The 228,620-nt window shown below is 64.7% G+C and carries 206 protein-coding genes, 4 tRNA genes and 2 pseudogenes; 108 read left to right on the top strand and 104 right to left on the bottom strand.

Features of this window, described 5'->3' with window-relative positions; genetic code table 11:
* Window positions 1–775 precede the first annotated feature (775 nt).
* Both U5A67_RS09310 and U5A67_RS09305 read left to right on the top strand, forming a co-directional pair.
* The gene (locus tag U5A67_RS09310; protein ID WP_321813793.1) at window positions 776–1,567 is read left to right on the top strand and encodes a hypothetical protein; all 792 of its coding nucleotides are present in this window, start codon (window positions 776–778) and stop codon (window positions 1,565–1,567) included.
* A complete protein-coding gene (locus U5A67_RS09305) occupies window positions 1,564–3,576 on the top strand; it encodes an integrase (RefSeq protein ID WP_321813792.1) in 2,013 nt (670 codons plus the stop codon). The genes U5A67_RS09310 and U5A67_RS09305 overlap by 4 nt, the downstream gene beginning before the upstream one ends.
* Window positions 3,577–3,679: 103 nt before the next feature.
* Here U5A67_RS09305 and U5A67_RS09300 read toward each other — a convergent pair.
* Window positions 3,680–4,010: pseudogene (locus U5A67_RS09300) on the bottom strand (slipin family protein); the annotation flags it as partial.
* 258 nt (window positions 4,011–4,268) lie between these two features.
* A tRNA-Cys gene (locus U5A67_RS09295) sits at window positions 4,269–4,341 on the bottom strand.
* Window positions 4,342–4,677: 336 nt separating this feature from the next.
* Between U5A67_RS09295 and rtcR the strand changes: the two genes are divergently transcribed.
* Complete coding sequence (gene rtcR / locus U5A67_RS09290) at window positions 4,678–6,288, top strand: RNA repair transcriptional activator RtcR (protein WP_321813791.1); 1,611 nt, start codon at window positions 4,678–4,680, stop codon at window positions 6,286–6,288.
* A 384-nt stretch (window positions 6,289–6,672) separates the two neighbouring features.
* Here rtcR and U5A67_RS09285 read toward each other — a convergent pair whose 3' ends face one another.
* The 3 genes from U5A67_RS09285 to adh form a co-directional block, all read right to left on the bottom strand.
* Window positions 6,673–7,152, bottom strand: coding sequence for an AraC family transcriptional regulator (locus U5A67_RS09285; RefSeq protein WP_205983117.1), 480 nt, complete (start codon window positions 7,150–7,152; stop codon window positions 6,673–6,675).
* Window positions 7,153–7,286: 134 nt separating this feature from the next.
* Window positions 7,287–7,667, bottom strand: coding sequence for a DUF779 domain-containing protein (locus tag U5A67_RS09280; RefSeq protein ID WP_205983116.1), 381 nt, complete (start codon window positions 7,665–7,667; stop codon window positions 7,287–7,289).
* Window positions 7,668–7,766: 99 nt separating this feature from the next.
* Entirely contained in the window at window positions 7,767–9,287 is a 1,521-nt protein-coding gene (gene adh / locus U5A67_RS09275) for an aldehyde dehydrogenase (protein WP_205983115.1), read from the bottom strand.
* A 331-nt stretch (window positions 9,288–9,618) separates the two neighbouring features.
* On the opposite strand from adh, the gene U5A67_RS09270 reads away from it, so the two are divergent.
* Window positions 9,619–9,816, top strand: a complete 198-nt coding sequence (locus tag U5A67_RS09270) for a hypothetical protein (protein ID WP_205983114.1) — start codon at window positions 9,619–9,621, stop codon at window positions 9,814–9,816.
* A 22-nt stretch (window positions 9,817–9,838) separates the two neighbouring features.
* Here U5A67_RS09270 and U5A67_RS09265 read toward each other — a convergent pair whose 3' ends face one another.
* Window positions 9,839–10,156, bottom strand: a complete 318-nt coding sequence (locus U5A67_RS09265) for a hypothetical protein (protein WP_321813790.1) — start codon at window positions 10,154–10,156, stop codon at window positions 9,839–9,841.
* Window positions 10,157–10,423: 267 nt separating this feature from the next.
* On the opposite strand from U5A67_RS09265, the gene U5A67_RS09260 reads away from it, so the two are divergent.
* Window positions 10,424–10,711, top strand: coding sequence for a hypothetical protein (locus U5A67_RS09260; protein ID WP_205983112.1), 288 nt, complete (start codon window positions 10,424–10,426; stop codon window positions 10,709–10,711).
* Window positions 10,712–10,824: 113 nt separating this feature from the next.
* Here the strand turns inward: U5A67_RS09260 and U5A67_RS09255 are convergent.
* Window positions 10,825–10,900: transfer RNA gene (locus tag U5A67_RS09255), tRNA-Lys, on the bottom strand.
* A gap of 282 nt (window positions 10,901–11,182) precedes the next feature.
* On the opposite strand from U5A67_RS09255, the gene U5A67_RS09250 reads away from it, so the two are divergent.
* Both U5A67_RS09250 and U5A67_RS09245 read left to right on the top strand, forming a co-directional pair.
* On the top strand, window positions 11,183–11,587 hold the full coding sequence (locus U5A67_RS09250) for a PaaI family thioesterase (protein ID WP_205983111.1): 405 nt from the start codon (window positions 11,183–11,185) through the stop codon (window positions 11,585–11,587).
* A 35-nt stretch (window positions 11,588–11,622) separates the two neighbouring features.
* Entirely contained in the window at window positions 11,623–12,504 is an 882-nt protein-coding gene (locus U5A67_RS09245; RefSeq protein ID WP_205983110.1) for a patatin-like phospholipase family protein, read from the top strand.
* A gap of 81 nt (window positions 12,505–12,585) precedes the next feature.
* Here U5A67_RS09245 and U5A67_RS09240 read toward each other — a convergent pair whose 3' ends face one another.
* The gene (locus tag U5A67_RS09240) at window positions 12,586–13,599 is read right to left on the bottom strand and encodes a D-2-hydroxyacid dehydrogenase family protein (protein ID WP_321813789.1); all 1,014 of its coding nucleotides are present in this window, start codon (window positions 13,597–13,599) and stop codon (window positions 12,586–12,588) included.
* 469 nt (window positions 13,600–14,068) lie between these two features.
* Between U5A67_RS09240 and U5A67_RS09235 the strand changes: the two genes are divergently transcribed.
* Both U5A67_RS09235 and U5A67_RS09230 read left to right on the top strand, forming a co-directional pair.
* Window positions 14,069–15,919, top strand: coding sequence for a phosphoenolpyruvate carboxykinase (GTP) (locus tag U5A67_RS09235; RefSeq protein ID WP_321813788.1), 1,851 nt, complete (start codon window positions 14,069–14,071; stop codon window positions 15,917–15,919).
* Between the two features lie 378 nt (window positions 15,920–16,297).
* On the top strand, window positions 16,298–17,422 hold the full coding sequence (locus U5A67_RS09230) for a LysR family transcriptional regulator (protein WP_321813786.1): 1,125 nt from the start codon (window positions 16,298–16,300) through the stop codon (window positions 17,420–17,422).
* A gap of 162 nt (window positions 17,423–17,584) precedes the next feature.
* Here the strand turns inward: U5A67_RS09230 and U5A67_RS09225 are convergent, their stop codons facing one another.
* From U5A67_RS09225 to dprA, 3 genes are all read right to left on the bottom strand, one after another.
* Entirely contained in the window at window positions 17,585–20,254 is a 2,670-nt protein-coding gene (locus tag U5A67_RS09225) for a DNA topoisomerase III (RefSeq protein WP_321813785.1), read from the bottom strand.
* A gap of 271 nt (window positions 20,255–20,525) precedes the next feature.
* The gene (locus U5A67_RS09220) at window positions 20,526–20,903 is read right to left on the bottom strand and encodes a thioredoxin family protein (protein ID WP_205983104.1); all 378 of its coding nucleotides are present in this window, start codon (window positions 20,901–20,903) and stop codon (window positions 20,526–20,528) included.
* 67 nt (window positions 20,904–20,970) lie between these two features.
* Window positions 20,971–22,143, bottom strand: a complete 1,173-nt coding sequence (gene dprA, locus U5A67_RS09215; RefSeq protein ID WP_321813784.1) for a DNA-processing protein DprA — start codon at window positions 22,141–22,143, stop codon at window positions 20,971–20,973.
* Window positions 22,144–22,442: 299 nt separating this feature from the next.
* Between dprA and def the strand changes: the two genes are divergently transcribed.
* The 14 genes from def (at window position 22,443) to U5A67_RS09145 (ending at window position 35,476) form a co-directional block, all read left to right on the top strand.
* A complete protein-coding gene (gene def / locus U5A67_RS09210) occupies window positions 22,443–22,946 on the top strand; it encodes a peptide deformylase (protein WP_205983102.1) in 504 nt (167 codons plus the stop codon).
* Window positions 22,947–22,997: 51 nt separating this feature from the next.
* The gene (gene fmt, locus U5A67_RS09205; protein WP_321813783.1) at window positions 22,998–23,996 is read left to right on the top strand and encodes a methionyl-tRNA formyltransferase; all 999 of its coding nucleotides are present in this window, start codon (window positions 22,998–23,000) and stop codon (window positions 23,994–23,996) included.
* Window positions 23,997–24,157: 161 nt separating this feature from the next.
* Window positions 24,158–24,805 carry a LysE family translocator gene (locus tag U5A67_RS09200; RefSeq protein ID WP_321813782.1) on the top strand — a complete coding sequence of 216 codons (648 nt, stop codon included), beginning with the start codon at window positions 24,158–24,160 and terminating at the stop codon, window positions 24,803–24,805.
* Window positions 24,806–24,929: 124 nt separating this feature from the next.
* Entirely contained in the window at window positions 24,930–25,787 is an 858-nt protein-coding gene (htpX, locus tag U5A67_RS09195; protein WP_205983099.1) for a zinc metalloprotease HtpX, read from the top strand.
* A 177-nt stretch (window positions 25,788–25,964) separates the two neighbouring features.
* On the top strand, window positions 25,965–27,485 hold the full coding sequence (rsmB, locus tag U5A67_RS09190) for a 16S rRNA (cytosine(967)-C(5))-methyltransferase RsmB (protein WP_321813781.1): 1,521 nt from the start codon (window positions 25,965–25,967) through the stop codon (window positions 27,483–27,485).
* The gene (locus U5A67_RS09185) at window positions 27,482–28,072 is read left to right on the top strand and encodes a DUF4390 domain-containing protein (protein ID WP_205983097.1); all 591 of its coding nucleotides are present in this window, start codon (window positions 27,482–27,484) and stop codon (window positions 28,070–28,072) included. Before rsmB ends, U5A67_RS09185 begins: the two co-directional genes overlap by 4 nt.
* Window positions 28,062–30,500 carry a sensor histidine kinase gene (locus tag U5A67_RS09180; RefSeq protein ID WP_205983096.1) on the top strand — a complete coding sequence of 813 codons (2,439 nt, stop codon included), beginning with the start codon at window positions 28,062–28,064 and terminating at the stop codon, window positions 30,498–30,500. The genes U5A67_RS09185 and U5A67_RS09180 overlap by 11 nt, the downstream gene beginning before the upstream one ends.
* On the top strand, window positions 30,501–31,190 hold the full coding sequence (gene esaR / locus U5A67_RS09175; protein WP_205983095.1) for a response regulator transcription factor EsaR: 690 nt from the start codon (window positions 30,501–30,503) through the stop codon (window positions 31,188–31,190). It abuts the gene before it with no gap.
* A gap of 110 nt (window positions 31,191–31,300) precedes the next feature.
* A tRNA-Phe gene (locus tag U5A67_RS09170) sits at window positions 31,301–31,376 on the top strand.
* A gap of 249 nt (window positions 31,377–31,625) precedes the next feature.
* On the top strand, window positions 31,626–32,360 hold the full coding sequence (gene queC / locus U5A67_RS09165; RefSeq protein WP_205983094.1) for a 7-cyano-7-deazaguanine synthase QueC: 735 nt from the start codon (window positions 31,626–31,628) through the stop codon (window positions 32,358–32,360).
* A gap of 269 nt (window positions 32,361–32,629) precedes the next feature.
* Complete coding sequence (gene queE / locus U5A67_RS09160; protein WP_205983093.1) at window positions 32,630–33,262, top strand: 7-carboxy-7-deazaguanine synthase; 633 nt, start codon at window positions 32,630–32,632, stop codon at window positions 33,260–33,262.
* 30 nt (window positions 33,263–33,292) lie between these two features.
* The gene (gene queD / locus U5A67_RS09155; RefSeq protein ID WP_027815874.1) at window positions 33,293–33,736 is read left to right on the top strand and encodes a 6-carboxytetrahydropterin synthase QueD; all 444 of its coding nucleotides are present in this window, start codon (window positions 33,293–33,295) and stop codon (window positions 33,734–33,736) included.
* Between the two features lie 244 nt (window positions 33,737–33,980).
* The gene (locus tag U5A67_RS09150; RefSeq protein ID WP_205983092.1) at window positions 33,981–34,763 is read left to right on the top strand and encodes an HpcH/HpaI aldolase family protein; all 783 of its coding nucleotides are present in this window, start codon (window positions 33,981–33,983) and stop codon (window positions 34,761–34,763) included.
* Entirely contained in the window at window positions 34,760–35,476 is a 717-nt protein-coding gene (locus U5A67_RS09145; protein WP_321813780.1) for a tetratricopeptide repeat protein, read from the top strand. Before U5A67_RS09150 ends, U5A67_RS09145 begins: the two co-directional genes overlap by 4 nt.
* A gap of 99 nt (window positions 35,477–35,575) precedes the next feature.
* On the opposite strand, the gene rodA is transcribed toward U5A67_RS09145, so the two are convergent.
* The 5 genes from rodA to U5A67_RS09120 form a co-directional block, all read right to left on the bottom strand.
* On the bottom strand, window positions 35,576–36,742 hold the full coding sequence (gene rodA / locus U5A67_RS09140) for a rod shape-determining protein RodA (protein ID WP_205983090.1): 1,167 nt from the start codon (window positions 36,740–36,742) through the stop codon (window positions 35,576–35,578).
* A gap of 9 nt (window positions 36,743–36,751) precedes the next feature.
* Window positions 36,752–39,187, bottom strand: coding sequence for a penicillin-binding protein 2 (mrdA, locus tag U5A67_RS09135; RefSeq protein ID WP_321813779.1), 2,436 nt, complete (start codon window positions 39,185–39,187; stop codon window positions 36,752–36,754).
* Between the two features lie 104 nt (window positions 39,188–39,291).
* The gene (gene mreD, locus U5A67_RS09130) at window positions 39,292–39,804 is read right to left on the bottom strand and encodes a rod shape-determining protein MreD (protein WP_205983088.1); all 513 of its coding nucleotides are present in this window, start codon (window positions 39,802–39,804) and stop codon (window positions 39,292–39,294) included.
* Window positions 39,804–40,874 carry a rod shape-determining protein MreC gene (mreC, locus tag U5A67_RS09125; protein WP_321813778.1) on the bottom strand — a complete coding sequence of 357 codons (1,071 nt, stop codon included), beginning with the start codon at window positions 40,872–40,874 and terminating at the stop codon, window positions 39,804–39,806. The genes mreD and mreC overlap by 1 nt, the downstream gene beginning before the upstream one ends.
* Before the next feature lie 230 nt (window positions 40,875–41,104).
* Entirely contained in the window at window positions 41,105–42,148 is a 1,044-nt protein-coding gene (locus U5A67_RS09120) for a rod shape-determining protein (RefSeq protein WP_004189550.1), read from the bottom strand.
* Between the two features lie 382 nt (window positions 42,149–42,530).
* Here U5A67_RS09120 and gatC point away from each other — a divergent pair, with 382 nt between their 5' ends.
* The 5 genes from gatC to U5A67_RS09095 all read left to right on the top strand — a co-directional run bounded on the left by gatC (window position 42,531) and on the right by U5A67_RS09095 (window position 47,777).
* Window positions 42,531–42,830, top strand: coding sequence for an Asp-tRNA(Asn)/Glu-tRNA(Gln) amidotransferase subunit GatC (gatC, locus tag U5A67_RS09115; RefSeq protein ID WP_205983086.1), 300 nt, complete (start codon window positions 42,531–42,533; stop codon window positions 42,828–42,830).
* 170 nt (window positions 42,831–43,000) lie between these two features.
* Window positions 43,001–44,491: an Asp-tRNA(Asn)/Glu-tRNA(Gln) amidotransferase subunit GatA gene (gatA, locus tag U5A67_RS09110; RefSeq protein ID WP_321813777.1), complete on the top strand. Its 1,491-nt coding sequence runs from the start codon at window positions 43,001–43,003 to the stop codon at window positions 44,489–44,491.
* Between the two features lie 3 nt (window positions 44,492–44,494).
* Window positions 44,495–45,970: an Asp-tRNA(Asn)/Glu-tRNA(Gln) amidotransferase subunit GatB gene (gatB, locus tag U5A67_RS09105; protein WP_321813776.1), complete on the top strand. Its 1,476-nt coding sequence runs from the start codon at window positions 44,495–44,497 to the stop codon at window positions 45,968–45,970.
* 107 nt (window positions 45,971–46,077) lie between these two features.
* A complete protein-coding gene (locus U5A67_RS09100; protein ID WP_205983083.1) occupies window positions 46,078–46,923 on the top strand; it encodes a polyphosphate kinase 2 family protein in 846 nt (281 codons plus the stop codon).
* A gap of 71 nt (window positions 46,924–46,994) precedes the next feature.
* Window positions 46,995–47,777 carry an exodeoxyribonuclease III gene (locus U5A67_RS09095; RefSeq protein WP_205983082.1) on the top strand — a complete coding sequence of 261 codons (783 nt, stop codon included), beginning with the start codon at window positions 46,995–46,997 and terminating at the stop codon, window positions 47,775–47,777.
* Window positions 47,778–47,816: 39 nt separating this feature from the next.
* On the opposite strand, the gene U5A67_RS09090 is transcribed toward U5A67_RS09095, so the two are convergent.
* The 7 genes from U5A67_RS09090 to argB all read right to left on the bottom strand — a co-directional run bounded on the left by U5A67_RS09090 (window position 47,817) and on the right by argB (window position 55,154).
* On the bottom strand, window positions 47,817–48,929 hold the full coding sequence (locus U5A67_RS09090; protein ID WP_415767800.1) for a M48 family metallopeptidase: 1,113 nt from the start codon (window positions 48,927–48,929) through the stop codon (window positions 47,817–47,819).
* Between the two features lie 62 nt (window positions 48,930–48,991).
* Window positions 48,992–50,410, bottom strand: coding sequence for an AmpG family muropeptide MFS transporter (locus U5A67_RS09085; RefSeq protein ID WP_321813775.1), 1,419 nt, complete (start codon window positions 50,408–50,410; stop codon window positions 48,992–48,994).
* 67 nt (window positions 50,411–50,477) lie between these two features.
* Window positions 50,478–51,086: a methionine biosynthesis protein MetW gene (gene metW, locus U5A67_RS09080; RefSeq protein WP_205983080.1), complete on the bottom strand. Its 609-nt coding sequence runs from the start codon at window positions 51,084–51,086 to the stop codon at window positions 50,478–50,480.
* Window positions 51,083–52,228, bottom strand: a complete 1,146-nt coding sequence (metX, locus tag U5A67_RS09075; RefSeq protein ID WP_205983079.1) for a homoserine O-succinyltransferase MetX — start codon at window positions 52,226–52,228, stop codon at window positions 51,083–51,085. Before metX ends, metW begins: the two co-directional genes overlap by 4 nt.
* Before the next feature lie 246 nt (window positions 52,229–52,474).
* Window positions 52,475–53,152, bottom strand: a complete 678-nt coding sequence (slmA, locus tag U5A67_RS09070) for a nucleoid occlusion factor SlmA (protein ID WP_205983078.1) — start codon at window positions 53,150–53,152, stop codon at window positions 52,475–52,477.
* Between the two features lie 190 nt (window positions 53,153–53,342).
* The gene (locus U5A67_RS09065; RefSeq protein ID WP_321813774.1) at window positions 53,343–54,125 is read right to left on the bottom strand and encodes a pyrimidine 5'-nucleotidase; all 783 of its coding nucleotides are present in this window, start codon (window positions 54,123–54,125) and stop codon (window positions 53,343–53,345) included.
* A 129-nt stretch (window positions 54,126–54,254) separates the two neighbouring features.
* A complete protein-coding gene (gene argB, locus U5A67_RS09060; protein ID WP_205983076.1) occupies window positions 54,255–55,154 on the bottom strand; it encodes an acetylglutamate kinase in 900 nt (299 codons plus the stop codon).
* A gap of 324 nt (window positions 55,155–55,478) precedes the next feature.
* On the opposite strand from argB, the gene U5A67_RS09055 reads away from it, so the two are divergent.
* On the top strand, window positions 55,479–55,706 hold the full coding sequence (locus U5A67_RS09055) for a cysteine-rich CWC family protein (RefSeq protein WP_321813773.1): 228 nt from the start codon (window positions 55,479–55,481) through the stop codon (window positions 55,704–55,706).
* A 10-nt stretch (window positions 55,707–55,716) separates the two neighbouring features.
* Here U5A67_RS09055 and U5A67_RS09050 read toward each other — a convergent pair whose 3' ends face one another.
* Window positions 55,717–57,351: a hypothetical protein gene (locus U5A67_RS09050; protein WP_321813772.1), complete on the bottom strand. Its 1,635-nt coding sequence runs from the start codon at window positions 57,349–57,351 to the stop codon at window positions 55,717–55,719.
* A 116-nt stretch (window positions 57,352–57,467) separates the two neighbouring features.
* On the opposite strand from U5A67_RS09050, the gene U5A67_RS09045 reads away from it, so the two are divergent.
* Window positions 57,468–58,835, top strand: coding sequence for an ATP-binding protein (locus tag U5A67_RS09045; protein WP_321813771.1), 1,368 nt, complete (start codon window positions 57,468–57,470; stop codon window positions 58,833–58,835).
* Window positions 58,836–58,923: 88 nt separating this feature from the next.
* Window positions 58,924–59,466: a response regulator transcription factor gene (locus tag U5A67_RS09040; protein WP_205983071.1), complete on the top strand. Its 543-nt coding sequence runs from the start codon at window positions 58,924–58,926 to the stop codon at window positions 59,464–59,466.
* Between the two features lie 96 nt (window positions 59,467–59,562).
* Here the strand turns inward: U5A67_RS09040 and hslU are convergent, their stop codons facing one another.
* From hslU to U5A67_RS08995, 9 genes are all read right to left on the bottom strand, one after another.
* Window positions 59,563–60,909, bottom strand: coding sequence for an ATP-dependent protease ATPase subunit HslU (gene hslU / locus U5A67_RS09035; protein ID WP_205983069.1), 1,347 nt, complete (start codon window positions 60,907–60,909; stop codon window positions 59,563–59,565).
* Between the two features lie 25 nt (window positions 60,910–60,934).
* Window positions 60,935–61,471, bottom strand: a complete 537-nt coding sequence (gene hslV / locus U5A67_RS09030; RefSeq protein ID WP_103702740.1) for an ATP-dependent protease subunit HslV — start codon at window positions 61,469–61,471, stop codon at window positions 60,935–60,937.
* Window positions 61,472–61,863: 392 nt separating this feature from the next.
* Window positions 61,864–62,283: an RNA polymerase-binding protein DksA gene (gene dksA / locus U5A67_RS09025; protein ID WP_205983067.1), complete on the bottom strand. Its 420-nt coding sequence runs from the start codon at window positions 62,281–62,283 to the stop codon at window positions 61,864–61,866.
* A 614-nt stretch (window positions 62,284–62,897) separates the two neighbouring features.
* The gene (locus U5A67_RS09020; RefSeq protein ID WP_205983247.1) at window positions 62,898–64,001 is read right to left on the bottom strand and encodes a CobW family GTP-binding protein; all 1,104 of its coding nucleotides are present in this window, start codon (window positions 63,999–64,001) and stop codon (window positions 62,898–62,900) included.
* Window positions 64,002–64,197: 196 nt separating this feature from the next.
* Entirely contained in the window at window positions 64,198–65,403 is a 1,206-nt protein-coding gene (locus tag U5A67_RS09015; protein WP_205983063.1) for a class I SAM-dependent rRNA methyltransferase, read from the bottom strand.
* Between the two features lie 146 nt (window positions 65,404–65,549).
* Window positions 65,550–66,503, bottom strand: a complete 954-nt coding sequence (xerC, locus tag U5A67_RS09010; RefSeq protein ID WP_205983060.1) for a tyrosine recombinase XerC — start codon at window positions 66,501–66,503, stop codon at window positions 65,550–65,552.
* A 42-nt stretch (window positions 66,504–66,545) separates the two neighbouring features.
* A complete protein-coding gene (locus U5A67_RS09005; protein WP_205983059.1) occupies window positions 66,546–67,229 on the bottom strand; it encodes a DUF484 family protein in 684 nt (227 codons plus the stop codon).
* A 214-nt stretch (window positions 67,230–67,443) separates the two neighbouring features.
* A complete protein-coding gene (dapF, locus tag U5A67_RS09000) occupies window positions 67,444–68,310 on the bottom strand; it encodes a diaminopimelate epimerase (RefSeq protein ID WP_321813770.1) in 867 nt (288 codons plus the stop codon).
* A gap of 144 nt (window positions 68,311–68,454) precedes the next feature.
* Window positions 68,455–69,339, bottom strand: a complete 885-nt coding sequence (locus tag U5A67_RS08995; protein WP_205983057.1) for a lipid A biosynthesis lauroyl acyltransferase — start codon at window positions 69,337–69,339, stop codon at window positions 68,455–68,457.
* Window positions 69,340–69,616: 277 nt separating this feature from the next.
* On the opposite strand from U5A67_RS08995, the gene metK reads away from it, so the two are divergent.
* Window positions 69,617–70,804, top strand: coding sequence for a methionine adenosyltransferase (gene metK / locus U5A67_RS08990; RefSeq protein WP_205983055.1), 1,188 nt, complete (start codon window positions 69,617–69,619; stop codon window positions 70,802–70,804).
* A gap of 147 nt (window positions 70,805–70,951) precedes the next feature.
* Here the strand turns inward: metK and U5A67_RS08985 are convergent, their stop codons facing one another.
* A complete protein-coding gene (locus tag U5A67_RS08985; protein WP_205983053.1) occupies window positions 70,952–71,311 on the bottom strand; it encodes a hypothetical protein in 360 nt (119 codons plus the stop codon).
* A 578-nt stretch (window positions 71,312–71,889) separates the two neighbouring features.
* Between U5A67_RS08985 and U5A67_RS08980 the strand changes: the two genes are divergently transcribed.
* Window positions 71,890–72,654: a phytanoyl-CoA dioxygenase family protein gene (locus tag U5A67_RS08980; protein ID WP_205983052.1), complete on the top strand. Its 765-nt coding sequence runs from the start codon at window positions 71,890–71,892 to the stop codon at window positions 72,652–72,654.
* Between the two features lie 74 nt (window positions 72,655–72,728).
* Here U5A67_RS08980 and U5A67_RS08975 read toward each other — a convergent pair whose 3' ends face one another.
* Window positions 72,729–72,935 carry a DUF3185 family protein gene (locus U5A67_RS08975; protein WP_167063978.1) on the bottom strand — a complete coding sequence of 69 codons (207 nt, stop codon included), beginning with the start codon at window positions 72,933–72,935 and terminating at the stop codon, window positions 72,729–72,731.
* A 248-nt stretch (window positions 72,936–73,183) separates the two neighbouring features.
* Here U5A67_RS08975 and mgrA point away from each other — a divergent pair, with 248 nt between their 5' ends.
* Both mgrA and U5A67_RS08965 read left to right on the top strand, forming a co-directional pair.
* Window positions 73,184–74,227: an L-glyceraldehyde 3-phosphate reductase gene (mgrA, locus tag U5A67_RS08970; RefSeq protein WP_321813768.1), complete on the top strand. Its 1,044-nt coding sequence runs from the start codon at window positions 73,184–73,186 to the stop codon at window positions 74,225–74,227.
* A gap of 187 nt (window positions 74,228–74,414) precedes the next feature.
* A complete protein-coding gene (locus tag U5A67_RS08965) occupies window positions 74,415–75,452 on the top strand; it encodes a fatty acid desaturase (RefSeq protein WP_321813767.1) in 1,038 nt (345 codons plus the stop codon).
* 83 nt (window positions 75,453–75,535) lie between these two features.
* On the opposite strand, the gene U5A67_RS08960 is transcribed toward U5A67_RS08965, so the two are convergent.
* On the bottom strand, window positions 75,536–75,721 hold the full coding sequence (locus tag U5A67_RS08960; RefSeq protein WP_205983048.1) for a hypothetical protein: 186 nt from the start codon (window positions 75,719–75,721) through the stop codon (window positions 75,536–75,538).
* Between the two features lie 313 nt (window positions 75,722–76,034).
* Complete coding sequence (locus U5A67_RS08955; RefSeq protein ID WP_321813766.1) at window positions 76,035–77,276, bottom strand: MFS transporter; 1,242 nt, start codon at window positions 77,274–77,276, stop codon at window positions 76,035–76,037.
* A 688-nt stretch (window positions 77,277–77,964) separates the two neighbouring features.
* Between U5A67_RS08955 and U5A67_RS08950 the strand changes: the two genes are divergently transcribed.
* Together U5A67_RS08950 and U5A67_RS08945 are read left to right on the top strand one after the other, a co-directional pair.
* Entirely contained in the window at window positions 77,965–78,177 is a 213-nt protein-coding gene (locus tag U5A67_RS08950) for a hypothetical protein (RefSeq protein ID WP_205983046.1), read from the top strand.
* 175 nt (window positions 78,178–78,352) lie between these two features.
* Window positions 78,353–79,402 (top strand): serine/threonine protein kinase, encoded by a 1,050-nt coding sequence (locus tag U5A67_RS08945; RefSeq protein WP_321813765.1) that lies wholly within the window; start codon window positions 78,353–78,355, stop codon window positions 79,400–79,402.
* 21 nt (window positions 79,403–79,423) lie between these two features.
* Here U5A67_RS08945 and U5A67_RS08940 read toward each other — a convergent pair whose 3' ends face one another.
* Window positions 79,424–81,352 carry a DUF3857 and transglutaminase domain-containing protein gene (locus U5A67_RS08940; RefSeq protein ID WP_321813764.1) on the bottom strand — a complete coding sequence of 643 codons (1,929 nt, stop codon included), beginning with the start codon at window positions 81,350–81,352 and terminating at the stop codon, window positions 79,424–79,426.
* A gap of 326 nt (window positions 81,353–81,678) precedes the next feature.
* Between U5A67_RS08940 and U5A67_RS08935 the strand changes: the two genes are divergently transcribed.
* The 3 genes from U5A67_RS08935 (at window position 81,679) to U5A67_RS08925 (ending at window position 84,285) form a co-directional block, all read left to right on the top strand.
* Entirely contained in the window at window positions 81,679–82,419 is a 741-nt protein-coding gene (locus U5A67_RS08935; protein ID WP_415767799.1) for a PepSY-associated TM helix domain-containing protein, read from the top strand.
* Between the two features lie 309 nt (window positions 82,420–82,728).
* Entirely contained in the window at window positions 82,729–84,132 is a 1,404-nt protein-coding gene (locus U5A67_RS08930; RefSeq protein WP_199125061.1) for an OFA family MFS transporter, read from the top strand.
* A gap of 12 nt (window positions 84,133–84,144) precedes the next feature.
* Entirely contained in the window at window positions 84,145–84,285 is a 141-nt protein-coding gene (locus tag U5A67_RS08925; RefSeq protein ID WP_205983042.1) for an MFS transporter small subunit, read from the top strand.
* Window positions 84,286–84,394: 109 nt separating this feature from the next.
* On the opposite strand, the gene U5A67_RS08920 is transcribed toward U5A67_RS08925, so the two are convergent.
* The 14 genes and pseudogenes from U5A67_RS08920 to U5A67_RS08855 all read right to left on the bottom strand — a co-directional run.
* Window positions 84,395–85,417, bottom strand: coding sequence for an XdhC family protein (locus U5A67_RS08920; protein ID WP_321813763.1), 1,023 nt, complete (start codon window positions 85,415–85,417; stop codon window positions 84,395–84,397).
* A complete protein-coding gene (locus U5A67_RS08915; protein WP_205983040.1) occupies window positions 85,390–85,971 on the bottom strand; it encodes a CoxG family protein in 582 nt (193 codons plus the stop codon). Before U5A67_RS08915 ends, U5A67_RS08920 begins: the two co-directional genes overlap by 28 nt.
* Entirely contained in the window at window positions 85,962–87,245 is a 1,284-nt protein-coding gene (locus U5A67_RS08910) for a VWA domain-containing protein (RefSeq protein ID WP_321813762.1), read from the bottom strand. Before U5A67_RS08910 ends, U5A67_RS08915 begins: the two co-directional genes overlap by 10 nt.
* Before the next feature lie 5 nt (window positions 87,246–87,250).
* On the bottom strand, window positions 87,251–88,138 hold the full coding sequence (locus U5A67_RS08905) for an AAA family ATPase (RefSeq protein ID WP_205983038.1): 888 nt from the start codon (window positions 88,136–88,138) through the stop codon (window positions 87,251–87,253).
* Between the two features lie 96 nt (window positions 88,139–88,234).
* Window positions 88,235–89,035: a xanthine dehydrogenase family protein subunit M gene (locus U5A67_RS08900; protein ID WP_321813761.1), complete on the bottom strand. Its 801-nt coding sequence runs from the start codon at window positions 89,033–89,035 to the stop codon at window positions 88,235–88,237.
* A gap of 13 nt (window positions 89,036–89,048) precedes the next feature.
* Window positions 89,049–91,445, bottom strand: coding sequence for a xanthine dehydrogenase family protein molybdopterin-binding subunit (locus U5A67_RS08895; protein ID WP_321813760.1), 2,397 nt, complete (start codon window positions 91,443–91,445; stop codon window positions 89,049–89,051).
* A gap of 13 nt (window positions 91,446–91,458) precedes the next feature.
* The gene (locus tag U5A67_RS08890) at window positions 91,459–91,971 is read right to left on the bottom strand and encodes a (2Fe-2S)-binding protein (protein ID WP_321813759.1); all 513 of its coding nucleotides are present in this window, start codon (window positions 91,969–91,971) and stop codon (window positions 91,459–91,461) included.
* Between the two features lie 360 nt (window positions 91,972–92,331).
* On the bottom strand, window positions 92,332–93,738 hold the full coding sequence (locus tag U5A67_RS08885; protein ID WP_205983034.1) for an amino acid permease: 1,407 nt from the start codon (window positions 93,736–93,738) through the stop codon (window positions 92,332–92,334).
* Window positions 93,739–94,057: 319 nt separating this feature from the next.
* Window positions 94,058–94,714: a response regulator transcription factor RqpR gene (rqpR, locus tag U5A67_RS08880; RefSeq protein ID WP_205983033.1), complete on the bottom strand. Its 657-nt coding sequence runs from the start codon at window positions 94,712–94,714 to the stop codon at window positions 94,058–94,060.
* Window positions 94,711–95,733, bottom strand: a complete 1,023-nt coding sequence (locus U5A67_RS08875) for a sensor histidine kinase (protein ID WP_321813758.1) — start codon at window positions 95,731–95,733, stop codon at window positions 94,711–94,713. The genes rqpR and U5A67_RS08875 overlap by 4 nt, the downstream gene beginning before the upstream one ends.
* Window positions 95,734–96,202: 469 nt before the next feature.
* Complete coding sequence (locus tag U5A67_RS08870) at window positions 96,203–96,973, bottom strand: ferredoxin--NADP reductase (RefSeq protein WP_027815827.1); 771 nt, start codon at window positions 96,971–96,973, stop codon at window positions 96,203–96,205.
* Window positions 96,974–97,534: 561 nt separating this feature from the next.
* Window positions 97,535–98,185: a LysE family translocator gene (locus U5A67_RS08865; protein ID WP_321813757.1), complete on the bottom strand. Its 651-nt coding sequence runs from the start codon at window positions 98,183–98,185 to the stop codon at window positions 97,535–97,537.
* A 174-nt stretch (window positions 98,186–98,359) separates the two neighbouring features.
* Window positions 98,360–99,163: an endonuclease/exonuclease/phosphatase family protein gene (locus U5A67_RS08860; RefSeq protein WP_205983028.1), complete on the bottom strand. Its 804-nt coding sequence runs from the start codon at window positions 99,161–99,163 to the stop codon at window positions 98,360–98,362.
* Between the two features lie 76 nt (window positions 99,164–99,239).
* Window positions 99,240–99,659: pseudogene (locus U5A67_RS08855) on the bottom strand (hypothetical protein); the annotation flags it as partial.
* A 636-nt stretch (window positions 99,660–100,295) separates the two neighbouring features.
* Here U5A67_RS08855 and U5A67_RS08850 point away from each other — a divergent pair.
* From U5A67_RS08850 to U5A67_RS08840, 3 genes are all read left to right on the top strand, one after another.
* Complete coding sequence (locus U5A67_RS08850) at window positions 100,296–100,544, top strand: DUF4148 domain-containing protein (RefSeq protein ID WP_321813756.1); 249 nt, start codon at window positions 100,296–100,298, stop codon at window positions 100,542–100,544.
* Window positions 100,545–100,822: 278 nt separating this feature from the next.
* Window positions 100,823–101,929, top strand: a complete 1,107-nt coding sequence (locus U5A67_RS08845) for an NAD(P)/FAD-dependent oxidoreductase (RefSeq protein ID WP_205983026.1) — start codon at window positions 100,823–100,825, stop codon at window positions 101,927–101,929.
* 227 nt (window positions 101,930–102,156) lie between these two features.
* Entirely contained in the window at window positions 102,157–102,468 is a 312-nt protein-coding gene (locus tag U5A67_RS08840) for a high-potential iron-sulfur protein (RefSeq protein ID WP_205983025.1), read from the top strand.
* Window positions 102,469–102,511: 43 nt separating this feature from the next.
* Here the strand turns inward: U5A67_RS08840 and U5A67_RS08835 are convergent, their stop codons facing one another.
* Window positions 102,512–104,026, bottom strand: coding sequence for an amidase (locus U5A67_RS08835; RefSeq protein WP_205983024.1), 1,515 nt, complete (start codon window positions 104,024–104,026; stop codon window positions 102,512–102,514).
* A gap of 188 nt (window positions 104,027–104,214) precedes the next feature.
* Window positions 104,215–104,913, bottom strand: coding sequence for a dienelactone hydrolase family protein (locus U5A67_RS08830; RefSeq protein ID WP_321813755.1), 699 nt, complete (start codon window positions 104,911–104,913; stop codon window positions 104,215–104,217).
* A 215-nt stretch (window positions 104,914–105,128) separates the two neighbouring features.
* Between U5A67_RS08830 and U5A67_RS08825 the strand changes: the two genes are divergently transcribed.
* Together U5A67_RS08825 and U5A67_RS08820 are read left to right on the top strand one after the other, a co-directional pair.
* Window positions 105,129–106,232, top strand: coding sequence for a nitronate monooxygenase (locus tag U5A67_RS08825; RefSeq protein WP_321813754.1), 1,104 nt, complete (start codon window positions 105,129–105,131; stop codon window positions 106,230–106,232).
* 580 nt (window positions 106,233–106,812) lie between these two features.
* A complete protein-coding gene (locus U5A67_RS08820; protein ID WP_205983021.1) occupies window positions 106,813–107,958 on the top strand; it encodes a branched-chain amino acid ABC transporter substrate-binding protein in 1,146 nt (381 codons plus the stop codon).
* A 113-nt stretch (window positions 107,959–108,071) separates the two neighbouring features.
* Here the strand turns inward: U5A67_RS08820 and U5A67_RS08815 are convergent, their stop codons facing one another.
* Window positions 108,072–109,190, bottom strand: coding sequence for an MFS transporter (locus tag U5A67_RS08815; protein ID WP_415767803.1), 1,119 nt, complete (start codon window positions 109,188–109,190; stop codon window positions 108,072–108,074).
* A 382-nt stretch (window positions 109,191–109,572) separates the two neighbouring features.
* Here U5A67_RS08815 and U5A67_RS08810 point away from each other — a divergent pair, with 382 nt between their 5' ends.
* From U5A67_RS08810 to U5A67_RS08800, 3 genes are all read left to right on the top strand, one after another.
* Entirely contained in the window at window positions 109,573–110,241 is a 669-nt protein-coding gene (locus tag U5A67_RS08810; protein WP_321813753.1) for a HugZ family protein, read from the top strand.
* Between the two features lie 436 nt (window positions 110,242–110,677).
* On the top strand, window positions 110,678–110,986 hold the full coding sequence (locus U5A67_RS08805) for an H-NS family nucleoid-associated regulatory protein (protein WP_205983019.1): 309 nt from the start codon (window positions 110,678–110,680) through the stop codon (window positions 110,984–110,986).
* A gap of 298 nt (window positions 110,987–111,284) precedes the next feature.
* On the top strand, window positions 111,285–112,442 hold the full coding sequence (locus U5A67_RS08800) for a cation diffusion facilitator family transporter (RefSeq protein ID WP_205983018.1): 1,158 nt from the start codon (window positions 111,285–111,287) through the stop codon (window positions 112,440–112,442).
* Window positions 112,443–112,489: 47 nt separating this feature from the next.
* Here the strand turns inward: U5A67_RS08800 and U5A67_RS08795 are convergent, their stop codons facing one another.
* From U5A67_RS08795 to U5A67_RS08785, 3 genes are all read right to left on the bottom strand, one after another.
* Window positions 112,490–112,948, bottom strand: a complete 459-nt coding sequence (locus U5A67_RS08795; protein ID WP_065062295.1) for an Lrp/AsnC family transcriptional regulator — start codon at window positions 112,946–112,948, stop codon at window positions 112,490–112,492.
* A gap of 168 nt (window positions 112,949–113,116) precedes the next feature.
* Window positions 113,117–113,743 (bottom strand): exonuclease, encoded by a 627-nt coding sequence (locus tag U5A67_RS08790; protein ID WP_321813752.1) that lies wholly within the window; start codon window positions 113,741–113,743, stop codon window positions 113,117–113,119.
* A gap of 61 nt (window positions 113,744–113,804) precedes the next feature.
* Window positions 113,805–114,476, bottom strand: a complete 672-nt coding sequence (locus U5A67_RS08785) for an MBL fold metallo-hydrolase (RefSeq protein WP_205983016.1) — start codon at window positions 114,474–114,476, stop codon at window positions 113,805–113,807.
* A gap of 785 nt (window positions 114,477–115,261) precedes the next feature.
* Between U5A67_RS08785 and U5A67_RS08780 the strand changes: the two genes are divergently transcribed.
* Window positions 115,262–115,876, top strand: a complete 615-nt coding sequence (locus U5A67_RS08780) for a septal ring lytic transglycosylase RlpA family protein (RefSeq protein ID WP_205983015.1) — start codon at window positions 115,262–115,264, stop codon at window positions 115,874–115,876.
* Window positions 115,877–116,075: 199 nt separating this feature from the next.
* Here the strand turns inward: U5A67_RS08780 and rsmI are convergent, their stop codons facing one another.
* Entirely contained in the window at window positions 116,076–116,969 is an 894-nt protein-coding gene (gene rsmI, locus U5A67_RS08775; RefSeq protein ID WP_321813751.1) for a 16S rRNA (cytidine(1402)-2'-O)-methyltransferase, read from the bottom strand.
* 179 nt (window positions 116,970–117,148) lie between these two features.
* Between rsmI and U5A67_RS40690 the strand changes: the two genes are divergently transcribed.
* From U5A67_RS40690 to U5A67_RS08750, 5 genes are all read left to right on the top strand, one after another.
* Window positions 117,149–117,475 (top strand): YraN family protein, encoded by a 327-nt coding sequence (locus U5A67_RS40690; protein WP_415767798.1) that lies wholly within the window; start codon window positions 117,149–117,151, stop codon window positions 117,473–117,475.
* A 150-nt stretch (window positions 117,476–117,625) separates the two neighbouring features.
* Entirely contained in the window at window positions 117,626–118,213 is a 588-nt protein-coding gene (locus tag U5A67_RS08765; protein ID WP_321813750.1) for a phosphoheptose isomerase, read from the top strand.
* A gap of 38 nt (window positions 118,214–118,251) precedes the next feature.
* Complete coding sequence (locus U5A67_RS08760; RefSeq protein WP_205983011.1) at window positions 118,252–119,046, top strand: BON domain-containing protein; 795 nt, start codon at window positions 118,252–118,254, stop codon at window positions 119,044–119,046.
* Window positions 119,046–119,375: a c-type cytochrome gene (locus tag U5A67_RS08755; RefSeq protein WP_205983010.1), complete on the top strand. Its 330-nt coding sequence runs from the start codon at window positions 119,046–119,048 to the stop codon at window positions 119,373–119,375. The genes U5A67_RS08760 and U5A67_RS08755 overlap by 1 nt, the downstream gene beginning before the upstream one ends.
* A 70-nt stretch (window positions 119,376–119,445) precedes the next feature.
* Window positions 119,446–119,521: transfer RNA gene (locus tag U5A67_RS08750), tRNA-Ala, on the top strand.
* Between the two features lie 119 nt (window positions 119,522–119,640).
* Here the strand turns inward: U5A67_RS08750 and U5A67_RS08745 are convergent.
* Window positions 119,641–120,087: an SRPBCC family protein gene (locus tag U5A67_RS08745; RefSeq protein WP_321813749.1), complete on the bottom strand. Its 447-nt coding sequence runs from the start codon at window positions 120,085–120,087 to the stop codon at window positions 119,641–119,643.
* 128 nt (window positions 120,088–120,215) lie between these two features.
* On the opposite strand from U5A67_RS08745, the gene U5A67_RS08740 reads away from it, so the two are divergent.
* The 3 genes from U5A67_RS08740 to U5A67_RS08730 all read left to right on the top strand — a co-directional run bounded on the left by U5A67_RS08740 (window position 120,216) and on the right by U5A67_RS08730 (window position 122,774).
* Window positions 120,216–120,515, top strand: a complete 300-nt coding sequence (locus U5A67_RS08740) for a hypothetical protein (RefSeq protein WP_321813748.1) — start codon at window positions 120,216–120,218, stop codon at window positions 120,513–120,515.
* Between the two features lie 259 nt (window positions 120,516–120,774).
* Window positions 120,775–121,896 carry a porin gene (locus U5A67_RS08735; protein ID WP_321813747.1) on the top strand — a complete coding sequence of 374 codons (1,122 nt, stop codon included), beginning with the start codon at window positions 120,775–120,777 and terminating at the stop codon, window positions 121,894–121,896.
* A 53-nt stretch (window positions 121,897–121,949) separates the two neighbouring features.
* Complete coding sequence (locus U5A67_RS08730) at window positions 121,950–122,774, top strand: hypothetical protein (protein ID WP_321813746.1); 825 nt, start codon at window positions 121,950–121,952, stop codon at window positions 122,772–122,774.
* A 315-nt stretch (window positions 122,775–123,089) separates the two neighbouring features.
* Here U5A67_RS08730 and U5A67_RS08725 read toward each other — a convergent pair whose 3' ends face one another.
* Window positions 123,090–123,398, bottom strand: a complete 309-nt coding sequence (locus U5A67_RS08725; RefSeq protein WP_205983005.1) for a DUF4148 domain-containing protein — start codon at window positions 123,396–123,398, stop codon at window positions 123,090–123,092.
* Between the two features lie 282 nt (window positions 123,399–123,680).
* On the opposite strand from U5A67_RS08725, the gene U5A67_RS08720 reads away from it, so the two are divergent.
* From U5A67_RS08720 to U5A67_RS08695, 6 genes are all read left to right on the top strand, one after another.
* Window positions 123,681–123,929: a DUF2282 domain-containing protein gene (locus U5A67_RS08720; RefSeq protein ID WP_205983004.1), complete on the top strand. Its 249-nt coding sequence runs from the start codon at window positions 123,681–123,683 to the stop codon at window positions 123,927–123,929.
* 12 nt (window positions 123,930–123,941) lie between these two features.
* Window positions 123,942–124,787, top strand: a complete 846-nt coding sequence (locus U5A67_RS08715) for a DUF692 domain-containing protein (protein ID WP_321813745.1) — start codon at window positions 123,942–123,944, stop codon at window positions 124,785–124,787.
* A complete protein-coding gene (locus U5A67_RS08710; protein WP_321813744.1) occupies window positions 124,784–125,572 on the top strand; it encodes a putative DNA-binding domain-containing protein in 789 nt (262 codons plus the stop codon). The genes U5A67_RS08715 and U5A67_RS08710 overlap by 4 nt, the downstream gene beginning before the upstream one ends.
* Window positions 125,573–125,891: 319 nt before the next feature.
* Window positions 125,892–127,397, top strand: coding sequence for a sensor domain-containing diguanylate cyclase (locus U5A67_RS08705; protein WP_321813743.1), 1,506 nt, complete (start codon window positions 125,892–125,894; stop codon window positions 127,395–127,397).
* 80 nt (window positions 127,398–127,477) lie between these two features.
* Entirely contained in the window at window positions 127,478–128,131 is a 654-nt protein-coding gene (locus U5A67_RS08700; protein ID WP_321813742.1) for a DUF2239 family protein, read from the top strand.
* A 525-nt stretch (window positions 128,132–128,656) separates the two neighbouring features.
* Window positions 128,657–129,961: a solute carrier family 23 protein gene (locus U5A67_RS08695; RefSeq protein WP_321813741.1), complete on the top strand. Its 1,305-nt coding sequence runs from the start codon at window positions 128,657–128,659 to the stop codon at window positions 129,959–129,961.
* 85 nt (window positions 129,962–130,046) lie between these two features.
* On the opposite strand, the gene U5A67_RS08690 is transcribed toward U5A67_RS08695, so the two are convergent.
* Entirely contained in the window at window positions 130,047–131,714 is a 1,668-nt protein-coding gene (locus tag U5A67_RS08690) for a Na+/H+ antiporter (RefSeq protein ID WP_321813740.1), read from the bottom strand.
* A 395-nt stretch (window positions 131,715–132,109) separates the two neighbouring features.
* On the opposite strand from U5A67_RS08690, the gene U5A67_RS08685 reads away from it, so the two are divergent.
* Entirely contained in the window at window positions 132,110–133,387 is a 1,278-nt protein-coding gene (locus U5A67_RS08685) for an EAL domain-containing protein (protein WP_321813739.1), read from the top strand.
* Window positions 133,388–133,459: 72 nt separating this feature from the next.
* On the opposite strand, the gene U5A67_RS08680 is transcribed toward U5A67_RS08685, so the two are convergent.
* The 7 genes from U5A67_RS08680 to U5A67_RS08650 all read right to left on the bottom strand — a co-directional run bounded on the left by U5A67_RS08680 (window position 133,460) and on the right by U5A67_RS08650 (window position 142,710).
* A complete protein-coding gene (locus U5A67_RS08680) occupies window positions 133,460–137,095 on the bottom strand; it encodes an indolepyruvate ferredoxin oxidoreductase family protein (RefSeq protein ID WP_205982997.1) in 3,636 nt (1,211 codons plus the stop codon).
* Window positions 137,096–137,292: 197 nt separating this feature from the next.
* A complete protein-coding gene (locus tag U5A67_RS08675; RefSeq protein WP_321813738.1) occupies window positions 137,293–138,276 on the bottom strand; it encodes an ion channel in 984 nt (327 codons plus the stop codon).
* Between the two features lie 179 nt (window positions 138,277–138,455).
* A complete protein-coding gene (locus U5A67_RS08670) occupies window positions 138,456–138,701 on the bottom strand; it encodes a hypothetical protein (protein WP_205982995.1) in 246 nt (81 codons plus the stop codon).
* 177 nt (window positions 138,702–138,878) lie between these two features.
* Window positions 138,879–139,100 (bottom strand): hypothetical protein, encoded by a 222-nt coding sequence (locus U5A67_RS08665; protein ID WP_103702613.1) that lies wholly within the window; start codon window positions 139,098–139,100, stop codon window positions 138,879–138,881.
* A 196-nt stretch (window positions 139,101–139,296) separates the two neighbouring features.
* Window positions 139,297–140,274 carry a carbohydrate kinase family protein gene (locus U5A67_RS08660; RefSeq protein WP_205982994.1) on the bottom strand — a complete coding sequence of 326 codons (978 nt, stop codon included), beginning with the start codon at window positions 140,272–140,274 and terminating at the stop codon, window positions 139,297–139,299.
* 71 nt (window positions 140,275–140,345) lie between these two features.
* On the bottom strand, window positions 140,346–141,671 hold the full coding sequence (locus U5A67_RS08655; RefSeq protein WP_321813737.1) for an AGE family epimerase/isomerase: 1,326 nt from the start codon (window positions 141,669–141,671) through the stop codon (window positions 140,346–140,348).
* A gap of 7 nt (window positions 141,672–141,678) precedes the next feature.
* Entirely contained in the window at window positions 141,679–142,710 is a 1,032-nt protein-coding gene (locus tag U5A67_RS08650; RefSeq protein WP_321813736.1) for a LacI family DNA-binding transcriptional regulator, read from the bottom strand.
* Window positions 142,711–142,943: 233 nt separating this feature from the next.
* On the opposite strand from U5A67_RS08650, the gene U5A67_RS08645 reads away from it, so the two are divergent.
* Window positions 142,944–143,099 carry a DUF3309 family protein gene (locus U5A67_RS08645; protein ID WP_042296285.1) on the top strand — a complete coding sequence of 52 codons (156 nt, stop codon included), beginning with the start codon at window positions 142,944–142,946 and terminating at the stop codon, window positions 143,097–143,099.
* A gap of 97 nt (window positions 143,100–143,196) precedes the next feature.
* Here the strand turns inward: U5A67_RS08645 and U5A67_RS08640 are convergent, their stop codons facing one another.
* From U5A67_RS08640 to U5A67_RS08630, 3 genes are all read right to left on the bottom strand, one after another.
* Window positions 143,197–145,083, bottom strand: coding sequence for a phosphodiesterase (locus tag U5A67_RS08640; RefSeq protein WP_321813735.1), 1,887 nt, complete (start codon window positions 145,081–145,083; stop codon window positions 143,197–143,199).
* Between the two features lie 321 nt (window positions 145,084–145,404).
* The gene (locus U5A67_RS08635; RefSeq protein WP_321813734.1) at window positions 145,405–146,439 is read right to left on the bottom strand and encodes a bile acid:sodium symporter family protein; all 1,035 of its coding nucleotides are present in this window, start codon (window positions 146,437–146,439) and stop codon (window positions 145,405–145,407) included.
* An 87-nt stretch (window positions 146,440–146,526) separates the two neighbouring features.
* The gene (locus tag U5A67_RS08630) at window positions 146,527–146,703 is read right to left on the bottom strand and encodes a hypothetical protein (protein ID WP_321813733.1); all 177 of its coding nucleotides are present in this window, start codon (window positions 146,701–146,703) and stop codon (window positions 146,527–146,529) included.
* 338 nt (window positions 146,704–147,041) lie between these two features.
* Between U5A67_RS08630 and U5A67_RS08625 the strand changes: the two genes are divergently transcribed.
* The 3 genes from U5A67_RS08625 to U5A67_RS08615 all read left to right on the top strand — a co-directional run bounded on the left by U5A67_RS08625 (window position 147,042) and on the right by U5A67_RS08615 (window position 150,568).
* On the top strand, window positions 147,042–147,644 hold the full coding sequence (locus tag U5A67_RS08625; protein ID WP_321813732.1) for a hypothetical protein: 603 nt from the start codon (window positions 147,042–147,044) through the stop codon (window positions 147,642–147,644).
* Window positions 147,645–148,276: 632 nt separating this feature from the next.
* The gene (locus U5A67_RS08620; protein ID WP_321813731.1) at window positions 148,277–149,386 is read left to right on the top strand and encodes a porin; all 1,110 of its coding nucleotides are present in this window, start codon (window positions 148,277–148,279) and stop codon (window positions 149,384–149,386) included.
* Window positions 149,387–149,623: 237 nt separating this feature from the next.
* Window positions 149,624–150,568, top strand: a complete 945-nt coding sequence (locus tag U5A67_RS08615; RefSeq protein WP_321813730.1) for a LysR family transcriptional regulator — start codon at window positions 149,624–149,626, stop codon at window positions 150,566–150,568.
* 29 nt (window positions 150,569–150,597) lie between these two features.
* On the opposite strand, the gene U5A67_RS08610 is transcribed toward U5A67_RS08615, so the two are convergent.
* On the bottom strand, window positions 150,598–151,557 hold the full coding sequence (locus U5A67_RS08610; protein ID WP_321813729.1) for a nitronate monooxygenase family protein: 960 nt from the start codon (window positions 151,555–151,557) through the stop codon (window positions 150,598–150,600).
* Between the two features lie 235 nt (window positions 151,558–151,792).
* Between U5A67_RS08610 and U5A67_RS08605 the strand changes: the two genes are divergently transcribed.
* Window positions 151,793–152,710, top strand: a complete 918-nt coding sequence (locus tag U5A67_RS08605) for an alpha/beta hydrolase (protein WP_321813728.1) — start codon at window positions 151,793–151,795, stop codon at window positions 152,708–152,710.
* A 9-nt stretch (window positions 152,711–152,719) separates the two neighbouring features.
* On the opposite strand, the gene U5A67_RS08600 is transcribed toward U5A67_RS08605, so the two are convergent.
* Window positions 152,720–153,190 (bottom strand): Lrp/AsnC family transcriptional regulator, encoded by a 471-nt coding sequence (locus U5A67_RS08600; RefSeq protein WP_321813727.1) that lies wholly within the window; start codon window positions 153,188–153,190, stop codon window positions 152,720–152,722.
* A 131-nt stretch (window positions 153,191–153,321) separates the two neighbouring features.
* Between U5A67_RS08600 and U5A67_RS08595 the strand changes: the two genes are divergently transcribed.
* Window positions 153,322–154,224 (top strand): DMT family transporter, encoded by a 903-nt coding sequence (locus U5A67_RS08595; RefSeq protein ID WP_321813726.1) that lies wholly within the window; start codon window positions 153,322–153,324, stop codon window positions 154,222–154,224.
* Between the two features lie 86 nt (window positions 154,225–154,310).
* Window positions 154,311–155,612, top strand: coding sequence for a DUF445 domain-containing protein (locus U5A67_RS08590; protein ID WP_205982981.1), 1,302 nt, complete (start codon window positions 154,311–154,313; stop codon window positions 155,610–155,612).
* Between the two features lie 208 nt (window positions 155,613–155,820).
* On the opposite strand, the gene U5A67_RS08585 is transcribed toward U5A67_RS08590, so the two are convergent.
* Genes U5A67_RS08585 through U5A67_RS08560 form a run of 6 tightly spaced genes read right to left on the bottom strand, consistent with a single transcriptional unit; the run spans window position 155,821 to window position 159,875 of the window.
* Entirely contained in the window at window positions 155,821–156,735 is a 915-nt protein-coding gene (locus U5A67_RS08585; protein ID WP_321813881.1) for an MBL fold metallo-hydrolase, read from the bottom strand.
* A gap of 11 nt (window positions 156,736–156,746) precedes the next feature.
* Window positions 156,747–157,205 carry a MaoC family dehydratase gene (locus U5A67_RS08580; RefSeq protein ID WP_321813725.1) on the bottom strand — a complete coding sequence of 153 codons (459 nt, stop codon included), beginning with the start codon at window positions 157,203–157,205 and terminating at the stop codon, window positions 156,747–156,749.
* Entirely contained in the window at window positions 157,202–157,405 is a 204-nt protein-coding gene (locus U5A67_RS08575; RefSeq protein ID WP_321813724.1) for a DUF1289 domain-containing protein, read from the bottom strand. The genes U5A67_RS08580 and U5A67_RS08575 overlap by 4 nt, the downstream gene beginning before the upstream one ends.
* Window positions 157,402–157,923 (bottom strand): YbaK/EbsC family protein, encoded by a 522-nt coding sequence (locus U5A67_RS08570; RefSeq protein WP_205982978.1) that lies wholly within the window; start codon window positions 157,921–157,923, stop codon window positions 157,402–157,404. Before U5A67_RS08570 ends, U5A67_RS08575 begins: the two co-directional genes overlap by 4 nt.
* A 35-nt stretch (window positions 157,924–157,958) precedes the next feature.
* Complete coding sequence (locus tag U5A67_RS08565; RefSeq protein ID WP_321813723.1) at window positions 157,959–158,891, bottom strand: hydroxymethylglutaryl-CoA lyase; 933 nt, start codon at window positions 158,889–158,891, stop codon at window positions 157,959–157,961.
* 33 nt (window positions 158,892–158,924) lie between these two features.
* Window positions 158,925–159,875: a glyoxylate/hydroxypyruvate reductase A gene (locus U5A67_RS08560; RefSeq protein ID WP_321813722.1), complete on the bottom strand. Its 951-nt coding sequence runs from the start codon at window positions 159,873–159,875 to the stop codon at window positions 158,925–158,927.
* 228 nt (window positions 159,876–160,103) lie between these two features.
* Between U5A67_RS08560 and U5A67_RS08555 the strand changes: the two genes are divergently transcribed.
* Window positions 160,104–160,736, top strand: coding sequence for an alpha/beta hydrolase (locus U5A67_RS08555; protein WP_321813721.1), 633 nt, complete (start codon window positions 160,104–160,106; stop codon window positions 160,734–160,736).
* A gap of 47 nt (window positions 160,737–160,783) precedes the next feature.
* Here U5A67_RS08555 and U5A67_RS08550 read toward each other — a convergent pair whose 3' ends face one another.
* Both U5A67_RS08550 and U5A67_RS08545 read right to left on the bottom strand, forming a co-directional pair.
* Entirely contained in the window at window positions 160,784–162,052 is a 1,269-nt protein-coding gene (locus tag U5A67_RS08550) for an acetate/propionate family kinase (RefSeq protein WP_321813720.1), read from the bottom strand.
* Window positions 162,053–162,994, bottom strand: a complete 942-nt coding sequence (locus U5A67_RS08545; RefSeq protein ID WP_205982973.1) for a bifunctional enoyl-CoA hydratase/phosphate acetyltransferase — start codon at window positions 162,992–162,994, stop codon at window positions 162,053–162,055.
* Between the two features lie 499 nt (window positions 162,995–163,493).
* On the opposite strand from U5A67_RS08545, the gene U5A67_RS08540 reads away from it, so the two are divergent.
* A complete protein-coding gene (locus tag U5A67_RS08540) occupies window positions 163,494–166,409 on the top strand; it encodes a DUF3141 domain-containing protein (RefSeq protein ID WP_321813719.1) in 2,916 nt (971 codons plus the stop codon).
* Between the two features lie 100 nt (window positions 166,410–166,509).
* On the top strand, window positions 166,510–167,289 hold the full coding sequence (gene fabI, locus U5A67_RS08535) for an enoyl-ACP reductase FabI (protein ID WP_321813718.1): 780 nt from the start codon (window positions 166,510–166,512) through the stop codon (window positions 167,287–167,289).
* Window positions 167,290–167,317: 28 nt separating this feature from the next.
* Here fabI and U5A67_RS08530 read toward each other — a convergent pair whose 3' ends face one another.
* Window positions 167,318–167,608, bottom strand: a complete 291-nt coding sequence (locus U5A67_RS08530) for a hypothetical protein (RefSeq protein ID WP_321813717.1) — start codon at window positions 167,606–167,608, stop codon at window positions 167,318–167,320.
* 509 nt (window positions 167,609–168,117) lie between these two features.
* Here U5A67_RS08530 and U5A67_RS08525 point away from each other — a divergent pair.
* Both U5A67_RS08525 and U5A67_RS08520 read left to right on the top strand, forming a co-directional pair.
* Complete coding sequence (locus tag U5A67_RS08525; RefSeq protein ID WP_321813716.1) at window positions 168,118–169,104, top strand: hypothetical protein; 987 nt, start codon at window positions 168,118–168,120, stop codon at window positions 169,102–169,104.
* Window positions 169,105–169,109: 5 nt separating this feature from the next.
* Complete coding sequence (locus tag U5A67_RS08520; protein WP_321813715.1) at window positions 169,110–170,249, top strand: hypothetical protein; 1,140 nt, start codon at window positions 169,110–169,112, stop codon at window positions 170,247–170,249.
* A gap of 81 nt (window positions 170,250–170,330) precedes the next feature.
* On the opposite strand, the gene U5A67_RS08515 is transcribed toward U5A67_RS08520, so the two are convergent.
* From U5A67_RS08515 to argS, 5 genes are all read right to left on the bottom strand, one after another.
* On the bottom strand, window positions 170,331–171,938 hold the full coding sequence (locus U5A67_RS08515) for an ABC transporter substrate-binding protein (RefSeq protein WP_321813714.1): 1,608 nt from the start codon (window positions 171,936–171,938) through the stop codon (window positions 170,331–170,333).
* 252 nt (window positions 171,939–172,190) lie between these two features.
* Window positions 172,191–172,964 carry an SDR family oxidoreductase gene (locus tag U5A67_RS08510; protein WP_205984141.1) on the bottom strand — a complete coding sequence of 258 codons (774 nt, stop codon included), beginning with the start codon at window positions 172,962–172,964 and terminating at the stop codon, window positions 172,191–172,193.
* A 14-nt stretch (window positions 172,965–172,978) separates the two neighbouring features.
* A complete protein-coding gene (locus tag U5A67_RS08505) occupies window positions 172,979–173,632 on the bottom strand; it encodes a thiol:disulfide interchange protein DsbA/DsbL (RefSeq protein ID WP_205984140.1) in 654 nt (217 codons plus the stop codon).
* A gap of 120 nt (window positions 173,633–173,752) precedes the next feature.
* Window positions 173,753–174,658 (bottom strand): SPOR domain-containing protein, encoded by a 906-nt coding sequence (locus U5A67_RS08500; protein WP_321813713.1) that lies wholly within the window; start codon window positions 174,656–174,658, stop codon window positions 173,753–173,755.
* Between the two features lie 122 nt (window positions 174,659–174,780).
* Window positions 174,781–176,565: an arginine--tRNA ligase gene (gene argS, locus U5A67_RS08495; RefSeq protein WP_321813712.1), complete on the bottom strand. Its 1,785-nt coding sequence runs from the start codon at window positions 176,563–176,565 to the stop codon at window positions 174,781–174,783.
* Window positions 176,566–176,908: 343 nt separating this feature from the next.
* Here argS and U5A67_RS08490 point away from each other — a divergent pair, with 343 nt between their 5' ends.
* Window positions 176,909–177,235, top strand: coding sequence for a DUF1840 domain-containing protein (locus U5A67_RS08490; RefSeq protein ID WP_205984137.1), 327 nt, complete (start codon window positions 176,909–176,911; stop codon window positions 177,233–177,235).
* A gap of 111 nt (window positions 177,236–177,346) precedes the next feature.
* Here the strand turns inward: U5A67_RS08490 and U5A67_RS08485 are convergent, their stop codons facing one another.
* The 9 genes from U5A67_RS08485 to U5A67_RS08445 form a co-directional block, all read right to left on the bottom strand.
* Window positions 177,347–177,562, bottom strand: coding sequence for an acid-shock protein (locus tag U5A67_RS08485; RefSeq protein ID WP_205984136.1), 216 nt, complete (start codon window positions 177,560–177,562; stop codon window positions 177,347–177,349).
* Window positions 177,563–177,842: 280 nt separating this feature from the next.
* Window positions 177,843–180,560, bottom strand: a complete 2,718-nt coding sequence (gene metH / locus U5A67_RS08480; RefSeq protein WP_205984135.1) for a methionine synthase — start codon at window positions 180,558–180,560, stop codon at window positions 177,843–177,845.
* 13 nt (window positions 180,561–180,573) lie between these two features.
* Window positions 180,574–180,975 (bottom strand): DUF4276 family protein, encoded by a 402-nt coding sequence (locus U5A67_RS08475; RefSeq protein WP_321813880.1) that lies wholly within the window; start codon window positions 180,973–180,975, stop codon window positions 180,574–180,576.
* 6 nt (window positions 180,976–180,981) lie between these two features.
* Entirely contained in the window at window positions 180,982–182,088 is a 1,107-nt protein-coding gene (locus tag U5A67_RS08470) for an AAA family ATPase (protein WP_415767797.1), read from the bottom strand.
* 131 nt (window positions 182,089–182,219) lie between these two features.
* A complete protein-coding gene (locus tag U5A67_RS08465) occupies window positions 182,220–183,314 on the bottom strand; it encodes a homocysteine S-methyltransferase family protein (RefSeq protein ID WP_205984132.1) in 1,095 nt (364 codons plus the stop codon).
* Window positions 183,315–183,611: 297 nt separating this feature from the next.
* Window positions 183,612–183,869 (bottom strand): DUF3567 domain-containing protein, encoded by a 258-nt coding sequence (locus U5A67_RS08460; protein WP_205984131.1) that lies wholly within the window; start codon window positions 183,867–183,869, stop codon window positions 183,612–183,614.
* A 262-nt stretch (window positions 183,870–184,131) separates the two neighbouring features.
* The gene (locus U5A67_RS08455) at window positions 184,132–184,941 is read right to left on the bottom strand and encodes an alpha/beta fold hydrolase (RefSeq protein ID WP_205984130.1); all 810 of its coding nucleotides are present in this window, start codon (window positions 184,939–184,941) and stop codon (window positions 184,132–184,134) included.
* A gap of 347 nt (window positions 184,942–185,288) precedes the next feature.
* The gene (locus U5A67_RS08450) at window positions 185,289–186,623 is read right to left on the bottom strand and encodes a DUF3108 domain-containing protein (protein ID WP_321813710.1); all 1,335 of its coding nucleotides are present in this window, start codon (window positions 186,621–186,623) and stop codon (window positions 185,289–185,291) included.
* Window positions 186,624–186,745: 122 nt separating this feature from the next.
* Window positions 186,746–187,654, bottom strand: coding sequence for an IclR family transcriptional regulator (locus tag U5A67_RS08445; RefSeq protein WP_321813709.1), 909 nt, complete (start codon window positions 187,652–187,654; stop codon window positions 186,746–186,748).
* Window positions 187,655–187,784: 130 nt separating this feature from the next.
* Here U5A67_RS08445 and U5A67_RS08440 point away from each other — a divergent pair, with 130 nt between their 5' ends.
* The 7 genes from U5A67_RS08440 to rfaE2 all read left to right on the top strand — a co-directional run bounded on the left by U5A67_RS08440 (window position 187,785) and on the right by rfaE2 (window position 195,315).
* Window positions 187,785–188,777 (top strand): fumarylacetoacetate hydrolase family protein, encoded by a 993-nt coding sequence (locus tag U5A67_RS08440; RefSeq protein ID WP_321813708.1) that lies wholly within the window; start codon window positions 187,785–187,787, stop codon window positions 188,775–188,777.
* Between the two features lie 196 nt (window positions 188,778–188,973).
* Complete coding sequence (locus tag U5A67_RS08435; protein ID WP_321813707.1) at window positions 188,974–190,173, top strand: ABC transporter substrate-binding protein; 1,200 nt, start codon at window positions 188,974–188,976, stop codon at window positions 190,171–190,173.
* A 33-nt stretch (window positions 190,174–190,206) separates the two neighbouring features.
* Window positions 190,207–191,031 (top strand): enoyl-CoA hydratase/isomerase family protein, encoded by an 825-nt coding sequence (locus tag U5A67_RS08430; protein ID WP_205984125.1) that lies wholly within the window; start codon window positions 190,207–190,209, stop codon window positions 191,029–191,031.
* A 175-nt stretch (window positions 191,032–191,206) separates the two neighbouring features.
* Window positions 191,207–191,986: a PhaM family polyhydroxyalkanoate granule multifunctional regulatory protein gene (locus U5A67_RS08425; protein WP_321813706.1), complete on the top strand. Its 780-nt coding sequence runs from the start codon at window positions 191,207–191,209 to the stop codon at window positions 191,984–191,986.
* Window positions 191,987–192,070: 84 nt separating this feature from the next.
* Window positions 192,071–193,300 (top strand): patatin-like phospholipase family protein, encoded by a 1,230-nt coding sequence (locus U5A67_RS08420; RefSeq protein ID WP_205984123.1) that lies wholly within the window; start codon window positions 192,071–192,073, stop codon window positions 193,298–193,300.
* 545 nt (window positions 193,301–193,845) lie between these two features.
* On the top strand, window positions 193,846–194,715 hold the full coding sequence (locus tag U5A67_RS08415; RefSeq protein WP_027815760.1) for an acyl-ACP desaturase: 870 nt from the start codon (window positions 193,846–193,848) through the stop codon (window positions 194,713–194,715).
* A gap of 114 nt (window positions 194,716–194,829) precedes the next feature.
* The gene (rfaE2, locus tag U5A67_RS08410) at window positions 194,830–195,315 is read left to right on the top strand and encodes a D-glycero-beta-D-manno-heptose 1-phosphate adenylyltransferase (protein ID WP_205984122.1); all 486 of its coding nucleotides are present in this window, start codon (window positions 194,830–194,832) and stop codon (window positions 195,313–195,315) included.
* A gap of 94 nt (window positions 195,316–195,409) precedes the next feature.
* Here the strand turns inward: rfaE2 and U5A67_RS08405 are convergent, their stop codons facing one another.
* Genes U5A67_RS08405 through U5A67_RS08395 form a run of 3 tightly spaced genes read right to left on the bottom strand, consistent with a single transcriptional unit; the run spans window position 195,410 to window position 197,456 of the window.
* Entirely contained in the window at window positions 195,410–195,649 is a 240-nt protein-coding gene (locus tag U5A67_RS08405) for a hypothetical protein (protein ID WP_205984121.1), read from the bottom strand.
* Between the two features lie 53 nt (window positions 195,650–195,702).
* On the bottom strand, window positions 195,703–196,542 hold the full coding sequence (locus tag U5A67_RS08400) for a type III pantothenate kinase (protein WP_321813705.1): 840 nt from the start codon (window positions 196,540–196,542) through the stop codon (window positions 195,703–195,705).
* Window positions 196,539–197,456, bottom strand: coding sequence for a biotin--[acetyl-CoA-carboxylase] ligase (locus tag U5A67_RS08395; protein WP_321813704.1), 918 nt, complete (start codon window positions 197,454–197,456; stop codon window positions 196,539–196,541). Before U5A67_RS08395 ends, U5A67_RS08400 begins: the two co-directional genes overlap by 4 nt.
* A gap of 396 nt (window positions 197,457–197,852) precedes the next feature.
* Here U5A67_RS08395 and U5A67_RS08390 point away from each other — a divergent pair, with 396 nt between their 5' ends.
* The 10 genes from U5A67_RS08390 (at window position 197,853) to U5A67_RS08345 (ending at window position 207,147) form a co-directional block, all read left to right on the top strand.
* A complete protein-coding gene (locus U5A67_RS08390; protein WP_205984118.1) occupies window positions 197,853–198,986 on the top strand; it encodes an MlaE family ABC transporter permease in 1,134 nt (377 codons plus the stop codon).
* 32 nt (window positions 198,987–199,018) lie between these two features.
* Window positions 199,019–199,900, top strand: coding sequence for an ABC transporter ATP-binding protein (locus U5A67_RS08385; protein ID WP_205984155.1), 882 nt, complete (start codon window positions 199,019–199,021; stop codon window positions 199,898–199,900).
* Between the two features lie 82 nt (window positions 199,901–199,982).
* The gene (locus tag U5A67_RS08380) at window positions 199,983–200,948 is read left to right on the top strand and encodes an MlaD family protein (RefSeq protein ID WP_321813703.1); all 966 of its coding nucleotides are present in this window, start codon (window positions 199,983–199,985) and stop codon (window positions 200,946–200,948) included.
* A gap of 207 nt (window positions 200,949–201,155) precedes the next feature.
* On the top strand, window positions 201,156–201,794 hold the full coding sequence (locus tag U5A67_RS08375; protein ID WP_321813702.1) for an ABC-type transport auxiliary lipoprotein family protein: 639 nt from the start codon (window positions 201,156–201,158) through the stop codon (window positions 201,792–201,794).
* Between the two features lie 41 nt (window positions 201,795–201,835).
* A complete protein-coding gene (locus tag U5A67_RS08370) occupies window positions 201,836–203,086 on the top strand; it encodes a VanZ family protein (RefSeq protein WP_321813701.1) in 1,251 nt (416 codons plus the stop codon).
* A 166-nt stretch (window positions 203,087–203,252) separates the two neighbouring features.
* Window positions 203,253–203,588, top strand: a complete 336-nt coding sequence (locus U5A67_RS08365; protein ID WP_205984114.1) for a (2Fe-2S) ferredoxin domain-containing protein — start codon at window positions 203,253–203,255, stop codon at window positions 203,586–203,588.
* 54 nt (window positions 203,589–203,642) lie between these two features.
* Window positions 203,643–204,275, top strand: coding sequence for an alpha/beta hydrolase (locus U5A67_RS08360; protein WP_321813700.1), 633 nt, complete (start codon window positions 203,643–203,645; stop codon window positions 204,273–204,275).
* Between the two features lie 347 nt (window positions 204,276–204,622).
* Window positions 204,623–205,825 carry a D-alanyl-D-alanine carboxypeptidase family protein gene (locus U5A67_RS08355; RefSeq protein WP_321813699.1) on the top strand — a complete coding sequence of 401 codons (1,203 nt, stop codon included), beginning with the start codon at window positions 204,623–204,625 and terminating at the stop codon, window positions 205,823–205,825.
* A gap of 18 nt (window positions 205,826–205,843) precedes the next feature.
* Window positions 205,844–206,830 carry a D-amino acid aminotransferase gene (locus U5A67_RS08350; protein ID WP_321813698.1) on the top strand — a complete coding sequence of 329 codons (987 nt, stop codon included), beginning with the start codon at window positions 205,844–205,846 and terminating at the stop codon, window positions 206,828–206,830.
* Window positions 206,827–207,147 carry a DUF493 family protein gene (locus U5A67_RS08345; protein WP_205984110.1) on the top strand — a complete coding sequence of 107 codons (321 nt, stop codon included), beginning with the start codon at window positions 206,827–206,829 and terminating at the stop codon, window positions 207,145–207,147. The genes U5A67_RS08350 and U5A67_RS08345 overlap by 4 nt, the downstream gene beginning before the upstream one ends.
* A gap of 80 nt (window positions 207,148–207,227) precedes the next feature.
* On the opposite strand, the gene U5A67_RS08340 is transcribed toward U5A67_RS08345, so the two are convergent.
* Window positions 207,228–208,211 carry a transcriptional regulator GcvA gene (locus U5A67_RS08340; protein WP_205984109.1) on the bottom strand — a complete coding sequence of 328 codons (984 nt, stop codon included), beginning with the start codon at window positions 208,209–208,211 and terminating at the stop codon, window positions 207,228–207,230.
* A 99-nt stretch (window positions 208,212–208,310) separates the two neighbouring features.
* Between U5A67_RS08340 and U5A67_RS08335 the strand changes: the two genes are divergently transcribed.
* From U5A67_RS08335 to U5A67_RS08310, 6 genes are all read left to right on the top strand, one after another.
* Window positions 208,311–208,637 carry a DUF2917 domain-containing protein gene (locus U5A67_RS08335; RefSeq protein WP_205984108.1) on the top strand — a complete coding sequence of 109 codons (327 nt, stop codon included), beginning with the start codon at window positions 208,311–208,313 and terminating at the stop codon, window positions 208,635–208,637.
* A 148-nt stretch (window positions 208,638–208,785) separates the two neighbouring features.
* On the top strand, window positions 208,786–209,631 hold the full coding sequence (gene lipB / locus U5A67_RS08330; RefSeq protein WP_321813697.1) for a lipoyl(octanoyl) transferase LipB: 846 nt from the start codon (window positions 208,786–208,788) through the stop codon (window positions 209,629–209,631).
* Between the two features lie 62 nt (window positions 209,632–209,693).
* A complete protein-coding gene (gene lipA / locus U5A67_RS08325) occupies window positions 209,694–210,698 on the top strand; it encodes a lipoyl synthase (protein ID WP_205984106.1) in 1,005 nt (334 codons plus the stop codon).
* Between the two features lie 348 nt (window positions 210,699–211,046).
* Window positions 211,047–212,330, top strand: coding sequence for a dicarboxylate/amino acid:cation symporter (locus tag U5A67_RS08320; protein WP_205984105.1), 1,284 nt, complete (start codon window positions 211,047–211,049; stop codon window positions 212,328–212,330).
* Window positions 212,331–212,532: 202 nt separating this feature from the next.
* Window positions 212,533–214,461 carry a sensor histidine kinase gene (locus tag U5A67_RS08315; RefSeq protein ID WP_205984104.1) on the top strand — a complete coding sequence of 643 codons (1,929 nt, stop codon included), beginning with the start codon at window positions 212,533–212,535 and terminating at the stop codon, window positions 214,459–214,461.
* Between the two features lie 81 nt (window positions 214,462–214,542).
* The gene (locus U5A67_RS08310; protein ID WP_205984103.1) at window positions 214,543–215,904 is read left to right on the top strand and encodes a sigma-54-dependent transcriptional regulator; all 1,362 of its coding nucleotides are present in this window, start codon (window positions 214,543–214,545) and stop codon (window positions 215,902–215,904) included.
* Between the two features lie 72 nt (window positions 215,905–215,976).
* Here the strand turns inward: U5A67_RS08310 and U5A67_RS08305 are convergent, their stop codons facing one another.
* Complete coding sequence (locus U5A67_RS08305) at window positions 215,977–216,507, bottom strand: TlpA disulfide reductase family protein (RefSeq protein WP_321813696.1); 531 nt, start codon at window positions 216,505–216,507, stop codon at window positions 215,977–215,979.
* 206 nt (window positions 216,508–216,713) lie between these two features.
* On the opposite strand from U5A67_RS08305, the gene U5A67_RS08300 reads away from it, so the two are divergent.
* Entirely contained in the window at window positions 216,714–217,286 is a 573-nt protein-coding gene (locus U5A67_RS08300) for a hypothetical protein (RefSeq protein WP_321813695.1), read from the top strand.
* Window positions 217,287–217,754: 468 nt separating this feature from the next.
* On the opposite strand, the gene U5A67_RS08295 is transcribed toward U5A67_RS08300, so the two are convergent.
* A complete protein-coding gene (locus U5A67_RS08295) occupies window positions 217,755–219,293 on the bottom strand; it encodes a YifB family Mg chelatase-like AAA ATPase (RefSeq protein ID WP_321813694.1) in 1,539 nt (512 codons plus the stop codon).
* Window positions 219,294–219,443: 150 nt separating this feature from the next.
* Window positions 219,444–219,713: an accessory factor UbiK family protein gene (locus U5A67_RS08290; RefSeq protein WP_205984099.1), complete on the bottom strand. Its 270-nt coding sequence runs from the start codon at window positions 219,711–219,713 to the stop codon at window positions 219,444–219,446.
* A gap of 616 nt (window positions 219,714–220,329) precedes the next feature.
* Here U5A67_RS08290 and U5A67_RS08285 point away from each other — a divergent pair.
* The 7 genes from U5A67_RS08285 (at window position 220,330) to ptsP (ending at window position 228,566) form a co-directional block, all read left to right on the top strand.
* Window positions 220,330–220,668, top strand: coding sequence for a P-II family nitrogen regulator (locus U5A67_RS08285; protein WP_006048089.1), 339 nt, complete (start codon window positions 220,330–220,332; stop codon window positions 220,666–220,668).
* Between the two features lie 54 nt (window positions 220,669–220,722).
* A complete protein-coding gene (locus U5A67_RS08280) occupies window positions 220,723–222,231 on the top strand; it encodes an ammonium transporter (RefSeq protein ID WP_321813693.1) in 1,509 nt (502 codons plus the stop codon).
* Between the two features lie 470 nt (window positions 222,232–222,701).
* A complete protein-coding gene (gene gshA, locus U5A67_RS08275) occupies window positions 222,702–223,991 on the top strand; it encodes a glutamate--cysteine ligase (protein ID WP_027815735.1) in 1,290 nt (429 codons plus the stop codon).
* Window positions 223,992–224,120: 129 nt separating this feature from the next.
* On the top strand, window positions 224,121–225,074 hold the full coding sequence (gshB, locus tag U5A67_RS08270) for a glutathione synthase (RefSeq protein ID WP_321813692.1): 954 nt from the start codon (window positions 224,121–224,123) through the stop codon (window positions 225,072–225,074).
* Window positions 225,075–225,493: 419 nt separating this feature from the next.
* Complete coding sequence (locus U5A67_RS08265; protein WP_321813691.1) at window positions 225,494–226,090, top strand: PTS sugar transporter subunit IIA; 597 nt, start codon at window positions 225,494–225,496, stop codon at window positions 226,088–226,090.
* A gap of 168 nt (window positions 226,091–226,258) precedes the next feature.
* Window positions 226,259–226,528, top strand: a complete 270-nt coding sequence (locus tag U5A67_RS08260; RefSeq protein ID WP_205984095.1) for an HPr family phosphocarrier protein — start codon at window positions 226,259–226,261, stop codon at window positions 226,526–226,528.
* 298 nt (window positions 226,529–226,826) lie between these two features.
* On the top strand, window positions 226,827–228,566 hold the full coding sequence (gene ptsP / locus U5A67_RS08255; RefSeq protein WP_205984094.1) for a phosphoenolpyruvate--protein phosphotransferase: 1,740 nt from the start codon (window positions 226,827–226,829) through the stop codon (window positions 228,564–228,566).
* Window positions 228,567–228,620 lie beyond the last annotated feature (54 nt).

Genomic DNA, 228,620 nt, shown 5'->3' with positions numbered 1-228,620 from the left:
TCGCCTGAAAGTTGGAGGGCACATCGGGGAGTCGGGGGGCGTTGCATGCCAGCTTGAAAATCCCTCCGGCGTTGTCTAAGGTAAAACGGCGTCAGTGCAATGCTGACGTGCTGTTTTGAGAATGAACCTGTCCTCGCAGTTGGGCCGCGATATGCGGTCGGACCCCCTATTTATGAGAGGGTACGACGCAGGAGCGGGCGATGGGACAGGTTATCTTCTGGACGGCTCGGTGGGATGTCTGGCGGCGCGACGCGCAGCATCGCGCTTCTGGCGTCGCCGTTTCGACGAATGTTGGTGTCATTTGCGCCGGGCAGCAACGGGCAGCCAGGACCAACCCTCGGGAATCGGGCCAAGGCACCGACTGTTGCCCAGTCCGCCACAACCACAACCTGAGAAAGGTTCGATGCCTTGAATCGCCTGCCCGCAATGCAGTTCCGGGTCGTCGTACGCGCCGTGTCAGGCTCCGCAATTCCGATTTTCGACGCTGTGTAACGCTTACGTTACAACGATGTAACGCGAAAAATATTTTTGCAGAAAGGACGCTCGTTACACCGGTCGTTGCCGGGCATTCGGTGCGTAACGTCGCCCAATCGGGCGCTAAATTCCGCAGAAATCCCGCCGTAAGCCCTGCAGTTATTCACTCGTTGAACTGCATTGTGTACGACCGACATCACCTCACATCGTCAGACCGGCTCGGACGGGTCGACATGGCTTCGCGCATCACCGCCCATCCCATCTTCTTGACCAGGCTGCATCTGACGGCGGGAGGTGCGCGATGAGCCGCATCGCTTACACCTACGGTCGCCGCGGACGTCTAAATTCCGCGAACAGCGGCATTCGCGAAACCGCACCGACATACGGCAAGTCGCGCAACAGCTCGTTCAATGAGAAGGCGGGCGGGCACTTCAAGGTCGAGCTCAATAACGAGCGGCTGGTTGCGCATCTGCTCATCATCGACCCGCGCGTCAAAGCGTTCCAGCCACAGCCGTTCACCGTCGACCTGATTGACCAGCGCATGCTTTTCACGCGAGACGCCGCTCGGCAAGCCTGGCACAAGCATCGTGATATTCCTGGCCCAAAGTTCTACACCCCGGACTTCAGCGTCGACTGGACGGATGGCTTGCATCACGCCATTGAGGTCAAGGGCGAGGGCAATGAAGGCGACGACGTCTATTGGGACAAAATCGCGCGGGCCCGCTCGCTTCTGGCGGCCAATGGCTATCCGCTACGCAGCGTTGTCGTGCCCCAAAACGGCAGGCACCCGCTGCGGATGAACCCCGGTGTGCTGAAGCAGGCCATTCACCGGCTCGATGCCTGGCTGACCGATGAAATCATTGCACGCGTGACGTCCCGCTGTGAAAGCGGCCCCATATCGGTCGGCGCGCTGTGTGCAGACCTTCGTCTCCTGCCTGGCCTGATTCCCGTCCTCCTGGTCGGCGGCGTCATCTCGGGGGACATCGCGCATCACATCATCTGTTCGACGTTAGAGGTCGGCCTGGCATACGGCGACCTCTCTCACCTGTACCTCCTCGAAGAAATGGAAAACGCACTGGGGGTGACCGGATGATTCTTACGCTACGCCTGCGGGACCGGCTCGCCCCGCCGGGAAATCACGATGCCTACAAGGAAGTGCTCGACCCGCATCCGCACGGCGGATGCATCAAGGTCTTCGATTCCACAGAAAGACAGGACCGATACATCCCAATCGCGGAAATTCATGACGACATTTATCGCGGGAAGATAACTGTGCTGCGCACAGGCAAGCCGCGTTACAGTCTTGCCGCGCAACCTGATGATGCTGAGCTGCATGAAAATAATCAGTTCGCCCGCAAAATCATGGGGAGAATCAAGGAGATTCAGAAACAGCGCGGCGTAAGCTTCCGGCATGCCTATCAGCTGATGGCCGATGAGTATCAGAAGAACGCCTCACAGGATTCACGCCCGCTGCCCAAGCAGGCAACGATGTACCGGTACCGCGAACGCGACCTGGCTGGCGAACCGATGCTGCGAGGTAAGGCGAATCAGGGAAACCGGTCGTTGCGGCACCCTATCGAAGTCATCAACACAATTTGTGTGGTTGCCGAGGACCTCTACCTGGTCCCACATTCGCGTTTGACGCTTGTGGACGTTCTGAACGAAGTCAATATGCGGGTGCATGGCGAGCTTCACCCGAAAGTCGCGCGCCCAATCAGTCTCAGGTTTATCCAGAAGACCATTCAGCGCTATCTGTCGGCCGACCCTGAGCACGACCGGATGCTTCCTGAGGACGCGATTGCGGGCAAATCCATCGCAGCGAAGCGCATCATCGCTGACCTGCCGTTCCAGCGCGTAGAACAGGATGCCGTGCATCTGCCGTTCTATGTCGAAACGGAAGATGGGGTTACCAGCGACCTCTGGCTGATACATGCCATTGATTGCGCGACGAGCTACCCACTTGGCTGGCGCCTGGTTGTTGGGTCACCGACCGAACGCGAGGCGCTCGCATGCATCGAAATGTACATGGCACCGCTCAAGCTGAAGCAGCTCAAAGAGCTGGGGGTCGACCACGAGATGAACATCTGTGGGACACCCGGCCTCCTGGTTTTCGACAACGGTCCGGAAAACAAATCGGCGCGTATCGATAACCTCGAGAAACTCGGAACGGAGACCAGGTATTGCCGGGGCCGGGCTGGGCAGGAAAAGCCCTTCATTGAACGCCTGAATCTCTCGCTGAAGAAAGCAATCGGCAAGCTTATCGGCAGCACGAGATTTGACGATAAGGACGGAACACGCGACCCGGTCAAACTGGGCGACCACTTCAAGACGAAGGAAGAGCTCGAACGCTGGATTGTCCGCTGGTACTACGAGAAATGGATTCACAAGCCGCTCGAACGCCTGGAATGGGGCGTGGTGTTGTCCGAATCGCTCGATGGCGATACGCCTTACGAGCGCTGGAAGCATTTCGAATCCTCGTGCTACGCGATTTCGTTGCCCCCGTCGCGAGCCGAATGGCTCGCCGCGCTTTATTCGCACCTTGAACGCCGACTAAGTCGCAAAACCGGCATCACGATTGATGGATTCCATTTCAAGGGCGAGAACCTGCCTGGTCTGATTGATAAGCATGGTGAGCAGCAGTATCTGCACGTGCTCTATAACCGCGACGATTTCCGCGAGCTCTACATCTACGACGGCGATGATGTTCCGCTCATCGAGCTGAAGAATGAGCTCGCGACAGAGGAGACGCCTGCGTACTCGTTCGCAGAGGCTAAGGAGAAGCTCAAGAAGCACAGGGCAGGTTTTAAACCCGCTCCCCAGGCTGAAAAGTTCGACCATGACCTGCACCAGGAGATTATGTCTGACGCAGTGGCGCCGAAGCGAAAACGACCGAGCCGACGTCAGCAAAACCAGGAAACAAAGGCCCGCACCAGGGAAACCGAAGCCGTCAAGCGCGCGGCCCGGCGGCCAGCACCACCGCTGCATCCTTCGGCGCAGCAGTCGCACATCGCGCCATCTGCAGCGCCCTCGGCGACCGCGTCGTTTGCCGACATACCTCCACTTGCCATGCTGAACCGCAATAGCGGGGAGGAGTTGATTTGACACCCGCACAAAAACTGCTCGTCGCCATTGAGACGTGCGAGCTTCCGCATCCGCACTTCATGGAGCATTTTCAGCCGCTGAAGCAGCGCATCGAAAATGCGCTGGCGATGCTCGACGAGTCCGCGCCAGTACAGACGGCGCGTGCCAGGCGGCAGAATCTCGACGAGCACGTCGTCCGCATAGCGCAGGCCCGCTTCGTCGTCGGCGAGATCCATTGCGACGAAGTGCTGCGCGAGTACATCCTGCGCGTCGCGGCGCAGCCAGTCGGCGAGGGCGGCGTCGGTGAGCGGCGCATCGAGTTGCGCGGTCTGCACCGAGAGCCGTTTGAAGGGATCGAAAGCGCGGAACTCACCCGGTTCCAGCACTTTCACGAAATCGCCTTCGTTCATCAAGAGCGCGCGTTCGTTCTTTTTCACTACATGACGCATCCACATATCGTTGTCCTTATTGTTTGTTCAGGGCCAGTTGGCGCGCGCCGCACGGATCGTGACGCGACGCGAACGGGTGAGCGGAGCGAAGGACTCGCGATGGCCGATGCGGCGATGTCTCACTGCTGACTTCGTCGTATCTGTCTACGCTGGCCACTTCGGCCGCCCGGCCGTTCGCGCGGCGTCGCAACCGGTGCGACGCGCGGCGGGCCTCACGGCCCGCACCGGCGGGTAATGCTTATCGAGAATCTGCCCTTGCGGACAGCGTTCGAGCGGGATTCGAACCCGCTACCGTCCGGCTTGCGCCGGCAGCTCTACCAGGTCGAGCTATCGAACAAGGTGGACGCTCCGGGATTCGAACCCGAACAAAGCACACCCGTGCGCGCCCCAGGCCGTCGTCTGTCCATGGCGGCATGCGCTGCCGCGACGAAGCGATTCGGCGGCGGCGCACCAGCAAGGCGTTTGAACCTTGGCTCGTGGGTCAGCGGGACATCAGGCTGCACTCTATTTAGCGAGGAGCGTGCCAGTGCTGCCCCTCTCGTCTGCAGAATTTCTGCAAACCCTTGAATTAGCGCAGTAATTTATTTTTTGTACGCGCCAGGGCGGTGACCGATCACAATGAGAATTCGCCGGATATCGATACAATCGGATCGGCTCTTATCTTTCTGGATAAATGCGCAAGACTGTTGCGATCGGTTTCCTCGGCATCGTGCTCGATCAGGGCGGGCGCCCGCCGCGCCGCTGGCAGAAGTGGCGCCCCACGATTTCGCTCTGTTCGCAACCCGAATGGCCAATCGACCGGCTCGAACTGTTGCATCCGCCGGACTACGAGCGGCTCGCGAATCGCATCAAGGAAGATCTCGCGCGGCTCTCGCCGCATACGGAGGTGCGCCTCACGCCGCTGTCGATCGGCGATCCGTGGGATTTCGAGGAGGTCTACGCGACGCTGCACGATTACGCGCGCGGCTACCCGTTGGACCTCGAGCACGAGGACTATCTGATCCACATCACGACCGGCACGCACGTCGCGCAGATCTGCTGGTTCCTGCTCGCGGAAGCGCGCTATCTGCCTGCACAACTCGTGCAGACCGCGCCGCCGCAACGCACCGATGAAGGCCCAAGCGGGCCGGGCACGATTTCCGTGATCGATCTCGACCTGTCGCGCTACAACCGCATCGCGCAGCGCTTCACGCGCGAACGCGACGAAACCGTGTCGTTTCTCAAGGCGGGCATCGCCACACGCAACGCGCAGTTCAATGCGCTGATCGCACAGCTCGAACGCGTAGCCGTGCGCTCACGTGCGCCGATGCTGCTGGTTGGACCGACCGGCGCGGGCAAGTCGTTTCTCGCGAAGCGCATCTACGAACTCAAGCGCGCGCGCCATCGGCTTGCGGGGCCGTTTATCGAAGTCAACTGCGCGACCTTGCGCGGCGACGCCGCCATGTCGACGCTTTTCGGCCACATCAAAGGCGCGTTCACGGGCGCGCAGACGGCCCGTGCCGGTCTGCTGCGCGCAGCGGACGGCGGCCTGCTATTTCTCGACGAAATCGGCGAACTCGGTCTGGACGAACAGGCGATGCTGCTCAAGGCCGTCGAGGAGAAGCGCTTTTTCCCCGTCGGCGCCGATGGGGAAGTGACGAGCGATTTCGAACTGATCGCCGGCACGCATCGCGATCTGCGGCAGATGGTGGCGGCCGGCACGTTTCGCGAGGATCTCTACGCGCGGATCAACCTGTGGACCTACGCGCTGCCTGGACTCGCCGCGCGTCGCGAAGATATCGAGCCGAATCTCGACTTCGAGCTCGATCGCTTCGGGCGCGAGCAGGGCGAACAGGTGCGTTTCAATGTCGAAGCGAAGCGCCGCTTCCTGGCTTTCGCGACCTCTCCACGCGCGGCATGGGCGGGCAATTTTCGCGAACTATCGGCTTCGATCACGCGCATGGCGACGCTCGCCGACGCCGGCCGCATCACCGAATCGATCGCCGAAGAAGAAGTGGAGCGGCTTGCCCGCACGTGGACTGGCGAGCGCGAAGAACAAGAACTCGTCGATGCGGTGCTGGGCGCGCAATCGACGGAAATCGACCTGTTCGACCGCGTGCAACTCGAACGCGTGCTCGATGTGTGCCGCGTGTCGGCGAGCCTGTCCGAAGCGGGGCGCACGCTCTTTGCCGTATCGAGGCAAAGCAAGAAACAGCCGAACGACGCGGACCGCCTGCGCAAATATCTGGCGCGCTGCGGCCTCGAATGGGAAGGCGTGAAACGCGCGCTGGCCGCCGAAAATTGAGCGGCGCAGGCGCGGCTTGCTGGCGCCTGCGCGACTCACACCGCTTATCCACACCACCCAGCGGATAACCCGCGGACAACCCCAGGAATTCGCTGTGCACGAATCGGGGATAACTTTGCACCTGGAAAAACTGTGGAAAAGTTGTCCCAGGCAGCCGGGAATTTTCCCGTTTACGCCCGCAGACTTATGAATTTTCCACAGCCTTGTTTACTCAATGGTTTTCCCCGGTTATCCACAGATTACCCCGGGGCTTGTTAACTATTACTACGTTTACGTATACATAAATCTTTAAAACCCTAAAGCCCATTCGCGTAAACGCAAAAACCGCTGGATAACCTCCCAGCGGCTTCGTCACGTGCTTCGTGCGTTCAGCGAATCGCGCCCTCAGACGAGCGGAATATAAAGCTCGGTCTTGAGATCCTCCGGCGCGGCTTCATCGGGCGTGTTCAGATAGACCTCGAACGACGGCGCCGAAAAATCCGGCTGACGCCCGAGCTTCTGCAATCCCTCGTTGTAAAACCACATCCACGCTTCCTGCAGTCCCTGGTAAGGCCCTTTGTGCAGCACCAGCGCATGCGCGCCGCCGCGCAACTGCAACGCCTCGACCGGCGAGAGGATTTCCACATCGGTTTCCTCGCCCAGATGCAGACAGGCCTTGGAACGCAGCTTCGACGCCTCCACCGTGTTCGGATCGTCGTAATAGACGCCGACCATCCTCGCGCCCGCCGTGCGCACATTGCGCTCGCTCAGCCACTGCGCAAGCGTGTAGAACGCATCGCCGATCTTCATATACGGACCTACGTGACCGACAGCGAGCAGATCCATCGGCTCCAGCGTGACGAGTTTCACATCGCGGTCTTGCATGATGGCGTCTCCAGATTCGGCGGCCGCTTGGGGCCGCGCAGGGGCGGGTGCGCGAAGGCGCATGGGATGCGTTTCACGATATCACCGCGTCTCGCGCGACGTTCTTTCCCTGGCCGGATCGACGCAGCCGTCCTTCAAAGGCTGACGCGCGCGACGGGATGCGCTTCGAGCCACGCGTTTTCCTCGTCGTCATAGAGCCGCGAGCGCGTGAGAAAACGCAGTCCGGTAGGCCGCTCCAGCGAGAACATGCCGCCATTGCCCGGCACGGCGTCGATGATGAGTTGCGTGTGCTGCCAGTATTCGAACTGCGCTTCGGTCATATAAAACGGCATGCCGCCGATCTCGCCGAGTTGCACATCGGCATTGCCGACCATGAATTCGCCGATGGCAAAGCACATCGGCGCGCTGCCGTCGCAGCAGCCGCCCGATTGATGGAAGAGCAAGGGGCCGTGCTCGCGCGCGAGTTGTTCGATCAGCGCGAGTGCGGCGGGAGTGGCGATGACGCGTTCGACCATGTCGCGATCCTCCGAAGTAAAACGTAGAAGCAGGAAGTAAAAGCGAGCAGGGCGCCGCACGATGCGACGCCCTCGTTGTTGCCCGTGCCTGAAACGCGCTTAGAAGAAGCCGAGCGGTTTGTCGCTATAGCTCACCAGCAGGTTCTTGGTCTGCTGATAATGATCGAGCATCATCTTGTGGTTTTCGCGGCCGATCCCCGATTGCTTGTAGCCGCCAAACGCCGCATGCGCCGGGTAGGCGTGATAGCAGTTGGTCCACACGCGGCCCGCCTGGATTTCGCGGCCGAAGCGATACGCACGCGTGCCGTCACGCGTCCAGACGCCCGCGCCCAGACCGTAGAGCGTGTCATTGGCGATTTCCAGCGCTTCCTCTTCGGTCTTGAAGGTCGTCACGGAAACGACCGGCCCGAAAATCTCTTCCTGGAAGATGCGCATCTTGTTGTGGCCGCGGAACACCGTCGGCTTCACGTAATAACCATCGCCCAGTTCGCCGGACAGCGGATTGCGCTCGCCGCCGATCAGACATTGCGCGCCTTCCTGCTTGCCCAGATCGATATAGGAAAGAATCTTCTCGAGCTGCTCCTGCGAGGCCTGCGCGCCGATCATCGTCTTCGTGTCGAGCGGATGGCCTTGATGGATCGCCGCCACGCGCTTGAGTGCGCGCTCCATGAAGCGATCGTAGATTTTCTCGTCGATCAGCACGCGCGACGGGCAGGTGCAGACTTCGCCCTGATTGAGCGCGAACATCGCGAAACCTTCGAGCGCCTTGTCGAAATAGCTGTCGTCGTGATCGAGCACATCGGCGAAGAAGATGTTCGGGCTCTTGCCGCCCAGTTCCAGCGTCACCGGGATGATGTTCTGGCTCGCGTACTGCATGATCAGGCGGCCGGTGGTGGTTTCGCCGGTGAAGGCGATCTTGGCGATGCGCTTGTTCGACGCCAGCGGCTTGCCCGCTTCGAGGCCGAAGCCGTTCACCACGTTGAGCACGCCCGGCGGCAGCAGGTCCTGGATCAGCTCGACCAGCACGAGGAAAGACGCGGGCGTTTGCTCGGCGGGCTTGAGCACCACGCAGTTGCCGGCGGCCAGCGCGGGCGCGAGCTTCCAGGCGGCCATCAGGATGGGGAAATTCCACGGAATGATCTGGCCGACCACGCCGAGCGGCTCGTGAAAGTGATAGGCGACGGTGTCGTGATCGATTTCGGAAATGCCGCCTTCCTGCGCGCGCACGCAGCTCGCGAAGTAGCGGAAGTGATCGGCCGAAAGCGGGATATCGGCGGCGAGCGTTTCGCGCAGCGGCTTGCCGTTGTCGATGGTTTCGGCCACGGCCAGCTTGTGCAGGTTCTGCTCGATGCGATCGGCGATGCGGTTGAGGATGTTGGCGCGATCGGCCGGCGAGGTTTTGCCCCACGCGGTCTTGGCCTTGTGGGCGGCGTCGAGCGCGAGTTCGACGTCGGCTTCGCGCGAGCGCGGAATCGACGTGAACGCATGGCCGGTGATCGGCGAGATGTCGTCGAAATATTCGCCGCCCAGCGGCGCCACCCATTCGCCGCCGATGAAATTGCCGTACTGCTTCTTGTAGGGGAACTCGGTCGTCAGAAATTGCATGTCCGCGTGATTCATCTGCGTGCTCCTCGTTGTGCTCTATGTCGATATGGATGGGCGCGCCTCGATGAACGGCAGGCGCGCGACCGGTGCACGCTTACGCCAGAAGCATGCCAATCGGCCTGCGGGCACGCAGCGGCGGGCCTGAGCGGGGAAAGGAGGGCGCGAAGCGTCGAGATTGAGCGCCAGACAGCATGAGGCGGAGCGCTCAGGCTGTATCGCTGCGGAACAGCGTGCGGCGGCCCTGCTCAGAAAATGAACAGCGCCGCGACGATGCGATGGGAAAAAACCGCCGCGCGGGGCGCGCATACGGTAGGCTTTGCACCCGTAACAGCCAGGAGAATCTGCAATGTCCGAAGAAACCTTCATCTGCCGCAATCAGTCGTGCGGCACCCCGTGGGAACAAAACGAAGTGGTCATCAAGAACGAAGGCCAGGGGCCGCTGTTCCGCTGCCCGCTGTGTGGCGCGCGCAACTACCTCGAAGTGTTCGAGGACGACGACGGCAAGCCCGTCTACGAGCAGGTCGACGGCAAGCCGTTCCTTTGATCGGCGCGCGCCTGCGCGGTCCTCACAGGATTTCGGAGGCGAGCGAAATGCCGAACACGATGCCGCCCGCGAGGCCCATCAGGCGGCCTAGCAGCAACAGGTTCAGGTCTTCGTCGAGCAGGTTGGGATCGCGCTTCGCGTGCAGCACCGTGCGGTGCAGCAACGGGCGCGGGAACAGCAGGCAGGCGGAGATGAGCGCCGGCACAGCCAGCCGCAACGGCGCGCTGTAATGGCGGTCGGACGGAAAATCGAGCCAGACCAGCAGCACGACGAGCAGTGCGGTGAGAACACCGCCGACGATTGCGCCGGCGACGAGTTTGTCGGTGGGATGACCGTGCATGACTACAGCCTCTTCGGAGTGTGCATTGGATGAGTCATGATCTGATTTCCGTCAGAAAAGACCTATCGGAGCAGTCCGAAAACGGCTGAGGCGCAACTGAGGCGGCCGACGGTGCGCCCGAGCATCGCGCGTGCCCAGGACGGTCCTGAAACGCCAAATTCCCCCTATCTGATCGAGTAGGCTGGCGACGCCCGCCGGGCGTCCTACAGTAACGTCATACGATAAGAAACACTGTAGGACTTTCGAACGGACACCGGGGGCTGGACCATGACGACATTCGTTGAACAGGAAATCGCGCACATCGCGCGCGTGATGCCGCAATCGCTGGCGGGCAATTTCGAGGAACCGGTGATGGGTCCCGAGTATTGGCGCCGGCGGCTGCACGCTTTGCTCCGGCAGAACCACCTCACGCATATGCAACTGGCGACGGTGGATACGATGCTGCGCCAGCTCGACGGCTTCGAGTCGCTTGGACGCTGGATGCCACAACCGAGGAAGGTCGAGCGGATGGTGGTGCGCACGCGTCGCGAAGATCGCGCGCCGGCGGCGGTTTGAATCTGAGGTGAATGGCGGCGAGCCGCCTTGCGCGCGCGCAGTGGCGTAGCAGTCACGGTCGCGCGGAAAAGCAAAAAGCCCGGTCAAAGACCGGGCTTTTTACATGAATTCGCTGGTGGGGCGTGAGTGACTCGAACACTCGACCTACGGATTAAGAGTCCGCTGCTCTACCAACTGAGCTAACGCCCCCAACAGAAGAAAGATTATGCCTGTCGTTTTGAGTCTTGGCAAGACCTTTTCGCAAAATTCCTAAAAAAACTTCGGTGGGCGGTTTTCGCCTCCTGGCGGCGACCTGCGCGGCCCGCGAAAACCACAACCCGTCGCCCTACTCCTGCGCGCTTTCCCTGCCTCGATCCGCCATCGGCAATTTCTGCCGGTATCATGTGCGCACACAGCCGCTGGCGCTGCGGCCCACGTCGCGCGGCACACAATCCCAATAAGTACGAGACAAGCAAGGACAGGCAACAGACGATGGACGATAAGGCAATCGACGCGCTGCTAGAGCGCGTGCTGGCGCCGTGGGTGAAGGCGCTCGGCTTGAAGCCGGTCGAGGTCACGGACGAGCGCGCCACCCTGCGCCTGCCGTTCTCCGGCGAGCTGCGCCATTCGGGCGGCGTGATCTGCGGTCAGGTGTTCATGGCGGCGGCCGATACGGCGATGATCGTCGCGATTTCGGCGGCGCTCGGCGAATTCAAGCCGATGACCACCGTCGCGCTCAATACCAGTTTCATGCGCGCGGTGCGCAAGGGCGACGTGACGATCACGGCGCGCGTGCTGCGCATGGGCCGCAATCTGGTGTTCGGCGAAATAGAACTCTACGACGAAGACGGCCGGATGGCGGTCCACGCCACCTCGACTTACGCGTTGCTCGACTAAGCTATCGCGTTCAGCATTCGCAACGAGACGAGGACATGTTCGATCAGGTTGTCTTTGCCGGCGGCGGCAACCGCTGCTGGTGGCAGGCGGGATTCTGGGACGTCGTGCAGCCGCAACTGCAGATCCGTCCGCGCGTGATCACCGGCATTTCGGCGGGCGCGGCCACCGCCTGCATGATCTACACGCGCGATTCGCAGTGGGTCATGCAGTATTACGAAGAAGCGCTCAAGCACAACAAGCGCAACGCCTATTGGGGCAATCTGCTGCGCAGCGAATCGGTGTTTCCGCATTACCGTATCTATCGGCAGGCGTTGCTCGACATCTACGGGCCGCAGTTCGGCAAGCTGCAGGACGCGCCCGAGATCCGCATCGGCGTGTCGCATGTGCCGCGCTGGCTCGGCGCGCGCAGTGCGGTGGCGGCGGGGCTGATCGCGTACAACATCGAAAAACACATCCGCAAGACGCTGCATCCTACGCTTGGCCAGAAGCTCGGCTTTTATCCGGAATTCGTGACGGCGCAGGCCTGCGAGCGTGTCGACGATCTCGCCGATCTGGTGCTGCAGTCGTCGTGCACGCCGCCGTTCACGCCGGTGCTGCGCCGTAACGGCCGGCCGGTGCTCGACGGCGGCATGGTCGACAACGTGCCCGTGGGCGCGCTCGACGATACGCCGGGCCGCGTGCTGGTGATGGTCACGCGGCTGTATCCACGTCCGCAGATGTTCGTGGTCAAGCACCGCACGCAGGCGGGCGGCGAGCAGCAGCGCCTCTACATCCAGCCTTCGGCGAAGGTACCGATTTCGAGCTGGGACTACACCAGCCCGCAGCAGATGCAGCACGCCTACAACCTCGGCTACGAGGACGGGCAGCGCTTTATCGAGCGCGTGTCCGATGTGTTCGAGGCGGCGTCGCACGCCTGAAAAGAGCGCGGCAGCACGAAAAAAGGCGGCCCGGTATGAAAACTGGGCCGCCTTTTTGTCATGCAAGGGCGATCGCTTACTTTACTTGCGACGGCCGCCCTGCAGCGCTTCTGGGTTCGCCACGTGCGAAAGATCGCCCGCATCGAACCCCAGGATATTGCGGAACGCCGCACCGAAGTACAGCTCGTAGCTCTCGCGCTCCACATAGCCGATGTGCGGCGTGCAGATCACATTTTCCATGCGCAGCAGGCTGTAGCCCTGCAGGATCGGCTCGCTTTCGAACACGTCGATGGCGACCATGCCCGGGCGGTTGTGCGACAGCGCGCCCAGCAGCGCGTTTTCTTCCAGCAGTTCCGCGCGGCTCGTGTTGACGAGCAGCGAAGTCGGCTTCATGCGCAGGAGGTCTTCCTGGGTGACGATGCCGCGCGTGTCGTCGTGCAGGCGCAGATGCAGCGAGAGGATGTCGCTTTCCTCGAACAGCGCTTCGCGGCTGGCGGCGGCTTCGTAGCCGTCGGCGCGCGCGGCTTCGAGCGAATGCTCGCGGCCCCAGATGATCACGCGCATGCCGAACGCCTTGCCGTAACCCGCCACCAGACGGCCGATCTTGCCGTAGCCCCAGATGCCGAGCGTCTGACCGCGCAGCACCTGACCGAGGCCGAAGTTCGGCGGCATCGCCGAGGTCTTCAGGCCCGACTGCTGCCACGCACCTTGCTTCAGATTCGCGACGTACTGCGGAATGCGCCGCTGCGCCGCCATGATCAGCGCCCAGGTGAGTTCGGCGGGCGCGACCGGCGAGCCCGTGCCTTCGAGCACCGCGATGCCGCGTTCCGTACAGGCGTCGATATCGATATGCGGACCGGCTTTGCCCGTCTGGCTGATCATGCGCAGATGCGGGAGTTTGTCGAGTAGTTGCGAGGTGATGCGCGTGCGTTCGCGAATCAGGACAAGCGCCTCGACTTCCGAGAGGCGGCTGGCGAGCTGGCCGAGGCCGCGCACCGTGTTGTTGAAGACCTTGACCTCGTGTTCGGCGAGCAATTGAAAGCAGTCGAGCTTGCGGACGGCGTCCTGGTAGTCGTCAAGGATGGCAATTTTCATGGCAGCTTGGGTAAAGGTGTAGCGATTCGGGGGGTAGCGATTCGGGTGTGGCACTTGGGATAAAGCTCGCCGCGAGGCCGTACGTCGCAGTGCAACACGGTGTTCATCTGGTGGTTATCCCACTATGCAGCGCCGTGAAGGCTGGTATGAATATCAGGGAGCCATTCGTTGCACGGAATCCATGAAAAACATGAAGCAGTCGGGCACTCAATTTGCGTTTCGTGCGACGGCGCTCAATACGGCTGGATGCGGTTTGAACGAGAATTTTTCACTTTTATCAGCTTGACGGGCCGCGATGCAAGCCGCTTTACAGACGGTTGCGAACCCCTTGCTGAGAAGGCCTTGACGATCTGCCCATCTGCGCGGAACAAGGTGCCCGAAGTGGTCGCCTCGCAGCAGTTACGCCTCTCGCCAGCAGCGTCGAAAAGGGCCTGAAACGATTTTTTATCAGCCCAGTTGGAGACACTCGATGAATCATCCCGATTTCCCCGCACAGGCCGCCGCGCAGGCGCCGGCCTGGGTTCGCCACCGAAAACTGGTGGAGTGGGTGCAAAGCGTTGCCGCGCACACCCAGCCCGAACGCATCGTCTGGTGCGACGGTTCGCAGGAGGAATACGACCGCCTGTGCCAGCAGATGGTCGATGGCGGCACGATGCGCCGTCTGAATCCGCAGAAGCGGCCGAATTCGTATCTCGCCTGCTCCGATCCGTCGGACGTGGCGCGCGTGGAAGACCGCACCTTCATCTGTTCGGACAAGAAGGAAGACGCCGGCCCCACCAACAACTGGATGGCGCCCGCCGAAATGCGCGCGACGCTGGACGGCCTGTTCGCCGGCTCGATGCGCGGCCGCACGATGTACGTCGTGCCGTTCTCGATGGGCCCGCTCGGCTCGCCGATCGCGCACATCGGCGTCGAACTCTCCGATAGCCCGTACGTGGCCGTGAACATGCGCATCATGACGCGCATGGGCCGCGAGGTGTATGACGTGCTCGGCGAAGACGGCGCTTATGTGCCGTGCGTGCACAGCGTCGGCGCGCCGCTGGCGGTGGGCGAGCAGGACGTGGCCTGGCCGTGCAACAAGACCAAGTACATCGTCCACTTCCCGCAGACGCGCGAAATCTGGAGCTATGGCTCGGGTTACGGCGGCAATGCGCTGCTCGGCAAGAAGTGCTTCGCGCTGCGCATTGCGTCGACGATGGGCCGCGACGAAGGCTGGCTCGCCGAGCACATGCTGATTCTGGGCGTGAAGTCGCCGCAAGGGCGCAAGTATCACGTGGCGGCGGCGTTCCCGTCGGCGTGCGGCAAGACCAACTTCGCCATGCTGATCCCGCCGGCCGCGATGAACGGTTGGGAAATCAGCACGATCGGCGACGATATTGCGTGGATCAAGCCCGGCGCGGACGGCCGTCTCTACGCGATCAACCCGGAAGCGGGCTACTTCGGCGTCGCGCCGGGCACGAGCGAAAAGACCAACTTCAACGCCATGGCGACGCTCAAGGAGAACGTGATCTTCACGAACGTCGCGCTCACCGATGACGGCGACGTCTGGTGGGAAGGCATGACCGATACGCCGCCCGCGCATCTGATCGACTGGCAAGGTGAGGACTGGACGCCGGCAATCGCGAAGGAAACCGGCCGCAAGGCCGCGCATCCGAACGCGCGTTTCACGGCGCCGGCCTCGCAGTGTCCGTCGATCGACCCGGATTGGGAAAATCCCAAGGGGGTGGCCATCGACGCGTTCCTGTTCGGCGGCCGCCGCTCGACCACGGTGCCGCTCGTGACCGAAGCGCGCGACTGGACCGAGGGCGTCTACATGGCGGCGACCATGGGCTCGGAAACCACGGCCGCGGCCGCGGGGCAGCAGGGCGTGGTGCGCCGCGATCCGTTCGCGATGCTGCCGTTCTGCGGCTACAACATGGCCGATTACTTCGGTCACTGGCTCAAGGTCGGCGAGCGCCTGACGAAGCTCGGCGCGACGCTGCCGCGCATCTTCTGTGTGAACTGGTTCCGCAAGGGCGAAGACGGCAAGTTCGTGTGGCCGGGCTTCGGCGAAAACATGCGCGTGCTGGAGTGGATGGTGCGCCGCATCGAAGGTCAGGCCGAAGGGGAGGGCCATGCGTTCGGTGTATCGCCGCGCTATGAGGACCTCGACTGGCGCGGTCTGGACTTCACGCCGGCGCAGTTCGCCCAGGTGATTTCCGTCGATGCCGATGCCTGGCGTGCGGAACTCGCGCTCCACACCGAACTGTTCGACACGCTCTCGCACGGCCTGCCGCAGGCGTTGCGCGATGCGCGTGCGGCGCTGGAAGGACGGTTTTAAAACGCCTATCAGTTTGCCGATGACTTAAATGTGAGCGCTCACTTACATAATATTGAAAGTCATTGAGCGCGAACGTTTTAAAGGGCCGCCTTCGAAGGCGGCCTTTTTATTTTAGGGGCAAATTAATACCGTAATTTCCGGCAAAAATCGCAGGCGTTTTCTGCTCGCAAACGCCCGCCGCTACGCTGCATTGCGCAAAATTGTTTCGCCACAGGAAACAATCAGCGTGTCAGCCCTGCGTATTCGGTGACAGTAGCGAAAATTTTGAAGAAATTCAGCGCTGTGGAGGCAACTTCTGCACGAATTCCGATGTCGTAGGAGAATTCCCGGTTTCCTCCGCCGGTTTTCGGCGGACAAGTAACACGCAGGAGTTGTCTCATGGATCATTTGCAGTCGATGCGAGTATTCGTCAAAGTGGCGGACCTCGGCAGTTTCGCCCGGGCCGCTTCGGCGATGGATATCTCCAATGCGGTTGCAACGCGTCACGTCGCCGACCTCGAAGGCCGGCTTGGCACGCGTCTGCTCAACCGCACGACCCGCAGCCTTTCCCTCACCGAATCCGGTCAGGTTTATCTCGAACGCGCGCGCCAGATTCTCGACGAACTCGAAGATGTCGAGCAGATGGTCGTGGCGCGCAACCACGAGCCCGTGGGCACGCTGCGCATCGTGGCGCCCGTGGTCTTCGGCCTGCACAACCTCGCGCCGGTGCTGCAAACCTACACGCAGCGCTATCCGCAGGTGATTCCCGACGTCACGCTGGTCGACCGTCAGGTGGATCTGGTCGAAGAAGGCTTCGATCTGGGCGTGGTGACGGCGCGCCAGATGCGTAGCGCGAGCATCGTCACGCGCCGTCTGACGACCGGCTGCATGACCGTCTGCGCGACGCCCGCGTATCTGGAAAAGCACGGCACGCCCACGCGTCCCGAGCATCTGATGGAACACCCGTCGCTGTCGCTGCCTTCGGAATACTGGGGCGACGAGCGCGTGTTCACGGGGCCGGATGGCGAAATTCGCGTCCGCCCGAGCAACGTGATCGTGGCCAACAACACCGAAATGCTGCGCCAGTTCGCGCTGCTCGGTATGGGCATCGCGATTCTGCCGAGCTACCTGATCGGGCGCGACATGACGCGCGGCCGTCTGGTGCGTCTGCTGGGCGACTACCGCCTGCCGCAGGTCGAGATCAACGTGGCGTACCCGAGCCGCCGCCACTTGCCGGCCAAGGTGCGCACGTTTATCGACCATCTGGTCGAGCACTTCAGCCAGACGCCGAACAGCCAGCTTGGCGAGCAGTGGGTCAAGGATGGCCAGGCGCGCCCTGCCGATTCCGCAGCCGCACACAACGGCGCAGCGCATCCGGTGGTGCCCGAAGCCTTCGACGGTGCAGAGCCGATCAACGAACTGCTCGACTCCAGCCGTGGCAGCGCGGTGGAAACCGAACGCGCGCCGAAGGCCGGCCGCGCATCGGCGGGCCGCACGCGCAGTTCGGCGATTTCGCCGCTGTAAATTGCGTCGCGCGCTCATGAGGCGCGCATTCAGACGATAAAAAAGGCGCAGCTTCGAAAGAAGCTGCGCCTTTTTCTTTAGTGCTCAAGGCTCGCTGGCGAGCCCTTGCATCGAGACTTCAAGCAGACATCAAGCAGACATCAAGCAGACATCAAGCAGGCATCAAGAACCCGTCTTGCGAGCAGGCGTCTTGCGAGCGGCGGTTTTACGCGCCGGAGCGGCTTTTGCGGCCGTGGTCTTCGCCGCCGTCTTGCGCGCCGGCTTTTTGGCCGATTCTGCTGCGTCGTCGTTGGCTGCGTCGTTCGCCGCGACGTCGGCATCTGCCGTGGCCGCGGACTTCTTAGCCGCGGTTTTAGCCGCCGTCTTCGCGCTCGGTTCCTTCTTCTCGAACTCGAAGCCGATCTTGCCGTCCGGCTGCTTGACGAGGAAAGCCTTGAAGTTACGGCCCGTACGCGACGACTTGAAGCTCGTCAGCAGGTCCGTGCGGCCTTCCGACAGCAGCTTGCCCATCTGCTCGCGGGCGATTTCCTGCTGCAGAATCACCTTGCCCGAGCGGAAGTCGCAGGTCTTCGGATTGGCGACCGAGTTCTCGCAGACATAGCTCATGCCGTGCTCGAACACGCGGCCCTTGCACTTCGGGCAGGCGCCCACGGCTTCCTGCTGCGAGAAGTCCGGTGCTTCGCCGTCTTCCGCGCCCTGATCCTGGCCGAAGTCGAATTCGAGCTTGTAGTTCTTGATCTCGTCGTCGAGCGAGAGCTTGAGGATCGCCGAAAACGGACGGCCCATCTTGCTGCGGAAACCCGAAAGCGGCCCGATCGTCTTGTTCTGCAGCAGCTCTTCCACTTCGGGAATTTCGAACTGGCGGCCGCCCGGAATCTTCGAGATCGAGAATTCGCACTTCGTACACGCGAAGCGGCGATAGTTTTCCTTCACCTGCCCGCCGCAATGCGGACAGGGCGTTTGCAGCGTCGCGTAGTCGCCGGGGATGGTGTCGGAGTCGTATTCCTTCGCGCGCTTCACGATGGTCTGCGTCATGCGGGCGATTTCCTGCATGAACGCATCGCGCGCGAGCCTGCCGCGCTCCATCTGCGAAAGCTTGTATTCCCATTCGCCGGTCAGTTCCGGCGCGGTGAGTTCTTCCACGCCGAGACCGCGCAGCAGCGTCATCAGCTGGAACGCCTTGGCCGTGGGAATCAGCTCGCGGCCTTCGCGCACGAGATATTTTTCGCCCAGCAGACCTTCGATGATGGCCGCGCGCGTGGCCGGCGTGCCCAGACCCTTGGCGGCCATGGCTTCGCGCAGTTCTTCGTCGTCGACGAGCTTGCCCGCGCCTTCCATCGCCGAAAGCAGCGTCGCTTCGTTGTAGCGTGCGGGCGGCTTGGTCACGAGTTGATGCGCGGCGATCTTGTCGGTCTTGACCTTCTCGTCCTTCTTCACCGGCACGAGGTTGGCGTCGTCGCCGGCCGCGTCGCGGCCATAGATCTGCAGCCAGCCCGGCTCGACCAGCACCTTGCCCTCGGTCTTGAAATGATGGCCCGAGACTTCGGTGATACGCGTGGTGACGCGGTATTCCGCCGCCGGGAAGAACACGGCGAGGAAGCGCTTCACGACGAGGTCGTACAGCTTCTGCTCCGGCTCCGACAGATTCTTCGGCGCCTGCAGCGTCGGGATGATTGCGAAGTGGTCGCTGATCTTCGAGTTGTCGAAGATGCGCTTGTTCGGCTTCACCCAACCCTTGTCGAGCGCCTGTTTGGCGTACGGCAGGTAGTTGTTGCTCTCCTTGAGCATCTCCATCGTCTCTTTCACGGTGCTGAGGTAATCCTCAGGCAGCGCGCGCGAATCGGTACGCGGATAGGTGAGGACCTTGTGCTTTTCGTACAGCGCCTGGGCGAGACCCAGCGTGTTCTTGGCCGAAAAGCCGAAGCGGCCGTTGGCTTCGCGTTGCAGGCTCGTCAGGTCGAAGAGCGCGGGCGAAAGCTGGGTGGACGGCTTCGATTCCTCGGTGACGATCCCTTCGCGGCCATGACAGGCGGCGACGATGGTCTCGGCAGCGGGCAGGCTCCAGAGGCGCGAGTCGCGCTTTTCCGGGTCGTGCTCGTCCTTCTTGAATTTCGGGTCGTACCAGCGGCCTTCGTAGAAGCCGCTCGCGCAGACAAACTCCGCGCGCACTTCCCAGTAATCGCGCGGCACGAAACGACGGATTTTCTCTTCACGTTCGACGACGATCGACAGCGTTGGCGTCTGAACGCGGCCGACCGTGGTCAGGAAGAAGCCGCCGCCCTTGCTGTTGAAGGCCGTCATGGCGCGCGTACCGTTGATGCCCACGAGCCAGTCCGCTTCCGAGCGGCAGCGCGCGGCGTCGGCGAGCGGCTGCATGTCCTGGTCGCTGCGCAGGTTCGCAAAGCCGTCGCGGATCGACTGCGGCGTCATCGACTGGAGCCACAGGCGCTGGACCGGCTGCTTCGCCTTCGCGTGCTGCGCGATCAGGCGGAAGATCAGCTCGCCCTCGCGCCCCGCGTCGCAGGCGTTGATCAGCGCGGTGACGTCCTTGCGCTTGAGCAGCTTCGTGAGCACCTTGAGCCGCGATTCGCTCTTGGCGATCGGGTTCAGGTCGAAGTGGGGCGGGATGACGGGCAGATTCGCGAAGCTCCATTTGCCTCGCTTGACTTCGTACTCGTCGGGCGCGGCGATCTCCAGCAGATGGCCGACCGCCGACGACAGCACGTAGTCGTCGCTTTCGTAGTACTCGTCATGCTTGGTAAATCCGCCCAGAGCGCGCGCGATGTCGTTCGCGACGGATGGCTTCTCGGCGATGATCAGAGCTTTGGACATGACTGGTTGTGTGTGGGTGTATCCGGGTTGGCGCCCCGCGGTTATTCCGTCTGGCTTGACCGCTGGGCCGGCGCGCCGTTGGGCGCCTCGTTAACGACCGCTTTATAGCACATGGCGCGCGGACGGCGATTTTCTTGTCATCGGCCAGGCTGTCGGCGGACCGGTTTTGGCGCCGTCGTAAGAGCGCCAATCATCTTGTCGCGGCGCGCTGGCGGGCAAGCGCCCGGACGTGCAGAGCGCAGTGCCCGAATCGCTCGTATGTAGCCTGTTTTCAGGCCTCTAGCAGCGCGGGACGCAACTTCGGCGCATCGGCCACGCCGGGCAGCGCCGTGAGGTCGGCGAGCATGCGTTCGACCACCGCGCCATGCGGCAGCACGGTGCCAAAAAAGCGCGTGGCCTTGCTGTCTTCGATCAGGATAGTGGGAAAGTTTTCCACGTCGAGATCGTCGAAGCGGTCGGCGTGCGTTTCGATATCGATATAGGCGAAGCAGATTTCCGGATGCGCGTCGGCGATCCGGTCGAATGTCGCCCGATAGTCGCGACAGGTGCCGCACCACTCGGCGCACAGGCACGCGACGAACAGCGTGTCGCTGTTGCTGACGCGCTCGGCGATCTGGTCGGCATCGGTGTCGAGGTCAAGCGCGGGCATGGTGGTTCCTTGCGGTCTCTTCTATATAGAGTCGGTGCATTTGGCGCGAATGTAACACGGCGGCGCGCTAGCAGTGGGAGGCCCGCGTGTAGCGCCCGCCCGGCAGTGCGCTTACGTGGCCGGCCAGTTCGAGGCGCAGCAGCGTGGCTTGCAGCGTCGCTTCGGCCATGTCGGTGCGCTGCGCGAGGATTTCAAGCGTGGCGGGCGCGTGGCCCAAGGCGGCGAGGAGGGTTTCGGCCTGCGCTTCGAGCGGCGTTGGCGGCGTGGCAAGCGGCAGCGGCAGCGTCTGTGCCTGTGCTTGCGCGTCTTTGGCGCGGGCCCGCCGCGCAGGTTTCGCCGGCTGTGCGAGCCCAAGCGCCTCAAGCACTTCTTCGGGCGTTTCCACCAGTTGCGCGCCTTCCTTGATCAGCCGATGACAGCCGCGCGAGAGCGGCGCGTGAATCGAGCCTGGCAGCGCAAACACATCGCGCCCCATTTCGTTGGCAAGGCGCGCGGTGATCAGCGAACCCGATCGCATGGCCGCTTCCACCACGATCACGCCTTCCACGAGCGCCGAAATCACGCGATTGCGCTGCGGAAAGTTCGCCGATCGCGCAGGCCTGCCGAGCGGCCATTCGGTGACGATCGCGCCCTGTGCGGCGATCTGTCTCGCGAGCGCGTGATGCGCGGCCGGATAGACCAGATCGGCGCCGGTGCCGATGACCGCGACAGTGCCGCCGCGCTCCGGCAACGCGCCCTCGTGCGCCGCGCCGTCCACGCCCAGCGCGAGGCCGGAAACAACCGTGAGGCCCGCCGCCGCGAGCGTGCGCGCGAAGCGCCGCGCGTCTTCCAGCGCCTGCGGCGTGGCGCTGCGACTGCCGACGACAGCCACACTGCGCGCATGCAGAAGATCGAGCCGGCCTTTTACGTAAAGCAGCGGCGGCGGGTCGGGCATCGTCAGCAGGCGCGGCGGATAGGCGGGATCGGCGAGCGTCACGAGCGCGTTGCCCGGCTGCGCGCGCCACGCTGCTACGCTGGCCAGTTGCTGCGCGAAACCGGCGTCCGGCGGCGCCAGCACGGCTTGCGCGGCGTCGCGCCCGGCCACGGCCGCAAGCGCGTCGAACGGCGCGGCCAGCACCTGCTGCGGCAACCCGAATGCGCCAAGCAACGCGCGCAGCGCGATGGGCTTCAAACCGCGCGCATGGGCAAGGCGCAGCCAGGCGGCGAGTTCGTCGGCGGCGAGCGGCAGGGCAGCGGGCATGGGCGGTTCTCCGTCGGCGGGCGAAGCCTGGCCCGTCGTGTTAAAATTTTCACTATCCGAAATTCATTTGCGGCGCTGTGACGCATCGTCACGGCGGGCTGCTGGCATGGCGCTGGCCGATGCAAGGAATTGCAACGGATTGCAATCTGCAGTGCGTTGATTCCGGCCGCTTTGTCCGTATATCGTCTGTACATCTTCTGTTTTCCGCATGGGGCTGACCAGCTGGCCGAACGGCTAGCGCGCGTGTGAGTACACGTCAGCACACGCCCCGAGGCGCCCAACGAGAAACCTGTCGAACCATGGCTCTACTGAACATTCTTCATTACCCGGACAAGCGCCTGCACAAGGTCGCCAAGCCGGTCGAGGTCGTCAACGACCGCATCCGCAAGCTCGCCGCCGACATGGCCGAAACCATGTACGCGGCGCCCGGCGTCGGTCTCGCGGCCACCCAGGTGGACGTGCACGAGCGCGTCGTGGTGATCGACGTGTCCGATTCGCACGACGAACTCCAGGTCTTCATCAACCCGGAAATCGTCTGGTCGAGCAAGGAACGCGAGATCCACGAAGAGGGCTGCCTTTCGGTGCCGGGCATCTATGACGAAGTCGAGCGCGCGGAAAAAGTGCGCGTGCGCGCCCTCAACGAAAAGGGCGAAAGCTTCGAAATCGACTGCGAAGGCCTGCTGGCCGTGTGCATTCAGCACGAAATGGATCACCTGTTGGGCAAGGTGTTCGTCGAATATCTGTCGTCGCTCAAGCAGACGCGCATCAAGAGCAAGATGAAGAAGCTCGAACGCGCGATGTAATGCCCGTGCGCCACGCCTGTACCTTGTTCGTTTGCTGATCTGTCCGTGCCCATGAGCCATTCCCTTCGCGTGATTTTTGCCGGTACGCCGGAATTTGCCGCCGCCGCGCTTGCCGCGATCCACGAGGCGGGCTTTCCCGTGCCGCTCGTGCTGACCCAGCCGGACCGCCCTGCCGGTCGCGGCATGAAGCTGCAGGCGAGCCCCGTCAAACGCTACGCCGAAGAGCATGGCATTCCGGTCGCGCAGCCCACGTCGCTGCGCCGCGCGGGCAAGTACCCGGAAGAGGCGAGCGCCGCGCTCGACCTACTCAATGCAACGCCGCACGACGTCATGGTGGTGGCCGCCTACGGCCTGATCCTGCCGCAGGAAGTGCTCGACATTCCGCCGTCCGGCTGTATCAACATCCACGCTTCGATCCTGCCGCGCTGGCGCGGCGCCGCGCCGATCCACCGTGCGATCGAAGCCGGCGATTCGGAAACCGGCATCACGCTGATGCAGATGGATGCGGGCCTGGACACCGGCCCGATGATCTCGGAAGTGCGCACGCCCATCACGCCCACCGACACGACCGCGACGCTGCACGACCGACTCGCCAATCTGGGCGCGCAGCTCGTGGTGGACTGGCTGATCCAGCTCGAGCGCACCGGCCAGTTGCCGATCACGCCGCAGCCCGCCGATGGCGTGACTTACGCCGAGAAGATTGGCAAGCAGGAAGCTGCGCTGGATTTCCGCCGCCCTGCTGGCGTGCTGGCGCGCCAGGTTCGCGCATTCGACCCGTTCCCGGGCGGCGCGGCCACGCTGGACGGCGCGCTCATCAAGCTCTGGGCCGCCGAAGTGGCGCAAGACGTGAGCGTGCCTGCGCACGCCGCGCCGGGCCAGATCCTCGATGTTTCGCCGGCTGGCGTGGTGGTGGCCTGCGGCGAAGGCGCGCTGCGTTTCACGCAGCTGCAGAAACCCGGCGGCAAACGCCTGCCCGCGCGTGAATTCCTCGCCGGCATGCCGCTGACGGCCGGCCAGTGTTTTGCGCTGACCGAAACCCCGACGGCCTGAGCCAGCTTAAACGCTGACCGAAACCCCCACCAGTCGGCCATTCGGCCAGGTAACGCGCGTCATACGGCGCGCGTTAGAATCGGCAAGGGTGTCGAGACCACTGCAAGATTTTGCATACGACGGCTCGCACCCCGTACCGAGTCGTTTTTGCAGAGATCGTCATGTTTGGCATTACCCATTTCGGCTTTTTCCTCGCCGCCGTTTTCCTTTTGAACGTCACGCCGGGCCCGGATACGGCCTACATCGTCGGGCGCAGCGTCGCGCAAGGGCGCAGCGCCGGGCTGGTGTCGGCACTGGGCATTTCGGCGGGCTGCTGCGTGCACACGCTGGCCTGTGCGTTCGGCCTGACGGCGCTGCTGGCGGCATCGGCGACGGCCTTCACGGTCATCAAGCTCGTGGGCGCGTGTTATCTCGTTTATCTCGGCGTACGGCTCATTTTCACGAAGCAGACGCAAGCTACGTCCGCCGCGCCAACCAGCGCCGCCGTGGCCAGCCAGTCGCGCCCGCTGCGCCAGTTGTTCCTTTCGGGTTTCTGGACCAACGTGCTGAATCCCAAGGTCGTGCTGTTTTTTGTCTCGTTTTTCCCGCAGTTCGTGAACGTGACGAGTTCGCACAAGACGCTGGCTTTCCTTACACTCGGCGCGGCGTTCGTGGCGATGAGCACGGTCTGGAGCTGCTTTGTCGCGTGGGTTGCTGGCAGCGTCACGCAACGTGTTTCGGGCAAGCCGGGCATCAAGAAGTGGCTTGACCGCACGGTGGGATCGGCATTCGTCGGGCTGGGTCTGAAGCTCGCGACCAGCACGCGCTGAGATTGAATTTTTCCGATCCGCCCATATCTAACAAATCGCTTACAATGCGCTCGCTGTCACAACGGTTGGGACAGCGGCGTTTCGATGACCGATTCGATTCTTGATGGGTGAAGGAGCAAAGAACATGTTCAACTGGGTCAAAACCGCGATGTTGATGGCCGCGATTACGGCCCTTTTCATCGCCATCGGCGGCATGGTTGGCGGGCGCAGCGGCATGATGCTGGCGCTGCTGATCGCGCTCGGCATGAACTTCTTCTCGTACTGGTTCTCGGACAAGATGGTCCTGCGCATGTACAACGCGCAGGAAGTCGACGAAACCACGGCGCCGCAGTTCTACCGCATGGTCCGCGAACTGGCCACGCGCGCGAATATCCCGATGCCGCGCGTCTATCTGATCAACGAAGACGCGCCCAACGCCTTCGCCACGGGCCGCAATCCCGAGCACGCCGCCGTGGCCGCGACCACCGGCATCCTGCGCGTGCTGTCCGAGCGCGAGATGCGCGGGGTGATGGCGCACGAACTGGCGCACGTGAAGCACCGCGACATCCTGATTTCGACGATATCGGCGACCATGGCCGGCGCGATTTCGGCGATCGCCAACTTCGCGATGTTCTTCGGCGGCCGCGACGAAAACGGCCGTCCGTCCAACCCGATCGCCGGCATCGCCGTTGCGCTGCTCGCGCCGATTGCAGGCGCGCTGATCCAGATGGCGATCTCGCGTGCGCGCGAATTCGAAGCCGATCGAGGCGGCGCGCAGATTTCGGGCGATCCGCAGTCGCTGGCTTCGGCGCTCGACAAGATTCATCGCTACGCCCAGGGCATCCCGTTCCCGGCCGCCGAGCAGCATCCGGCCACGGCGCAGATGATGATCATGAATCCGCTGTCGGGCGGCGCGATTGCGAATCTGTTCTCGACGCACCCGGCCACCGAAGAGCGCATCGCGCGCTTGATGGAGATGGCCCGCACCGGACGCTTCGACTGAAGCACCTCCGGGCCATAACCGGCTGAATCGGGCTGAATCAAGCCGATCGAAAGGGCAGACCACGGGTCTGCCCTTTTCATTTGCAGTGCGCCCGGCGGCGTTGCGCTCGCGCCACGCTACAATGGGTCGCTTGTGCTCCATTTGCCGCGCCACGGTGCGGCCGCATCCGGTTTCTTCATGACATCCAGTTCTTCCCGCCGCCCGTCCGGTCCTGCTCACGCCAAACGTCCCGCTTCACGTTCGGGCTCGCGTCCGGGCTCACGTCCGGGCTCACGTCAGGGCTCGCCGAGCGGAACCGAAAGCCAGCAGGCCGTGCATCTGGCCCCCGACTCGCTCGGCTTCGCGCTCGACCAGGCTGCGTACGCCGTCGGTGCGGTGCGCGCGGGTTCGGCTTTGCCGGCAGCGCTATCGAGCGTCTTCGCCGCCTTGCCGGCCGATTTCACGCCGATGGCGCGCGGTGCGGTGCAGGACATCGCCTATCGCACGATGCGTCGTCTTGGCATCGTCGATTATCTGATCAGGCAGCGCATCAGCAAGGCGCCGCCCGCGCACGTGACGAATCTGCTGGCGTGCGCGCTGGCACTGCTCGTCGATGACGAAGCGCATGCGGCCTACACGCCTTTCACCGTGGTCGACCAGGCTGTGCGCGCGATTGGCGCGCGCCGCGAAAGTGCTTTTGCGAAGGGCCTCGTGAACGCCGTGCTGCGCGGTTTCCTGCGCGAGCGCGAGAGCGCGCTGGCGGCGGCGCAGGCCGACGAAGTCGCGCGCTGGAACTATCCGCAATGGTGGATCGACGCGATCCGCCGCGCGTGGCCCGACCAGTGGCAGACGATTCTCGAAACGGGCAACACGCACGGGCCGCTCACGCTGCGCGTGAACGCGCGCCGCACCAACGCGGCCGATTACGTGCAACGCCTCGCTGCCGAAAATATCGCGGCGACGCAGATCGGCGAGTACGCCGTGCGTCTGGCTTCGCCCTTGCCCGTCGATCGCATTCCCGGTTTCATGGCCGGCGATGTGTCCGTGCAGGACGCGGGCGCGCAGCTCGCTGCAACCGCGCTCGACGTGCGTGACGGCATGCGCGTGCTCGACGCGTGCGCGGCGCCCGGCGGCAAGAGCGGCCATCTGCTCGAACTCGCCGATATCGACCTGATCGCGCTGGAAAGCGACGCCGTGCGCGCCTCGCGAATCGGCGAAAACTTCGCGCGGCTGGGTTTCGCGGAGCACAACGCTGACGATGCCCCGGCCCGTATCGGCCGCGTCGTGATCGGCGATGCCGGCGTGCCGGACGCATGGTTCGACGGCCAGCCGTTCGATCGCATTCTCGCGGACGTGCCGTGCTCGGCTTCGGGCATCGTGCGTCGCCATCCCGATATCCGCTGGCTGCGCCGCGCGAACGACATCGCGGCGCTCGCGCAGGAACAGCGCCGTATCGTCGATGCGCTGTGGGGTCTGCTCAAGCCGGGCGGCGAGTTGCTCTACGTCACCTGCTCGATCTTCCCCGAGGAAGGCGAAGCCCAGGCGCGCTGGTTTGAAAGCACCCACGCGGATGCGGTACGATTGGACGCGCCGGGGCAACTGCTGCCCGCCGGGCGCGAAGCCGACGCAAGTACCGACCTCGGCACAAGCGCCAGCCCCGTTCCCGATCGCACCGCAGATCACGACGGTTTCTTCTACGCGCGCTTTCAGAAACGGTGACCATTAAACGCTTCTTCCCGCTGCGCTTCGCGGCCCTGCTCTGGCTCGCGCTGACCTTCGGCTTGCTCGCCGTCACGCCCGCGCGCGCCGATTCGATTTCGGTGCAGCGCGCCTCATTGCAGGCCGACAGCAGCGGCTGGAGCCTCGACGCCCGCTTCGATTTCGAGCTCAACAGCAGCCTGGAAGACGCGGTCAACAAGGGCATTCCGCTCTACTTCACCACCGATTTCGAACTCACGCGCCCGCGCTGGTACTGGTTCGACGAACAGCCCGCAAGCGTGTCGCAAAGCATCCGCCTGTCGTTCCAGCCGCTCACGCGCGAGTACCGCGTCTCCAGCGGCGGGCTGCAGCTCGGCTTTTCGACGCTTTCGGAAGCGCTGGCCGTCATCAAGCACGTGACCTCGTGGCATGTGATCGAGCGCAACCAGGTGCATCCGGGCGAGACCTATACGGCTTCGGTGCGCATGCAACTCGACGTGGCGCTCATGCCCAAACCTTTCCAGATCGACGCGGTCAACAACCGCGACTGGAATCTCGCTTCCGACTGGAAGCGCTTTGGATTCACGGTGACCGATCGTGCTAGATAAAGTGCGCCGCGCCACCGGAGGCAGCTTCAGCAGCTTCGTCGTCAGGCTGCTGGTCTCGACCGTCGCGCTCACCGCGACGCTGCTGCTCGTGCTGCTCGCGGCCGCGAGCGCCAATACCGAATTCTTCGACCGCTATTACGGCTGGCTCTACGCGGCCAATATCGGCGTGGCGATCGTCTTCCTGTCCGTGGTGACGGCGCTCGTGATCGTGATCGCCGTGCGTCTGCGGCGCGGCAAGTTCGGCACGCGGCTGCTGGCCAAACTCGCGTTCTTCTTCGCGCTGGTGGGCGTGGTGCCGGGCGGCATCATCTACATCGTGTCGTACCAGTTCGTGTCGCGCTCGATCGAATCGTGGTTCGACGTGAACGTGGAAACCGCGCTCACGGCGGGCCTCAATCTCGGGCGCGGCATGCTCGACGCCTCGCTGTCCGATCTGCAGACCAAGGGCCGCCTGATGGCCGAGCAGATCGCCAACGGCGATTCGGCGGGCACGACGCTCACGCTTTTGCGCGCGCGCGACCAGTTCGGCGTGCAGGACGCGACCATCGTCGAGCCGGTGCGCAGCATGTCGGGCGCCGCGCCCGATATGCATGTGGTGGCGCAGGCATCGAGCAACTTCTCCTCGCTGATGCCGGCCGATCTGCCTTCGCAGCTGATGATCGATCAGGCGCGCGGGCGCGGCTATGCGGCGATCGAAGGCGAAGTCGATGGCGATCCGCGTCTGCATGGTCCGAAGGGCGCGTTGCGGCTGCGCGTGGTCACGCGCATTCCCGACGGCAACACCACCGACCTGCAACCCGCCGAACGCTTCCTGCAACTCGAACAACCCGTGCCCGCCGCGCTCGCGCGCAACGCGGATGCGGTGCAGCGCGCTTATCGCGAATATCAGGAAAAGGCGCTGGGCCGCACGGGCTTGCGCAAGATGTACATCGGCACGCTCACGCTCGCGCTGTTCCTCGCGACCTTCGTGGCGATGATGCTGGCGCTCGCGCTCGGCAACCAGCTGGCGCGGCCGCTGTTCCTGCTCGCGCAGGGCACCAAGGAAGTGGCCGAAGGCGACTACACGCCTAAACGCGAAATCAAGTCGCGCGACGAACTGGGCTTCCTCACGCAGTCCTTCAACGCGATGACGCGCCAGCTATCCGAAGCGCGCCTTGCGGTGGAGAAGAACCGCGTCGCGCTCGAACATTCGAAGGCCTATCTCGAAAGCATTCTCGCCAACCTCACGGCGGGCGTGTTCGTGTTCGACCGGCAGTTCCGCCTGACCACGGCGAACCCCGGCGCGGAACGCATCTTCCGTCATCCGTTCGAGACGCAGCTGGGCCTGCCGATCGATCACGTCGCGGCGCTCGGCGACTTCGCGGCGATGGTGCGCAAGGCCTTCGCCGATCAGGAAGCGTCGCGGCGCGACGGCGAAGACCGTAGCGTCGATCGCGGCCACTGGCAGCAGCAGTTCTCCGTACCCGTTGCGGGCGAAACCGATCCGCTGACGCTGCTGGTGCGCGGCGCGCGTCTGGTGTCGGACACCGGGCGCGACGCCGGCGACATGCAGACCTCGGGCTACGTGGTGGTGTTCGACGATATTTCCGACGTGATCTCGGCGCAGCGCTCGGTCGCGTGGGGCGAAGTCGCGCGGCGTCTCGCGCACGAGATCAAGAATCCGCTCACGCCGATCCAGCTTTCCGCCGAACGCCTGCAGATGAAGCTGACCGACAAGCTCGGGCCGTCCGATGCCGAAGTGCTCAAGCGCGGCGCGACCACGATCGTCAATCAGGTCGCCGCGATGAAGCAGATGGTCGACAATTTCCGCGACTACGCGCGCACGCCGCCGGCGGTGCTCGCGAGCCTGCAACTGAACGATCTGGTGAGCGAAGTGCTCACGCTTTACGGCGCCGAAGAAGGCAAGAGCGCGATCAAGGTGGAGCTGTCGAATCTGCCGGTGATACGCGGCGACGCCACGCAATTGCGTCAGGTCATTCACAACCTGCTGCAGAACGCGCAGGATGCGGTGGCCGATGTCGCCACGCCACGTGTGACGCTGGAGACGCGGGCCGTAGAATACGGCGATCCGGATGCGGAAGGCCGCACGCGCGTCGCGGTGCGTCTCACGGTGTCGGACAACGGGCCGGGTTTTCCGGCGCGCATTCTTACGCGCGCGTTTGAACCCTACGTGACGACCAAGGCCAAAGGAACAGGACTCGGGCTTGCGATGGTCAAGAAGATCGTCGACGAGCACGGCGCGCGTATCGACATTCGTAATCGCATGAAAGCGGGCGATGTGATAGAAGGCGCGCAGATCTCGATTCTCTTTCTCCAGCTCGCCGATGACACCGCACCGGATGCCGCAACGGGCAAACCGGGCGCCAGTAGTTCGCGCGCAGCGGCGGAGCAAGGAACAAAAGCAACAGTGCAGACAAGGGCAGCGTAAATGGCAACCATCCTGGTGGTAGACGATGAAATGGGCATCCGGGAATTGCTCTCGGAGATCCTCAGCGACGAAGGACACGTCGTGGAGCTCGCGGAGGACGCGCAGCAGGCGCGTGAATTCCGTCAGCGTCAGGTGCCGGACCTGGTGCTGCTCGATATCTGGATGCCGGATACCGATGGCGTGACGCTTCTGAAGGAGTGGGCGGCGCAAGGTCAGTTGTCGATGCCGGTCATCATGATGTCGGGACACGCGACCATCGACACGGCGGTCGAGGCGACCAAGATCGGCGCACTCAACTTCCTCGAAAAACCGATCGCGCTGCAAAAGCTGCTCAAGGCCGTCGAGCAGGGTCTCGCGCGCGGCACGGCCGCGGCAGCGCCGGCGGCGGGCGCGCCTGGCGCGAAACCGGTGGCGGGCGGCCCGGCCGTGGTGGCCTCGGCGGCGGCGTTGCCGGTGCTGGGCGTCGAAGGCTCGCCTGGCGTGAGCGCCGCGCAGACGGCGTCGATCTCGTTCGACATTCCGCTCCGCGATGCCCGCGACGCGTTCGAGCGTGCGTACTTCGAGTACCACCTCGCACGCGAGAACGGCAGCATGACGCGCGTGGCGGAGAAAACCGGGCTCGAACGCACCCACCTGTATCGCAAGCTCAAGCAGCTTGGCGTCGATCTGGGCAAGAGCAAGGGCGAGTGAGCTTTCCTCAGCCGCTGATTCAATCGCAGTTTCAGCGCAGTCTCTTCACAAAGTTTTGAGAAGGGGCTTGCGCAAACCGAAAAAGGCTTATATACTTTGCCTTCTTCGTTGGCCCGGTAGCTCAGTTGGTAGAGCAGCGGATTGAAAATCCGCGTGTCGTTGGTTCGATTCCGACCCAGGCCACCAGAATGCAGAGCCCCAGGAGATCGTTCGATTCCTGGGGCTTTTTCATTGGCGGTCCCCTGTGTGCTGGTGAGTCCTCCCGCAGCAGGCGATGCAAGGCATCCGGTATCAGCGGTATAAAGTGGCGCCGATATCGGCCACCAGGCTGCGGCCTATACTGCTTGGGCCGGTGGGCGACATGCCCGGGCCGGTCCGCCCGGCGGGTTTTGAAGGCTTGCGACCGCGCGGAACCTCTCAACTCGGAGTTTCACGGTGACTCGAACAGAAACCAGAAACGGCGCGCTCGTGCTGTTTTCCGGCGGCCAGGACTCGGCGACGTGCCTCGCCTGGGCGCTCGACCGTTACGAAACCGTCGAGACGCTCGGCTTCGATTACGGCCAGCGTCATCGCGTCGAACTGGAGTGCCGTGAGGGCTTTCGCGCCGCCATCGCGCGCGAGTTTCCCGAATGGGCCGAACGCCTCGGCGACGATCACATGATCGACCTGTCCGTGCTCGGTTCGATCAGCGATACCGCCATGACGCGCGAGATCGAGATCGAAACGGCCGCAAGCGGCCTGCCGAACACCTTCGTGCCCGGCCGCAACCTGATGTTCATGCAGATCGCGGCGGCCATCGCTTACCGGCGTGGCCTGCGCGTGCTGGTGGGCGGCATGTGCGAAACCGACTTTTCGGGCTATCCCGATTGCCGCGACGACACCATGAAGGCGCTGCAAGTCGCGCTAAACCTCGGCATGGACACCCGCTTTGTGCTGGAAACGCCGCTGATGTGGCTCGATAAGGGCGATACATGGCGACTCGCCGAGCAACTCGGTGGCGAGGCGCTGGTCGAACTGGTGCGCGTGGAAACCCATACGTGCTACGTGGGCGAGCGCGCCGAGCTGCACGCATGGGGCTTCGGCTGCGGCGAATGCCCGGCCTGCAAGCTGCGCAAGCGCGGCTACGAAGCGTATCTGGCCGGCGAGCAGGTGACGGAAGCGCCGGTCTGAAGGCGCTGCACCGAACGGCAAACGCAGTATCGAATGACAAACGAAGCGGCGCACGGGCAGCGCCCTTCGTAACACGACGCGTGACGCGCAGGCAGCAGTAAAGCAGCAAGCAAGCAGACCCGCCGCAAACGCGACACAATAACGCCCGCAAGCACCGGCTCCCCACGAGTCTTCCCGTCGACGCCAGGCGAGCGCGATCCAGCACGTACCGCAGTCACTGCACGTACGTACCGCGCCCCGGCAGCACAGGTATCAAACCAGGCAGCAGCATGACTTACGCGGTAAAGGAAATCTTCTACACGTTGCAGGGCGAAGGCGCGAACGCCGGGCGTCCGGCCGTGTTCTGCCGGTTCGCCGGCTGCAATCTGTGGTCGGGCCGCGAGGAAGACCGCGAGAGCGCGCAGTGCCGTTTCTGCGACACCGACTTCGTCGGCACCGATGGCGAGAACGGCGGCAAATTCCGCACGCCCGAGGAACTGGTCGCGAAGATCGCGTCGCTGTGGCCGGAAGGCGAGAACAACCGCTTCGTGGTCTGCACGGGCGGCGAGCCGATGCTGCAGATCGATCAGCCTTTCGTCGATGCGCTGCACGCGGCGGGCTTCGAGATCGCCATCGAAACCAACGGTTCGCTGCCGGTGCTCGAAACCATCGACTGGATCTGCGTGAGCCCGAAGGCCGACGCGCCGCTCGTGGTCACGAAGGGCAACGAACTGAAGGTCGTGGTGCCGCAGGACAACCAGCGTCTGGCCGATTACGCGAAGCTCGACTTCGAGTATTTCCTGGTCCAGCCGATGGACGGTCCCTCGCGCGACCTGAACACCAAGCTCGCGATCGACTGGTGCAAGCGACATCCGCAGTGGCGCCTGTCGATGCAGACTCACAAGTACCTGAATATTCCCTGAATTTTGCCTTTTTCCGTTGAAGCAGCCGTGCTGACGATCACCCGAAAACTCGAATTCGATGCGGGCCACCGCATTCCCGACCACCGCAGCCAGTGCAGGAATCTGCACGGCCATCGCTATGTGCTCGAAATCACGCTGCAAGGCGACACCGTCGAAACGGAAGGCGCGCCCGACCGCGGCATGGTGATGGATTTCGCCGATGTGAAGGCGCTCGCGAACCAGCATCTCGTCGATCTGTGGGACCACGCGTTCCTCGTCTTCGAAGGCGACACGCAGGTGCGCGGTTTCCTCGAAACGCTGCCCGGCCACAAGACCGTCGTGATCGACCGTATCCCGACCGTGGAAAACCTCGCGGCCATCGCGTTCGAAATCCTCGCGAACGTCTACGACGCGCACTACGGCGTGAATCTGCAGCTGCATAAGGTGCGCCTGTACGAAACGCCGAACTGCTGGGCCGAAGTCATCCGCGACTGACGGCCGTGCATTGCGCCTGCAATGCCAGCGTAGTTACGCACTTGAAGCGCCGCGCAAGGCCGGGTTTTCCACCCGGCCTGCGTACTTTTGGCGCGGTATGATCGCTTTCGCAAGGCGGCGTCGGGCACTGGCGCCGCCGCTCACATAACCACATAGCGAAGCGAGACATGCCGGCCGTGGCGTTGCCGGGCCGGGTGGCCCGCGCGGGACGCACGGTTCCCGCAGCCTCGCCGGGAGCACGGCGATGAGCACCTTCACCAATCCCCTCAAGGAACGCCTCAAGCAGGCGGAACCGCTGTTCGGCCTCTGGCTGTCGATGGGCAGCGAAACGGCTGCCGAGGCGCTGGCGCATGCCGGCTTCGACTGGCTGCTGATCGACATGGAGCACACGCCCAACGACAGCGGTGACACCATCGCGCAACTGCGTGCCATCGCGGCCGCGCATATGCCGACCGAGCCGGTCGTGCGCGTGGCGGCCAACGAGCCCTGGCTCGTCAAGCACGTGCTCGATGCCGGCGTGCGCACGGTGATGTTCCCCAATATCGGTTCGGCCGAGGAGGCGCGGCAGGCGGTCAGCACCACCCAATATCCCGATGCCAATACCCCGGACGGCCAGCGTGGCGTCGCGGGCGCGGTGCGCGCGGCGGCCTACGGCATGCGGCGCGACTATCTGCACGGCGCCAATGCGCAGATCGCCTCGATCGTGCAGATCGAGTCGGCGCAGGCGCTGGCCAACGTCGAGCAGATCGCTGCGGTGCCGGGCGTCGATTGCCTGTTCGTCGGTCCGGCGGATCTGGCCGCGAGCCTCGGTCATCTGGGCGATTCGAAGCATCCCGATGTCGCGGCGGCAATGGTGCGCATCGCGGCGGCGGCGCGTGCTGCGGGCGTGGCGTCGGGCATCTTCGCGATGGACGCGGCGCAGGCGAAGCAGTATCGCGAAATGGGCTTTAGCTTCATTGCGCTCGCCGCCGATGTGATGTGGCTGGTGCGTGCGACGCGTCAGGCACTGCAGGAGGCGCGCGCATGAAGCGTCGTTCTGCAGCGGTACGCCATTGGGCGTTTGCGTTGGCTTTTTCGGGCGCGAGCGCCGTCGCCTGCGCGGCGGGCACGGGCGGCCAGCCTTCGGTGAGCGCGGAATCCGATCCGCAGACGGCCAGCGCCGTCGCCGATTACAACGCCGGCAATCTCGCGGTCGCCCGCACCGAATTCCAGGGCGCGGCGGCGCACGGCAATCGGCTCGCCGAATTCAACTACGCGATGATGCTGCTCAACGGCGAAGGCGGCGCGGCGGACGTGAGCGAAGGCCGCAAATGGCTGCGCAAGGCGGCGGACGCCAACATGTCCCACGCGCAATACGTGTACGGCAAGATGTACGACGATGGCGACTTCGTCGATCGCAATCCGGTCGAAGCGCACCAGTGGTTCCTCAAGGCCGCGAACCAGGGCCACGTGCAGGCGGAACTCGCGCTCGCGAACCAGTTCCTCGACGGACGCGGCACCGGGCGCGACAACAAGCAGGCGTTCTACTGGTACAAGAAGGCCGCCGAAGGCGGCGACATGACGGCGCAATACGTGACCGGCTCGTTCTACGAGCGCGGCGGCGATGGCGTGCCGAAGAACCTCAACGTCGCGCGGGCTTACTACGCGGCGGCGGCGGCGCAGGGCGATCCGGTGGCGCGCCTGAAGTTTCAGCAGTTGAGCGCGCAACTGCAGAAGGCCGCGCCGGCGCAGTCGCAGTAATGCGCGTCCCCAAACGCAAACGCGCCGGTCGAAACCGGCGCGTTTTTGTTTTCCAGGCGCAAATCCAGGCGCGAATCCAGGCGCAAACCGTGCAGGCCGTCAGCTCTGCATCAGCCGCTTCTGCCGCCCGACACTCATGATCAGCCCGATGGCGATACCGAGCGTCGTGAGCGCAGTGCCGCCGTAACTCATGAACGGCAGCGGCACACCCACCACGGGCAGAATTCCGCTCACCATGCCGATGTTCACGAACGCGTAGGTGAAGAACGCCATCGTCAGCGAGCCGGCCAGTAATCGCCCAAAGAGCGTCGCGCCATTGGCCGCGATATAGAGCCCGCGCGCGATCAGACACATATAGAGCGTGAGCAGCACGATGCCGCCCGCCATGCCGAATTCCTCGGAAAACACCGCGAAGATGAAGTCGGTGTGCTTTTCGGGGATGAACTCCAGGTGCGACTGCGTGCCCTTGAGCCAGCCCTTGCCGAGCGGGCCGCCCGAGCCGATCGCAATCACGGCCTGAATCGTGTGGAAACCCTTGCCGAGCGGATCGGACGTGGGATCGAGCAGCGTGCAGATACGGTGCTTCTGGTAGTCGTGCATGAGCGGCCAGTTCACCTGCGGCTGGCAGATCTTGTCCTGGAACGCGGCGATCGACGCCACCGCGATGATGCCCGCGATCAGCACCGGCACGATCAGCTTGAACGACAGCCCCGCGAAATAGATCACGAAGAAGCCCGAAGCGAACACCAGCACGGCGGTGCCCAGGTCCGGCTGCTTGGCGATCAGGCCGACCGGCACGAGCAGGATGATGAAGCCCACGAGGAAGTCGTACCAGCGCATCACGCCTTCGCGGCGCTGGTAGTACCACGCGAGCATCAGCGGCGTGGCGATCTTCAGGATCTCCGACGGCTGGATCACCACACCCACGTTGATCCAGCGTTTCGCGCCCTTGCGCGTGAGGCCGAACGCCGCCACCGCGATCAGCAAGGCGATGCCGAAGGTGTAGATCGGCACCGCGAAGCGCATCAGCGTATTGGGCGGCACGTTGGCGAGGCCCCACATCAGCACGAAGGTCAGCATGATGTTGCGCAGCTGGTCTTCGACGCGGCCAGGCACGTCCAGACTCGCGCTGTAGAGCGTGACGATGCCCACGCACAGCAGCAGGAACACGGTGAGCGCGAGCGGGCGGTCGAAGCCGAGGAACATCTTGCGCAGCGTGTCGAGCACGGCGCGCTTGTCGATCTTGTCGAACTGGAGAAGAGGCATGGGAACTCCTTACTCGTCGATGCCGCCCGTGGCGGGCTTGGGCGGCGGCGCGAGCGTGGCGGCCGCGGGCGCATGAGCCGGGCGGCGCGGACGATGCGGGCCGGGGCCGAAATGGCGCGGCAAGGACGCGGCGGCGGGGCGCTGGGCCGGGGCGTCGTCGTCCGTGTTGCGGGTCGCTGCGTCGGCGGAATCTGCGGACGCGGCATTTTTGCTGGCGGATTGAGCGCCCGCTGCGGCATTCGACGCCGCGTTCGGTGCGGTACTCGGTGCGGTAATCGGTGCCGCATTCGCGCCCGATGCCGCCTGCGCGGCGGAAGCCGCCGAAGCAGCTTCGGCAGCGGACGCCGCGCCGGGAATCGGCAGCGGCGTGAAGCCGGCCGCGATGCGCACCATCGGCTGCACGGTCGCAGCAGGCACGCCCGATGCCGCCGATGCACCGGACGCTGCCGCAGGCGCCGAAGCCCCTTGCGGCGGCAGGCCGATCACCGGCGCGGACGCATCCTGCGTCGCCGATGCCGCGGCCGCGACGGCAGCCTGTTCGGCGCCCGGCTTCAGCCGATCGACGAGCCAGTAGTCGAGCACGCGGCGCGCGATCGGACCGGCGGACTGCGCACCCCAACCGCCGTTTTCGACGATCAGCGCCAGCGCGATCTGCGGCTTGTCGACCGGAGCGAACGCCGTGAAGAGCGCGTGGTCGCGCAGATGTTCGGCCACCGCATGCGCCTGATACTTCGCGCCCTGCAGCGAATACACCTGCGCCGTACCGGTCTTGCCCGCCGATGTGTACGGCGCGGTCTGGAACAGCTTGTACGCCGTGCCCGACGGATTCATCGTCACGTTTTCCATGCCGCGCTTCACGACATCGATATCGGACTGCTTCACATCCAGACGCCCGCTTTCGCTCGGCACGGTCAGATGCTCTTCCTTCGTGATCGGATTTTCGATTTCCTTCACGAGGTGAGGCTTCATCAGGATCCCGTTATCGGCGAGCGTGGCCGTGGCGTGCGCGAGCTGCAGGATCGTGAACGAGTTGTAGCCCTGGCCGATGCCCAGACTGATCGTTTCGCCTTCGTACCACTTCTGCTGCTCGGGCTTCTTGTAGGCTTTCCGCTTCCATTCCGTCGAGGGCAGGATGCCGCGCGCTTCGCCCGAAATGTCGATGCCGGTCAACTGGCCGAAGCCCAGCGGCTTCATGAAGTTGGCGATGGCGTCCACGCCCAGGTCGTGCGCGAGCATGAAGAAGTAGGTGTCGTTCGACACCATGATCGCGCGGTTCATGTCGACCCAGCCCTGACCCGAACGCACGTCGTTATTGAAGCGGTGGCCGCCGAACATGTAATAGCCGGGGTCCGAGAAACCCCACTGCGGCGTGCGCTTGTGCAGCGTGAGCGCGGCCAGCGCCATGAACGGCTTGTAGGTCGAGCCCGGCGGATAGGTGCCGTGCAACGGACGGTTCAGCAGCGGGTGATCGGGCGAGTTGTTGAGCTCGTCCCAGGTCTGCTGGTCGATGCCGTCCACAAACGAGTTCGGATCGAAACTGGGCGCGGAAACGAAGGCCAGAATGTCGCCCGTCGACGGCTCGATCGCCACGAGCGCGCCGCGCTTGCCCGCAAAAGCCTGCTCCGCCACCTGCTGCAAACCGATGTCGATCGACAGCACGAGGTTGTTGCCCGGCGTGGCCTGCGTGCGCGAAAGCGTGCGCACCGGGCGCCCGCCCGCCGTCACTTCCACTTCCTCGAAGCCGGTCAGGCCGTGCAGTTCGGTTTCGTAGCTCTGCTCGACGCCGATCTTGCCGATGTAGTCGGTGCCGTTGTAGTTGTTCGCGTCCAGACGCGGATCGTAGTGCTCGGGATCGCTGTCGTTCTTGTCCGAGAGATCGTCGATACGTTCCTGGTCGCGCTGCGAAATCCGGCCGATATAGCCGATCACGTGCGCGGCCGTGGTGCCGAGCGGGTACTGGCGGAACAGGCGCGCGCGCACTTCCACGCCCGGGAAACGGAAGCGCTGGGCGGTGAAGCGGGCGACTTCGTCGTCGGTCAGGCGCGTGCGGATCGGCAGGCTTTCGAAGTTCTTGGAGTCTTCGAGCAGCTTCTTGAAGCGGCGACGGTCGCGCGCATCGATCGGGATCACGGTCGAGAGCTGGTCGATCGTGTTGTCGAGCGTATCGGTGAGCTTCGAGGGCGTGATTTCCAGCGTGTAGGCGGAATAGTTCTTCGCCAGCACGACGCCGTTGCGGTCCGTGATGATGCCGCGGTTCGGCACGATGGGCGCGACGGAAATGCGGTTTTCGTCGGCCTGCAGCGAGTATTTGCTGTGGTTCCAGACCTGCAGATAGAGGAAACGGAACGCGATCAGGCCGAAGCAGACGAACACGAACAGTCCCGCCGCCGCGACGCGCAGGCGGTACTTCGTGAGCTGCTGCTGGGTGTCCTTGAATTCGGTCATGCGCTCATACGCCGAAGCCCGCGCCTCGCGCGAGCGCTGCGGCGGGCCGGTAGGAAGAGGTGGTCATCGGTTGCGACTTTCAACGGTGAGCGGCACGCGGCCGCTCAGATGGGCCGCGTATCGTCGGGATCGACGGGGCGGCGCTGCGGCAGCAGCAGCAACAGGCTGGTGACCGGCCACAGCACGGCTTCGACGAAGCCGCTGATCAGATAGCCCCAACCGGGGAAGGATGCGCCCATCAACAGGCGGATCACGAACGGCACGACCTGCGCGCCCACGAGCAGGGGCGTGACGGCGAACATCTGCACGCCGATCGACATCCACAGCACGCGGCGGTGAATCGTGATCGCGCCGAACGACAGCAGCGTGTAGGCGAGCGCGTGTTCGCCGAGCAGGTTGGCGTTATGCACGTCCATCAACAGGCCGAGGCAGAACGCGATGCCCATGCCTACCTTGCGCGGCTGATGAACGTTCCAGAACAGCAGCACGAGCGCGACGAAATCCGGCACGCCCGGCAGTTTGCCCCACGGCAGCAGGTTCAACAGGAACGCCGCCGCGAGACTGAACGCGATGAAGTACGGGTTGACCGGCTGGAGAATGTATTGCGGACGCGCCATCAGTGGCCCCCTTGCGCGGCGGGTTTGGCCGGTGCGGGTTGCGTCGTGGCTTGCGTAGCGGGTGGCGTCACAGGTTGCGTAACATTTGCGGCAGGCTTGGCGGCGGCAGGCGCCGAGGCGCCCTTCGACTTGTCGTCGGCCTTCTTGTCCTTCGCGGCCTTCTTCTTCGCTTCCTTGGCTTCGGCGGCGGCGGCTGCCGCTGCGGCCTCGGCGGCTTCGACCGGATTCGGCGGCACCTGGCGCACGAAATGCAGCACCAGCACCTGGCGCGCACCGCGCACGGCGGCGAGCGGCGCGCAGACCACGCGCGCGAATGCCGTATCGGCCTGTTTATCGACGCGAATGACCTTCGCCACCGGCAGACCTTGCGGATAGACGCCGTCCAGGCCGCTGGTCACGAGTTCGTCGCCGTTTTGCAGGTCGGCGCTGATCGGCACGAAACGCAGATCGAGCAGATCGCCCTTGGCGGTGCCGTAAATCACGCTGCGCAGGCCCGTGCGCACGACTTCGACCGGCACGGCCTGGTCCTTGTCCGTCACGAGCGTCACTTCGGACTGCATCGGAAATACGCGCGTGACCTGACCGATCACGCCGTCTTCGCTGAGCACGGGCGCGCCGTCCTGCACACCCTGCTGCGAACCGCCGCCGATCACCACTTTCTGGGTGAAGGGATCGCGCGTGTCGTACTGGATTTCAGCAGGCGTCGTAGGCGCGCCAATGCGCTGCGAAAGTTGCAGCAGCGCGCGCAGATGCGTGTTTTCGGCGGCCAGCGAGGCGGCCTGATTGGCTTGCTGCGAAAGCTGGAGATTGCGCGCGTGCAACTGCGCGTTGTCCTGGCGCAGCGAGGCGCTGGTGACGGCCAGATCGGCGGCGCCCATAAAGAGGTCGCGCGGCACGAGCGCGGCGCGTTGCAGCGGATAGAGGCCAGCGCCGAGCACGCCGCGCACGACTTCGAGAGTCTTGAAGCGCGCGTCGGAGATCAGCAGCGCGATCGACAGCACGACAAAGAAGAGCAGCCGTGCGAGTGCCGAAGGGCCTTGCTTGAATAAAGGCGGCGGACTGTATTCCATGGTCGGCGCCGGGGGCGTGTGCGGTTCGGTGAAACTAACGGTGAAACGTGCGAGGCATTGGCGGCGTCACGCCGGAAACCCGGGGACGCCGTGCTGCGCGGCAGCATGTCTGCCGCCTCTCACGTTCGTTGCGCGTCGATGGTAGCGGATTTGCCGGCGACCCTGCGCTGGCAATTGCAGGCGCGCTGGCATCGACATCGACCGCGCCGCCTGCACCCGCCGCTCAGCGCTTACTCGTACGAGAAGATGCTGCCCAGCTTGTCCATGCGCTCGAGCGCCATGCCCGAGCCGCGCACCACGCAGGTGAGCGGGTCTTCGGCGACCAGCACCGGCAGACCGGTTTCTTCGGCCAGCAGGCGGTCGAGGTCGCGCAGCAGCGCGCCGCCGCCCGTGAGCATCATGCCGCGTTCGGCGATGTCGGCGCCCAGTTCCGGCGGCGTTTGTTCCAGCGCGATCTTCACCGACGAGACGATCTGGTTCAGCGGATCGGTGAGCGCTTCGAGGATTTCGTTGCTCGAAATCGTGAAGCTGCGCGGGATGCCTTCCGACAGATTGCGGCCCTTCACTTCCATTTCCTTGACTTCGGAACCCGGGAAGGCCGAACCGATTTCCTTCTTGATGGCTTCAGCGGTTTGCTCGCCGATCAACATGCCGTAGTTGCGGCGGATGTAGTTGACGATCGCTTCGTCGAACTTGTCGCCGCCCACGCGCACCGAGCCCTTGTACACGATACCGCCCAGCGAGATCACGCCGACTTCGGTCGTGCCGCCGCCGATGTCGACCACCATCGAGCCGGTGGCTTCCGAGACCGGCAGGCCGGCGCCGATTGCAGCGGCCATCGGCTCTTCGATCAGGTAGACCTGCGAAGCGCCTGCGCCGTGCGCGGCTTCCTTGATCGCGCGGCGCTCGACCTGGGTCGAACCGCAGGGCACGCAGATGATGATGCGCGGCGACGGCGAGAACATACGCGATTCGTGTGCCGTCTTGATGAACTGCTTGATCATCTGTTCCGTGACGGTGAAGTCGGCGATCACGCCGTCCTTCATCGGGCGGATGGCTTCGATATTGCCCGGCACCTTGCCAAGCATCTGCTTGGCTTCCTTGCCGACTGCCTGAATCGTTTTCTTGCCGTTCGGGCCGCCTTCCTGGCGGATGGACACAACCGACGGCTCGTCAAGGACGATGCCCTTGCCGCGCATGTAGATCAGCGTGTTGGCGGTGCCGAGGTCGATCGCGAGATCGTTGGAGAAGTAGCTACGCAGAAAACCGAACATTCAAAAATCCTGTCTCGCTTGTGGCCGACCTACGGGACGAGCGGGTCACGGGCGGCAGCGGAAAAAATAACAGCCTCAGGACGGGCGGAAAGCGCCGCCGCGAGGAGCCTGAAACTGCGGGAATGGTTACCGGAGGCGGCCCCGCTGCGCGCCTGCTGGGCGCAAATTGCTGCGACCAGGGTTGAAAGGCAGGTGCAAGGCGGTCCGGGTTTGAGTCGAACGCGTAATGATACCTTATAATTTTGCCTGTTTTGCAGGATCCGAATGGCAGTTTTTGACCTCGTCGAGGCTTTCTTCCGCCCCCGGATCCGGCGCGATAAATCGCTGTTGCAGCACCGTTTTTTGCGCGCTGCTCCAGTCTCAATTTTTTTCCGGTGACCGCATGGCCCTGACCCTGACCGATGTGAAGCGCATCGCGCATCTCGCGCGCCTCGAACTGGCCGACGCCGAGGCCAGCAATACGCTCGAAAGCCTGAATAACTTCTTCGGGCTCGTCGAGCAGATGCAGGCCGTGGACACCACGGGTATTGCGCCGCTCGCGCATCCGATCGAACAGATCGAAGACGTCGCGCTGCGACTGCGCGAGGACGCGGTAACCGAAACCGTGGATCGCGAGGCCTTCCAGCGCCCCGCCCCCGCGGTACAGGACGGACTTTACCTTGTCCCGCGTGTGATTGAGTAAACAAACGCTCATTTTGGCGGCGTTTTCGAAGAAGTTCGAGTCATCTGAGCTTAACTTCTGAAAACGTTGCCACCCCCGAATTGGCGGGGCGCAGCCCGCGCATGTGCGCGGCGCTCCCGGACGGTGCGATCGTTGTGACCGCCCCGTTACGATCTTCCAGGAATCACGCAATGCATGACAAAAGTTTGACCGAACTGCGCGCCGCACTGGCCGCGAAGGCGTGCTCCGCAGTCGAACTGGCCCAGCATTTCCTCGGCCGGATTGAGGCACATCAAGACCTGAACGCCTTTGTAGACGTCAATCCCGAATTGACGATCGCCCAGGCGAAGGCCGCCGACGCGCTCCTGCACTCGGGTCACGCCGGCCCGCTCGCCGGCATCCCGCTCGCGCACAAGGACGTGTTCGTGACGCGCGGCTGGCGCTCGACCGCAGGCTCGAAGATGCTTGCAAACTACGTGAGCCCGTTCGACGCCACGGTGGTCGCACGCCTCGAACGCGCCGGCATGGTGACGCTCGGCAAGGCCAACATGGACGAATTCGCGATGGGCTCGTCCAACGAGAACTCGCACTTCGGCGCGGTGAAGAACCCGTGGGACAAGAACGCGGTGCCGGGCGGCTCGTCGGGCGGTTCGGCCGCGGCTGTGGCCGCACGCCTCGCGCCCGTCGCAACGGGCACGGATACCGGCGGCTCGATCCGTCAGCCTGCGTCGTTTACCGGCATCACGGGCATCAAGCCCACGTATGGCCGCGTGTCGCGCTACGGCATGATCGCGTTCGCCTCGTCGCTCGACCAGGGCGGCCCGATGGCGCAAAGCGCCGCCGACTGCGCGCTGCTGCTCAACGCCATGGCCGGTTTCGACGAGCGCGATTCCACCAGCCTGCAGCGCGAGGACGAAGACTACACGCGTCACCTCGGCCAGAACTGGACGCCGGACGCTACCGCCGACAAACCGCTCAAGGGCCTGCGCATCGGCCTGCCGAAGGAATACTTCGGCGCGGGTCTGGCCGACGACGTGCGTGCGAGCATCGACGCCGCGCTCAAGACCTACGAGTCGCTCGGCGCCACGCTCGTGGAAGTCACGCTGCCCAAGACCGAACTGTCGATTCCCGTGTACTACGTGATCGCGCCGGCGGAAGCCTCGTCGAACCTGTCGCGTTTCGACGGCGTGCGCTTCGGCCATCGCGCCGACCAGTACACCGACCTGCTCGACATGTACAAGAAGTCGCGCGCGGAAGGCTTCGGCCGCGAAGTGAAGCGCCGCATTCTGGTGGGCACCTACGTGCTTTCGCACGGCTACTACGACGCGTACTACCTGCAGGCGCAGAAGATCCGACGCATCATTGCGCAGGACTTCCAGGAAGCATTCAAGCAGTGCGACGTCATCATGGGTCCGGTGGCACCGAGCGTGGCATGGGATCTGGGCGCGAAGGGCGACGATCCGCTGCAGATGTATCTCGCGGATATCTACACGCTGTCGACCAGCCTCGCGGGTCTGCCCGGCATGAGCGTGCCGTGCGGTTTCGGCGCAGGCGCGAACGCGCAACGTCCGGTCGGTCTGCAGATCGTCGGCAACTATTTCAACGAGGCCCGCATGCTGCAGGTCGCCGACGCTTTCCAGCGCGCGACCGACTGGCATCGCAAGGCGCCGGCAGGGGTGTAAAGCATGAGCACGCAATGGGAAGTCGTTATCGGTCTTGAGACGCACGCGCAGCTGTCGACGGTCTCCAAGATCTTCTCGGGCGCATCGACGCAGTTCGGCGCGGCCGCCAACACGCAGGCCTGCCCCGTCGATCTCGCGTTGCCGGGCGTGCTGCCGGTGATGAACCGCGGCGCCGTCGAGCGCGCGATCCAGTTCGGTCTCGCGATCGGTTCGACGATCGCGCCGCGCAGCATCTTCGCGCGCAAGAACTACTTCTACCCGGATCTGCCGAAGGGCTATCAGATCAGCCAGTACGAGATTCCGGTCGTGCAGGGCGGCACGATCACGATCCAGGTGCCGGCCAACGAAAAGTCCGGCAAGGAAGCGTACGAGAAGACCATCAATCTGACGCGCGCGCACCTCGAAGAAGACGCCGGCAAGTCGCTGCACGAAGACTTCGCGGGCATGACGGGGATCGACCTGAACCGCGCGGGCACGCCGCTGCTCGAAATCGTTACGGAACCTGAAATGCGCAGCGCGGCGGAAGCCGTGGCCTACGCGAAGTCGCTGCACACGCTGGTCGTGTGGCTCGGCATCTGCGACGGCAACATGCAGGAAGGCTCGTTCCGTTGCGATGCGAACGTCTCCGTGCGTCCGGTCGGTCAGAAGGAGTTCGGCACGCGTGCCGAAATCAAGAACCTGAACTCGTTCCGCTTCCTCGAAGAAGCCATCCAGTACGAAGTGCGTCGTCAGATCGAGCTGATCGAAGACGGCGGCACGGTGGTGCAGGAAACGCGTCTCTACGACCCGGACAAGCGCGAAACGCGTTCGATGCGCAGCAAGGAAGACGCGCACGATTACCGTTATTTCCCCGATCCCGATCTGATGCCGCTCACGATCGACGCAGCGTGGATCGAGCGCGTGAAGGGCGAAATGCCCGAACTGCCGGCCACGATGCAGACGCGTTTCGTCGAGCAATACGGCGTGACGCCGTACGACGCGAACGTGCTGACGTCGAGCAAGGCGATGGCCGCGTATTTCGAGGCCGTGGTCGCCAAGGCAGGCGCCGCGCAGGCGAAGGCCGCCGCGAACTGGCTGATGGGCGAAGTCTCGTCGCAACTGAACCGCGAAGGTCTGGACATCGGCGCATCGCCGGTCTCGGCTGCGCAGTTCGCGCTGCTGCTCGCGCGTATCGCCGACGGCACGATCTCGAACAAGATCGCCAAGGAAATCTTCCAGGCGATGTGGGACGAGAAGGCCACCGACGAAGCCGCCGTGGACCGCATCATCGAAGCGAAGGGCCTCAAGCAGATTTCCGATACCGGCGCGCTCGAAGCGATCATCGACGAGGTGCTCGCCGCGAACCCGAAGTCGGTCGAGGAATTCCGCGCGGGCAAGGAAAAGGCCTTCAACGCGCTGATCGGCCAGGCCATGAAGGCGACCAAGGGCAAGGCGAATCCGCAGCAGGTCAACGAACTGCTGAAGAAGAAGCTGGGCTGATAGTCTGACGGGCTGTCGAGCGGCAGATTGGCGAGGCGGCGTCGTGCAGGTTGTGCGACGCCGCCTCGCCGCTTGAAGAGGCGGATTGACCAAGGAGAACCGAAGCGATGGCGAAGTCCCCGAATTCCCCGAACCTCGACGATTTCCGCGTGCCGTATTTCGGCGACAAGAAGGCCGATGCCTTCTCGCCCGAAGCGATCGACCCGTCGGCCAAGCCGTTCTCCACGGGCAGCAAGGACAGCGATCGCGAGCGGCTCGCCGCGATTGGCGACAAGCTCGACGTGCTGCAGGAGCGTCTGCATGCGCAGCGTCATCAGCGCGTGCTGCTGGTGCTGCAGGGCATGGACACGAGCGGCAAGGACGGCACCATTCGCGGCGTGTTCCACGAAGTCGATCCGCTCGGCCTGCGCATCGTGCCGTTTGGCGCGCCTACGCCGATCGAGGCGTCGCACGATTACCTCTGGCGCGTGCATATGCACGTCCCGGCAGCCGGCGAACTGGCGGTCTTCAACCGCAGTCACTACGAAGACGTGCTGGTGCCGCGCGTGATGGGCCAGATCGACGCGGCCGAATGCGAGCGCCGCTACGCGCAGATTCGCGACTTCGAACGCATGCTGGTGGAAAACGGCACGACCATCATCAAATGCTGGCTGCACATTTCGAAGGACGAGCAGCGCCGTCGCATCCAGGCGCGTATCGACGATCCTTCGAAGCACTGGAAATTCGATCTCTCCGATCTCGAAGCGCGCAAGCACTGGGACGCTTATCAGGCCGCTTATCGCGACGCGCTCGCGGCCACGTCGAGCGAGCACGCGCCCTGGTACGTGATTCCCGCCGATTCGAAGACGCATCGCAACGTCATGGTGGCCGAATTGCTGCTGCGCCTGATGGAAGGCCTGAAGCTCGAATTTCCGCCGGCGAAACCCGAACTCGAAGGCATGAAGATCGAGTGATGTTCAAGCCTGGAACTCAAGCTCGAACCTGCTTCATCGCCTGAAAACGAAACCCCAACAAGGATAGAAAAATGCTGCGTGTGATCACCGCGAACCTCAATGGCATCCGCTCCGCGGCGAAGAAGGGCTTCTTCGAATGGTTCGGCGAACAGAACGCCGACGTGCTCTGCGTGCAGGAAATCAAGTGCTCGCAGGACGACATGACGCCCGAATTCCTCGCGCCGCACGATTTCAAGGGTTACTTCCAGCATGCGGTGAAGAAGGGCTATAGCGGCGCGGGCGTGTACGCGCGCCGCGAGCCGGACGAAGTCATCATCGGCTTTGGCAGCGAAGAATTCGACGCCGAAGGGCGCTATGTGGAACTGCGCTTTGGCAATCTGTCGGTGATCTCGGTGTATGTGCCGTCGGGTTCGAGCGGCGACGAACGCCAGCAGGCCAAATATCGCTTCATGGACGCGTTCATGCCGCATCTGGCCGAACTCAGCCGCGAGCGCGAAGTGATCGTGTGCGGCGACGTGAACATCGTCCACAAGGAAATCGACATCAAGAACTGGAAGGGCAACCAGAAGAACTCCGGCTGCCTGCCCGAAGAGCGCGCGTGGCTCACGCAACTGTTCGACGAAGTGGGTTACGTGGATGTGTTCCGCACGCTCGATCAGCGCCCCGAGCAGTACACGTGGTGGAGCAATCGCGGTCAGGCGTATGCGAAGAACGTGGGTTGGCGTATCGATTACCAGATCGCCACGCCGGGCATCGCGGCCACGGCGAAACGCACCGATGTGTTCCGCGACATCAAGTTCAGCGACCACGCGCCGCTGACGGTCGATTACGACTGGAAGGTCAAGAAGAAGTAAGCGTGGCGTAGCGATCGCCAGCCAGGCGCGCGCCCGAACTCAGGGCGCCGCCACCACCTTGCGCCGTTGCACCGCCGCGATGCCCTGGTAATCGGGCAATTCGTTAAGCGGCTTGCCGACGGCCTTCGCGTAGAGCGGCATCATGTCCGCGAGACGCTTGGCGATATCCGCGCGCCGCGCCGGCGTGTACGGATGCACGTAGATAAAGCCCTGATCGCGGTCCGACTTCGTCGCCACCGCGAGCTTGTCCCAGAGCGTGAGCGCCGCGCGCGGATCGAAGCCCGCGCGGGCCGCGATATCGCTGCCGATCACATCGGCTTCGGTTTCATCGGCGCGGCCATAGTGCATTTCCACCAGACGCGAGCCGATACCCAGCGGAAACACGCCCAGATCGGCCAGCCCGAAGAGTTGCGGCACCACACCCGATTCGATCTGCGCGGCCTGCTGTTCGCCCAGACGCTCGCGCACATGCTCGCGTACCGCGTGCGCGATCTCGTGGCCGAGCAGCATGCCCAGTTCGTTGTCGTTGAGCTTGACGCGGTCGAGCAGGCCGCCGTACACCACGATCTTGCCGCCCGGCAGACAGTACATGCGGAAATCGGGCGAGCGGATCACGGCCACTTCCCACTTCCAGTTCTTCACCCGATCGCTCCATTTGAGCGAATACGGCGCGAGCCGGTCGACGAACTGGCGCACGCGCTGCACGTGCGGATCGCTTTCTGGATAGAGCAGCTTCGAATGCGCGGCGCCGCGCACGATCTCGTTGTATTCGGCGGCGGCTTGCGCTTCGAGCGCGGGCGACGGAATCAGATTGCGGAATACGCCGATATTGCCGAAGCGCACCACGCGGCCCGTGCTCGGACCGCCGTTCTGCAGGGCGGGCGACAGAGTGCCGGGATTGCCGGTATTGCCGGTATTGCCGAGGTTGTTGCCCGGCGGCGGCAGTGTCGGCGCATTGGCCGAGGTCGCGCCCGCCGTTTCCGCGGCGCTGGAGAGCGCGGCGGGAGCGGGTGTCGAAGCGGAACTGGCGGTATTGGCAGCCGGGTTTTCAGTGGCTTGCGCAAAGCCCGCAGGCAGCGCGGCAACCAGCATCAGCGCGATTGCGCGCAAGGCGGTGCGAAGGCGCTCACGCTGCGGCCCCGCGGCGTGCACGCTTCTGCCTCCCGGACGTCGGTGCGTCTGACGGGAGGCGGTAACGGCATGCTGAGGCGGGGTCACTTCCGGTTTCTCCAGGGGGCGATACGAATGAGCAGGAGCATACCCGGTAGAGCGAGCAGCGTGCAGGCGATGAAGTAATCGAACCAGCCGATTTTCGCGACCACAAAGCCGCTGGCGGCGGAGGCCAGCGTGCGCGGCACCGAGGCGAGGCTCGTGAACAGCGCGAACTGCGTGGCCGTGTAGCGCGGGTCGGTCGTGCTCGCGATATAGGCGGTGAAGGCGGCTAGTGTAAGGCCTGTCGCGAAGGTCTCGAAACCGTAGACGAGCGCGAGCGCCACCGCGCGCGGATCGAGCGTGAGCTGCGCATGCGCGCCGAAGATCGCCGCGATCTGCGATACGCCGTGGCTCGCCGTCACGACGGCGTCGTAGATCAGCGCCAGCGTGGGCGAACCGGGGCCGAGCTGGGCCAGCCACGCGAAACCGAGCGTCGAGATCATCTGCAAAAAGCCGAAAATCCACAGGCCGCGTCCAATGCCGATCTTCACCAGCGCGATGCCGCCCAGAATGCCGCCCGCAAGGCTCGCGCCGAACGCGGTCATCTTGGCGATCACGCCGATTTCAGTACGCGAATAGCCGATATCGAGGAAGAACGACGTCGAAAGCGTCGTGGCCATCGTATCGCCGAGTTTGTACAGAAAGATGAACGCCAGCACGAAGAGGGCAGCGGCGAGACCGTCGCGGTTCACGAATTCGGCGAACGGCTGTACGATGGCTTCGCGCAGATTTTTGGGCGGCGTGCCATGCACTTCCGGCTCGCGCACCACGAGCGTCATCAGCATGCCGGGAATCATGAAGGCCGCCGTGACGACGAACACCGTGCTCCACGGCAGGTGATCCGAGAGAATCAGCGCGAGCGAGCCCGGCACCAGCGCGGCGATCTTGTACGCGTTCACGTGGACCGCGTTGCCCAGACCCTGTTCGGTGTCCCTGAGCAGTTCGCGCCGGTAGGCGTCGATCGAAATATCCTGACTGGCGCCGAAAAAGGCCACCAGCGCCGTGAGCGCGGCCACGGTCCAGATCGATTCTTTCGGCGAGACAAAGCCCAGCGCGGCGATCGCGCCCGCCACCAGAATCTGCGTGACCAGCATCCAGCCGCGCCGGCGGCCCGGCTTCCAGCCCGGCAGACGCGGCACGTAGCGGTCCATCAGCGGCGCCCAGACGAATTTCCACGTATAGGGAAACTGGATCAGCGCGAAGAGGCCGATTTCCTTGAGATTGACGCCTTCGGAGCGCAGCCAGGCCTGCACCAGATAGACCAGCGTGAAAAGCGGCAGCCCCGACGTGAAGCCGAGGAACACGCAGATCAGCATGTGCGTGTTCAGGTACGCGCGCCAGCCTGGATGGTCTTCGTGCGCGTTGACGTCGTGAGCGTCGTGCGCGTCTTGTGTGGTGGCCTCTTGGGGCGGATTCGGCATGTCGTCGGGTAGCGGCGGCGCGGTGTATCGGTGGATGCGGTGAAAAGCGCGCGCCGCGGTCCCGGCGTCAGCGTTTCTTCACGCGATAGACCGCAAGACTACCACGCCAGTTCACACCCCAACGAACGGTCTGGCCCCCGTGCAGCACGGCGCGGTCGAGAATTTCGATGCCCACTTCGGGCGCCAGCGCCTCGAAATCCTTCACCGTGAGCACCCGCACGTTCGGCGTGTTGTGCCACTGGTAAGGCAGCGACTTCGACACCGGCATGCGGCCCTTGAGCACCGAAAGCCGGTGCGGCCAGTAACCGAAATTCGGGAACGAGACGATGCATTCCTTGCCCACGCGCGCGGTCTCGCGCAGGATCGCGGCGGTCTGGTGAATGGTCTGCAGCGTCTGCGAAAGGATCGCGAAATCGAAACTCGCGTCTTCGAACAGGCGCAGGCCGTCTTCCAGATTCTGCTGGATCACGTTGATGCCGTTTTTCGTCGAGGCGAGCACGCCCGCGTCGTTGATCTCGATGCCGTAACCCGTGCACTCCATCTCTTCGCCGAGCAGCGAGAGCAGCGCGCCGTCGCCGCAACCGAGGTCGAGCACGGTCGAGCGCGGCTCGATCCAGCGTGCGATGGTGCGAAAGTCGGGACGTGCGGAAAGACTGTCGAAAGCGCTCTGGTTCATGCGCCCACCTCAGCAGCAATACGTTCGTAATAGGCGCGCACGACGTTGTGATAACGCGCGTCGTCGAGCAGGAAGGCGTCGTGGCCGTGCGGCGCGTCGATCTCGGCGTAAGTCACCTGACGCTTGTGATCGAGCAGCGCCTTCACCAGCTCGCGCGAGCGTGCGGGCGCGAAACGCCAGTCGGTGCTGAAACTCGCCACCAGGTATTTGGCCTTGGTGTGCGCGAGCGCGCGCGTGAGATCGCCGTCGAAATCCTTGGCCGGATCGAAGTAGTCGAGCGCGCGCGTGATCAGCAGATAGGTGTTGGCGTCGAAGTAATCGGCGAACTTGTCGCCCTGGTAGCGCAGATACGACTCCACTTCGAATTCCACGTCGAAATTGAAGTTGTAGGCGGCTTCGGCGCCTTCGGCGCGGCGCAGCGCGCGGCCGAATTTCTCGGCCATGTCGTCGTCGGACAGATAGGTGATGTGGCCGATCATGCGCGCCACGCGCAGGCCGCGTTTGGGCTTGACGTTGTGCGCGTAGTAGTCGCCGCCGTGGAAGTCCGGGTCGGAAAGAATCGACGAACGCGCGACTTCGTTAAAGGCGATGTTCTGCGCCGAAAGCTTCGGCGTGGAGGCGACCACGATGCAGTGGCCGAGCCGGTCGGGATAGCGCAGGCTCCAGGCCAGCGCCTGCATGCCGCCGAGGCTGCCGCCCATCACCGCCGCGAATTTCTCGATGCCGAAGCGGTCGGCCACGCGCGCCTGCGCGTCGACCCAGTCTTCCACGGTCACGACCGGAAACTTCGCGCCCCACGGCTTGCCGGTGGCGGGATCGATGCTCATCGGGCCGGTCGAGCCGAAGCACGAGCCCAGATTGTTCACGCCGATCACGAAGAAGCGGTTGGTGTCGAGCGGCTTGCCCGGCCCGACCATGTTGTCCCACCAGCCGACATCTTTGGGGTTATCCGCGTAGACGCCCGCGACGTGGTGCGACGCGTTGAGCGCGTGACAGACGAGCACCGCGTTGCTGCGCGTGGCATTGAGCGTGCCGTAGGTCTCGACCACGAGGTCGTACCCGGCCAGCGCCGTGCCGTTCTGCAGTTGCAGAGGCTCGTCGAAATGCAGTGTTTGAGGAGCGACGATGCCGATCGATTCCATTCGTTCCGCCTGTGTTTTTCGGGCGGCTAAACGGTGTCGGCGAGCGCGGAGTGCGAATGAGTTGGCGCAGCTGACGACCTCTTTAGCCGCATTTATATCGAACTCCGCCGGACCCATGTCCAGGGAGTTCACGCGCCCGCAATCGAGTCAGCAAATCGGCGCGTGGGTATTGCAAAATGAATGCAGAGTATATCGGAAAAAGTGCAAAGCGGCCGCGCGGGCCGGTTTGAGCGTATTAGCGAGGGATTACGCGAGGATCACGCGAATCTGCTCATCCGCATGTTCGGCGGGCGAGCGCGTGAAGCCGCTTTGCGCATAGCGATGCCAGCAACCGATCACGTAACGCACCATCAGATTCGCGCGCACGGCCGGATCGTAACCGGCGGGCAGGGCGGGCGCGCCGCTTTCGCGGCCTTCGGCGAGGCCCACGCGCAGGCATTGGCGCAGCGAAGCCTCGATCCGGTCGAGCATCTGATTGACGCGCTCGGCGAGGCGTTCGTGCTCGCCCACCAGTGCTTCGCAGGTCAGCACGCGCGTCATGCCGGCGTTCTTGGCGGAAAACTGGATCAGCATCAGCGCGATCGCCCGCGCCTGCAAAACGCCGCCCGGCTCTTTGGCGACGATCTGGTTGATCAGCGCGAACAGCGTCTGCTCGATGAAGTCGATCAGCCCTTCGTACATCTGCGCCTTGCTGGCGAAATGGCGATACAGCGCCGCTTCGGAGACGCCCAGCTTCGCCGCGAGCGCGGCCGTGGTGATCTTCTCGCCGCGCGGCACTTCGAGCATCGACGCGAGCGTCTGCAGGATGTGCACGCGCCGCTCGCCTGGCTTCGGACGGCTGCGGCGCGGCGCGGCTTCAGGTGTTGCGGATGATTCTGCTGCTACGACTGCGTCACGCGTTTCCAACGAATGGCTCGGCTGCATGAATGTCGCCCCTGAGTGCGGCTGGCGGGCCATTGCGTTATCGGGCCGCCGTACCGCTGAGTCCTGCCGTTTATCGTCGCTCTGGGTGCGCTGGGCGCATCCGGCGAATGTCATGTCGTGCTGCGCGCTGCGCCCGTGGTCCGTCGGGCGTCAGGGTTGCGGCCGTTGCCATTGCGCGGGCAGTCGCGCGTCAGACGCGCGGCCGGCCTCGCAGCGGCGTGTGCTGCAGGCCGCGCTGCAAGGATTTTAACGAACGAACGCGGTGATCGACATAGTGCGGCCGGCTGCAGCGCTCCAGATGCGCGGGCAGATGGCCAGTGATCCAGACCGTGCGGATGCCCAGACGCCGGTAGCGCTTCAGATGCCCGTGCGTGTCCTCGACGAGGATGGCGTCCGCGAGCGGCGCGCGCGCCTCGCGCAGCACGGCGCGCAGCATGCCGTGGTCGGGCTTGGCGCGCCAGCGTCCGCGCGTCTGCATGTGCTCGATCGCCACCACGCGCTCGAACAGCTGTTCGATACCCAGTTCCGCGAGCATGGCGCGCGCGTAGGCTTCGGGCGCGTTGGTCAGCACGATCTTGCGGCCCGGCAGCGCCGCGAGCGTGCGTGCGAGACCGCGCTCGGCGTGAACCATGTTGGGCAGATCGGGGAAGGTGTGCACGACCTTCAGAAAGTCGTGCGGATCGATCGGATGATGGCGCGTGAGACCGAGCAGCGCCGCGCCGTAACGCTGCGTGTAGCTGGTGCGCAGATGGTTGGCGGCATCGCGGCTCACGCCCAGTGCATCGATGATGTACTGCGTCATGCCCCGGTTGATGGCCGGGAAGATCGCGCGCGAGGCGCCATGCAGCGTGTTGTCGAGATCGAACAGCCAGATGGGCGTGCGCCGGCCGGGCGCGCTGGCGCCGCGCGAGCCGCGTGCAGCATGCGGGCGACGACGAAGCGGGCGGGAAGTGTCGGATGTGCTGCGGGTCATCGTGCTGCGTTCATCGAATGCAGGCGCGTATGTCGCGCGAAGAGAGAAGCCGGCGGCAGCGTGAAGCCGCCGCCGGTTTGCTGCCGGACCCGTGAAACCGGGCGCAGCAAGTACAGCCTGGTGTGACGCTTAGTGCGAGCGGATCATCGTGCCGAACGGCTGTTCGGTCAGGATTTCCAGCAGCACCGAATGCTCGATACGGCCGTCGATGATGTGCACCGAGCGCACGCCGCTCTTGGCCGCGTCCAGCGCCGACGAGATCTTCGGCAGCATGCCGCCCGAGATCGTGCCGTCTTCGAACAGTGCGTCGATCTCGCGCGCCGAAAGATCGGTCAGCAGGTTGCCTTCCTTGTCCATCACGCCGGGGATGTTCGTCATCATGACGAGCTTTTCGGCGTTCAGCACGACCGCGAGCTTGCCCGCCACGAGGTCGGCGTTGATGTTGTACGACAGGCCGTCTTCGCCGAAACCGATCGGCGAGATCACCGGAATGAACGCGTCGTCCTGCAGCGCCTTCACGACCGCCGGGTTGATCGCGTCGACTTCGCCCACCTGGCCGATGTCGATGTACTGACCCGGGTTGTCGCGGTCCGGCATCATCAGCTTGCGGGCGTGGATCAGGCCGCCGTCCTTGCCGGTCAGGCCGACCGCATGGCCGCCGAAGTGGTTGATCAGCGTGACGATGTCCTGCTGCACTTCGCCGCCGAGCACCCACTCGACGACTTCCATGGTTTCTTCGTCCGTGACGCGCATGCCCTGGATGAAGGTGCCCTGCTTGCCGATCTTCTTCAGCGCCGTGTCGATCTGCGGGCCGCCGCCGTGCACGATGACCGGGTTGATACCCACGAGCTTGAGCAGGATCACGTCGCGCGCGAAGCCCTGCTTCAGACGCTCTTCGGTCATGGCGTTGCCGCCGTATTTGATGACGACGGTCTTACCGTGGTACTGGCGGATGTAGGGCAGCGCTTCGGCCAGGATTTCGGCTTTCAGGGTAGGCGCGATCTGCGAGAGGTCGATGGGCTCGGACATGGCGGCGGGGCTGGACAGGAAAACGGGGCGAAAAACGCCTGAAAAGGCGCGCTGGTAAAAGCGCGGGCGAAACAGGCCGAATTGTACAGGACTAGCGCGCTGCAACAGGGTTTTCGCCAGGTGGCGGCCGGCAGCGATGCAATCCTGCGACAGATGCGCGCGTCATGGCGTAATTGGCGTGCTTTATGCGCGATCTTGCGGCAATTTCCGTGAAAATCTTGCGACAACCCTGCCGATGGCGCGTGAGCGGGGCGTTTGGGCGAAGCTCGCGCTGTGGCATCATTTCTTCATTGCCGCCGCCGGCTTTCCTGGGAGCGCGCCGCCATGACCGCCTCCGCTTCATCCCCGCATGCCGTCCGGCACGCGCGCTGTCCGCGCTGCGGCTGCGCCTTCGACTGCGGCCGCCACACCGAGCCATTCGATTGCTGGTGCAACGCGCTGCCGGCCTTGCCGGCCAACCAGCTCGACCCGCGCGGGCGCTGCATGTGCCCCGAATGTCTCGCCGCGGCGGTGGCGGCGGGCAGCGCGCCGAAGAGCGGCACGCCCCGCTGACGCGCGATGCTCAGGCCGCCCCGGCCCGATGGGCGGCGGCCAGTTTCGCCAGATCGGCGCGCATGTCGTCGAGCACCGGCTCCCATTGCTTGAACTGCTTCTGCCGATACAGCGTGGTGTTCGGATACCACGGGCTGTCGCGGCGATCGAGCAGCCAGACCCAATGCGGATTCACATCCAGCAGCACCCAGGTGCGCTGGCCGAGCGCACCGGCCAGATGCGCGCTCGACGTGCAAACCGAGATCACCAGATCGAGCGCGTCGACAAAAGCGGCGGTGTCGTCGAAATTTTTCCACTCGCGGGTGAAGTCGATCACCTCGAAGCCGGCTTCGCGCGCGGCGGCGACGTCGGCTTCGGCGCCCGGTTGCAGCGAGTAGAACGCCACGTTGTCGAGGCCGCCGAAGTGACGCGCCAGGCGATCCAGGCCAACGCGCCGGAACGGATTGCGCTTGTGCGTGAGGCTGCCGGTCCAGGTCAGACCGACTTTCAGGCGCGTCTCGCCGGCCAGGCGTTCGCGCCAGCGCGCGGTGGCGGCCGGTTCGGAACTCAGATAGCGCGTCGGGCCGGGAATCGTGTCTTCGCGGGTAGCGAAGAACAACGGCAGGCTGACCAGCGAGATCTCGTAATCGAACGGCGGCAGCGCTTCGACAGGGCCGCCCGCGGTGTACTGGTCATAGTGCCCGGCCATGCTGCGAGCGAGCAGGGCGCCCATCTGCGGGAACGAATTCCACAGGAGTTTGCCGCCTTCGCGGCGCACGCGTTCGGCGAGCATCGGGATATAGCGGCTGAACTGCAGCAGATCGCCCATGCCCTGTTCGCCCCACACCAGCAGCGTGCGGCCGGCCAGCGGCTCGCCGCGCCATTCGGGCTTCGGAAACACCGGGCGACCGGCTTTCAGTTCGCTCGAACCTTGCCAGCGCAACTCGTGATCGGCCCAGCCATCGGCGAAGTTGCCGCGCACGAGCTGCGTCATCGCCAGGTTCACGCGTATCGAGGCGTCGTTCGGGGCATACTGGCAGGCGGTACGGGCCGCGCGCTCGGCTTCCGCCCAGTTCTGCGCCTCCCGGTTGGCCATCGAGTAGTTGTTGAGCGCCAGCGGATTGTGAGGTGCCAGCGCAATGGCCCGGCGGCTCGCTTCGAGTGGCCGCGCGACATCGGTTTCGTCGGCACGCACGCGGCCGAGATTGGTCAAGGTGTTGACGTCATCGGGGTCCTGCGCGAGCTGTTCGTCGAGCAGTGAGTTGGCTTCGTCGGCGTTCGAATTGATCTGCATCAAGGCGGTCGCAAGATTGTTGCGCAGATTTGGAAACGTTCGATCGATTTCGAGTGCGCGGCGGTAAGGTGCTACGGCGTCGGCATGGCGATTCGTGAATTGCAGGGCCAGGCCAGCGGCGAACCACGTGGCGGCGCGCCCGGGTTCGAGCCGGGCGGCGGCGGCGCTCAGGCGAACCGCTTCGTTCGCCAATTCGGGCTGCTGGGCGCGTGAGGCGAGCACCATCAGCGTATCGTCGTCGAGCCCGCGCAGCGCGGCGCGCGTGGCGTACAGCAAGCTGTCGACCGACGACATATCGCCGCAGGCGGCATCAACGAAATCGAAAAAGAGATCACGCAGCGTTTGAGTGGGATCGGGCGTAAAGGTAGTCATCTTCTGCTTGCCATGTCGGAAAAAGCCGCCGTTTCAGTCATCGGCGTATGACAGATATTGAAGCAAACCTTTTCAAGACGATGAATCAGACAAGTCCGAACAGGTAAACTGACGCCATGCATCGCATAACTGTCAGTGCCCGCGTCAATCTTAGCCATGTGTTCTGGCTGCGCAGCCTCGCCATCATCGGCCAGCTGTGCACGATTGCGTTCGTGCAATTCTTCTTCGGCGTGCAATTGCCGCTGCCCGCCATGCTGTTCGTGATCGCGCTCGAAGTCGCGTTCAACGGCGTGACCTGGCTGCGTGTCACGCAGGATCGTCCCGAATCCGATCTCGAACTGTTCGGTCAACTATGGGTCGATCTGGGCGCGCTTTCGGCGCTGCTGTTTCTCTCGGGCGGCACGACCAATCCGTTCGTTTCGCTTTATCTGCCGTCGCTCGCCATCGCGGCCGCCGTGCTGCCGTGGTATCTCACGGCCTGGCTCGCGTGCTTTGCGGTGGTCTGCTACGTGCTGCTCGGTTTCGACAACGTTCCGCTCAGTCTCGACAATCCCGCCAACCTGTTCGATTACTACCGCGCAGGCATGTGGGTGAACTTCATGGTGAGCGTCGCGCTCATCGTATGGTTCGTGGCGCGCATGTCGCGCGCGCTGCGCGAGCGCGAAAGCGCGCTTGCGGATGCGCAGCAGCGCCTGTTGCGCGACGAACGCGCGGTGGCGCTCGGCGTGCAGGCGGCCACCGTGGCGCACGAAATCGGCACACCGCTGTCCAGCATCGCCATGCTGACGGAAGAACTGCGCGACATCGCCCGCAGCGACAAAGGCCTCGAACCGTATTCCGCCGACCTCGAACTGCTCGACAAACAGATCACGCTTTGCACGTCCGCGCTGGCGCGCCTGCGTAGCCGGGCGTCGTCCACGGGCAGCCGTCAGGCCGTGAGCGAATGGCTCGAGCCGTTTGTCGAGCAGTGGCGTCTGCGCCATCCGCATGTGCATTTCGAACTGCTTGGCAATACGCCTTCCGACCTGTGCCTGGACGATACCGTGGCGGTCGGGCAGATCCTCACGATCCTGCTCGACAACGCCGCGCGCGCGAGCCGCGACTTTGTGACGCTACGCGCCGCGTCGCTTCCGGGGTATATCGATTTCGAGGTTTGCGATGCGGGGCCGGGCATTCCGCCGTCGCTGCGCGCCTCGCTGGGCGCGGCGCCGGTGGACAGCACGCAGGGCGGCCATGGCGTGGGACTGTATCTGGCGTTTTCGTCGGCGGCGCGTCTGGGCGGGTCGATCGATCTCGCCGATGTCTCGGCCAGCGCTTCGGCCAGCCGTGGCGCGGACGAATCGGCCGTCAACGCCCGCCCGCGCAAGGCGCGTGGCACGCGTGCGGTGCTGCGCGTGCCGGTCAGCGAAGGCGTGGTGGCGGGTGAGGCGAGCGTGGCTGCGGGCTCGCGCGACGGCGCGGCAGCGGCGCATCAAGGGCATTAATCTGGGTTCAGGCGAGGCCTGGCGCGATCAACGCGGCCGGCCCCGACCCGAACGATACGGAACATCGGTGCAACACGGAGAAAGTGGCATGAGCGATATGAATTTTCTGGTGATCGACGACGACGAAGTCTTCTCCGACATCCTCGCGCGCGGTCTGACGCGACGCGGTTACCAGGTCCAGCAGGCGCACAACGCCGAAGAAGCAATCCGCTTCGCCAATCAGCAGAAGTTCGGGCAGATCACCGTCGACCTGCATCTGGGCAACGACTCGGGCCTCACGCTGATCGCGCCGCTGCGCGATCTGCAGCCCGACGCCCGCATGCTCGTGCTGACCGGCTACGCGAGCATCGCCACGGCGGTGCAGGCGGTCAAGGACGGCGCGGATAACTATCTGGCCAAGCCTGCCAACGTCGAAATGATCCTCACGGCGCTACAAGGCGACGCCAGCGCGCTGCAGGCGGATGCCGCCATCGAGCATCCCGCGCCGCTGTCGGTTGCGCGTCTCGAATGGGAGCACATCCAGCGCGTGCTGTCCGAGCACGGCGGCAATATTTCGGCCACGGCGCGCGCGCTCAACATGCATCGCCGCACGCTGCAGCGCAAGCTCGCGAAGCGCCCGGTCAAGCAATAAGCGTTTTCGAAGCGGTATCGCAATGAAAAAAGCCCTGCATTTGCAGGGCTTTTTGCTGGTGCAGCGAGAAAACGCCGGGCGCGCTTACAGCACGGCTTACAGCACGTAGCGCGACAGATCCTCGTCCTGCGAGACTTCGCCAAGCGCCTTGTCGACATAAGCCGCATCGACGGTCACGCTCTGGCCGGCATGATTGCCCGCCGCGAACGACACATCTTCCAGCAGCTTTTCGATCACCGTATAAAGACGACGCGCGCCGATATTCTCGGTCTTCTCGTTGACCGAGTAGGCGATTTCCGCGAGGCGGCGAATGCCGTCTTCGGCGAAATCGAGCTGCACGTCTTCGGTCGCGAGCAGCGCCTGATACTGCTTGACGAGGCTTGCGTCGGTGGAGACCAGAATTGCTTCGAAGTCCTTGACAGACAGCGATTCCAGTTCCACGCGGATCGGGAAACGGCCCTGCAGTTCGGGAATCAGATCGCTCGGCTTCGCGAGATGGAAGGCACCGCTGGCGATGAACAGGATGTGATCGGTCTTGATCATCCCGTACTTCGTGTTGATGGTGGTGCCTTCCACGAGCGGCAGCAGATCGCGCTGCACGCCCTGGCGCGACACTTCGCCGCCGCCTGCGCCTTCGTTATTGCGCGAGGCGATCTTGTCGATTTCATCGAGGAACACGATGCCGTTCTGCTCGACGTTCTGCACGGCCTTCTGCTTGACCTCTTCGTCGTTGAGCATCTTGGCCGCTTCCTCGTCGGTCAGCAGCTTGAGCGCTTCCTTGACCTTCACCTTGCGGCGCGCCTTCTTGCCGCCGCCCAGATTGGCGAACATCGAGCGGATCTGCTCGGTCATGTCTTCCATGCCCGGAGGACCCATGATGTCCATGCCGGCTTGCGGCATTTCGACGTCGAGTTCGATTTCCTTGTCGTCGAGCTGGCCTTCGCGCAGACGCTTGCGGAAGGTCTGGCGCGTGGCGTTATCGCCTTCGGCAGGCGCCGCTTCCGACGGGCTGAAACCGACCGGGCGCGCGCCCGGCAGCAGGATGTCGAGAATGCGGTCTTCGGCCTGATCGGTGGCCTTGCTGCGCACTTTGCGCATTTCCGTTTCGCGCGTCTGTTTCACCGAAATTTCGATGAGATCGCGCACGATGCTGTCGACGTCGCGGCCCACGTAGCCCACTTCGGTGAACTTGGTGGCTTCGATCTTGATGAACGGCGCGTCGGCGAGCTTGGCCAGACGGCGGGCGATTTCGGTCTTGCCGACGCCCGTCGGTCCGATCATGAGGATGTTCTTCGGCGTGATTTCCTGGCGCAGTGGCTCGGCCACCTGCTGACGGCGCCAGCGGTTGCGCAGCGCGACAGCCACGGCCTTTTTGGCCTTGGCCTGGCCGATGATGTGCTTGTCGAGTTCCGAGACGATCTCGGCGGGAGTCATGGTGCTCATCGTGATTCCTTGTCGTCCTGGTGGGTTACTCGATGGTTTCGATCACGCGGTTGTGATTCGTGTAGATACACATGTCGCCCGCGATTTCGAGCGACTTTTCGACGATCTCGCGCGGCGAGAGGTCGGTGTTGTCGACGAGCGCTTTTGCGGCCGCCTGGGCGTACGAGCCGCCCGAACCGATCGCGCAGATGCCGCCTTCGGGATCGAGCACGTCGCCGTTACCGGTGATGACGAGCGTGGTGGTGGCGTCGGCGGCGATCAGCATCGCTTCGAGACGGCGCAGCATGCGGTCGGTGCGCCAGTCCTTGGCGAGCTCGACGGCTGCGCGAGTGAGATTGCCCTGATGTTTTTCGAGCTTGGCTTCGAAGCGGTCGAGCAGCGAAAACGCGTCGGCAGTGCCGCCGGCGAAGCCGACCATGACCTTGCCGCCGTAGATGCGCCGCACCTTCTTCGCGCCGCCCTTCATGACGATATTGCCGAGGGTGACCTGGCCGTCGCCGCCGAGGGCGACCTTGTCGCCGCGCCGCACGGATACGATCGTCGTGCCGTGAAATTGCTCCATGTGCGTTCCTTTTACCGTTGATGCCAGGTAGAGACTGGCGCGGCTGCGGAGGTCATTTCCGCGTTGCCGCGCCATCGGGATTCGGTACGCGCCGCGCGTGCCTGGCGAATGGGCTTCGGACTTGCACAAAGCCGTGCATCAGGACGCGCTGGCGGGCGTGTCGATAGAAGTTTAGGGCGGCGGCGGGCACTTCAAGAGTGCGCGGCGCAGAAAACGGGATAAGCGCGCTGAATACGCCGAAGAGGCGTGCGACGCGGGCGGGAGCGGGATGCGTATTGGCGCACGCGGGCGGCACGCGCAAATAAAAAAGCGCACGGGGCTCCGTGCGCTTCTTCGAGAAGGCAGTCGATCCGGCAAGCGCTCACGGGGTACGTGGCGCAGCCGGCAGCCGGTCAGTCGCCGAACAGCTTCTGGCGCAGTTCGCGGCGCTCTTGCGCTTCGAGCGAGAGCGTAGCGGTCGGGCGGGCGAGCAGACGCGGAATGCCGATCGGCTCACCGGTTTCTTCGCACCAGCCGTAATCGCCCGATTCGATGCGCGCGATCGATTGCTGCACCTTCTTCAGGAGCTTGCGCTCGCGGTCGCGCGTGCGCAGTTCGAGCGCATGCTCTTCCTCGATCGTTGCGCGGTCGGCCGGATCGGGCACGATCACCGTTTCACGCAGGTTCTCGGTGGTCTGTCCCGCATTGCGGAGAATTTCCGCCTGCAGCTGTTCGAGCCGGTTCTTGAAGAAGGCGAGCTGATCCTCGTTCATGTAATCCTTGTCGCTCATCTTCAGGATTTCGGCTTCGGTCAAGAGTCGTGTCGTCGTCATCTGGCTTGCTTCTTCAATGAGTGAGGCAAAACTGGCACAGTTTGCCTGCACTTTTGTGTTGCCCGCAGTGGCCTTTACCACCCAAAACCGCGTTTTTGCGCGCGCTTTTTCGCGCCAAGGTGCGCACCGGCTGGCACGGACGGTGAATTGTCGTGACGCCTGAGCGCCGCTGCGGGGCCGAACTCCTCTGGAAACCGTGGTTCAGATGCTCCTGAGGCATATTTCGTACCGGCTGCGCGCTGCGACGCGATGCGCGGCCGGGGGCGATTGTTGCCCGAAATAGCCGGAAACCGATATTGGGAGACTCCGGGGCGCCTCTCTTCCAGTGGGGCCGTATTGTAACCGAACCGCAAACTCGCGCCGCAAGCGGGAAATCCCTGCGTTCGCAGCTTCGTCTTACGATCGATATCCAGAAAATATAACGCGCCAATCGTGAAAAAGCGATGGTCGGGTACGTTATTTGATGCGCGACGCACGGAAAGACGCAATTGCACGCATTGCAAGGCCGATAAATGCCGTTAAAAACGACAACGCCCGGCGTGAAAGCCGGGCGTGCAAACATCAAAGCGACATCAAACTGGTCTGATACGCGGATTTAGCGTTTCAGACGCGCCTTAAACCAGGCAGGCGTCGAGACCGTCGGTGATGAGATCCTTCGGCAGATCGATGCCGATGAACACCATCTTGCTGTTCTTCTTTTCGATCGGCAGCCACTTGGCGGCCAGATCGCTGCCCATCATCTGGTGCACGCCCTGGAACACGACCTTGCGGTCGACGCCCTTCATGTAGAGCACGCCCTTGTAGCGCAGCAGGTGCTCGCCGTAGATCTGCAGGATGCCGCCGAGGAAGTCTTCGAGGCGGTTCGGATCGAACGGGCGGTCGCTGCGATAGACGAACGACTTGATCTTGTCGTCGTGGTGCGCGTGATGGTGGTGATGGCCGTGATCGTGGCCTTCGTGCGAGCACTTGCCGTGGTCGTGATCGCAATCGGCGTGATCGGCGTGGTCATGCGCGTGGCCGTGATCGTCGTGTGCGTGCGCGTGATCATGCGCGTGCTCGTGATCGTCTTCGGCGAGGAAGTCCGGATCGATTTCGAGCTTGGCGTTCAGATTGAAGCCGCGCAGATCGAACACTTCCTTGATGTCCGTTTCGCCGAAGTTCACTTCGCGCACCTGCGCCTTCGGATTCATGTGCAGGACGCGGTGACGCAGATCGGCGACTTCCTTCGCATCGACCAGATCGGCCTTCGTGACGAAGATGCGATCGGCGAAACCGACCTGACGCTGCACGACTTCGTGTTCGTCGAGCTGCTTGTTGCCGTGCTTGGCGTCGACCAGCGTGATGATCGCGTCGAGCAGGAAGGTGTCGGCGATCTCGTTGTCCATGAAGAACGTCTGCGCGACCGGGCCCGGATTCGCGAGGCCGGTCGTTTCGATCACGACGCGCTCGAAGTCGAGCTTGCCGTCGCGCTTTTGCTGCGCGAGGTCGCCCAGCACGCGTGCGAGGTCGCCGCGGATCGTGCAGCAGATGCAGCCGTTGCTCATCTGGATGATCTGCTCGTTGCTGTCCTGCACGAGAATTTCGTTGTCGATGTTCTCTTCGCCGAACTCGTTCTCGATCACGGCGATCTTCATGCCGTGGTTCTCGTTGAGGATGCGCTTGAGCAGCGTGGTCTTGCCGCTGCCGAGGAAGCCGGTCAGGATGGTGACGGGAATCATGCTGTTTGCCATGCTCTGTGCCTGATGAGTGTCGGGTGAGGACGCGGCGCGTCGCGCGGTCTGCGCGCTCTGTCGCCAGTGTTACAACATAACTATCTATTGAATCATATCTGCGGCGCACACGCAGGAGTGGCGACGATCCGGGGCCGGATCGCGGCATGTCCGCGTGCGCGAATCAAGCGCAGATAGGGCCGTTTCAGGCGATTTGCAACAGCAGGCCCTTGAGGTATTCGCCTTCCGGGAACGCCGTGAGCAGTGGATGATCGACGCCCGCGCCCAGCCGCTTGATGATGCGCGCATCGACTTTCGCATCGGCGGCCGCGCCCGCGACGATCTTCTGGAACAGTTCCGCGTCGATCGCGCCCGAGCACGAGTAGGTGAACAGCAGACCGCCCGGACGCAGCAGCTTGAAACCGGTCAGATTGATGTCCTTATAGGCGCGCGAGGCGCGATCCACGTGCTCGCGCGAAGCGGCGAACTTGGGCGGATCGAGCACGACCAGATCGAAACGCTCGCCTTCTTCGTGCAGACGGCGCAGCGTCTTGAAGGCGTCGGCGTCGAGCCAGGTGGCGCGGTCGGCGTCGAAGCCGTTGGCCTGCACGTTCTTCTGCGCGGTGTTCAGCGCTTCGCCCGACGAGTCGATCGACACCACGCGCTTCGCGCCGCCCTTCATCGCCGCGAGCGAGAAGCCGCCCGTGTAGCAGAAGCAGTTGAGCACGTCGCGGCCATCGGCGTAGGTCTGCACCAGCGCGCGGTTGTCGCGCTGATCGACGTAGAAGCCGGTCTTGTGGCCCTTGCGCACGTCGACGTGATAACGCACGCCGTTTTCGCTCGCGATGATGGTTTCGGGCGGCTCGTCGCCGGCCAGCAGACCGGTGATGGGCTCCAGGCCTTCCTTTTCGCGGATCGACACGTCCGAGCGCTCGTAGACGTTCGGGCAGCCCGTGGCCTGCGTCAGCGCGTTGACGATGGCCTCTTTCCACGCTTCCACGCCTGCCGCCATGAACTGGCAGACCAGCTGGCCGCGCGCGTTCTGCGCGACGTCTTCCGTGTACCAGTCGACGATCAGGCCGGGCAGGCCGTCCGCTTCGCCGAAGATCAGACGCACGGCGCCCGTGTTGCGCACCATCGCCTGACGATGCGCGAGTGCGCGCTGCACGCGGCGCTTGAAGAACGCGTGATCGATGGGTTCGTTTTCGTCGAAGCTCCAGACGCGTGCGCGGATCTGCGAATGCGGGCTGTACGCGGCGCGCGCGAGGAAGCGGCCGTCGTGCGCGCGCACGATCACCGTGGCGCCGGAAGCGGGCTTGCCGTCGACGCGATCGATCGCGTTGGCGTAGACCCACGGATGGCGGCGCAGCAGGGATTTTTCTTTCGACGGCTTGAGTGTGACGATGTTCATGATGGATGTGATGCCAATGATGCGGCGTCGTCCAGATGGCTGCGCATGCGAGCGCTGGACGCGCTGAAAACGGTGGATGCGCGGCGAAGCTTTGTCGGCTTGTGGGCCTGCTTATGGGCTTGCTACGTCCGTGCGTATGTGTCTGCTTACGAGCCCGATTCGTCGCGCTTCTTCGCGCGTGGATGCGCGTTGTCGTACACCTTCGCAAGATGCTGGAAATCGAGCGACGTGTACACCTGCGTCGCCGCGATGCTGGCGTGGCCGAGCAGTTCCTGCACGGCCCGCAGATCGCCGCTCGACTGCAGCAGATGCGTGGCGAACGAGTGCCGCAACACGTGCGGATGGACGTTCGCCGGAATCCCGGCCACCAGCGCGGCGCGCTTCACGCGCTCGCGCACGACGCCGGGCGCCATGCGATTGCCGCGCACGGAGAGAAACAGCGGGGCGTCGTCGTGCTTGACCCAGGCGTCGCGCACGGCGAGCCAGGCGTCGATCGCATCGAGCGCCTTGCGCCCGACCGGCACGAGGCGATGGCGATCGCCCTTGCCGTGCACTTCGACTTCGGCGGCATCGCGCTTGAGCCAGCCCGCCGATTCATAGCCGTCGCGCCGCACGTAGCGCACGTCGAGACCCACGAGTTCGGCCAGCCGCAGCCCCGACGAATAGAACAGTTCCAGCATCGCGTGGTCGCGCAGCGCTTCCAGGCTGCCGGCGGCGGCTTCGCTTGCGGCGCCGGGCGCCTCCATGAGACGCGTGGCGTCATCGACGGAAAGCGCTTTGGGCAGCGTCTTCGCGCGCTTGGGCGCGCGCACCGCGGCGACCGGATTGGCGTCGAGTTCGATGCGGCCCGCGAGCCAGCGATAAAACGCGCGCCACGCCGAAAGCCGGTGCGCGATCGAGCGCGCCGACAGACCGCCCGCGTGCGCACGCGCCACGGCGCCGCGCACCTCGGCGGGCGTGACCCGTTCGAGCGGCCGGCCGTTGGCGAGCTTCTTCAGCTCGTCGAGTTCGTGCGCGTAGCCGCGCAGCGTGTGCGCCGAGAGCCGGCGCACGTGCTCGAGCGTGTCGAGGTAATCGGCGATCGGATCGGTCGGGTTCACGGTGGCGGCTTCGGTACGGTTAAAAACAGCTTCGATGCAACATCAATGCGGCAGCAGACGGGCCAGCGCGCCACTGGCGAGCGTGCCGATCTGGCGCAGGAAATCGGTGCCCATGCCGTCATGGAAGCGGCGCGGATCGGGCGAGCCCATCACGAGCAGACCGAACGGCTCGCCGCTCGGGTCGCGCTCTTCATCGCTCACGCGCTTGCGCAGCGTGATGATTGCAACGGATTGCGGCTCGCCTTCGGCGCCGTCGAGCCATTGCGCGGCTTCGAAGCCGGTGTTCGCGCCGCAATACGGCGTCTCCAGGCTGGCCGCGAACAGGCGCACTTCTTCGCCCGTGTGCTTCGCGAAACTCGCCTGCGCGTGGGTTTCGGCGACATCCCACAGACGCAGCGCCGATTGCGGCACGTCGAATTCCTCGCGCAGACGCTCGGCGATCATGCGCGGCAACGCGTGCGGATCGCGCTCGGCGAGCACGAGCGAGGTCCAGTGGACCATCTTCGCGGCGATGCTGTCGTTCTCGTGGCCGTAGCGCAGCAGCTCGGACAGACGCAGTTCCAGGTGTTTGTTCTTCTCGCGCAGCATCTCCATCTGGCGCTCCTGGAGCGACACGGCAGCCTTGCCGTGCGGATTGCCCAGTTTGAGCGAGACCAGCAGTTCGGCGTGCTCGACGAAGAAGTTAGGGTTGGCAAGCAGATAATCGGCGACTTCGCGATCGGTCATGTTGTTAGCACGTCAATAAGCGCGTTCGGTCAGGAAGCAGCGCGCGGTTGCGCGCCGGATGAGGCGATATATCGTGACACGCCACGATTGCATCCAGATGCATGCCGATGCAATCGCGACGCGGAAGGTCTTGCGTAGTGCTGGGTCCTGCAATGCTGCGCGCGGATGTCGAAGCGCGGGTTTCATCGGCGCTTCGACAGGAATGCCTTAAGCCTTAGTCCTGAAGCTCGATCTCGCCCTGGAACACGGTCGTGGCCGGGCCTGCCATGCTCAGCGCGGCGTTTTCGTCGCGTGCGCCGTCCCAGGCGATCGTGAGCATGCCGCCGTGCGTATGCACCTTCACCGGCGAATCGAGCAGACCGCGGCGAATGCCCGCGGCCACCGCCGCGCACGCGCCCGTGCCGCACGCGAGCGTTTCGCCCGCGCCGCGTTCGAACACGCGCAGCTTCACCTCATTGCGCGACACGATCTGCATGAAGCCCGCGTTCACCTTGTTCGGGAAGCGCGCGTGCTTCTCGATCACGGGACCGTCTTCGAGCACCGCAAAAGCTTCGGTATCGTCGACGATCTGCACGGCATGCGGATTGCCCATCGACACCGCCGAAATCCAGCGCGTCTGACCGTTGATGTCGAGCGGCCAGAGCGTGTCGTTGCCTTCGCGGCGGCCGTCGAGGCCGTTTGCATCGAATGGCACCTGTGCCGGTTCGAACACCGGGCTGCCCATGTCGACCACGACTTCGCCGTTGTCCTGCATGACGAGCGTGAGCACGCCCTTCTGGACCTGCACGCGCACGCTGCGCGCATCGGTGAGCTTGTGGTCGCGCACGAATTTGACGAAGCAACGTGCGCCGTTGCCGCAATGCTCGACCTCGCCGCCGTCGCAATTGAAGATGCGATAGCGGAAATCGACGCCGTCGATGGTCGGCTTTTCGACCACCAGCAACTGATCCGCGCCAACGCCGAAATGGCGGTCGGCGAGCGCGCGCACGCGTTCGGGCGTGAGCGTAAGCGACTGGGTATAGCCGTCGAGCACGACAAAGTCGTTGCCCGCGCCGTGCATCTTGGTGAATTTCAGCTTCACGATTTGCTTCTGTTCCTTGCTGCGAGAGGATTCGTGGCGAATAGCGAATGATACACGGTGGCCCGGCGCCGGTAGCGGGCATCGAAAACGGCCGGCAAGCAAAAAGCCGCCCGCAGGCGGCTTTTCACGTCGACGCGCAGCCGGTCAATACACGCTCGCCTCACCCTCAGGCCGCGTCTTGAACCGCTTATGCACCCAGTAATACTGCTCGGGAATGCGCGGAATCTGCTCTTCGAGAAACGCGTTCATGCGACGCGCGTCGAGTTCATCGTCGCCGGTCGGATAGTTTTCCCAAGGTTTGAAGACTTTCAGCCGATAACCCTTGTAATTGGGCAGCACCTCGCCGATGAACGGCACGACCTGCGCATGACCGACTTTCGCGAGCCGCCCGACCGCCGTCAGCGTACAGGCCTGCACGCCGAAGAAGGGTACGAAGGTGGAGTTGCGCATGCCGTAGTCCATATCCGCGCCGAGCATCACGGGCTTTTTGTCGCGCAGCCAGCGCAGCACGGCGCGCGCGCTGTCCGCGCGGCTGACCATTTCGGCGCCGAAGCGGCTGCGGCCGGCCTTCGCGGCGGCTTCGAATTCGGGGTTCGAAAACGGCTGATACAGCGATCCGCACGGACGATGCAGCGAGTAGTTCAGGAACATTGACCCCGCTTCGATCCCCACGAAATGCAGGCCGAGGAACAGCGTCGGCGGCAGATTGGGATCGGTCAGGTCGATTTCGCTGTCGAGCTGGACGAGCTTTTCGAGCTTCTTCGCCGAGCCGAACCACTGCACGCTGCGCTCCATATAGCTGCGGATCGCCTGGCGGAAATGCAGGCCAGCGACTTCCTCGCGCTTTTCCTCGCTCCATTCGGGGAAGCACAGGCGCAGGTTGGTATGGACGACGCGCTTGCGGCGGCTTGGAATCTGGTACAGCAGCCAGCCCAGCCCGTCTCCCAGACGAGCGACGAAACCATAGGGTAGGATCGCAAATAGTTTCAGCAGACCAATGGCGAAACGTGAGCCGAGTTTGCCTAGCATGCGGCGACTCCCGTGACGTGCCAGGTAGCAGTGGAGAAAACGATTGACAACACGCGGTGTGACTCTGCGACAAATTAGGGAAGTCGCTATAATACGGGCTTCGCCGAGTTAACTGACAACTTGCGGGGCGAAGCCGGTTCGCCATGTATCGCGCCACGGAGCTAAGTGTGCGGTCATGACCAACTGGACCAGGAAATCCGCTAAAGCGTCGCCGCTTCAAAGCTCCCGAAGCTGGCTACGTGAAATTAACCGTCACCAGCTACAAGGAGCCTTACACGTGGCAAACGACTATTTCTTCACTTCCGAATCGGTTTCGGAAGGCCATCCGGACAAGGTCGCCGACCAGATCTCGGACGCAATCCTCGACGCCATCCTCACGCAGGACAAATACTCGCGCGTTGCAGCGGAAACGCTGTGCAACACGGGTCTCGTCGTCCTCGCCGGTGAAATCACCACGACCGCCAACGTCGACTACATCCAGGTCGCGCGCGACACGATCAAGCGCATCGGCTACGACAACACCGACTACGGCATCGACTACCGCGGCTGCGCGGTGCTCGTCGCTTACGACAAGCAATCGCCGGACATCGCTCAAGGCGTCGACCGCGCGCACGACAACAACCTCGATCAAGGCGCTGGCGACCAGGGCCTGATGTTCGGTTATGCGTGCGACGAAACGCCCGAACTGATGCCGCTGCCGATCCACCTTTCGCACCGCCTGGTCGAGCGCCAGTCGAACCTGCGCCGTGACGGCCGTCTGCCCTGGCTGCGCCCGGACGCGAAGTCGCAGGTCACCGTGCGTTACGTCGACGGCAAGCCGCACGCGATCGACACGGTCGTGCTCTCGACGCAGCACTCGCCGGACATCGATCTGGCCACGCTGCGCGAAGCCGTCATCGAAGAAGTCATCAAGCCGGTGCTGCCGGCCGACCTCATCAAGGGCGACATCAAGTTCCTCGTCAATCCGACCGGTCGCTTCGTGATCGGCGGCCCGCAGGGCGATTGCGGTCTCACCGGCCGCAAGATCATCGTCGATACGTACGGCGGCGCAGCCCCGCACGGCGGCGGTGCGTTCTCGGGCAAGGACCCGTCGAAGGTCGACCGTTCGGCCGCTTACGCGGGCCGTTACGTGGCGAAGAACATCGTCGCCGCCGGTCTGGCATCGCGCTGCCTGATCCAGGTTTCGTACGCCATTGGCGTGGCCGAGCCGACTTCGGTGATGGTCAACACGTTCGGCACGGGCAAGGTTTCGGACGCCACCATCACGAAGCTCGTGCGCGAGCATTTCGACCTGCGTCCGAAGGGCATCATCCAGATGCTCGACCTGCTGCGTCCGATCTACGAAAAGACCGCTGCTTACGGCCACTTCGGCCGCGAAGAGCCGGAATTCTCGTGGGAAGCGACCGATAAGGCGCTCGCGCTGGCCGAAGCGGCCGGCACGGAGCCGGTTGGCGCGCTCGCTTAAGCCGCGAAGCACGCTGCGCGAAGGCTGGTTTGACGCCAGCTTTCCCGTTCATCGTCGCGCAAAGAAAAACCCCGCAGGGCGCAAGCCCGGGCGGGGTTTTTTGTTATGCGGTGCGGCGTGGCATGCCGCCGCGCTTTAACGCGTCGTTTAGCGCATCGCGAAGCCGAACCAGCCTTCGCTGCTGGGCGTGTTACGGCGCGGCCGGCGCGCGTTGCGGGCCGTATGCACGGTCGACGGCGCAGCCAGCGCGCGCAGCGTCGCATTCGGCCGATACAGCAGCGTGCGCAGCGAGAAGTGGCGCGAACCGGCGCGCTGGCGCAGCACCGAGAAGAACGTGTGGAACCACGTGCGCATGTTGTCGACCGGATGCGCTGCGCGGACCTGTTGAGCGATTGCGCGCGTGCGCGCGGCATGGTGGCGCAGGGCGCGCACGACATGGCGGCGGGCGGGGCGCGCCGCTTTCAGGGCAGCATGGCTCATGCGACGGGTATCGGAAAGGGTATTCATGGTGTGGGCAGTGTCGGATTCGGTACGAAGTTCGAAGCGCGCCATGAGCGGCGCATCGATTCGAGCAGGTGTGCGTGCGGTGCGTGCCCTATCCACAGCACCAAACGTGCCTATTTTTAGCGTGGTCACAATAAAGGGAAACGCAGGGCTGGCCGGCTGGTGTGCGCAGGGCGGGAGAGGGCGCGCCGGGATGAACCTGAAAGGGCCGCGGCCCCGGTGGGCCAAGGCTCGACGGCGGTTCGTCCGCGCGATAGATGTTCTTTGTGGAAAAACAGCATGCGGGCAGACTACACGCGAATCATGACGCCCGAAAGTCGGTTAATACCCGCCCCCGCCGGTTCCCCGCGCGTTCTTGATGCATGTCATCGCGCCCTTAGTCGCCATGCCGGTGCGGTGCTGCTTCATCGATGTGCGTCGATGTGAGCATCGATGCGTGCGCGCGCCGCTTCCTGCCGCGTGCGCGCGCTCTTACAATCGAGCGGACGGCGCGCTTCTAGTGCATCAACGCATCGAGCGCGGCGCCGCAGCCGCGGTCCGGATGGCCGCGGTCTTTGCAGGCCTCGAATAACGGAAGTCTCATGTCAGTCCAGTCAAAGAAGGAACAGGTGCAGGCGCTGCACGAGCGCGGTTTCGTGGTCGTGCCGGGGCTCGTTTCGCCCGAGCGGTGCGACGAGATCAAGCGCGTGGCGCAGGAGCAGTTGGAGGCGGCCGTGGCGCCGCTCGAATTCGAAGCCGATCTGCGATATCCCGGCGCGCCCGATTCGAAGGACGCGCCCGGCGGCCATACGGTGCGGCGTCTGCTCGACGCGCATGGGCGTCATCCGCTGTTCCGCGAGTGGGCGACGTCGCCCGAGATCGCGGGCTGGATGGAGCTGTATTTCGGCGAGGAGCCGGTGCTTTCGCGCGTGCATCACAACTGCATGATGACCAAGCACCCCGCCTACGGCAGCCTGACCGGCTGGCATCGCGATGTGCGCTACTGGTCGTTCGAGCGCGACGATCTGGTTTCGGTGTGGCTCGCGCTTGGGCCGGAAACCATCGAGAACGGCGGCCTGTGGTTCGTGCCGGGCTCGCATACGGCGCCGTTCACGTCGGGCAGCTTCGACAGCGCGAAGTTTTTCCGCTCCGATCTGCCGGACAACCAGGCATGGATCGACAAGGCGACATCGCCCACGCTGCAAAAGGGCGATGTCGTGTTTTTCCACTGCAATACGCTGCACTCGGCGGGGCAGAACCAGAGCGACGACGTGAAGTTCTCGCTCGTCTACACCTACCACGGCGCGAGCAACGTGCCGCTGCCGGGCACGCGCTCGGCTTCGCTGCCCGAGGTCAAGCTGCTCTGAAGCCAGGCTCGATGACGCCCGGCGTTGCCGGGTGTCGCCTGGTGTCGCCCGGTGTCGTCTTGAAGGGCGTCGGCTTAACGCCGGCGTCCCGATACCACCAGACCGGTCAGGCCGGCGACCGTTGCAGCCGCGCCAGCCACGATCAGGATCATCGTGCGGTCGGTGGGCGCGCCGGTGACGATGCGCGAAACGTCGTTCGAGAACGAGTGAAACGACTGACCGCCGAAGTAAAGCAGCGCGACGCCGCAGGCGATCAGCGCGAACGAAAGCGCTTTGACCATAAAGACTCCATGCAAGGGACGGACGCCGCAGTGTAGGTGAGCGCGGCGGCAACGTCCATTGTCCTGTCCCACATGATGGACATCTGCAAGGAGCGCGCGGATCGGCTAGCATGGCAAGCCGCGTGGTGCGCCATATCCCGCTATTTGGGGCGTTTATGGCGCTATTGCTGCGTTATTCGCGCAATATGCGCAGGCTTTGCGCGCCGCCGCCGGACTTTCTGAAACCAGTTCTCGTTCGAGGATTCAAGATGGCCTACGAAGCAGCTGCTGAACGCTATTCGGAGATGCAATACCGCTTTTGCGGCAAGTCGGGACTCAAGTTGCCGGCACTGTCGCTCGGCCTGTGGCACAACTTCGGCGACACCACGCCGATTTCGACGCAGCGTGAAATCCTGCGCACGGCCTTCGACCTCGGCATCACGCACTTCGATCTCGCCAACAATTACGGGCCGCCCTACGGCAGCGCGGAAACCAACTTCGGCCGTATTTTCAAGGACGATTTCCGCCCGTACCGCGACGAACTGCTGATCTCGTCGAAGGCAGGCTGGGACATGTGGCCGGGTCCGTACGGTCAGGGCGGCGGCTCGCGCAAGTATGTGCTCGCGAGCCTCGACCAGAGCCTGCAGCGCATGGGTCTCGATTACGTCGATATCTTCTATTCGCATCGTTTCGATGCGGAAACGCCGCTGGAAGAAACCGCGGGCGCGCTTGCCACGGCCGTGCAGCAGGGCAAGGCGCTGTATGTGGGCATTTCGTCGTACTCGGCGCAGAAGACGCGCGAAATGGCGAAGCTGCTGGCTGAGTACAAGGTGCCGCTGCTGATCCATCAGCCGTCGTACAACCTGCTCAACCGCTGGATCGAGCATGACCTGCTCGATACGCTCGAAGACATCGGCACGGGCAGCATCGCTTTCACGCCGCTCGCGCAAGGTCTGCTCACCAACAAGTATCTGAACGGCGTGCCCGAAGATGCGCGCGTGAATCGTCCGGGCGGCGGCTCGCTTAAGAGCGAGCATCTGAGCCCGGAAAACATCGAGCACGTGCGCAAGCTCAACGAACTCGCCCAGCGTCGCGGCCAGAGCCTCGCGCAGATGGCGATTGCGTGGACGCTGCGCGGCGGCCGCGTGACGTCGGCGCTGATCGGCGCGAGCCGTGCGGAGCAGGTGCGCGAGAACGTCGCGGCGCTGAAGAACCTCGAATTCTCGGCGGAAGAACTCGCCGAAATCGATCGCTTCGCGACCGAAGGCGGCATCAATCTGTGGGAAAAGCCGTCGACCGATCAGGCAATCTGACGCGCTGATGCGCGTTCGCGTGCAAGGTATGGAAACCGCTTCGCCTCGCGCGAGGCGGTTTTTTTTCGTCGATGCAGAGCGTGCTTTGCACGCGTTCGCGCGGTCGTAATGCGCTGCAAGACGCGCGCCTTCTCGCTGTCACGCGGCGCTGCTATTTTCGCGGCAGTCTTTGCCGCGAGGTATGCCGATGGAGTCTACGAGCGCCGTTCGTCCTGTGTCCGCCGAGGTCGATGCGACCCATGCGGTCAATGCGGAGCCACTTGCCGCGCGGCCAGCCACGGCGGCGTTGCGGCGCGCGATTCCGGTGCGCGCGAACGTCGCGCTGATCGGCGTAACCGGGCTGGTGCTGGTTTATCAGCTAGTCGGCTTGCCCTTGCTGCTGCATGCCGCAGGCGGCCCAACGCTAGCGCTGCTGGCGACGCTCGTGCCGGTCGTGCTGGCGACGCCCGCGCACTGGGGTTTGATTCACGAAGGCATCCACGGTCAATTGCTGCGTTCGCGCCGCGCCAATGAAGCGTTCGCGCGGCTGCTGGCGATTGGACTGGCGATGCCGTTCGACGCGGTACGTTTCGGACACCTGATGCATCACCGCTTCACGCGCGAAGCCTTCGATCGTCCCGATGTCGACGATGCGCACGGTCCGCGCTGGATGCGCCGCATCGCCTGGTATGTGCGTCTGCTCGGCGGTCTTTATGTGGCGGAACTGCTCGCGCCGCTGCTGGCGTTCGTGCCGGTGCGCCTCGCGCGCACGGTGATCGAGCGCGGTGTGGCCGCGCAGGGCGAAGAAGGCGCGCAGGTGCAGCGTCTTTTCTCGAACCACGTGCAGGACCCTACGAAACGCCGCCGCGCGCGGCGCGACTGGCTCGGTTCGATCGTGCTTTATGCAGGCGCTTTCGCGCTGTACGGGAAGGCCTGGCCGGTGCTCGTGCTGGCGATGTATCTGCGCGGTTTGTGGCTGTCGCTGGCGGATAACCTGCCGCATTACGGCGTCGCGCTCGACGAACCGGGGCGTGCGCGCGATTTTCGCGTGCCGCGCGTGGTTGGCTTGATGCTGATGAATCACCATCTGCATCGGCAACATCATCTGTATCCGACCTTGCCGTGGACCGTGTTGCCGGATCTCGCCGAAGCCGCGGCCGCTACCGGCGCGCCAAAGCGCGAAGCCTACTGGCGCGCGGCGCTACGGCAGTTGCGCGGTTTGCAGCCGGGCGTTGGGGTGCGTTAGACGCATACAGGATCACCCGCGCCCTGAAGGGCGCGTGCGGTAAAACATGGACGGATAAAGCGCCGGATCGTTACTTCAACGCGTTACATCAACGCAGGCAGCGTTTCGACTAGCGCGACCGCCGCGAGCGCTCCGATCAACGCGCCGATGATCCGCAACGAGTTATGTCTGAATTCGGTCGAGCAGGGCACGGCTCCCAGAAAAAGCGCGCCTGCAAGGGCCATCGGGATGATCATCACGAAGTCGCCGATCGTGAAATAACCTGACATGCTCGTCTCCTTGTCATTAGGGGCCGGCGAGTGTCCTTCCTGCCGCGATAACGTCGCGCGCGACGCGGCAGCTTCGGCCCTGAATCGAGTATAGGTGAGGGCTGCAAACGTGGAGGCACGCAGACGTGCTGCTGTGTTGTCTGCGCCTCGCTGCGTGGCCCCGCCTGGCGGGACTTTGCGCCGCCGTGCCGGGTGCGCTGCAACACGCTTGCGCCACATCTTCAAGGTTACGAACAGCTTTCGTCAGTCGGTTCCGGCGATGCGTTCTGCGTGGCGCCGGCTGTGTCCGGCTGTGTCCAGGTGACGCGTCGGATCAGGCCGCGCCGGCCCGCTCGCGTTTGCGCAGCAGACTCGCGCCAGCCAGGCCCAGCACGAGCAACGCGGCCACGAGACCCGCCACGCCGCCCCAGCCAAACGCGGCCCAGAAGTGACCGCCGACCGAACCCATGATGCTCGAACCCAGGTAGTAGCTCAGCAAATAGAGTGCCGCCGCCTGGCCTTTCGCTTCGCGCGCGAGGCGTCCGACCCAGCCGCTCGCCACCGAATGGCCCGCGAAAAAGCCGATCGTCAGAAACGCGATGCCCGCCGCAATCGCGCCGATCGGCGCGAACATCGTGAGCACGACGCCGATCAGCATCAGCGCAAGACTGACGATCAGCACGCGGCCGCGCCCGAAGGTATCGGCCATGCGGCCCGACCACGGCGACGCGACCACGCCGGTCAGATACACGAGAAAGATCGCGCCGATCGCCGCCTGGCTCATGTTGTAGGGCGGCGCGATCAGCCGGTAGCCGATGTAGTTGTAGAGCGTGACGAAGCTGCCCATCAGCACGAAGCCCAGCGAAAACAGCACGGGCAGGCCGGGCCGCGCGAGATGGCGCAGCAGCGCCGCGCGATGATGCGCGAAGCCCAGGCCGCTCTTCGGCACGAAATGGCGCGAGGGTGGCAAAAGCGAGCGGAACGCGAACATCGACGCGAGCCCCAGCACGCCGATCACGGCAACCGCCACGCGCCAGCCGAACAGGTCGGTGCAGATGCCGGTGATGACCCGCCCGGCCATCCCGCCGATGGCGGTGCCGCCCACGTACAGGCCCATGGAAAGGCCGAGGCCTTCGGGGTGCATCTCTTCGGCGAGCCAGGCCATGGCGACGGCGGGCACGCCGCCCAGCGCGATGCCTTCGAGCATGCGCAGCACCAGCAGCGTGTTCCAGTGCGGCACGAACGCCACCGCGAGGGTGAGCAGCGAAGACGCCGTGAGCGACGCTGTCATCATCGTGCGGCGGCTCCAGCCTTCGGAGACGAAGCCCGCCACGAAGATCGCGCAGGCCAGCGCGGCCGTGCTGAACGACAGCGAGAGGCTGCTTTGCGCGGGGCTCACGCCGAAGGTCTGCGAGAACGCGGGCAACAGCGGCTGCACGCAATAAAGCAGCGAAAACGTGGCATAGCCCGCGAACAGCAGCGCGAGACTCGCGCGCCAGAACTCACGCGTGCCGCGCTCGATATACGGAATGGCCGAAGGGGCGGCCTTGCTGCCGGCGCCCGATGATGCAGTCACGACATGGACTCCTTAGTGAAAAGCTGGCGAAAATCGCAAAGGCGCAACGATACGCCTGTTGCGCGAACCTTGCCGTGCCGATCCGCACTTTTAGCGCCTGTTTTTGTGCGACGCGCGCGCTCATGTTGTTGCGTGCGCAACTGAATATCGCTATTTCAACGGCACAATGCGCATTCGATGCGATTCGCGGCCGGTGTAGCGCGCAAGTGCAAGCGTCACGGAAATGTCGTCGATATGGGTTATGGTCTGCCCTTTCGTGCCCGGTCGTCAGCATGCTGAACTTCAGGAAGCCGGTTCACCATCTGGTACAGTCAGCCTTTTGCCGGGCTGGCGGCGCATGCGGATAGCACTGCAGGCGCGCGGGCTTCGTGCGAAAGTGATGGTGGGGTCGATACGCCCGGCACGTGAATACAGCGTGTTGCGCGTGGATCGGCCCCCCTATTTTTTTGCTTTGCGCGCGGGGCCAAAAAGGCAACAATGCGTAAACCGGTTTAGCACGCACGTGCGCTCCTGCGGGTATCGTCGCGGTTTCGTCATCATGTCGCGCGACGATGCAATGGAGTGTGCGGCAGGCTGCCGGCGCAGGTTGAATGTGTGCGCAACCTCGTATGCGCACGGGTTTTTGTCAGTACACTGACCGGCCTTTCCTGCGGGGAAGACGGCATTGACTTGGGAACGGGGAAACATCATGCAAATCGGTTCTATTGTCCGCACCGTCCATATCGCCGTGCCTCATGACGCACGCGGCATCGTGATGCGTATTCTCGGCGACATGGCCATGGTGACGTGGTACGTCGGCGAACCCGGCGCATCGCGTCAGCTCAATACCGAGCCCTTTTTTCTGGAAGATCTGATCGATACGGGCGAGCAGGTAATGCCCGCCGGTGCCAAGGTTCACTGAGCTTCAGTACCTGTCCTGACCGGTAGCGCCATCGCGCTCCGCTCCCTGGCGTGCGCAATGCGCAGCGCCTCAACCCCGCAGCGCATGTACGCGGCGTGTGCGATCCGCACGCCGCGATTACGCCGGACGCAGCGCGCAACTCGCCGCCGCGGCCCGCAAGATGCACAATGCGGGGATGAACGATCACACCTCCTCTTCTTCCGACGCGGCTGACAAATCCGGCGCTGCGGGAGATTCGCTCGCGCCCTACGCGCGCCTGACGCCCGAGTGCGTGCTCGACGCCGTCGACGGCGTGCTGATGCCCGCAGGCCGTCGCACCGACGGCCGCATGCTCGCGCTCAACAGCTACGAAAACCGCGTCTATCAGATTGGCGTGGAAGACGAAGCGCCGCTCGTCGCCAAGTTTTATCGGCCGGGGCGCTGGAGCGACGAGGCCATTCTCGAAGAGCACGCTTTCGTGGCCGAACTGGCCGCGCGCGAAATTCCCGGCGTGCCCGCCCTGGTGCTCGAAGGCCGCTCGCTGCACGAGCACGAAGGTTTTCGCTTCTCCTTGTTCGAGCGTCGCGGTGGCCGCGCGCCCGATCTCGATCGCAGCGAAACGCTCGAATGGATCGGCCGTTTTATCGGCCGCATTCATGCGGTGGGCGCGCTGCATCCGTATCGCGAGCGTCCTGCCATCGACATCGAAAGCTATGGCTACGAGCCGCGCACGTTTCTGCTCGAACACGGTTTTGTGCCCGCCGATGTGCGCGACGCGTGGCAGGCTGCGGTCGGTCTCGCGCTGGAAGGCGTGGAAGCCGCGTTCGAACGCGCGGGCGATGTGCGCCCGCTGCGTCTGCATGGCGACTGTCACCCGAGCAACGTGTTGTGGACCGACGCCGGCCCGCATTTCGTCGACTTCGACGATAGCCGCATGGGGCCCGCGATCCAGGATCTGTGGCTGCTGCTGCCCGGCGATCGTGCCGATGCGTCGCGCGCGCTTGCGGATCTGCTCGCCGGTTACGAGGACTTCTGCGAGTTCGATCAGCGCGAGTTGCATCTGGTCGAAGCGCTGCGCACCTTGCGGCTGATTCACTACTCGGCGTGGCTCGCGCGGCGCTGGAACGATCCCGCGTTCCCGGCGGCGTTTCCGTGGTTCAACACGCAGCGCTACTGGGAAGAGCGCATTCTCGAATTGCGCGAGCAGATTGGCGCCATGCAGGAAGGGCCGCTCTGGCCGGTTTGAACGCGTCGTCAGAGCGTTCCATCAATCGCGCGTGATATTCCCCTGCGCGCTCGTGCCCGAGGCCGTTTTCGCCTCGGGTTTCACGATCAGTTGCGCACGCAGATCGCGCGCCATCGTCTCGAACGCCGGGCGCATCTGCGCGAAATCGGCGGCACTGCAGACATCGCTTGGGAAATGCGTGCGGCCCGTGCGCTTGACGCGCAGCACATTGGCGTTCGCATCGAGCGCATAGTCCGAACTGAAATCGATAAACGCATTGCCCGCGTGCTGCGGCGAAGGCATGTCGAGCACGCGCAGACCCGGCGGCAACGCAATGCGCGCGCGCTCGGTCACCACCATGTTGCGGCACACGAACGGCTGCGTGCGGCGCGGCTCGCCCAGCCAGTAGCGCAGGCTCGCGTCCAGCCCGCCCACGAGGCTCGTGAGCGTGGGCACGGGCGTGGTCATCTGCGGATCGACGAAGCTGTCCAGCGTGCCCGTGAGCGTCACGATCAGCGGCCCGCCGGTGGCCTCCAGCGGACTCGATGCAAGCTTCGCCTCGCCGCGCAGATTGGCGTTACGCAATTCCCATTGCAATGATTCCTCGCGCTGCGCGGGCGTTTGCAGACGCAGCACGCTGCGCGTCTGCTCGGCGGCCCAGCCCGTCGATTCGAGCCGATAGATGAAGCGCGCGGAGCCATCGGGCGCCACGGTGATGTCGAGATCGCTATCGCGCGTGGTGTTCGCGGTGGCGGGCGTGCGCATGAGCGTGCCGTCGCCGGCCAGCACGGTTTCGCGATTCATGTCGGTCGAGGGCAGATAGCCGAATTCGACGTTGTTCGCTGTGGAATCCGCGAACATCTGCAGATCGGGCAACCACGTAATGACATGGTTGATCACGCCGAAGCCGGGCACGGCGGGCAGCGTATAGATCGTGCCGCTGTTGACGAGCGCAGGCACGTTGCGCACGCCCACGGCGTCGAGCAGCGCGCCGTAGAGCGCCACGTGATCCTTGCAGTCGCCGTAGCGGTTGGCGAGTACCTCGGTGACGCGATGCGGCACGATCTCGCCGCGCCCGACATTGATCGCCACATAGCGGATATTGCGGCGCACCCAGTCGTAGAGCGTTTGCGCCTTCGCGCGCGGTGTCGCGTCGCGGGCGGTGAGCGACTGCGCAAGCTGCACGATGGCCGCGTCGCGCGCGCTCGGGTCGGTGGATGCTTCGCGGTAGACCTTCGCGAACGCGCCGTAATCGGGAAACGTCGACACCATCAGACGGTCCCCATAACTTACATAGGAAACCGAACCATATTCGAGGCGATCGAAACTCGCCTTGTCGTAGCGATATTCGTAGCGCGTGCGGCCGTTCGCCGTGACCGGTTTGATCGACGTGAAGCCGCGCGCGTCGGCGTAAAGCGGCACGTTGGCGGGCAGATCGTAGATGGCGCGAAAGTTGAGCGTGGGCGCCATGTCGGGCGGCGTGAAGTCGCTGAACCAGCCGGGCACGAGCGGCACGCGCTGGGTTTTGCGCCACGTGAGATGCACGCGCGCGCCGGGCGCGACGGCCGGAAACACGATCACCTTGTCCTGCACGTCCTGGAACATCGGGGCGTCGAAGGAGCGCACTTCCTGCACGTCGCGGATCTGGTCGGGCCGCACGTCATGGCGGCCGCCCTGGGCGTCCTCGGTCCACGCTTCGAGAATGTCGACGTGCGCCATCTCCCGGTTGAACCAGACGTAGTACTGGCCCGCGCGCGCAATGCCGGCTTCGGTGTTCACGCGCAGCGTGAGCGAGTCGAGCTTGGTGTAGGAGCCGTCCGCGTTGATGGTGAAGGTCTGCGTTTCCGCTTCGTTCGTGTAGGGCGCCTGGCTGCTGACCGAAGGCGCGGAAGCGGGCTCGCTGCCCGCCCAGCCAGTCTGGGCGATAGCCGTGCCGATAGCAGCGATGAGAAGAACGAGGACGTGGCGCATGGCGGCGTTCCGTTGACGGCGCGGCGGTTGTGGGGACGGCTGACGTGGGTGGTTCAAGACAGATTCAGGCAATCCCCTCACTTAAAAGTCAGGCTAATTCCTTGTCAAGCGGGCGCCCCGCACATAGGCGATAAAAGCGCTTCCAGTGCCAGGAATCCGGCGATTTCAGCCCGATTTCGGGCATTTTTGCCGCTTTCCCATTCCAGCTTCGCAGCTTCGCCGCATCCCAATCTGTCAGATGGCTTTCTGCTATGTAATAATAACCATTCTCAATTGTAAGCTGGGCGCGTGCTTCGAGCGGCGTCCGCCATGCCTGGAGCTGTGCCGTGAACGCCCGTCTTGACGAGCCCCTGATCGAGTCTACGACCCCCGATATCGCCGATGTCGTGCGGCGCGCGGGCCAGCCCCTCGATGCCGCCGATCTGGCCGCGCGCCGCAAACGCTCGCGCCGCGCCAATTTCATCAAGTGGCTGCGCAAGGTGCACGGTTGGGTCGGGTTATGGGGCGCGGTGCTGGGCCTGCTGTTCGGCGTAACTGGTTTCCTGCTCAACCATCGCGCCGGGCCGTTGCACATCTCGTCGGGCACCGCGCAGGTCAAGGAAATGCAGGTCGCGCTGCCCGCCGATCCGGCGCAGCGTCCGGCCAAGCCGGAAGCGCTCGCGCGCTGGCTCCAGCAAACCCTCGAATTCGACGGCAAGCCCGGCAAGATTCGCCGCGAGAAGGCGCATCCGGTCGCGTGGGGCGATCGCAGCGTGGTGCAGCCCGAATCCTGGCAATTCGCGCTGATGGGGCCGCACGAGAGCATCGCCGTCGAATACTGGGTGGGCAACAGCACGGTTTCCGTGCGGCGCACGCAGAGTGCGTTCTTCGCCACGCTGAACAATCTGCATCGCGGTGTGGGCATGGGCATCGGCTGGGTGTTGCTGATGGACACCATCGCCGGCAGCCTGATTCTGCTTTCCCTCACCGGCGTGCTGCTATGGACCGAACTTAATCGCAAAAAGACCGTGGGCGTGGTGCTGGTGCTCGGTTCGGTGGCGGCGGCCTTTGCCATCGGCCTGCTTTAAGGCGCGGCAAAAACGCTACACATCCCGTTTTATCCGCATTTTCTTCGCTCTCCTTCCTGCCTCGAAGAGGCTGCCGGCGGCGTTATTGCGCTGCACCAGCCTCATATGCATCGCTATCTCATATTGCCAAGTGCCCGGTTGTCGCACTAACGTTCGGGCGTGCCGGAATTCCGGCACGTAAGTGCTTCGTGCAGCCGCGCGCACCCAACCGTTCGAAACCGCCTGAAAATGCCTTTCTGGCCGGTCTCCATAACAAATCGCGCGCCTGCACAGTGATGACGAACATACGCTTCCCAGGGAGACCGACCAATGAGCAGCGTTGCGGATTCGACGCGCGGCACCGCAGCCGCGCCCTTCTTTTCCAAGGAGGCCACCATTGCACCGCCCGGCTTTTCGCGCTGGATGGTGCCGCCCGCCGCGCTCGCGGTGCATCTGTGCATCGGCCAGGCCTACGCCTTTTCGGTGTTCAACTCGCCGCTCACGAAAGTGATCGGCATTACCCAGTCGTCGCCCGATGACTGGACGCTCACGTCGCTCGGCTGGATTTTCTCGCTGGCGATCGTGTTTCTGGGCCTCTCGGCTGCGTTCGGCGGCAAGTGGCTCGAACGCGTCGGCCCGCGCCGCACGATGTTCACGGCGGCTTGCTGCTTCGGCGGCGGCTTCCTCGTTTCGGCGCTCGGCGTCTATCTGCATCAGATTGCGCTGCTGTATCTCGGCTATGGCGTGATTGGCGGCATCGGACTGGGTCTGGGCTACGTTTCGCCGGTGTCGACGCTGATCCGCTGGTTCCCGGACCGCCGCGGCATGGCGACGGGCCTCGCGATCATGGGCTTCGGCGGCGGCGCGATGATTGCCGCACCGCTGTCCGTGATGCTGATGAAGCACTTCTCCAGCGACACGAGCGTGGGCGTCGCGCAGACCTTCGTGGTGCTCGGCGTGGCCTATTTCATCTCGATGACGATCGGCTCGATCGCGATTCGCGTGCCCGCCAAGGACTGGAAGCCGGCAGGCTGGACCCCGCCCGCAACGAGCGGCAAGCTGGTTTCGCGCTCGCACGTGCATATCGATCAGGCGCTCAAGACGCCGCAGTTCTACCTGATCTGGCTGGTGCTGTTCCTCAACGTGACCGCGGGCATCGGCATTCTCGGCCAGGCTTCGGTGATGATCCAGGAAAGCTTCAAGGACACCGTGACCGCAGGCGCGGCAGCCGGTTTCGTCGGCCTGCTTTCGCTGTTCAACATGGGCGGGCGTTTCGTGTGGGCGTCGGCGTCTGACTGGGTCGGCCGCAAGAACACCTACTTCATCTTCTTCGTGTTCGGCGCGGTGCTGTACTACGCGGTGCCGCAGTTCGCGCAGAGCGGCAACATCGTGCTGTTCGTGCTGGCCTACTGCCTGATCCTGTCGATGTACGGCGGCGGCTTCTCGACCGTGCCCGCGTATCTCGCGGACATGTTCGGCACGGCTTTCGTCGGCGGCATTCACGGCCGTCTGCTGACCGCATGGGCGGCGGCGGGCGTGGCGGGCCCGGTGCTGGTGAACTACGTGCGCGCGTATCAGGTTGCGCACGGCGTCGCCAAGGCCGATGCCTACACGATGACCGTTCACATCATGGCTTCGCTGCTGGTGGTGGGTTTCGTCTGCAACCTGCTGGTGCGCCGCGTGCACGAGAAGCATCACATGAGCGACGCGCAACTCGCGGCCGCCGGCAAATAAGGAGCGCAGATCATGACGAATGCAAGCAACGCAGTCGCAACGCCGAAGCCATCGAACAAGGTGCTGATGGCGGTGTTCTGGCTCTACGTGGTGGTGCCGCTCGTGTGGGGCGTGACCAATACGCTCGCGCAGGCCATGAAGCTGTTTGGCTGATCGCGTAGTCGTACAGAAGCGAATAGCGCTTGTTTAAGGCGCTAAAAAGACGGGCCGCTAGCATTACGCTGCGGCCCGTTTTCCATGTGCGGTCGATTAATCTGGTCGATTAAACGCCGCAACTCGAACCGACGCTCGCCGCCTGCTCGCGCGCGGCCTTCGCGCCTTCGACCTTGAGGATGGTCGGCAGCGACACGCCATTCTTCGCCGCCGTGACTTCCGCGAGAATCGACACGGCGATTTCCGGCGGCGTGCGGCTGCCGATATAAATGCCCACCGGCCCATGCAGGCGCGCGAGTTCGGCATCGCTCAAATCGAATTCCTTGAGACGTTCGCGCCGCGCCGCGTTATTGCGCCGCGACCCGAGCGCGCCCACGTAGAACGCGCGCGTCTTGAGCGCTTCCATCAGCGCAAGATCGTCGAGCTTGGGATCGTGCGTGAGCGCGATCACCGCGCAACGCTCGTCGAGCTTCATGTCGAGCACGGTGTCGTCGGGCATGGTGCGCACGAGCGCGGTGCCGGGCACGTTCCAGGTATCGGTGTATTCCTCGCGCGGGTCGCACACGGTCACCTGATAATCGAGCCCCACGGCAATCTGGCAGAGATAGCGCGAGAGCTGCCCCGCGCCGATCACCAGCATGCGGTAACGCGGACCGTGAATCGTGAGCAGACGCTCGCCGTCGAAATCGATGCCATCGGTGGCGCTGGCCGGCCCGAGCGTGGCGCGCCCCGAGGCGACATCGAGTGTGCGCGCAACCAGTTGGCCGCGCTCGACCGTTTCCAGCAGCGTGCGGACGCCGGATGCCGGCGTGAGCGGTTCCAGCACGAGCTGGATCGTGCCGCCGCAAGGCAGGCCGAAGCGATGCGCTTCCTCGGCGGTGATGCCGTATTTCACGGCTTCGGGCTTGACGATGTGAATGCCTTCGCGGCGCACGCGGTCGATCAGATCGTCCTCGATACAGCCGCCCGACACCGAGCCCACCACGAGGCCGTCGTCGCGCACAACGAGCATCGCGCCTTCCGGGCGCGGCGACGAGCCCCAGGTCTTCACCACCGTCACCAGCAGGGCGCGGTGGCCTTCCTCGAGCCAGCGTACGCTGGATTTCAGGACTTCGAGATCCACGCTGTCCATGATCGTTTCCTTTTTTGCGGTTCATCGCCGTCGGCGGCTTCGCTGCCTTCCGCGGCGGGTGATTCTGTCGTGTCCGTGGCGTCGGACGTGTCTGGCGGCGCGGCTGCATCGCCCGCGCCAAGCTGCTCGCCGAAGCGTTTGAAAAACTCCGTGGCGATCTTGCGCGCGGCGCCGTCCACGAGCCGCGAGCCGATCTGCGCGAGCTTGCCGCCGACCTGCGCGCTGGCGGTGTAATGCAGCGTGGTGGCGTCGTCGCCGGCGGGTTCGAGCGTCACGCGCGCATCGCCCTTGCCGAAGCCCGCCGCGCCGCCCTGGCCCTCGAACTGGATCGTGTAGCTGCGCGGCGCGTCGATATCGGCGAGCTGCATGCGGCCCTTAAAGCGCGCCTTCACGGGGCCGACAGCAGCGGTCAGGGCGACAGCATAAGTGTTTTCGCCGTCGGCTTCGATGCTCTCGCATCCTGGAATACACACTTTAAGTATCGCCGTATCGTTGAGCGCTTCCCAGGCGCGCTGCTGCGGCACCGGCAAAGTGTGGCTTTCGGTCAGCTCCATCGTATCGCTCCTTGCGCTTTGGGATGCGTGACGTCCGCGCCGCGGGGCGCGACGGCGCGGCCCGGCGGCGCCTCCCGCAGGCTGCGTCCGAACGCTTCGAGGCATTCGAGGTTGTGAACGGGGTAATGCGCGTCGACGTGCGGCAGCATCGCCTGCACGCCGCGCGCTTTCGGCGAGAAACCGCCATAACGCAGCAGCGGATTGAGCCACACCACGCGATGCGCAAAGCGATGCAGCCGCGCCATTTCGTCGCCGAGCGCGCCGCCCGGATCGTGATCGAGCCCATCGGTGACGAGCAGCGCAGTGGCGCGCCCGCCCAGGACGCGACGCGCCCAGCGGCGATTGAACTGCCCGAGCGTTTCGCCGATGCGCGTGCCGCCCGACCAGTCCGCCACCTGCGCGCCGAGCTGCGCGAGCGCGACATCGGGATCGCGTTCGCGCAAGGCGCGCGTGGCGTGCGTGAGACGCGTGCCGAACAGAAACACCTGCAGGCGTTCGCGCGATTGCAGCAGCGCGTGGCAGAAGTAGAGCACCGCGCGCGAGTAACTGCTCATCGAGCCGGAAATGTCGAGCAGCAGCACGAGCGGCAATTTGCGCTCGACGCGCGCGCGGTATTTCCACACGGTCCAGTCGCCGCCCGCGCGCACGGCCTGACGCGCGCTTGCGCGCAGATCGGCGTGCGTGCCGTGCGAAGCGGCCTTCAGGCGGCGTGTAGGCGCGCTCGCCAGCGGCAGACGGCGCGCGCGGATCAAGTGGCGCAGCGTGCGCCATTCGTCGGCGCTGAGCGTGTCGAAATCGCGTTGACGCAGGCGTTCTTCGGCGCTGAAGGTCGCGTGCGCGCGCAACTCGTGTTCTTCGTGGCTGGCGGGCGGTTTGGCGCCCGCACGCGTGGCGGGACGCGCGGCGAGTGCATCGGCGAGGCGATTATTGCGGCGCGGCGGCGGCAGGCCGCCTTGCACCTTCGGCAGCAGCAGCGCGCGCAGCTTGTTTTCCCAGTCGGGGTCGCGCCAGAACAGCGCGAAGGCGGCGTCGAACAGTTCACGTTCGTCGGGCGCGGCGGTGAGTACGGCGGCGAGCGCGGCGCGCACATCGTCGCGGCGTGCGAGGTCGATATGACTGAGCGCATCGAGTGCATCGACGGCGCGCGCGCTCGCCATCGGCAGGCCCGCGCCGCGCAGCACGCGCACGAAATGCACGACGTTGCGCGCGAGCATGGGCGGGGCGTTGGCCTTGGCGTTTTCGTTTTCGTTCGCGCGGGTCGGCGTGGTCGGCATCGGCGTTACTCCGCGAGCGCGAGCGTGCTGGCGATCCGCTGCGAGTCGAGTTGCGCGAGATCGTCCTGATACTTGAGCAGCACGCCCAGCGTGTCCTGCACCGATTGCGGATCGAGTTCCGTCACCGCGAGCGCGGAAAGCGCGCGGCACCAGTCGATCGTTTCGGCGATGCCGGGCGCCTTGAACAGATCCATCGTGCGCAGCTGATGCACGAACGCCACGGCGCGACGCTGCAATTCAAGGCTCGTTTGCGGCGCGCGCGCGGCGACGATCGCCAGTTCGCGCTCGCGATCGGGATAGCCGAGCCATTGATACAGGCAGCGCCGCTTGAGCGCATCGTGCACTTCGCGCGTGCGGTTCGACGTGACGATCACGAGCGGCGGCACGTTCGCGCGCACCGTGCCGTATTCGGGAATCGATACCTGGAAGTCCGAAAGAAGTTCGAGCAGGAAGGCTTCGAACGGTTCATCGGCGCGATCGATTTCGTCGATCAACAGCACGCGGCGCGCGCCGGGATTGTGCGGATCGCTTTCCAGCGCCTGTAAAAGCGGGCGTTTGAGCAAAAATTCGTCGCGATAGAGTGTGTCGCTGCGGGGCTTTTCTCCCGCGGATTCGGCCAGACGCAGTGCCATGATCTGACGCGGATAGTCCCATTCGTAAAGCGCGCTGGCCGTGTCGAGGCCTTCATAACATTGCAGACGCAGCAGCGTCGTGCCCGCGAGCGCGGCGGCGGCTTTGGCGAGTTCGGTTTTGCCCACGCCCGGTTCGCCTTCGAGAAAGAGCGGACGCTCCATCCTGAGCGCGAGAAACAGCGCAGTCGCCAGTTCGCGGCTGGCGAAATAGCGCTGCGCTTCGAGTTGCGCGAGCGTGTCGTCGATGGTGGCGGGGAGCATGACGTGCCTGTTGGTTTGCGTGAAAGCGCGTGAAAGCGCGGCCGCCCGCGCTGCGCCGGTCGGCCGGCGAGCGCGGGCAGCGCGAGCGATCGCGAACTAGCCGAGCGCCTTCGTCACCGCGCGCGCCGTCAACACGGGGATCAGATGCGCGCGATAGTCGGCGCTTGCATGCAGATCGGTGTTGAGGTCGTTGGCGGCGATGCTCACCGCGCGCGCCGCGGCGGGCATAAAGCTCGCCTTGAGCGCGTCTTCCAGCGCCGTCGCACGAAACACCGATGACGCCGCGCCCGTCACCGCCACCCGCACGCCGCCATCCGCAAGCTGCGCGACGAACACGCCCGTCAACGCGAAATGCGAAGCCGGATTGCGGAACTTCTCGTACGCAGAACGTTGCGGCACCGGAAACTCGACGGCCACGATCAGCTCGTCGGGTTCGAGCGCGGTTTCGTACATGCCGAGGAAAAAGTCGTCGGCGGCGATGCGGCGGCGGTCGGTCACGACCGTTGCGTTCAGGCCGAGCACGGCGGCGGGGTAATCGGCGGCGGGATCGTCGTTGGCGAGCGAGCCGCCGATCGTGCCGAGCGCGCGCACCTGGCGGTCGCCAATCTGCCCCGCAAGCTGCGCGAGGCCCGGCAGCGTGGCGATGATCTGCGCGTTCGCGGCCACGTCGGCATGACAGACGGCAGCGCCGATCTTCACGACCTTGCTGTCCACCTGAATGGTTTTCAGCTCGGGAATGCGCGTGACGTCCACAAGCGTCGAAGGCTGCGCGAGGCGCAGTTTCATCGCCGCGAGCAGGCTTTGTCCGCCTGCGAGGATCTTCGCTTCGGTGTCGGCCGCGAGCGTTTTTACCGCGCCTTGCGCGTCGCTGGCGCGCTGGTAGTCGAACGAGTACATGGTGCGCCTCCGCTCAAGGTTGACCGGCAGATTTCGCCGTTTGAATCGCCTGCCATACACGGTGCGGCGTCGCCGGCATCTGCATGTCCTTCACGCCGAGCGGCGCGAGCGCATCCAGAATCGCGTTGATGACAGCCGGTGGCGAACCGATCGCTCCCGCCTCGCCGCAACCCTTCACGCCGAGCGGATTGTGCGTGCAGGGCGTGCCCTTCGCGGTCTCCACGGTGAACGACGGCACATCGGACGCATGCGGCATTGCGTAGTCCATATACGAGCCGGAGAGCAACTGGCCGCTCTCGTTGTCGTAGACGCAGCGCTCCAGCATCGCCTGACCGATGCCCTGGCCAAGACCGCCATGCACCTGACCTTCGACGATCATCGGATTGATGACATTGCCGAAGTCGTCCACGGCCGTGAAGCGCTGGATGCGCGTTTCGCCGGTATCGGGATCGATTTCGACTTCGCAGATATACGCGCCCGACGGATAGGTGAAATTGGTCGGATCGTAGAACGCGCTTTCGTCGAGGCCCGGTTCGAGCGTTTCCAGCGGATAGTTGTGCGGCACGTAAGCCGCAAGCGAAATCTCGGCGAAGCTCTTCGTGCGGTCGGTGCCCGCGACGCGAAACACGCCGTTGGCGAACTCGATATCTTCGACGCCCGCTTCGAGCATGTGCGCGGCGATTTTCTTCGCCTTCGCCTCGATCTTGTCGAGCGCTTTCATGATCGCCGATCCCCCCACGGCAATCGAGCGCGAGCCATACGTGCCCATGCCGAACGGAATGCGTGCGGTGTCGCCGTGCACGATGTCGATCTGCTCGATCGGCACGCCAAGACGCTCGGAAACCACTTGTGCGAAGGTGGTTTCGTGTCCCTGGCCATGACTGTGCGAGCCGGTGAACACGGTCACCGAACCGGTGGGATTCACGCGGATCTCGCCCGCTTCGAACAGACCCGCACGCGCGCCCAGCGCGCCCGCGATATTCGACGGCGCGAGCCCGCACGCTTCGATGTAGCACGAGTAGCCGAGGCCGCGCAGCATGCCGCGCGCCTTCGATTCGTCGCGGCGCGCGGGGAAGCCTTTGACATCGGCGAGTTCGAGCGAGCGCGACAGGCAGGCTTCGTAATCGCCGATATCGTAGGTGAGGCCCACGGGCGTGGCGTAAGGGAAGGTCGTGATGAAGTTGCGGCGGCGCAGTTCGGCGGGATCGATATTCAGTTCGCGCGCGGCGGTTTCCACCAGGCGTTCGACCACGTAAGTCGCTTCGGGGCGGCCCGCGCCGCGATACGCGTCCACTGGCACGGTGTTGGTGAACACGGCCTTCACTTCGGCGTAGATCGCGGGCGTTGTGTACTGGCCGGCGAGCAAGGTCGCGTAGAGGATGGTCGGCACGCTCGACGCAAACGTCGACAGATAAGCGCCCATGTTCGCCGTGGTGTGCACGCGCATGGCGAGGAACTTGCCGTCCTTGTCGAGCGCGAGTTCGGCTTTCGTCACGTGGTCGCGGCCGTGTGCATCGGAAACAAAGGATTCCGAACGTTCTGCGGTCCACTTCACCGGACGGCGGATTTTCTTCGATGCCCACGTGAGCGCCACGTCTTCGGCGTAGAGAAAAATCTTCGAGCCGAAGCCGCCGCCCACATCGGGCGCGACGATGCGCAGCTTCGTTTCCGGCAGCGCGAGCACGAACGCGGCCATCAGCAGACGTTCGACGTGGGGGTTCTGGTTCGCCACGTAGACCGTGTAGCTGTCGTCGTGCTGCGTGTAGCTCGCGTTGACGGCGCGCGGCTCGATGGCGTTCGGCACGAGCCGGTTGTTGACGATGTCGAGCGTGGTGACGTGCGCGGCCTGGGCGAAGGCGGCGTCGGTGGCGGCTTTGTCGCCGTGGCCCCAGGTGTAGCAGGTGTTGTTCGGCACGGCGTCGTGCACGAGCGGCTGGCCGTCGTCGCCTGCGTGAGCCGTGTCGATCGAAGCGGGCAGTTCTTCGTAATCGACTTCGACGAGTTCGGCGGCATCCTTCGCCTGCTTGAGCGATTCGGCGATCACGAGCGCCACCTGATCGCCGACATGCAGCGCTTTCTCGTGCGCGATCACCGGATGCGGCGGTTCGTGCATCGGCGTGCCGTCGATGCTGTGGATCAGCCAGCCGCACGGCAGGCCGCCCACGTTTTCAGCGGCGAGATCCGCGCCGGTGAACACCGCCACGACGCCAGGCGCGGCTTGGGCGGCGTGGGTATCGATACTTCGGATGCGCGCGTGAGCGTGCGGCGAGCGCACGAATACGGCGTAGCTCTGGGAGGGCAGCACGACGTCGTCGGTGTACTGGCCTGCGCCGGTGAGGAAGCGATAGTCTTCCTTGCGCTTGATCGACGCGCCGATCATATGCGGCGCCGGGGAGTCGGGTGCGTTCATGGCCGTCTCCCCGTTATGCCGCAGCGGCGGGTTGCGCGGCGGCGGCCTGCATGCCTTCTGCGCCTGCGAGCACGGCCTTTACGATGTTGTGATAGCCCGTACAGCGGCACAGATTGCCGTCGAGATTCGCGCGCACATCGGCTTCGGTCAGGCCGGGTTTGTCGGTGGCGAGCGCCGTCGCGCTCATCACCATGCCGGGCGTACAGAAGCCGCACTGCAGGCCGTGGCATTCGCGGAACGCGGCCTGCATCGGATGCATTGCGCCGTTGCCATTGCCGTGCTCTGCCGCGAGTCCTTCGATGGTCGTCACGGCCATGCCTTCGCACTGCACGGCGAGCGTGTTGCACGACTTGACCGCGCGGCCGTTCAGATGGACGGTGCAGGCGCCGCACTGCGCGGTGTCGCAGCCGACGTGCGTGCCCGTGAGCCGCATCTGCTCGCGCAGGAACTGGACCAGTAAGGTGTGGGGTTCGATCTGGGCGGTTACGGGCTTGCCGTTGACCGTCAGGCTGAGACTGATCGACATGGACTTTGTCTCCTGTGTCGGCCGGAGAGCGTCGCCTCGATGAGCGATGCGCGAAACTCCGGTCCCATCCAAGGTAATGGGGGATAGAGACACCGGCCTGGGCCCGCGCCCCTGCTGGTGCGTTGCTGTTCAGTAATGCCTGGAGCTTTTTTGCGTAGTGCGAGGGATATTGCGATAAGGCTCGATCAGTAAAGCACACTTTGCCGATCTGCGCTGCGCGGGCTTGTACCCGGCTTTCACACGCTCTTTTGCGCGTTCTTTCAAGCGCTCTTTCACGCGCGAATCCAAACGAAAACGGCCCGCCGGAAAACCGTGCGGGCCGTTGCAGTGCAGCGAAAACTACGTGCTGGCGTGTGCGCTTTAGCGATCCTGCGGCGCGCGCGCCAGATGCGCGTGACGGCGCGAATACAGGAAGTAGATCGCGAGGCCGATCACCAGCCACACCATGAACGCGACCCACGTGAGCCACGCGAGATTGAGCATCAGGAACAGGCACGACGCCACCGCGAGAACCGGCACCACGGGCACGCCCGGGCAGCGGAAGGCGCGCGGCAGGTTCGGGTGCGTCTTGCGCAGCACGAGCACGGCGACCGAGACCATCGAGAACGCCGCGAGCGTGCCGATGTTGATCAGTTCGGCGAGCACGTTCAGCGGCACCAGCGCGCCGATCAGGCCGAAGAAAATGCCCACGAGCCAGGTTGTGAAGAACGGCGTGGCAAAGCGCGGATGCACCTTCGAGAGCTTCGCCGGCAGCAGACCGTCACGCGACATCGCGAAGATGATGCGGGTCTGGCCGTAGCTCATCACCAGAATCACGGTGAGCATGCCCAGCACGGCGCCCAGATCGATGAAGCCCGCGACCCATTTTTCGCCCGCGACTTGCAGGGCGTACGAAACCGGGTGGCCGATGTTGGCGAACTGCTGCCACGGCACGATGCCCGTGACGACCGCGGCCACCGACACATACAGCACCGCGCACACAGCCAGCGAAGCGATGATGCCGACCGGCAGATCGCGCTTCGGGCTCTTCACTTCTTCGGCGGCCGAGGACACCGCATCGAAGCCGATAAACGCGAAGAACATCACCGCCGCCGCGCCAAACACGCCGTTCCAGCCGTGCGGCATGAACGGGTGCCAGTTCGCGGGCGTGACGTGGAATGCGCCCACGGCGATCACCAGCAGCACGACCGTGACCTTGATCGCGACCATGATGTTGTTGATGCGGGTGGACTCGCGCACACCGATCGACAGCAGCGCGGTGATCCCCATCATCACGAGGAAGGCGGGCAGGTTGAAGAGCGTGTGCACGCCGGGCAGCGCGCCGGGCGCGGCGGTGAGCGCAGCGGGTAGCGTGACGCCGAAGCCGGACAGCAGCGACTGCAGATAGCCCGACCAGCCCACCGACACCGCCGAGCTGGCGAGACCGTATTCGAGCATCAGATCCCAGCCGATGATCCAGGCGATCACTTCGCCGAGCGTGGCATACGAATAGGTGTAGATCGAACCGGCGACGGGAATCGTCGAGGCGAATTCGGCATACGAAAGCGCGGCGAAACAGCAGGCCACGGCGGCGATCAGGAACGAGACCATCAGCGCGGGGCCGGCTTGCACCGCGCCCGTGCCGGTCAGCACGAAAATACCGGTGCCGATAATCGCGCCGATGCCGAGAAAGGTAAGGTCCAATGCGCCGAGCGCCTTCTTCAGGCCGGCGCCCTTGGCGCTTGCCTGCAGCATGTGTTCGACGTTTTTCTTGCGAAAGAGGGACATTTGGCGGGGAACTCCAGGTGTAACGCGCGGGCGGGCGATCGAATGCATCGCGCCTCGCGTGCCGTATGTCGGGGGAAACCCATAATTTTAGCCGATCGCAGCTTTCAACCTGATTGATTCAGGCCGATTCGGGTCGGAATGGACCGGTTCGGCGTCGGATTGGGCGGTCGATTCCGCCGCAAAGCGGCTTCGGCGCGCGCAAACCTTGCCTGCGCGCGTCGCTATCGGCGAAATGTATTTCTACATCAAGGGCTTGTGGCGAGAAGGCCGCCTTAGTGGCCTTAGTGACCTTGGTGCGCCGGCTGGACCGGCGCGGCGCTCAAACGGCCGGCGCGGGCGAGAGATCGATGAGCTGGTTGCTCATGACGTAGAAGGTCAGCTCCGCGTTATTGGCGAGCTTCATCTTTTCGAGCAGGCGCGTGCGGTACACGCTCACCGTCTTCACCGAAAGCGACAGCGTATGCGCGATATCGGTCAGACGTTTGCCCGAGGCGAGCATGCACAGCGTCTGGTATTCGCGGTCGGAGAGCTTTTCGTGCGGCAGTTGTTCGCCGTCGATCAGCACGTAATCGGCGAGCGCTTCGGCCATCGCCGGGCTCACGTATTTGCGGCCGCTCGCGACCTGCTGGATGGCGGCGGTCATCTGCGCGGCATCGACGGTCTTCGACAGATAGCCCGATGCGCCCGCCTTGAGCGCGCGCACGGCGTACTGGTCTTCGCGATACATCGAGAACATCAGCACCGGCACGCGCGGCGCCTTTTTCTTCGCGCGCTTGAGGACTTCGATGCCGCTCATGTCGGGCAGCGAGATGTCGAGCAGCGCCACGTCGCAGGCGTGTTTGGCGATGGCGGTGAGCGCTTCCGCGCCGGTCTGGGCTTCGATCACTTCGCTGGCGATGCCGCGGTCGAGCAGCAACTGGCGCACGCCCTGGCGCACCACGGCATGATCGTCGACGAGCAGGATGCGCAGGGTCATGAGTGAATGCCTTTGGCGAGGTTCGGGCCGATGTTCGTGCTGAGATTCGAGGCGACGTCGGCGTTTGCGCGCGCGAGCAGCGTGTCCCAGAAGAAGCGCGCTTCCACGGTCGTGCCGGGGCGCTCGCGCGCTTCGGGCGCGGCATCGGCGGCGAGCGGGTTGGCCATGGCGCGCAGCGCGCCGCCAAAGGCCGCGCAACGTTCGCGCATGCCGGCGATGCCATAGGCGCCGCGCCGGTTGATGCCGTCTTCGGCGCAGGGCGCGCTTTCTTCGCGCTGGCCGCTCTGCTTCTTGGCGCGTCGCGCCGCTTCGCGCGACAGGCCGATGCCATCGTCGATCACGCTGAGCACGAGGGCGTAGGGCGTGCAGGCGAGCCGCACTTCGACGCGCGACGCCTGGGCGTGGCGCGCGACGTTAGTGAGCGCTTCCTGCGCCACGCGGAAGATCGCGAGCGCGGCTTCGTCGGGCAGGTGGGCGAGGCGTTCCTTGTCTTCGGCGCTGAAGCCCCGGCCGTAGTGACCGGAAGAGGCGCGAACGCTGAAGCTGGCCGCGAGACCCGTGCGCGCGCCAAAACCGCGCGTCCAGTTCGCGAGTGCGGTCGCCAGTCCTTCGTCGAGTTCGGGGGCGTGCAGGCCGTCGAGCACGTGGCGCACGGCTTCGGCGGCCGCGTCGAGCGAGCGCACCACCAGTGCGAGTGCCTGCGCGCATTGCGGCGAGGCATCGGCGGGCAGCCACGTTTGAACGTTTGCTAACGCGAAGCGCGTAGCGGCGAGTTCGGCGCCGACGCTGTCGTGCAGTTCGCGTGCGAGGCGGCGGCGGGCGGCTTCGTCGGCATGAACACGGGCGGCGCCCGCTGCGACGATCTGCCGCTGCACGCGCGAGATGGCGTCGAGCGCCGCGCGCGCGCCTTCGGCGTCCGCGAGGAAGGAAAGTCCGCCGGCTGCCTGTGCAGTGCGCGTAGCGGTCGCGTCCGCACGAGGCGGGCGCGCGTCGAACGCGGCGTGAGTCGACGTATCCATCAATCCCCCGTTAATCCCAATAAGGAATCGGTTTCCTGCTGTTCTTCTGCCAGCGCTGTTCAGGCCAGCGCGGCGAAGCGCCGGCGTGGTCTTACGGCACGGCGCAGCGTAACGAAATTTACATACGGTAACAACCTGGCACTGATACCACCAGGCCTTACGGTATGACTAATGCTGCGCCGCGATATTATCCCAAAAACGGAAAACATTCAGTCGGGACAAGGCTTAGCGGCGCAACCCTGAGAGCCTGGATGAGGTCGGCATCCGGCGTTTTTGTAGGAAAAACACTGACAAGCAACTTACTTGAATTCCGCGAAAAATGTAACCGCTGTGCATCATTTCATGTCGCAGTGTGGCGTGCAAGCCGCGAAAAAAAACCGGAGCGCATGGCTCCGGTTTTTGGGGTCGGCGTCAGCCGAAAACACTCTGTAAGGCGGTGGTCTGAGGTTATCCCAGTTAGCCGCCCGATTTAGCCAACGAAGGCCTTTTCGATCACGTAATGACCCGGCTCGTTGTTGCTGCCTTCCTTCAGGCCGGCCTTTTCGAGCAGTTCGACCGTGTCGCGCAGCATGTGCGTGCTGCCGCACAGCATGATGCGGTCGCGCTCGGGCGTGAAGCCGGGCAGGTCGAGGTCCGTGAACAGCTTGCCGGTGTCGATCAGTTCGGTGATACGGCCGCGGTTGTCGAACACTTCGCGCGTGACGGTCGGGTAGTAGACCAGCTTTTCGCGCACGATCTCGCCCAGATACTCATGCTCGCGCAGTTCTTCGGTGATGAATTCCTTGTACGCGAGTTCATCGACGAAACGGCAGGTATGCGTGAGGACGATCTTGTCGAAACGGTCGTAAATGTCCGGGTCCTTGATGATCGACATGAACGGGGCGAGGCCCGTGCCGGTCGACAGCATCCACAGGACCTTGCCGGGCAGCAGGTTGTCCGCGACCAGCGTACCGACGGGCTTCTTGCCGATCAGAACCTTGTCGCCGACCTTCAGATGCTGCAGGCGCGACGTGAGCGGGCCGTCCGGCACCTTGATGCTGAGGAATTCGAGATGCTCTTCGTAGTTCGCGCTGGCGAGCGAGTACGCGCGCATCAGCGGCTTGCCGTCCACTTCGAGGCCGACCATGGTGAACTGGCCGTTGTCAAAACGCAGGGCCTGGTCGCGCGTGCACGTGAAGCTGAAAAGCGTGTCGGTCCAGTGGTGGACGCTCAGAACGGTTTCTTCGGTGAATTTGCTCATGGTTCCTGAAGGTGCGAAACAAGGTCCGCCAAACGGGGCGTTCCTTCCGGCCGTACATGCGAGGCATGACGGGCGGTCCTGACGATGCGCGGCGCGCGGTTTGCCGCCATGCGCCCGCCGATGTACCCCGCCGTTGTACCCGCCGTGATACCCATTGGTCGCCGGCCAGTCGCGCGAAGGCGAACGAGGCGCAATCCGCCATTTTACCGCGAGCGCGCCTCGTGGGCGCCGCCGCGTCGAAAGGGGAAGAGGGCCAAGCCATGGGCGAGGCGTTCTGCTGGCGCCCGCACGCGGGGCGTGACGGGGATCGCTGGCGTCGGCTGGGAGGCGGCGCCGTGACAGGGCGCGCTGGCCGCAAACGGCGTGCAATCGTGATCGGATCGGTACCCGAATATCGACGCACACCGGCGATTTAATGCAATTCTTCGGCCTAGATGATACCGGAAGGTCTGTCAGACCGCAGCATAGACCCTGCTGTCGAGGCCACTACAGTGCGCGTTGCGCGGCGTTTTACCGCCGCTTTCGCTGTTGCGGCGACGATCGCTTCACCGTTTCGTAGCTTCAGCGATCGGCGGCGAGTTTGGCCGCGAGGCCGATCAGCGCGGTGCCGCAAAACGCGTCGATGGGGCGGCGCAGGCGCTTGTAGCCGCGCTGCGTGCGCTGATCGGCGAACAGCAGCGCGAGGCTCGCATGCCAGCCGAACGACATCGACGCGACCAGCGCGAGCGCCGCGCCATAGAACCACGTAGGCGGATGGGCGGGAAACACCGCGGCGAACACGCTGGTCCAGAACACGCAGGACTTCGGATTGGTCAGGCAGGTGAGAAAGCCCGCGCGCCACGTGCGCAGCCAGCTGCGGCGATCGGGCGGCGGGAGCGGCGTCACGGGTGCTTCCGGTGCATGCGTTTCAGCCGGGTCCTTGCGCACGCCCGAGCGCAGCAGCTTGAGGCCGAACCACAGCAGATACAGCGCGCCCGCCGCGCGCACACCCTGATAAAGCCAGTCGATCTGCTGCAGCACGGCGGCGAAGCCGAGCATCGCAAGCGCGGCCCATAGCGTCGAACCCGCGCCCACGCCGAACGCCGAAGCGATACCCAGCCCGCGCCGCCCGGCCAGCGAAAGCTGCGTCACCATGAAAAAATTCGGTCCCGGACTGATGAGCGCGAAGGCGTAGACGACGGCGATCTGAAGCAGCGTGGCGAGGTGGTGCATGGCGGCGGGCGTTGAAATGGCGGGCTGCAAAGAAACGCGCCGTTCGAGGCGCGCGACGCGACATGGTAGCGCGGCGCGAGCCCCTGTGCGTGCAATAACACGTGCAAATCCACGCGTCATTGCATCGGTGTCCTGCCGATGTTTTCGGCGCCGCGTTGCGCGCGCCTCAGGCCCTTATTCGAGCCGCAGCCGCGCCATATACGGCAAGTGATCGGACAGCCACGCAGTTTCCTGCGCGGGCTGGATCAGCTCGACCGGTTTGAGACCGCGCACGAACATCTTGTCGAGCGCGAGCGCGGGCGAAAACGCCGGGAAGGTGCGCGCGGGTTCGCCCAGCAGCGTGGCCACTTCCTGCAGGCCGTGTTCGGCGAAAAGCGGCACGGAATCGTTGCGCCAGTCGTTGAAGTCGCCCGCGAGCACGAGCGGGCCGTCCGGCGCTTCCTTGGCGATCCAGTGCGCGATCCACGTCATCTGCCGCATGCGTGCGCTGCGCGTGAGCGCGAGGTGCGCGCACAGCAGCGTGACCGACTGGCCCGCGAAACTTGCGCGCGCAACCAGCAGGCCGCGCCGCTCGAACCGGTGCGCCGAGATATCCCAGCGGCCGCCCAGATCGAGCGGATGCGGCGAAAGAATCGCGTTGCCGTGCCGCCACGAAGGTTTGAAAACGTTCGGCCCGAGCGCGATCTGCAAGTCGAGCGCGTGGGCGATTTCCGTCGCCTGGCATTGCCAGACATCTTCGATGGGGTCGCCCAGCGGCGCGCCGAATGTCGATGACAACAACGGCTGCGGCAGGCGCCGCGCCATTGCTTCCTGGAGAAACCAGGCATCGGCATGGGTGGATTGCACCCAGCGCCGCATCGCTTCCCAGGCCTGAAAACCGAGCGGCGAGCGGCCCTTGTGCAGGTTCCAGCTCACCGCGACGAAGTCCCCGGTATGAGCCGGGTCCAGGTCGATCAGAGGTTGTTCGAAATTTCGCATGCTGGTTACGGCAGGTTCTTACGACGGTTTTTTTACGACGGTTTCAGGGCGATTCCGCGCCGATGCCAGGCGCGCATCAAGGCTGCGCCGAGGGCGGCGCGAGACTCGCCCGCACGCGGTAGACGATCGTCGGGTCCTTGTCCACGATGGTCCAGTTGACCCACTGGCCAGCCGGCAGATTCAGCCCCGGATGGCTCGCGCCCACCTGGCGCGGTTGCGGCGGCAGCTTGCAGCCGTCGGTGGTTTTGGGCGCGGCGGGGTTTTCCAGCGTTTCCTGCGCCTCGATCTGCATCAGCGTGTCGCTCGCGCTCGCCTGCAAGGGCGAAACGGTGATGGTGCGTTGCAGGTCGATGCTGCCCGCCGGTTGATCCTTGCAGCCGACGTTATGCGAGACGACCTTGTGGTGCGTATCCGTGCGCGCCTGGCCGACGGTGGTGGTGCCGTCGAACGTATCGATCTGCTGGCCGTCGCGCATCACCTGCAGCGTCCAATGGACCGAGGGCGGCGTGCCGTCGGGCGCAACGGCGACTGGCGCCGATGCCGGCCGTGCAGCCTGAGTCTGCGAGGCCGCTTTCGCGAGCGCCGCGCTGGCGGCGGCATCGGTGAATCCATTCGGTTTGCCGACGGGCGCCGAGGCTGGCGTAGCCGGCGTGGTCTGGGCCTGTGCGCCCGTGGCCGGCAGGGCGGCGCCGGCGCACAGCGCAGCAGCGATCAAGTAAGGCTTCAACGGTGTCCACAACGTCATATACCGGGCTCCATGCACGCATGCCGCGCGACTCGACGAAGGCGTTTCGCAGCGGCGGGCGGGTTCCTTATGACCATCGATCCTATACCGGGTTCGCAAACGCCGGACCGCAACAGTCCATTGCAGATGGGGACGGCGCGGCCGCGCTTCAACCACTGCGCATATCGACATTCACGACATATGCGCAACGATGGTGCATTTTTATCGTCGTTGGAAATACGATTGTTATTTCTATTGCAACGGTGACTTGTTGTTTATTGGGATGGTTTATCGATAGTACGTGTTTACACTGAAGTCACTGAGATTCACCGACCCAGCGCGATTGCCGGCATTCATGGCTAGATTTGCGCGCGCCGATTACCGATCTTTACCGTTAGAGGTTTCGTCATGAAGAAGACTGTCTCGCTCGCCGCTCTCGTTCTTGCCGCTGCTACCGCTTTCGCCGCCGCACCGGCTTTCGCCTCCGGTTACGCCTCCAGCAACGCGCCCAAGAGCCGTGCCGAAGTCAAGGCCGAACTCGCGCAGGCCCGCGCCAGCGGCGAACTGCAGAACCCGAATTCGCCCGACTATCCGCAGCAATTCGCCACCGGCGGCTACTCGGTTCCGCGCGTGCAGATCGCTACGCCGCGTCACTGAGGGCAACTGGGTAAAGCGCAGATCCGCAACCCGCATTAACTGATCCGCATCGCTTCCTGAAAGCGCGTGTTCGCCAGCACGCCTACACCGCGAATGGGCATCGGAGCCACCGCCGCGCACGGCGTACAATTTTCGTGAGGCGGCGCCGGTTTCGAATCGATTCAACCCGCATGTCGATAGACGATTCGCAGCGTGGCGCCGCGCCCATCGCATAGACGCAGGCGGCGCGCAGAAGCACAGGCAGCGCCGCCGCAATGGCCGGAGGCGGGCGCAGGGACATGGATCAGATCGAATGTGTGGTGATCGGGGCGGGCGTGGTTGGCCTTGCCGTGGCGCGCGCGCTGGCCGCGCGCGGACGTGAAGTGATCGTGCTGGAGGCCGCCGACGCGATCGGCACCAGCACCAGTTCGCGCAACAGCGAAGTGATCCACGCGGGGCTCTACTACCCGCGCGGCTCGCTCAAGGCGACGCTGTGCGTGCGCGGGCGCGAAATGCTCTACGAGTACTGCGAGTCGCGCAAGGTGGCGCACGCGCGTTGCGGCAAATTGCTGGTCGCCACCGCGCCCGCGCAGATTGCGCAACTCGATTCGATCCTCGCGCGCGGCAAGGAAAACGGCGTGTTCGACCTCACGCGCATCAGCGCGAGCGAAGCGCTTTCGCTCGAACCGGCGCTCGAATGCGTGGCGGCGGTCTACTCGCCGCAAACCGGCATCGTCGACAGTCATCAACTGATGCTGGCTCTGCAAGGCGATGCCGAACGCGACGGCGCGATGGTCGCGCTCAAATCGCCGGTCGAATCGATCGACGCCACGGCGAACGGCTTCGTGATCCGCACGGGCGGCGATGCGCCCACCGAGATTCGCGCAGCCAGCCTGATCAACAGCGCGGGACTGCACGCGACGCATATCGCCAAACGCATTCGCGGGCTCGATTCGCGTCATATTCCGCCGCTTTATCTCGCGCGCGGCAATTACTTCAGTGTGTCGGGGCGCGTGCCGTTTTCGCGGCTCATTTATCCGATGCCGAACGAGGCCGGTCTTGGCGTGCATCTGACCATCGATCTGGGCGGCCAGGCGCGTTTCGGGCCCGACGTCGAATGGATCAAGTCGATCGACTATGACGTCGATCCGCGTCGCGCCGAGGCGTTTTACGCGCAGATCCGCAGCTACTGGCCGGGCCTGCCCGATGACGCGCTGCAACCGGCTTACGCGGGCATCCGGCCGAAGCTTTCGGGTCCGGGCGAACCGGCCGCCGATTTCGTGATTCAGGGCAACGCCGCGCATGGCGTGCGCGGGCTCGTGAATCTGTTCGGGATCGAGTCGCCGGGTTTGACGGCCTCGCTCGCGATCGCGCAGCGCGTGTGCGAAATGGCGGGGCGCGCTTAAGGACGCTCAGACGTTGCGTCAATCCGCCGCGCTCGCGGCGGTTCGACTGCACGCAAGGCCCACCCAAGCCCCAGCGGGCCCCATTTCTCGCCCGTTCAAGGCGCATCTTTCGCAAGATGCGCTTCCCTTATCTCCGGAATTTCGGGCGCACGCGCCGTGGCTGCGTTGCTATCCTTCACGCCACGCCGTCGTCAGAACGGTGTGCCCACAATACTGGAGTACGTCCCATGAAATCGTCCCGCCGCAGCTTTCTGATCACGAGCCTTGGCGTCGCCACGACCGTTGCGCTGTCGCGTCAGGCCTTCGCCGACGCGCCGAAAGCCACCGAGTCGGACCCCACCTCCCAGGCGCTCGGCTACAAGCTCGACGCCAGCAAGGTCGACAAGGCGAAATTCGCGAAATACGCCGCCGGCCAGGATTGCAGCAACTGCACCTTCTATCAGGGCAAGGCCACCGACGCCTTCGCTCCGTGCCCGATGTTCGGCGGCAAGCAGGTCGCCGGCAAGGGCTGGTGCAGCGCCTATAACAAGAAGGCCTGAGCCTTCTTCAGACGGCGCGCGCTTCGGGACGCATCGGCGGCACTCAGGCCCGCGCCATCAACAGTGGCGGACGCCTGCCGAACCACGGGCGCGCCGCTTCCAGTTGCGCCGCGAGTCGCAGCAGCAACGCATCGTTGCCCTCGCGCGCCGCGAATTGCACGCCGATCGGCAAACCGCGCGCATTCCACGCGAGCGGCACCGACATCGCCGGCTGTCCCGTCAGATTGAATAGCTCGGTGCAGCCCGCCCACGCGAACGCCTTGTTCGAGGCTTCGGTCAGCAGTTTTCTCATCAGCGCTTCCACCGGCATCGCCGTGACGGCGCGCATCTGCATGCGCTCCGCCTGCGTGGGCTTCAGTTCGCCGATTTTCACCGGCGGCCCCGCGAGCGTCGCGCACAGGATCACATCGAAACGCGTCATCAGATCGGCGAGTTGCGCGGTGATGCGCTGCTGCACGTCGAGCGCGGCAGGCAGTTCGCGCTCGCCGAACTTGCGGCCGATATGCGCCATCGCCCAGGTGGCGATCTCGAAGTCCTGACGGCGCGGCTTCGTGCCGGTGATGGTGTCGGCGTTGAGCACGTATTGTTCGGCGACGACCGACCACAGCATCAGGAACGCCTCGCGCGCCGCCGAAAAATCGATGCCCAGTTTCACCGGCTCGACGTTGTGACCGAGCGAGGCGAGCAGCGCGGCCGCGTCGTCGAGCGCGCTGCGCACGTCGGGCGAAAGCGCATCGGCGAAGAGAGGATCGTCGATATAGGCGATCGCCAGCGGCTTGCTGCCGTCGAGCGGCTCGCGCGCCGCCGCCAGATAAGTGCCCGGCGCGCCAGGCGCGAGCGTGGGATCGCCCGCGAACAGATCGAGCACGAGCGCGCTGTCACGCACGCTGCGCGACACGGCCAGATCGACGCCCAGCGCACCGGGCGCGGGCGGCACGTTCGAAGGCGGCTGCTTGCCGCGCGAAGGCTTCAGGCCGAACAGCCCGCAGCACGAGGCGGGAATGCGGATCGAGCCGCCGCCGTCCGACGCATGCGCGAGCGGCACGATGCCCGCCGCCACTGCCGCGGCCGCGCCGCCGCTCGAACCGCCCGGCGTGTGATCGAGACTCCACGGATTGCGGCAGGCGCCGAACAGTTCCGGCTCGGTGTACGGCATCTGGCCGAGTTCCGGCGAACTGGTCTTGCCGAAGATGTTGAGACCGGCGGCGCGAAAACGCTCGACCACGGGCGCATCGACCGTCGGCACGTAATGCCGGTAGTGGCGGCTGCCGAAGGTCATGCGCAGACCCGCGACCGACGCGCCCAGATCCTTGATGAGAAACGGCACGCCCGCGAGCGGCCCTGGCGCGAGCGCCTCGAAACCGTCGCCGCCCGCTTCGATGCGCAGCGCGCGTTGGCGCGCCGCGTCGTAGTCCTTGAGCACGACCGCGTTGATGGCGGGATTGGCGGCCTCGACGCGCGCGATGGCGTCGTCGAGCAGTTCGCGCGCGCTCACATCGCGGCGCTGCACGAGTTCGGCGAGGCCGATGGCGTCGTATTCCAGATAGTCGGACTGCAAGTGGTGCACTCCTTGTCGGCGTCGGGAAGCAGCTTGCGACGCAGTTGATCTTGTTTCAGTGGACAAAATAAAACGGCCATTGCAGCGATTCTGCCGCAATGGCCGTTTTTTAGATGTCCGTGCTTGTCACAACCTGGTCACGCGTTGTTTTCGCGATGTTCTCGTGTGAGTCGCGCACATCGAGCGACTTACAGATGCTCGGCGAGGAACGCGAGCGTGCGGCCATGCGCGAGCGCCGACGCGTTCTGGTTGTACGACGCGCGCACCGAGCAGTTGAAGCCGTGATCGGCGCCCGGATAGATATGCACTTCGGCGTTGTCGCGGCCTGCGAAACGCTCCTTCACCTGGCCGACCGCGTCGAGCGGAATGCCGTGATCGAGTTCGCCGTAGTGGAACAGGATCGGCTGCTTGATCTTGTCGGCGAGATCGAGTTGCGTGTGGATGCCGCCGCCGTAGTACGAAACCGCGACGTCGACTGCGCCCGCGCCCGCCGCCATGTAGGCGAGACGTCCGCCCAGGCAATAGCCGATAGCCGCGACGCGGCCCGTGCACTCGGGCAGCTTGCGCAGCGTGTCGGCGGTAGCGGCGATGTCCGAAGCCACGTTGCCGAAATCGAGTTGCTTCATCAGTTCGATGCCGCGGTCACGGTCGGCGCCCGTGTATTCCAGCTCCACGCGCGGCGCGCTGCGCCAGAAGATGTCCGGCGCGATCGCCACGTAGCCGTCCAGCGCGTACTGCTCGACGACGTCGCGGATATGGCCGTTCACGCCGAAGATTTCCTGCAGGATGACGATGCCGGGGCCCTTGCCGCCCTTGGGCAGGGCGAGATAGGCGCCGAAGCTGTCCTTGCCGGCGGGAATGTCGATCCACTTGGTCGATACGCTCACGTTGCTCTCCTTCTTCGCGATTAGGTAATGCCGAAAAAACAATGCCGTAAAAACGGGCAGCCAGTTTGCCATAGGCCGGTGACATCACGCAGCGCGCCTCTCGCCGGCACCGTTCTCGCAAGCGGATCGTAATGATCTCGATTATTCATTTTTCGCCTGCGAGGGGCTTCGCTAGAGTCGGTGGCGGGCATTGTTCGATCAGCAAGGATATCGCCATGACTTCTTCTTCGGCTTTTACGCCACGTTCTACGTCATTCAGCCGCCGCTTCGATTTGCGCCTGCCGCTCGTGCAAGGTCCGATGTTGGGGGCGAGCACGCCAGCGCTCGCAGCCGCCGTGTCGAATGCGGGCGGCCTGGGTTTTATCGCGGTTTCCGCGCTGGCACCCGAAAAGCTCGCCAGCGAAGTGGCCACGCTTCGCGCGCTCACCTCGAAGCCGTTCGGCGTGAATCTGTTCGTGCAGGACATCGCGCGCCCGGACGACACCACCGTGCGCCGCGCGCTGTCCGCCATCGATCCGTTGCGCGCGCAATTCGATCTGCCGCCTGGCGCGCCGCTGGCGGCCTATGCGCCGGACTTTCGCGCGCAACTGGATACGCTCGTCGATCTGCGCGTGCCGGTCGTGAGTTTCACCTTCGGTCTGCTCGGCAAGGAAGACGTGGCGCGCCTGCACGCGGCGGGCAGCTACGTGATCGGCACCGCGACGCACGTGGCCGAAGCGCTCGCCTGGCGCGACTCGGGCGCGGACGCGATCGTCGCGCAGGGCACCGAAGCGGGGGGGCATCGCGGCACCTTCATCGGCGACGTGGCGCATGCGTTGATCGGCACGATGGCGCTGGTGCCGCAAGTCGTGGACGCGACCGGTCTGCCCGTGCTGGCGGCGGGTGGCATCATGGACGGACGCGGCATCGCCGCCGCGCTCGCGCTGGGCGCGCAGGGCGTGCAGATGGGCACGGCGTTTCTGGGCTGCGTGGAAAGCGCGATCGCCGCCGACTGGAAAGCGCGCCTGCGCACGTCCGCCGATACCGCCACTTCAGTCACGCGCGCGATCACCGGCCGTCACGCGCGCGGCATCCGCAATCCGCTGATGATGCAACTCGAAGCGCGTGCTGAAACCGTCGCGCCGTATCCCGTGCAAAACGCGCTCACGCAGGAGTTGCGTCAGCGTGCGGCGCGCGCGAATGACGGCGACTGGCTTTCGCTGTGGTCGGGGCAAGGCGCGCCGCTTTCACGCGTGCGCGAAGCGGGCATCGGCGCGGCACGACTCGTGGAGGCGATCGACGCCGAATGGCGCGCCGCGTTGCGCAGTTTTCACGCCTGAAGATAGACGCGCGGCGTAGACATCGCGCGGACATAAAAACCGTGCTGCGCACATCACCTGACGCGTCGCGAGAGCGCGTCAGGAATTAATCGAAAGCTGACTTTAACGATATCGATTGTCATGTTGTACGAATCAGTTGCGCACTCAATCAACTTCGAATCAACTTCGCCTCATGCAAACGTTGCCGCGCCACTTTTTCGCCCGCCTTATAACTCGCCAAAAATATCAAAAAAATATTCGGATGGACCCTGGAGAAAGCTTTCTAAAGGATTGCAAACCTCTTTTTTGAGCCTTGCTGGATAAGGGTTTGCGAGAAATTGATCAGGGTTTCGAAGCACTCGGGTGAAAACCTATTGGTACTCGCCCCGATATCTGAAAAAAGTCCCCCAAATTAATTTGATCACCTACACTTGCGCGCAAGTATGGTGCGCGAACGCTGTCACAAACGGCATTCGAAACCATACTGGCCAGGTGCATCAAGGATGCATCCTGCGTGGTCGTCCGCACGGGGAGCGACACGTTCGGGGCGCGGGGGCACAGGGCGATTACGTAGCTTTTGGGTTCGAAACTGGAGACTTACATGACTATCAAGCTTCACAAGCTGTTGCCGATCAGCGCTGCAGCCATGCTGTGCGCCTCATTCGCAACGGTGGCGAGCGCCGACGAAACCATCAAGATTGGCCACGTCGCGCCGCTGACGGGCGGCATCGCGCACCTTGGTAAAGACAACGAAAACGGCGCGCGTCTCGCAGTCGAAGAGATCAACGCCAAAGGCCTGACGATCAACGGCCAGAAGGTCACGCTCGTGCTCGACGCGCAGGACGACGCGGCTGACCCGCGTACGGCTACGCAGGTCGCGCAGAAGCTCGTGGACGACAAGGTCGTGGCAGTCGTTGGCCACCTGAACTCGGGCACGTCGATTCCGGCTTCGAAGATCTATAGCGATGCAGGAATCGTGCAGATTTCGCCGTCGGCCACGAACCCGGCCTACACGCAGCAAGGCTTCAAGACGACGTACCGCGTCGTGGCGACCGATGCGCAGCAAGGCCCGGCGCTCGCGAACTACGCGTCCAAGACCATGAAGGTGAAGAGCGTCGCTATCGTCGACGACTCGACGGCCTACGGTCAGGGTCTCGCGAACGAATTCGAAAAGACCGCCAAGTCGCTCGGCATGAACGTGGTTTCGCATGACGCGACCAACGACAAGGCCGTCGACTTCCGCGCAATTCTGACGAAGATCAAGGGCGAAAACCCCGACGCGATCATGTACGGCGGCATGGACGCCACCGGCGGCCCGTTCGCCAAGCAAGCCAAGCAGCTCGGCCTGCGCGCCAAGGTGCTGGCCGGCGACGGCGTGTGTACCGACAAGCTCTCGGACCTGGCCGGCGACGCAACCGACAACATCGTGTGTTCGGAAGCTGGCATGGCGCTGGAAAAGATGGCGGGCGGCAAGGCATTCGAAGCGAAGTACGAAAAGCGCTTCGGCCAGCCGATCCAGATCTACGCGCCGTTCACGTATGACGCGGTGTACATCATCGTCGACGCGATGAAGCGCGCCAACTCGACCGATCCGGCGAAGATCCTCGCTGCGATGCCGGCCACCGACTACAAGGGTGTGATCGGCGAGACGACCTTCGATGCGAAGGGCGACCTCAAGCATGGCGTGATCTCGCTGTACAACTACAAGGCAGGCAAGAAGTCGCTGCTCGACGTAGTGAAGATGTAATTGCGCATGCAGCGCCCGCCGGTTCGCCGGCGGGAGTTGATGTGAAAAAGCCCGGCACTGGAAGGTGTCGGGCTTTTGGTTTTTTGGGGTGAAGTCTGATGTCGCAGGCGGCTTCAAATCCCCAGCCGCCGCAACACCTTCGGCCCGGCAAATGCCACCAGCGCCGCGCACAGCGCGACCACCGCGAGACCGACGGTGAGATTCGTCACCTGCGTGATTGCGCCGATCACCACCGGCCCGAACAGCAGCCCGAAATACGCGATGCCCGCGACGTGCGCGAGGCCTTCCGCCGCGTGAATGCCCTTCACGCGCGCCGCCGCCGCGAACAGCACCGGCATCATGTTGGCGAGACCGAGACCCATCAGCGTGAAGCCGGTCAGCGCGGTGATCGAATACGGCAGCAGCAGCGCGCCGATCATCCCCGCACACGCCAGCGAGGCGCTTGCGAGCACCAGTTGCGGCGCGCCGAAGCGCGCGCGCACGGTATCGCCCGCAAAACGCGCGATCGCCATGCCGCCCGAGAACGCCGCGTAGGCGGCGCTGGCGAGCGCGGGCGTCGACACCACGACGTCGCGCATATACACAGTCGCCCAGTCGTACATCGCGCCTTCGGCGATCAGCGCGATCAGGGCGATGCCGCCGAGCGCCCACAGCGCGGGCGTGCGCCAGCGGTTGCCGGTTTTCGCGTGCTCGCCATGGGCGGCGTGCGGCACGTGCGGCAACACGGCGGGGCACGAAATCCACAGCACGACCGCGGCGAGCGCCGATGCCAGGAACAGATGCAGCGCGGGCGCCATGCCGCGCGACAGCAGCGCGCCGCCGATCGCTGCGCCCGCCATCCCGCCGAGGCTGAACATGCCGTGCAGCGCCGACATGATCGGGCGGCCGACGGCTTCCTCGACGGCGCTGGCTTCGGCGTTCATCGACACATCGAGCGTCGCCATGCCGATGCCGAACGCGGCCAGCACGACCAGCAGCATCCAGTAGTACGGCACCACGAGGATCAGCGCGCCGCAGATCGACATCGTCAGGCCGCCCGCGAGGCAGGCGCGGCGCGAGCCCACACGCGCGATCCAGCCGCCGATCGTCGTCATGGCGGCGATCGAGCCGCCTGCCACGGCGAACAGCGCGTAGGAGAGCATCGCGGCGCTCAGGTGGAATTTGTCGCGCACCGTGGGCACGTGCACGCCCCAGGAGGCGTACATCATCCCGGCGATGAAGAACAGCGCCATGGTGGCGTAGCGCGCGCGCGCGCGCGTGGCGGCGGGCAGGGCGCGATGGGCCGCGGCGGGCGTTGCGGCATGCGGCGCGGAAGAAGACGTCGAAAACGCCGGATCGGTGGTGCGGTCGGACACGGAAAATCCCGTCGAAGAGAGGGCGCGCGCTGAATCGGCGCTGATTGGAGGCGACCGCCTGGCCGCACGCGATGGGCAGCACAAGCCGTCTGAAAGGCAAGCGATGATTCTAGCGAAGGCGCGCCGGTCCTGCTCACGCCGGTCCTGCGCGCGGTTTGCTCTAATAGAAGATAGAAAGCGAAGGCGGTTGGCCATCGCCGCCATATCGGCACCATCGACACCATCGGCATCATCGACTCCACCGACCGAGGACGTTTCCTTGAAGATTCCCGCTCACGCTCCGCTGCATCTGCTGCATCAGGCCGGCGCCGGCACGCTCGCGACCCATGCGCGCGATCCGCACGGCTTTCCGTATCCGACGCTGCTGCCCTTCGCAACCGACGCCCAGCATCGCCCCGTGATCCTCGTGAGCCGTCTGGCCGAGCACACGCGCAATCTGCAGGGCGACCCGCGCGCGGGCTTTCTGGTGGCGCAAACCCAGGGCGACGACGTGCTGAACGCGCCGCGCATGACCTTGCTCGGCCTGTTCGAGCCGACCGATGACGATGCCGGTTCGCCGCTCGCGCGCCGTTATCTGCGCTATCACCCGGACGCGGCGCGTTATCTCGCGCTCGGCGACTTCACGTTCTGGACGCTGCATATCGAGCGGCTGCGCTATATCGGCGGCTTTGGCGCGATGGGCTGGCTCGACGGCGCCGATCTCGACACGCTCGAACCATTGGCCGCCGAGGAAGAAGAAGCGCTGATCCGCCTGGCCGAAGTGCGGCCGGCGCCGCGCGATCGCTTTGCGCTGCTGGGCGTGGACCGTTACGGCGCCGATCTGCTGATCGACGCTCAACGCACTCGCGAAGTTTTCGAAACACCGCAGCGCGATGCCGCATCCTTGCATGCGGTGCTAGCCGATTGTCTCGCCCGTTACTCAGACTGAATATTTTCTCTAAATCACGGCAGTGCTAATGCGCTGCCGTGTATGGTGCATTGCGCCATTCAGCGATTATGAGCGGGATTCGTCAGAAGTTATCATGGCATGAAATGTTTGGTCAGTTTTAGTCAGTTAATTTCCATGCCTTGCGATTTATGAGAAACGGATTTGTCAGAAAAAAGGGGCATTTAGTAAAAATACCGATTTGCACGATATGAAAGATTCTTTCCATTTGTTCTATCGAGCAAACACCGGCTAGCGTGGCCAATCGGCAAGCAAACGTTTCGTAAAATATTTTGATTATTTTTATTGCCGCGCGCTTTTCGCGACATTCGATTGTGTGTTAATCTCGCCTCCAATTTCCGAGGCGCATCAACTGTCAATCGGCATACTGGCATCAGATCGGTAGCCATTATCAACAAACCACCAAGGCACCTGACTCATGTCGTCATACAAAGAACTCCTCGCTCAGCGCGAAAAGCTGGAAAAGCAGATTGAAGAGGCGAAGGCTCGCGAATATGCCGAGGTCCTCGACGAAATCAAACAGAAAATGTCCGACTACGGCATTACCATCGCCGAACTCGGCGGCAGCCGCGCTGCAGGCAAGGCCGCCAAGGCAGCCAGCCGTTCGCGTGCGAGCGTCGCGCCGAAGTATCGCGACCCGGACAGCGGCAGCACGTGGTCGGGCCGCGGCAAGCCGCCGCGCTGGATCGCCGGCAAGGACCGCGATCAATATCTGATCTCGAAGTAATAAGCAGTAATGGGGTGAGCTCCAGAGCTCATCGCTTAAAAAGAAGCCGCGCTGTCACGTGAGACGCGCGGCTTTTTGTTATTTACCTTACCGAACCTTTCTTTCGCTTTCTGGAGTTTGCCGCGTGTTTTGCATCGCTGCGGCCTGAACGGCCTGCACGCTTCTACGCGAGATGCTGAACGCGAATACGAAGGGTTCTTGTAGTCGCCTGATTTAAAAGAGGTTTCCAGGGTTATCTCCAATTGGGGACGGCGTGGCGTTTACAATCGCTGAAATATCCCTCGCGCTTTTGACCAGCATGTCGCCTTCCACCGCCGCCGCGTTATCCGATAAACAGCAGGTCGCCCGCAAGACAACGTATGTCAGCGTTGTCTTGAATTCGGTGCTGGTCGTGCTGCAAATTGCCGTCGGCGTGATTGCGCATTCGCAGGCCTTGATCGCCGATGGCGTGCATTCGCTTTCCGATCTGGTTTCCGATTTCGTCGTGCTGATCGCGAATCGGCATAGCGGAACAAAACCGGACGCCGATCACAATTACGGTCACAGCCGTTATGAAACCGTTGCGTCACTATTTCTCGGCGCATTATTGATTGCGGTCGGTGTGGGCATGCTCGCGCGCGCCGGCACGCGTCTGGCCAATCTCGGCGATATTCCGCCCGTGCACGCGAGCGCGCTTGCGGTGGCGGTGCTGGTGCTGGTGTCGAAGGAAGCGCTGTTTCGCTACATGCTGCGCGAGGCGCAGCGCGTGCGCTCGGCCATGCTGATTGCGAACGCGTGGCATGCGCGTTCGGATGCGGCGTCGTCGCTGGTGGTCGCGCTGGGCATTGTCGGCAGTCTGGCGGGCGTACGCCTGCTCGATCCGATCGCGGCGGCGATCGTCGGCTTCATGGTCGCGCGCATGGGCTGGGTGTTCGGCTGGGATGCGCTACAGGATCTGTCAGACCGCGCGCTCGACGAATCGGCCGCCGCCGATCTGCGTGCGCTGCTGACGAGCACGCCCGGCGTGCTCGACGTGCATGAACTGCGTACGCGCAAGACCGGCGACCTCGCGCTGGTGGACGCGCATATTCTGGTCGATCCGTTTATCTCGGTATCCGAAGGACATTTCATCGCGGAAATGGCGCGCACGCGTCTGCTCAACGATGCGCGCGTGCTGGACGCGCTGATTCACGTCGATCCCGAGGACGATATGCATGTGCGATCGGTGTCGAATCTGCCGCCGCGCGGCGAAGTGGCCAGCGCGCTGCGCGAGGCGCTGGCGGCGCATGACGTGCATGTGGAAGCGGTGACGCTGCACTACCTGAGCACGGGCCTCGACATCCAGTTCGTGCTGGCGGCGCGCGACGACGCAAAGCGTCTCGCCGATGTCGATCTGGAAGCGCTGCGGCGCAAGCTCGGCGCGAGCCGGCTGGAAGCCGTGCAGATGACGGCGGATACCGCGACGCCGCCGCGTTGAGCGCGGCGCGCGTTAAAGCGCCATGACCGCGGCAATCAAAGTGGCATTTAAAGCGGCAACTGCGTATCGAACTTGATCTCGCGCAGCACGACGCTCGTGCGCACCTGCGCGACCGCCGGAATGCGGAAGATGCGTTCGTGCAGGAAAGTGTCGTAGGACTTGATGTCCGGCGCGACGATCTTGAGGATGTAGTCCGATTCGCCGGTGGTGCTGTAGCACTCGGTCACTTCGGGACAGGTGGCGATCTCGCGCTCGAATGCCTCGACGCCGCCTTCGGTGTGGCGCGTGAGATGGATATGCGCGAGCGCGCAGACATGCAGGCCGAGTTTTTCGCGATCGAGCAGCGCCGTGTAGCGCTGGATCACGCCCGACTGTTCCATATCCTTGATGCGGCGCCAGCAGGGCGTGCTGGAGAGCCCGACCTGATCGGAAATTTCCTGCACCGAGCGGCGCGCGTCGAGCTGCAACAGGCGCAGGATCTTTTGAGAGAACGTATCGAGTGTCAAATGCGCCTCCAGTGCGTCGCCGTATTCCCGAATGTTAGAGGCCGGGAAAACGAAACGCAATGCAAACCGCAGGTGACGAGGGAGATTACCTAATATTGAGTCCGACGCGCGGCGTTTTGCCTTGAGTTGGCCCTTTCAGCCGCGCCTCGAATGGACCGTGATGTACCTTCACTGGCCCTTGGCACCGGCATCGTCGCCGGTATTCGCCATCGCACTGAGCGCGGCCTGCTGCGCGCGCAGATCGGCGAGCATGTTGCAGAACAGCGCGCCTTGCTCGATGGCGTCGTCGAGCGCCACGTGCGTGTGCGGATGATCGTCGAACCAGTGCTTCGGAAAGCGCGGCTTGATGTTCTTGCGATAGGGCAGACCGGTGATCGCAAACGCCAGCGTCTTGATATCGAGCGCCGACCACGAGAACGGACAGCGCCCCGCAAAACGCATCATGTACCAGAACATGAAGGTGAAATCGAAACCTGCCGGCATCGCCACGAATACCGGCTTGCCCGGCAGCGCCTCCACCCATTCGACATAGGCCACGAGCGCTGCGGCCGGGTCCTGCAGATCCTTGCGGCAGGCGGCCCATGCTTCGGGCTGCGTTTCCCACCACGCGGCTTGCACCGGATGCGGCGCGGCGCCGTCGAGCGTCGCGAGATTCGCCGAGAACGTGGCGATCAGGCGCTTGTCGGCGGTATAGGCCGCCGAGGCGAAACTGAGCATCGAGTGCGGGCCGGGAATCGGACCGTCGGCCTCGACGTCGGTGCTGACATAGATTTCTTCGATGGCGGCTTGATTCATCGCTTCCTGTTGATAGCGCGCAACCGGTTCAGCCGGATGCGCGTGTTGATGGGCGTTGGGTTCAGCCCCACTGCGCCTGGCTCGGTTTGTCGCCGACGACGCTGTCCGCCACGTAGGGATTCGAGCGGCGCTCCTCGCCGAAGGTCGAGACCGGCCCGTGGCCCGGCACGAAGGTGACGTCGTCGCCGAGCGGCCAGAGCTTTTCGCGGATCGAGCGCACGAGATCGGCGTGATTGCCGCGCGGGAAATCCGTGCGGCCGATCGAACCGGCGAACAGCACGTCGCCGACCAGCGCGATCCGATGCTCGCGGCTGAAAAAGACCACGTGACCCGGCGTGTGGCCGGGGCAGTGATAGACCTCCATCGCCTCGTTGCCGAAGCGCACGGTGTCGCCGTCGAGCAGCCAGCGATCCGGCTCGAACGCCTGCGCGTGGCCGAAGCCAAAGCGCACGCTCTGCTGCGGCAACTGCTCGATCCAGAAGCGCTCGTCTTCCTGCGGGCCTTCGATCGGAACACCGAATTTGTCCGCGAGTTCCCTGGCGCCTGCGCAGTGATCGAGGTGACCGTGCGTAAGCAGCACCTTTTCGAGCTGCACGCCCTGCTTGTTGATCTCCGCTTCGATGCGATCGAGATCGCCGCCCGGATCGACGACGGCGGCGCGCTGCGTCGCCTCGCAGACGAGCAGCGAACTGTTTTGCTGGAACGGCGTGACGGGGATCAGCGTGACTTTCATGCGCGCGGTCGGGCTCAGGTCGTGGAGTGAGGAGAGGGTTTGTCGTTTTAGAGTCGCGCCTCTAGCGCGAGCCGTAGGCGAACCCAAAACCCGATTGTACCGGGGTGCGCCAGGGGCCGCCCGCGCTTGCCGGGGGATCGGCGCATGCCTTGTCTGACAAGGGCTGGGACGAATGCAAACCGGCCGCGCCAAACGTCTTTATTGCATCAATAGTTAGAAATCATGGCAATTTGCGGGTGCCGAGCATGACAGGAATTACTTTTAGGTATAATGCGGTCCATCAAGCACGTTTGCGCGTGCATTCACTGGGCGATGTGACCTGCAGTAAATAATGGGTCGCGATGCATCGCCGTCAAGCAGTGCCGTCTCAGAGGCTAGCTAAACAGGCTGCCTTACAAGACGGCAAATCAGGTGCCGATCCGTTCGGCACCGCACGTCTTACCCAGCCAGGCGCCGCGCGCCTGCCACGGACTTGCTGCCGTGACGCTGGGTGGGGCCTACGCCGCCGTTCCTGTGCGCCGTGTTGTATCCGGCGTGCCTGAATGTGTACATCGCGTTCGATGGCGGCATGTGGGGTCTGGTCAGGCTGCCGGGGACAGGTTGCGCCAGACGTGAAAGAAAACCAGCGGTTAGCGGCATATGGGGCCGCATCCGGGTATTGGTACTCGCACGCCTTTTGTTCACACGACAAGGCGCGCGCGGCGTCCTATTGCCTGCGACCGCCGGGGTTATCCAGCGATGCACCACCAGGGTGCAGGACAGCCTCGAAACGTGATGGCTAACTTATGAACTTTGGACTTTCTCGACGACGACTCGGGAGTCTCGCAGCCGTGTCCGTGCTGGCAGGTTGTGCCATGCCGCCCGGCCCGCAGGACCAGGCGCAGGGCAACGCGCTGAGCACCAAGGACGCGCACACCGCGTTCGCGTCGCCGCAGAGCTATGGCTCCGCACTGGCGGCGCTGCCCGCTTCGGGCGCCAGTCGCGACAACTCGCTCGCCGATGCACAGGCGATCGACGACAACGCTGTCGATGTCGGCTCGTTTCACCAGACCGGCCGCGCCTCGTGGTACGGCCGCGCTTTCCACGGCCGCAAGACCGCCAGTGGCGAGCGTTTCAACATGGAAGCGATGACCGCTGCGCACCGCACGCTGCCGCTCGGCTCGTATGTGCGCGTGAGCATCCCGGCGACCTCGAAGTGGGTGGTGGTGAAGATCAACGATCGTGGCCCGTACGCACGCGGCCGTGTGATCGATCTCTCCTACGCCGCCGCGAAGATGCTCGGCCTGCAGCATGCAGGTACGGCGAAGGTGAACATCGAAGGACTCTCGCGCCAGGAAGCGAAGGCTGCTCAGGCCGCTCAAGCCGAAATGCTGGCTGCGAACTCGAACAACACCCAGTGATAGCTTGAGCCTTGCGGCTCTGCTGGACTGGCGGGTTTTGTCGACGTGATTCGATCCGTGTTGGCGCGTGGCGCGCACCGGACGATGCACGAGGGCCAAATCCCGTTAGAGTCGATGTGATGTGTACCAAAACAAAGGGCTGCCCGGATCGGGCAGCCCTTTGTTATTTCTGCTGGCTTCAGCGGGACGCAGTCGGTCTTCAGTCGCTGTCTTCGCTGCCTTGGCCCTTCAGTTCGAGCGCACGCGCGTAGAGCGCGTTACGCGACGCACCCGTGAGCGCCGCCGCCACCTTCGCTGCGCCCTTTACCGGCATCTCGGCCAGCAGCACGCGCAGCATGGCATCGTGATCCGCCTCGCCCGATTCAGGCGCGCTCGCGCCTTCCACGACCAGCACGAATTCGCCGCGTTGACGGTTCGCATCTTCGGCGAGCCACGTTGGCCCTTCGGCCAGGGTGCCGCGCCAGATCGCTTCGTGTAACTTGGTCAACTCGCGGGCGATCAACAGACGCCGCGCGGGACCGAACGCATCGGCGAGCGCCTGCACGGTTTCGATAATGCGATGCGGCGCTTCGTAAAACACCATCGCGTGCGCATGCGAGGCGAGCGGCTGCAACGCGCTCGCGCGCTGCTTCGCCTTGGGCGGCAGAAAGCCGAGGAAGGTGAACGTCGATACCCAGTCGCCCGCCGCGGAAAGCGCGGTGGCGAGCGCGCTTGCGCCCGGCAGCGGCACGACCTGGAAACCGGCGTCGCGCACCGCATCGACGAGCTTGGCGCCCGGATCGGAAATGCCCGGCGTACCCGCATCGGAGACGCAGGCCACGCGTTCGCCCGCGCGCAGATGCTCGATCACGCGCTGCGCCGCTTCGCGCTCGTTGTGCTCGTGCACGGCGATAAGCGGCTTCGAAATACCGTAGCGCGTGAGCAGCTGGCCGGTATTGCGCGTGTCCTCGGCGGCGATGCGATCGACGAGACCGAGCACGTGCAGCGCGCGCACGGTGATATCGGCGGTATTGCCGATGGGCGTCGCCACGACGTATAGCGTGGCGGCCGGATATTGCTGGGCCTGTGCGAGTTCGAAAGGAGACGACGTCATGACACGTAACGCGCGAACGCAAGAAAAGAGGCCGTCATTGTGCCACGCAGGGGAGCGCGCGGCGGCGGGGCCGCATGTCGAGCCTGCGAAGGCGGCGCGCACCGACCGCGACAACTTTTCTGCGCGAGCCCGGTCGAAGTCGGAACGCCGTGCGATAGGCGCGCTTCGAGGCCCACGCGTTGAACTGGCTGCAACGTCAGCGCCTGGTGCTGGTCGCGCGCAACGTGCATTGCCGCGGCGGCGAGCTTGATCTCGTGATGCGCGAGCGCGACGGCACGCTGGTGTTCGTGGAAGTGCGGGCGCGCACGCAGGCCACCTACGGCGGCGCGGCGGCGAGCGTGGGCTGGCACAAGCGGCAGCGCCTGCTGCGCGCCGCGCGTCACTATCTGCTCGCGTATGCGGCCGAACACGGTGCCTTGCCGCCGGCCTGCCGCTTCGACGTGGTGACGTTCGAAGGCGGCCGTCTCACGTGGCTGCGCGACGCGTTTCGCGAAGATGAAAGCTGAAGTCGGACGCTGTAGGCATAAAGAAGCACGCGCGATGGAAAAGAACGCCGGAAGAGAACCCCTGCGAGTGCGCTAAACTTGCGGCACGCCGCAACCAAGGGATTTTCGCGAGAGAACATCGCGAAACCCGCAGTACAGATTAGAGAGTCGATGTCCGTCGAACGTATTCAACAGCATTTTCGCGATAGCGCAGCGACCCAGCTCGCCGCGATGGAAACCCTGGCGGTGCCGATTGCCGCCGCGGTCGATACGATGTTCGCCGCGCTGGCGAACGGTAACAAGATCCTGACCTGCGGCAACGGAGGCTCGGCCGCCGACGCCCAGCACTTTGCCGCCGAACTGATCGGCCGCTTCGAGCGCGACCGTCCGGGCTTGCCCGCGCTCGCGCTGACGACCGATGCATCGGTGCTCACGGCGGTGTCGAACGACTACGCCTACGAGCAGGTGTTCGCGCGCCAGGTACGCGCACTCGGTCAGCCCGGCGACGTGCTGCTCGCCATCACGACTTCGGGGAATTCCGCGAACGTGCTGGCGGCGATCGTCGAAGCGCACGAACGCGAAATGATCGTGATCGCGCTGACGGGCAAGGGTGGCGGCCTCGCCAACGAAACGCTCGCGGATACCGATATTCACCTGTGCGTGCCGTCCGAGCGGACCGCGCGCATCCAGGAAGTACATCTGCTGACCATCCATTGCCTGTGCGACGGCATCGACGCGATGCTGATGGGCGAAGATTGAAGTCGGACTGACACCGTAGGATCAAGGAGAGGGAGTTGATGAGCAGAAACGGCATGACGCGCGCGCTGGCACGGACCACGCTGACGATCGGCTTCGCGGCCTCGCTGTGCGCGAGCCTGCAGGGTTGCTTCCTCGCGCTCGCGGGCGCGGCGGGCGGCACGGCACTGGTGGCGACCGACCGTCGCACGGTGGGCTCGCAAACCGAAGACCGCGAAATCCAGGTGAAGGCGCTGTCGAATGTGTCGAGCAATTTGCCCGATACTGCGCACGTCAACGTGGCGGTGTTCAATCAGCGCGTGCTGCTGACTGGCGAGGTGCCGGACGAGGCGTCGAAGCAGAAGGCCGAGAGCGTGGTGCGCGGGATTCCGAACGTGGGTTCGATCGTCAACGAGCTTTCGGTGCAGCCGGCGAGTTCGTTCTCGTCGCGTGCTAATGACTCTTATCTTGAAGGGCGCGTTAAGAGCGAGCTCGTGCTGTACAAGGAAATCTCGGCGAATAACTTCAAGGTTGTGGCCGAGCGCGGGAATATCTATTTGATGGGGCTTGTGACGCAGCGTGAAGGTAATGTTGCGGCCAATGCATCGAGCACGGTTTCGGGCGTGGCGCAGGTGGTGAAGTGCTATCAGTACATCGCGCCGGAACAGGCGATGGCTTCGTCTTCGGGTAATGCGCCGGTTTCCAATGCTTCGGTGCAGGGTAGCGCTGCGGATGCGCCGACGGTTGGCGCGATCCCGGATTCGGGCGTGAGCTCGCGTCCGATCGATCAGCAGTCGCCCGCGCCGGTGATGGAATCGTCGCCCGCGCATTCGGGTTCGACCGGAGCGTCGATGTGATGGTGCGGCGTTTGGTGGTTGGGCTAGTGCTGATGGGGACGGCTGCGGCTTCTTTTGCCGCCGATGGTGTTGCGGTGGCTCGCGCGAATGCCTGTATGGGCTGCCATGCGGTGGATCGGCGGCTCGTTGGGCCTTCGTTCAAGGATATCGCCGCGAAGTACAAGGGCGATGCGGGCGCGCAGGCGAAGCTGGAGAAGAAGGTGCGGGATGGTGGCTCGGGTGTTTGGGGCGCTATTCCGATGCCTTCGCATCCGGGGATGAGCGCCGGCGATATTCATGATGTCGTTGCCTGGGTTTTGGCAGGGGCGCCGGCTTCTTCCGCTAAGTGATTCTGGTTGCTGCGGCGCAATTTCTCGGTTGGTACACCGAAAAATAGGTGTGCTACACTCGAACGGCAGTGGGGCGGTAGCTCAGCTGGGAGAGCGTCGCGTTCGCAATGCGAAGGTCGGGAGTTCGATCCTCCTCCGCTCCACCAAGAATTCGAAATCCACAAACCCCCGCGCAGCCAAAGGCTCGCGGGGTTTTGCGTTTCTACGACAGACACGCAACAGCAAAAACCCCACTTTCACCCCAACCACTCCCACCTAAAACTCATTACCCTAAAACAACAGCCTCCACAAACCTCCCCAACAACTCCACCGATTCCTGCCACCCCAAATAACAGGCCTCAACCGGAATAGCTTCCGGAATCCCTTCCTGGGTAACGTTCACCTCCGTCCCACAAAACACCTCCCTCAGCAGCACCGTAGTCACCATCGTCCCAGCCAGATTCGGATCATCGAACACCGCCGAATACCGAATCCGTTCATACGGCACAAGCTCAAGATATTCCCCGCCAAACGAGTGACTCGCCCCATCGGTGAAGTTAGTAAAAGACATCCGATACTTCCCGCCCACGACAGCATCGATCTGCTGCACCGCCGCAGTAAACCCATCCGGCGGCAGCCATTTCACCAGCGCTCCAGCATCCAGAAAAGCGCGATAAATCCGCTCAGCCGGCGCGCGCATCACACGATGAATTCGCACAGTATTCGTCGCCATCCCAAACCTCCTGATCAACAGAATTCAAAGACACGAGGCATGCGCCTCAAACCCCGCCATCGCCTAAACTTCCCCCATACCCCGCGAACAATCCACGAGCCAAAGAAGCCCAAAAGCAGGAGGCCGCCATGCCCACGCTTCAACCCGAACTCGAGCCGCAAACGCTCGCTTACGAAGGCTTCGAAATCCACATCTGCGCTGCGCCGATAGAAGAAAACGCCGCGCGCTACACCTACACGGCCTACGTCTGCCACCCCGGCGCAAACCCAGCGCAACCCGGCCACACCGTCCCGTACCACGCCGACGGCGAAGAAACCTTCCGCACGCAGCAGGAAGCCGTAGAAGAAGCCGCCCACATCGGCCGCAGCATCATCGACGGCACGCATCCCGATCTCTCGGTGTTATCGCTCGTCACCCACGGCTACTGATCGCAACTAACAGCCCCGCCCCCTGCCACCAACCACGGCCACCCAGCGCAACAGCAAGACCACCACCAGCACCAAAAAACCAATACCCCAAAACCCCACCCGTTGCGCCATCCCATCAGTTTCACGAAACCGTCACTGGAACGGCGTGAAACCGTTGCCTCGAACCTACATTCCTTACTAATATTTCAACAGATTACAAGGCGCCGGAACGTCGCGCCACCGCCGTCCTCTACGAACACCGAATACCGGTTCATCCGCCATGACCAGCCCTTACCGCAAGAAGGCTGCGCTAGCCGTTGCCTGCGCCATCACCGTCGCCACGCTCGCGGCCGCAAGCACCGCCGCGAACGCCCAATCCACCGTCACCCTCTACGGCGAACTGGACGCGGGCCTCGCCTACGCCAGCAACGTCGGCGGTCACGCGCAATACCAGCTCACCACCGGCCTCATCGACGGCAGTTTCTGGGGCCTGCAGGGCAGCGAAGACCTCGGCGGCGGCATGAAAGCGCTGTTCCGCCTCGAACGCGGTTTCTCCGTCGCCAACGGCGAGGAACGCAACGACCATCCGTACTACGTCGGCCTCGAATCCGAATCGCTCGGCAGCGTCACGCTCGGCCACCAGTACGATTCCGTGCACGACTACTTCGCGCCTTTCACGCTCACGGGCAGCGCCGGCGGCACGGCCTTCGCGCATCCGTTCGACAACGACAACGCCAACAACACCTACCTCGCCGCCAACGCGATCAAATACACCAGCCCGACGCTCGCCGGCTTCACCTTCGGCGGCATGTACGCGTTCTCGAACGGCGCGGGGCGTTTCGCCGATAACCGCGCCTACAGCCTCGGCGCGAACTACGCGGCGGGCGGCTTCAACGCGGGCGTCGCCTGGCTGCACGCGAACAACCGCGGCGCGACTGGCGCGGGCGCCTACGATCCGCTCGCCTTGCCGGGATCGAACGGCGATATCGTCGATACCTTCGTGCAGAAGCAGGACACGATCGGCGTCGGCGCGAACTACGCGTTCGGCGATGTGACGCTCGGCGCCGCGTGGTCGCGCGCGATCCAGACCGGTATCGTCGATGCCGATAGCGGCGCGGGCCTGCCGTCCATCGCCTTCAGCAACTACGAGTTCAACGCCGTCTGGCAGGTCACGCCGACGGTCTCGCTCACCGGCATGTACGTGTACACGAAGGCGTCGTCGGCGCACTGGAACGAGGGCGGGGTGCAGGCGATCTATCAACTGTCCAAGCGCACCGACGTCTACGCCGAAACGCTCTATCAACGCGCAACAGCAGGCGCACCGGCCGCGATCAATGCGTTCGATCCGTCGAGCGGACGCAATCAACTGGTCGTCGCCACGGGCATCCGGCACCGCTTCTGAGCGCGCGCGCTGCTACCATCGGCGCTCGCTCTCCGTGCCAACAATCAAGCCCGATGCTCGCGCTCAAGCTCACGCTCGTTCCGCTGTTTCTGCTGTTCGTGTCGATGTCCGGCAAGCTGTGGGGCCCGCGCGTGGCGGGCTGGCTGGCCGGATTACCCGTCGTAGCCGGGCCGATTCTCTTTCTGCTCGTGATCGAGCACGGCGACGCTTTCGGTGCGCGCGCCGCCACGCTTTCGCTTTACGCGATCCTCGCTTCCGAAGCGTTTAATTTTGCCTACGCGTGGACCTGCCGCGCGCGGCCGTGGTGGCTCGCGCTCGCAGCGGGTTTGTGTGCGTGGTTCGTCGCGGCATGCGTGCTCTCGCATCTGCCGGTGTCGTGGCCGTGGGCGCTGGGCGTCGCGCTGGCGGCGACGTGTTTCGGCCAGGCCTGCCTGCCGCGCAGCACGGCAAGCGCGTCAGGCGCGTCAGGCGCCAAACTCACACGCACCGATCTCGCCACGCGCATGGCCGCGGGCGCCGCGCTCACGCTCGCCGTGACGGCGATGTCCGCGCGACTCGGCCCGGCGTGGAGCGGTTTGCTCGCCGTGTTTCCGTTGCTGGGTAGCGTGCTGGCGGTGTCGTCGCATCGGGCGCAGGGCGCGCCTTTCGTGATCGCGTTGCTACGGGGAATGGTGTTGGGGCGCTTCGGCTTCGCGGCGTTCTGCCTCGTGCTCGCGCTGGGTCTGAGCCATCAGGCGCCGATATGCGTTTTCGCCGAAGCCGCCATCGTCGCGATGATCGTGCAAGTCATCAGCGCGCGTCTCGCACGTCTGAGCCGGGCGCAGACGATCCACGCTGCACAACGCAACGTACACACGCATACCGCGACAACGGAATAAAAGCAGGGGAGAGAAAGCAGCGAGTTCGCGCACCGACGCCAACGAAGCGCGAACCAATAGAACAAGACGTGCAGCGCCCACAAAAGAGGAAAAAGGCCCGGGCAACGAGTGCCCGGGCAAGCCGCCGGATATCCGGCGGCGGAGGTTTCCTGGGGCGTGCCCTGCGCGCGAGGACGGATTCCAGCGCGGCGCAAGGCAACGATAACTAACGTGTCTGCACAAAGACTGACAGGCCCGCTCTTAAGTTCCTGCAGAGCGGGCCTGCCTGGCGTAGGTCACGCAGCGAGCTGCGTTCGACCGGGCATCTTCAACAACTTACTGGCCGAAATAAACCGGCTTGATGTTTGCCGTGCGGCTGCCGGCTTGCGTCGAACCATTGGTCGATGCGCCGTAGGCCGTGGCTTCAGCCGTGGCGTTCTGTTGCGCGACGCGCGCTTGCGCGGCTTGCAGGTCTTCCGGGTAGTACGGGCTCGACAGACCCGGGCGATAGCCGGCCTTTTCGAGTTGCACGAGTTCGGCGCGAACTTGAGCGCGGGTCAGCGGCTGCTGGCTGGCTTGAGCAAACGACACGGCCGGGGCGGCCAGAACGGTAGCGGCGAGCGCTGCGGCAATAAGGGACTTCATGATCTACAACCTCCAAAAATTATCTTTCGGATCGTAACAATCTGCTTGCTCGATCCGTTGATGTGACTTTATTGCGGTGCACTTCAAAGATAAATATCGGGATGCGGCAAACATCATTGCGAAAACCGAGATAATTCGCACGCCGATTCAGTGCCGGATCGCCTAGGCGCGCAATCCACGCCCGTCCGTTTGCGTCGCGGATTGATCGCTGAGGCAAAATAGGGCGCACGCAGCGCGCATGCGTCAGCGCGCGCGCCATCCGCAACTTCCAGGAGATTTCCCATGAAAAACGCGCTCGGCCGTCAGGCTGTGATCGCCGCCGCGCTGGCGGGTCTGGCAACGGCAGGCGTCGCGCACGCCGACGACAAGGTCAATTGCTACGGCGTCGCCAAGGCCGGTCAGAACGACTGTTCGAGCAAGACCGGCGTGCACGATTGCGCGGGTCAGGCCAAGGTCGATCACGACAAGGGCGACTTCAAGACGATGCCCAAGGGCACCTGCGAAAAGCTCGGCGGCACGCCTGAGCAGTAAATCCGCACGCGCATGACCACGATGCTCACGCCCGCCCATCCGTCGCGGCCCGCGCAGGGCGTCGGCATCGGCTTGCGTCACGCGCACTACGATGCCTTCATGCAGGTGCCGCCGCCCGTCGGCTGGGTCGAGGTGCATAGCGAAAACTACTTCGGCGATGGCGGCTACGATCTGCACGTGCTCGAAACGGTACGCCGCGATCTGCCGGTGAGTCTGCATGGCGTCGGGCTGGGCCTCGGCTCGGCGGCGCCGCTGGACGCATCGCATCTCGCGCGGCTCGCACGACTGGTCGCGCGCATCGAACCCGCGCTCGTCTCCGAGCATCTCTGCTGGGGCGCAACGCCGCATGCCGCGCTGCACGATCTGTTGCCCATGCCGCTCACGCAGGCGTCGCTCGATCACCTGAGCGCGCGCGTGACGCACATGCAGGACACGCTGCGCCGCCGCGTGCTGATCGAAAACGTCTCCACCTACGTGCGTTTTCGCGACGACGACTACAGCGAAGCCACGTTTCTCGCGGAACTCGCGCGGCGTACCGGTTGCGGCGTGCTGCTCGACGTGAACAATCTCTACGTGAATCAGCGCAATCACGGCGAGGACGCGCTCGCCGCGATGCACGCGCTGCCGTGCGACATCGTCGGCGAACTGCATCTTGCGGGCCATCGCGTGAGCGAAGCGGCCGTGATCGACGATCACGGTTCGCGCGTCGCGCCCGAGGTCTGGTCGCTTTACGAGGCCGCGTTGCAGCGCTTTGGCGCGGTGCCCACGCTGATCGAATGGGACACGCATGTGCCGCCGCTGGCCGTGCTGCTCGATGAAGCGCGGCAGGCGCAGGAACGCATGAGTGCGCACGCATGAAGCCATCGCTCGCAGCGTTGCAGTCGGCGTTTGCCGATGCCATCGACGATCCCGCCGCCGATGCCGCGCTCGCCGCGCATCTGCAGAAAGCGGACGCGGGCGATGGCATCGAGGTCGTTGGTTTATATCGCGGCAACGTGCGCGCGGCCCGGCGCGCGGCGCTGGCCAGCGCGTTTCCCGTGCTCGCCCAGCTCACCGGCGACGCGTACTTCGACGCGCTCGCACTCGCGTACGCACGCGCCCATCCTTCGCGCGATGCCGATCTGAACCGCTTCGGCGCGAACTTGCCCGCTTTTATCGAAGGTTATGAAACCGACGCACGTTACGCGTATTTCGGCGATGTCGCGCGTCTCGAATGGGCGCTGCACGTTGCGGCGTTCGCGGCGAATTGCACGTCAATTGCCGCAGCGCAGTGGCAGGCAATCGGCGTGGAGCGGTTGATGGCGTCGCGGCTTGCGGTGCATCCGGCCTGCGTTGCGCTCGAATCGCGCTTCGCGGCGTTCGGGATCTGGCGCGCGCATCGGCAAAACGATCCGGCGCAACAACGGTGGCCCGAGCGCGTCGATACACCTTGCTGGACGCTCATCGTGCGTCCGCAATGGCGTCCCGCTGCGCTCGCGCACACGCAGGCCGCGCACGCGGCTTTCGTCGCCCTGCAAGGCGGCGCGACGCTCGACGAAGCGCTCGAACGCGCCTTCGCCATCGACGAACATTTCGATTTCGCCAGCCAGTGGCGCACGTGGATCGAAGCGAGTGCGATCACGGGACTGCACGACGCCGACTAGCGGTTAGCGCACATAACGCAGAAGAATTCCGCCTCGCAACAACGCACAAAAAAGCAGGATTCCGAATCAAAATAGCATGTGATGCAAACCCGGCATTCTTCTGTCGATTGCCTATGAAATCAAGGCTGAAAACTCACTTGTCTACACTGTGAAGCACGCCACATAAACGGCGCGCGCGGGCCGTTTTCAGGATGTACACTCGATTGCAAACCGGCACGTCGCGCGCGCCGCGCATCGACGCGCGCGGCTTTTTTGTGTGTTCGCCGATACGGCTGTTCCTTGCCCGTTGTTCGCCCGGGCACCCGCGAGTCCCCACGCCATGATGACCCGCCGACCGTACGTCATGATCGCCATCAGCATCGTGCTGGCTGCCGTGCTCACCGCGGTGGCCGGCTGGGTCATGGCGCAGATGCGCGAGGACGCGCTGGCGAGCGCGCGCGCCGCGGCCTTCAACATGGCGCTGCTGTTCGAGCGCGACACGCAGCGCAATTTCGATGTCTACGCGATGTCGCTGCAGGCCGTGATCGACGCCATCGACGATCCGCGTCTGGCCGGACTCCCCGACGATATCCGCCAGAACGTACTGTTCGACCGCTCGGCGACGGCGCGCAATCTCGGCGCGATTCTGGTCGCCAATGCGGCCGGCGATGTGATCTTCGATTCGCGTTCGACGTCGCCGCGCGACGTCAATATCGCCGATCGCGATTACTTCATCGCCCAGCGCGATTCGCGCCAGACGGGCCTCTATATCAGCCAGCCGATGATCGCGCGCGACGGCCCGGAGAACGCCGCCATCGGCCTGAGCCGCCGCCTCGAAAAGCCCGATGGCTCGTTCGCGGGCGTGGTGGTGGGCACGATGAAGCTCGACTATTTCCGGCGCCTGATGAGTGGCGTCGAAATCGGTGCGCATGGCACGGTCGCGCTCACGCTCGCCGACGGCACGCTGCTCATGCGCCGTCCGTACGCGGCCGGGATGATCGGCAAGAATCTCGCCGAATCGGCGCTGTTTCAGCGCATCGGGCGCGCGCAGGAGGGCGGCTTTTTCGGCAACGGGCCGGTGGACGGCGTGCGGCGCTGGTTCGCGTTTCGCCGCGTGGACGGTTATCCGCTCGTGTTCAGCGTGGCGGTGGCCGCGGGCGATATCTACACCGAATGGCGTGCGCGCGCGTGGATTATCGGCTCGCTGACGGTGCTGCTCGACGCTTCGCTGGTCGCGCTGGCGGTGCTGCTTTCGCGGCAGTTGCGCCGTCGCGAGCTGCTCGAAGAGGAGTTGCGCGCGCTCGCGGGCACCGATGCGCTCACGGCGCTCGCCAATCGCCGCGCCTTCGAAACGCGCGCGGATCACGAATGGCTGCGCGCGCGCCGCTCGGGCCAGCCGCTCGCGGTGATGATGCTCGACGTCGATCGCTTCAAGCTCTTCAACGACCGCTACGGCCACGCGGCGGGCGACCGCGCGCTGGCGGCCGTGGCGCGCTCGATCGGCGCGCACGCGCGGCGTCCGGGCGACTGCGCGGCGCGTTATGGCGGCGAGGAGTTCGTGCTGCTGCTGCCCGACACCAACGCGGCCCAGGCGCTCGCGCACGCCGAAAAGCTGCGCTCCGCCATCGAGACGCTCGACATTCCGCACGCCGACAGCCCGAACAACGTGCTCACGGCCAGCGTGGGTGTGGCGAGCACGTCGGCGGGCAGCTTCGAATCCTGGCGCACGCTGATCGAAGCCGCCGATGCCGCGCTCTACACGGCTAAACGCGCGGGCCGCAACCGCGTTGCCGTCTGGCAACCGAGCCTGGCCGGCGAGCCGCACGGCGCCGGCCCCGATCTTTGACAAAATTTTACCCGGATAATATTGCGCCGATAAATTTACCCGGGTAATATTCGCTGCATCGACACAGCAAGGTGATCACGATGACAGCGACACACACGACTCATGAGAAACCCGCGCCCCACGCCGCAGGCGTGACGGCATTTGCAGGCACGCGCCTGATTGCGCGCGGCGCGCCGCTCGACGTGGCGCTGGCCGTGAAGGCGGCGCTGGATCAAGGCGAAGCGGCCTCCGTGCTGATCTTCGACGACCGCGACGCCACGCAGGTGGAATTCGATCTGCGCGGCCGTCCCGCCGATGTCGCCGCGCGTCTTTCCGCCGATGCCGCGTGGCAGGCGCAAACGCAATCAGCAAGCGAAGACGCGCCGCAGGACGACATCGGCGAAGACACGCCGCGCGGCCGTGGTCGTCCGAAGCTTGGCGTGGTGGCGCGCGAGGTCACGCTCCTGCCGCGTCATTGGGACTGGCTGGCGGCGCAGCCGGGCGGGGCGTCGGTGGTGCTGCGCAAGCTGGTGGAAAACGCGCGTCACGCGAGCGAGGCAAAGGATCGCGTGCGCACATCGCGCGAAGCCGTGCATCGTTTCATGACGGCGCTGGCGGGCAATCTGCCGGGTTACGAAGAGGCGCTGCGTGCGCTCTATGCCGGCGAGCGCGCGCGTTTCGAGGCGTGGAGCGTGGACTGGCCCGAAGGCGTGCGCGATTACGTGCGGGAACTGGCGCAAGGCGCTTTCGCCTGAAAAAGTCCGCTTAAAGAGGTTCAAGCAAAAGCGAGGTTCAGGCAAAAACGTCCGGGCAAAAAAAAGCCGCTCAGGCCGGGGAGGCATGAGCGGGAAGTCGGAGAGTTTACAACTTACAACCTCTGCATGAACAGTCATGGGGTCACGCAGTAGATTGAGTCTACGTGCGGCCCCCGGCCATCGATATAAGACTTGTCCGAATTTTCTGGCGGGCTGTCCGAATGCACGCCCGAAGTCTCGATGCGCCATTGCTGTTTCGTCCTGCCCACATGCAGGAAGACTTGCCTTGCCACGTGGATTGCGGCTCCGTACACTCGCGCGTGATTTCTCTGACGGGCAGGCGTGGGGCTCGCCGTATCGACGCATGCAGCCCTCGCCCCGATCCCCGTCCCAATAAATAGCACCCGACCACGCCGGCAAACCGCCGACACCGCCGCCGACACCGCATCGACGATGCGGCGTTCGAGTTCGCGCAAGCGCCGGTTGCGGTCACAACGGCACACAAGCACACAAAGAGGAGCCCTAATGTCCGATTCCTGGTTTCCCCGCTGGCGCGCGCAAACCGGCGCCGCAAAAACCGTCGTCGCGCCCGATGAACGTCTCGCCTGGCCGCAGATGTTCGCGATGGGCGTGCAGCACGTCGTCGCCATGTTCGGCTCGACGGTGCTCGCGCCGCTGCTCATGGGCTTCGATCCGAATCTCTGCATTTTCATGTCGGGGATCGGCACGCTGCTGTTCTTCGTGATCGTCGGCGGGCGCGTGCCGAGCTATCTCGGCTCGAGCTTCGCCTTCATCGGCCTCGTGATCGCGGTCACGGGCTACGGCGGTCATGGCCCGAACACGAATATTCCCGTGGCGCTCGGCGGCATCATCGCGTGCGGCGTGGTCTATGCGCTGATCGGCGTGCTGGTGTCGGTGATCGGGACGAAGTGGATCGAAACGCTGATGCCGCCGGTCGTGACCGGCGCGATCGTCTGCGTGATCGGCCTGAATCTCGCGCCGATCGCCGTGAAGGGCGTGAGCGCAACGCAGTTCGATTCGTGGATGGCGCTCGTCACCGTGCTCTGCGTGGGCGCGGTGGCGGTGTTCACGCGCGGCATGCTGCAGCGCCTGCTGATTCTGGTCGGCCTGCTGATCGCTTACGTGATCTACGCGATCGTGACCAACGGCATGGGTCTGGGCAAGCCGATCGACTTTTCGATCGTCGCCAACGCCGCCTGGTTCGGCATGCCGAAGTTCAGCGCGCCGGTGTTCGAGCCGCACGCGCTGACGCTGCTGATTCCCATCGCCGTGATTCTGGTGGCGGAAAATCTCGGCCACATCAAGGCCGTTTCGGCGATGACCGGTCATAACCTCGATCGCTATGTGGGCCGCGCGTTTATCGGCGACGGTCTCGCGACCATCGTTTCGGGTTTCGCGGGCGGCACGGGCGTGACGACCTACGCGGAAAACATCGGCGTGATGGCCGTCACCAAGATCTATTCGACGCTGGTGTTCGCCATTGCCGCGCTGATCGCGCTGGTGCTGGGTTTCTCGCCGAAGTTCGGCGCGGTGATCCAGACGATTCCGGGCCCGGTGCTCGGCGGCGTGTCGATCGTCGTGTTCGGTCTGATCGCGGTGACGGGCGCGCGCATCTGGGTGGTCAACAAGGTGGACTTCTCGGACAACCGCAATCTGATCGTTGCGGCCGTGACGCTCGTGCTGGGCGCGGGCGATTTTTCGCTGAAGCTCGGCAACTTCGGGCTCGGCGGCATCGGCACTGCTACGTTCGGCGCGATCGTGCTGTACGCGCTGCTGCGCAGAAAGCCCGCGCAGGAAGCGGCGGTTTAAGCCTTAAAATACGCGGTGAAATGCAAAACGCGACGCCTTCTTTCGAAAGGCGTCGCGTTTTTTTATGGCCGCAGCGAGCGCGATCCTAGCCTCGACTGCGCCCGCGATTCATCATCGCCGTTTCGGTGAGATCGACTTCGCGCATCAGCTTGCCGAGCGTTTCGTCGTTGATCGTATTCGTGTTGCGCAGTTCGAGCAGCGCCGCGCGTTCGGCGCGCATCGCCGCAAGCCGCATCTGCACTTCGAGCTGTTCCGCCTGACGCGCGTTCTTGCTGCGGTCGTGATCGGCGTCGAGCGTGGCGAGGCGTCGGCGATAGGTGTCCAGCACGCGCGCCGTGGTATCGGCGGCATGGGCCAATTCCGATTCGTCCATATCCTCGGTGGCCTTCTCCATATGCGCGTCGACCGCGCGAATCGCCGCCTGCGCGGCCTGGACGCGCGCGAGACGCTCCTCGGCGGCATGCTTCGATTCGCCGCCGCGCCGCACGCCGCGCAGCAGCAACGGCAGCCCGACGATCGCCACCAGCAGCGAAGCGAGAATCACCCCCGTGGCGATAAAGATCGCGCTGTCGCGGCCCGGCAGCGGCAGGCCGTTATCGAGCGCGACCGGCAGCGAGAGCACGCCCGCGAGCGTCACCGCGCCGCGCACGCCCGCAACCGTGGTGATCGCCACGGTGCGCAGGCCCGGCACCGCATTCGACACGCCATGACGCGCCGCGCCGCGGCTCGCCACCCAGCGCAGCAGCCAGACCCAGCCGAAGCGCATGGCGTAGAGCGCGGCCAGCACGGCGGCGATATACATCAGCAGGCGCAGCATCTGCAGATTGCTGGTGTGATGCGCTTCCAGCAGCGCCTTGCCGAGAATGCCCGGGAATTGCAGGCCGAGCAGCGTGAACACCATGCCGTTGAAGACGAATTCGATCATCGACCACGTACTCGCCGCCCGCACGCGCGCCGACACCGGCCCCATGTGCGCCGCGCTCGTGTAGTTCATCATCATCCCCGCCGCGACGGCGGCCAGCACGCCCGAGACTTCCAGATGCTCGGCGAACAGATAGGCCGCGAACGGAATCAGCAGCGTCATCACGACGCCGGGCGCGGGATCGCCATCGGACGTGATGTTGAGAAAGCGCTCCGACACAAAACTGAATCCCCAGCCGATGATCGCGCCCACCGCGAGGCCGCCCGCTGCGATCACGAAGAAGCTCAGCGTCGCTTCGCGCAGCGAGAAATAGCCGGTGAGCGCCGCCGCCACCGCGAACTTCAGCGCAACGAGGCCTGACGCATCGTTCATCAGCGCTTCGCCTTCGAGAATGTGCATGAGTTGCGCGGGAATCCGGTCCTTGCCCGCGATGGCCGAAAGCGCGACGGCGTCGGTCGGCGAGAGCACGGCCGCGAGCGCGAACGCGACGGGCAGCGAAATCTGCGGCACCAGCCAGTGCACGAAATAGCCGACCGCCACCACGGTCAGCAGCACGAGGCCGAGCGCGAGCATCAGGATCGCGCGGCGCTGCATGAAGAATTCGCGCTTGGGAATGCGCCAGCCATCCGCGAACAGCAGCGGCGGAATGAACAGCGCCATGAAGATATCCGGGTCGAAGGTGACGTGCGGATTCACGCGCGGAAACGTCAGCAAGGCGCCGATGCCGATCTGCAAAAGCGGCAACGGCAGCTTGATCGGCAGAAGTCGCACGATGACGCCCGAAAGGGCGACGGCAAGGAGCAGAATGAGAACGGTGAAGAGGGTTTCCATCGATCAGACAAAAGGTGCGGCGAGGACGAACGCTCAGGCGCGAAAAGCGCGTGGGGCGTGTCCCTTTATGCGGGGGCGTGGGTGAGCGCACTCTGCGGCAGCGAAATCTCTTGCGGCAGGCGGCGGCGAGCTTACAAGTAGTTTAGCCCGAGGGCGGCGCAGGTCGCCGCGAAGCGCGCAGTCGGGTTTTTCATCGAGTGTGGATGCACGATTTTGGTGCGGTTTGATGTGTTGCATGCCCGTTGGCCGCGCACAGGCGCGATTGGCGGTGCAGGGAACGATGCGCGGCGGGTCCGGATGCAGGCGTGCACGGACTTTGCTTTATCGCCCTGCGTGGCGCAACGCATCGGTCGCGGCAGCAAGCCGCGGCGATCAACTTGCGCGAAGAGGAAGGCATGATCACAGAGCAACAGGAAAAGACGGCGCTCGCGCCGCACGGGTTCGATCTGAGCGTCACCTCGGGGCTGCAGCGCTACAGCGCGCAACATGGCGAACTCACGCTCACGAGCGTGTTCCAGCCGGTTTTCAGCCTCTCGCATATGCGCGCGATCGGCTACGAAGGACTTCTGCGCGCGCACGATCCGCTCGACCGGCCGATTTCGCCCATCGACGTATTCGGCGAGGCCGCGCGCGTGGGCGATGTGCTGCAGGTCGACCGGCTCGCGCAGGGGCTGCATCTGGAGAACTTCGCATTGCTCGGCGCCGAGCGCGAGTGGCTCTTTCTCAACGTGCATCCGGGCACGTTGACCGAGCCGTATCACGCGGCCGCGCTGCTCGCCAATCTCAAGCGGCTGGGTATTGCGCCGCGCCGCGTCGTGCTCGAAGTGCTGGAAGCCGAGGCCACCGACCTCGACGCGCTCGCGCATGCCGTGCACGCCTTCCGCGAGCGCGGCTTCCTGATCGCGCTCGACGACTTCGGCGCGGGGCATGTGGATATTGGCCGCGTCTGGCAACTGAATCCCGACATCGTCAAACTCGACCGCATCATGCTGATGCACGCCGCGCATCGCGCCGATATGGCCGCGACGCTGCCCGCGCTGGTCGCGCTGCTGCACGAGGCGGGCAAGCTCGTGCTGATCGAAGGCGTGGAAACGGAGCAGGAAGCGCAGCTTGCGCTGTCCTGCAATGCCGATTTCGTGCAGGGCTTTTTCTTCGCGCGGCCCGCGCCTGGCCTCACCGATTCCTCGCACGCGCAGACCGTGATCGCGGAAGCGACCGATCGTTTCCGTCAGCAAACCGAGACGCGCGAGCGCGGCACCGCCACCCGGCTCGCACCGTATCTGCGCGCGTTCGAACGCGCGGCGGAACGGCTGGGCGCGGGCGAGCCGCTCGAAGAGGTGTGCTGGAATTTTCTCGCGCTCGATCACGCGGCGCGCTGTTTCCTGCTCGATGCGAACGGGCGTCAGGCGGGCCGCAATGTCGTGCTGCGCGTGGACCGTGCGGAACACGACGCGCGCTTCCTGCCGCTCGACGACGCGCAGGGCGCGAACTGGCTGCGCCGGCCGTATTTCCGCGCGGCGCTGGTCGCGCCCGGACGCGTGCATGTGACCTCGCCGTACCTGTCGATCAACGAGGCCTTGCCGTGCGTCACGCTTTCGATGGCCGTGCAGGTGGGCGACCGTCTGTGCGTGCTGTGCGGCGATGTGGACTGGCTGGCGGAATTGCTCGCCTGAGAACGCGCATGAATAAAAAACGGCGCGGGTGTGAATCGCCCGCGCCGTTCATTTTGTGCCTTTAAAACAGGCTTATTTCGATACGACCACCGGAATGCCGCGCAGCGCGCCCGCGCCCTTGAACGAATCGATCGCTTGCTGCACGACCGCGCTGGTCTTCACGTCGAGCTTCAGGCGCGCGCCGAGTTCGCGCTCGCTGCGCTTGACCGCCGCGAGATTCGCCAGCTTCACGTGACCGTAACCGCGCACGCGCTGATGCAGATTGGCGAGCTTCGCGATTTCGTCGGCGTTATCGGCGCAGAGTTTCGCCAGCGCGTTGCGCAGCGTCGCTTCGTAATCGTCGGCGAGGGCGCGTTCCATGCGGCGCTCAAGCGTGCGGCCGAACGGATCGAACCACGTGCCGCGCACGCCGCGTCCCTTCGAAAGCAGTGCAAGCGCGCTCCAGAGCCATTGGCCGAACTGCATTTTGCGCGGCGGCTGGCCGTGCTTTTCGCGGGCGATCAGCGGCGGCGCGAGGTTGAACTTCACCGTGAAATCGCTGCCGGCCTGACCTTCGAACTGCGCTTCGAGCGCCGAGCGGAAAGCCGGATCGGCATGCAGTCTTGCGACTTCGTATTCGTCCTTCACCGCGAGCAGTTTGTAGAACGTCGATGCCACCGCGCGCGACAAACCCTGTTCCGTCGAACGATCCGCGCCGCGCGCCGCATCGACCAGCGCACGATAACGCTTCACGTAAGCCGCGCCGCCGTACGCAAGCAGACGCGCTTCGCGGTCGGCGACCAGCTCGTCGAGCGTTTGCGTGAGCTTGCGCGCCGTGGCGTTGGCCGCGGCCGCGCGTTGCACGTCGAGCGCTTCCAGCGCAGCGGGATCGGCGGCGGCCATACGGCCAATCGAGAACGCAAAGAGGTTCGCCTGCACGGCCACGTTGTTCAACTCGATCGCGCGCGTGAGCGCCGCGAGCGACACCGGCACGAGACCCAGTTGCCACGCAAAGCCGAGCATCACGATATTCGCGCCGATGGTGTCGCCCAGATAGCGTTGCGCGAGCGCCTGGGCATCGCAGGTCGAAAGCGGGTCTTGCGCATCGGCATGACCGGCCGTTGCGGCGTGACGCATTTTCGCGAGCAGTGCATCGGCGTGCAGGTTGGCTTCGGGGTTCTGCACGAACGACGCGTTCGGAATTTCATGCGTATTCACGACGATGCGGGTGCGGTCGTGACGCACCGTTTGCAGCGCGTCGGCGCTCGCGCCCACCACCATATCGCAGGCGAGCAGCAGGTCGGCCTGCTGGGTGTCGATGCGCACCTGGTTGAGCAGCGCGTCGGTGGCGGCGAAGCGCACGAATGACAGCACCGATCCGCCTTTCTGCGCAAAGCCCATGAAATCCAGCACCGAAGCGCTCTTGCCTTCCAGATGCGCAGCCATGCTGATGAGCGCGCCCACCGTCACCACGCCCGTGCCGCCCACGCCCGTGACGAGAATGTCGTAGGGCGCATTGTCGAGATGGGTGGCCGGCAGCGGCAGCGCATCGACGCGCGCAGCCAGCGCCTGCGGATCGAACGCCGCGCCCGCCGCCTTCTTGAGCTTGCCGCCTTCGATCGTCACGAAGCTCGGGCAAAAGCCGTTCACGCACGAATAGTCCTTGTTGCACGACGATTGATCGATGCGACGTTTGCGGCCCAGTTCGGTTTCCACCGGCTCGACCGAAAGACAGTTCGATTGCACGCCGCAATCGCCGCAGCCTTCGCACACTTCTTCATTGATGAAGAGGCGCTTGTCCGGGTCGGGGAATTCGCCTTTTTTGCGGCGGCGGCGCTTTTCGGCGGCGCAGGTCTGGTCGTAGATCAGCACGGTCACGCCCGGCGTTTCGCGCAGTTCGCGCTGCACGGTGTCGAGTTCGCTGCGGTGATGGAAGGTCGTGCCCTTCGGGAACAGACCGTGGTGGCCGTCGTATTTTTCGGGCTCGTCGCTCACGACGACAAAGCGCGAAACGCCTTCGGCTTCCACCTGACGCGCGATCTGCGGCACGGAAATGCTGCCGTCGACCGGCTGGCCGCCAGTCATCGCCACAGCGTCGTTATAGAGGATCTTGTAGGTGATATTGGCCTTCGCGGCCACGGCCTGGCGAATCGCAAGGATACCTGAATGAAAATAGGTGCCATCGCCGAGATTCTGGAACACGTGGCGCGTTTTCGTGAACATCGAATGCGAGGCCCAGTCGACGCCTTCGCCGCCCATCTGGATCAGGCCCATGGTGTCGCGCTCCATCCACGACGCCATGAAGTGACAGCCGATACCGGCCTGAGCGATCGAGCCTTCCGGCACCTTCGTCGAGGTATTGTGCGGGCAGCCCGAGCAGAAGTAGGGCGTGCGGCGCACGGCATCGGCGACATTCGAGAGGATTTGCGGCGCGACCAGATCGACCACGCGCTCGCGCCGGTCGAGCGCGGGCTTGTGCTTCGCGAGCCACGCGGCGAACACCGGCAGGATGCGCGAAGGACGCAGTTCGCCCAGATCGGAAAGCAGCAGCGAGCCATCTTCCGCATGCTTGCCGACAATCGCCGGACGCGCGCCGCTCGTGCGGTTGTACAGATAATCCTTGATCTGCTGCTCGATCACCGGGCCCTTTTCTTCGATCACGAGCACGTTGTCGAGACCGGCCACGAAAGCGTCGATGCGCGACATCTCCAGCGGAAACGACAGCCCCACCTTGTAGATGCGCACGCCGGCCGTTTCCAGATCGGCGACGGTGAGGTCGAGGCGGCGCAGCGCTTCCATCAGATCCAGATGCGCCTTGCCGCAGGTGACGATGCCCACGTTCGCGTGCGGGCTCGGCGCGATCCATTTGTCGATGCTGTTGGCGCGCGCGAAGTGGCGCACGGCGTCGAGCTTCGCCGCGAGGCGCTGCTCGATCGCGAGACTCGGCAGGTCGGGCCAGCGGTTGTGCAGCCCGCCTGCGGGCGGCGTGAAACCTTCGGGGGCGCTCCAGTCGGTTTTGATGGCGTCGAGATCGACGGTCGAGCCGGATTCCACCGTCTCCGAAATCGCCTTGTAGCCCACCCACGCGCCCGAATAGCGCGACAGCGCCCAGCCGTAGAGGCCGAATTCGAGCATGTCCGCGATATCCGACGGGTTCACGACCGGCATGTGCCACGCCATCAGCGCGAAGTCGCTCTGATGCGGCATCGACGACGACACGCAGCCGTGATCGTCGCCCGCCACCACCAGCACACCGCCATGCGGCGACGAACCGTAGGCGTTGCCGTGCTTGAGCGCATCGCCCGCGCGATCGACGCCCGGGCCCTTGCCGTACCACATCGCGAACACGCCTTCGACGGTGCGCTCCGGGTCCGCTTCCACGCGCTGCGTGCCGAGCACGGCCGTGCCGCCCAGTTCCTCGTTGATGGCGGGCAGAAAGCGCACATCGGCGGCTTCGAGCAGTTTCTTCGCCTTCCACGCCTGCTGATCGACCATGCCGAGCGGCGAACCGCGATAGCCGCTGATAAAGCCCGCCGTGTTCAGCCCGAGCGCACGGTCGAGCGCGCGCTGCATGAGCGGCAGGCGGATCAGCGCCTGCGTGCCGGTCAGGAAGATGCGGCCGCGCGTGGCGGTGAGGTTGTCGGTGAGCTTGTAGTCGGCGAGGGGCGGCGTATCGAGCGGCGTATCGCTCTGCGTAAGCGAGTTGCCAAAGGCGGGGCGCGCGGTCATTTGGGGGAGTCTCCAATTTTTCTATGACGCATCGCGGGACATCGCCGGATGCGTTGAAGACTCTATTTTTTCGCGCCAATGAGGGAAATTTTTTGCTAACTAATTGGGCGCGACTGACATCCGCGCGACAGTCTGCCCGTGAATCCGCATTTTTGAGAGAGATTTTCCTGCACGTGTGGCGAGGCCGCCGGATCGCCTCAAATCACGCGCGGTCCGTAAGGCCGGGCTTCGTCGAACGCCACGACATCGTGAAAGTGCGTGTAGTCCATCACGCTGGTGCCGTCCGCATCGCTCATCAGATCGACGTAACGGTGTTGCCAGCGGATTTCGGCATCGGTCCAGATATGGCGCGCCTGCATGGTCTGCGCGGTGGATTCGTCCGAGCCTTCGATCACCAGATGCAGCGACGCCGCCTGCTTCGCCAGCGATTCGGCGCTCGCACCGTACAGCGGGCTCGATTCGTCGATCACGTGCATCAGGTTCCAGCCGAGCGTGAATAGCGGATGTTCCGCGCGCACCAGATCGAGGTCGTAGATGCGCCGCGCGGTGTAACCGTCCGAGGTGGTTTCGATGCGGATCAGGCGCAGTTTCGCGTAGGCCTCGGCGATCACGTTCTGGCGCGCGTTGGCCGCGCGCGCCATCAGCGTCATGCGGCCTTCGAGCGGATGCACGACCACCTGGCGCGCAAACCAGATCTTCGCGCGCGGCCGCGAGAAGCGCGCGAACACGAGGCCGGTGGCCAGCGCGATGCTCGCCATGCCGACGAAGATTTCGAGCGTCGCGACCAGGTGGGCGTAGACGGTCTGCGGATGCATGTCGCCATAGCCGACCGTCGCGAGGGTTTCGACGCTGAAGAAAAACGCGCCCGCGAAACCGTGCGGATACTGGTTGGCGATGGGCGCCGTGCCGAGCAGATAAAGGCCCGCGAACGCGGCGTTGAGGACCATGAAGAGCGCGCCGAGCGAGGCGAAGAAGGTGGGCCAGCGCATGGTCAGCGCGTAATGGTAGAAGTCGCGCCAGGTCTGCACGGGCATGCCGTAGACGAACACGTCGCGCGAGCCGATGCGCAGCTTGCGCGCGCCGCGGCGGCTGGCGTTGCGGGGCGTGGGGGCGGTGGCGGAATCGGCGGTCGATGCGGCGCTGGCGTGATCGCGCGTGTGCGGCGGCGTGTCGGATGTCATGGCAGTCCCTGCTGCGGGGTCGGTTTGCCCGCAAGCGTAGCAATGCCGATCAAGCGAAACAAGCAGGGACGAACGCGCCCGGCGCCGGCACACGCAGGCACATCAAGCGAAGTGCAGCAAACGGCGCGCTAAAGCCGCGAGCCATAACCTCGAGCCACGACCTCAAACCACGCCGACGATCACGGAAACGCGCGCGGCTTCGGAATGCCCGCGCCGTGCTGGATATCGGCGATGGCTTGCCGGTGTGCGGCGTCGATGGCTTCGGCGCTGGCCGGATAACCGGTGCTGCCGCCGATGGTGATCCACGGCTGGACGGGGCTGTCGCGATGGGTGATCTGATATTCGGCGTCCCAGCGCGCACCCTGCAGTTCGAGCGGATGCACGTGGATGGCGTAGACGCCGTAGAGGAAAAGTTGCTCGGTCATGATGTCCTCCTGACCGTGGTTGCCTGACCTGCCGCGTGCACGGGTGACGTGCGGAACCTGCTTCGAACGATGCCTGCGGCCCGGGACCGGCGCGGGGGACGGGATCGCCGCCCCGCGCGCGTCTGCGAAAAAACGAAAGGTGGCGCGACGGCGCGCGCCCGGCAGCTTCGTACCGCCTTACAGTTCCAGTTCGCCGAGAAGGCGATGCGCCAGCGCCTTGGCTTCCTCCAGCGCTTCTTCCGGCGTGCCGGAAGCGGCATCGACTTCGTAGAGCGCGTTTTCGAGCTCCTCGCCGTCGTCGCGCGCCAGCGAGACCATGCCCTGGTACTGCCCGGCGTTCATCGGCCGCACCGAGGCGACCGCCGTGTAGATCCCCTTCGTGTAGCTGACGTCTTCCATAGCCTGCTCCTCGCGCAAGGAAAACTCATGCTAGCACGTTGATCGTGCGGCTGCGGGGCACGCTCGTGACGCTGGCGGGACGCTTTCGTGTCACGCGTCGGCGCCGGGTTTTGGCTCGTCGATGGCAGCGCACGGCGCGCGCCTGCGCTGCCTTCCGCAACGCTTGATCGTTGCTTGATCGACGCTTAATCGTTGCTCAATCGGCGATCAGCGCGACCACTTCGTCGAGCGTCGGCGAATGCGCGCCGGGGCGTCGGCAGGCGGCGGCGCCCGCAGCCAGCGCGAACGCCAGATGCTGCGGCCAGCTGCGTTGCGGCGTGCTCATCAGGCTGAACATCAGCCCGCCGATGGAAGCGTCGCCCGCGCCCACGGTATCGGCGACTTCGACGCGCGGCGGCGCGGCTTCGAACACCTCGTCGCCTACGTAGAGCGTCGCGGTCTGCGCGCCGCGCGTGACCAGCAGCGTCGCCGCCGGATTCAGCGCGCGCATTGCGGCGATCGCCTCGGGTTCGGTCTTATCGGCGAACAGCATGCGCAGGTCTTCGTCGGAGACCTTGATGAGATCGGCGAGCGCGGCCATGCGGTGCAGGATCGGCTCGTAGCCGTGCGCCATCAGGTTGCGGTAGTTCGGATCGAAGCTGATCTTCACGCCCTGCGCGCGCAAATCCGCCGCGAGCGTGGCGAGCGTTTCGCCCAGCGGCTGGCGCACGAGGCTGATGCAGCCGAAGTGCGCCCACTTCGCGTGCGCGCGCCATCCTTCGGGCAGCTTCGCGGGATCGAAGGCGAGATCGGCGCTGTTGTCGCCGATGAAGTAGTACGCGGGCGGATGCGTCTGATGCACGATCGCCAGCAGCGGCGCGCGCTCGACGCGCTGCATGAAGCGCATGTCGAGACCGGCGGCGACGCTGGCGTTCCAGAGTTCGTCCGAGAAGTTGTCGGTGCCGAGCGCGCCTGCGCAGGCCGTGGGCAGGCCCAGACGCGCGACCGCGCGCGCCACGTTCCAGCCCGCGCCGCCGGGATGGGCGCGCCAGTGCGAGTCCATGCCCGGGACGCCTGCAGGCGCCGATGCGCCGTCGGGCGCGCCGCCGCGCACGAGATCGGTGAGGATGTCGCCCGCCGAGATGAACGCGGGGAAGCCGGACGAGAAGTCGGGGCCAGTGCTGCAGGTGCTCATCGCTTGATCCTTGCTTGATCGTTCGCTGGATGCGTTGCTGCTTCGTATGCGCGGGGTCGCCGTGGTGGCGCTCAGGCGTTGCCGTCGGTGCCGGTTGCGCGGGGTTCGTCGGCGAGCGCCGCCTCGCGGCCGATCACCGGCGCCATGCCGCGTCCCGGCAGGGCGTTGAGCGCTTCGTAGCACGCGCCCATGGTGTGGTAGTCGGTCTTGCCCGCGGGGCTTTTCTCGTCGCTGTATTTGCGGTTGTCGCAGGTGAGAATGCGATACCACGCGCCATAGCGATGATCGACGAAATGCGCCCAGCTATAGCGCCAGATCTCGTCGTACCAGTCCCAGAAGCGCTCGTTGCCCGTGCGCTTCGCGAGCAGCGCGGCGGTAGCGAAGGTTTCGGCCTGCACCCAGAAGTATTTGTCGTGATCGCAGACGGTGTAGTCCGGGCCGAAGCCGTAGTAGAGCCCGCCGTGATCGTTGTCCCACGCGTGCGCCATGGCGGCGTCGAACAGTTCGATGGCGCGCGGCAGCAGCCACGGCAGCGGACGATGACGCTCCAGGATCAGCAGCAGCTTCGCCCATTCGGTCTGGTGGCCCGGCTGGAAGCCCCACGGACGGAAGATGTTCGAGCTGTCCTCTTCGTTGTAGTGCCAGTCCACCGACCAGTCGGCGTGAAAGTGCTCCCACACGAGGCCTTGCGAAAGCTTCGCCTGGCGCAGCGTGATGTTCGACGCGACGCGCTCCGCGCGGTCGAGATAGACGAGATGGCCGGTCGCCTCGTAGGCCGCGAGCAGCGCCTCCGTGGTGTGCATGTTGGCGTTCTGGCCGCGATAGCTCGACACGATCCAGTCGGCGCTGGCTTCATCGGCGTACAGGCCTGCTGCGCCGTCCCAGAAGCGATGTTCCATCAGCTCGAAGGTGGCGCCGATCATCGGCCGCGCTTCTTCGATACCGGCCATCGCCGCGTGCGCGTAAGCCAGCAGCACGAAGGCAAGGCCGTAGCAGTGACGCGTGGCGTCGAGCACGCGCTTTCTGCCGTCGCGCCAGTCGATCTCCCAGTCGTAGCCCTGATGCTGCGGGTCCCAATGCGCCTCGCGCAGGAACTGCAGGCCGTGGCGCGCGTATTCCAGATGCTGCGCGTCGCCGGACTCGCGGTACGCCATCGCGTAGTTGAAGACGTAGCGGCAGCTGCTCACCAGATGGCGCGAATGCGCGTTGTACACCGAGCCGTCGTCGCGGAAATAGTGGAAGAAGCCGCCCGAGGCGTCGTACACGTTGGGCGCGTAGAAGCGCAGCGTGTCCTCGATATGGCCCAGCAGGAACGCACGGTCGCGAAAGCTCGCGACGGCGGGCACGCTGGCATTCGTGGCGGTGTTGGCCTGGAGAGTGTCGGTGGGCTTCGTCATGGCGTTCTCAGGTTGACTGGGCTTGGGTGGCGAGCGCGGGCATGGCCGTGCTGGCGCGTTCGATCAGCCGCACGGGCAGCACGATCTCTTGAACGGGCGGCTGGAATTCGGGCGTTTCTTCGAGCAGCAGTTCCACGCCGCGCCGCCCGAGCGCTTGCTTGTCGACGGCGATGGTCGACAGCGCGGGCGAGGCATGCGAGGCACCGGCAATATCGTCGAAACCGATGATGGCGATGTCTTCGGGCACGCGCAGGCCGTGGCTCTGGCACACGCGCATGGCGGCGAGCGCGGCGGCGTCGTTGTAGGCGAAGACGGCGTCGGGCCGCGCCGCGCCGCGCTGGCGCGCCGTGTCGAGCAGACGCTGCATGGCTTGCGACGCGCCGGTGTCGGGATCGAGCCCGCCGTCGATGGTGGTTTCCAGCGACGGATCGAACAGCAGCCCGGCTTCGAAGAAGGCGCGGCGGTAGCCGAGCGCGCGCTGCGCGATGCTGTAGTGCGCGAGCGACCCGCCGATAAACGCCACGCGCCGCCGCCCGAGGCTGAACAGATGATGCATGGCGAGCGCGGCGCCCGCGGCGTTGTCGATGTTCACCGAGCGAAGACCCGGCGCCCACAGGTCGATCAGCACGAGCGGACGTTGCAGCGCGACCAGCGCGTTGAGCATTTCGGGCTCGACGAAACCGGCCACGGCGATGGCATCGGGCGCGTGCAGACGCAGTTGCTGGACGGTGTCGTCGGCGGGACCGGCGGTGAGCAGCGCGGGCACGATGCCGTGCTCGCGGCAGGCGTCTTCCACGCCATGCAGGACGTGCGAGAAGAACGGGCTGGCGGCGAAATTATTGTGCTGGCGATGCAGCAGGAAAGTGAGGCGGCGAATGCGCGGGCGCAGTTGCCCGCAGTCATAGCCCAGCGAGCGCGCCACTTCGACGATGCGCGTGCGCGTGGCCTCGGACAGGCCCGGCTGGTTTTTGAGCGCGCGTGAGACCGTGCCGATCGACACGTTGGCCGCCTGCGCGACGTCGCGTATGGTTGTCCCCATGGTTCCTGTCTGCTTGCTGCGCGCCTGTTGCGATGACATGGCCAGATGTGCGGCGATTGTATAGTAAAAACAAGGTGGCGCAACGTTGCATCGCGCCATAAAAGCCCAGTAAATACCCGTAATTACAAAGATAAACGTAAATTTGCGTGTTTAGTAAAACTAGCTAAACAAGATCGCCGGGAACAGCGGTTGCTCAATCGGTCGCGTCATCATTCGAACCGTACGGAGGCATCATGCTAGGCACCTTGCTTCTGGTCATCCTGATCCTGCTGCTGATCGGCGCCTTTCCCGCCTGGCCGCATAGTCGCTCGTGGGGCTATGCGCCATCCGGGACGCTGGGGATCGTCGTGATCGTCGTGGTCGTGCTCGTGTTGATGGGGACGATCTAGCAGCGACAGCCGCTGTAACGACAGCCGCTAAAAGACCAAAAGGCCGGCGTGGATGGGCGATCCGAGCCGGCCTTTTGTCGACGGTGAGCCAGCTGCGTTAGCTGTGCGCGGCAGGCATCGCCCGTTGCGCTTCGGCGTGGACCTCGCCGTGCGAGAGCGCGGGCAGCAGTTCCGCGCTGTCGCTGCCCTCGATCACCACGAGACCGGCGGCCTCCTGCTTGGCGCGCCGCTTCGCGATCGCAGCCAGCGACGCGATCGCTTCGCTGCCGTGCTGCGCGCCTGTGCCCGCCGCGATGTGCACGCAGCCGATCGCCATCGTCACGAAGCTGAAGAAGGTCGGATGACCTTGCCGGTCCTCGCCGTGAATGCCGCCTGCGAGCCGGTCGGCGGGCGCGTAAAAACGCAGCGCACCCGCATTGAAGGTTTCGATCGCGCGGCTGGCGCGCTCGTGCCACGTTTCGCTCTGAAACAGGATCAGGAAATCGTCGCCGCCCACGTGACCGAGAAAGTCGCGCATGGGGTCGCACACATCGGCGAGCACCTGGGCCGCGAATTTCAGCACCTCGTCGCCTTGCCAGTAGCCGTACTGATCGTTGAACGGCTTGAACTGGTTCAGATCGACGTAGCACGCGTGAAAGCCCGCGTCGTGCGATTGCAGACGTTCGATGTGCGAACTGATCGGGATATTGCCAGGCAGAAACGTCAGCGGATTCGCGTAACGTGCCGCCTGGATGCGCACTTCCGTCACTGCGCGCACGAGACTTTCGCCGGTGCCGAGCCCCGCGTAACGGCCGTTATCGGTGATGACGAAGCCATCGGCGAGATAGCGTTGATCGTCGCTCGCGAGCAGCGCGGCCATCTGCTCGACGCTCATGGTCTGCTCGATCAGCACGGGCTGCGCGTTGGCGAATTGCAGACAGGCTTTCTTGCCGAACAGCTCGCGGTGATAGGGCAGCGCGTAGCGGTCCATGAACGCGCGCCGGTTGATCAGCGCCACGGGCGTTTCGCCTTCGACGACCGCGACCGCGTGCAGATCGGGCATGCGGTTGAAGAGATCGAGCACATCGTTATTGGTCGCGCGGCGCGGTAGCGCGGGCGCGTGCACGACCATCTTCTGCGCGGGCGCGCCGCCCGTTGCGCTTGCGCCGCTCTGACGCGTCGCTTCGGGAAACACGGCGATGTGATGCGCACTGATCGCGGCGCGCGTGCGTTCGTCGAGCTTGCGCGGCGGCTGCGCATCGGGACGGCCGAGAAAAAAGCCCTGGCCGCTTTGGATGCCCATGTCGCGCAGCACGAGCAGATCGGCTTCGTTTTCGATGCCTTCGGCCACGAGCCGCGCGCCGCTCGCCTGGGCGAAATGCTGCATGGCGCGCACGGCTTCAAACTTCAGCGGCGTATTGGCGATGTCCTGAATGAAGAAGCGATCGATCTTCACCACGTCGGGCTGAAGCTGCACCCAGACGTTCATGCTGGCGTTGGCGCTGCCGTAATCGTCGAGTGCGAACCGCGCGCCGGCCGCGCGCAAGGCCGCCACCACGGGCGTGAATTCGCGCAGATCGGCGATGGCGCTTTGCTCGGTCAATTCGATCACGACGCGCTGCGCGTCGATGCGCGCGAACAGGGCGCCGATGCCCGTGCTGGCCAGCTGGCACAGCGCGCCCGCGCTGAAGTTCAGGAACAGCTTGCCGTTGCAGCCGAGCTGCGTGAAGGCGTCGATGCAGACGTCGGCGGCGGCGCGTTCGAGCGCGGCGGTGCAGCCCGCAACGCCCGCGTGCGCGAACAGCGCGGCGGGCGATTCGAGCGGCGAGCCGGCCGGACCGCGAATCAGGCCTTCGTAGCCGAGGATGGCGCCATCGTCGAAATCGACGATCGGCTGAAAGACGGCGCGCAACTGGCGTTGGGCGATCAGGGCCTCGATGCTGGCCGGACCTTCGGTGGCGCCGACAATCGGTGAGGCGGACGGCGTGGACGCACGTGCAGACATGGATAGAGCCAGGATGGCTTTAACGACGGGAATATCGGCAGCAGCGTCGGACAATTAAATGAACTTTTCATGACAGTTCGAAGAAAAAGGGCGCGGATGGGCTGTGCAACGTTTGCGTCGCACTTGCATGCGGCGCGAATGTTGTTTGTTTGCGATGCGCGGCCGCGAGGCGACGAATGAAGCCGGCGAGGAGGGAGAAGGTGACGCAGCGAGAAGCGCCGGTCGATGCGCGCGCAACGGATAGTGCGCGGCGGGAGAAACGAGCGGCGGAACAGGAAGGAGCGTTCCGCCGCGAAAGAGCAAATGCTGGAGGCCGAACGCTTAACGCCGCCCCGCCGCAGCCGCGCCACCCTGCGACTCGTCGCCGGCAACGGCCGCACGTTCCGCGCTCATGTCGCGCGCGCCCCAACGCTGCGCCAGCGCCGCGCACACCATCAGCTGGATCTGGTGGAACAGCATCAGCGGCAACACCACCGCGCCCACCGCATTCGACGCGAAGATCACCTTCGCCATCGGCACGCCGGCAGCGAGGCTCTTCTTCGAGCCGCAGAAAATAATCGTGATCTGATCCGCGCGCGAGAAGCCCAGCTTGCGGCTCGCGAAGATCGTAATGCCGAGCGCCAGCGCCAGCAGCACCGCATTCACCACCAGCAGGCCGCCCAGTGCCGCGAGCGGCGTGTGATGCCAGAGCCCTTCGTTGATCGCTTCCGAAAACGCGCCGTACACTACGAACAGAATCGAGCCCTGATCGACGAACTTGAGCACGCCGCGATTGCGTTCGATCCAGCCACCGATCACCGGGCGCAGCAACTGGCCCGCCACGAATGGCACGAGCAGTTGCAGCACGATGTTCCAGACCGTATGCCACGCGGAACTGCCGCCGGCCGTCTGGTTCGTCACCACGAGGCTCACCAGCGCGGGCGTGACGAAGATGCCGATCAGGCTCGACGCCGAAGCGCTGCACACGGCCGCCGGCACGTTGCCGCGCGCAATCGACGTAAAGGCGATCGACGACTGCACGGTCGACGGCAGCGTGCACAGGAACAGCACGCCCATATAGAGCGCAGGCGTGACGAGCGGCGACAGCACCGGCTTGAGCGCGAGTCCGAGCAGCGGAAAGAGGATGAAGGTGCTGGCCAGCACGACGAGATGCAGACGCCAGTGCGTGGCGCCCGCGACGATCGCTTCGCGCGAGAGCTTGGCGCCGTGCAGGAAGAACAGCAGCCCGACCGCGATATTGGTGAGCCAGTTGAATCCAGTGGCGGCCTGGCCGTGCACCGGCAGCAGGCTCGCGAGGATCACGGTGCCGACGAGGCAGAGCGTGAAGTTATCGGGCAGGAATTTCGGACGTGCCATCGGACGATCTCAAGTGCGCATATCGGCGCCTGGCAATGTGCGTCGTTCGACGCGAGCATCGCGGGCATAAGGGGTCATCGGGAGGCCCTATTGTCTGCGCAAGGCCATTGAAAAAGCAAATTCATTTGCGGAATTGATTAATGAGTGGCGCGCATGTTGGCGCACGATCCAGAACGGTTTTGCCGCGCCGGTTTCGAGTGTGCCGAGAATGCGCCGATGACGGTTTGTCCGATGTTCATCGCGATTCTCATTTTCATTCGTCATGCAAAAGACTGCTTCTCAAGTACGACGAAATACTCACCCGGAGCAGGTGCGAAAAGGTGCACCGGCAGGTGCGCCGGGCCTTGCGTGATACGGTGCGATGCAGCACAAAACCAGCACAAAACAGGCCCGTGCGACAACCCTCCAAAACCCGAAAAATCGAACAGTAACATGGTGTTACAACCCTTCCGAGGGCATAACACTTTTTGGCTCGACACCCATACCGGGGGCCCATAAATTACCGTCAAGGAACGTGTGGAGACCGTTGCGGCGGCAATCGTTACGCATCGCAGCACACGCTTCCCGGAACTGGCCTGCCATGGCCCGAATGGCGGGTGCTCATGCGGATCGTCGGGCAGGTGATCGACAAAATGCGCGCAGGGTTGTTACGGATGGGACAGTGGATGCTGGGGGCCGGTTTGGCGGCCCTCGTTGCGCTCGCCCATGCCCAGCCCTCGTTCGCGCCTCATGGCGGCGGCGGTTTTCACGGCGGTGGCGGCGGTGGTTTCGGCCATGCGCCGATGATGCGCGAAGCGACGCCCATGCATTGGGGCGGTGCGGGCGCAGTCCGTCAGCCGCGCTACGGCAACATGCCCGGTGGCGGCGCCCGCTACAACAACCCGGCGCCCATGCGCGTCGCCGATCAAGGCGGCTGGCGCGAACGCGGCGCGCCTGGCGGTGGCCGTCAGGCGGAGCGTCGCGAAACGCCTGGCTTTAGCAGCAACCCCTACGGCAACGGTTTCAGCAATTATCGCGGGCCGATCCAGCCGGTCAGCGCGGAGACCCGTCAGGTGCCGCATCCGCCGGCGGACTCGCCGGTACGCGCCGGTTCGATCCGCGAAGACGTCGCGCGCTATAACGAGGAACGTGGCACGTTCCGGCCGTTCCAGCGGGGCGGCGGCGATGGCCCGCGTCCGCCGATGCCTTCGCCGTACCGGAATTAACCGCAACTAACAGCCAGCCCAGCGCCGTCCCAAGAGCCAGGCGCGCGCTTGCCGAGCCGCAAAGCTGCACCGCCGCGCACCCTGACGACCGCGCACCAATAAGCCTTCGCGCACGCACTCTCCCCGCCTGCGCACCTTTCTTTCCGCGCCTTTCCAGTCGTCCTTTTCCGCGTTTCTCCCGCGCCCGATCCCGCCTGAAATCCCCGTTTCCCCCCGCAAGCGCCTTTTCGCTTCAAAACTGACGCGTGGATACCACACTTTTTCTGAAATCACTCGTCATACAGAACCCTTTCGTCATCAAATCTCGTCTTCGCTGTGGCGGCGCGTCAACGGCCAGGCCGGAAAGCGCAAAAAACGGGCAGAAGCCCCGTCCACATGGGCCATGAGCCCGAAGTCGTTCATGTTGCGATGCGCCATAAAGAGCGCCGGATCCCATCAGTGCAGGTTTTGTGGACAGCAAACTAATCGGGCCGATATACCGGCGATAACAGCCGATATTTTTGTCCAGAAAAATGGTCCGCAAAGATGGACCTGCCCAGAACGCCCACGCCTGCGAACGACGAAAAACAAACGGTTTGCGCGAGCGCCAAAGCCGCCAGTCACACCTTTTTTTGACAAAGACAGGAGAACCCATGAAATCAGCCGTTAGCCGCGCGCTGCGTGCGCCGCTGCGTACGTCCCTTAAGGCCGGCGCCATCGCCGCCGTGCTCGCCGCCGCATCGTCGTCGGCCTTCGCACAGTCGAGCGTGCAGCTCTATGGTCAGGTCGACGAGTGGGTCGGCGCCACGCGCTTCCCCGGCAGCCAGACCGCATGGAATGTCGGCGGCGGCGGTATGTCCACGTCCTACTGGGGCTTGAAGGGCTCCGAGGATCTGGGCGGCGGCTACAAGGCGATCTTCACGCTGGAAAGCTTCTTCCGCGCACAGAACGGCCAGTACGGCCGCTTCTCGGGTGACACGTTCTTCGCACGTAACTCGTACGTGGGTATCGAATCGCCCTACGGTACGGTCACGGCGGGCCGTCTGACGACGCAACTGTTCGTCTCGACGATCCTGTTCAACCCGTTCATCGATTCGTACACCTTCTCGCCGATGGTGTACCACGTGTACCTCGGCCTTTCGACCTACCCGACCTACACGACCGACCAGGGCGTGGTGGGCGATTCGGGCTGGAACAACGCGATCCAGTACTCGACGCCGAACTTCAACGGCCTGTCGGGCTCGGTGATGTACGCGCTCGGCAACACGGCCGGCGAAAACGGCAAGAAGAAGTGGAGCGCCCAGGCGCTGTACTTCCACGGCCCGTTCGCCGCCACGGCGGTGTATCAGTACGTGAACTTCAACAGCTCGCCCGGCGATATCGGCAGCATCCTGAGCGGCGACGTGACCGTAGTCGGTCTGCGCAGCCAGAGCGTCGCGCAGGTGGGTCTGTCGTACGACCTGAAGTACGCGAAGTTCTTCGGCCAGTACATGTACACGAACAACAACAGCGACATCAGCAGCTGGCACCTCAACACGGCGCAAGGCGGCGTGTCGGTGCCGGTCGGCCCGGGCACGGTGATGGCGTCGTACGCGTACTCGCGCGACAGCGGCGGCCTGAACCAGACGCACAACACGGCAGCGGTCGGTTACGACTACCCGCTCTCGAAGCGCACTGACCTGTACGCCGCGTACATGTACGACCACTACGACAACATGTCGACGGGCATGACCTACGGCGTGGGCCTGCGCGCGAAGTTCTAAGCATTCGGCCGCATCGCTTCACGTAGCGTTGCCGCGCATTGCCACGAAAACCCCCGCGTTGTTCGCAGCGCGGGGGTTTTTCTTTTGGCGCGCGGGAAAGAAGCGGAAAGAAGCCGAAAGATCGCAGGCTGCGCGTTTGGCTACCAGTAATTGATAAAGCGCGCACAATAACGCGGATTGTTTCCTGATCACGTCAGACCGTTTTACCGTTTAACCGATACGAGCAAGAGCAGCGCGATGGATACCCTCGTCAGTATGAAAGTTTTCCGGCAGGTGGTGGAAGCGGGGAGCTTCGTCGCGGCGGCCGAGCGGATGGGCATGTCCGCGGCGATGGCCAGCAAACACGTGATGCACCTGGAGCAGCAGCTCAACGCGCGGCTGCTGAACCGCACGACGCGCCGCGTCGCGCTGACGGAAGCGGGCCGCGAATACTACGAGCGCGTCGCCCAGGCGCTGACGGAACTCGACGAAGCGGGCCAGGCCGTGGGCGCGGCCAGCGTGGTGCCGCAAGGGCGGCTACGCGTGTCGTCGCTGACGGCTTTCGGCCTGCGCCACGTGATGGGCGCGGTGGCCGATTACGCGGCGGATTTCCCCCAGGTGACCGTCGATATCACCTTGTCGGACCGCGTGGTCGAGTTGATCGACGAAGGCTTCGACGTGGCGATCCGCGCCTCGCCTTCGGGGCTGAAGTCGTCGTCGTTGATCGCGCGACCGCTGGCGAGCGCGCATATCGTGCTGTGCGCTTCGCCCGAGTATCTGCGCCGCCATGGCGTGCCGAAAACGGTCGCCGATCTCGCGAAGCACAAGTTCGTGCATTACGCGGGCGCTTCGGCGGCGGAACTCGCGCCGTTCTCCGAAGCGGGCGCGCGCCCGAAGCCGGGCGGCAACCTCATCGTCAATCATCTGGAAGCGCTGCGCGTGGTGGTGCTGCAAGGCGGCGGGCTGTCGATGCTCGGCACCGAAGTGATCGGCGACGATATCGCCGAAGGCCGTCTCGTGCCGCTGCTCGTCGATGCGCTGCCGCCGCGCGAGTTGCCCATCTACGCGGTCTACGCGAGCCGCCGCCATCTGTCGGCGAAAGTGCGCTCGTTCGTGGACTTTCTCGCCGCGCGCTTCGGCGAAAGTGCGCTCTGGCCGAATGCCGACGAAATCCGCACGCTGGCGCAACGCGTGAAGGTCTAAGCGACGCAAAGTCTGATCGCGCGATCGGGTTATCGCGCGATCCCGAGCCGCGCCTTCGCTTCGTCGTACTCGCTTTTCAGGCGCGCGACCAGTTCCGCCACCGACGGCACATCGTCCATCAGCCCGACGCCCTGGCCCGCGCCCCAGATGTCCTTCCACGCCTTGGTCTTGTCGCCGCCGAAGTTCATCGCCGATTTATCCGATTCGGGCAGCGCGTCCGGGTCGAGCCCCGCGTTGACGATGCTCTCGCGGATGTAGTTGCCGTGCACGCCCGTGAACAGGTTCGTGTAGACGATGTCGGCGGCCTTGGCGCCCAGGATCGCGTGCTTGTAGCCCTCCACCGCATGCGCTTCTTGGGTGGCGATAAAGCGCGTGCCCATGTAGGCGAGATCGGCGCCCATCGCCTGCGCGGCGAGGATCGAGCCGCCGTTGGCGATCGCGCCCGACAGCACGAGCGGGCCGTCGAACATGCGCCGCACTTCGCCCACCAGCGCGAACGGCGAGGTCGTGCCGGCATGCCCGCCCGCGCCCGCCGCCACGAGAATCAGCCCATCCACGCCCGCTTCGAGCGCCTTGCCCGCATGACGCAGATTGATGACGTCGTGCAGCACGATGCCGCCATAGCCATGCACGGCGTCGAGCAGTTCCTTCGGCGGCGCGCGCAGGCTGGTGATGAAGATCGGCACCTGATGTTTCACGCATACGCCGATGTCGTGCTCCAGGCGCGCATTCGACTGATGAACGATCTGGTTCACGGCGATCGGCCCGATCACGGCATCCGGGTTGGCGGCCTTGTGCGCCGCGAGTTGCGCCTGGATCTGCGTGAGCCATTCGTCGAGCAGTTCGGCGGGCCGCGCGTTGAGCGCCGGAAACGAACCGACGATCCCCGCCTTGCACTGCGCCAGCACGAGATCGGGATAGCTGACGATAAACATCGGCGAGGCGACGACGGGCAACGACAGGTTCTGCAGAACGGCAGGCAAGGCCATGAGCGGATCTCCTTGGGCACGCGGCGCGCGGCGCTGGTCGATGCAGGGCGGCGCGCCAGCCAGAATCGGTCAAAAACGGTCGTTCGATTATAGGCACGCTGTCGCCCGGGCCGGGTTCGAAGCGGATTCGAGGGAGTGTTCGGTTTCTAGCGCTACGAGCCCGAAACCACGCTTTGGGCTCGCGCACGCCTCATACAATGGCAGCAGACCAACAGGGACAAGAGAGAGACAAATCATGCCGTTTGAGGGATACACGCCTTTCACCGTCCGGACTGCGGGCGGCGTCGAGATCAACGGGATGCGCGGCGGCGAAGGCCCGCCGTTGCTGCTCCTGCATGGTCATCCGCAGACGCACATGATCTGGCATCGCTGCGCGGCGGATCTGGCGCAGCACTTCACCGTGATCGCCACCGATCTGCGCGGTTACGGCGATTCGTCGAAACCGGCCAGCGACGCGAGCCACGCCGCGTACTCGAAACGCGCAATGGCCGCCGATCAGGTCGAGGTCATGCGCCACTTCGGCTTCGAACGCTTCCTGGTGTGCGCGCATGATCGCGGCGCGCGCGTGGCGCATCGCATGGCGCTCGATCATGCGGAGGCTGTCGAACGGCTGATGCTGCTCGATATCGCGCCCACGCTCGCCATGTACGAGCAGACCGACCGCGAATTCGCCACGCTCTATTTTCACTGGTTCCTGCTGATCCAGCCCGAGCCGCTGCCCGAAGCGCTGATCGGCGCGAATCCCGATGCCTATATCGAGCGCGTGATGGGCAGCCGTCACGCGGGTCTGGCGCCGTTCGCCCCGAAGGCGCTGGGCGCGTATCGCGCGGCGCTGCGCCAGCCGGGCGCCGTGCACGCGATGTGCGAAGACTATCGCGCCTCCGCGACCATCGACCTCGAACACGATCGCGCCGATATCGAACGCGGCCATAAGGTCGGTTGCCCGTTGCGCGTGCTGTGGGGCGAGCATGGCGTGATTGAGCGCTGCTTCGATCCGCTGGCGGAATGGCGTAAGGTCGCGCGCGACGTGAGCGGCCGCGCGCTGGAATGTGGCCACTACATTCCCGAGGAAGCGCACGAAGCGCTGGTGGCCGAAATGCTGGCGTTCTTCGAAGCCACCGACGAGGCCACCGACGAAGCCACCGAGCGCTGAGCGCCGGTTCTACACGAGCGGCGGCAGACGGCGCGGCACCGGCGTCGATTTGACGATGGCGCTGCTCGTCTCCGCGCGCTCGGTGACCTTGTTGAGAATGTCGTCGAGTTGCTCGATCGAATGCAGATAGACGCGGGCGATAAAGCAGTCGTCGCCGGTCACCTTGTCGCATTCGATGAACTCGGGAATGCGCCGCAACATCTCCTCCACCAGATGCAACTGGCCCGGCAGCGGCTTTACGCGCACGATCGCCTGCAGCGTGTAGCCGAGCGCACGCGGGTCGATACGCACCGTGTAACCGCCGATCACGCCCTGCGCTTCGAGCCGGCGCATGCGCTCCGACGTGCTGGGCGCTGATAGCCCGATCTGCCGCGCCAATTCGCTCACGCTGGCGCGCGCATCTTCGGCGAGCGCCGCAAGCAGCGCGCGGTCGATTTCATCGAGTGCAGCGGGCGCGGATGTATTCGCACGTGTGTTCATAATTTCGCTCATCCAAAGGGCAGATTGCCTTCGATTCTAAGGCTATGAGAAGTTTCGGCCTTATTTTCGCCATGTATTCCGCCTTGCTCAGCCAGTAAACTGATTCGCAGATTCTTGCGAGGAAAATGCTCATGGCTTCCCCTGAAGTACGCCGCGGCGCGGGCGAAATGATCGTCGCGATGCTGATGTCCGGCACCATCGGCTGGCTCGTGGTGGCGTCGAAGCAGCCCGCGCTCAATGTCGTGTTCATGCGCTGCGTGCTGGGCGGCGCGACGCTGGCGCTGGTGTGCGCGGCGCTCGGGCATTATCGGCGGGCGTTGCTGCCGTGGCGCACACTCGGGCTCGCGATGCTGGGCGGCGCGGCCATCGTCGCGAACTGGGTGCTGCTGTTTGCGGCGTATTCGCGTGCGTCGATTTCCATGGCCACGGCCGTCTACAACACGCAGCCCTTCATGCTGGTCGGACTCGGCGCGCTGTTGCTGCGCGAACGCGTGAGCGCATCGACGATCGTGTGGCTCGCGCTGGCCTTCGTCGGCCTCGTGGGCGTGGTCGAGGTGCCGCCTGCCGTGCTCGCGGTGCCGGGCGAATATCTCGCGGGTGTGGCCTGCGCGGCGGGCGCGGCCTTCCTCTATGCGATCTCGGCGATCATCACGCGGCATCTGAAGGGCACGCCGCCGCATCTGCTCGCGCTCGTGCAACTGGGTTTCGGCGCGCTGGCGCTCGCGCCGTTCGTGCACTACGGCACGCTGCCCGATACGCCCGTGCACTGGGCGCAGATCGTCACGCTCGGCATCGTGCATACGGGCGTAATGTACGTGCTGCTGTACGGCGCGATCCAGAAACTGCCCACGGCGATGACGGGCGCGCTGTCCTTCATCTATCCGGTGATGGCGATCCTGGTGGACTGGTTCGCGTTCGGCCAGCGCCTGGCGTTGATCCAGATCGCAGGCGCGGCGCTGATCCTGCTCGCGGCGGCGGGCGTGAACCTCGGCTGGCGGATCGTGCCGCAGCGCGAGAAAGCGTCGACGGTTTAAGGCGGCGCGCCGCCCGCGCGAGCCGCATCGTTCGGAGACTGCCCGCATAATGGCGCGGATCTCAATGCACTCCGATCCGCCTGCGCATGTCCTCATCCGAACTCAGCCGCGACGAAGCCGAACTCATTCGCGCCAAGCGTCGCGCGCTTTTCCTGTTGATTGCGGCTGCCGTGGTGTTCGTCGTCACGGCGCTGTCGCCGCCGGGCGTGATCGTCGACGGCATCAAGGCCGTGAGCGAAGCCTCGATGGTGGGCGCGCTGGCCGACTGGTTCGCCGTGGTGGCGCTGTTCCGGCGCGTGCCGATTCCCTTCATCGCCGCGCGTACGGGCGTGATTCCGCGCAACAAGGATCGCATCGCGGACGAACTCGCCGTGTTCGTGCAGGAGAAGTTTCTCGACGTGAATTCGCTGGTCGGGCTGATCCGCCGGCACGATCCCGTCGAGCGTTTATCGGGCTGGCTGACCGCGCCGCAGAACGCGCAGCGGCTGGGCGATTACGCCGTGCGTCTGATGTCCGGCCTGCTCGGCCTCACCGACGACGCGCGCATCCAGGCTTTTATCCGCGACGGTCTGCACGCGGCGCTCGACAAGGTCGATCTCTCGAAGTCGGCGGGCGCGATGCTAGACACGCTCACGAAAGACGGCCGCCATCAGGAACTGCTCGACCGCATGCTCGATCAGCTTGGCTTGCTGCTGGCCGAGGAAAGTACGCGTGCGTTCGTGGCGTCGCGCATCGTCGATGGGCTCAAGGGCGAGTTTCCGAAGAGCGAGTGGATGCTGCCTTCCGAATGGCTCGGCGATAAGGGCGCGCGCGTGCTGGAGAGCGCGGTGAGCCGTCTGCTGCTGCAGGTGAGCGAGGATCGCGAACATCATCTGCGCCAGAAGTTCGACGAGGTGATGCAAAAGCTGATCCAGCAACTCAAGAGCGATCCGGCATTTTTGCGCAAGGGCGAGGAGCTGAAGGCGAGCCTGCGCGAAGGCAGCGCGCTCAACGATTACACGCGCGAGCTTTGGGACAGCCTGCGCGCCTGGCTGCGCGACGATCTCGACCAACCGGATTCGACGCTGCACGCGAAAGTGGCCGCCACCGGACACTGGCTGGGCGAAGCGCTCGCCGCCGACGCCGACCTGCGCGCCTCGCTCAACGGCCATCTGGAAGACGCCGCGCGTGCGATGGCGCCGGAGTTTTCGCGCTATCTCACGCATCACATCCGCGATACGGTGCGCAACTGGGACACGCGCGAAACGGCCCGCCTGATCGAGCTGAAGATCGGCAAGGACTTGCAGGAAATCCGCGTGAACGGGACGGTGATTGGCGGCACGATCGGGCTTGGGCTCTATCTGTGCTCGCATCTGTTCGAATGGTTGCGCCTGCAACTCGGCATGTGAGCCGTAGTTCATGCATGCGATATAGATTCGGATCGCGAAGTAATTCGGGTGATTTTCGGGCGGCTGGGAGGGCGCTGCGCACCGTCGTCAGTCTGTAGGGAAATCACCGATGCGACGTGCAATCGCGCGCGAGTATGATCGGCTCACACGTTTGATCACGTCAGAGCAAGATACTCTCGCTCGTCCCCCAAAAAGGACGAGCGTTTTTTTATTCAGGCGCTTCGATGCGGTCTTCGCGCAGCACCAGCGCGCCGCTCTTCGCCAGTTCGCCGGTCAGCTCGCGCAGCAGCGCGGGCCACGCACTTTGAGGCGCGAGTTGCTGCGCCGCCGCGTGCAGCGCCGAGGCTTCGGCCAGCATCGTTTCCAGCGCAGCCAAACCCAGCGTGCGCACCTCCAGCAGCTTGAACACGATCAGCACCTTGAGCGCGTTCTTCGCGTTGCGAGCGGGATCGGCGCGCAGCCAGGCAAGCCGCGAATACGCCCGTTCGAGCGCCGCATCCACGTTGGCGAACGGCTGGCCGTGACCCGGAATCACCGTGGCCACGTCTAGCTGCGCGATAGCGTCCAGCACCGCCTGTTGCTCCGCAAAACCGCTTTCGCCTTCGAGTTCCGGGAAGATCACGCCGAAGCCATGCTCCCAGAGCGCATCGGCGCTGATCAGCACGCGCGGTTCGGGCGCGTAGAGCATCAGCGAATCGGGATCATGGCCCGGTGCGCCGATCACGTCCCAGTCGAAGCCCCCCATCGTCAAGCGTGCGCCGGGCGCCAGCGTGCCCGTGAAGCCGAAGCGATCGCAGGTCTGCGCCGTCGCGCGAAAGCTGAGCCGAGCTTCGTCCCACTCGCGCACGGCGCGCGCGCTGGCGGCCGGGATCAGCGTGTCGCACGGCCATTGCGCCTGCAGTTGCGCATTGCCGCCGCAATGATCCGAATGCAGATGCGTGTTGATTATCGTGTCGAGCGCGCGGCCCGCGAGCGCATGCTGCACGAGCGCGACGGTTTGCGCCGCGTGCGTGGCGTAACCGGTATCGACCAGCGCGCTACGTTCGCGATCGACCAGCAGCACGTTGTTCGACGAAAGCCAGCCGCGCTCGAATACGCGTATCGACGCAGGTAATCCAGGCAGCGTGGCTTCGCTCATGGCGCCGCGCCTTCGGAAGCCTGCGGCTTCGGCATCACGAGTATGGTCGAATGGCCGACGATCAGCGTCTCGCCGTGCTGGTTCTTCGCGGTGCCGTCGAGCTTCACGAGATCGCCGTTCAGGCTCGCTTTCCAGTGCGCCGCCACCACATGCCATTCGAAGGTGATGACGTCGTGCGCCTGCGCGGCGCGCTTGAGCTTCATGTCGAATTCCAGGCCGAGCGGCTGCGCGTACTGCGAAAAATGCGTCGCGAGCAGCGCCATGAAGTGCGCGGTGGGCTGCGTGCCCGAAGCGATCAAACCGCCGAAGCGGCTTTGCTCCGCATACGCATCGTCATGATGAAGCGGGTTCATGTCGTTCACGAGCGTGGCGAACGCTTTCACCGAAGCGGGCGAGAGCGCGAGCGTGTCGCTGAACGCCTCGCCGATCTTCACGACGCGAGCCGGTGCCGTCATTGCACGCGTCCCGGCAAGGCATCGCGATGCGTGATCCAGTTCGCGTGCCGTAGCTCGATCGCATCCCATACGGCGCGCTTCGCTTCATCGTCGAGCGTGGACCAGGACGCGATCTCGTCAATGGTGCGCAGGCAGCCTTCGCACAGGCCGCTCGCTTCGTTCATGCGGCAAATGTTGATGCAGGGCGAAGGCGTGCTCATGCTTCACGCAGCGCGACGTCCACCACGGGCGCGCCGGTCATGGCCGCGAGTTCCTGCGGCGACAGATTGAACACCGCATGCGGATGGCCCGCCGCCGCCCAGAGACTGTCGAGCGCGAACAGATCGGCGTCGATCAGCGTGACGGGGCGTGTGGCGTGGCCGATCGGGCACACGCCGCCAATCGCATAGCCGGTCATTTCGCGCACGAATTTCGCGTCGGCGCGGCCGATTTCACCCACATGCGCCTCGACCTTTTTCTCGTCGACGCGATTTGCGCCGCTCGCGATCACCAGCACGGGCGCGTCGTCCTTGCGGCGGCGAAACAGGATCGACTTGGCGATCTGCGCGACTTCGCAGCCGAGTCCCGCAGCTGCTTCCGCCGAAGTCTTGCCGGTTTCCGGCAGCAGCACGACCGGCTTCGCATGACCGTGATCGAGCAGCAATTGCGCCACGCGTCGCGCCGATTCGGGCAGCGCTTCGATACCGTCTTTTTCGGAATTGATCAGGGTGTCCGTCATTGTATGGATTCCTTCGTACTGCGATTCAAGGTCGATCAGGCGCAAGCGATGGCGTTCTGCTGTTTCGCGAGCAGCGCCTTGCCCGCGCGCGACACATTGGCGCGGCCAATCGTGCGCGAGATGAAATCGCCGGCGGCCACCACCTGGTCGAGATCGATGCCCGTGTGTATGCCCAGGCCGTTCATCAGATAGAGCACGTCTTCGGTCGCCACATTGCCGGTCGCGCCCTTCGCATACGGACAGCCGCCCAGACCCGCCACCGAAGCGTGAAAGATCGTGATGCCTTCTTCGAGCGCCGCATAGATATTCGCCAGCGCCTGACCGTAGGTATCGTGGAAGTGGCCCGAAAGCCGTTCGCGCGCAAACACCTTCGTAACCGCTTCGAATACTTCGTGCACGCGCTTGGCCGTGCCTACGCCGATGGTATCGGCGATATCGATTTCGTCGCAGCCGAGCGCGGCGAAGCGCTGCACCACGTCCACCACCGATTCCACCGGCACATCGCCCTGATACGGGCAGCCGAGCGCGCACGACACGCTGCCGCGAATGCGCACGCCATTGGCTTTCGCCGCTTCGGCCACGGGCGCGAAACGCTCGATGCTTTCGGCGATCGAGCAATTGATGTTCTTCTGCGAAAACGCTTCGCTGGCGGCGCCGAAGATCACGATTTCATCGGCGCGGGCGGCGAGCGCGCCTTCGAAACCGCGCAGGTTCGGCGTGAGCGCGGAATAGATCGTGCCTGCGCGGCGCGCGATGCCGTCCATCACCTGCGCGCCGTCGGCCATCTGCGGCACCCATTTCGGCGAGACGAACGACGCCGCTTCGATATTCGCGAAACCGGCTTGCGTGAGGCGATCGATCAGTTCGATCTTCACGGCGGTCGGCACGAAATCCTTTTCGTTCTGCAGGCCGTCGCGCGGGCCGACTTCGACGATTTTTACCGCGCCGGGAAGGGTGTTTGCTGCCATGTCTGTCTCCGTTTTTTTGGCGCGACTCGCGGCTCAATAACCGCGCTTGACGTGCACCACGCCGCTCACGGTTTCGCCGCGCGCGAGCGCTTCGATCTTGTCCGCGATCTGCGAGATCGCTTCGTCGCGCAAGGTGAGCGCCGAGCTATGCGGCGTGATCGTGATACGCGGCTCCTGCCAGAAGGGATGATCCTGTGGCAGCGGTTCGGTGCGGAACACGTCGAGCGTGGCGGCCGCGAGCGAGCCGTTCGCCAGCGCGTCGAGCAGATCCTGTTCGACCAGATGCGTGCCGCGCGCGACGTTCACGAGATACGCGCCGCGCGCGAGCTTGCCGAAGGTCTGCGCGTTCAGCACATCTTCGGTGTCGGGCGTGGCGGGCAGCAGGTTCACGAGCACTTTCACGTCGTCGAGAAAGGCGTCGAACGACGGGCCGTGCAACTCGCCCGAGAAGGTTTCGATACCGTCGATGGTTTTCGCGCTGCGCGAGAAACCGCGCACCGGCACGCCGAGCGACGCGACCGCGCGCGCGACCTGCGCACCGAGCACGCCCAGGCCGAGCACGCCCACCGTGAAGGTTTCGTGCGGATGCGGCGCGAGCACATGCCATTCGCGGCGCGCCTGTTGCAGTGCGTAATCGTCGAAGCGGCGCAGATAGCGCAGTACCGCGTGCTGCACGTATTCGGCCATTTGCGGCGCCATGCCCGAATCTTCGAGACGCACGAGTTGTGCGTCCGGCGGCAGGGTGCCGGGATGCTCGCGTTCGAGCGCGAGGATCGCATCGACGCCCGCGCCCAGGTTGAACACCGCGCGCAGCCCGCGCGGCGCGGCAAACAGTTCGCGCGGCGGATGCCAGACGACGGCGAAATCCGCGGGGGCGTCGTCGCCCGGTTGCCATTCGCGCAGATCCGCGCCGGGCAGGGCGCGCGCGAGGCCGGCGAGCCAGGCGGAGGCATCGGCCTGCGGGAGCCAGAACAGAATTTTCATCGTGCTACGTTTCCCTCGAAATCGCTGAACGAAGTCCGTCTCAAACAAGCTCACATTCTACTTTTTGAAACCGTAAGCTGCGGCGCTTTCTCGGCGTGAAACGCTGCCCGCCTGCGCCGCACTGCACCATCGGCGGTCCGCGAAAAAGCAAAGCAAAAAAAATTGGTTCGGCGCGCGCGCGGTGCGGACCACAATCCCTTCACGATCCGTCGATACGAGGAAAAAATCATGCTTTCGTGCGCCCAATCACGCTGGCCGCCGCGACTCGTCACCGTGCCGGGCCTGCACGGCAGCGACGGCGCGCATTGGCAGAGCTGGCTCGAGCGCCAGTTTCCGCGTTCGCTGCGCGTCGAACAGGACGACTGGGACGCGCCCGATCTGGCGATCTGGAGCCGCGCGCTGGCGCAGCGGCTCGCGCGCGAACGCGGGCCGTTCCTGCTCGCGGCGCACAGCTTCGGCTGCCTCGTGACGGCGTATGCGCTGGAAAACGGCTTGTTGAGCGCCGATGTGGCCGGCGTGCTGTTCGTCGCGCCCGCGAGCCCGGAGAAGTTTCGCTTTGCCGGACCGTTCGAGGCGCGCCGCCTGAACGTGCCGTCGATTCTGATCGGCAGCGAAACCGATCCGTGGATGTCGCTCGAAGGCGCGCAGCGTCTTGCGCAGCAACTGGGCAGCGCATTCGTGAACCTGGGCGACGCCGGGCATATCAACACGGCGGCAGGCTTCGGGCCGTGGCCGCGCGCGAAGTATTTCGTCGATACGCTCGTGCAATGCGAAGCGCCGCGGCGTCTGCGCGAAGAAGACGCCGATGCAGCGCACGCAAGCGCCGCGCTCGACATCGAAGCGCGGCTCAAGTACGCCTGAGCGATTGAGCCGCTGTGTGCCGATCCGTGTGCCGATCAATGCGCCGATCAGTGCGGCTTCGCGCCACGCAGCAGTCGCGCGGTATGCAGCGCGATCATGCCTTCTTCGTCGGTACGAACGGCGAACACCGGCACGCGGCTGTCGTGCGCGGCCACGCGTTCCTTGCCCGCCTCGTTGGCCGCCGTATCGAGCGTCACGCCGAATAGCGGCGCAAGACGCTCGCACACCTGCGCGCGAATCTGCGGCGCGTGTTCGCCGATCCCGGCGGTGAACACCAGCGCATCCAGCCCGCCGAGCACGACCGCGAGCTTGCCCACTTCCTGCGCAATGCGATACGTGTAGAAGTCGATGGCGAGCTTCGCCTGCGCGCTGTCGCTCTTCAGCAGTTCGCGCATATCGCTGCTCACACCCGAGAGCCCCTTGAGGCCCGAGTCGTGATACAGCAGCTTCTCGATTTCGTCGTGGCCCATGCCGCGTTCCATCATCCACAGCACCGCGCCCGCGTCGAGCGCGCCGCAGCGCGTGCCCATCGGCAGGCCGTCGAGCGCGGTGAGACCCATGGTCGTTTCGACGCTCTGGCCGTCTTTCATCGCACACAGGCTCGCGCCATTGCCCAGATGCGCGACCACGACACGTCCGCGCGCGATATCGGGCGCAACGGCGTGCAGATGATGCGCGATGTATTCGTACGAGAGGCCATGAAAGCCGTATCGGCGTATGCCTTGCTCGTAGTAGTGATAGGGCAGCGCGAATAGCTGCGCCATGACGTCGTTGCCCGCGTGAAACGCCGTATCGAAACAGGCCACTTGCGGCAGTTCGGGCGCGGCGATACGCACCGCGCGGATCGCCGCGAGATTGTGCGGCTGATGCAGCGGCGCGAGCGGCGTGAGCGAATCGAGTTCTTCGATCACCTGATCGTCGATCAGCACCGCGTCCCTGAAGTGCGCGCCGCCATGCACGACCCGGTGGCCGATCGCCGCGGGCGGCGTGTCGCGCAAACCCACCGCGAGCACGAGACGCAGCAGACGGAACGCGGCGTCGTGATCGGCGACCTGCGCGACCGGGAATTTTTCATCGACGATCAGGCGGCCGTCGGCCATATGCGCTTCCACGCGCGGCGCCACGCCGATGCCTTCGATCTGCCCGCCCGCGCCATGAATCGCGCGCAGGCCGCCTTCCGCGTGTGCATCGTCGATCACGCGATACACCGAGCACTTGATGCTCGACGAACCCGCGTTCACGACCAGCACGATCTGGCCTTCGCCGCCGTTCGGATGGTGATGCTGGGCCGATGCGTGCGCATTATCGACGCTCATTTACAGCACCTCCGCGTTCTGGCGCGCGCGCCGCGCATGCGCGAGCAGCACGGCAATCGCGCAACTGCCGATGCGCGAGCGCACGGTATCGGCGCGGCTCGTGAGGATGATGGGCACGCGCGCGCCCAGCACGATGCCGGCGGATTCCGCGCCCGCGAGAAACGTCAACTGCTTGGCGAGCATGTTGCCCGCTTCGAGATCGGGCACGAGCAGGATGTCGGGATCGCCCGCGACCGGCGAATGAATGTGCTTGATGCGCGCGGCTTCGGTGCTGATGGCATTGTCGAAGGCGAGCGGCCCGTCGAGCAGGCCGCCTTCGATCTGGCCGCGATCGGCCATCTTGCACAGCGCGGCGGCGTCGATCGTCGAAGGCATCTTGTCCGAGACCGTTTCGACCGCCGCGAGGATCGCCACCTTCGGCGTGGCGATGCCCAGCGCCTGCACGAGATCGATGGCGTTGCGCACGATGTCGGCTTTATCGGCGAGCTTGGGGAAGATGTTGACGGCGGCGTCGGTGATGAAGAGCGGCTTGTGATAGTTGGGCACGTCCATCGCGAATACGTGCGAGAGACGCCGTTCCGTGCGCAGGCCGTTGGTGCCCGAGGCGACTTCGTGCAGCAGTTCGTCGGTGTGCAGGCTGCCCTTCATCAGCAGTTCGGCTTCGCCCGCGCGCACCGCATGCACGGCGAGTTCGGCGGACGCATGGCTGTGCGGCGCATCGACGATCCGGACGTTGTCGAGCGAGAGGTTCGCTTCCTGCGCCACCGAGCGGATCTTCGCTTCGGGGCCGACGAGGATCGGCGCAATCAGGCCGAGATTCGCGGCGTCGAGCGCGCCCGTGAGCGACGAGACATCGCAGGGATGAGCGACGGCCGTGGGCACGGGCGGCAGACCCGCGCAGCGCGCCAGCAGGACCGAATATTTGTCGGGCGTTGCAGTCATTTCAGGCTCCACGCAAAAGCATGTTCGACCACGAATGTGACGAGGGCGTCGTTCCCTTTCGCGCCGCGATTGTTGCGCCGCGCAAAGCGCCAATAGTGTAGTCCAGCGTGCGGGAGACAGCGCGTAAAGTGCGCGCGGTGCGCCGGTTCGATGCAGTGCGCATGGTAGCGCGCCGCTCGCGCGCGGCTTGTGCAGCAAAGCGCCGCGCCCATCGACATGTTTCTGTCACGGCGTGTTCACGCCACGGCGCGATCATGACGCAACCGTGACTTCGCAGCGTGATCCGGCCCGCCTTGACTTTCGGCACGGCGCTGCCTAGATTGGACTTTTGCAGTGCAGCATGACTGCCGCGTGCGCACGCCCGTGTATCGGGCCTCATCGATGCGCAGTCTGGGCGCGCGCCAATCACGCTGCATGACGCCACCCGCCGCACCGTATGCGCCGCCCGCCAGGCCCGCTGGCCGCAGGCCGCGCGCACCCGTCAAAGGAGATTCGTGTCGTGGCAGTTTCCGCCCTTTCCACCGTTTCGCCCGCAACTTCCTCTTCCTCCGCGCCTGCCGATCCGGCCTCCACGTTCTGGCCCTTCTGGCCGCTCAAGCCGCTTGCCTCGCTCTCCGCATTCCAGACCTTGCCGCCGTTCCAGCCCATCGCCGATGCTTTTGCCGAATCGGCCGAAGCCGCGCAATCGGCGTTGAGCAATGTGCTGGGCAACGCGTGGCAATCGGCATTCACGCAGGCCGCCGCGCCGTTCAGCGGCTTCGCGCTCACGCGCGCAGCGGGCGCCGCCGCCACGTTGCCCGCCGCGCCGAAACTGCCCGCGGCCGCGCCCGCCGCGATCCAGCCGCTGTTCGATTACCTGTTCGACGCGTGGCAGCGCAGCGTGCTGTTTCTCGACGTGCTGCGCGAGCGCGGCAACCAGACCTATATGCACGAGAAGGCGGGCATGCCGCCGGTGCTCGCGTTCGACTACGACGTGATCGTCGATGGCCGCGAGCTCGACGATCCGTGCAATTACGCACTCCTGCGCATCAAGCCGGAGCCGGGCGTCGAAACCGATGCGCGCATGCGTCCGTTCGTGGTGATCGATCCGCGTGCGGGCCACGGTCCCGGCATTGCGGGCTTCAAGATGGACAGCGAAGTGGGCATCGCGCTGCGCAAGGGTCATCCTTGCTACTTCGTGACCTTCTTCCCGGTGCCGACCGAAACGCAGACGATCGAATCGGTCGGCAAGGCCGAAGCCGTATTCCTGCGCAAAGTGCGCGAAATGCACGCCGACGCCGATGGCCTGCCGTTCGTGATCGGCAACTGCCAGGGCGGCTGGGCGGCGGCGCTGCTCGCGGCTTCCGCGCCTTCGCTGGTGGGTCCGTTGATGCTGGCCGGCTCGCCGCTCTCGTACTGGGCCGGTGTGATCGGCAAGAACCCGATGCGTTATTCGGGCGGCATGCTGGGCGGTTCGTGGGCGTCGTCGCTGGCTGCCGATCTGGGCGATGGCCACTTCGACGGCGCGCATCTGGTCACCAACTTCGAGAACCTCAATCCGTCGAACACGTTCTGGGGCAAGCTCTACAACCTCTACGCGAAAGTCGATACGGAGCGCGAGCGCTTCCTCGAATTCGAGCGCTGGTGGGGCGGCCATTTCCAGTTGAACCGCGCGGAAATCGACTGGATCGTGCAGAACCTGTTTGTCGGCAATCACCTGACGCGCAACGAGGTGTACGCGAAGAACGCGCGCGCGCCGGTCGATCTGCGCAACATCCGCACACCGATCATCGTGCTGGCTTCGTGGGGCGACAACATCACGCCGCCGCAACAGGCGCTCAACTGGATTCCCGATCTCTACGCGAGCGTGGATGAGATCGTCGCCAACGAACAGGTGATCGTCTATTGCCTGCATGACAAGGTCGGGCATCTGGGGATTTTCGTTTCGGCCAGCGTGGCGAATAAGGAGCACACCGAACTATTTTCGGCGCTCGATCTGATCGACGTGCTTTCGCCGGGCCTTTACGAAGCGAAGATCACCGATTCGACGCCGGAAGCGGGCCGTCTCGAAGCGCTCGAAGGGCGTTATGAAATCCGCTTCGAGCGCCGCACGATCGACGATGTGCTCGCGCTCGACGATGGCCGCGAAGACGAGCAGCCGTTCGAAGTCGTGCGCCGTTTCGCGGAGAACAATCAGCGTATTTACGATCTGTTCGTTTCGCCGGTCGTGCGCGGTTCGAGCAATGCACTGAGCGCGCATCTGTTGCGCGAGTCGCATCCGTCGCGCGTGGAGCGCAGCATGTTCAGCGACGCGAATCCGGCGCTGGGCGTGTTGCCGGCCATCGCTGAAATGGTGCGCGCGCATCGCAAACCCGCCGCGCCCGACAATCCGTTCACGCTGATGGAAAAGCAGGTCTCGGCCAGCATCGAAGGCGCGTGGGATGCGTATCGCGATGCGCGCGATGCGTGGGTCGAGCGCACGTTCTACAGCCTCTATACGGCGCCGTGGGTGCAGGCGTGGGTGGGCGTTGCGCCCAACACGCCGCTCGATCCAATTGCGCCGCCGCTATCGGCACTGCGCAAGGAACTCGCGCAGACGCGTCTGCGTGCGGCGCGCGCGCATCTGCATAGCGGTTCGCTGCTCGATGCGTTCATGCGCGTGCTGGCCTATCTCGCCGATGAAATGCATGTGGTGCAGTACCGCCCGTTCCAGCGCATGCGCGAACTCGGGCGCGAGTATCTGGGCGACCGGCAGCCGACCATCGCCGAACTCAAGGACGCGGCGCGCCGCCAGGGCGCGATCGTGCAACTCGACGCGCACGCGGCGATTGCGGCGCTGCCCGATCTCGTGCCGGATGCGCGCACGCGGCGCACCTTGATGGCGGTGGTGTATCAGGTCGCCACGGCGTACGAGCCGCTGGAAGGCGAGCGCGCGGAGCGTTTTGCCGAAGTGCAACGTGTGCTGGGCCTGGAACCTGGCAGCGAGAAGGACGCGCTGCCGCCGCCGCCGGGAAGCAGTGGGGCCGGTGGTTCGGGCGAGGCGGGCGGCGGTGGCGAGGGTTCGAAATCCGGCGCCGGTTCGCAAACGGCCGAGAGCGGTTCGCAGGGCGCGGCGGCATCGGCATCGGCTAAGCGCGTGGAAGAGGCTGCGCCGGTGCGAACGCGTGCGAAAGCTACCAACGCCACCAAGGCTGCTGTCGAGCCGGTTGTGGTCGAAAAGCCCAAGCGCGCTGCGCGTCCGGCTTCGTCGAAGGTGAAGGCTGCAGCCGCTGCGGCGGCGCATGCGGTGGCCGCACCCGAACCGAAAGCGCCTGCAAAGAAGGCGGCCGTGAAGGCGACGGCGGCACGCGGCGCACGCGCGACGAACGCGCCGTCGGCCACGCGCACGACGCGCGCGGCACCGGCGCGCCGCCGGGCATCGCGCGCGGGCGAGTGAGCGCATAAAGCGGTATCCGCGATGCAGACGCAGCGGCCCTGAGTGGTCGCTGCGTCGTGATCGTTATTCAATCATCGTAACCAGCGCAACGAGGTCAGCCATGCAGACTCCTCCCGACCGTCCGCTTGCCGGCATGCGCGCCCTGGTCACGGGCGTGGCGAACGCGGAATCGATCGCCTACGGCTGCGCGCGTGCGTTCGCCGAACTCGGCGCGGAACTCGCGCTCACCTATCTCAACGACAAGGCGAAGCCCTACGTCGAGCCGCTCGCGCAGGCGCTAGGCGCGAAAATGCTGCTGCCGCTCAATGTCGAAGACGACGTGCAACTCGAAGCCGTATTCGACGCGCTGCGCGAGCAGTGGGGCTCGCTCGACATCATGCTGCATTCGATCGCCTACGCGCCGAAGGCGGACTTGCAAGGCGGTCTCCTCGACTCATCGGCGCAAGGCTTTGCTTACGCGATGGATGTATCGTGTCATTCGTTCATTCGGATGGCTAAGCGATCGGTGCCGCTGATGAATCACGGCGGCACGCTGTTCGCCATGAGCTATGACGGCGCGAATCGCGTCGTGCCGAACTACAACCTGATGGGGCCGGTGAAGGCGGCGCTGGAAGCGTCATGCCGCTATCTGGCCTACGAGCTTGGGCCGCTCGGCATTCGCGTGCATGCGGTGTCGCCGGGGCCGCTCAAGACGCGTGCGGCGTCCGGCTTGGCCGACTTCGACCGCATGCTCGCCGATGCGGTCGAGCGCGCACCGCTCGGCGAACTGGTCGACATCATGGATGTGGGCTACGCCACCGCCTATCTGGCGACACGCTACGCCCGCCGTCTGACCGGCAATACGGTCTATGTCGACGGCGGCGCGCACATCATGGCGTAGCGCTTTACAACCCACTCGGACCGGCCGGTTACCAGCGGTGGTAACCGTCGTCACGGCGATTGTCCCAGCGGCGGTCGCCGCCCCAGCGATGATCGTCCCAATGGCGCTCGCGCCATTGATGTTCGTGCCAGCGGCGTTCCTGCCAACGGCGATCGTCGCGCCAATCCACATAGGTCGGACCGTAGGCCGGAGCCGGCGCGGCATAAACCGGCACAGGCGCGCCGACATTCAATCCCACTGAAACACCCGCCGTCGCGGTTTGCGAAATGGCGAGAATCGTTGCGCCCGCACCCAATGCGGCGATGAGTTTCTTGTTCATTCGAGCCTCCTGGCGTTCGATGAATGGACGACTCCAATCTAGCGTGCCGCGGCGGGCTGTAAATTACGAATCTGCAACAATGATCTCGACATGAAGCAGATCAGTAAGGGTTCGAAGACGTTCGAAAGTGTCATGCATCCCTATGTATTCAAGGCTGGGCGCGGGTTTGCGGGGATTCCGCGAAATCCCCGCGGGCGCGCGCTTTGAAGCAATTTTTTGCGCATTGCGGCAGTGCGTTACGAGTGGCTTTCATACAGAAAACGCAATAACCCGTAAATATCAGTAATAACAAGCGGCTCGCATGTAACCTTTGTAACGATCAAACACCCTAGACTCGCGCTTTAATGTGATGCGAAGCCGCCGGCTTCGCTTCGTTGCAAGGCAGAGCAATGGTTACCGAAGGCAACGCTACGCATTCGGCGCATGCAGATGTGCGCGAGCAGAGTGGCAGACAAGTTGCGTGTGCAACTAAATCGCCAATAAAACGTGTCGGCAACACGTTTTTCAAGTTGTTTTATCGCTATACGCATACGCGCGCGTGGCGACATAACGAACGTCTCGCGCATGGCGTGGCGCTCGATCGCGACGCAGCAGGGCGCCTCACGGGCATGCGCATTCGCGGGCGTAACATCGCGTGCGTGAACGATCTGCCCAATCTGCTTGCAGACACAAACGATGCAGCGCCCGAAACCCGCGAATGTCATTTGATCGCCACGGGTCCGTCGGTGAATGCCATCGATTACCAGGCACTGCCAATGGCACGCGTGCTCGGCGTGAATGGCGCGATTGCGCTGGCCGCGCAGCAAGGCGTGCGATTCGACTATTACTGCATTGTCGATACGGGTTTCGTGCGCAATCGGCCCGATCTGGTCGAGCGCGTGATCGACGAGCCGCTCACCTTGTTCGCCACGCCGATCGTGCTCTGGCATATCGCCGAGCGTTTCGGGATCGAGCGCATCCGTTGTCGCGTATTTTTGCTCGACGACATGTTGTTTCCCGCCGGCCGTCGCGCGCCCTTGCCGCGCGAATTGCGCGCGCTTTACGACCCGCGCTCGCTTGCGCTTTTCGATGCGCCGCAGCCGCTCGGTTTCAGTCTCGATGTGCGTCGCGGCGTATTCGACGGCCGCACGGTGGCGTACGCAGGCCTGCAGGTGCTGGCCGCGCTGGGTTTCAAGCGGCTTTATCTGCATGGCGTCGATCTGAGCGCCGCGAAACGCACGCCGCGTTTCTACGAATCGGCCACCGACATGCAGCCCAGTTATCTCGACGACAACTTCGCGGATTTCATCGAACCGTCGTTCCGTCATGCGGCTGCGCTGCTCGCACGGCGCGGCGTCGATGTGCGCAACCTCTCGCTGGACAGCGCGCTGGGCGACGATATTTTCCCCAAGCTGCGCTGGCAGACGCTCGTGCAGGCCGCCGCGAAGCGCGCGAGGGAAACGGGCCGCGCGCGGGCAGACGCGGATCTGCGCGAAGCCGCGCTGGCTTTCGCGTGAACGCCATGCGAGTCGTTCATCTTTCGAATACGCCGGTGGCGGGCAGTCCCGGCAACATCGTCGCGGCGCTCAACCGGCACACGGACATCGAAGCGCGCCACGTGGTTTTCAACACGCAGGCTTACGGCACGCGCACCTTTGCCGTCGATATCGACTGGCGCACGCAGCGCGACGAAGCGCTCGCGGCCATCGACGCCGCCGACGTCATCCATCTGCATCAGCATTTCGCCTTCGAAGAAACGTTCGGCGCCGATCTGCCGCGCCGCTTCGGCACGCGCAAGCTGATCCGCCAATACCACTCGGCGCCCGCGCTGTGGGCGAAGCACGATCGCGAACTGCTCACGCGCATCGTCACCGACCCGGTGCCGCAACTCGTGATCGCGCAGGGGCCCGAGCGCTACTATCCGTTCGCGCGCGTGGTGCCCAATCTCGTGCCGCTGCACGACGAACGCTATCGCCCCGCGCCGGAAGCCGATGACGGTCCGCCCATCGTCGTCTATGCGCCGAGCGGCGGCGCGAGCGCCTGGAAAAAACGCTGGGAGACCAAGGGTGCGCCGCAGACGCTGGCGCTGCTGCGCCGTCTCGAACGCAAGGGCCTGTGCCGCGTGCGCGCAATCGTGAACACGCCGCATGACGAATGCTTGCGCCTGAAGCAGCGCGCGGCGCTGGCTGTCGACGAATGCGTGACCGGCAACTATCACCTCAGCGGGCTCGAATCGCTGGCACAGGGCAAGCCGGTGGTCGGCCATCTGGATGCGCGCGTGCAGGCCCAATTGCGCGCGCTCACGGGCGCCGTGGAGCTGCCGTGGCTCGATGTGAGGCTGGAGGACGCGGAGCCCGTCCTGCGCTCGCTGCTGGGCGACAAACGGCTGCGCGACGAGATCGGCCAGGCGTCGCGCCGCTGGATGGAGACGTATTACGACGAAGCCACGCTCGTCGAGCATTATCGGCGTGCGTATTTCGATCTGTTCGAAGCGCCCGATAGTTTCGGCGTGGCGCGTTTCCAGTCGCACGCGGATCACTGGCGCGCCGTGGCGCTGCACGATCACGCCTGGGACGCGCGCCGGCGCGTGGGCACGCCATGGTGGCGTCAGGCCGCCGATGCGATCCGCAGCGCCGTGAAGGGCGTGCCGGTCCTGCGTTGAGCCGCGCACACCCATCTGCGCAGCAATGAAAAAGCCGGGACATGTCCCGGCCTTTTCGCTAACGAACGCAACGCGCTCTTATTACTGCACGCTCACCGCGCCAAAGTTCTGGCGGCCGAACGGACTGACCTGATAGCCGCTCACGTTGGTGCGCGTGATGGCCGAAGCGGTCGGATAGCCGAGCGGAATCCACAGCGCCTGATCGTGAATGATCTTCTGCGCGGCGTCGTAGAGCTTCGTGCGTTTCGCCTGATCGGCGCTCGCTTTGCCTTCGGTGATCAGCTTGTCGAGTTGCGGATCGCAGAAGCGCGCGAAGTTGATGCCCGATTGCACGGCATTGCAGCTAAAGAGCGGCGAGAGATAGTTGTCCGGATCGCCGTTATCGCCCGCCCAGCCCATGAAGAGCGTGTCGTGCTGGCCCTGCTTGGCTTCCTTGATCAGCTCGCCCCATTCGATCACCTTGATCTCCGCCTTCACGCCGATTTTCGCGAAATCGGCCTGCAGCAGTTCGGCGCCCGCGCGCGGGTTCGGATTGAGCACGCTGCCGTTCGGGCGCACCCAGATCGTCGTCGCGAAGCCGTTGGGCACGCCCGCTTCGGCGAGCAGTTGCTTCGCTTTGGCGATGTCATGCGGATACGCCTGGATCGACTTGTCGTAGCCCCAGGTGGTGGGCGGCCACGGGTTGGTCGCGGGCGTGGCGGTGTTGTCGAACACCGTCTTCAGATACGTCGTGCGGTCGAACGCGAGGTTCAGCGCCTGGCGCACCTTCGGATTGTCGAGCGGCTTCTTCTGCGTGTTGAGCGCGACGAAAGCGGTCATGAAAGCGGGCGTCTGCACGACCTTGAGCGCCTTGTCGGTCTTGGCATCGGCGACGTCCTGCGGCTTGGGCGAGAGCGCAATCTGGCATTCGCCGGCCTTGACCTTCTGCGCGCGCACGGCAGCGTCGGGCGTGATCGCGTAGATCAGGCGATCGACCTTGGGCTTCGGCCCCCAGTAGCTCGGGTTCGCGTCGTAGCGGATCACCGCGTCCCTGGTGTAGCTCTTGAGTGCGAACGGGCCGGTGCCCACGGGTTTGGCGTTCAGATCGACCTGCTTGCCCGCCTTGAGCAGTTGATCTGCGTATTCGGCCGAATAGATCGACGCGAAGCCCATCGAGAGGATCGGCAGGAAGGTGGCGTTCGGCTCGTTGAGCTCGAACCTGATCGTGTTCGCATCGACCTTCGTGACCGACTTCACGAACTTCGCGAGGCCCATCGACTGCGCGTGCGGGAAGCCGCTTGCGCCCGCTACCTTGTGCCACGGGTTGTTGTCGTCGAGCATGCGCTCGAAGGTGAAGACCACGTCGTCGGCGTTGAGCGTGCGCGTGGGCTTGAACCATTCGGTGGTCTGGAACTGCACGTTCGGGCGCAGATGGAAGGTGTAGGTGAGGCCGTCGCTGCTCACGTCCCACGATTGCGCAAGGGCGGGCACGACTTTTTTCTGCGCTTCGTCGTAGGACACCAGCGAGTTGAAGATCACGTCGGCGGAGGCGTTGGTCGTCACGAGCGAGTTGAACTGCACGACGTCGAAGCCGTCCGGGCTCGATTCCGTGCAGACCGTGAGCGGTTTCGCGAGCGCGGGCGTGGCCGCGCAGGCGAGGGCCGCGCAAAGCGCAGCGGCGAGCACGGGAGCGGGCGAGGTGAAGCGCATGGGATCTCCGTTGGTCCGTTTAGCCGGGTTTGGCGAGAGGTGACTGCGAAGGGCCGGGTTGCGCGCAGGCGGCTTCGGCGTGCCGCGCACGGGGCCCGATCCGGGAAAGCTTATCGAAGGGAAATTGCCCAGACAACAATTTAATCGGCATACCCATATAGGGTGCGATCGGGGCGGGGCGATTCAGGCGGAGCGTACGGCCTGAAAGCGATGCGCGGCGCATGAGAAGCGCCGCGCTGCGTGAAAACTACTTTACTGCTCGACCGTGCGCGGCTTGCGCGGCGCGCGTTCGAAAGCGCGGTCGTAGAGCCAGCGCGGCAGGGCGCCGAGCAGGCTCGCGACCACCCGCATCGGCCACGGAAACACCGCGAAAGTGGTGCCGCGCGCGATGGCGTCGGCGGCGCGGGCCGCGAAGCGGTCGGCGTCCATCAGGAAGGGCATGCGGTACGGGTTCTTCGCGGTCATCGGCGTGCGGATGTAGCCGGGCGCGATCGTCACGACCGGCACCTTGAACGGCCGCATTTCCACGCGCAGCGCTTCGAGATAGGCGAACGCCGCCGCCTTCGACGCGCTGTACGCGCCCGAGCCCGGCAGTCCGCGCACGCCCGCCACGCTCGCGATGCCGACCAGCGTGCCGCGCTTCGCTTCGGCCATCGCCTGCGCGAACGGCTCGAAGGTGGCGACCATGCCGAAGTAGTTGGTGTCCATCACGTCGCGGAACGTCGACAGTTCGCCGTGACCGGTGAGCGCGCCGCGGCTCACGCCGGCATTGGCGATCACCACGTCGGGCATGCCGTGTTCCGCCACGAAGGCGAGTGCCGCGGCGGCGAGCGCCTCGGCGTCGCGCACGTCGGCGCTATAGAGCGAGATGGGATGTTGCGGATGGGCCGCGCGAAACGCTTCGAGCGCTTCCGTGCGGCGTGCGACCAGTCCGAGGATGGCGCCGCGCCGCACGTACTCGGCGGCGAGGGCAGCGCCGATGCCGCTCGACGCGCCGGTGATGAAAACCTTCAGGGCTTGAGTCATACCGGCGCGCGCGCTCACATCTTCTTCGCGCGGATCTGCGAAACGATGAAGTCCATCACCTGCAGCGTGGCGGGTTCGGCCTTGTCTTCGGAAACCTGCATCAGCGCCGGGCCGGTTTCATACTTGCCCTGGATCGCGATGGTCGGCACGCCGTCGATCTTGTACGCGTCGAGCATGCCCTTGTCGCGTTGCAGCGCGCTTTGCGTCGAGAACGAGTTGTACGCGTCCATGTACTTTTTGGCGTCGACGCCTTGCGTCGCGAGGAACTTGGCCTGGTCTTCCGGCGTGAGCAGGTAGTTCTTGTTCACGTGGATTTCGTGGAACACGGCCGGCGTGAGCTTCTGTGCGAGGCCCAGCGCATCGAGCGCGTAGTACATCTTCGAATGCGGGACGAAATCGTCACGGAACGCGACCGGCACGCGCTTGAACACGACATCCGGGCCTTGCTTGGCGATCCAGCTTTCGAGGAACGGGTCGAATGCGTTGCAGTGCGGGCAGCCGTACCAGAAGAATTCGATCACTTCGATCTTGCCTGCGGGCACGTCGAGCGGCTGGGCCTGCTTGAGGACCGTGTATTCCTTGCCGGCCACGGGTGCGGCCGACGATGCGTGCGCCGCACCGGCGAGCATCGAGAGCGAGATCAGAAGCGTTCCGAGAATGCGTTTCATAGCGTGTTGTTCCAGTGAACAGGGCCGGCGGCGTCCGGCCAGGCTGCACGCCGGCGCGAGGCGCGCGGCGTGCGAATGTTGAGATTTGTGTCGAACGCGCGCGGCGTCCGGTCTTCGCGATTACTGCTTCGTGAAGCGGATGACGGCGGTATCGATCCCGGCATCTGACAGACGCTGACGGGTCGAGTTCATGTCGTCGAATTTCGAGAACGGCCCGATACGCACGCGGAAGTACGTGACGCCGCCTGCATCGCGCTGCGTGACCTTCGATTCGAAGCCCTGGAACGCGAGGCGCGCGCGCTGTTGTTCGGCATCGCCCGAGGTCTTGTACGCGCCCACCTGCAGGAAGTAGCCGGTGTTGGCGTCGCCCGCCGTCGGTGCGGCCGAACCCGGCTGCGCGGGCTTGGCGGCCGGCGCGGCGTTGTTGGCAGCGTTCGGCGTCTTGATCGGCTGATTGTTGGCGAACTGCTGGAGCGCCTGATTCGCCTGGCTCGACGGTTGTTGCTGCTGCGGCGGCTGCGGCTTTTTCGCGATGGTCGTGCCGGTGTCGCCGGTCGAGGGCTTCGGTGCGACCGCGACGCCGTTGTTCGCGGCTGCGTTGCCGTTATCGGCATTGCCCGGCGCGGTGTTGCCCGCATTGCCCGAAGGCGGCACTTCGACGATCTGCGGTTCGTCGAGCATGCCCGACGACTGCGACTGGTTCGTGGTTTGGCCCGGCGCCGTGTTGGGCGGCGTGCTCTGTGCGGCTTGCGGCGTGACCGGCTGGCCCGGCGACTTGCCCTGCAGCGGGCGATTCGGATCGAACTGCTCGCTCTGGCTGGCGTCGGAAGCGGCCGGCGGCGCGACCTTCGAGACGAACGGCGTGGGCGAGCGCGTGATGTAGAGCGCCACCACCACGGCGATCGCAAGGCCGACAATCAGGCCCAGCACGACGCCGAGAAACGTACCCCCGGACTGTTTCGACTGCGGTTTTATCGTGCGGCGCGCTTTTGCAATCGGTTGTGCCATCGTCTGAATCACCTGCAAACAAGAGTATTCCGGAATGGCGCGCCCAGGCGGGCACGCCCCAAACATGTCGTCATGCGTGTTGGACGGAGCGCCCGCGCGACGGCTGCCGCGCGGGCCGGCTGACGTAGCCGCTGGCCCAGTTACATGCGCTCGGGCGCCGAGACGCCGATCACGGCGAGGCCGTTCGCCAGCACCTGGCGCGTGGCCGCGAGCAGCGCGACGCGCGCATCGCGCACGGCGGCATCGTCCACGAGAACGCGTTCGGCATTGTAGAACGAGTGGAATTCAGCCGCGAGTTCGCGCAGGTAGAAGGCCACCGCGTGCGGTGCGAGTTCCGCGGCGGCATGCGTGAGCATGTCGGGGAATTCGGCGAGTTTCGCGATGAGCGCGAGGGCGCGCTCGCTCGACAGCGGCGAGAGATCGACCGTCGGCAGTGCGGCGAGGTTGCCGCCGTGCTTGCCTTGCCAGTCGCCGAGAATCGACGAGATCCGGGCGTGCGCGTACTGCACGTAGTACACCGGGTTTTCGTCGTTTTCCTTCAGCGCGAGGTCGATGTCGAACACGAATTCGGTGTCTGCCTTGCGCGAGATGAGGAAGAAGCGCACGGCGTCGCGGCCGCGGCGGATGGTCGCTTCGTCGAGCAGATCGGGCGCGACTTCGCTGCCCGGATTCGCGCCGCCCGACCATTCGATCAGGTCGCGCACCGTCACGTAGCTGCCCGCGCGCTTGGAGATCTTCACTTCCTGGCCGTCGCGCATGACGGTGACCATCTTGTGCAGCACGTAGTCGGGGTAGCCCTTCGGAATGCCCACGCCCATGGCCTGCAGGCCCGCGCGCACGCGCGCGATGGTGCCGTGGTGATCCGAGCCCTGGATGTTGATGACCTTGGTGAAGCCGCGTTCCCACTTGGTGACGTGGTAGGCGACGTCCGGCAGGAAGTACGTGTAGGTGCCGTCGGACTTGCGCATCACGCGGTCCTTGTCGTCGCCGTAGTCGGTGGTCTTGAGCCACAGCGCGCCGTCCTGCTCGTAGGTCTGGCCCGAAGCGACCAGCGCCTCGACGGTCTTCTCGACGCGGCCTTCCGTGTACAGCGACGATTCCAGGTAGTAGCGGTCGAACTTCACGCCGAAGGCCTGCAGATCCAGATCCTGCTCGTGGCGCAGATACGCGACGGCGAAGCGGCGGATCGCTTCGAGGTTCTCGGGATCTTTCTCGCCGGTGACGGGTTCGCCATCCTTGGCCGCGACGGTTTCGCCCGCGAGGTAATCGCGTGCGATGTCGGCGATGTATTCACCGTTGTAGGCGGCTTCCGGCCACTCGGCGTCGCCGGGTTTGAAGCCGCGGGCGCGCGCTTGCGTGGAGACGGCGAGGTTGCCGATCTGCACACCCGCGTCGTTGTAGTAGAACTCGCGGTGCACGCCCCAGCCCTGCGAAGCCAGCACGTTCGAGATGGCGTCGCCGAGCGCGGCCTGGCGGCCGTGACCGACGTGCAGCGGACCCGTGGGGTTGGCCGACACGAACTCGACCAGCACGTGCTTGCCGGCGTCGCGCTGCGACTGGCCGAACGCGGCGCCTTCGGCGAACACGGCGTTCAGGACCGAGCGCTTGGCTTCGGCGCTCAGACGCAGGTTGATGAAGCCGGGACCGGCGACTTCGGCGTCGGCGATCAGGCCGGCTGCGGCGGGCAGCGCCTTGACGGTATCGACGATCTGCTGGGCCAGCGCGCGCGGGTTGGCGCGCAGCGGCTTGGCGAGCTGCATCGCCACGTTGCAGGCGACGTCGCCGTGCGCGGCGACCTTCGGGCGCTCGAGCGCGATGGCGGGCACGACGAATGCGGCTTCGGTGGCGCCTTCGGTGGCCTTCGCCACCTGGGCGACGGCGTCGGCGAGCAGAGTCTCCAGGGTGTGTTTCTGTGCGGGCAGCATGCTTGTTGCAGGTCCTGTGCGGGTAGTTGGGTGCGGGGCCGGCCGCGTGGTCGCGGGTGCGGCGCTTGCCGTCGAATTCGGGTGCGGGCGGGCTTTGCGTGCGCGCGAGGCGTGCGCCAGCGATGGCGCTGCGGCCTGACGGGCGGGCGTGCCGCGCCCTGCGGGTAATTCCGTTCAGACGGATTTTAGCAGGTGCTAATATGTGAAATGAGAAGCCCGGCAAGCGCGGCCGCCCGGCTCCTTGCAGCATTGGGCTCGCCGGTTGCGCGCAGGCCTGCGGTCACGGGCCGCGCGAGCGTCCGGCTCGAACGCGCTCATCTTAGAAAATCAAAAGGGAACAGACATGCTGGTTACTTTCAAATGCCACGCGTCGCCGGACGTGCTGATGCTCGACAGCCTCGCTCAATATCTCCTCGGCATCATCGGCAAGCGGCTGGGCGAGCGCGGCGTCATCATGCACGACGAACTCGACACCGCCATCAGCAAGCTCGAATCGGCCATCGCCGTGGATAAAAAAGATCGCGCCGAGCACGAAGGCCATTTCCACGAAGGCGAAGAAGGCCGCGAGCCGCATGAACTGCCGCCGGGTCTTGCCCAGCGCGCGTTCCCGTTCCTCGACATGCTGCGCGCGGCGAAGAAAGAAGACAACGACATCATGTGGGGCGTCTGAAGCGCGCCGCCACTGAAACCGGCCAGCAGTAAAACAAAGAGCCCGCATCGTCTGCGGGCTCTTTTGCATGGCGTGGCCAGTTTGCACTTCGTTTCGTGCTTCAGCTAGCGCTTACTGGCTGGCTGCCATCGGCTCGGCCGGTTGCGCGGCGGATGCGGCACCCTTCTTGACCTTTTTCTTCTTCGGCTTCTTCACGTGCTTTTCGGTGGGCGCCGAATACGACGACACCGCGCTGGACTCGTGCGGCGCCGAGGCCGGCTGGGCGAACGACGGCTGCGCGAGCGCAGCGACGCCGAAGGCGGTCAACATCAACATCAGCTTCTTCATACGATTGTTCTCCGTCGAGGTTGCTTCGAGTTTGCTCTTCGATCTGGCTTTTTAAGGACTTGCTGATGAGAACCGGCGCGGCGCCGGAGCGGGCCGCCGCGTGCGGCTCTGGGTGATGCGCGGCCATCTTACAAAGCCGAAAAATTCCGTGCGCGAAATATTCAGGCTAGCGGATGGCGTATGTCGGGAATGTTGCGTCGATGCGTCGGGCCGTTGCAACGATGCACGGCCCGACGGAGCGGGAGCAGGGTGAACGCGGGCGCGAGTGCGCCCGCACGGGTTACAGCAGCGGCGCGAGCGCGCGGCGCGCGTCGTCGGCGGACAGCGCCATGCGCTGCGCGAAATCGGCGAGCTGATCCTGGCCGATCTTGCCGACCGAGAAATACGTGCTGTCCGGGTGCGCGAGGTAGAAGCCCGACACGCTCGCCGCCGGCAGCATCGCCAGCGATTCGGTCACGCTCATGCCGATCTCGTTCGCCTGCAGCACGTCGAACATATCGCGCTTGACGAGGTGGTCCGGGCAGGCCGGATAGCCCGGCGCCGGACGGATGCCCGCGTACTTCTCGGCGATCAGCGCGTCGTTGTCAAGCGTTTCGCTGGCCGCGTAGCCCCAGAGGTCGCGGCGCACGCGCGCGTGCATGGCTTCGGCGAAGGCTTCCGCAAAGCGGTCGGCCAGCGCCTTGAGCATGATCGCGCTGTAGTCGTCGTGATCCTTCTCGAACTGCGCTTCCTTCACGTCGACGCCAATGCCCGCCGTGACCGCGAACATGCCGATGTAATCGGCCTTGCCCGAATCCTTCGGCGCGATGAAGTCGGCGAGCGAGCGGTTCGGGCGCATCACGCCATCCACGACCGGACGCACCGACTGCTGGCGCAGATTGCGCCAGGTCATGGCGACTTCGGTGCGCGTATCGTCGGTGTAGATCTCGATGTCGTCGTCGTTGACGGTGTTGGCGGGCAACAGCGAAATCACGCCATTCGCCTGCAGCCAGCGGCCCTGGATCAGACGCGAGAGCATCGACTTCGCATCCGAAAACACCTTGCGCGCCGATTCGCCGACGATCTCGTCGTTGAGAATCTGCGGATACGGACCGGCGAGATCCCAGGTCTGGAAGAACGGACCCCAGTCGATGTACTGCGCCAGATCGTTCAGATCGTAGTTCTTGAACACGCGGCGGCCGATGAACTTCGGCTTCACGGGTTCGAAGCCCGACCAGTCGATCTTCGTCTTGTTGGCGCGCGCCTCTTCGAGCGTGACCATCGGCAGCGCCTTCTTGTTGGCGTGCTGGTCGCGAATGCGCTCGTAATCGCTCTTGAGTTCGTCGATGTACTTCGTCGCGCCTTCGTCGGACAGCAGGCTCGATGCCACCGACACCGAACGCGACGCGTCCGGCACGTACACAACCGGGCCTTCGTAGTTCGGCGCGATCTTCACGGCCGTGTGCACGCGCGAGGTGGTCGCGCCGCCGATCAGGAGCGGAATCTTCTTCACGCGGAAGTAGTCGTCGCGCTGCATTTCGCTGGCCACGTAGGCCATCTCTTCGAGCGACGGCGTAATGAGGCCCGACAGACCGATGATGTCCGCGCCTTCGACCTTCGCCTTCGCGAGAATCTCGTTGCACGGGACCATCACGCCCATGTTGACCACTTCGAAGTTATTGCACTGGAGCACCACCGACACGATGTTCTTGCCGATGTCGTGCACGTCGCCCTTCACGGTGGCGATGACGATCTTGCCCTTCGCGCGCACGTCCGCGCCCGATTCGGCCAGCAGACGCTTTTCTTCCTCGATGAACGGGATCAGATGCGCGACCGCCTGCTTCATCACGCGCGCCGACTTCACCACCTGCGGCAGGAACATCTTGCCCTGACCGAACAGGTCGCCGACGATGTTCATGCCGTCCATCAGCGGGCCTTCGATCACGTTGATCGGGCGGCCGCCGTCACCCATGATCTTCGCGCGCGCTTCTTCGGTATCGTCGACGATGAAGTTGGTGATGCCGTGCACGAGCGCGTGCGCCAGACGTTTCTCGACCGGCTGGTTGCGCCATTCGAGGTTTTCTTCTTTCTTCGCCGCGCCGGTCTTGAACTTGTCGGCGATTTCCAGCAGACGGTCGGTGGCGTCGTCGCGGCGGTTGAGCACCACGTCTTCCACGCGCTCGCGCAGTTCGGCGTCGAGATCGGCATACACGCCAAGCTGGCCGGCGTTGACGATGCCCATATCCATGCCCGCCTGGATGGCGTGGTAGAGGAATACGGTGTGGATCGCCTCGCGCACCGGGTCGTTGCCACGGAACGAGAACGACACGTTCGACACGCCGCCGCTGATCTTCGCGTGCGGCAGGTTCTGCTTGATCCAGCGCGTGGCGTCGATGAAGTCCACCGCGTAGTTGTTGTGCTCCTCGATACCCGTGGCGACCGCGAAGATATTCGGATCGAAAATGATGTCTTCGGGCGCGAAGCCGACTTCGTTCACCAGCACGTCGTACGAGCGTTTGCAGATCTCGGTCTTGCGCTGGAAGGTGTCGGCCTGGCCGGTTTCGTCGAAAGCCATCACGACGGCCGCCGCGCCATAACGGCGGATCAGCTTCGCGTGATGGATGAACGGCTCTTTACCTTCCTTGAGCGAGATCGAATTGACGATCGCCTTGCCCTGCACGCACTGCAGGCCCGCTTCGATCACATCCCACTTCGACGAGTCGATCATGATCGGCACGCGCGCGATGTCCGGCTCGGAGGCGATCAGATTCATGAAGCGCACCATCGCCGCCTTGGAGTCGAGCATCGCCTCGTCCATGTTGACGTCGATGATCTGCGCGCCGTTTTCGACCTGCTGGCGCGCGACGGCCAGCGCCTCGTCGAACTGGCCGTTGAGAATCATGCGCGCGAACGCCTTCGAGCCGGTCACGTTGGTACGCTCGCCGACGTTGATGAAGAGCGTGCCGTCGGTGACGTTGAAGGGTTCGAGGCCGCTGAGGCGCAGGGTATGGTCAGTCATGGTCGTTGGGCGATCAAAGGGGTTGCAGGGCGGTCAGTTTGTCGAACCATTGGCCGAAATGCGGACAGGCCGCGCGGATGGTGGCCAGTCCAATGCGTTTGGCGATGACCGGGCCGTGCGTTGTTTTCTTGTATGACGGTTTGAGCAGATTCATGAGTCGCTTCGACGGCGCGGTCGTTGGCGAGTCGTTGATGTGCTCGGGATTTTCGTATTCTTCGCGCACGCGCTTGAGATCGCTGCAATACTGCGCCCACTCGGGACGAGTCGCGCTGATGTGGCGTACGTCGCTGAACAGCAGCGCTTCGAATTCGTGCGGCTGGACGTGCGGGATAAAGCGTTCGCGCCGCCAGTTCGGGCGCCAGCACTTCGCGAACGAAGACTTCCTCGGTTTGACCTTCGCCGAGAATGACGAGATTCACCATTACGCAGGTCTCCCGCCGAGCACGTTCATTTCCCACAGTTCGCCGAGCGAATAGTTTTCCAGCCAGGTACCCAGTTCTGCTTCGTCGAGGCGCCTGAACGTCGAGGCATTGTCCTGCCGGTCGACAACGACGATGTCTTCGGGTTTGAGGCAACTGAGCAAGGGCACTGACTGCGTCGCCACAATCAACTGCACCTGCTCTGCGGCCAGTTCCAGCAGGTCGGCGAGAATGTTGATCGCAAACGGATGCAGGCCGAGTTCCGGTTCGTCGAGCAGGATGACGGGCGGCATCAGCTCGACGGGCTGTTGCAGCAGCGTGGCGAGGCAGATGAAGCGCAGCGTGCCGTCGGACAGGATGTGCGCATTGAACGAGGCATCAGGATTGCCCCTTTCGGTCCATTCGAGTTCGACCGTCGCGGGGTTGCCTTCGCGATAAACGAAGTCGTCGAAGAAGGGCGCAACCAGGCGGATCGATTCGACGATCGCACGGTAATGGCCTTCGTACTGTTCGCGCAGCATGCGCAGGAACGGCGCGAGGTTGGCCGCGTCGTTTTTCAGGCGCAGGTTGTCGTTCCTCGCGTGGATCTGCTTGACCGTTGCCAGGTCACTGGTGTCGTGGAAGTGGTAGACACGAATACGGTCGATTGGCGGGATCGTCCGCGCCATGTCGTCGAATTCGCAGCCTTTGTCCTGCACGATTTTTCGAAGCTCGGGAAGCGCCGATTCGTAGACGCTGGGGCTGACGAGCGGCATGCGCTGCGAGCCTGGAAACTGGACACCTTCCTGTGCGAAAACCAGTCCGTTTTCCTTGTTGCTGTCGAGCGTGAAGTCGTAACGGCCGAAGTCGTCGCTGAATTCGATTTCCCCGCTCGCCTGACGGGTCGTTTTCCGTCCGTAGCGCAGGATGAAATCAGCGCCCCCCTGCTTGCCGACATAAACCCGGAACCGCTGCCCATACATCTCCGCCAACATCCGGAAAAAGCTGATGAAGTTCGACTTGCCGGAGCCATTGGCGCCAATCAGCACGTTCAGATCGCGGAGCTCGAACTCGCGCAATTCGCGTATCGACTTGTATCCGGCGATGGTGAGCTTGCTGATGGCAGGCATGTTCTGATTTCCCGTTACGGCATGCAACACAGCAGACTCCTTGCGCAGTGGTTTGCATGCCAGTTTGTGCGATGCCCGAACTCACGTCATCTGGCCGAATGGCCAACGTTCACTCAGACATCGCTGTCAGCTCAGGCAGCGTCGCGATACTGCCCGGGCCAGCGGCGCGGCTTGATTTCGGCGAGCGCCTTCGCGATTGCGGCGATGTGCTCGGGCGTCGTGCCGCAGCAGCCGCCGGCGACGTTCACGAGACCCGCCGAAGCGAATTCCTTGAGCAGCGCGGAGGTATCCGCAGGCGTTTCGTCGAAGCCGGTATCGCTCATCGGGTTCGGCAGGCCGGCGTTCGGATAGCAGGACACGTAGGTATCGCAGAGCTTCGCGAGTTCGGCGATATACGGGCGCATCAGCGCCGCGCCCAGCGCGCAGTTCAGGCCGAAGGTGAGCGGCTTCGCGTGACGCAGCGAGTTCCAGAACGCCTCGACGGTCTGGCCCGAGAGAATGCGGCCCGAGGCGTCCGTGACGGTGCCCGAGATCATGATCGGCAGGTTCTCGCCGGTGTCCTCGAACAACTGGTCGAGCGCAAACAGCGCGGCCTTGGCGTTGAGCGTGTCGAAGATCGTCTCGACGAGGAACAGGTCGCAGCCGCCGTCCATCAGCGCCTTGGCCTGCTCGTAGTAGGCGCGGCGCAGTTCCTCGAAGCTCACGTTGCGCGCGCCCGGGTCGTTCACGTCGGGCGAGATGCTGGCGGTCTTCGGCGTCGGGCCGATCGCGCCGGCGGCGAAGCGCGGCTTGTCCGGCGTCGAGTACTTGTCGCATGCGGCGCGCGCGAGCTTCGCCGATTCGATGTTCATCTCGATGGCGAGTTCGCCCATGCCGTAGTCGTCCTGCGCCACCGTGGTCGCGCCGAACGTGTTGGTTTCGATGATGTCCGCGCCGGCGGCCAGATACTGCTCGTGAATTTCGCTGATGATCTGCGGCTGCGTGAGCGAGAGCAGTTCGTTGTTGCCCTTGATGTCGCGCGGGTAATCCTTGAAGCGTTCGACGCCGCCTTTGCCCCGATAGGCGGCTTCGTCGAGCTTGTAGCGCTGGATCATCGTGCCCATCGCCCCGTCGAGGATCACGATGCGCGAGGCAAGCAGCGCGGGCAGCGAGGCTGCGCGCGTGTACGGCGTGGCTCCAGAGGACGTTCCAACTGGGCGCGTAGCGTGTTCGGCGGGCTGGTTCATGGATGATGGGCGGGCTTAAGCGCCGGTCGAGCTGGGAAACCCAATATTGTATCCGCAGCAGGGGCCGGGCGCTGGCGTCGGCGTTGTAGCGGCGTCACCCGGCGCGCCGGGTTTGCCGTCCGCCCGGAAAAAGAAAACCCCGCGCGGCGCGGGACCGGGCGGGGTTTCCTGAGCGGGGGCGCCGCCAGGGGTGCCGGCGGCGCGTGTTCTACGGCAGATTGGACGACAGTGGGTATGACTGGTTGACCGACAGGTGGAACTGCGGGAGCGGAGCCGTCCTGCGCTTGCCGCCACGTATCAATGCAGCACAACGGGTTGCTGCATGAGGCTGTCGAACTGTCCGAGGAATTCGTCCACCTCGTCGAGCGACTGCTCTTCATCCATCAGCTTCTGCACGTCTTCGCGAAAACGTGCCGCCATCACGCCGTCGATAAACAGTTCACGCCGCGCATTTTTGTCGACGATTTCGTAGCCTCCAGAGCGCATGGCGACGTGACCGTCCTGCGGGGGAAACTCGACAACGCAATAGTTGGGACTGTTGTAGATCATCTGCATGGCGACACTCCTTTTTCCTGTGCTCCCTCACTGCTCATGTCGATAAATGGAGCGTTCGATCTGGAATTCAAGGGGTGGGTCCCGCATCACCTCTTTTTCGGACTGCTCTCCCTTTATTGCCCTTTATTGCCCTTCTGTTGCCTGGTGCCTTGCTCGTGCTGCTCTTCGGTGCTGCCTGGGGTACTACGGATTCCGTCGCGTTCCGGATGCAGTTTCTGGCGCAAATCCGATGCATATTTCAGTGCAATTCCTGCTGCAAGCTTTAGACCCGCTGGCGCAGAAACGTTTCGAGCAGAGCCGCAAACCCATGCGATTCTTCTACCGGGGCCAGATGTGCTGCATCGAGCGTTTCGAAACGTGCTTCCGGGATGGCGTTCGCCATGGCTTCGGTGAGCGCGGGCGGCGTGCCGCTGTCGAGTCGTCCTGCCACGGCAAGCGTCGGCACGCGCAACTGCGCGAGTCGTTCGTGAACGTCGAAGTCGCGCAGCGCTTCGCAGGCGCGCGCGTAGCCTTCGGCAGGTGTCCGTAATAACACGTCGCAGGTTTGCGCGACGGTATCGCGATTCGTGCGACGGAAGTCCGGTGTGAACCAGCGCGCCATCGTCACGTCGGCGAGCGCGGCCGTGCCTTCGCGGCGCACAAGCGCGGCGCGTTCGTTCCATGTCTCGCGCGCGTCGGGCGAGGTGCGGCTGGCGGTGTCGCAAAGCGTGAGCGAGAGCACGCGCGAGCCCGCCGTGCTGGCATGACGCGCGTGATCGAGCGCGAACTGCTGCGCGATCATGCCGCCCATCGACATGCCGACGATATGCGTCTTTTCGATGTCTTTTGCATCGAGCAGGGCGGAAAGATCGGCGGCGAGTTCCTTGAAGCCGAACGCGCTGGTCGACACGGCGCTCGCGCCGTGTCCGCGCACGTCGTAACGCAGGACGCGAAAACGATGCCGGAAATGTCCGGCGAGCGTGTCCCACACGGTAAGGTCGCCACCGAGCTGATGAATGAAGGTCAGCGCGGGGCCGCCGCTGCGGTCTTCGAAGACGTAGCGCGTATCGATGCCATTGACAGTCGCTTGCATGCGTTCCTCCTTGGCCGGTACGGTCGGGAGTCAGGCTGGTTGCGAGGTGCTGCGTGGACGTCGTGCGGTTGTCGCAAGCCGCGCGCCTGAAAGGCGCAGGGCCGGTATTTTGTGCAGCCGGGGTGTCCGGTGCGGTGCGTGGCTCGAGCCTCCTGCGAACGCTTTCCTCTGTTCTTTTTTGTGCTCGTCTCGTGCCGCGCGCGCATTCGATTCAGGCCGGATGCAACCTGGATACAGGGCGCTTCGATGATTTTCAGTATGCGCTATTTCGCGCAAACGTGCGGTCTGAATGGCCGTTTTGTTGGCTCGCACGCGCATTCGTTGCGCGCCTGTGTGCGGCAGGGCGCTTATGGGTGCATCGGTGCGTCGGCGGGCGGTGCGGGCAGGGGTTCCGGCGCGGTTTCGGGTGCGGGCTCGGGTACGGGCTCGGGCGCAGGTTGAGCGGCGGACGGTTCGGCGGTTTGCGCGGGGGCGCTCACGCTCGCGCTCGCGGCCATCGGCGCCGATGCAGGCCGATTCGTCATGTCATTCGACGCATCGTCGGAGGCACCCGACACCTTCGGCACACTCAACGCGCCGTGCCAGAGCAGTTCCACTTCCGTGCCGTTCGGCTCGGTCTGCACGAGACGTACCGGCAGCCAGCCCAGCGACGGTGCGAGCCACACGTCGATACGCCGTTTGTCGCCGTCGTGGCGCGGCAGGCGCATGAAATGGCGCGCGCTCACGAAGCCTTGATCCGTGCGCACGGTTTCATCGCCGATGGTGGTGATGGGCCAGGTCTCGCCGCTGTCGTTATCGGCGACATAGAACTCGCGCGTCACGCCCGGCTTGTAGGTGTCGGGGTCGCCGCGCACGAGGCTCGCGAGCTGCATGACCATGCTGAAGCGGTCCTGCGCGCCGTCGGGCAGCGCGAGCGAATTCGGCGTGCGCGTGAAAACGATCTGCTTGTCGTTGCGATTGAAGACGGTGAAATCGGCGGGACGGCGGCCGCGCTTTTCGATGTACTGATCCGGCGCGAGCCCGAACGCATCGACGTGACCACGGCTCGTCCAGCTGAATGTGCCGACGAAAGGCAGCGGAATCGATACCACCATCTCGTAGTGCTGGCCGTCGCTTTTCCAGTGAATCGTGCCGGGTTCGTTACGCGCGCCGTTGAAGAAGGTGTCGTATTTGAGTTCGCCCGACGGCGGCACCTGGAATTTGACGCCGTGCGAAACCTGGGCGGCCGGAGCTGCCGGCGTGCTGCCGTTGCCGGGCGCGGCCGCCTGCGAGGCGCCGCTGGCTCCCGCCGATGCCGCCGCGTCCGGCGCTTCAGGCGCCGATGCCGCCTCTTCGGGTGCCGCGGCAACCTTCGGATGCGCCACGGGCGGCGTGATCGCTTCAAGCGTATGCGGCGGACTCGGCGCGCGTTTGGGGCGCGCGGGCGCGGCCGGTTTTTCGGCGGGTTTCGCAGCGGGTGCGGCGGGCTTCGCCTGCTGCTCGATGCGCTCGGGCGTGAGCAAACGTATCTGCACGGGCACGTGTCTGGGCGCGACCGGCTGCTGCGGGCCGTGATGGCGCTCGAACCATTCGGCCGCGAGCCAGTGCAGCAGCGTCACCGCGACGAACACGGCCAGCCAGCGCCAGGCGCGCGGGCGGCGCGGCGTAGTGGAAGCGTTTCTATCGGCGGTGGAAGTGGACATCGGGTTCGGTCTGAGGCCTTCGGGCCGGATCGCGGATAAACGCTACTGTGACACGGCGCGCCTTACCCTTGCAGAAGCGCGGCGCATCAACGTACCAACGCACCAACGCACCAACGCGATCGTCAGCGCGCCACAGGGCTGTACCCCAATTCGTACGAAAGCTTTTGCGCGCACTCGCGCAAGGCCGTATCGACGCTGCCGTGCCAGTCGCTGTCGAACGCGCCTTCATGCCCGAGCGCGATCAGACCCAGCGCGAGATCGCCGCTCGCGTCGAACACCGGCGTGCAGAACGCGTGGATGGTCGGCAGCAGCATGCCTTCGACGCGCGCCGAGCCATGCTTGCGAACCTCGGCGAGCGTGTCTTCGAGCGCTTCGGCGGTGCGCGGCGTCGAACCCCACGCGTAATGCTGCGCGCTGGCCAGTTCGCGCTCGATCATCGGCGCGGTCTTGCTGCGCGGCAGGTAAGCGGCGAACAGCAGGCCGGTCGCGGAACTGAGCATCGGCATGACGTCGCCGAGTTTGAGCGAAGCCTTGGCCGGATGGCTCGATTCCATCCAGTGCACGACCGTCGGCCCCTGGTTGCCCCACACGGCGATGCCCACGGTGATGTCGAGCCCATCGCGCAGTTCAGCCAGCGCGATGCGCGCCAGCTTCACGCCGTCCACGCGCGCGAGGCGCGCAAGACCCAGTTGCAGCGCGAAGCCGCCCAGTTCGTAGCGCCCCGACACAGGGTCCTGCGCCACCATGCCCAGACGCAGAAAGCTCACCAGATAGCGGTGCGCTTTGGCCGGGCTCATGCCCGCGCGCTGTGCGAGATCGCGCAGCATCATGGCGCGCGGTTCGTGGGTGAGCACGTCGAGCAGGCGAAAGCCCACTTCGATCGACTGGATGCCCGAGCGCAGCTTTTCTTCGCCGCTATCGTTCGGTTCGTTCGGCTCATTCGGTCCGTTCGAATCGTCGATATCCACGGTTTCGTCGATGGATTCAGCGGCGGAAGGGGACGATGAAGCAGTGCGGTTGGACGGCGGCATAAAGAGCGTGGAGAGAGCGATCGGCGAGCGTTCGGATCGGCAGGTTCGGGATGGCGCGCCGCTTCCCTTGGGTCGCGCCGATTCACCATCGTAGAATACATTTCCTCTATCGTCATCCACGCCTCATTCCATGAAACTCGCCACGCTCAAGGACGGTACCCGCGACGGCCAGCTGATCGTCGTTTCCCGCGACCTGCGCAGCGCCGCCATCGCCGATGCGATCGCGCCCACGCTGCAACGCGTGCTCGACGACTGGCGCTTCTACGCGCCGCAACTGATCGACCTCTACGACGCGCTCAATCACGGCCGCGCGCGCAACACGTTCAGCTTCGACGCGCGCGATTGCATGGCGCCGCTGCCGCGCGCCTATCAGTGGGCCGACGGCTCGGCCTACGTGAACCACGTCGAACTCGTGCGACGCGCGCGCGGCGCGGAAATGCCGCCCGAGTTCTGGACCGATCCGCTCATGTACCAGGGCGGTAGCGACGACTTCATCGGCGCAACCGACGACATCGTGTGCGCATCGGAAGCGTTCGGTATCGATTTCGAGGCCGAAGTGGCCGTCATTACCGGCGACGTGCCGATGGGCGCGAGCGCCGACGAAGCGCTCAAGGCCGTGCGACTGGTCGCGCTGGCCAACGATGTGTCGCTGCGCAACCTGATTCCCGCCGAACTGGCCAAGGGTTTCGGCTTCTTCCAGAGCAAGCCGGCGACATCGTTTTCGCCGGTCGTCGTCACGCCCGACGAACTGGGCGAGCACTGGCGCGAAGGCCGCGTGCATCTGCCGATGCTGGTCTACTGGAACGGCAAGAAGGTCGGCCAGCCGGACGCGGGCACGGACATGGTGTTCCACTTCGGCCAGTTGATCGCGCACGCGGCGAAAACGCGCAATCTGCATGCGGGCGCGATCGTCGGTTCGGGCACGGTGTCGAACAAGGACGCGAAGCGCGGCTATTGCTGTATCGCCGAGAAACGCTGCCTCGAGACGATCGAGCACGGCGAGCCGCGCACGGAGTTCATGAAGTTCGGTGACAGCGTGAAGATCGAGATGCTCGACCCGGCCGGTCAGTCGATTTTCGGTGCGATCGATCAGGGCGTGTCGGCGCTGTCGGACGCGCAGTAATCCGCGCAGTCGGTCGCGCAGTAATCCACACAATCAGGCCGCTCACCAGGCCGCAAAAAAGGGGTTTCGCCGGATGCCGCACTGCCGATGTGCGGCTACACTGGCAAACGCGCGGGGCGCGTCGTTGAAAAGCGGCGCTGCCACGCCTTCGAAGCCGTACGCAGAATACGCTCGCCCCAAACGAAAGGGAGACACCATGCAGTCCTCTCGCACGCGCCGACGTTGCCCGCAACGCCGCGCCGCAGTCACGCTTTTCGCTTGCTTGTTGGCTTCGCTTTCCGCATTATTCGTTCCCACGCTTGCCTTGGCGCAGATCAAGATCGGCCTCGTGCTTTCGCTGACCGGGCCGGCCGCGTCGCTGGGCATGCCGGCGCGCGACACCGTGGCGATGATGCCCACGCAGATCGCCGGCCAGCAGGTGCAGTACATCGTGCTCGACGATGCGTCCGATACCACGCAGGCCGTGCAGGACACGAAAAAGCTGATCGACGAAGAAAACGTCGATGCCGTAGTCGGTTCCTCGATCACGCCCAACACGCTGGCGATGCTCGACGTGATCGCGCAAGGCGAGACGCCCGCGATCTCGCTGGCTTCATCGGCGAAAATCATCGAGCCGGTCGACGACAAGCGCCACTGGATGTTCAAGACGCCGCAAACCGACGCGATGATGGCCGGCGCCATCGTCGAGCACGCCAGCGCGCACAAGGTCAAAACGATCGCCTATATCGGTCAGGCCGACGCGCTGGGCGAAACGTTTTACGCCGAAGTCGCGAAGGCCGCGCAGGCGCGCGATATCAGGATCGTTGCGAACGAGCGCTTTAACCGCACGGACCCGAGCGTGACGGGGCAGGTGCTGAAGATCGTCGCCGCGCAGCCCGATGCGGTGGTGGTGGGCGCGGCCGGCACGCCCGCCGCGCTGCCGCCGAAGGCGCTCAAGGAGCGCGGCTACAAGGGCCTCGTCTATCACAATCATGGCGTGGGTAATCGCGATTTCCTGCGCGTGTGCGGCGCCGATTGCAACGGCACGTTCCTGCCCGCGAGCCCCGTGCTGGTCGCTGCGCAACTGCCTGACGATCGCCCGGAACGGCGTCTCGCGCTCGACTATATTTCGCGGTACGAAGCACGTTACGGCGCGGGTTCCGTGTCCGCGTTCGGCGCTTATACGTGGGATGCGGGGCTGCTGCTCGGCAGCGCGGTGCCGGTCGCGCTCAAGAGCGCGGCGCCGGGCACGAGCGCGTTTCGGCGCGCGCTGCGCGACGCCCTCGAAGCGACACGCGGCCTGCACACGACCAACGGCATCATCAATATGAGCGCCACGGACCATCTGGGCCTCGATGCGCGTGCGCGCGTGATGGTCGAGATCCGCGACGGCAAGTGGGTTTATCAGCCGCATTGAATGCGCATTATGGAAAGAAAGGAGACAGCGCCCATGAACGATCCCTACTACGCCCGTTATCACGCCCTGCGCGTGCGGCGCCACGAACACGGCATCGTCGAGATCGTGATGAGCGGCGAGGGCGCCAACAAGAGCGCGCTCGCCACTGCCGATGCCAACATGCATCGCGAACTCGCGGAAATCTGGCGCGACGTGGACCGCGATCCCGATGCGCGCGTTGCGGTGATTCGCGGCGAGGGCAAGGGCTTTTCGGCGGGCGGCGATCTCGCGCTCGTCGAGGACATGGCGCAGCATTTCGACGTGCGCGCACGCGTCTGGCGCGAGGCGCGCGACCTCGTCTACAACGTCATCAACTGCAGCAAGCCGATTGTTTCGGCGATGCACGGGCCGGCCGTGGGCGCGGGACTCGTCGCCGGTCTGCTCGCCGATATTTCGATCGCCGCGAAAACGGCGCGCATCATCGACGGTCATACGCGGCTGGGCGTGGCGGCGGGCGATCATGCGGCGATCGTCTGGCCGCTGTTGTGCGGCATGGCGAAGGCGAAGTACTACCTGCTGCTGTGCGAGCCGGTGAGCGGCGAGGAGGCGGAGCGCATCGGCCTCGTGTCGCTGGCCGTCGATGAAACCGATCTGCTGCCCAAGGCTTTCGAAGTGGCCAAACGCCTGGCGAACGGTTCGCAGACGGCGCTGCGCTGGACCAAGTACGCGCTCAACAACTGGCTGCGTCAGGCGGGGCCGACATTCGATGCGTCGCTGGCGCTGGAATTCATGGGCTTTTCCGGGCCGGATGTGCATGAAGGCGTGAAGTCGCTGCGCGAGCGTCGCGCGCCGGATTTTCCGGGCGGCGATCCGTTTTGAGTCGCGCGGCCTGAAACGGCATGCCCGAGTTGCATTCTCAACGCGCCGGGGCTGAGTTCAGATTCGGCGCGCGGTATGATCGAAACGATGCGTGCGCGCGCGTTTATCGAAGCTTATAGACGCCTTGATTGCGCCACGCGTATTCAACACTGATTGTTTTGCGAGGGAGATTCGCATGACCGATTCAGCAGGTGCAATGCCGCCGTTCCCGGGCTTTCCCGGTTTTCCGCCCGCCGAAATGCTCGACCGCATGTGGGGGATGATGCGCCTCACGCCGTTCGGCAGCGCGTTCCCCGGCAGCGAGCCGGGCGCGGCGCAAGGCCTCGGGCCGTCGCTGTCGATGATGTCTGACATGATGACGCCGCTCACCAATATCGAAGAACTCGACAAGCGCATCACCGATCTGCGCGCCGTCGAACAGTGGCTCAAGCTCAATCTGAGCATGCTGCAGTCGGCGATCCAGGCGCTGGAAGTGCAGCGCGCGACGCTTTCGACGCTGCGTGCCTTCGGCGCGTTCGCGCAATCGCAGATGAGCCCGCCGCCTGCGCACGAAGCGCCGGCGCGTGGGGCGGCATCGTCGGTTTCGGCTGCGCCGGGATCTGCGGCATTTGCGGGCGAGAGCGCGCAGGCTAACGAAGGCGACGAGGCTGGCGCGCAGGCAGGTTTCGACGCGTCGGGCTGGTGGAATCTGCTGCAATCGCAGTTCAACCAGCTTGCGCAGTTTGCGATGGCGCAGCCCGCAGCGGCGGCGCAAGCCGCGCAGGCCGCGGCTCAGGCGGCAGCCGATGCTTCGGCGGCGGCAACGGGCGCAACGGGTGCATCGGGCGCGGCTGGTGCTGAGTCCGCATCGGCGCGCGCGAAACCGGCGGCGAAGCGCAGCAGCAGCGCCAGCGGTGCAACGGCCAGCAAGACGACCGCGCGCAGCACGAAGAAAGCGCCTGCGCGGCCGGAGTAACGCGGCAGCCCGCGTATCAAAGCGGGCGAATCGTATGTGACCGCAGGCGCATAACAGCAGCGATCAAGACGGGGAGCGTCGGCAATGCGGCTTGCGCTCGTGATGATGGGCGGCGGCGCACGCGCGGCTTACCAGGCCGGCGCGTTGCGTGCGCTCGCGGAACTCGCCGCGCAGGCCGATCCCGCGCGGCGCGCGATGCCTTTCACCGTGATCTGCGGCACGTCGGCGGGCGCGATCAACGCCACCTCCATCGCCAGTCACGCCGATCAGTTCCTCACCGGCGCCCAGCGTCTCGTCGATGTCTGGGCGCATCTGTCCGCCGATCAGGTCTATCGCACCGACTGGCCCGGCATCGCGGCGGCGGGCGCGCGCTGGCTCGGCGCGCTGGCGTTCGGCTGGGCCACTTTCGGCATCGCCGCGCCGCGCACGCCTCGCACGCTGTTCGACAATGCGCCGCTTGCGCACTTCCTCGCCCGCACGCTGGACTTTCGCCGCATCGAGCAGATGCTCGACCGGCGCGTGCTGCACGCGCTCGCGGTAACGGCGCTCAGCTATTCCTCGGGACGTCATCTCACTTTTTATCAGGCGAGCGAGCCGATTCGCGCCTGGCGGCGCGCCCAGCGCACCGCGCGCATGGTCGAACTGACGCCCGCGCATCTGCTCGCATCGGCGGCCATTCCTTATGTGTTTCCCGCCGTGCGGCTCGAACTCGACGGCCGCCACGAGTATTTCGGCGATGGTTCGATCCGGCAGATCGCGCCGCTGTCGCCCGCGATCCACTTCGGCGCCGAGCGCATCGTCGTGATCGGCGCGAGCGCGAGCGCGCCCGAAGTGGCCGCCTCCGCCACGCGCCCCGATGCCGATCTCAACGCGTACCCGACGCTCGCGCAGGTCGGCCAGCAAGTGCTCGCGAGCGTGTTTTTCGACGCGATCGGCGCCGATATCGAGCGTATCGAGCACGTCAACCGCATGGTCGAGCATCTGCCGCACACGATCGAGCCGGAGAGCGGCTGGCGGCATATCGACGTGCTGGCGATTGGCCCGAGCGAGCGCATCGAGCTGATCGCGGCACGCCATCTGCGGCAACTGCCGCGATCGGTGCGCATGATGCTGGGCGCGATGGGCGGCAATCGCGCGTCGGGCGCGGCATTTGCGAGCTATCTGCTGTTCGAGCGGGCTTTCACCGAAGAGCTGATCGAGCTTGGATATCGCGACACGCAAGCGAAAAGCGAGGTTCTTTTGATGTGGCTCAAAACATTGTCGGACTCGCGTGCGGGCGCGGCGCCGGAGCGCCCGCTGGTGCCCCGGAACTGAAAGATCGCCGTGCTATCATCGTGTAAGGTTTTTCCGACCGTCTTATGGGCGTCAGGTCGTTTTTTGCGCATGCCGATCTGTGCCTCGAGACGTTCCCCGTCGGTCTTCGGTCAAGCGAGCCAGCGCGCGCGTTATGTCGCGGCGGCCCAAGGCAGGGGCGGGGCCAGCGAGGGTGCCGTACTGCGACAAACTGTCGCAGTAGAGCCGGGTGATGCCGGTCGGGCAAGTCCGGACTGGGCGGGACCGTCGGGTCCGTCGCGCGCCACGCGGGCGGGGCGGGCAGACGGCGCGGTTGGCTCCCGCGGATTATCCGGCAGCCGGGTTCGAGGCACGGTGCAGCTACCCAGAACCCATCACGGCGCCTTCCATACCGGCACGGCGGATTGTCGCTCGACAGGAAGTAATCTGTTTAGCGCAGGTGCAATTGCGTCCAGAGGGCCGGTTACCGCGTAAAATTAAATGCTTTTCGCCTGCCGGCCGCGTGAGGGCACGGGCCAGCGGGCAGCACGCTACGAAGTCGTCATGCGCAGAACAGGGGCGGGACTATGAACACGATGCTTTATCCGGAACTTTACAAATCGCTCGAATCGGTCCGTTGGGACATGGAAAAAGACATTCCCTGGGACAAGTTCGACGGCTCGCTCCTGACCGACGAGCAGGCCGCGACCATCAAGATGAACGCGATCACCGAATGGTCGGCGCTGCCGGCCACGGAAATGTTCCTGCGTGACAACCATCATGACAGCGACTTCTCCGCGTTCATGAGCGTCTGGTTCTTCGAAGAGCAGAAGCATTCGCTCGTGCTGATGGAATACCTGCGCCGCTTCAAGCCGGAAATGGTGCCGACCGAAGAAGAGCTGCACGCCGTGCGCTTCACGTTCGACCCGGCGCCGCCGCTGGAAACGCTGATGCTGCACTTCTGCGGCGAAATCCGCCTGAACCACTGGTATCGCCGTGCCGCCGAATGGCACACCGAGCCGGTCATCAAGGCCATCTACGAAACCATCTCGCGCGACGAAGCCCGTCATGGCGGCGCTTATCTGCGCTACATGAAGAAGGCGCTCAACAACGCCGGCGACGTCGCACGTGCGGCATTCGCGAAGATCGGCGTGCTGATGGCTTCGGCGCGCCGCACCGAAAAGCCGCTGCACCCGACCAACCTGCACGTGAACCAGGCGCTGTTCCCGCGCGACACCATCCAGTCGCGCCTGCCGGACCCGGAATGGCTCGAGCGCTGGCTCGACGAACAGATCCGCTTCGACGACGGCTGGGAAAAGAAGGTGGTCGAGCGCATTCTGCACAACCTGTCGATCCTGTTCGAACGCACCTTCAGCACGGCTCAGGAACTGAACCGTTACCGCAAGGAAGTCGTGCAGCGCCTGCAGGCCGAACAAGGCACGCAGCAGCCGGCCTGAGCGGTTGAATGACGCGGAATCCCGCGGCAAGCCATTGAAAGCGGCCCGGTACGCATCAGCGTCCGGGCCGTTTGTGCGTTTATTTCGTTTATTTCATTTTTCGAGTCTCATCCGATGCCCGCCTCCTTCGAACGCAAGATCATGACCCGCGACGCGCTCGCGCAGCTGCGCGCCTCGCTGCCCGGTCCGGTGGTGTTCACCAACGGCGTCTTCGACATCCTGCATCGCGGCCACGTCACCTATCTGGCCGATGCGAAGGCGCTGGGCGCGACGCTCATCGTCGGCGTGAACAGCGATGCTTCGGTGAAGATGCTCGGCAAGGGCGACGATCGCCCCATCAACAACGAGAACGACCGCATGGCGCTGCTGGCGGCGCTGGAAAGCGTGGACTACGTGGTGCAGTTCACCGAGCGCACGCCCGTCGAGCTGATCGAGGCGGTGCGCCCGGACATTCTCGTGAAGGGCGGCGATTACGACATGGATGCGCTGCCCGAATCGGCGCTGGTGCGTAGCTGGGGCGGTACGGCGCTGGCGATCGCGTTCGAGCACGATCGCTCGACCACCAAGCTGCTCAAAAAGGTGCGCGCGCAACAGGACTGAGCGCGGGCTCACTGCGGCGTGAAGCGCGACCATGCGTATTGCATGGTCGCGTTTTTTTGTGTCTTTTTGCGCCGGTTTTGCGCTGGTTTTGCGCTTATTGCGTCAATGTGGTCGACTGGATGGCCGGGTCCGCGACCGGGCCGCCCACGATGGGCACGTCGACCGATTCGGACGGTTTGATCGGCCGTACGCTCAGGTTTTCCGGGTGAATCTGCCGGCTCAATTGTTTGCGATCGAGCGTACCGGAGGCGGGCGTGGGCCCGAACAGGCCGCGAACCGCACCGAGCGCGAGCAGGTTGGCGAGAATCAGAATGGCGATCAGCCCACGCAGCATCGTGTGAAACTCCGTCGATATCGTTCTTGAAAACGAGCGCGCGCAACGCGCGCTCAGGATTGTGCGGCGATCAGGGCGAGGCCCGCGAGCACCAAAGCATCGTGGCGAGTATGCGGCACCTTGAGCGCCGCTGTCACTTCGGCTGCCGCGCCGCCGCTCACCACCAGCCGCACCGGCATTTTCCACTCGTCTTGCAAATCGGCCCAGGCGCGCTCGATCAGGCCCGCCTGCGCGAGCGCGCAGCCTGCCGCAATCGAGCGTTGCGTATCGGTGGCGAACCACGGTCCCGATGCCGTGCCGCGCAAACCGGGCGCGGTGTGCGCGTCCAGCACCGGCAACTGCGCCGTGTGCTCGCCGAGCGAGCGCATCATCAGGGTCCAGCCCGGCGCGATCAGGCCGCCGACAAAGGTGCCGTCGGCGCGCAGCGCTTCGAGCGTCGTGGCCGTGCCGAAGGTGGCGATCAACAGCGGTTCGCCGGCAAACGCCGCGCGTGCGCCGATCATGCCGGCCCAGCGGTCGCTGCCGAGCGCATCGGGCGTCGTGTAGCGGTTGGTCACGCCACATTGCTGTTGCTGTGCGCGAATGACCGTGCGAGCGAGGCCCGGCCAGTGCGCGTCGAGCGCGGCGTTCAGGCGCTGCGCCACCGCCGCGCCGGCCACGTTCGAAATCCAGGCGCTGCCGGGGGCGGGCAGGGTGGCCCAATCGGCGAAATCGGCAAAGTAGCGTATGTCAGGGCCGCCGGGCGTACCCGGCGCTGGCGGCGCATCCGCGTGATTCGCCGCGCCGGAGTGCAGCCGCGCGCCATCGGCGGCGACCAGCGCCCACTTGATCCGGCTATTGCCGGCGTCGATCAACAGAAAGGGAGACGGCCCGGCGTGCTGCGCGCCGCTCATGCGCCGCTGCCCGCAAGCCGCAGCGAGACGTCGCCGGTCGTGACCGCTTCGCGCCCGCGCGGGGTATCGACGAGCAGTTGCCCGCGCTCGTCCACACCCACGGCGATGCCGCGCATCAGTTCTGCGCCCTGTTCGTAGAGCGCGATCTCGCGGCCCGCGTAAGCGTGGCACGCGTTCCAGCGCGCCTGGAAGGCGGCGAAGCCGTTCGCGCCGAAGCGCTCGAGCGCGTTTTCGAGCGCGTTGAGTTCGGCGGCGAGCACCTCGGTGAGATTGGCGCCGGGCCACACGCGCGAGAGCGCGGTGGGCGTCGTGCCAGGCACGGGCGCGGCCTGCTGGGCCGCGGCATCCGCATTGAGCGCTTGCACTTTCTTCGCGAGCGCATCCGCGCCGCGCACATTCGTCCCGATGCCGATCACCACCGCCGATGCATCCGGCGTGCTCCACGCGCTTTCCACGAGGATGCCCACCAGCTTGTCGCCTTCGAGCAGCACGTCATTCGGCCATTTCAGCGCGATCTGGCCGGGCGCGGCCACGGGCAGCGTGCGCAGGCCGTCCACCAGCGCCGATCCGATCGCGAGACTCAGCCCGGCAAGCCCTTCGATCGGGCGCGGCAGCACGCAAGCGAGCGAGAACAGCAGCGCGTCGCCGGGCTGCGCGACCCAGCTGCGGCCGCGCCGGCCACGGCCGGCCGTTTGCAGATAGGCGACGCGCACGATCGGCCGCGCGAGGGCGTCGGCGCGATGCGGCAGCGCCTTGAGGCGCGCCATCAGGTCGGCGTTGGTCGAGCCGGTTTCCTCGACGATTTCGATCGGCCAGTCGTGCGCGGCCGGACCGAAGAGCGTCACCGCGCGATCGCGGTCGATGCGCCAGTCGTCGGCGCGCGGAGTGTCGGGGGACGAGGGAGTAGCGTTCATGGTGCGTATTGTAGTGGCGTAGTGGCTCGATGCCGCGCTGACGCACGCGCGTGCAAACATGGCGCGACCGGGAAGGGCCTCACTAGCTCAGCCACAAATTTGCCGATCCCGCGCCGCGAAATTGCCTGATTTTTAGGCAATTCACAGCCGATCCACAAGCGGCCAACAGGAAATCCACAGAATAATCCACAGGCCGTAATACGGAATCGTCGAGAAATATCGCTTACTGTCTTAATGTTCCACACCGTTCCCACAGCCTGCCAACAGTTCTTCCACAGAATTATCCACAGGCTCGGGAAGGCGCCTGAAAGCTGCGGCGTCGGTGCGCGCCCGGACCGACGAAACAGGGCGCGTTCGCTACAATGACTGATCATTTCCCCGCCCGAGCGCCCCGCCTTGACTCAAGAGACACCGCCCGGCCTCGACATCGCGGCCGGCTCCCAGGGAAAAATCGTGCGCCTGTCCGGCCAGTGGACCGCGCTGGCGCTCGCGCGCGACCGCGATCAGGGCGGCGCGGTGCGGCGGCTGCGCGAACTGGTCGGCGAGCGGGTCGGTCAATGGGATCTGTCGCGTATCGAACGCATGGATCACGTGGGTGGCCAGGCGCTCTGGCGCGTCTGGGGTCACCGGCTGCCGGCCGATCTGGTCGCGCTGTCGGACACCCAGCGCGACATCTTCGAGCGCATCGCGCTGCTCGATTCGGTGCGCGAACCCGTCGAGCGCGTGGTGCGCATCGACCCCATCACGAAACTCGGCCTCGGCATCTTCGCGTTCTGGGATCATCTGTACGGCGGCCTCGCGATGCTCGGGCGCGTCGTGCTCGATCTGCTTTTCATCCTGCGCAAGCCCAAGGCCACGCCGTGGGTGGAGATATCGGCGAACGTCTATAACGCAGGGGCGCGCGCCTTGCCGATCACGGCGATGGTGGCGTTCCTGATCGGCATCGTGCTGTCGTATCTGTCCGCGCAGCAGTTGCGCCTGTTTGGCGCGAACCAGTTCATCGTCAATATTCTGGGCCTCGCGGTGATCCGCGAACTCGGGCCGGTGCTGGCGGCGATTCTCGTGGCCGGGCGCTCCGGTTCCGCCATCACGGCGCAGATCGGCGTGATGCGCGTGACCGAAGAACTCGACGCCATGCGCGTGATGGGCATTTCGCACGGGCTGCGGCTGATCCTGCCGCGTGTGATTGCGCTGGGCGTGGCGATGCCGCTGCTGGTGATCTGGACCGATATCATCGCGCTGCTGGGCGGAGCGCTGGCGGCCAAGGCGGTGCTCGGCATCGATATGTCGTGGTTTATCCGCTCGCTGCCGAGCGTGGTGCCGATCGCCAATCTCTGGATCGGGCTGGGCAAGGGCGTGGCGTTCGGCATGCTGGTGGGCATCGTCGGTTGCCACTTTGGGTTTCGGATCAAGGCGAATTCGCAGAGTCTGGGCGAAGGCACGACCACTTCGGTGGTGACCTCGATCACCATCGTGATCCTCGCCGACGCCGTGTTCGCGATCCTGTTCCAGAACGTGGGGCTGTCATGAGTACGCTGGGCGCGACGAGCACGACAGGCGCGATGAGCACGCCGCTCAAGAAGGTCGCCGACGACCTGCCGCTGCCGGCCATCGGCGAGCCGATCATCGAGGTGAGCAATCTCACCAAGCGCTACGGGCGCAACATCGTCCATCAGCATCTGAATCTGGAGATCCGGCGCGGCGAGATCGTGACGATCGTGGGCGGTTCGGGCTCGGGCAAAACCACGCTCGTGCGCCAGATCCTGGGCCTCGAGCGGCCGACATCGGGCACGATCAAGATGTTCGGCGAAGACATTTCGCAGGTCGAACCGGAACGCGCGCGCCTCATGCGCACGCGCACCGGCATGCTGTTCCAGCACGGCGCGCTGTTTTCGTCGCTGTCGGTGTTCGACAACGTGGCGCAGCCGGTGCGCGAACTCGGCAAGGTGCCGGCCGATCTGCTGCGCGACATCGTCATGCTCAAGCTGGAAATGGTCGGCCTGCCGTGCAAGCACGCCTCCAAGATGCCGGCCGCGCTCTCGGGCGGCATGGTCAAGCGCGTGGGGCTGGCGCGCGCCATCGTGCTGGAGCCGGAGCTTCTGTTTCTCGACGAACCGACGGCGGGGCTCGATCCGCGCTCGTCGGACGAAGTGGTGGATCTGATCAGCACGCTGCACCGGGCGCTCGGCCTGACCGTCGTGCTGGTCACCCACGATCTGGACGCGATGGTCGCGCTTTCCACGCGCGTCGCCGTGCTGGCCGAGCGCAAGGTGCTGGTGGCCGCGCCGGTGGAAGAAGCGGCCTGCGTGGACGATCCGTTTATCCGCGAATATTTTCTGGGCATGCGCGGGCGCCGCGCGCTCCAGGCGCTGCCGCCCGAGCGCCGCGCGAAGCTGCCGGCGGCGGCGCTCGCGCCGGCTTCGGTGGGCGCCAAACCGTGTTGAACATGTTGCACAGCTCGAGGGCCGCGGAAGCTGCCGACGCTGAAGCGGTCATCGAAACGGCCGTCAACGAGGGAATCTGACGATGGAAAACAAACCGCATGCGTTCTGGGCCGGGCTTTTCACGATCGGTCTGCTGGCCGCGATCGCGCTGGCGGTCTTCTTCTTCAGCGCCGATCACAGGGTACGCGTGCCCTACGACATGATCTCGCACAGCAGCGTGACCGGGCTGTACCCGGACGCGGCCGTGCGCTATCGCGGCATCGACGTGGGCAAGGTGCAGTCGATCCAGTTCGATCCGAATCATCCGGGGCAGATCCGCATTCGCGTGCTGATCGACCAGAAAGCGCCGATGACGCGCTCGACCTTCGGCACGCTGGCCTTGCAGGGCGTGACCGGCATCGCCTTCGTGCAGCTCGACGACAACAATCTCGATCTTTCGCCGCTGCCTTCGTCGGAGAAGCATGTGGCCGAGGTGCCGCTGCGGCCCGGGCTGCTCGACCAGCTTCAGCGGCGCGGCGACGCGCTGCTGCGCAAGCTCGACAACATCGCCAGCGATGTCGACCAGATGCTCAGCGAGGACAACCGCAAGCAGGTGATGGCGATGGTCGCTTCGTTGCAGCAGGCCGCGAGCAGCGTGAACGTGCTGGCCGAACAGTTGCAGCCGACCGCGCAGCGCCTGCCGGGCACGGTCGCCGATCTGCAGAAGACGCTGCAGTCGACCAATCAACTGATCGTCAGCGTGAACCGCCCGGACGGTCCGTTCCAGGTCAATCTGAACAAGGCCGGCACGGCCGCGCAGCAGGCCGGACAGGCGCTGACGTCGATGAACGAGTCGATCGCGGAGCTTTCCGCGCGGGTGGGTTACGACACGCTGCCACGCGTCGATTCGCTGACCGACGATGTGCGCTCCGCGATGCGGTCGGTGGACCGCGCGGCGGGCACTTTCACGAGCAGCCCGCGCAGTCTGCTGTTCGGCGGCGCGCCGCTGCCCGCGCCGGGGCCGGGCGAGCCGGGCTTCTCGTGGCCGGCCGGATCGGCTGGAAAATAGGGCGCGGCCCTGATCGAAGGTTTTCGAAAACGCCGGCCTGGGTGCGATTCCCGGCGCGCCGCGCGAACTGCGGCGCTGCAACATGGTCGGAGTAGCTTCGATGCGCGCGAGGCGAGGTGAATGCCGGGCGCGCTGCAAGGAATCGCCGGACCGCGAACGACTGAGTTGCCGGGCCGCTGCAACACGAAGGACACAGAAGGAAACGCCATGTCACGCCACGCCGCTTCACTTTCATCGCGCTCGTTCGCCGGGCTGGGCCGCGCCTTGCTGGCGGCAATTGCCGTCGGCACGCTGGTCGCGGCTTGCGCGGGCAATCAGGCCGCGCTGTCCGATATCCGCTACGACCTTGGGCCGCTCGAAGCGCAGCCCGCGCCGCCTTCGCTGCCGCCGCTCAAGGTGCTCGAAGTGAGCGCGCCGCCCACGCTCGATCACGACGGCATCCTTTATCGCATCAGCGGCGACGCGCAGCGCGAAAGCCGCTACGCCAACAGCCGCTGGACCATGTCGCCCGCGCGCCTGCTCACGCAGCGTTTGCGCACCTCGCTGTCGTCGCGCGCGACGGTGCTCTCGGGCGCCGACGCCGTGCCCGCGCCCATGCTCAAGATCGAGCTGACCGAGTTCGAACAGGTGTTCGACAACGCGAATTCCAGTTCCGGCGTGCTGGCCGCCCGCGCGACGCTGATGCAGGGTGGCAAGGTGATTGCGCAGCGTTCGTTCATCTCGCGCGCGCCGGCCAGTTCGCAGGACGCGGCGGGCGGCGCGGCTGCGCTGCGCGCGGCAAGCGACGACTTTGCGGGCCAGATCGGCGCGTGGCTGAGCGTGCAGGCGTTTGCCGGCACGCCATGAAGTGAGCCGATGGCTGCGCTGCCTGCGATCAGTGGCATGAGATGGCAAAAGCAGCGGGCGGCATCGGCAAGAGCAGTGAAATGAGCGGCGACAGTACCTCCAAATCCCCTTCCGCAGGCGAGCGCGACGATGTCGAAGCCCGCGCGCCCGAGGCCTTGCCGCGCCGGTCCTCGACGCTCTCGCGCCAGGCGTTCGCGCTCTACGCCGCGCTGATCGTCTACGGTTCCTGGTATCCGTTTTCGGGCTGGCGCTCGCTCGGCCTGAGCCCGCTCGCCTATCTCGGCGATCCGTTCCCGTGCTACTGGACCGTTTTCGACATCGTCACCAATGTGCTCGGCTATATGCCGTTCGGCGCGCTGGCCGTGCTCGCCGTGTGGCCGCGCTGCCGCGGGCTGGCGGCGATCGCGCTGGCGACGCTCGGCGGCACGCTGCTGTCCAGCGTGATGGAAGCCGTGCAGACCTATCTGCCCACGCGCGTCGCCTCGAATCTCGATCTCGCCACCAATGCGCTCGGCGCGCTGCTCGGCGCCTTGCTGGCGGCGCCGCTCACCGGCGCGCTGCTGGAGCGCGGCTTCCTGCGGCGGCTGCGTTTTCGCTGGTTCGAGCGCGACGCCGGCGCGCTGATGGTACTGGCCGCGCTCTGGCCGTTCGCGACCATGTTTCCGGCGCCGCGCCTCTTCGGCATGGGCGACTGGCCGCGCGCGCTCTGGCAGCGTTTCGATGTATCGATGCAGGACGCCGTGCTCGCGTGGACGCCCGCGGCCTGGCATCTGCGCGCCTTGCCCGATGCGCTGGTTGCGCGTCTGCCCGACAGCGACTGGGAAGCGATCGTAACGACGCTGAACCTGTTCGGCGCGGCGGCCTTCGCCTCGCTGCCGATGCGCGCGCGTGCGCCGCGCGCCCGCCTGATCGTGGTGCTGCTCGCCACCACGCTGGTGGTGAAAGCGGGCGCGACTTTCCTGCAATCGCAAAGCGGCCTGCTGTTCGACTGGGCGACGCCCGGCGCGCTCGCGGGTCTCGTGTGGGGCACGCTGGCGGCCTTTCTCGCGCTGCGCCTGCCGCGCACCGCGCGCGCGGCGGCGGCGACCGTTGCGCTTGCCGTTGCGCTGGCGCTGGTCAACGTGCTGCCGGTGAATCCTTATTTCGATGTGGTGCTGGCCGACTGGCGCCAGGGTCGCTATCTGCATTTCAACGGGCTGGCGCGCTGGCTGGCGTGGACCTGGCCGTGGATGGCGCTGGGCTGGACGGCGTTTTCGCTCGAGCGCGCGTGGCTTGCACGGCGCGCGCGCTGAGCCACGCGGCGCCCGGAACGAAGCGGCCGCGCTCGCTATAATCGACCGCATCCGCTTTACGCATTCGAACCTTTCATCGCGGCCGCCGCACTCGTGCGCGCGCCGCACCGCGCAAGCCTCGCAGGCTTCGCCGTCTCCACGCGATCAGACAACAGAGCGCCACGCCATGACCGATTCCTTCTACAAGCATCACGTTTTCTTCTGCCTGAACCAGCGCGATCCGGGCGCGGAGCGTCCTAGCTGCGCAAGCTGCGACGCGCAGAACATGCAGGAATACGCGAAAAAGCGTGTCAAGCAACTGGGCCTTTCGGGTCCGGGTCAGGTGCGTATCAACAAGGCGGGTTGCCTCGACCGCTGCGAGGAAGGCCCGGTGCTGGTGGTCTACCCGGAAGGCACCTGGTACACCTACATCGACGAAAGCGATATCGACGAAATCGTGGTTTCGCATCTGCAGAACGGCCAGCCGGTCGAGCGCCTGATGATCGACCGCAAGGACGTCTGAGCGACCGATCGCCCCCATCCCGTTGCGCCCGGAACCTGACAGAACTGCAGAAAGATGAACGCACAAACCGAGAAGTTTCATATCGACGGCCCCGTCGGCACGATCGAATGCGCGCTTGACCGCCCGGACGCCGGTACGCCCGTGCGCGGCATCGCGCTGGTCGCGCATCCGCATCCGCTCTTTGGCGGCACGATGGACAACAAGGTCGCGCAGACGCTCGCGCGCACGCTCGTGCAACTGGGCTACGTGGTCTACCGCTCGAATTTCCGCGGCGTGGGCACGACGGCCGGCACGCACGACAACGGCATCGGCGAACAGGACGATCTGCTCGAACTGCTCGAATACATGCGCGCGCAGCCGGGCCAAAGCGATGTGCCCCTCGTGCTCGCGGGCTTCTCGTTCGGCACCTTCGTGCTTTCGCACGTGGCGAAGCGCTATCAGGAAGCGGGCGGCGCAATCGAGCGCATGGTGTTCGTGGGCACCGCGGCGAGCCGCTGGGAAGTGGCCCCGGTGCGCGACGACACGCTCGTGATTCACGGCGAACTCGACGACACGGTGCCGATTCTGTCGGTGTACGAATGGGCGCGCCCGCAGGAACTGCCGGTGGTGGTGATTCCGGGGGCAGAACACTTCCTGCATCGCAAGCTGCATGTGCTCAAACGCATCATCGTCGATGCCTGGCGTTGAGCCTTCGAATTGAGTGAGTTGCTGCGTCAGCCGATTGCGTGGACGGTGTAAGGCGTGCGTCGGAAGTTCGTGAGAATTTCTTGAGAAATAGTTGAGAAGCACGCCGAAAAAACCGTGCGGGAAATACGCGACGCGTGAAAAATGCACGACAGGTACGCGCAAACGTGTGGCTTCATCGAAAAACGCCCCTACGTGACGCGTATAATGAGCGCTCTTTTTGCGGCCAGCCGCGCCCGCCTGGACCTCATCCAGGCGCGTGAGCGAGGCGCCGCATTCCGGCTCACCCGACCGTGCGCCGCATGGCGCGCAACGTTCATCCCGACCCCAATCCCGTCCGACCTGAACCTATGCGTTTTCTCTCCAACGGCCAGCAGTCCTCCTTTGTTTCCCCCTCCATCGTTCGTACCCTCACGCTCGGCGCCACGCTGTTCGCGAGTGCATCGGCCTTCGCGCAGGTGCCGCCGCCCGCGGTGAACGCGCGTTCGTGGGTGCTCGTCGATGCCACCGCCAACCAGGTGCTCGCTTCGGGCAACGCTGACGAGCGCGTCGAACCCGCATCGCTGACCAAGCTGATGACGGCGTACCTCACGTTCGAGGCGCTGCAGACGAAGAAGATCTCGATGGAGCAGATCGTCACGCCGAGCGAAGCCGTGCGTCGCGTGAAGACCGACGAATCGCGCATGTTCATCGAGGCGAACAAGCCGGTGTCCGTGCACGACCTCGTCTACGGCATGATCATCCAGTCGGGCAACGACGCGGCGATCGCGCTGGCCGAACTGGTCGGCGGCAGCGAAGCGAACTTCGTCAACATGATGAACGCCGAGGCGCAGAAGCTCGGCATGGCGCACACGCATTTCGCCGATGTGAACGGCATGCCCGACCCGAATCACTACACGACGGCGGGCGATCTGGCCACGCTGTCGGCGCGCCTGATTCGCGACTATCCCGAGTACTACAGCATCTTCTCGGTCAAGGAATTCAAGTACAACAACATCAAGCAGCCGAACCGCAACCGCCTGCTGTGGATCGACCCGACGGTCGACGGTCTGAAGACCGGCCACACGCAAGCGGCCGGTTACTGCCTGATCGCCTCGGCCAAGCGCCCGATGGCGGGCGGCGGCGATCGCCGTCTGGTCTCGGTGATGATGGGCGAGCAGAAAGAGCACGACCGGGTGCAGGACAGCCTGAAGATGCTCAACTACGGCTATAGCGCCTACGACACCACGCGCATTTACGGCGCGAACCAGGCAGTGGCGACGCCGCGCGTCTACAAGGGCGCGGAAGACAGCGTCAAGGTTGGCGTGAAGAGGGATCAGTTCGTGACGCTGCCCAAGGGCGCGGCCGACAAGGCCAAGCCGCAGATCGAGATCACCAGCCCGCTGATCGCGCCGCTCGCGGACGGCCAGCAGGTTGGCACGGCGAAGTTCGTCGGCGCGGACGGCAAGGTGCTCGCGCAGTTCCCGCTGGTCGCCCTGCAGGCTGTGCCGCAAGCCGGCATCGTCGGCCGCGTGTGGGATTCGCTGATGCTCATGTTCAACAAGAAGAAGTAAGCGACGCGGGGCGACGCCATGTCCTCGATTTCGATCCATGAAGCCGCCGAGCCGATCGTCTGGCTCAACGGCGAACTCACGCCGCTTTCCGAAGCGCGCGTGCCGGTGCTGGACCGTGGCTTTATTTTCGGCGACGGGATTTACGAAGTCGTGCCGGTGTATGTGCTCGAAAGCGCGCTCGAAACCGGGGACATAGCGGATGCGCCCGAAAAAGTGCGCGTGCCGTTTCGCATCGCCCAGCATCTCGGGCGGCTGGCGCGCTCGCTCGACAAGGTCGGGATCACGAATCCGTTCGATGAAGCAGGCTGGCGTGCGCTGATCGCGCGCGTGATCGAGGCGAACGAAGCAACGGGCGCGCTCGCGCACGATGCGCACGCGAACGTCTACGTTCAGGTGACGCGCGGCGTCGCGAAGCGCGGTCACGCGTTTCCGGCCGGCATCACGCCGACGGTATTCGTGATGGTCAATCCGCTCGTCATGCCGGGCGCCGCGCAGCGTGCGGCGGGCGTGGCCTGCGTCACGGCCGAAGACCGCCGCTGGCTCAATTGCGATATCAAGGCGACTTCGCTGCTCGGCAATGTGCTGATGGCGCAGAACGCCGTCGAGCATGGCGTGTTCGAGACGATCCAGTTGCGCGACGGCTGGGTGACCGAAGCTTCGTCGTCGAATGTGTGGATCGTGAAGGATGGCGCGCTCTACGCGCCGCCGCGCAGTAACAAGATCCTCGAAGGCATCCGCTACGGGCTGATCGAGGAGCTGGCGCAGGACTGCGGCCTGCGTTTCGAGGCGCGCGAGATCGACGAAGCGGCGCTGCGCAGCGCCGACGAACTGCTGGTATCCTCGGCGACCAAGGAAATTTTGCCCGTCGTTGCGCTCGATGGCGCGGCCGTGGGCAACGGCAAACCAGGGCCGGTTTATGCCGCGCTCTACGAGGCTTATCAGCGTGCGAAGGCGCGCGAGGCACGCGATGTTGCGCGAGCCACGCTACAGGAAGTGGAAAAATGACTGCATCACAGAACAACTCGGCTAACACCCCGGCCGTGATCGGCGCGGGCGAGGAAGTCAAGGAATCGCTGATCGAATTCCCCTGCGATTTCCCCATCAAGGTGATGGGCAAGACGCACCCGGAATTCGAATCGACCATGATCGCGGTGCTGCGCGAATTCGACGGCGGTTTCGATGAAACCATCATCGAAAAGCGTCCGTCGAGCGGCGGCAACTACACCGGCCTCACGGTGACGGTGCGCGCGACCAGCCAGGCGCATCTGGACGATATCTACCGCGCGCTCACCGGTCATCCGATGGTGAAGATCGTGCTGTAAAGGCTGGCGCTGCGGCGCTGGAGCATGAAAAAAGGCTGCTTTCGGGCAGCCTTTTTGTTTTTTGGGGCGCGATTCGGGTTTTATGCCGCGTCGTTTTCGTTTTCGTTTGCGCGCAGCGCGGCGGCCGCCGCCGTCATCAGCGGGCCGGCTTCGCAGGCGTCTTCGTACAGCCGCCGAAAGCGCGCGACTTCGTCGAAAACCCAGTTGCGGAACGCCTGCACGCGCTCGGTCTGCAGGCGTTGCTGCGTGCAGATCAGGTAGTAGCGCCAAGGACTCGGCCCGTCGATGTCCTTGAAGAGGCGCACGAGACGCCCGCGCGTGATCTCGTGCATCGCCAGCGAGCGGCGCACGAGCGCGATGCCCTGGCCGTCCATCGCGGCCTGCAGCAGGTTCGACGAATCCTGATAAAGCACGCCGCGCTTGGGCTCGGGCATGTCCTGCATGCCGGCGGCGTCGAACCACGGGCGCCAGAGTTCGTCGTCGGAGCGCAGCAGCGGCAGCCTGGTCATTTCGCGCGGATCGGCGGGCAGCTTGCCGTCGCGGAAATCGGGCGAGCAGGCCGGGAAGAAGATCTCGTCGAGCAGCAGTTCGGCGTGCAGGCCCGGATAGTGGCCGTAGCCGAAGCGGATCGCCACGTCCACGTCGTCGCGCGCGAAATCGGTGAGGGAATTGGTCGATTGCAGCTCGACGTCCCACTGCGGATTCGCTTCGATAAAGCGGCCGATGCGCGGCGTCACCCAGCGCGCCGCGAACGACGTGAGCATCGACACGACCAGGCGCCGGTCGCGGTCGCCCGCGCGGATTTCCTGGGTCGCATGCGCAAGCTGGCCGAGCGCGTCGCGCACCTGGCTGGCGTAGCGGCGGCCCGTGTCGGTCAGGCGCACGCGCTTGCCGTCGCGCGCGAACAGCGCCACGCCCAGCTCCGCTTCGAGCGCGCGAATCTGGTGGCTGACTGCGCCGTGGGTGACGAAAAGCTCGTCGGCGGCGCGCGAAAAGCTCTCGTGGCGGGAGGCGGCTTCGAAGGCCTTGAGGGCGTTCAGCGCCGGGAGCGTACGCAGGTCCATCGTAATTTTTCTCACATAGCCGCGAAAAATGATCGTTTTGCCCGATCCCTTGTGTTGTCTAGGATTGTAGCTATCAAAGCAGGGCATTCGGAGGCGGAAATGAGAGAGATTTCTTCAGATATCACGTTCGAAGTCGAGGCTAATCAAGTGGCATCGGTGCGCGTTTCGCACAGCACGCGGCTGACGGTGCGCTGCGGTGCGGTCTGGGTCACGCGCAGCGACGATACCGCCGACTACTGGCTGGAGCCTGGCCACACGCTGCGGCTGCGGCGCGGCGAGCGCCTGTGGATCGGCGCGGAGCAGGGCGCGGCGGCGTGGGTGGCGTTCGCCACGCCGACGCGTATCGGCGAGCGCGCGGCGGACTGGGTCACGCGCAAGGCGGCGCGCCTGGGCGTTCATATGGGCGATGGCTGGCGCACGGTTTGAGTTCATATCGCGGCAGGCAAGACAGGTGGCAAAACAGGCGGGCGCTCACCGGACGGAGCGCCCGTTTGTGCTTTTCTCGCGATCCGCAAGAGACTTTCGGCCGCAGCCGTCGGCGCGCTTGTCCCGAATTGGGTAAACTCCCGAAATCATGTGCGCCACCCCGGTTTTATCCCCGTCTATCCCGTCCGACCCCGCTTCTGAGCAGAATGGCGAGCCATTCGTGCTGCGCTGGCGCGGCACGGAGCCTTATCAGACCAGTTTCGACGCCATGCGCGAGTTCACCGCGCAACGCGACGCGACCACGCCCGACGAAATCTGGCTGGTCGAACATCCGCCCGTCTTCACGCTCGGCCAGGCCGGCAAGCCCGAACATCTGCTGATCGCCAATAGCGGCATTCCGCTCGTGCAGATCGATCGCGGCGGCCAGATCACGTATCACGGGCCGGGGCAGGTCGTGGCGTATCTGCTGGTCGATCTGCGGCGCCGGAAGCTGATGGTGCGCGAGCTCGTCACGCTCATCGAGCAGGCCGTGATCGAAACGCTGGCGGCGTATAATCTCGCCGGTGTACGCAAGGACGGCGCGCCCGGTATTTACGTGCCAGATGACGCCCAGGGCGAAAGCGCCGTGCACCGTGGCGCCAAGGTCGCCGCGCTGGGTCTGAAGATCCGCAACGGCTGCAGCTACCACGGCGTGAGCCTGAACGTGTCGATGGATCTGAGCCCGTTTCTCGCCATCAATCCGTGTGGTTACGCGGGACTCGAAACCGTCGATATGGCGACGCTCGGCGCGCAGGCGACGTGGCGCGAAGCGGCCGCAACGCTGGCCGCGCGACTCGAAGCGAATTTCGCGGAACATGCGGCAAAGCACGCGCCCAACGAAGCAGCAGCGGACAACGAAGCCGCGCAAGCAGAACCTCTTCCGGCAGCCGAAGCGGCTGCCGTAGACCTCGCGGCCGAAGCGGCCGCTGTGGACCCGGCCGCTCGCGCGGTCTGAAGGCGGGCAACCGCCACAACCGCAGGCTGGCGTTACTCCGGCGGCCTGACTGGATCGAAAGCATGACTGACGTAACTGCCAACCCCGCAGCGACCCCTGCAGTGAATCCTGCCGCCGACGCCGTCCCGTACGACGCCACCGCGAAGCAGAAGGCGCAGGCCAAGACCGCGCGTATTCCCATCAAGATCGTTCCGATCGAGAAGCTCAAGAAGCCCGAGTGGATTCGCGTCAAGGCGGCCACGGGCACGTCGCGCTTCTACGAAATCAAGAACATCCTGCGCGAGCACAACCTGCATACGGTGTGCGAGGAAGCGAGCTGCCCGAACATCGGCGAATGTTTCGGCAAGGGCACGGCCACGTTCATGATCATGGGCGACAAGTGCACGCGCCGTTGCCCGTTCTGCGACGTTGGCCACGGCCGCCCCGATCCGCTCGATCCGGAAGAACCGGGCAATCTCGCGCGCACCATCGGCGCGCTCAAGCTCAAGTACGTCGTGATCACCAGCGTGGACCGCGACGATCTGCGTGACGGCGGCGCCGGTCACTTCGTCGAATGTATCCGCCAGGTGCGCGAGCATTCGCCGGAAACCCGCATCGAAATTCTCACGCCGGACTTCCGTGGCCGTCTGGATCGCGCGCTGGAAATTCTCAACGCCGCGCCGCCCGACGTCATGAACCACAACCTCGAAACGGTGCCGCGCCTCTACAAGGAAGCGCGTCCGGGTTCGGACTACGCGCACTCGCTCAAGCTCCTCAAGGACTTCAAGGCGCTGCACCCGGAAGTCGCGACCAAGTCGGGCCTGATGGTGGGTCTGGGCGAAACCGAAGAAGAAATTCTTCAGGTGATGCGCGACCTGCGTGCGCACGACGTCGACATGCTGACGATCGGCCAGTACCTCCAGCCTTCGGAGCACCACCTGCCGGTGCGCTCCTACGTGCACCCGGACACCTTCAAGATGTACGAGGAAGAGGCGTACAAGATGGGCTTCACGCACGCCGCGGTTGGCGCGATGGTGCGTTCGAGCTATCACGCCGACGTCCAGGCACACGGCGCGGGCGTAGTCTAAGCCTCCCCGGTCTGTCAGAAAAAAGCCCGCCTCATGCGGGCTTTTTCGCATCTGGCGTTCCGGATTCCCGGACGCATTCAATCCGCATTTCTGGAAAACCAGATTGCGCGCGCGCCCTATGCCGATAAAAGCCTTGTAAATCAAGGCTGGCGCGGCAATGCGTCGCTGGCATCAACCTTGCAATTAGAAACGTGCGGCCAACCTCCCGGCCGCGACAAAAAAAACATCAAGGAGACAGCCGATGTCCACAGCCCTCATCTGGTTTCGCTGATTCCCCCCGTTTCGACCTGTCGCGGCACGGCGCTCGAAAAGCGCGGCCATCGGCTTAACTTATTGCAGGCACCCCAAGTGAAGAAACCTCTCCACAAAGTCCTCTACTTCCAGGTGATCGTGGCGATCGTCATCGGCGTGATTCTTGGCCACTTCTGGCCGGCGCTCGGTATCGACATGAAGCCGCTCGGCGACGCCTTCATCAAGCTCATCAAGATGGTGATCGGGCCGATCATCTTCTGTACCGTCGTGACCGGCATCGCTGGCATGGAGGACATGAAGAAAGTGGGCCGCGTGGGCGGCAAGGCGCTGCTCTACTTCGAAATCGTTTCGACCTTCGCGCTGGTGCTCGGCCTGATCGCCACGCACGTGCTCAAGCCGGGCGCGGGCTTCAATGTGGACGTGAGCACGCTCGACGCCAAGTCGGTGGCGAGCTTCGCCGAAAAGGCGCACGGCCAGAGCTCGGTCGACTTCCTGATGCACATCATCCCGGACACGATTTTCTCGGCGTTCGCGCAAGGTGAAATCCTCCAGATCCTGCTGATCGCGCTGCTGTTCGGCGCAGTGCTCACGCAACTGGGCGAGCGCGGCCGCGTGGTGACCGACTTCATCGACGGCATCTCGGGCGTGCTGTTCGGCGTCGTCAAGATCGTCACGAAGCTGGCGCCGATCGGTGCGTTCGGCGCGATGGCCTTCACCATCGGCAAGTACGGCGTGGGCTCGCTGCTGCCGATGCTCAAGCTGATCGGCACGTTCTATCTGACGTCGGTCGTGTTCGTGCTGGTCGTGCTGGGTGCGATCGCGCGCATGACGGGCTTCTCGATCATCCGCTTCGTTTCCTATATCAAGGAAGAACTGCTGATCGTGCTGGGCACGAGCTCGTCGGAATCGGCGCTGCCGCAACTGATGCAGAAGCTCGAGCGCCTGGGCTGCTCGCGCTCGGTGGTGGGCCTCGTGGTGCCGACCGGTTACTCGTTCAACCTCGACGGCACCAACATCTACATGACGATGGCCGTGCTGTTCATCGCCCAGGCGACCAACACCGACCTCACGTGGACGCAGCAGCTCACGCTGCTCGCCGTGACGATGCTGACCTCGAAGGGCGCAAGCGGTGTGACCGGCGCGGGCTTCATCACGCTGGCGGCGACGCTGGCCGTGGTGCCGACGATCCCGCTCTCGGGCATGGTGCTGATTCTCGGTATCGACCGCTTCATGAGCGAATGCCGCGCGCTGACCAACATCGTCGGCAACGGCGTGGCGACCGTGGTTGTCTCGGCATGGGAGAAGGAACTCGACCGCAACAAGCTGCGTGCGGTGCTCTCCGGCGAGTCTTCGGAAGTGAAGGAAAGCGCGGGTGCGTAAGCACGCGTGAGTGTGTTCGACCGGGCGGCGCGCGGGCGTCTCCGGTCGTGTCAGGCTGTCGTCGTACCGGTTGTACCTGCTGTACCGGCAGTAAGCGGCGCAAGCCGCTGGGCGGCGTGTTGTTCCCCTGCGATACGCCGCCCGCTACCCCACCTGTTTTCCCGGCGTTCACCGCCTTCCACGATCGGCCGCCTTGCGCGGTATGCGTGTGCCACAATCCCACCCATCCCCGCTCGATCACCCGGAAGCCTCATCCGTGACGCGCCGTCTTCTTCTGCTGTTTGCGCTCGCTGTCGGGCTCGTGGCTGTCTGCGCGCTCGTGTGGTCGCTCGCCTGGCAGACCGGCATCGACGCGCTGCGCCGCAACGCCGCCGTGCGCGGCGACCGCACGACCGCCGCACTCAAGAGCACGCTGGAGCGCTACGAATCGCTGCCGTATCTGGTGGGCGCGCATCCGCTCGTGCAGGACGCGCTGGCCGATCCGAAGCCCGAACTGGTGGCGGCGGCCAATCGCTATCTCGAAGACGTGAACCGTCACGCGCGCGCGACGACCACCTACATCATCCGCAACGACGGCACGTGTATCGCCGCGAGCAACTGGCGCGGCTCGGACAGTTTCGTGGGCGTCGAATATCGCTTTCGCCCGTACTTCATCGATGCGTCCAAGGGCAACGTCGGCCGTTTCTTCGGCATCGGCACGATCTCGCATGATCCGGGCTACTACATTTCGCAGCCGGTGCGGCGCAATGGGCGGATTGTCGGCGTGGCGGTGGTGAAGCTCAATCTCGAATGGTTTCCGGGCTCGGATGCCTCCGAACCGCTGCTCGTCACCGACGACCATGGCGTGATCTTTCTCTCCTCGGTGCCCGCGTGGAAGTACCGCACGGTGCGCCCGCTGCCGACCGACATCGTCGCTTCGATCGACGCCACGCAGCAGTACGCGCGCCAGGATATTCCGCCGCTGCCCGCGAGCGTCGAGCGCGTGCTGGAAGGCGATGCCGATATCGTGCGCATCGGTAGCGGCCTGCGCGCGCCGCGCTATCTGGAAACGCGCCGCGCGTTGGGCGAACCGGACTGGCATCTCGTGACGATGTCGCCGGTCGATCCGGTGCTCGACGCCACGCGCAACGCCACCATCATGACGGGCTTCGGCTACGTTTCGCTGTGTCTGCTGGGCTTTTACTGGCGCATGCGCCGCGCGCGCGTGCGCGAAGTGGTCAAGAGCCGCGCGATGCTGCAAAAAGCCTACGCGATGCTCAACGATCGCGTGGCCGAACGCACCGCCGATCTGTCGCAGGCCAACGAACGCCTGCAACGCGAAGTGGCCGAACGCACGCGCGCGGAGCAGGAGTTGCGCGCCACCCAGGACGAACTGATCCAGGCGAGCAAGCTGGCCGCGCTCGGGCAAATGGCGGCGGGCATCACGCATGAACTGAACCAGCCGCTGGCGGCGCTGCGCAGTTTTTCGGACAACACACGCGTGTTTCTGGAGCGCGGCCAGTACGACGTGGCGCACGAGAATCTGGAGGCGATTGGCTCGCTCACCGAGCGCATGGGCAAGATCGTCAATCAGCTCAAGCTGTTCGTGGGGCGCGCGAAGCCCAAGGGCCAGCGCTCGCCGGTGGCGCGCGCGGTGCGCAATGCGCTGGCGCTGCTCGGCAAGCGGCTCGAAGGCGTGCAGGTCGAGCTCACGTTCACCGATGGCGACGCCGCGAGCGTTGCGCTCGACGCGCACGGCGAGTACCCCGAACTGATCGCGCAATGCGACGATCTGCGGCTCGAACAGGTGCTGATCAACCTGATCGGCAATGCGCTCGACGCGGTGGCGGGCCTGCCTGGTCCGCGCATCGTCATCGATGTGCGGGCGCAGCCTGCGACGCTGGAAATCTCGGTGCGCGACAATGGACCGGGCATTCCCGCCGACGTGATGCCGCGTCTCTTCGAGCCGTTCTTCACGACCAAGGAGATGGGGCAGGGGCTGGGGCTCGGTCTGGCGATTTCATCGTCGATTGCGCGCGACTGCGGCGGTGCGCTGACGGCGCACAATGTCGCTGATGGCGGCGCCGCGTTCGTGCTGACGCTGCGGCGCTCGCGCATGAATGGCGCGGCGGCCGCCGGTACGTCGCGATAAAGTCGGCACAAAGCAGATGCACGCCACGCGCAAGCCTGGCACAATCGCGCGCCGCATTGGATACAAGGAACACGAACGAACATGGTCAGCTCAACGCCCGGCCGGGTGCTCTATATCGAGGACGAAGAACTGGTGCGCCGCGCCGGTGTGCAGAGCCTGCAACTCGCGGGTTTCGATGCCACCGGCTACGCGAACGCCGAAGCCGCGCTGCCGCTCGTCGATGCGGAGTTCGCGGGCGTCGTGGTCAGCGATATCCGCCTGCCCGGCATGAGCGGGCTCGATCTGCTCGCGCAGTGCCACGAGCGCGCGCCCGATGTGCCCGTGATTCTCGTCACCGGCCACGGCGATATCTCGATGGCCGTGCAGGCGATGCGCGACGGCGCGTATGACTTCATCGAAAAGCCGTTCGCCTCGGAACGCCTGATCGAAACCGTGCGCCGCGCGCTGGAGCGCCGCACGCTGATGCTCGAAAACCTCGCGCTGCGCCGCGAACTGGCTGGGCAGAACACGCTCGCGCCGCGCATCATCGGCAAGAGCGTGGCGATCGAGCAGGTGCGCCGGCTGATCGCGAACGTCGCGCCCACCGATGCGTCCGTGCTGATCAACGGCGACACCGGCGCGGGCAAGGAACTGATCGCGCGCAGTCTGCACGAGCTTTCGCCGCGCCACGACAAGCCGTTCGTCGCCGTGAACTGCGGTGCGCTGCCCGAGCCGATGTTCGAATCGGAGATGTTCGGCTACGAGCCGGGCGCGTTCACGGGCGCGGCAAAACGGCGGATCGGCAAGCTCGAACATGCGGCGGGCGGCACGCTCTTCCTCGACGAAATCGAGAGCATGCCGCTCGCGCTTCAGGTGAAGCTGCTGCGCGTGCTGCAGGACGGCGTGCTGGAGCGGCTGGGCTCGAACCAGCCGGTGCGAGTCGATCTGCGCGTGGTCGCGGCGGCCAAGGGCGACATGAACGAGCACGTCGCGGCGGGCACCTTCCGGCGCGACCTGCTGTATCGGCTGAACGTGGTGACGATTGCGCTGCCGCCGCTCGCCGAGCGTCGCGAGGACATCGTGCCGCTGTTCGAGCATTTTCTGCTGGATGCGGCCGTGCGATATCAACGGCCCGCGCCGCTGCTGACCGAGCGCGACCGCATGCGCCTCGCGCAGCGCGACTGGCCGGGCAATGTGCGCGAACTGCGCAATGCGGCGGATCGCCATGTGCTTGGGATTCCCGACGATGTCGCGCCGCCGTCGTCCGCAGGCGCCGACGAGGCCTTGCCGCTCAAGGAGCGTGTCGAGCAGTACGAGCGCGCCTTGATCGCCGATGCGTTGCAGCAGACGCATGGCGCGGTCGCTCAGGCCGCCGAGCGCCTGCAGATGGCAAAGGCCACGCTCTACGAGAAGATTCGCCGCTATGGGCTGGTGGCGCGCCAGGAGAGCGACACGCGCGGGTGAGCGCGCAAAAGCAAAACGGCAGCGAATTCGCTGCCGTTTTCACGTGTGCCGGTTTGCGCAGGGCGCGGCGTATCAGGTCGCCAGCGCCTTCTGCAGCAGTTGGTCGAGTTCCGCGAATTGCGGCTCGCCCACGTAGCGCTTGAGGATCTTGCCGTTGCGGTCGACCACGAAGGTCGTCGGCGTGAGTTGCACGTTGCCGAACTGCTTCGCCGCCGAACCGTCGTCCATCGCCACCTTGAACGGCAACTGGCGCGTTTGCGCGTAGTTGGCGACGTACATCGGCGCATCGTAGTTCATCGCCACGGCGACGAATTCGAGGCCTTCGCCCTTGAAGCGGTTATAGGTCTGGACCATCTGCGGCATTTCCTGCATGCAGGTTGCGCAGCTCGTCGCCCAGAAGTTGATCAGATAGACCTTGCCCTTGAGGTCGGCCGTCGACACCTTCTGGCCCGAAAGCAGCGTGAAGGTGGCGTCGGGCACGCGCTGCTGGCTGCCGAAGAAAGCGAAGTAGCCGGCCACGGCGATGGCGACGACAACGATCGCCGCAGCGATGTTGCGGATCGCGCCGGAACGGGCCTTGGCAGGAGTCGGGGATGCGGTCATGGGTGAAGCCTCGGGCGCTGGAAAGAGCGCAAATCGGTGCGCAATGGTGCCGATCGGATGCGGATCTGGCGGAGCCAGTCTATCTCGCAATGGCTCGGGCGAACATTGTAGCGCCGAATTTCCCGGCATAGCGGCTGCGGCGGCACGCGCGCTCGCCTGTGCAGGATAATGTTCGGCGTCCGCCATCTCGCCCCATTTGCGCTCACATGCTCATCGACGTCATTCGCCGTTTTCGCCTTGTTGCGGCCCGCTCGCTGTGTGTTTCGTTTTGTGGCCTGTTTTTTTGCGCGCTGATCGCCTGCTCACCGACCTACGACTGGCGCACGATCTCGAACAACGCGAGCGGCTACAGCGTGGACATGCCCGCCAAACCCGGCGCGGACGTGCGCAACATCGACGTGAACGGTGCGCCCATGCGCATGCATATGCAGACCGCCGAGGTCGGCGGGGCGGTGTTCGTGATCGGCACGCTCGATCTGCCCGACGCGCAGCCCGCCACGCAGCAAAAGGCGCTGACTTTCCTGCGCGATGGCCTTGCCCGCAATGTCGGCGCGCCGCCCGAGGCGCGCGCTGTGGCCGTGCCGCTGGCGACGGGCGGCAGCGTGCCGGGCTTCGATATGGAACTGTCGGGCAAAGCCGGGGCGAAAGAGGAAGCGCGCACGATCCACGCGCGTTTCGTTGCGAAGGGCGCGCACGCCTATCAACTGGCGATCGTCGGGCGCGAGCAGCCCGCCGCCGAGCAGGTCGATCAGTTCTTCCAATCGTTCAAGCTCTACTGAGCACGTATTCAGGAGACCGGAGCGTAGACGTATCTGCACGCCCGTTCACATGGCCATTTGCGCGCCGAAGTGAAAGTCCTCTCCTGGGTTTACGAGCTATCTGCCGGATTTGATTGAAGGTTTACTGGTTACCCACAGGTCCTGTGGACAACTTTGTGGGTAAAACGGCGCCGTCGCCCGCAAAAGGCCGCGCTGTGGGCTGTTTGTCAGTTTTCGCCGCTTCTTGTCGTTTTTTGAAACGTATAAAAATCAATGACTTGCGTTTTGTATCGAGGCGGAATGCGAATCGTATCTCGAAACGAGACCAAGCCGACGAAGTGTGCATAAGTCAAGTCTTGACTTCGATTTTTTGATCCATCTGAAGGATTGGGCGCAAGCCCGCGGCGGCGGTTTGTCGCGTGGCTTCGAAGTCAGCTTTGCAGCCCGTGCGCCAGCTTGCCGGAGTTCCTGTCAGACGATTGATCCGCACTACTGATCGCTAAAAGCGCGCCGATACTGCACCGCTTCGGCGACATGCGCGGCATCGGGCATGGCGGCGCCCGCGAGATCGGCGATCGTGCGGGCGACCTTGAGGGCGCGATAGTAAGCGCGCGCTGACCAGCCGAACCGCTCGCCCGCTTCGCGCAACAAGGCTTCGCCGGCGGCGTCGGGGCGGCAGACTTCGTCGGTTTCGCGGCCGCTCAGTTCGCGGTTGGTTTTGCCCTGGCGAACCTGTTGACGCTCGCGCGCCGCTGCGACGCGCCGCGCGATCACGCCGCTCGGTTCGCCGGGCGTCACTGCACGCGAAGCCAGTTCGGCAGGCGGCAGCGCGGGCAGTTCGATCTGGATATCGATCCGGTCGAGCAGCGGCCCGGACAGTTTGCGCCGATAACGCGCCGCACCTTCAGGCGTGCAGCGGCAACGCCCGGAAGGGTCGCCGCGCCAGCCGCACGGGCACGGATTCATTGCCGCGACCAACTGGCAGGCGGCGGGAAAATCCGTCTGCCACGCGGCGCGAGAAATGGTGATGGCGCCGGCTTCCAGCGGCTCGCGCAGCGTCTCCAGCACGTGACGGTCGAACTCAAAGAATTCGTCGAGAAACAGCACGCCCAGATGCGCGAGCGTGATTTCGCCGGGCTGGGGCGGATTGCGCCCGCCGATCAGCGCCGCCGCGCTCGACGAATGATGCGGCGCGCGAAACGGCCGGCGACGCCACTGCTGCGGCGAAAACCCGATCGCGCTGGCCGAGAGCAACGCCGCGCTGGCAAGCGCTTCTTCGTCGCTCATCGGCGGCAGCAGGCCGGGCAGGCGCGCCGCGAGCATCGACTTGCCCGCGCCGGGCGGCCCGACCATCAGCAGATGATGACCGCCCGCCGCCGCGACTTCGAGCGCGCGGCGCGCACCGTGCTGGCCGATCACATCGGCCATATCGGGCGCGGGCGTGGCGAGCGCGGTATCGAGTGCAGGAGCGCGCACGGGCGCGAGGCGCGCGTCTTCAGCGCGCGCGAGATGCCCGCACAGCGCGCGCAGGTCGGTGACCGCGTAGACGTCCACGCCGGGCACGAGTGCGGCTTCGGCGGCGTTATCGGCGGGGAGATAAAGCTCGGGCGTTGTCTCGCTGGCGGCGTGCGCGCGCGCTGTCCCGCAGGCCATCGCGAACGCGCCGCGCATGGGGCGCACCGCGCCCGTGAGCGAGAGTTCGCCCGCGAATTCACGCGTGGACGTGAGCGAAGCCGCAGGAATCTGCCCGCTGGCCGCCAGAATGCCCAAGGCGATGGGGAGATCGAAACGCCCCGATTCTTTCGGGAGATCGGCGGGCGCGAGATTGACGGTGATTCTGCGGACTGGAAAGTCGAAGCCGCAGTTCGAGAGCGCAGCGCGCACACGCTCGCGGCTCTCGCGGACTTCCAGATCGGGCAAACCGACGATGGAAAACGACGGCAACCCATTGGCGAGGTGAACTTCGACAGTCACTTCGGGCGCGCGGCCAGCAGCCGGCGCGCGGCTTTTCACCACGGCAAGCGACATGGAAATCTCCGAAAGGCAGCGCATGCGTTGCGGCGTGATTTGCGGTTCACGCCGTTTGACTGCATGCGCCAGGCTGGTGAAGCGCGTGCCCCTTTACGGTTCCATTGCTAAACCGTTACGGCTCGCTTGCCTTGATGAAGAGAGAATTGATCAGGACGACTGGCCAGTTGAGGCGGCGGCAACGGGCAGCTTCTGTTCGAGTTCGGCCACGCGGCGCTCGAGCTCTTCCAGACGCTGACGCGTACGCACCAGCACCTGCGTCTGCGCGTCGAATTCCTCGCGCGTGACCAGTTCAAGCTTCGAAAAGCCTTGCGAGAGCATCGCGCGCACGTTGCGCTCGACATCGCGCGCGGGCGAGTTCTTGAGAAGTTCGCTGACCTTCGACTGCAGATCGTTGAATACGTCGTTCGGTTGTTTCATTCGGTTTCCCCTTCGCTGCACAAAAAATGTGCAGATTTCGTTTCGACTGTGCCTCGCTGTCGATCGTGATCGATCTTGGTGCGAGACCCGCGAAGCCCGCGATGCCCGTGTGCGCATCTGGTGCGCGTCTGGTGTGCGGAATTCGTTCGCGAACCGCGTGCCTGGAATGTGCACACGCGGCGCGCCTTCCATGAGCGCTTCACGGCCCGCCGCGCTTCGTTCTCACGCTTATCCGCGTGCATCTGAGGCGATCGTGCCGCGCCTGAATCCTTGAGAACACTCTAGCAACTCTCGCCTGGCGCCGCCACCGCTCGAGGCCAGCGCTGGCCGTTCGGCCAGGGCCGTGTGCGAGCGCGCCGCGGCCCGCGCGGCGCGGACTTCGGCGTGCGGAACGGCATTGTCCACGGGATGGCCGCTTCGTGCATCGAACTTCGTCGCAGCCAGGCCGCGAAGGCGACAAAGAAACGCGTTCGATCGAATTGGCACGGGTGTTGCTAATAACCCCCCGCGCACCGAAAAACGGCTGGCTCGCGGTGCGCCAGCGGGGCGAGACCCGCACCGCAGGCGCCCGTTGCAGAAGTGAATACGGGATGAAAGCAACCACAGCGAGGACTACATGAAACTGATTACAGCAATCATCAAGCCGTTCAAGCTCGATGAAGCACGCGAGGCTCTGTCGGCCATCGGCGTGTCGGGGATCACGGTCACGGAAGTGAAGGGCTTCGGCCGTCAGAAGGGCCATACCGAGCTGTATCGCGGTGCGGAGTATGTCGTCGACTTCCTGCCGAAAGTGAAGATCGAAGCCGCCGTGTCCGACGACATCGTCGATCAGGCTATCGAGGCACTCGAGCGCGCAGCGCGCACCGGCAAGATCGGTGACGGCAAGATTTTCGTCACCCCCATCGAACAAGTCATCCGCATCCGCACCGGCGAGACCGGCGCCGACGCGCTTTAACCAACGCTTCAACGAGCGTTAGAGACCAGATAGAAGAGACAAGAGGAACCCGAGATGCGCAAACTAATCATGTCCTTGCTGATGGCCGGCTCGCTGCTGGCTGGCGGCATCGGCGCCGCGCTGGCGGACGATGCGTCCGCCCCCGCCGCGGCATCTGCACCCGCAGTTACGACCGCTGACGCATCGGCAGCCGCTACGGCTTCCGCCGCCGACGCTTCGGCACCCGCCGCCGCCGCCGCTTCGGCGCCGGCCGCAGCGGCCAGCGCACCGGCTGACGCATCGGCCGCCGCCGCTGCAGCAGCAGCGCCGGCCGCACCGACCGCGCCGTTCTCGGTCGATTCGTCGAAGATCAACTCGGGCGATACCGCGTGGATGCTGACCTCCACCGCACTCGTGCTGTTCATGACGATCCCGGGCCTCGCGCTCTTCTACGGCGGCATGGTCCGCAAGAAGAACGTGCTCTCGACGCTGATGCAAAGCTTCGCCATCACCTGCGTCGTCACGGTGATCTGGACGGTGATCGGCTACAGCCTCGCGTTCACGCCGGGCGGCCCGTTCATCGGCGGCTTCTCGCGCGTCTTCCTTGAAGGCATGAACTACATCAAGGGCGACAAGGCGACCACGCTGACGGTGAGCCACCTGGCCTCGACGATCCCGGAAAGCGTCTACTTCGTCTATCAGATGACGTTCGCGATCATCACGCCGGCGCTGATCACCGGCGCATTCGCTGACCGCATGAAGTTCTCGGCGATGCTGGTGTTCATGTCGCTGTGGTCGATCATCGTCTACTCGCCGATCGCTCACATGGTCTGGGAACCGACCGGCTGGCTGGCAAGCGCAGGCATCCTCGACTTCGCAGGCGGCACGGTGGTGCACATCAACGCCGGTGTTGCAGGCCTGGTCTGCTGCCTGATGCTGGGCAAGCGCGTGGGCTATGGCCGCGAAGTCATGGCACCGCACAACCTGGTCCTCACGCTGATGGGCGCGGCCATGCTGTGGGTGGGCTGGTTCGGCTTCAACGCAGGTTCGGCAGTCGCGGCTGACGGCCGTGCCGGCTTCGCCATGCTGACGACGCAGGTCGCCACGGCATGCGCGGCTCTCGGCTGGATGTTCGCGGAGTGGATCGCCAAGGGCAAGCCTTCGGTGCTCGGTATCGCTTCGGGTGCAGTCGCAGGTCTGGTGGCGATCACGCCGGCTTCGGGTTTCGTGGGCGTGATGGGTTCGATCGTGATCGGCGTGGTGGCAGGCGTGGTCTGCTTCTGGTCGGCAACGTGGCTCAAGCACAAGTTCGGCTACGACGACTCGCTCGACGCATTCGGCGTGCATGGTATCGGCGGCATCATCGGTGCAATCCTGACCGGCGTGTTCGCGGTGCATGACATCGGCGGCGCGGACGGCAGCGTGATCCTGCAGATCAAGGGCGTGATGACGACCGTGATCTACAGCGGCGTGGTGAGCTTCATCCTGCTGAAGGTGATCGACATGGTCATGGGCCTGCGCGTCACGGAAGAAGAAGAACGCGAAGGTCTCGACGTGATCCTCCATGGCGAGCGCGTCGAATAATCTTACGAGCAGCACAGCATGACTTCGCACAGGGTGGCAGCATGCTGGGAGAAGATGTAGCAGCGGTGTAGCAGCAGTGCAGCAGTAGCAGTACCTGGAGCACAGCGACTTGGGCCCGTCTTTATGGCGGGCCCTTTCTTTTTTTGGGCGTGGCTTTTGCGGGCGGGCATGCGGTTGGAAACAGGACGCGCACGCTGGAATAAGACGCGCGCTCAGGCGTTACACCGTTGAGCCCTGAATTCGTGCGGCCCCATTGCGTTTGACGGGGCGTGCGGTCCAGAATGGATATCCGATGTGGATAACGGGGGCAGGTGACGCCACGGCGGGGTGTGCGGCGTGCGCAATGGCCGGATCGGTGAGTAACCCTATGGAACGTAAGGGAAAAGCCATCTTGTAACCGGCGCAATCGTCCCCAGATAAGCTCCCGGTTTTCCTACAATCAATCAGCTTTTGTCCGCGAGTAATACCTTATGGTCCCGCATCTGGTTACGGCGTTGAACGGCCCGCTCCTCGAGCTGGAGCAGCGCATCCTCGACGCGACGCCGGCCATCGAGCGCTGGTTCCGCCTCGAATGGCAGGAACACACGCCGCCTTTTTACGCTTCCGTGGACCTGCGCAACGCCGGCTTCAAGCTGGCGCCGGTCGACACCAATCTGTTCCCCGGCGCTTTCCATTGCCTGCCGATGGAAGTGCTGCCGCTCGCCGTGCAGGCGGCCATGGCCGCCGTCGAAAAAATCTGCCCGGACGCCAAGAACCTGCTCGTGATCCCCGAGCAGCACACGCGCAACGCCTTCTACCTCGAAAACGTCGCGCGCCTCGCGACCATCATGCGTCAGGCGGGGCTGAACGTGCGCTTCGGCACTTTCGACGAGAACATCGCCGGTCCCGTGACGATTTCGCTCGCCGACGGCCAGAAGATCGTGCTCGAACCGCTCGAACGTTCGCAGCGCCGCCTGGGCCTGAAGAACTTCGACCCGTGCTCGATTCTTCTGAACAACGATCTGTCGGGCGGCATTCCGTCGGTGCTCGAAAATCTGCACGAGCAATATCTGCTGCCGCCGCTGCACGCCGCATGGGCCGTGCGCCGCAAATCGACGCACTTTTCCTGCTACGACGACGTGGCGAAGAAGTTCGCCAAGATGGTCGGCGTCGATCCGTGGATGATCAATCCGTACTTCGCGCACGTGGAAAACGTCGATTTCGAGGCGCGCACGGGCGAGGAGCAACTGGCCACGTCGATCGACGCGGTGCTCAAGAAGATCGCGAAGAAGTATCGCGAGTACGGCATCACCGAAAAGCCTTACGTGGTCATCAAGTCCGATGCGGGCACCGATGGCCGCGGCGTGATGACGGTGCACGACGCCTCCGAGGTCGCCGCACTCACCAAGCGCGAACGTGCGAAGATGTCGGCCACGAAGGACGGGCTGGAAGTGCGCGACGTCATCGTGCAGGAAGGCGTCTACACCTTCGAGCATATCGGCGACGAAGTGGCCGAGCCGGTCGTGTACATGATCGACCGTTACGTGGTGGGCGGTTTCTACCGCGCGCACGGCAGCCGCGAGCGCGACCAGAACCTGAACGCGCCGGGCATGCATTTCGTGCCGCTGGGCTTCGAGCACACGGCGCTGCCCGATACGCGGGCGAAGCCGGGCGCGGCGCCGCCGAACCGCTTCTACATGTACGGCGTGGTCGCGCGTCTTGGCTTGCTGGCGGCATCGGTCGAGCTGGAAAAGACCGACCCCGAGGCAATCCAGGTGTAAGGCCGGATTGCTGCAAAAAGCGTCGAAACCGTCGATAACAACACCTTGCTGCGCCCGCCCCGAGCGGGCGCAGCCGTCATCAAGGCTGGCAAATTTCCAGCAAAACATCAGCATAGCTGCAGGGACGACATGGACATTCTCTTCATCGCCGATCCGCTCGAGCGGTTCAAGATCTACAAGGATTCGACCTACGCGATGATGGCCGAGGCCGCGAAGCGCGGTCACACGCTGTTTGCGTGCGAGCCGCAGCATCTCGCCTGGGTGGACGGCAAGGTCGAAGCCGATGTGCGCCGCTTCGAGATCGTCGGCGATACGGCGGATCTGCATCGCGAGATGTGGTTCAAGGACGCGCCCGATTCGCGCGAGCTGACCGGCTTCGACGCCGTCATCATGCGCAAGGACCCGCCCTTCGACATGGAGTACGTCACCTCGACGTGGCTGCTCGAAATCGCCGAGCGCGCGGGCGCGAAGATTTTCAACAAGCCGCAGGCGATCCGCGATCACTCGGAAAAACTTGCCATCGGCGAATTCGCGCAGTTCGTCGCGCCGACGCTGGTCACGCGCGACGCCGCGCGTCTGCGCCAATTCCACGAGCAGCATCAGGACGTGATCCTCAAGCCGCTCGACGGCATGGGCGGCATGGGCGTATTCCGCGTCAAGGCGGACGGCATGAACCTGGGCTCGATCATCGAGATGCTGAGCGAGGACGGCCGCCGCAGCGTCATGGCGCAGAAGTTCATCCCCGAAATCAAGGCCGGCGACAAGCGCATCCTGCTGATCGGCGGCGAGCCGGTGCCGTATTCGCTCGCGCGCATTCCGCAGGGCAACGAGGTGCGCGGCAACCTGGCGGCGGGCGGGCTGGGCGTGGCGCAGCCGCTCACGGCGCGCGATCTGGAGATTGCGAAAACGCTGGGGCCGAAGCTGGTCGAGCGCGGGCTGCTGCTGGTGGGGCTCGATGCGATCGGCGACTGGCTCACCGAAGTCAACGTGACGAGCCCGACGTGTTTCCGCGAAATCATGGAGCAGACCGGCTTCGACGTGGCGGCGATGTTCATCGACGCGCTGGAGCGTGCGGCGGCCTGATTTTGCCCGTCGTGTGTGCGCAACAGCCCGAAACGCATAAAAACGGCTATAAATCGATGGAGGAAGGGCTCGAATCGCGGTGGCAGGGTGCTTGATTCCTACCGCCGCGACGGCATCTTCCGACTGTGGGCGCGCCTTGAGACGGGCGATTGCGTGCTGCAAGGCACAAGATCTGCTCAAATCGAGGTGTGAATACCGCGAGCAAAACCGCATGGTCGGCACGAAAATGACCCTGCTACAATGCCGCGAGCCCGCGCCCGGGTCATGCGCTGCGACGCCATAAACGTCGCGGCACGGCAACCCGGCGCATGTTCCGACCCTGATGGCCCACGGCTGGCCGCAGGTCGGCGCTGTCGGACGCGATCTTCGGAGATCGGCCCAAGGCATCAACCGAAGCCGTTATTTGTAGTCACGCTGACATGGCAGGGATTCTGATCATCGCTCACGCACCGCTCGCTACTGCGCTGCGCGAATGCATTGCCCACATCTACGGCGGCTGTCCGGCGCGCATCGGCGCTCTGGATGTGTTGCCCGACAGCGACCCCGCCCAGGTCGTCGCGCAGGCGAACGCCGAAGTCGAGCGTTTGCGCGAGGAAAACGGGGCACTCGTTCTCACCGATATGTTCGGCGCTACGCCGTCGAACATCGCCGCGCGTCTGGCGACGTTGCCGCAGGTGCGCGTGCTGGCGGGCGTCAATCTGCCGATGCTGGTGCGCGCGGTCTGTTACCGCGCGACGCCGCTCGACACGCTGGTGGAAAAGGCGCTGGCGGGTGCGAGCAAGGGCGTTCAGCCGATCGGGCCGAGCACGCCCGCACAGGTCAACGATTGCGGTTGCTCGCCGACACCGTGCGCCGAAGCGGCCTCCGAAGCCGTGGCAAAAGCGGCCGTGACCGCGGCGGCGGCGTCCGCTGCGGCAAACAGCACCGCCAAGGCCGATCTGGCCGCGCGTAACGAAGCAGGCAGTGCGGCGCCCGCGGCTGCGGCCATGGCGCTCAAGCCTGCCGGCACGGCCTGAGCCGGCTCGATCTGGCTCACGCCGGCTTGGGCGCGCCTCATCTCACCAGCATTCCGTTTCCGGTCGCGCAAGCGGCCGGACGCGCAGCGCGCGTGTCTGACGCGCGCGACGCACAATCGACGCACAATCACACAGTTTTACTTCATCCCTCAGCGCCTGGATCGACCTATGCTGCAACAAGAAACGACCATCGTGAACAAACTCGGCCTGCATGCGCGGGCGTCGGCGAAGCTGACGCAACTGGCGGGCAACTATCAGTCGGAAATCTGGATGAGCCGTAACGGCCGCCGCATCAACGCCAAGAGCATCATGGGCGTGATGATGCTGGCCGCGGGCATCGGCAGCACCGTGCTGATCGAAACCGAAGGCCCGGACGAGGCCGACGCGATGGGCGCGCTGCTCAAGCTGATCGCCGATAAATTCGGCGAAGGTCAATAAGCAGGCGCAATCAGCAGGCGCAATAAGCACGCGCAGTAAGCAAGTAATAAAGGCGTGCTGGAAAAGCGCCTCGCTGCTCCGTTTCGACGGACGAAAGCCAAAGCCACGACGCCGCGTTCGAACGCGGCGTTTTCTTTGGTGCCCCGCGACGATAACACCTGCAGAAGGCGCTATTTCGCGCTGCGAATCATGCGTAAAAAGAACATCCGCGCGGCGCGGAATTTATAATAAAGGCCGGGGTCAGAGAGAGCGCATTGCAGCGGTTTGCCGCGGCATCACATAACCAGAGGAGGTGCGCGTGCCGTTCACGCTGCATGGAATTCCCGTATCACGTGGTATCGCCATCGGACGGGCGTATCTGATCGCGCCGGCTGCGCTCGACGTCGACCACTATCTGGTCGAACTCGCGCAGATCGACGGCGAAATCGAGCGCTTCCGGGTGGCGCTCAAGCTCGTCGAGCAGGAACTCGATACGCTGCGTGCCGACCTCGCCGCCGACGCCCCCAGTGAAATGGGCGCGTTCATCGGCGTGCACCTCATGATCCTGAACGACGTCATGCTCGTGCAGGAGACCATCGACCTCATCCGCACGCGCCGCTTCAACGTGGAGTGGGCGCTGACCGAACAGCTCGAACGCCTCTCGCGCCACTTCGACGACGTCGAAGACGAATACCTGCGCGAGCGCAAAGCCGACATCGAACAGGTCGTCGAGCGCGTGCTCAAGGCGCTCGCGGGCGCCTCGCCGCCCGCGCTGCACGGCGGCTGCGACGAGATGATCGTGGTGGCGCACGACATCGCGCCCGCCGACATGCTGCAATTCAAAGGGCAAACGTTTCAGGGCTTCGTCACCGATCTGGGCGGGCGCACTTCGCATACGGCGATCGTCGCGCGCAGTCTGGGCATTCCGGCCGCCGTGGGCGTGCAGCAGGCGAGCACGCTGATCCGTCAGGACGATCTCATCATCGTCGATGGCGATCATGGCGTGGTGATCGTCGATCCCGCGCCCATCGTGCTGGAGGAGTACACCTATCGCCAGAGCGAGATGGCGCTCGAGCGGCGCAAGCTGCAGCGCCTGAAGTTCTCGCCCACGCAGACGCTGTGCGGCGCGAAGATCCAGCTTTGCGCGAACATCGAACTGCCCGAGGACGCCCAGGCGGCGCTCGATTCGGGCGCGACCGGCGTGGGCCTGTTCCGCACCGAGTTCCTGTTCATGAATCACAAGGACCAGTTGCCGGAAGAGGACGAGCAGTTCGAAGCCTACAAGCGCGCGGCGGAATTGATGAACGGCCTGCCCGTGACGATCCGCACGATCGACGTGGGTGCCGATAAACCGCTCGACGCCATGAGCGCCAGCGACGGCTACGAAACCGCCGCGAACCCGGCGCTGGGCCTGCGCGCGATCCGCTGGAGCCTGTCCGAGCCGCAGATGTTCCTCACGCAGTTGCGCGCGATTCTGCGCGCGTCGTCGTTCGGCACGGTCAAGATCCTGATTCCGATGCTCGCGCACGCGCAGCAGATCGACCAGACGCTCGACCTGATCCGCGAAGCCAAGCGCCAGCTCGACGACGCGGGCCTGTCCTACGATCCGAACGTGCAGGTGGGCGCGATGATCGAGATTCCCGCCGCGGCGCTGGCCTTGCCGATGTTCCTGCGGCGTCTGGATTTCCTCTCGATCGGCACCAACGACCTGATCCAGTACACGCTGGCGATCGATCGCGCCGACAACGCCGTGGCCGATCTCTACGATCCGCTGCACCCGGCCGTGCTGCAACTGATCTCGCACACGCTGCGCGAGGCGAAGCGCGCGGGCGTGCCGGTCTCGGTGTGCGGCGAGATGGCGGGCGATCCGCAACTCACGCGTCTGCTGCTGGGCATGGGTCTCACGGAATTCTCGATGCACCCGAGCCAGTTGCTGGTGGTGAAGCAGGAGATTCTGCGCTCGCAACTGAAGGCGCTGGAAAAGCCGGTCGCCGATGTGCTGGCGGCGTACGAGCCCGAGGAACTGGAAGCGGCGCTGGGCCGTCTGGCGCAGGCCTGAACGCGGTTTATCCGCTTATCGCGTTGCAAGCGATGCAAAAAAGCCCCGGCATGC

The organism is Paraburkholderia sp. J69-1 (assembly GCF_905220255.1).
Lineage (GTDB): Bacteria > Pseudomonadota > Gammaproteobacteria > Burkholderiales > Burkholderiaceae > Paraburkholderia.
The sequence above is the reverse complement of the archived record's forward strand: the minus strand, read 5'-3'. Positions and strand labels throughout refer to the sequence as shown.

Coding starts and splice junctions, on each gene's coding strand:
- U5A67_RS08845 (WP_205983026.1), top strand. CDS start 100,823: ATGGATCAGATCGAATGTGTGGTGATCGGGGCGGGCGTGGTTGGCCTT.
- rsmI (WP_321813751.1), bottom strand. CDS start 116,969: ATGACGTCGTCTCCTTTCGAACTCGCACAGGCCCAGCAATATCCGGCC.
- U5A67_RS08615 (WP_321813730.1), top strand. CDS start 149,624: ATGGATACCCTCGTCAGTATGAAAGTTTTCCGGCAGGTGGTGGAAGCG.
- U5A67_RS08440 (WP_321813708.1), top strand. CDS start 187,785: ATGAAACTCGCCACGCTCAAGGACGGTACCCGCGACGGCCAGCTGATC.
- U5A67_RS08450 (WP_321813710.1), bottom strand. CDS start 186,623: ATGTCCACTTCCACCGCCGATAGAAACGCTTCCACTACGCCGCGCCGC.
- U5A67_RS08850 (WP_321813756.1), top strand. CDS start 100,296: ATGAAGAAGACTGTCTCGCTCGCCGCTCTCGTTCTTGCCGCTGCTACC.
- metH (WP_205984135.1), bottom strand. CDS start 180,560: ATGACTGACCATACCCTGCGCCTCAGCGGCCTCGAACCCTTCAACGTC.
- U5A67_RS08655 (WP_321813737.1), bottom strand. CDS start 141,671: ATGACGAAGCCCACCGACACTCTCCAGGCCAACACCGCCACGAATGCC.
- U5A67_RS08565 (WP_321813723.1), bottom strand. CDS start 158,891: ATGGCAGCAAACACCCTTCCCGGCGCGGTAAAAATCGTCGAAGTCGGC.
- U5A67_RS09040 (WP_205983071.1), top strand. CDS start 58,924: ATGAGCGATATGAATTTTCTGGTGATCGACGACGACGAAGTCTTCTCC.
- mreD (WP_205983088.1), bottom strand. CDS start 39,804: ATGGCGCGTCCGCAATACATTCTCCAGCCGGTCAACCCGTACTTCATC.
- U5A67_RS08300 (WP_321813695.1), top strand. CDS start 216,714: ATGCTCATCGACGTCATTCGCCGTTTTCGCCTTGTTGCGGCCCGCTCG.
- U5A67_RS09235 (WP_321813788.1), top strand. CDS start 14,069: ATGAATCATCCCGATTTCCCCGCACAGGCCGCCGCGCAGGCGCCGGCC.
- U5A67_RS08965 (WP_321813767.1), top strand. CDS start 74,415: ATGGAGTCTACGAGCGCCGTTCGTCCTGTGTCCGCCGAGGTCGATGCG.
- U5A67_RS08735 (WP_321813747.1), top strand. CDS start 120,775: ATGACCAGCCCTTACCGCAAGAAGGCTGCGCTAGCCGTTGCCTGCGCC.
- U5A67_RS08680 (WP_205982997.1), bottom strand. CDS start 137,095: ATGACCGCGCGCCCCGCCTTTGGCAACTCGCTTACGCAGAGCGATACG.
- U5A67_RS08470 (WP_415767797.1), bottom strand. CDS start 182,088: ATGCCTGCCATCAGCAAGCTCACCATCGCCGGATACAAGTCGATACGC.
- U5A67_RS09305 (WP_321813792.1), top strand. CDS start 1,564: ATGATTCTTACGCTACGCCTGCGGGACCGGCTCGCCCCGCCGGGAAAT.
- mgrA (WP_321813768.1), top strand. CDS start 73,184: ATGGCCTACGAAGCAGCTGCTGAACGCTATTCGGAGATGCAATACCGC.
- U5A67_RS08730 (WP_321813746.1), top strand. CDS start 121,950: ATGCTCGCGCTCAAGCTCACGCTCGTTCCGCTGTTTCTGCTGTTCGTG.
- U5A67_RS08510 (WP_205984141.1), bottom strand. CDS start 172,964: ATGACTCAAGCCCTGAAGGTTTTCATCACCGGCGCGTCGAGCGGCATC.
- U5A67_RS08820 (WP_205983021.1), top strand. CDS start 106,813: ATGACTATCAAGCTTCACAAGCTGTTGCCGATCAGCGCTGCAGCCATG.
- U5A67_RS08825 (WP_321813754.1), top strand. CDS start 105,129: ATGACTTCTTCTTCGGCTTTTACGCCACGTTCTACGTCATTCAGCCGC.
- U5A67_RS08530 (WP_321813717.1), bottom strand. CDS start 167,608: ATGAACAAGAAACTCATCGCCGCATTGGGTGCGGGCGCAACGATTCTC.
- U5A67_RS08670 (WP_205982995.1), bottom strand. CDS start 138,701: ATGACCGAGCAACTTTTCCTCTACGGCGTCTACGCCATCCACGTGCAT.
- U5A67_RS08930 (WP_199125061.1), top strand. CDS start 82,729: ATGAGCAGCGTTGCGGATTCGACGCGCGGCACCGCAGCCGCGCCCTTC.
- gatB (WP_321813776.1), top strand. CDS start 44,495: ATGAGCACGCAATGGGAAGTCGTTATCGGTCTTGAGACGCACGCGCAG.
- U5A67_RS08815 (WP_415767803.1), bottom strand. CDS start 109,190: ATGGCGCTGTTCTTCATCGCCGGGATGATGTACGCCTCCTGGGGCGTG.
- U5A67_RS08520 (WP_321813715.1), top strand. CDS start 169,110: ATGCGAGTCGTTCATCTTTCGAATACGCCGGTGGCGGGCAGTCCCGGC.
- U5A67_RS08600 (WP_321813727.1), bottom strand. CDS start 153,190: ATGAACACACGTGCGAATACATCCGCGCCCGCTGCACTCGATGAAATC.
- U5A67_RS09310 (WP_321813793.1), top strand. CDS start 776: ATGAGCCGCATCGCTTACACCTACGGTCGCCGCGGACGTCTAAATTCC.
- U5A67_RS08435 (WP_321813707.1), top strand. CDS start 188,974: ATGCAGTCCTCTCGCACGCGCCGACGTTGCCCGCAACGCCGCGCCGCA.
- U5A67_RS08860 (WP_205983028.1), bottom strand. CDS start 99,163: ATGCGAAATTTCGAACAACCTCTGATCGACCTGGACCCGGCTCATACC.
- U5A67_RS08265 (WP_321813691.1), top strand. CDS start 225,494: ATGGCAGGGATTCTGATCATCGCTCACGCACCGCTCGCTACTGCGCTG.
- U5A67_RS09100 (WP_205983083.1), top strand. CDS start 46,078: ATGGCGAAGTCCCCGAATTCCCCGAACCTCGACGATTTCCGCGTGCCG.
- U5A67_RS08350 (WP_321813698.1), top strand. CDS start 205,844: ATGTCCTCGATTTCGATCCATGAAGCCGCCGAGCCGATCGTCTGGCTC.
- U5A67_RS08995 (WP_205983057.1), bottom strand. CDS start 69,339: ATGCTAGGCAAACTCGGCTCACGTTTCGCCATTGGTCTGCTGAAACTA.
- U5A67_RS08940 (WP_321813764.1), bottom strand. CDS start 81,352: ATGCGCCACGTCCTCGTTCTTCTCATCGCTGCTATCGGCACGGCTATC.
- U5A67_RS08605 (WP_321813728.1), top strand. CDS start 151,793: ATGCCGTTTGAGGGATACACGCCTTTCACCGTCCGGACTGCGGGCGGC.
- slmA (WP_205983078.1), bottom strand. CDS start 53,152: ATGCAGCCGAGCCATTCGTTGGAAACGCGTGACGCAGTCGTAGCAGCA.
- U5A67_RS08430 (WP_205984125.1), top strand. CDS start 190,207: ATGAACGATCCCTACTACGCCCGTTATCACGCCCTGCGCGTGCGGCGC.
- U5A67_RS08720 (WP_205983004.1), top strand. CDS start 123,681: ATGAAAAACGCGCTCGGCCGTCAGGCTGTGATCGCCGCCGCGCTGGCG.
- U5A67_RS09220 (WP_205983104.1), bottom strand. CDS start 20,903: ATGCCCGCGCTTGACCTCGACACCGATGCCGACCAGATCGCCGAGCGC.
- U5A67_RS09270 (WP_205983114.1), top strand. CDS start 9,619: ATGTCCGAAGAAACCTTCATCTGCCGCAATCAGTCGTGCGGCACCCCG.
- U5A67_RS08385 (WP_205984155.1), top strand. CDS start 199,019: ATGAGCACGCCGCTCAAGAAGGTCGCCGACGACCTGCCGCTGCCGGCC.
- lipB (WP_321813697.1), top strand. CDS start 208,786: ATGTGCGCCACCCCGGTTTTATCCCCGTCTATCCCGTCCGACCCCGCT.
- hslV (WP_103702740.1), bottom strand. CDS start 61,471: ATGGAGCAATTTCACGGCACGACGATCGTATCCGTGCGGCGCGGCGAC.
- U5A67_RS08755 (WP_205983010.1), top strand. CDS start 119,046: ATGGTGCGGCGTTTGGTGGTTGGGCTAGTGCTGATGGGGACGGCTGCG.
- lipA (WP_205984106.1), top strand. CDS start 209,694: ATGACTGACGTAACTGCCAACCCCGCAGCGACCCCTGCAGTGAATCCT.
- argB (WP_205983076.1), bottom strand. CDS start 55,154: ATGTCCGAGCCCATCGACCTCTCGCAGATCGCGCCTACCCTGAAAGCC.
- U5A67_RS08635 (WP_321813734.1), bottom strand. CDS start 146,439: ATGGCACGTCCGAAATTCCTGCCCGATAACTTCACGCTCTGCCTCGTC.
- U5A67_RS08675 (WP_321813738.1), bottom strand. CDS start 138,276: ATGACATCCGACACGCCGCCGCACACGCGCGATCACGCCAGCGCCGCA.
- U5A67_RS08960 (WP_205983048.1), bottom strand. CDS start 75,721: ATGTCAGGTTATTTCACGATCGGCGACTTCGTGATGATCATCCCGATG.
- U5A67_RS08595 (WP_321813726.1), top strand. CDS start 153,322: ATGGCTTCCCCTGAAGTACGCCGCGGCGCGGGCGAAATGATCGTCGCG.
- U5A67_RS09245 (WP_205983110.1), top strand. CDS start 11,623: ATGTTCGATCAGGTTGTCTTTGCCGGCGGCGGCAACCGCTGCTGGTGG.
- U5A67_RS08610 (WP_321813729.1), bottom strand. CDS start 151,557: ATGGCCTTGCCTGCCGTTCTGCAGAACCTGTCGTTGCCCGTCGTCGCC.
- U5A67_RS08920 (WP_321813763.1), bottom strand. CDS start 85,417: ATGGACAGCGTGGATCTCGAAGTCCTGAAATCCAGCGTACGCTGGCTC.
- U5A67_RS08685 (WP_321813739.1), top strand. CDS start 132,110: ATGATCACAGAGCAACAGGAAAAGACGGCGCTCGCGCCGCACGGGTTC.
- esaR (WP_205983095.1), top strand. CDS start 30,501: ATGGCAACCATCCTGGTGGTAGACGATGAAATGGGCATCCGGGAATTG.
- U5A67_RS08630 (WP_321813733.1), bottom strand. CDS start 146,703: ATGACGAATGAAAATGAGAATCGCGATGAACATCGGACAAACCGTCAT.
- U5A67_RS08370 (WP_321813701.1), top strand. CDS start 201,836: ATGGCAAAAGCAGCGGGCGGCATCGGCAAGAGCAGTGAAATGAGCGGC.
- rtcR (WP_321813791.1), top strand. CDS start 4,678: ATGCGCAAGACTGTTGCGATCGGTTTCCTCGGCATCGTGCTCGATCAG.
- U5A67_RS08700 (WP_321813742.1), top strand. CDS start 127,478: ATGACAGCGACACACACGACTCATGAGAAACCCGCGCCCCACGCCGCA.
- U5A67_RS09260 (WP_205983112.1), top strand. CDS start 10,424: ATGACGACATTCGTTGAACAGGAAATCGCGCACATCGCGCGCGTGATG.
- U5A67_RS09250 (WP_205983111.1), top strand. CDS start 11,183: ATGGACGATAAGGCAATCGACGCGCTGCTAGAGCGCGTGCTGGCGCCG.
- U5A67_RS08555 (WP_321813721.1), top strand. CDS start 160,104: ATGCTTTCGTGCGCCCAATCACGCTGGCCGCCGCGACTCGTCACCGTG.
- U5A67_RS08780 (WP_205983015.1), top strand. CDS start 115,262: ATGAACTTTGGACTTTCTCGACGACGACTCGGGAGTCTCGCAGCCGTG.
- U5A67_RS08760 (WP_205983011.1), top strand. CDS start 118,252: ATGAGCAGAAACGGCATGACGCGCGCGCTGGCACGGACCACGCTGACG.
- U5A67_RS08650 (WP_321813736.1), bottom strand. CDS start 142,710: ATGGGGACAACCATACGCGACGTCGCGCAGGCGGCCAACGTGTCGATC.
- U5A67_RS08785 (WP_205983016.1), bottom strand. CDS start 114,476: ATGAAAGTCACGCTGATCCCCGTCACGCCGTTCCAGCAAAACAGTTCG.
- mreC (WP_321813778.1), bottom strand. CDS start 40,874: ATGGAATACAGTCCGCCGCCTTTATTCAAGCAAGGCCCTTCGGCACTC.
- rodA (WP_205983090.1), bottom strand. CDS start 36,742: ATGCCTCTTCTCCAGTTCGACAAGATCGACAAGCGCGCCGTGCTCGAC.
- U5A67_RS08945 (WP_321813765.1), top strand. CDS start 78,353: ATGAACGATCACACCTCCTCTTCTTCCGACGCGGCTGACAAATCCGGC.
- U5A67_RS08900 (WP_321813761.1), bottom strand. CDS start 89,035: ATGTACTCGTTCGACTACCAGCGCGCCAGCGACGCGCAAGGCGCGGTA.
- U5A67_RS08975 (WP_167063978.1), bottom strand. CDS start 72,935: ATGGTCAAAGCGCTTTCGTTCGCGCTGATCGCCTGCGGCGTCGCGCTG.
- U5A67_RS08335 (WP_205984108.1), top strand. CDS start 208,311: ATGAGAGAGATTTCTTCAGATATCACGTTCGAAGTCGAGGCTAATCAA.
- U5A67_RS08305 (WP_321813696.1), bottom strand. CDS start 216,507: ATGACCGCATCCCCGACTCCTGCCAAGGCCCGTTCCGGCGCGATCCGC.
- U5A67_RS08365 (WP_205984114.1), top strand. CDS start 203,253: ATGACCGATTCCTTCTACAAGCATCACGTTTTCTTCTGCCTGAACCAG.
- U5A67_RS08765 (WP_321813750.1), top strand. CDS start 117,626: ATGTCCGTCGAACGTATTCAACAGCATTTTCGCGATAGCGCAGCGACC.
- dprA (WP_321813784.1), bottom strand. CDS start 22,143: ATGCCCGCTGCCCTGCCGCTCGCCGCCGACGAACTCGCCGCCTGGCTG.
- U5A67_RS09240 (WP_321813789.1), bottom strand. CDS start 13,599: ATGAAAATTGCCATCCTTGACGACTACCAGGACGCCGTCCGCAAGCTC.
- U5A67_RS08910 (WP_321813762.1), bottom strand. CDS start 87,245: ATGCCGACCACGCCGACCCGCGCGAACGAAAACGAAAACGCCAAGGCC.
- U5A67_RS08705 (WP_321813743.1), top strand. CDS start 125,892: ATGATGACCCGCCGACCGTACGTCATGATCGCCATCAGCATCGTGCTG.
- gshA (WP_027815735.1), top strand. CDS start 222,702: ATGGTCCCGCATCTGGTTACGGCGTTGAACGGCCCGCTCCTCGAGCTG.
- U5A67_RS08790 (WP_321813752.1), bottom strand. CDS start 113,743: ATGAATCAAGCCGCCATCGAAGAAATCTATGTCAGCACCGACGTCGAG.
- U5A67_RS08400 (WP_321813705.1), bottom strand. CDS start 196,542: ATGAGCGGCGCGCAGCACGCCGGGCCGTCTCCCTTTCTGTTGATCGAC.
- U5A67_RS09085 (WP_321813775.1), bottom strand. CDS start 50,410: ATGCCGAATCCGCCCCAAGAGGCCACCACACAAGACGCGCACGACGCT.
- U5A67_RS09055 (WP_321813773.1), top strand. CDS start 55,479: ATGACCGCCTCCGCTTCATCCCCGCATGCCGTCCGGCACGCGCGCTGT.
- hslU (WP_205983069.1), bottom strand. CDS start 60,909: ATGAGCACCATGACTCCCGCCGAGATCGTCTCGGAACTCGACAAGCAC.
- U5A67_RS08625 (WP_321813732.1), top strand. CDS start 147,042: ATGCGGATCGTCGGGCAGGTGATCGACAAAATGCGCGCAGGGTTGTTA.
- U5A67_RS08645 (WP_042296285.1), top strand. CDS start 142,944: ATGCTAGGCACCTTGCTTCTGGTCATCCTGATCCTGCTGCTGATCGGC.
- U5A67_RS08550 (WP_321813720.1), bottom strand. CDS start 162,052: ATGAGCGTCGATAATGCGCACGCATCGGCCCAGCATCACCATCCGAAC.
- U5A67_RS09225 (WP_321813785.1), bottom strand. CDS start 20,254: ATGTCCAAAGCTCTGATCATCGCCGAGAAGCCATCCGTCGCGAACGAC.
- U5A67_RS08575 (WP_321813724.1), bottom strand. CDS start 157,405: ATGAGCACGCCTTCGCCCTGCATCAACATTTGCCGCATGAACGAAGCG.
- U5A67_RS08665 (WP_103702613.1), bottom strand. CDS start 139,100: ATGGAAGACGTCAGCTACACGAAGGGGATCTACACGGCGGTCGCCTCG.
- U5A67_RS08690 (WP_321813740.1), bottom strand. CDS start 131,714: ATGGAAACCCTCTTCACCGTTCTCATTCTGCTCCTTGCCGTCGCCCTT.
- mrdA (WP_321813779.1), bottom strand. CDS start 39,187: ATGACCGAATTCAAGGACACCCAGCAGCAGCTCACGAAGTACCGCCTG.
- U5A67_RS08260 (WP_205984095.1), top strand. CDS start 226,259: ATGCTGCAACAAGAAACGACCATCGTGAACAAACTCGGCCTGCATGCG.
- def (WP_205983102.1), top strand. CDS start 22,443: ATGGCTCTACTGAACATTCTTCATTACCCGGACAAGCGCCTGCACAAG.
- U5A67_RS08580 (WP_321813725.1), bottom strand. CDS start 157,205: ATGACGGCACCGGCTCGCGTCGTGAAGATCGGCGAGGCGTTCAGCGAC.
- U5A67_RS08865 (WP_321813757.1), bottom strand. CDS start 98,185: ATGCACCACCTCGCCACGCTGCTTCAGATCGCCGTCGTCTACGCCTTC.
- U5A67_RS08980 (WP_205983052.1), top strand. CDS start 71,890: ATGTCAGTCCAGTCAAAGAAGGAACAGGTGCAGGCGCTGCACGAGCGC.
- rsmB (WP_321813781.1), top strand. CDS start 25,965: ATGACATCCAGTTCTTCCCGCCGCCCGTCCGGTCCTGCTCACGCCAAA.
- U5A67_RS08490 (WP_205984137.1), top strand. CDS start 176,909: ATGCTGGTTACTTTCAAATGCCACGCGTCGCCGGACGTGCTGATGCTC.
- U5A67_RS08640 (WP_321813735.1), bottom strand. CDS start 145,083: ATGTCTGCACGTGCGTCCACGCCGTCCGCCTCACCGATTGTCGGCGCC.
- U5A67_RS09045 (WP_321813771.1), top strand. CDS start 57,468: ATGCATCGCATAACTGTCAGTGCCCGCGTCAATCTTAGCCATGTGTTC.
- U5A67_RS09050 (WP_321813772.1), bottom strand. CDS start 57,351: ATGACTACCTTTACGCCCGATCCCACTCAAACGCTGCGTGATCTCTTT.
- U5A67_RS08925 (WP_205983042.1), top strand. CDS start 84,145: ATGACGAATGCAAGCAACGCAGTCGCAACGCCGAAGCCATCGAACAAG.
- U5A67_RS09285 (WP_205983117.1), bottom strand. CDS start 7,152: ATGCAAGACCGCGATGTGAAACTCGTCACGCTGGAGCCGATGGATCTG.
- U5A67_RS09280 (WP_205983116.1), bottom strand. CDS start 7,667: ATGGTCGAACGCGTCATCGCCACTCCCGCCGCACTCGCGCTGATCGAA.
- U5A67_RS09020 (WP_205983247.1), bottom strand. CDS start 64,001: ATGATTCCCGTCACCATCCTGACCGGCTTCCTCGGCAGCGGCAAGACC.
- U5A67_RS08310 (WP_205984103.1), top strand. CDS start 214,543: ATGGTCAGCTCAACGCCCGGCCGGGTGCTCTATATCGAGGACGAAGAA.
- U5A67_RS08505 (WP_205984140.1), bottom strand. CDS start 173,632: ATGAAACGCATTCTCGGAACGCTTCTGATCTCGCTCTCGATGCTCGCC.
- U5A67_RS08905 (WP_205983038.1), bottom strand. CDS start 88,138: ATGCTCCCCGCCACCATCGACGACACGCTCGCGCAACTCGAAGCGCAG.
- metW (WP_205983080.1), bottom strand. CDS start 51,086: ATGAACCAGAGCGCTTTCGACAGTCTTTCCGCACGTCCCGACTTTCGC.
- U5A67_RS08915 (WP_205983040.1), bottom strand. CDS start 85,971: ATGGAGCTGACCGAAAGCCACACTTTGCCGGTGCCGCAGCAGCGCGCC.
- U5A67_RS09095 (WP_205983082.1), top strand. CDS start 46,995: ATGCTGCGTGTGATCACCGCGAACCTCAATGGCATCCGCTCCGCGGCG.
- U5A67_RS08375 (WP_321813702.1), top strand. CDS start 201,156: ATGTCACGCCACGCCGCTTCACTTTCATCGCGCTCGTTCGCCGGGCTG.
- U5A67_RS08840 (WP_205983025.1), top strand. CDS start 102,157: ATGAAATCGTCCCGCCGCAGCTTTCTGATCACGAGCCTTGGCGTCGCC.
- U5A67_RS09150 (WP_205983092.1), top strand. CDS start 33,981: ATGAGCACCTTCACCAATCCCCTCAAGGAACGCCTCAAGCAGGCGGAA.
- U5A67_RS08455 (WP_205984130.1), bottom strand. CDS start 184,941: ATGCAAGCGACTGTCAATGGCATCGATACGCGCTACGTCTTCGAAGAC.
- U5A67_RS09145 (WP_321813780.1), top strand. CDS start 34,760: ATGAAGCGTCGTTCTGCAGCGGTACGCCATTGGGCGTTTGCGTTGGCT.
- U5A67_RS08545 (WP_205982973.1), bottom strand. CDS start 162,994: ATGACTGCAACGCCCGACAAATATTCGGTCCTGCTGGCGCGCTGCGCG.
- U5A67_RS08280 (WP_321813693.1), top strand. CDS start 220,723: ATGCGCAAACTAATCATGTCCTTGCTGATGGCCGGCTCGCTGCTGGCT.
- U5A67_RS08445 (WP_321813709.1), bottom strand. CDS start 187,654: ATGCCGCCGTCCAACCGCACTGCTTCATCGTCCCCTTCCGCCGCTGAA.
- gatA (WP_321813777.1), top strand. CDS start 43,001: ATGCATGACAAAAGTTTGACCGAACTGCGCGCCGCACTGGCCGCGAAG.
- U5A67_RS08740 (WP_321813748.1), top strand. CDS start 120,216: ATGCCCACGCTTCAACCCGAACTCGAGCCGCAAACGCTCGCTTACGAA.
- U5A67_RS08885 (WP_205983034.1), bottom strand. CDS start 93,738: ATGTCCCTCTTTCGCAAGAAAAACGTCGAACACATGCTGCAGGCAAGC.
- metX (WP_205983079.1), bottom strand. CDS start 52,228: ATGGAATCGATCGGCATCGTCGCTCCTCAAACACTGCATTTCGACGAG.
- U5A67_RS08695 (WP_321813741.1), top strand. CDS start 128,657: ATGTCCGATTCCTGGTTTCCCCGCTGGCGCGCGCAAACCGGCGCCGCA.
- U5A67_RS09230 (WP_321813786.1), top strand. CDS start 16,298: ATGGATCATTTGCAGTCGATGCGAGTATTCGTCAAAGTGGCGGACCTC.
- U5A67_RS09065 (WP_321813774.1), bottom strand. CDS start 54,125: ATGACCCGCAGCACATCCGACACTTCCCGCCCGCTTCGTCGTCGCCCG.
- fabI (WP_321813718.1), top strand. CDS start 166,510: ATGCAGACTCCTCCCGACCGTCCGCTTGCCGGCATGCGCGCCCTGGTC.
- U5A67_RS08890 (WP_321813759.1), bottom strand. CDS start 91,971: ATGTCGATCAGTCTCAGCCTGACGGTCAACGGCAAGCCCGTAACCGCC.
- argS (WP_321813712.1), bottom strand. CDS start 176,565: ATGCTGCCCGCACAGAAACACACCCTGGAGACTCTGCTCGCCGACGCC.
- U5A67_RS08590 (WP_205982981.1), top strand. CDS start 154,311: ATGTCCTCATCCGAACTCAGCCGCGACGAAGCCGAACTCATTCGCGCC.
- U5A67_RS08870 (WP_027815827.1), bottom strand. CDS start 96,973: ATGAGCAAATTCACCGAAGAAACCGTTCTGAGCGTCCACCACTGGACC.
- fmt (WP_321813783.1), top strand. CDS start 22,998: ATGAGCCATTCCCTTCGCGTGATTTTTGCCGGTACGCCGGAATTTGCC.
- U5A67_RS08360 (WP_321813700.1), top strand. CDS start 203,643: ATGAACGCACAAACCGAGAAGTTTCATATCGACGGCCCCGTCGGCACG.
- dksA (WP_205983067.1), bottom strand. CDS start 62,283: ATGACGACGACACGACTCTTGACCGAAGCCGAAATCCTGAAGATGAGC.
- U5A67_RS09265 (WP_321813790.1), bottom strand. CDS start 10,156: ATGCACGGTCATCCCACCGACAAACTCGTCGCCGGCGCAATCGTCGGC.
- U5A67_RS08745 (WP_321813749.1), bottom strand. CDS start 120,087: ATGGCGACGAATACTGTGCGAATTCATCGTGTGATGCGCGCGCCGGCT.
- U5A67_RS08805 (WP_205983019.1), top strand. CDS start 110,678: ATGTCGTCATACAAAGAACTCCTCGCTCAGCGCGAAAAGCTGGAAAAG.
- gshB (WP_321813692.1), top strand. CDS start 224,121: ATGGACATTCTCTTCATCGCCGATCCGCTCGAGCGGTTCAAGATCTAC.
- U5A67_RS08315 (WP_205984104.1), top strand. CDS start 212,533: ATGCGTGTGCCACAATCCCACCCATCCCCGCTCGATCACCCGGAAGCC.
- U5A67_RS08355 (WP_321813699.1), top strand. CDS start 204,623: ATGCGTTTTCTCTCCAACGGCCAGCAGTCCTCCTTTGTTTCCCCCTCC.
- U5A67_RS08345 (WP_205984110.1), top strand. CDS start 206,827: ATGACTGCATCACAGAACAACTCGGCTAACACCCCGGCCGTGATCGGC.
- U5A67_RS08570 (WP_205982978.1), bottom strand. CDS start 157,923: ATGACGGACACCCTGATCAATTCCGAAAAAGACGGTATCGAAGCGCTG.
- U5A67_RS08405 (WP_205984121.1), bottom strand. CDS start 195,649: ATGCTGCGTGGGCTGATCGCCATTCTGATTCTCGCCAACCTGCTCGCG.
- U5A67_RS08875 (WP_321813758.1), bottom strand. CDS start 95,733: ATGGATACGTCGACTCACGCCGCGTTCGACGCGCGCCCGCCTCGTGCG.
- adh (WP_205983115.1), bottom strand. CDS start 9,287: ATGAATCACGCGGACATGCAATTTCTGACGACCGAGTTCCCCTACAAG.
- U5A67_RS08380 (WP_321813703.1), top strand. CDS start 199,983: ATGGAAAACAAACCGCATGCGTTCTGGGCCGGGCTTTTCACGATCGGT.
- U5A67_RS08425 (WP_321813706.1), top strand. CDS start 191,207: ATGACCGATTCAGCAGGTGCAATGCCGCCGTTCCCGGGCTTTCCCGGT.
- U5A67_RS08465 (WP_205984132.1), bottom strand. CDS start 183,314: ATGAACCAGCCCGCCGAACACGCTACGCGCCCAGTTGGAACGTCCTCT.
- U5A67_RS08950 (WP_205983046.1), top strand. CDS start 77,965: ATGCAAATCGGTTCTATTGTCCGCACCGTCCATATCGCCGTGCCTCAT.
- rfaE2 (WP_205984122.1), top strand. CDS start 194,830: ATGCCCGCCTCCTTCGAACGCAAGATCATGACCCGCGACGCGCTCGCG.
- U5A67_RS08725 (WP_205983005.1), bottom strand. CDS start 123,398: ATGAAGTCCCTTATTGCCGCAGCGCTCGCCGCTACCGTTCTGGCCGCC.
- U5A67_RS08715 (WP_321813745.1), top strand. CDS start 123,942: ATGACCACGATGCTCACGCCCGCCCATCCGTCGCGGCCCGCGCAGGGC.
- U5A67_RS08285 (WP_006048089.1), top strand. CDS start 220,330: ATGAAACTGATTACAGCAATCATCAAGCCGTTCAAGCTCGATGAAGCA.
- U5A67_RS08515 (WP_321813714.1), bottom strand. CDS start 171,938: ATGCGCTTCACCTCGCCCGCTCCCGTGCTCGCCGCTGCGCTTTGCGCG.
- U5A67_RS08485 (WP_205984136.1), bottom strand. CDS start 177,562: ATGAAGAAGCTGATGTTGATGTTGACCGCCTTCGGCGTCGCTGCGCTC.
- U5A67_RS08290 (WP_205984099.1), bottom strand. CDS start 219,713: ATGAAACAACCGAACGACGTATTCAACGATCTGCAGTCGAAGGTCAGC.
- U5A67_RS09200 (WP_321813782.1), top strand. CDS start 24,158: ATGTTTGGCATTACCCATTTCGGCTTTTTCCTCGCCGCCGTTTTCCTT.
- htpX (WP_205983099.1), top strand. CDS start 24,930: ATGTTCAACTGGGTCAAAACCGCGATGTTGATGGCCGCGATTACGGCC.
- U5A67_RS08985 (WP_205983053.1), bottom strand. CDS start 71,311: ATGAATACCCTTTCCGATACCCGTCGCATGAGCCATGCTGCCCTGAAA.
- U5A67_RS08395 (WP_321813704.1), bottom strand. CDS start 197,456: ATGAACGCTACTCCCTCGTCCCCCGACACTCCGCGCGCCGACGACTGG.
- U5A67_RS08800 (WP_205983018.1), top strand. CDS start 111,285: ATGTCGCCTTCCACCGCCGCCGCGTTATCCGATAAACAGCAGGTCGCC.
- U5A67_RS09005 (WP_205983059.1), bottom strand. CDS start 67,229: ATGACCGATCGCGAAGTCGCCGATTATCTGCTTGCCAACCCTAACTTC.
- U5A67_RS08710 (WP_321813744.1), top strand. CDS start 124,784: ATGAAGCCATCGCTCGCAGCGTTGCAGTCGGCGTTTGCCGATGCCATC.
- U5A67_RS08560 (WP_321813722.1), bottom strand. CDS start 159,875: ATGAAAATTCTGTTCTGGCTCCCGCAGGCCGATGCCTCCGCCTGGCTC.
- U5A67_RS08460 (WP_205984131.1), bottom strand. CDS start 183,869: ATGCAGATGATCTACAACAGTCCCAACTATTGCGTTGTCGAGTTTCCC.
- U5A67_RS08660 (WP_205982994.1), bottom strand. CDS start 140,274: ATGAGCACCTGCAGCACTGGCCCCGACTTCTCGTCCGGCTTCCCCGCG.
- U5A67_RS08340 (WP_205984109.1), bottom strand. CDS start 208,211: ATGGACCTGCGTACGCTCCCGGCGCTGAACGCCCTCAAGGCCTTCGAA.
- U5A67_RS08415 (WP_027815760.1), top strand. CDS start 193,846: ATGAACACGATGCTTTATCCGGAACTTTACAAATCGCTCGAATCGGTC.
- U5A67_RS08620 (WP_321813731.1), top strand. CDS start 148,277: ATGAAATCAGCCGTTAGCCGCGCGCTGCGTGCGCCGCTGCGTACGTCC.
- U5A67_RS09120 (WP_004189550.1), bottom strand. CDS start 42,148: ATGTTCGGTTTTCTGCGTAGCTACTTCTCCAACGATCTCGCGATCGAC.
- U5A67_RS08295 (WP_321813694.1), bottom strand. CDS start 219,293: ATGTCGCTTGCCGTGGTGAAAAGCCGCGCGCCGGCTGCTGGCCGCGCG.
- U5A67_RS08895 (WP_321813760.1), bottom strand. CDS start 91,445: ATGAACGCACCCGACTCCCCGGCGCCGCATATGATCGGCGCGTCGATC.
- U5A67_RS09015 (WP_205983063.1), bottom strand. CDS start 65,403: ATGAACATCGTCACACTCAAGCCGTCGAAAGAAAAATCCCTGCTGCGC.
- rqpR (WP_205983033.1), bottom strand. CDS start 94,714: ATGACCCTGCGCATCCTGCTCGTCGACGATCATGCCGTGGTGCGCCAG.
- U5A67_RS08420 (WP_205984123.1), top strand. CDS start 192,071: ATGCGGCTTGCGCTCGTGATGATGGGCGGCGGCGCACGCGCGGCTTAC.
- gatC (WP_205983086.1), top strand. CDS start 42,531: ATGGCCCTGACCCTGACCGATGTGAAGCGCATCGCGCATCTCGCGCGC.
- queE (WP_205983093.1), top strand. CDS start 32,630: ATGACTTACGCGGTAAAGGAAATCTTCTACACGTTGCAGGGCGAAGGC.